Origin of the sequence: Streptomyces yatensis (genome assembly GCF_018069625.1) — a bacterium.
Taxonomy (GTDB): domain Bacteria; phylum Actinomycetota; class Actinomycetes; order Streptomycetales; family Streptomycetaceae; genus Streptomyces; species Streptomyces yatensis.
The window spans coordinates 3326635-3557320 of record NZ_CP072941.1 but is presented as its reverse complement, the minus strand read 5'-3'; the positions used below and the strand labels follow the sequence as shown (position 1 = coordinate 3557320).

At 71.1% G+C, this 230686-nt stretch carries 188 protein-coding genes, 5 tRNA genes, 4 pseudogenes and 1 riboswitch (2 of these 198 running past the window's edge); of the genes and pseudogenes, 141 read left to right on the top strand and 56 right to left on the bottom strand.

Going from position 1 to position 230686, the window contains the following annotated elements:
• From J8403_RS14320 to gatB, 5 genes are all read left to right on the top strand, one after another.
• Nucleotides 1-417: the end of a putative bifunctional diguanylate cyclase/phosphodiesterase gene (locus J8403_RS14320; RefSeq protein ID WP_211123528.1), read on the top strand. Its footprint begins 1692 nt before the window's first position; the window shows 417 of its 2109 coding nt (coding positions 1693-2109); the start codon falls outside the window, past its left edge; the stop codon is at nt 415-417.
• 192 nt (nt 418-609) lie between these two features.
• The gene (gene gatC, locus J8403_RS14315; protein WP_014055099.1) at nt 610-906 is read left to right on the top strand and encodes an Asp-tRNA(Asn)/Glu-tRNA(Gln) amidotransferase subunit GatC; all 297 of its coding nucleotides are present in this window, start codon (nt 610-612) and stop codon (nt 904-906) included.
• A 5-nt stretch (nt 907-911) separates the two neighbouring features.
• Entirely contained in the window at nt 912-2405 is a 1494-nt protein-coding gene (gatA, locus tag J8403_RS14310) for an Asp-tRNA(Asn)/Glu-tRNA(Gln) amidotransferase subunit GatA (RefSeq protein ID WP_211123527.1), read from the top strand.
• A complete protein-coding gene (locus J8403_RS14305; RefSeq protein WP_211123526.1) occupies nt 2402-2641 on the top strand; it encodes a hypothetical protein in 240 nt (79 codons plus the stop codon). The genes gatA and J8403_RS14305 overlap by 4 nt, the downstream gene beginning before the upstream one ends.
• Before the next feature lie 15 nt (nt 2642-2656).
• Nucleotides 2657-4162 carry an Asp-tRNA(Asn)/Glu-tRNA(Gln) amidotransferase subunit GatB gene (gene gatB / locus J8403_RS14300; RefSeq protein WP_211123525.1) on the top strand — a complete coding sequence of 502 codons (1506 nt, stop codon included), beginning with the start codon at nt 2657-2659 and terminating at the stop codon, nt 4160-4162.
• 540 nt (nt 4163-4702) lie between these two features.
• Here the strand turns inward: gatB and J8403_RS14295 are convergent.
• Nucleotides 4703-6193, bottom strand: a complete 1491-nt coding sequence (locus J8403_RS14295) for a M81 family metallopeptidase (protein ID WP_211123524.1) — start codon at nt 6191-6193, stop codon at nt 4703-4705.
• A gap of 128 nt (nt 6194-6321) precedes the next feature.
• Here J8403_RS14295 and J8403_RS14290 point away from each other — a divergent pair, with 128 nt between their 5' ends.
• From J8403_RS14290 to J8403_RS14280, 3 genes are all read left to right on the top strand, one after another.
• A complete protein-coding gene (locus J8403_RS14290; protein WP_211123523.1) occupies nt 6322-8613 on the top strand; it encodes an MMPL family transporter in 2292 nt (763 codons plus the stop codon).
• A gap of 244 nt (nt 8614-8857) precedes the next feature.
• Nucleotides 8858-9049, top strand: a complete 192-nt coding sequence (locus J8403_RS14285) for a hypothetical protein (protein WP_211123522.1) — start codon at nt 8858-8860, stop codon at nt 9047-9049.
• A 154-nt stretch (nt 9050-9203) separates the two neighbouring features.
• Nucleotides 9204-12353 carry a helix-turn-helix transcriptional regulator gene (locus J8403_RS14280; RefSeq protein ID WP_211123521.1) on the top strand — a complete coding sequence of 1050 codons (3150 nt, stop codon included), beginning with the start codon at nt 9204-9206 and terminating at the stop codon, nt 12351-12353.
• 493 nt (nt 12354-12846) lie between these two features.
• Here J8403_RS14280 and J8403_RS14275 read toward each other — a convergent pair whose 3' ends face one another.
• The 3 genes from J8403_RS14275 to J8403_RS14265 all read right to left on the bottom strand — a co-directional run bounded on the left by J8403_RS14275 (nt 12847) and on the right by J8403_RS14265 (nt 15539).
• Complete coding sequence (locus J8403_RS14275) at nt 12847-13014, bottom strand: DUF6191 domain-containing protein (protein ID WP_165449194.1); 168 nt, start codon at nt 13012-13014, stop codon at nt 12847-12849.
• A gap of 154 nt (nt 13015-13168) precedes the next feature.
• Nucleotides 13169-14359 carry a PQQ-dependent sugar dehydrogenase gene (locus J8403_RS14270; protein WP_211123520.1) on the bottom strand — a complete coding sequence of 397 codons (1191 nt, stop codon included), beginning with the start codon at nt 14357-14359 and terminating at the stop codon, nt 13169-13171.
• Between the two features lie 181 nt (nt 14360-14540).
• Nucleotides 14541-15539, bottom strand: coding sequence for an aldo/keto reductase (locus tag J8403_RS14265; RefSeq protein ID WP_211123519.1), 999 nt, complete (start codon nt 15537-15539; stop codon nt 14541-14543).
• Nucleotides 15540-15615: 76 nt separating this feature from the next.
• On the opposite strand from J8403_RS14265, the gene J8403_RS14260 reads away from it, so the two are divergent.
• The 8 genes from J8403_RS14260 to J8403_RS14225 all read left to right on the top strand — a co-directional run bounded on the left by J8403_RS14260 (nt 15616) and on the right by J8403_RS14225 (nt 28032).
• Nucleotides 15616-16614 carry a 2-hydroxyacid dehydrogenase gene (locus J8403_RS14260; RefSeq protein WP_246585835.1) on the top strand — a complete coding sequence of 333 codons (999 nt, stop codon included), beginning with the start codon at nt 15616-15618 and terminating at the stop codon, nt 16612-16614.
• Nucleotides 16615-16960: 346 nt separating this feature from the next.
• Nucleotides 16961-19882, top strand: a complete 2922-nt coding sequence (locus tag J8403_RS14255; protein WP_211123518.1) for a putative bifunctional diguanylate cyclase/phosphodiesterase — start codon at nt 16961-16963, stop codon at nt 19880-19882.
• A 224-nt stretch (nt 19883-20106) separates the two neighbouring features.
• A complete protein-coding gene (locus J8403_RS14250; protein ID WP_211123517.1) occupies nt 20107-21960 on the top strand; it encodes an acetolactate synthase large subunit in 1854 nt (617 codons plus the stop codon).
• A 34-nt stretch (nt 21961-21994) separates the two neighbouring features.
• Nucleotides 21995-22519 (top strand): acetolactate synthase small subunit, encoded by a 525-nt coding sequence (gene ilvN / locus J8403_RS14245; RefSeq protein WP_037948468.1) that lies wholly within the window; start codon nt 21995-21997, stop codon nt 22517-22519.
• Nucleotides 22520-22649: 130 nt separating this feature from the next.
• Nucleotides 22650-23648 (top strand): ketol-acid reductoisomerase, encoded by a 999-nt coding sequence (gene ilvC / locus J8403_RS14240; RefSeq protein WP_059144139.1) that lies wholly within the window; start codon nt 22650-22652, stop codon nt 23646-23648.
• 272 nt (nt 23649-23920) lie between these two features.
• Nucleotides 23921-25522, top strand: coding sequence for a phosphoglycerate dehydrogenase (serA, locus tag J8403_RS14235; RefSeq protein WP_211123516.1), 1602 nt, complete (start codon nt 23921-23923; stop codon nt 25520-25522).
• Between the two features lie 210 nt (nt 25523-25732).
• A complete protein-coding gene (locus J8403_RS14230; RefSeq protein ID WP_211123515.1) occupies nt 25733-26497 on the top strand; it encodes a TetR/AcrR family transcriptional regulator in 765 nt (254 codons plus the stop codon).
• 44 nt (nt 26498-26541) lie between these two features.
• Nucleotides 26542-28032, top strand: coding sequence for an MFS transporter (locus tag J8403_RS14225; protein ID WP_211123514.1), 1491 nt, complete (start codon nt 26542-26544; stop codon nt 28030-28032).
• 66 nt (nt 28033-28098) lie between these two features.
• On the opposite strand, the gene J8403_RS14220 is transcribed toward J8403_RS14225, so the two are convergent.
• Nucleotides 28099-28668: a peroxiredoxin-like family protein gene (locus J8403_RS14220; protein WP_211123513.1), complete on the bottom strand. Its 570-nt coding sequence runs from the start codon at nt 28666-28668 to the stop codon at nt 28099-28101.
• Nucleotides 28669-28739: 71 nt separating this feature from the next.
• Here J8403_RS14220 and J8403_RS14215 point away from each other — a divergent pair, with 71 nt between their 5' ends.
• Entirely contained in the window at nt 28740-29354 is a 615-nt protein-coding gene (locus tag J8403_RS14215) for a TetR/AcrR family transcriptional regulator C-terminal domain-containing protein (protein ID WP_211123512.1), read from the top strand.
• A 109-nt stretch (nt 29355-29463) separates the two neighbouring features.
• The gene (locus J8403_RS14210) at nt 29464-30048 is read left to right on the top strand and encodes a Uma2 family endonuclease (protein WP_211123511.1); all 585 of its coding nucleotides are present in this window, start codon (nt 29464-29466) and stop codon (nt 30046-30048) included.
• Nucleotides 30049-30064: 16 nt separating this feature from the next.
• Here J8403_RS14210 and J8403_RS14205 read toward each other — a convergent pair whose 3' ends face one another.
• Nucleotides 30065-31024 (bottom strand): glycoside hydrolase family 6 protein, encoded by a 960-nt coding sequence (locus tag J8403_RS14205; protein WP_211123510.1) that lies wholly within the window; start codon nt 31022-31024, stop codon nt 30065-30067.
• 223 nt (nt 31025-31247) lie between these two features.
• Nucleotides 31248-32885, bottom strand: coding sequence for an MFS transporter (locus J8403_RS14200; RefSeq protein ID WP_211123509.1), 1638 nt, complete (start codon nt 32883-32885; stop codon nt 31248-31250).
• A gap of 96 nt (nt 32886-32981) precedes the next feature.
• On the opposite strand from J8403_RS14200, the gene J8403_RS14195 reads away from it, so the two are divergent.
• Complete coding sequence (locus tag J8403_RS14195) at nt 32982-33632, top strand: TetR/AcrR family transcriptional regulator (RefSeq protein ID WP_211123508.1); 651 nt, start codon at nt 32982-32984, stop codon at nt 33630-33632.
• A 6-nt stretch (nt 33633-33638) separates the two neighbouring features.
• Here the strand turns inward: J8403_RS14195 and J8403_RS14190 are convergent, their stop codons facing one another.
• Nucleotides 33639-34880 (bottom strand): PucR family transcriptional regulator, encoded by a 1242-nt coding sequence (locus J8403_RS14190; RefSeq protein ID WP_211123507.1) that lies wholly within the window; start codon nt 34878-34880, stop codon nt 33639-33641.
• 164 nt (nt 34881-35044) lie between these two features.
• Between J8403_RS14190 and J8403_RS14185 the strand changes: the two genes are divergently transcribed.
• From J8403_RS14185 to J8403_RS44345, 3 genes are all read left to right on the top strand, one after another.
• On the top strand, nt 35045-35971 hold the full coding sequence (locus tag J8403_RS14185; protein WP_211123506.1) for a proline dehydrogenase family protein: 927 nt from the start codon (nt 35045-35047) through the stop codon (nt 35969-35971).
• 67 nt (nt 35972-36038) lie between these two features.
• Nucleotides 36039-37670, top strand: a complete 1632-nt coding sequence (pruA, locus tag J8403_RS14180) for an L-glutamate gamma-semialdehyde dehydrogenase (protein WP_211123505.1) — start codon at nt 36039-36041, stop codon at nt 37668-37670.
• Nucleotides 37671-38214: 544 nt separating this feature from the next.
• Nucleotides 38215-38337 carry a hypothetical protein gene (locus tag J8403_RS44345; RefSeq protein WP_086706647.1) on the top strand — a complete coding sequence of 41 codons (123 nt, stop codon included), beginning with the start codon at nt 38215-38217 and terminating at the stop codon, nt 38335-38337.
• A gap of 2 nt (nt 38338-38339) precedes the next feature.
• Here the strand turns inward: J8403_RS44345 and J8403_RS14175 are convergent, their stop codons facing one another.
• A complete protein-coding gene (locus tag J8403_RS14175) occupies nt 38340-39923 on the bottom strand; it encodes a purple acid phosphatase family protein (protein WP_211123504.1) in 1584 nt (527 codons plus the stop codon).
• Nucleotides 39924-40052: 129 nt separating this feature from the next.
• Between J8403_RS14175 and J8403_RS14170 the strand changes: the two genes are divergently transcribed.
• The 5 genes from J8403_RS14170 (at nt 40053) to J8403_RS14150 (ending at nt 46540) form a co-directional block, all read left to right on the top strand.
• Complete coding sequence (locus J8403_RS14170) at nt 40053-41096, top strand: 3-isopropylmalate dehydrogenase (RefSeq protein ID WP_211123503.1); 1044 nt, start codon at nt 40053-40055, stop codon at nt 41094-41096.
• Between the two features lie 202 nt (nt 41097-41298).
• Nucleotides 41299-42384 carry a branched-chain amino acid aminotransferase gene (locus J8403_RS14165; protein WP_211123502.1) on the top strand — a complete coding sequence of 362 codons (1086 nt, stop codon included), beginning with the start codon at nt 41299-41301 and terminating at the stop codon, nt 42382-42384.
• 345 nt (nt 42385-42729) lie between these two features.
• On the top strand, nt 42730-44328 hold the full coding sequence (gene cimA / locus J8403_RS14160) for a citramalate synthase (protein ID WP_211123501.1): 1599 nt from the start codon (nt 42730-42732) through the stop codon (nt 44326-44328).
• A 332-nt stretch (nt 44329-44660) separates the two neighbouring features.
• Nucleotides 44661-46244: an acyl-CoA carboxylase subunit beta gene (locus J8403_RS14155; protein ID WP_059144154.1), complete on the top strand. Its 1584-nt coding sequence runs from the start codon at nt 44661-44663 to the stop codon at nt 46242-46244.
• Nucleotides 46245-46300: 56 nt separating this feature from the next.
• Nucleotides 46301-46540 (top strand): acyl-CoA carboxylase subunit epsilon, encoded by a 240-nt coding sequence (locus J8403_RS14150; RefSeq protein WP_211123500.1) that lies wholly within the window; start codon nt 46301-46303, stop codon nt 46538-46540.
• 206 nt (nt 46541-46746) lie between these two features.
• Here the strand turns inward: J8403_RS14150 and J8403_RS14145 are convergent, their stop codons facing one another.
• From J8403_RS14145 to J8403_RS14110, 8 genes are all read right to left on the bottom strand, one after another.
• Nucleotides 46747-47325: a GTP-binding protein gene (locus J8403_RS14145; protein ID WP_078610434.1), complete on the bottom strand. Its 579-nt coding sequence runs from the start codon at nt 47323-47325 to the stop codon at nt 46747-46749.
• Nucleotides 47306-47968, bottom strand: a complete 663-nt coding sequence (locus tag J8403_RS14140; RefSeq protein ID WP_211123499.1) for a DUF742 domain-containing protein — start codon at nt 47966-47968, stop codon at nt 47306-47308. The genes J8403_RS14145 and J8403_RS14140 overlap by 20 nt, the downstream gene beginning before the upstream one ends.
• Before the next feature lie 82 nt (nt 47969-48050).
• Entirely contained in the window at nt 48051-48464 is a 414-nt protein-coding gene (locus J8403_RS14135) for a roadblock/LC7 domain-containing protein (protein WP_020868201.1), read from the bottom strand.
• A gap of 10 nt (nt 48465-48474) precedes the next feature.
• A complete protein-coding gene (locus J8403_RS14130) occupies nt 48475-51507 on the bottom strand; it encodes a sensor histidine kinase (RefSeq protein WP_211123498.1) in 3033 nt (1010 codons plus the stop codon).
• Between the two features lie 333 nt (nt 51508-51840).
• A complete protein-coding gene (locus J8403_RS14125; protein WP_078643928.1) occupies nt 51841-52425 on the bottom strand; it encodes a GTP-binding protein in 585 nt (194 codons plus the stop codon).
• Nucleotides 52406-52816: a DUF742 domain-containing protein gene (locus tag J8403_RS14120; protein ID WP_014055140.1), complete on the bottom strand. Its 411-nt coding sequence runs from the start codon at nt 52814-52816 to the stop codon at nt 52406-52408. The genes J8403_RS14125 and J8403_RS14120 overlap by 20 nt, the downstream gene beginning before the upstream one ends.
• Nucleotides 52817-52920: 104 nt before the next feature.
• Nucleotides 52921-53334, bottom strand: coding sequence for a roadblock/LC7 domain-containing protein (locus J8403_RS14115; protein WP_093464907.1), 414 nt, complete (start codon nt 53332-53334; stop codon nt 52921-52923).
• Nucleotides 53335-53343: 9 nt separating this feature from the next.
• Nucleotides 53344-57258 carry a sensor histidine kinase gene (locus tag J8403_RS14110; RefSeq protein WP_211123497.1) on the bottom strand — a complete coding sequence of 1305 codons (3915 nt, stop codon included), beginning with the start codon at nt 57256-57258 and terminating at the stop codon, nt 53344-53346.
• Between the two features lie 592 nt (nt 57259-57850).
• Here J8403_RS14110 and J8403_RS14105 point away from each other — a divergent pair.
• From J8403_RS14105 to J8403_RS14070, 8 genes are all read left to right on the top strand, one after another.
• On the top strand, nt 57851-58066 hold the full coding sequence (locus tag J8403_RS14105; RefSeq protein ID WP_161559909.1) for a hypothetical protein: 216 nt from the start codon (nt 57851-57853) through the stop codon (nt 58064-58066).
• Between the two features lie 121 nt (nt 58067-58187).
• Nucleotides 58188-58979 (top strand): fumarylacetoacetate hydrolase family protein, encoded by a 792-nt coding sequence (locus J8403_RS14100; protein ID WP_093464910.1) that lies wholly within the window; start codon nt 58188-58190, stop codon nt 58977-58979.
• Complete coding sequence (gene gltX, locus J8403_RS14095; protein WP_211123496.1) at nt 58972-60459, top strand: glutamate--tRNA ligase; 1488 nt, start codon at nt 58972-58974, stop codon at nt 60457-60459. The genes J8403_RS14100 and gltX overlap by 8 nt, the downstream gene beginning before the upstream one ends.
• 168 nt (nt 60460-60627) lie before the next feature.
• Nucleotides 60628-60699 (top strand) — tRNA-Gln (locus tag J8403_RS14090).
• A gap of 50 nt (nt 60700-60749) precedes the next feature.
• Nucleotides 60750-60822 (top strand) — tRNA-Glu (locus J8403_RS14085).
• A 31-nt stretch (nt 60823-60853) separates the two neighbouring features.
• Nucleotides 60854-60926, top strand: a tRNA-Glu gene (locus tag J8403_RS14080).
• A gap of 13 nt (nt 60927-60939) precedes the next feature.
• Nucleotides 60940-61011, top strand: a tRNA-Gln gene (locus J8403_RS14075).
• 22 nt (nt 61012-61033) lie between these two features.
• A tRNA-Glu gene (locus J8403_RS14070) sits at nt 61034-61109 on the top strand.
• Nucleotides 61110-61186: 77 nt separating this feature from the next.
• Here J8403_RS14070 and J8403_RS14065 read toward each other — a convergent pair.
• Nucleotides 61187-61828 carry a MerR family transcriptional regulator gene (locus tag J8403_RS14065; RefSeq protein ID WP_059144162.1) on the bottom strand — a complete coding sequence of 214 codons (642 nt, stop codon included), beginning with the start codon at nt 61826-61828 and terminating at the stop codon, nt 61187-61189.
• A 94-nt stretch (nt 61829-61922) separates the two neighbouring features.
• Between J8403_RS14065 and J8403_RS14060 the strand changes: the two genes are divergently transcribed.
• On the top strand, nt 61923-62414 hold the full coding sequence (locus J8403_RS14060; RefSeq protein ID WP_211123495.1) for a DUF4188 domain-containing protein: 492 nt from the start codon (nt 61923-61925) through the stop codon (nt 62412-62414).
• 85 nt (nt 62415-62499) lie between these two features.
• Here the strand turns inward: J8403_RS14060 and ndgR are convergent, their stop codons facing one another.
• The gene (ndgR, locus tag J8403_RS14055; protein WP_030834082.1) at nt 62500-63216 is read right to left on the bottom strand and encodes an IclR family transcriptional regulator NdgR; all 717 of its coding nucleotides are present in this window, start codon (nt 63214-63216) and stop codon (nt 62500-62502) included.
• Nucleotides 63217-63358: 142 nt separating this feature from the next.
• On the opposite strand from ndgR, the gene leuC reads away from it, so the two are divergent.
• The 4 genes from leuC to J8403_RS14035 all read left to right on the top strand — a co-directional run bounded on the left by leuC (nt 63359) and on the right by J8403_RS14035 (nt 66457).
• A complete protein-coding gene (gene leuC / locus J8403_RS14050) occupies nt 63359-64789 on the top strand; it encodes a 3-isopropylmalate dehydratase large subunit (protein ID WP_211123494.1) in 1431 nt (476 codons plus the stop codon).
• A gap of 6 nt (nt 64790-64795) precedes the next feature.
• A complete protein-coding gene (gene leuD, locus J8403_RS14045) occupies nt 64796-65389 on the top strand; it encodes a 3-isopropylmalate dehydratase small subunit (RefSeq protein WP_211123493.1) in 594 nt (197 codons plus the stop codon).
• A gap of 124 nt (nt 65390-65513) precedes the next feature.
• Nucleotides 65514-65759, top strand: a complete 246-nt coding sequence (locus tag J8403_RS14040) for an SCO5555 family protein (RefSeq protein WP_014055151.1) — start codon at nt 65514-65516, stop codon at nt 65757-65759.
• Between the two features lie 125 nt (nt 65760-65884).
• A complete protein-coding gene (locus J8403_RS14035; RefSeq protein ID WP_093464919.1) occupies nt 65885-66457 on the top strand; it encodes an HU family DNA-binding protein in 573 nt (190 codons plus the stop codon).
• Nucleotides 66458-66758: 301 nt separating this feature from the next.
• Here the strand turns inward: J8403_RS14035 and cofC are convergent.
• A pseudogene (cofC, locus tag J8403_RS14030) lies at nt 66759-67373 on the bottom strand (2-phospho-L-lactate guanylyltransferase); the annotation flags it as partial.
• Between the two features lie 171 nt (nt 67374-67544).
• Here cofC and J8403_RS14025 point away from each other — a divergent pair.
• The 3 genes from J8403_RS14025 to J8403_RS14015 are packed head-to-tail and all read left to right on the top strand — an operon-like array spanning nt 67545 to nt 70511.
• Complete coding sequence (locus J8403_RS14025) at nt 67545-68306, top strand: lysophospholipid acyltransferase family protein (protein WP_211123491.1); 762 nt, start codon at nt 67545-67547, stop codon at nt 68304-68306.
• Complete coding sequence (locus tag J8403_RS14020; RefSeq protein WP_014055155.1) at nt 68303-69304, top strand: NAD(P)H-dependent glycerol-3-phosphate dehydrogenase; 1002 nt, start codon at nt 68303-68305, stop codon at nt 69302-69304. The genes J8403_RS14025 and J8403_RS14020 overlap by 4 nt, the downstream gene beginning before the upstream one ends.
• A gap of 34 nt (nt 69305-69338) precedes the next feature.
• On the top strand, nt 69339-70511 hold the full coding sequence (locus tag J8403_RS14015; protein WP_211123490.1) for a D-alanine--D-alanine ligase family protein: 1173 nt from the start codon (nt 69339-69341) through the stop codon (nt 70509-70511).
• 15 nt (nt 70512-70526) lie between these two features.
• On the opposite strand, the gene J8403_RS14010 is transcribed toward J8403_RS14015, so the two are convergent.
• Nucleotides 70527-70970, bottom strand: a complete 444-nt coding sequence (locus J8403_RS14010; RefSeq protein ID WP_211128237.1) for a DUF3515 domain-containing protein — start codon at nt 70968-70970, stop codon at nt 70527-70529.
• A 74-nt stretch (nt 70971-71044) separates the two neighbouring features.
• Complete coding sequence (locus tag J8403_RS14005) at nt 71045-71278, bottom strand: Lrp/AsnC family transcriptional regulator (RefSeq protein ID WP_014055158.1); 234 nt, start codon at nt 71276-71278, stop codon at nt 71045-71047.
• A 137-nt stretch (nt 71279-71415) separates the two neighbouring features.
• Here J8403_RS14005 and J8403_RS14000 point away from each other — a divergent pair, with 137 nt between their 5' ends.
• Complete coding sequence (locus tag J8403_RS14000; protein WP_211123489.1) at nt 71416-72384, top strand: thiamine-phosphate kinase; 969 nt, start codon at nt 71416-71418, stop codon at nt 72382-72384.
• A gap of 199 nt (nt 72385-72583) precedes the next feature.
• Nucleotides 72584-73423, top strand: a complete 840-nt coding sequence (gene thiD, locus J8403_RS13995) for a bifunctional hydroxymethylpyrimidine kinase/phosphomethylpyrimidine kinase (RefSeq protein ID WP_211123488.1) — start codon at nt 72584-72586, stop codon at nt 73421-73423.
• Between the two features lie 177 nt (nt 73424-73600).
• Here the strand turns inward: thiD and rpmB are convergent.
• Nucleotides 73601-73711, bottom strand: a pseudogene (rpmB, locus tag J8403_RS44730) (50S ribosomal protein L28); the annotation flags it as partial.
• A gap of 265 nt (nt 73712-73976) precedes the next feature.
• Here rpmB and J8403_RS13985 point away from each other — a divergent pair.
• The 9 genes from J8403_RS13985 (at nt 73977) to mutM (ending at nt 83507) form a co-directional block, all read left to right on the top strand.
• Nucleotides 73977-75758, top strand: coding sequence for a DAK2 domain-containing protein (locus tag J8403_RS13985; protein WP_211123487.1), 1782 nt, complete (start codon nt 73977-73979; stop codon nt 75756-75758).
• A gap of 128 nt (nt 75759-75886) precedes the next feature.
• The gene (recG, locus tag J8403_RS13980; protein ID WP_246586331.1) at nt 75887-78046 is read left to right on the top strand and encodes an ATP-dependent DNA helicase RecG; all 2160 of its coding nucleotides are present in this window, start codon (nt 75887-75889) and stop codon (nt 78044-78046) included.
• Between the two features lie 232 nt (nt 78047-78278).
• The gene (rsmD, locus tag J8403_RS13975; protein WP_211123485.1) at nt 78279-78866 is read left to right on the top strand and encodes a 16S rRNA (guanine(966)-N(2))-methyltransferase RsmD; all 588 of its coding nucleotides are present in this window, start codon (nt 78279-78281) and stop codon (nt 78864-78866) included.
• A complete protein-coding gene (gene coaD / locus J8403_RS13970) occupies nt 78863-79372 on the top strand; it encodes a pantetheine-phosphate adenylyltransferase (protein WP_093464932.1) in 510 nt (169 codons plus the stop codon). The genes rsmD and coaD overlap by 4 nt, the downstream gene beginning before the upstream one ends.
• Before the next feature lie 107 nt (nt 79373-79479).
• Nucleotides 79480-80631 carry a F0F1 ATP synthase subunit B gene (locus J8403_RS13965; protein ID WP_211123484.1) on the top strand — a complete coding sequence of 384 codons (1152 nt, stop codon included), beginning with the start codon at nt 79480-79482 and terminating at the stop codon, nt 80629-80631.
• A 202-nt stretch (nt 80632-80833) separates the two neighbouring features.
• On the top strand, nt 80834-81424 hold the full coding sequence (locus J8403_RS13960) for a YceD family protein (protein ID WP_228053356.1): 591 nt from the start codon (nt 80834-80836) through the stop codon (nt 81422-81424).
• Nucleotides 81425-81426: 2 nt separating this feature from the next.
• Nucleotides 81427-81600: a 50S ribosomal protein L32 gene (gene rpmF, locus J8403_RS13955; RefSeq protein WP_009714764.1), complete on the top strand. Its 174-nt coding sequence runs from the start codon at nt 81427-81429 to the stop codon at nt 81598-81600.
• Between the two features lie 19 nt (nt 81601-81619).
• Nucleotides 81620-82456 carry a ribonuclease III gene (gene rnc, locus J8403_RS13950; RefSeq protein ID WP_211123483.1) on the top strand — a complete coding sequence of 279 codons (837 nt, stop codon included), beginning with the start codon at nt 81620-81622 and terminating at the stop codon, nt 82454-82456.
• A 118-nt stretch (nt 82457-82574) separates the two neighbouring features.
• Entirely contained in the window at nt 82575-83507 is a 933-nt protein-coding gene (gene mutM, locus J8403_RS13945) for a bifunctional DNA-formamidopyrimidine glycosylase/DNA-(apurinic or apyrimidinic site) lyase (protein ID WP_211123482.1), read from the top strand.
• On the opposite strand, the gene J8403_RS13940 is transcribed toward mutM, so the two are convergent.
• Nucleotides 83423-83896 (bottom strand): winged helix-turn-helix transcriptional regulator, encoded by a 474-nt coding sequence (locus J8403_RS13940; RefSeq protein WP_211123481.1) that lies wholly within the window; start codon nt 83894-83896, stop codon nt 83423-83425. The genes mutM and J8403_RS13940 overlap by 85 nt on opposite strands.
• Before the next feature lie 146 nt (nt 83897-84042).
• Nucleotides 84043-84966 (bottom strand): CAP domain-containing protein, encoded by a 924-nt coding sequence (locus J8403_RS13935; protein ID WP_211123480.1) that lies wholly within the window; start codon nt 84964-84966, stop codon nt 84043-84045.
• A 191-nt stretch (nt 84967-85157) separates the two neighbouring features.
• Here J8403_RS13935 and J8403_RS13930 point away from each other — a divergent pair, with 191 nt between their 5' ends.
• The 4 genes from J8403_RS13930 to J8403_RS13915 all read left to right on the top strand — a co-directional run bounded on the left by J8403_RS13930 (nt 85158) and on the right by J8403_RS13915 (nt 92424).
• A complete protein-coding gene (locus J8403_RS13930; protein WP_211123479.1) occupies nt 85158-85439 on the top strand; it encodes an acylphosphatase in 282 nt (93 codons plus the stop codon).
• A 375-nt stretch (nt 85440-85814) separates the two neighbouring features.
• Nucleotides 85815-86024: a hypothetical protein gene (locus tag J8403_RS13925; RefSeq protein ID WP_093464943.1), complete on the top strand. Its 210-nt coding sequence runs from the start codon at nt 85815-85817 to the stop codon at nt 86022-86024.
• Between the two features lie 238 nt (nt 86025-86262).
• A complete protein-coding gene (locus tag J8403_RS13920) occupies nt 86263-90789 on the top strand; it encodes an AAA family ATPase (protein WP_211123478.1) in 4527 nt (1508 codons plus the stop codon).
• Nucleotides 90790-91005: 216 nt separating this feature from the next.
• A complete protein-coding gene (locus J8403_RS13915; RefSeq protein WP_211123477.1) occupies nt 91006-92424 on the top strand; it encodes a sugar porter family MFS transporter in 1419 nt (472 codons plus the stop codon).
• A gap of 43 nt (nt 92425-92467) precedes the next feature.
• Here J8403_RS13915 and J8403_RS13910 read toward each other — a convergent pair whose 3' ends face one another.
• Nucleotides 92468-93454, bottom strand: a complete 987-nt coding sequence (locus tag J8403_RS13910; RefSeq protein WP_211123476.1) for an LLM class flavin-dependent oxidoreductase — start codon at nt 93452-93454, stop codon at nt 92468-92470.
• Between the two features lie 203 nt (nt 93455-93657).
• Here J8403_RS13910 and J8403_RS13905 point away from each other — a divergent pair, with 203 nt between their 5' ends.
• From J8403_RS13905 to ftsY, 5 genes are all read left to right on the top strand, one after another.
• Complete coding sequence (locus tag J8403_RS13905; RefSeq protein ID WP_211123475.1) at nt 93658-94056, top strand: hypothetical protein; 399 nt, start codon at nt 93658-93660, stop codon at nt 94054-94056.
• Nucleotides 94057-94192: 136 nt separating this feature from the next.
• Nucleotides 94193-94501 (top strand): hypothetical protein, encoded by a 309-nt coding sequence (locus J8403_RS13900; RefSeq protein ID WP_211123474.1) that lies wholly within the window; start codon nt 94193-94195, stop codon nt 94499-94501.
• Between the two features lies 1 nt (nt 94502).
• The gene (locus tag J8403_RS44340; RefSeq protein ID WP_281427921.1) at nt 94503-96635 is read left to right on the top strand and encodes a sensor histidine kinase; all 2133 of its coding nucleotides are present in this window, start codon (nt 94503-94505) and stop codon (nt 96633-96635) included.
• A 340-nt stretch (nt 96636-96975) separates the two neighbouring features.
• Nucleotides 96976-97626, top strand: a complete 651-nt coding sequence (locus tag J8403_RS13890) for a response regulator (RefSeq protein WP_211123473.1) — start codon at nt 96976-96978, stop codon at nt 97624-97626.
• Between the two features lie 35 nt (nt 97627-97661).
• Nucleotides 97662-98882, top strand: a complete 1221-nt coding sequence (ftsY, locus tag J8403_RS13885) for a signal recognition particle-docking protein FtsY (protein WP_211123472.1) — start codon at nt 97662-97664, stop codon at nt 98880-98882.
• Nucleotides 98883-99093: 211 nt separating this feature from the next.
• Here ftsY and J8403_RS13880 read toward each other — a convergent pair whose 3' ends face one another.
• Nucleotides 99094-99765 carry a bifunctional DNA primase/polymerase gene (locus J8403_RS13880; protein ID WP_059144190.1) on the bottom strand — a complete coding sequence of 224 codons (672 nt, stop codon included), beginning with the start codon at nt 99763-99765 and terminating at the stop codon, nt 99094-99096.
• A gap of 451 nt (nt 99766-100216) precedes the next feature.
• Here J8403_RS13880 and nsdA point away from each other — a divergent pair, with 451 nt between their 5' ends.
• The 5 genes from nsdA (at nt 100217) to ffh (ending at nt 108168) form a co-directional block, all read left to right on the top strand.
• Nucleotides 100217-101731 (top strand): transcriptional repressor NsdA, encoded by a 1515-nt coding sequence (gene nsdA / locus J8403_RS13875; protein WP_211123471.1) that lies wholly within the window; start codon nt 100217-100219, stop codon nt 101729-101731.
• 208 nt (nt 101732-101939) lie between these two features.
• Nucleotides 101940-103226: an ammonium transporter gene (locus tag J8403_RS13870; RefSeq protein WP_211123470.1), complete on the top strand. Its 1287-nt coding sequence runs from the start codon at nt 101940-101942 to the stop codon at nt 103224-103226.
• Nucleotides 103223-103561 carry a P-II family nitrogen regulator gene (locus J8403_RS13865; RefSeq protein ID WP_014055184.1) on the top strand — a complete coding sequence of 113 codons (339 nt, stop codon included), beginning with the start codon at nt 103223-103225 and terminating at the stop codon, nt 103559-103561. The genes J8403_RS13870 and J8403_RS13865 overlap by 4 nt, the downstream gene beginning before the upstream one ends.
• A gap of 124 nt (nt 103562-103685) precedes the next feature.
• Nucleotides 103686-106292, top strand: a complete 2607-nt coding sequence (locus tag J8403_RS13860) for a [protein-PII] uridylyltransferase (protein ID WP_211123469.1) — start codon at nt 103686-103688, stop codon at nt 106290-106292.
• 340 nt (nt 106293-106632) lie between these two features.
• Entirely contained in the window at nt 106633-108168 is a 1536-nt protein-coding gene (ffh, locus tag J8403_RS13855; protein ID WP_211123468.1) for a signal recognition particle protein, read from the top strand.
• Nucleotides 108169-108254: 86 nt separating this feature from the next.
• Here the strand turns inward: ffh and J8403_RS13850 are convergent, their stop codons facing one another.
• A complete protein-coding gene (locus J8403_RS13850) occupies nt 108255-109157 on the bottom strand; it encodes an SAM-dependent methyltransferase (RefSeq protein WP_211123467.1) in 903 nt (300 codons plus the stop codon).
• Nucleotides 109158-109465: 308 nt separating this feature from the next.
• Here J8403_RS13850 and proS point away from each other — a divergent pair, with 308 nt between their 5' ends.
• The 18 genes and pseudogenes from proS (at nt 109466) to J8403_RS13760 (ending at nt 124311) form a co-directional block, all read left to right on the top strand.
• Complete coding sequence (gene proS / locus J8403_RS13845; RefSeq protein ID WP_211123466.1) at nt 109466-110881, top strand: proline--tRNA ligase; 1416 nt, start codon at nt 109466-109468, stop codon at nt 110879-110881.
• 159 nt (nt 110882-111040) lie between these two features.
• Entirely contained in the window at nt 111041-111634 is a 594-nt protein-coding gene (locus tag J8403_RS13840; protein WP_014055189.1) for a hypothetical protein, read from the top strand.
• A gap of 155 nt (nt 111635-111789) precedes the next feature.
• Entirely contained in the window at nt 111790-112233 is a 444-nt protein-coding gene (gene rpsP / locus J8403_RS13835; protein WP_211123465.1) for a 30S ribosomal protein S16, read from the top strand.
• Between the two features lie 2 nt (nt 112234-112235).
• A complete protein-coding gene (locus J8403_RS13830; protein WP_003980229.1) occupies nt 112236-112475 on the top strand; it encodes an RNA-binding protein in 240 nt (79 codons plus the stop codon).
• Between the two features lie 81 nt (nt 112476-112556).
• Nucleotides 112557-113207, top strand: a complete 651-nt coding sequence (gene rimM / locus J8403_RS13825; protein WP_211123464.1) for a ribosome maturation factor RimM — start codon at nt 112557-112559, stop codon at nt 113205-113207.
• On the top strand, nt 113204-114034 hold the full coding sequence (trmD, locus tag J8403_RS13820) for a tRNA (guanosine(37)-N1)-methyltransferase TrmD (protein ID WP_211123463.1): 831 nt from the start codon (nt 113204-113206) through the stop codon (nt 114032-114034). The genes rimM and trmD overlap by 4 nt, the downstream gene beginning before the upstream one ends.
• A gap of 132 nt (nt 114035-114166) precedes the next feature.
• A complete protein-coding gene (gene rplS, locus J8403_RS13815) occupies nt 114167-114517 on the top strand; it encodes a 50S ribosomal protein L19 (RefSeq protein ID WP_211123462.1) in 351 nt (116 codons plus the stop codon).
• A gap of 70 nt (nt 114518-114587) precedes the next feature.
• Nucleotides 114588-115424, top strand: coding sequence for a signal peptidase I (gene lepB / locus J8403_RS13810; RefSeq protein ID WP_211123461.1), 837 nt, complete (start codon nt 114588-114590; stop codon nt 115422-115424).
• A pseudogene (gene lepB, locus J8403_RS13805) lies at nt 115417-116475 on the top strand (signal peptidase I); the annotation flags it as partial. The gene lepB (J8403_RS13810) and the pseudogene lepB (J8403_RS13805), both read left to right, overlap by 8 nt.
• Entirely contained in the window at nt 116393-117481 is a 1089-nt protein-coding gene (gene lepB / locus J8403_RS13800; protein WP_425519785.1) for a signal peptidase I, read from the top strand. The pseudogene lepB (J8403_RS13805) and the gene lepB (J8403_RS13800), both read left to right, overlap by 83 nt.
• Before the next feature lie 96 nt (nt 117482-117577).
• A complete protein-coding gene (lepB, locus tag J8403_RS13795; RefSeq protein ID WP_211123459.1) occupies nt 117578-118348 on the top strand; it encodes a signal peptidase I in 771 nt (256 codons plus the stop codon).
• Nucleotides 118341-118871 carry an NUDIX hydrolase gene (locus J8403_RS13790; RefSeq protein WP_211123458.1) on the top strand — a complete coding sequence of 177 codons (531 nt, stop codon included), beginning with the start codon at nt 118341-118343 and terminating at the stop codon, nt 118869-118871. Before lepB (J8403_RS13795) ends, J8403_RS13790 begins: the two co-directional genes overlap by 8 nt.
• Nucleotides 118872-118910: 39 nt before the next feature.
• Nucleotides 118911-119219, top strand: a complete 309-nt coding sequence (locus tag J8403_RS13785; protein ID WP_004944840.1) for a DUF2469 domain-containing protein — start codon at nt 118911-118913, stop codon at nt 119217-119219.
• Between the two features lie 93 nt (nt 119220-119312).
• Complete coding sequence (locus tag J8403_RS13780; RefSeq protein WP_086710348.1) at nt 119313-119672, top strand: YraN family protein; 360 nt, start codon at nt 119313-119315, stop codon at nt 119670-119672.
• Nucleotides 119672-121294 carry a YifB family Mg chelatase-like AAA ATPase gene (locus J8403_RS13775; protein WP_211123457.1) on the top strand — a complete coding sequence of 541 codons (1623 nt, stop codon included), beginning with the start codon at nt 119672-119674 and terminating at the stop codon, nt 121292-121294. The genes J8403_RS13780 and J8403_RS13775 overlap by 1 nt, the downstream gene beginning before the upstream one ends.
• The gene (dprA, locus tag J8403_RS13770; RefSeq protein WP_211123456.1) at nt 121294-122715 is read left to right on the top strand and encodes a DNA-processing protein DprA; all 1422 of its coding nucleotides are present in this window, start codon (nt 121294-121296) and stop codon (nt 122713-122715) included. Before J8403_RS13775 ends, dprA begins: the two co-directional genes overlap by 1 nt.
• A 129-nt stretch (nt 122716-122844) precedes the next feature.
• On the top strand, nt 122845-123678 hold the full coding sequence (whiG, locus tag J8403_RS13765; protein WP_014055202.1) for an RNA polymerase sigma factor WhiG: 834 nt from the start codon (nt 122845-122847) through the stop codon (nt 123676-123678).
• Nucleotides 123679-123771: 93 nt separating this feature from the next.
• Complete coding sequence (locus tag J8403_RS13760) at nt 123772-124311, top strand: TetR/AcrR family transcriptional regulator (protein ID WP_211128234.1); 540 nt, start codon at nt 123772-123774, stop codon at nt 124309-124311.
• 276 nt (nt 124312-124587) lie between these two features.
• On the opposite strand, the pseudogene J8403_RS44725 reads toward J8403_RS13760, so the two are convergent.
• A pseudogene (locus J8403_RS44725) lies at nt 124588-124962 on the bottom strand (peptidoglycan DD-metalloendopeptidase family protein); the annotation flags it as partial.
• A gap of 633 nt (nt 124963-125595) precedes the next feature.
• On the opposite strand from J8403_RS44725, the gene rpsB reads away from it, so the two are divergent.
• The 9 genes from rpsB to J8403_RS13710 all read left to right on the top strand — a co-directional run bounded on the left by rpsB (nt 125596) and on the right by J8403_RS13710 (nt 135437).
• On the top strand, nt 125596-126537 hold the full coding sequence (gene rpsB / locus J8403_RS13750) for a 30S ribosomal protein S2 (RefSeq protein WP_211123455.1): 942 nt from the start codon (nt 125596-125598) through the stop codon (nt 126535-126537).
• A 110-nt stretch (nt 126538-126647) separates the two neighbouring features.
• Nucleotides 126648-127484: a translation elongation factor Ts gene (tsf, locus tag J8403_RS13745; RefSeq protein ID WP_211123454.1), complete on the top strand. Its 837-nt coding sequence runs from the start codon at nt 126648-126650 to the stop codon at nt 127482-127484.
• Between the two features lie 154 nt (nt 127485-127638).
• Nucleotides 127639-128421 (top strand): UMP kinase, encoded by a 783-nt coding sequence (gene pyrH / locus J8403_RS13740; RefSeq protein WP_014055206.1) that lies wholly within the window; start codon nt 127639-127641, stop codon nt 128419-128421.
• A 104-nt stretch (nt 128422-128525) separates the two neighbouring features.
• A complete protein-coding gene (frr, locus tag J8403_RS13735) occupies nt 128526-129083 on the top strand; it encodes a ribosome recycling factor (RefSeq protein WP_059144208.1) in 558 nt (185 codons plus the stop codon).
• The gene (locus J8403_RS13730; RefSeq protein WP_211123453.1) at nt 129083-130264 is read left to right on the top strand and encodes a phosphatidate cytidylyltransferase; all 1182 of its coding nucleotides are present in this window, start codon (nt 129083-129085) and stop codon (nt 130262-130264) included. Before frr ends, J8403_RS13730 begins: the two co-directional genes overlap by 1 nt.
• Nucleotides 130265-130336: 72 nt before the next feature.
• Entirely contained in the window at nt 130337-131443 is a 1107-nt protein-coding gene (gene rlmN, locus J8403_RS13725; RefSeq protein WP_211123452.1) for a dual-specificity RNA methyltransferase RlmN, read from the top strand.
• Between the two features lie 73 nt (nt 131444-131516).
• Nucleotides 131517-131621: riboswitch (TPP riboswitch) on the top strand.
• Nucleotides 131617-132690, top strand: a complete 1074-nt coding sequence (locus J8403_RS13720) for a thiamine ABC transporter substrate-binding protein (RefSeq protein WP_211123451.1) — start codon at nt 131617-131619, stop codon at nt 132688-132690. (Overlaps the previous riboswitch by 5 nt.)
• Nucleotides 132691-132785: 95 nt before the next feature.
• Entirely contained in the window at nt 132786-134399 is a 1614-nt protein-coding gene (locus J8403_RS13715; RefSeq protein ID WP_211128233.1) for an ABC transporter permease, read from the top strand.
• Nucleotides 134400-135437: an ABC transporter ATP-binding protein gene (locus J8403_RS13710; RefSeq protein ID WP_211123450.1), complete on the top strand. Its 1038-nt coding sequence runs from the start codon at nt 134400-134402 to the stop codon at nt 135435-135437.
• A gap of 97 nt (nt 135438-135534) precedes the next feature.
• On the opposite strand, the gene J8403_RS13705 is transcribed toward J8403_RS13710, so the two are convergent.
• The 5 genes from J8403_RS13705 to J8403_RS13685 form a co-directional block, all read right to left on the bottom strand.
• On the bottom strand, nt 135535-136632 hold the full coding sequence (locus J8403_RS13705) for an LOG family protein (protein ID WP_211123449.1): 1098 nt from the start codon (nt 136630-136632) through the stop codon (nt 135535-135537).
• A 105-nt stretch (nt 136633-136737) separates the two neighbouring features.
• Nucleotides 136738-137991 (bottom strand): hypothetical protein, encoded by a 1254-nt coding sequence (locus J8403_RS13700; RefSeq protein WP_211123448.1) that lies wholly within the window; start codon nt 137989-137991, stop codon nt 136738-136740.
• Complete coding sequence (locus J8403_RS13695; RefSeq protein WP_211123447.1) at nt 137973-138698, bottom strand: ABC transporter ATP-binding protein; 726 nt, start codon at nt 138696-138698, stop codon at nt 137973-137975. Before J8403_RS13695 ends, J8403_RS13700 begins: the two co-directional genes overlap by 19 nt.
• A gap of 169 nt (nt 138699-138867) precedes the next feature.
• On the bottom strand, nt 138868-140544 hold the full coding sequence (locus J8403_RS13690; protein WP_211123446.1) for a thiamine pyrophosphate-binding protein: 1677 nt from the start codon (nt 140542-140544) through the stop codon (nt 138868-138870).
• An 88-nt stretch (nt 140545-140632) separates the two neighbouring features.
• Nucleotides 140633-142108: a sodium:solute symporter family protein gene (locus tag J8403_RS13685; RefSeq protein ID WP_211123445.1), complete on the bottom strand. Its 1476-nt coding sequence runs from the start codon at nt 142106-142108 to the stop codon at nt 140633-140635.
• 283 nt (nt 142109-142391) lie between these two features.
• Here J8403_RS13685 and J8403_RS13680 point away from each other — a divergent pair, with 283 nt between their 5' ends.
• On the top strand, nt 142392-143936 hold the full coding sequence (locus tag J8403_RS13680) for a PucR family transcriptional regulator (protein WP_211123444.1): 1545 nt from the start codon (nt 142392-142394) through the stop codon (nt 143934-143936).
• A gap of 144 nt (nt 143937-144080) precedes the next feature.
• Here the strand turns inward: J8403_RS13680 and J8403_RS13675 are convergent, their stop codons facing one another.
• Together J8403_RS13675 and J8403_RS13670 are read right to left on the bottom strand one after the other, a co-directional pair.
• Nucleotides 144081-145442, bottom strand: a complete 1362-nt coding sequence (locus tag J8403_RS13675) for an aspartate aminotransferase family protein (RefSeq protein WP_211123443.1) — start codon at nt 145440-145442, stop codon at nt 144081-144083.
• Nucleotides 145443-145444: 2 nt separating this feature from the next.
• Nucleotides 145445-145915, bottom strand: a complete 471-nt coding sequence (locus tag J8403_RS13670) for an Lrp/AsnC family transcriptional regulator (protein ID WP_043235601.1) — start codon at nt 145913-145915, stop codon at nt 145445-145447.
• A gap of 178 nt (nt 145916-146093) precedes the next feature.
• On the opposite strand from J8403_RS13670, the gene J8403_RS13665 reads away from it, so the two are divergent.
• Both J8403_RS13665 and J8403_RS13660 read left to right on the top strand, forming a co-directional pair.
• Nucleotides 146094-147545, top strand: coding sequence for a gamma-aminobutyraldehyde dehydrogenase (locus J8403_RS13665; RefSeq protein ID WP_059144219.1), 1452 nt, complete (start codon nt 146094-146096; stop codon nt 147543-147545).
• Between the two features lie 97 nt (nt 147546-147642).
• Nucleotides 147643-148953, top strand: a complete 1311-nt coding sequence (locus J8403_RS13660) for a hypothetical protein (protein WP_211123442.1) — start codon at nt 147643-147645, stop codon at nt 148951-148953.
• On the opposite strand, the gene J8403_RS13655 is transcribed toward J8403_RS13660, so the two are convergent.
• Together J8403_RS13655 and J8403_RS13650 are read right to left on the bottom strand one after the other, a co-directional pair.
• Entirely contained in the window at nt 148954-149643 is a 690-nt protein-coding gene (locus tag J8403_RS13655) for a glycerophosphodiester phosphodiesterase (protein WP_211123441.1), read from the bottom strand. It abuts the gene before it with no gap.
• Nucleotides 149640-150662, bottom strand: coding sequence for an adenosine deaminase (locus J8403_RS13650; RefSeq protein ID WP_211123440.1), 1023 nt, complete (start codon nt 150660-150662; stop codon nt 149640-149642). Before J8403_RS13650 ends, J8403_RS13655 begins: the two co-directional genes overlap by 4 nt.
• A gap of 112 nt (nt 150663-150774) precedes the next feature.
• On the opposite strand from J8403_RS13650, the gene J8403_RS13645 reads away from it, so the two are divergent.
• The 8 genes from J8403_RS13645 to J8403_RS13610 all read left to right on the top strand — a co-directional run bounded on the left by J8403_RS13645 (nt 150775) and on the right by J8403_RS13610 (nt 159895).
• Nucleotides 150775-151713 (top strand): DUF4190 domain-containing protein, encoded by a 939-nt coding sequence (locus J8403_RS13645; RefSeq protein WP_211123439.1) that lies wholly within the window; start codon nt 150775-150777, stop codon nt 151711-151713.
• 153 nt (nt 151714-151866) lie between these two features.
• Entirely contained in the window at nt 151867-152289 is a 423-nt protein-coding gene (locus tag J8403_RS13640) for a DUF4190 domain-containing protein (protein WP_211123438.1), read from the top strand.
• 255 nt (nt 152290-152544) lie between these two features.
• Nucleotides 152545-154065, top strand: a complete 1521-nt coding sequence (locus J8403_RS13635) for a gamma-aminobutyraldehyde dehydrogenase (protein WP_211123437.1) — start codon at nt 152545-152547, stop codon at nt 154063-154065.
• Nucleotides 154066-154145: 80 nt separating this feature from the next.
• Entirely contained in the window at nt 154146-155396 is a 1251-nt protein-coding gene (locus tag J8403_RS13630) for a polyamine ABC transporter substrate-binding protein (RefSeq protein ID WP_211123436.1), read from the top strand.
• 20 nt (nt 155397-155416) lie between these two features.
• Nucleotides 155417-156580, top strand: a complete 1164-nt coding sequence (locus J8403_RS13625; protein WP_211123435.1) for an ABC transporter ATP-binding protein — start codon at nt 155417-155419, stop codon at nt 156578-156580.
• A 62-nt stretch (nt 156581-156642) separates the two neighbouring features.
• On the top strand, nt 156643-157647 hold the full coding sequence (locus J8403_RS13620; protein ID WP_246585834.1) for an ABC transporter permease: 1005 nt from the start codon (nt 156643-156645) through the stop codon (nt 157645-157647).
• On the top strand, nt 157644-158441 hold the full coding sequence (locus J8403_RS13615) for an ABC transporter permease (RefSeq protein WP_211123434.1): 798 nt from the start codon (nt 157644-157646) through the stop codon (nt 158439-158441). Before J8403_RS13620 ends, J8403_RS13615 begins: the two co-directional genes overlap by 4 nt.
• Before the next feature lie 5 nt (nt 158442-158446).
• Complete coding sequence (locus J8403_RS13610; protein ID WP_425519784.1) at nt 158447-159895, top strand: NAD(P)/FAD-dependent oxidoreductase; 1449 nt, start codon at nt 158447-158449, stop codon at nt 159893-159895.
• A gap of 144 nt (nt 159896-160039) precedes the next feature.
• On the opposite strand, the gene J8403_RS13605 is transcribed toward J8403_RS13610, so the two are convergent.
• Nucleotides 160040-160918, bottom strand: a complete 879-nt coding sequence (locus J8403_RS13605) for a phosphatase PAP2 family protein (RefSeq protein WP_211123433.1) — start codon at nt 160916-160918, stop codon at nt 160040-160042.
• A gap of 102 nt (nt 160919-161020) precedes the next feature.
• Nucleotides 161021-162370, bottom strand: coding sequence for a 4-aminobutyrate--2-oxoglutarate transaminase (gene gabT / locus J8403_RS13600; RefSeq protein ID WP_211123432.1), 1350 nt, complete (start codon nt 162368-162370; stop codon nt 161021-161023).
• Between the two features lie 349 nt (nt 162371-162719).
• On the opposite strand from gabT, the gene J8403_RS13595 reads away from it, so the two are divergent.
• The 3 genes from J8403_RS13595 (at nt 162720) to J8403_RS13585 (ending at nt 168577) form a co-directional block, all read left to right on the top strand.
• Entirely contained in the window at nt 162720-164921 is a 2202-nt protein-coding gene (locus J8403_RS13595) for a type IV secretory system conjugative DNA transfer family protein (protein WP_211123431.1), read from the top strand.
• A 238-nt stretch (nt 164922-165159) separates the two neighbouring features.
• Nucleotides 165160-166917, top strand: coding sequence for a PucR family transcriptional regulator (locus J8403_RS13590; protein WP_211123430.1), 1758 nt, complete (start codon nt 165160-165162; stop codon nt 166915-166917).
• Between the two features lie 199 nt (nt 166918-167116).
• Entirely contained in the window at nt 167117-168577 is a 1461-nt protein-coding gene (locus J8403_RS13585) for an aldehyde dehydrogenase family protein (RefSeq protein ID WP_211123429.1), read from the top strand.
• Nucleotides 168578-168656: 79 nt separating this feature from the next.
• On the opposite strand, the gene J8403_RS13580 is transcribed toward J8403_RS13585, so the two are convergent.
• Nucleotides 168657-171581 (bottom strand): glycoside hydrolase family 3 C-terminal domain-containing protein, encoded by a 2925-nt coding sequence (locus J8403_RS13580; protein WP_211123428.1) that lies wholly within the window; start codon nt 171579-171581, stop codon nt 168657-168659.
• Between the two features lie 291 nt (nt 171582-171872).
• Between J8403_RS13580 and J8403_RS13575 the strand changes: the two genes are divergently transcribed.
• The 5 genes from J8403_RS13575 to J8403_RS13555 are packed head-to-tail and all read left to right on the top strand — an operon-like array spanning nt 171873 to nt 178250.
• Nucleotides 171873-173555 carry an extracellular solute-binding protein gene (locus tag J8403_RS13575; RefSeq protein WP_211123427.1) on the top strand — a complete coding sequence of 561 codons (1683 nt, stop codon included), beginning with the start codon at nt 171873-171875 and terminating at the stop codon, nt 173553-173555.
• Complete coding sequence (locus J8403_RS13570; protein WP_246585833.1) at nt 173555-174517, top strand: ABC transporter permease; 963 nt, start codon at nt 173555-173557, stop codon at nt 174515-174517. Before J8403_RS13575 ends, J8403_RS13570 begins: the two co-directional genes overlap by 1 nt.
• The gene (locus J8403_RS13565) at nt 174514-175476 is read left to right on the top strand and encodes a carbohydrate ABC transporter permease (RefSeq protein WP_211123426.1); all 963 of its coding nucleotides are present in this window, start codon (nt 174514-174516) and stop codon (nt 175474-175476) included. The genes J8403_RS13570 and J8403_RS13565 overlap by 4 nt, the downstream gene beginning before the upstream one ends.
• A 42-nt stretch (nt 175477-175518) precedes the next feature.
• Nucleotides 175519-177579, top strand: a complete 2061-nt coding sequence (locus J8403_RS13560) for a beta-galactosidase (RefSeq protein WP_211123425.1) — start codon at nt 175519-175521, stop codon at nt 177577-177579.
• Entirely contained in the window at nt 177549-178250 is a 702-nt protein-coding gene (locus J8403_RS13555; RefSeq protein ID WP_211123424.1) for a glycoside hydrolase family 12 protein, read from the top strand. The genes J8403_RS13560 and J8403_RS13555 overlap by 31 nt, the downstream gene beginning before the upstream one ends.
• A gap of 57 nt (nt 178251-178307) precedes the next feature.
• Here J8403_RS13555 and J8403_RS13550 read toward each other — a convergent pair whose 3' ends face one another.
• The gene (locus J8403_RS13550; RefSeq protein ID WP_211123423.1) at nt 178308-179324 is read right to left on the bottom strand and encodes a LacI family DNA-binding transcriptional regulator; all 1017 of its coding nucleotides are present in this window, start codon (nt 179322-179324) and stop codon (nt 178308-178310) included.
• 325 nt (nt 179325-179649) lie between these two features.
• Here J8403_RS13550 and J8403_RS13545 point away from each other — a divergent pair, with 325 nt between their 5' ends.
• From J8403_RS13545 to J8403_RS13515, 7 genes are all read left to right on the top strand, one after another.
• Entirely contained in the window at nt 179650-181584 is a 1935-nt protein-coding gene (locus J8403_RS13545) for an acyl-CoA dehydrogenase family protein (RefSeq protein WP_211123422.1), read from the top strand.
• Nucleotides 181585-181693: 109 nt separating this feature from the next.
• A complete protein-coding gene (gene dxr / locus J8403_RS13540; protein WP_211123421.1) occupies nt 181694-182956 on the top strand; it encodes a 1-deoxy-D-xylulose-5-phosphate reductoisomerase in 1263 nt (420 codons plus the stop codon).
• Nucleotides 182953-184254 carry a M50 family metallopeptidase gene (locus J8403_RS13535; RefSeq protein WP_211123420.1) on the top strand — a complete coding sequence of 434 codons (1302 nt, stop codon included), beginning with the start codon at nt 182953-182955 and terminating at the stop codon, nt 184252-184254. The genes dxr and J8403_RS13535 overlap by 4 nt, the downstream gene beginning before the upstream one ends.
• A 141-nt stretch (nt 184255-184395) precedes the next feature.
• A complete protein-coding gene (gene ispG / locus J8403_RS13530) occupies nt 184396-185550 on the top strand; it encodes a flavodoxin-dependent (E)-4-hydroxy-3-methylbut-2-enyl-diphosphate synthase (protein WP_211123419.1) in 1155 nt (384 codons plus the stop codon).
• Nucleotides 185551-185691: 141 nt separating this feature from the next.
• The gene (locus J8403_RS13525) at nt 185692-186537 is read left to right on the top strand and encodes a GNAT family N-acetyltransferase (protein ID WP_211123418.1); all 846 of its coding nucleotides are present in this window, start codon (nt 185692-185694) and stop codon (nt 186535-186537) included.
• Between the two features lie 25 nt (nt 186538-186562).
• Nucleotides 186563-187129: a GNAT family N-acetyltransferase gene (locus J8403_RS13520; RefSeq protein ID WP_211123417.1), complete on the top strand. Its 567-nt coding sequence runs from the start codon at nt 186563-186565 to the stop codon at nt 187127-187129.
• Nucleotides 187130-187441: 312 nt separating this feature from the next.
• Nucleotides 187442-189175, top strand: a complete 1734-nt coding sequence (locus tag J8403_RS13515) for a proline--tRNA ligase (RefSeq protein ID WP_211123416.1) — start codon at nt 187442-187444, stop codon at nt 189173-189175.
• 550 nt (nt 189176-189725) lie between these two features.
• Here the strand turns inward: J8403_RS13515 and J8403_RS13510 are convergent.
• The 3 genes from J8403_RS13510 to J8403_RS13500 are packed head-to-tail and all read right to left on the bottom strand — an operon-like array spanning nt 189726 to nt 191868.
• Entirely contained in the window at nt 189726-190670 is a 945-nt protein-coding gene (locus tag J8403_RS13510; RefSeq protein ID WP_211123415.1) for an aminoglycoside phosphotransferase family protein, read from the bottom strand.
• Between the two features lie 49 nt (nt 190671-190719).
• On the bottom strand, nt 190720-191223 hold the full coding sequence (locus tag J8403_RS13505; RefSeq protein ID WP_211123414.1) for a ferritin-like domain-containing protein: 504 nt from the start codon (nt 191221-191223) through the stop codon (nt 190720-190722).
• Between the two features lie 33 nt (nt 191224-191256).
• Nucleotides 191257-191868: a hypothetical protein gene (locus J8403_RS13500; RefSeq protein ID WP_343245293.1), complete on the bottom strand. Its 612-nt coding sequence runs from the start codon at nt 191866-191868 to the stop codon at nt 191257-191259.
• A 185-nt stretch (nt 191869-192053) separates the two neighbouring features.
• Here J8403_RS13500 and rimP point away from each other — a divergent pair, with 185 nt between their 5' ends.
• The 8 genes from rimP (at nt 192054) to J8403_RS13460 (ending at nt 200372) form a co-directional block, all read left to right on the top strand.
• Entirely contained in the window at nt 192054-192578 is a 525-nt protein-coding gene (gene rimP, locus J8403_RS13495) for a ribosome maturation factor RimP (RefSeq protein WP_211123413.1), read from the top strand.
• A gap of 2 nt (nt 192579-192580) precedes the next feature.
• Nucleotides 192581-193573: a transcription termination factor NusA gene (gene nusA / locus J8403_RS13490; RefSeq protein ID WP_211123412.1), complete on the top strand. Its 993-nt coding sequence runs from the start codon at nt 192581-192583 to the stop codon at nt 193571-193573.
• A gap of 97 nt (nt 193574-193670) precedes the next feature.
• Nucleotides 193671-193958, top strand: coding sequence for a YlxR family protein (locus J8403_RS13485; RefSeq protein ID WP_078644074.1), 288 nt, complete (start codon nt 193671-193673; stop codon nt 193956-193958).
• A gap of 158 nt (nt 193959-194116) precedes the next feature.
• Nucleotides 194117-197245 carry a translation initiation factor IF-2 gene (gene infB / locus J8403_RS13480; RefSeq protein ID WP_211123411.1) on the top strand — a complete coding sequence of 1043 codons (3129 nt, stop codon included), beginning with the start codon at nt 194117-194119 and terminating at the stop codon, nt 197243-197245.
• A 124-nt stretch (nt 197246-197369) separates the two neighbouring features.
• Complete coding sequence (locus tag J8403_RS13475; protein WP_014055274.1) at nt 197370-197666, top strand: DUF503 domain-containing protein; 297 nt, start codon at nt 197370-197372, stop codon at nt 197664-197666.
• A gap of 69 nt (nt 197667-197735) precedes the next feature.
• Complete coding sequence (gene rbfA, locus J8403_RS13470; protein ID WP_211123410.1) at nt 197736-198230, top strand: 30S ribosome-binding factor RbfA; 495 nt, start codon at nt 197736-197738, stop codon at nt 198228-198230.
• Nucleotides 198227-199186 carry a tRNA pseudouridine(55) synthase TruB gene (gene truB / locus J8403_RS13465; RefSeq protein ID WP_211123409.1) on the top strand — a complete coding sequence of 320 codons (960 nt, stop codon included), beginning with the start codon at nt 198227-198229 and terminating at the stop codon, nt 199184-199186. Before rbfA ends, truB begins: the two co-directional genes overlap by 4 nt.
• A gap of 229 nt (nt 199187-199415) precedes the next feature.
• Nucleotides 199416-200372 carry a bifunctional riboflavin kinase/FAD synthetase gene (locus tag J8403_RS13460; protein ID WP_211123408.1) on the top strand — a complete coding sequence of 319 codons (957 nt, stop codon included), beginning with the start codon at nt 199416-199418 and terminating at the stop codon, nt 200370-200372.
• A 132-nt stretch (nt 200373-200504) separates the two neighbouring features.
• On the opposite strand, the gene J8403_RS13455 is transcribed toward J8403_RS13460, so the two are convergent.
• Complete coding sequence (locus J8403_RS13455; RefSeq protein WP_211123407.1) at nt 200505-203822, bottom strand: SCO5717 family growth-regulating ATPase; 3318 nt, start codon at nt 203820-203822, stop codon at nt 200505-200507.
• A 678-nt stretch (nt 203823-204500) separates the two neighbouring features.
• Here J8403_RS13455 and J8403_RS13450 point away from each other — a divergent pair.
• Nucleotides 204501-206051, top strand: a complete 1551-nt coding sequence (locus tag J8403_RS13450) for an outer membrane protein assembly factor BamB family protein (protein WP_246585831.1) — start codon at nt 204501-204503, stop codon at nt 206049-206051.
• Between the two features lie 70 nt (nt 206052-206121).
• Here J8403_RS13450 and J8403_RS13445 read toward each other — a convergent pair whose 3' ends face one another.
• The 3 genes from J8403_RS13445 to eccE form a co-directional block, all read right to left on the bottom strand.
• On the bottom strand, nt 206122-206352 hold the full coding sequence (locus J8403_RS13445; protein ID WP_093465055.1) for a DUF397 domain-containing protein: 231 nt from the start codon (nt 206350-206352) through the stop codon (nt 206122-206124).
• Nucleotides 206353-206447: 95 nt separating this feature from the next.
• Nucleotides 206448-207254, bottom strand: coding sequence for a hypothetical protein (locus J8403_RS13440; protein WP_211123405.1), 807 nt, complete (start codon nt 207252-207254; stop codon nt 206448-206450).
• Nucleotides 207254-208597: a type VII secretion protein EccE gene (eccE, locus tag J8403_RS13435; protein WP_246585830.1), complete on the bottom strand. Its 1344-nt coding sequence runs from the start codon at nt 208595-208597 to the stop codon at nt 207254-207256. Before eccE ends, J8403_RS13440 begins: the two co-directional genes overlap by 1 nt.
• A 184-nt stretch (nt 208598-208781) precedes the next feature.
• Between eccE and eccB the strand changes: the two genes are divergently transcribed.
• The 10 genes from eccB to J8403_RS13390 all read left to right on the top strand — a co-directional run bounded on the left by eccB (nt 208782) and on the right by J8403_RS13390 (nt 217702).
• Nucleotides 208782-210344, top strand: coding sequence for a type VII secretion protein EccB (gene eccB / locus J8403_RS13430; protein ID WP_211123403.1), 1563 nt, complete (start codon nt 208782-208784; stop codon nt 210342-210344).
• Between the two features lie 21 nt (nt 210345-210365).
• Nucleotides 210366-211649 carry a type VII secretion-associated serine protease mycosin gene (gene mycP, locus J8403_RS13425; protein ID WP_211123402.1) on the top strand — a complete coding sequence of 428 codons (1284 nt, stop codon included), beginning with the start codon at nt 210366-210368 and terminating at the stop codon, nt 211647-211649.
• 81 nt (nt 211650-211730) lie between these two features.
• Nucleotides 211731-212195 carry a hypothetical protein gene (locus J8403_RS13420; RefSeq protein WP_211123401.1) on the top strand — a complete coding sequence of 155 codons (465 nt, stop codon included), beginning with the start codon at nt 211731-211733 and terminating at the stop codon, nt 212193-212195.
• A gap of 31 nt (nt 212196-212226) precedes the next feature.
• Nucleotides 212227-212400: a hypothetical protein gene (locus J8403_RS43600; RefSeq protein ID WP_246585829.1), complete on the top strand. Its 174-nt coding sequence runs from the start codon at nt 212227-212229 to the stop codon at nt 212398-212400.
• The gene (locus J8403_RS43595) at nt 212397-213149 is read left to right on the top strand and encodes a hypothetical protein (protein WP_246585828.1); all 753 of its coding nucleotides are present in this window, start codon (nt 212397-212399) and stop codon (nt 213147-213149) included. The genes J8403_RS43600 and J8403_RS43595 overlap by 4 nt, the downstream gene beginning before the upstream one ends.
• 345 nt (nt 213150-213494) lie before the next feature.
• Complete coding sequence (locus J8403_RS13410) at nt 213495-213956, top strand: hypothetical protein (RefSeq protein ID WP_211123400.1); 462 nt, start codon at nt 213495-213497, stop codon at nt 213954-213956.
• Between the two features lie 14 nt (nt 213957-213970).
• Complete coding sequence (locus tag J8403_RS13405) at nt 213971-215524, top strand: WXG100 family type VII secretion target (protein ID WP_211123399.1); 1554 nt, start codon at nt 213971-213973, stop codon at nt 215522-215524.
• A 41-nt stretch (nt 215525-215565) separates the two neighbouring features.
• Nucleotides 215566-216813: a S8 family serine peptidase gene (locus J8403_RS13400; RefSeq protein WP_211123398.1), complete on the top strand. Its 1248-nt coding sequence runs from the start codon at nt 215566-215568 to the stop codon at nt 216811-216813.
• A 125-nt stretch (nt 216814-216938) separates the two neighbouring features.
• Nucleotides 216939-217313, top strand: coding sequence for a WXG100 family type VII secretion target (locus tag J8403_RS13395; protein WP_093465071.1), 375 nt, complete (start codon nt 216939-216941; stop codon nt 217311-217313).
• A gap of 77 nt (nt 217314-217390) precedes the next feature.
• Complete coding sequence (locus J8403_RS13390) at nt 217391-217702, top strand: WXG100 family type VII secretion target (RefSeq protein ID WP_211123397.1); 312 nt, start codon at nt 217391-217393, stop codon at nt 217700-217702.
• Nucleotides 217703-217769: 67 nt separating this feature from the next.
• Here the strand turns inward: J8403_RS13390 and J8403_RS13385 are convergent, their stop codons facing one another.
• From J8403_RS13385 to eccCa, 7 genes are all read right to left on the bottom strand, one after another.
• Nucleotides 217770-218444: a hypothetical protein gene (locus J8403_RS13385; RefSeq protein WP_211123396.1), complete on the bottom strand. Its 675-nt coding sequence runs from the start codon at nt 218442-218444 to the stop codon at nt 217770-217772.
• Nucleotides 218445-218464: 20 nt separating this feature from the next.
• Nucleotides 218465-220774 carry a hypothetical protein gene (locus J8403_RS13380; protein WP_211123395.1) on the bottom strand — a complete coding sequence of 770 codons (2310 nt, stop codon included), beginning with the start codon at nt 220772-220774 and terminating at the stop codon, nt 218465-218467.
• Between the two features lie 47 nt (nt 220775-220821).
• Nucleotides 220822-221268, bottom strand: a complete 447-nt coding sequence (locus J8403_RS13375) for a type VII secretion target (protein WP_078644104.1) — start codon at nt 221266-221268, stop codon at nt 220822-220824.
• A 354-nt stretch (nt 221269-221622) separates the two neighbouring features.
• Nucleotides 221623-222255 carry a hypothetical protein gene (locus J8403_RS13370; RefSeq protein WP_211123394.1) on the bottom strand — a complete coding sequence of 211 codons (633 nt, stop codon included), beginning with the start codon at nt 222253-222255 and terminating at the stop codon, nt 221623-221625.
• 31 nt (nt 222256-222286) lie between these two features.
• Complete coding sequence (locus tag J8403_RS13365) at nt 222287-224584, bottom strand: hypothetical protein (RefSeq protein ID WP_211123393.1); 2298 nt, start codon at nt 224582-224584, stop codon at nt 222287-222289.
• Between the two features lie 12 nt (nt 224585-224596).
• Nucleotides 224597-225070, bottom strand: a complete 474-nt coding sequence (locus J8403_RS13360; protein WP_211123392.1) for a hypothetical protein — start codon at nt 225068-225070, stop codon at nt 224597-224599.
• 94 nt (nt 225071-225164) lie between these two features.
• Complete coding sequence (gene eccCa / locus J8403_RS13355) at nt 225165-229115, bottom strand: type VII secretion protein EccCa (protein WP_211123391.1); 3951 nt, start codon at nt 229113-229115, stop codon at nt 225165-225167.
• Between the two features lie 174 nt (nt 229116-229289).
• Between eccCa and eccD the strand changes: the two genes are divergently transcribed.
• On the top strand, nt 229290-230686 hold the 5' portion of the coding sequence (gene eccD, locus J8403_RS13350; protein WP_211123390.1) for a type VII secretion integral membrane protein EccD. 61 nt of this gene lie beyond the right edge of the window; 1397 of the gene's 1458 nt are visible here — the first part of the coding sequence; the start codon lies at nt 229290-229292; its stop codon lies beyond the right edge, outside the window.

Sequence of the window (230686 nt, the reverse complement as noted above, 5' to 3'; positions counted from 1 at the left end):
GGGCTCACCGGCCACGGCGTGAAGATGTCGCTCGACGACTTCGGGACGGGCTACTCCTCGCTGGTCCATCTGCGGCGGCTGCCGGTGAGCGAGCTCAAGATCGACCGTTCCTTCGTGGCCCGGCTGGCCGTGGACAACGAGGACGCCGAGATCGTCCGCTGTACCGTCGACCTCGCCCACTCGCTGGGCCTGCTCGTGGTGGCCGAGGGCGTCGAGGACGACGAGACCTGGGAGCGGCTGCGGGACCTGGGCTGCGACGCGGTGCAGGGCTGGCTGGTGGCCGCCGCGATGCCGCCGGACGAGACGACGGCCTGGCTGCGGGCGCGGGGCGAGGGCGGCTGGCACCGCGAGACGGCGGAGCCGTCGGACCAGGCGCAGGCTCCCGCGGAGGAAGACGCGGACCAGCCCGTGACGTGAGGGTGCCGCCCTGGGGGCGCCGCCTGGGCGTTTCGTCGTCGGCCGCGGGCCGGTGGATGCGCTGTGCCCACCCGTTCCTCCCCGCTGAGGGAGCGCCCGTGACGCGGGTGCACCAAAGCCTTTCGCGCGCCGTGTGTGGAGAGCCATAGGATTGGGGCCGAAACACTCCACACTCACTTTGAGGATCGCTGCATGCCTGGCATCACGCGCGAGGAGGTCGCCCACCTCGCCCGGCTGGCGCGTCTGGAGCTGAAGGCCGAAGAGCTCGACCACTTCGCCGGACAGCTGGACGACATCATCGGCGCGGTCGCCCGCGTCTCCGAGGTCGCCGACCAAGACGTACCGCCGACCTCCCACCCGCTGCCGCTGACCAACGTCATGCGCGCGGACGAGGTCCGTCCGTCCCTGACCCCGCAGCAGGCCCTGGCCTGCGCCCCGGCCCAGGAGCAGCAGCGTTTCAAGGTGCCGCAGATCCTGGGGGAGGAGTGACCACCGTGACCGACCTGACCAGGCTCACCGCGGCCGAGATCGCCGCCCAGATCGCCTCCGGCGAGGTCACCGCCGTCGAGGTGACCGAGGCACATCTGGCCCGTATCGAGGCCGTCGACGAGAAGGTGCACGCCTTCCTGCACGTGGACCGTGAGGGGGCGCTCGCCCAGGCGCGCGCCGTCGACGAGAAGCGGGAGCGCGGTGAGGAGCTGGGCCCGCTGGCCGGTGTTCCGCTCGCGCTCAAGGACATCTTCACCACCAAGGGGATCCCGACCACGGTCGGTTCCAAGATCCTCGAAGGGTGGCTCCCGCCGTACGACGCGACGGTGACCCAGCGGCTGCGGGACGCGGACGTGATCATCCTCGGCAAGACCAACATGGACGAGTTCGCCATGGGGTCCTCGACCGAGAACAGCGCGTTCGGTCCCACCGGCAACCCCTGGGACCTCACCCGTATCCCCGGCGGCTCCGGCGGCGGCTCCTCCGCCTCGTTGGCCTCCTTCCAGGCCCCGCTCGCCATCGGCACCGACACCGGCGGCTCGATCCGCCAGCCGGCCGCCGTCACCGGCACGGTCGGGGTCAAGCCGACGTACGGCGGGGTCTCCCGCTACGGCATGGTGGCCTTCTCCTCCTCGCTCGACCAGGGCGGCCCCTGCGCCCGCACCGTGCTGGACGCGGCGCTGCTGCACGAGGTCATCGCCGGGCACGACCCGATGGACTCGACCTCCATCGACGAGCCGGTCCCGGCCGTCGTCGAGGCCGCGCGCAACGGAAGCGTGCGGGGCATGCGCATCGGCGTCGTCAAGGAGTTCGCGGGCGAGGGCTACCAGGCCGGCGTCATGCAGCGCTTCAACGAGTCGGTGGAGCTGCTGCGGGAGCTGGGCGCCGAGATCGAGGAGATCTCCTGCCCGTCCTTCGACAAGGCGCTGGCCGCGTACTACCTGATCGCGCCGTCCGAGTGCTCGTCCAACCTGGCCCGCTTCGACGCCATGCGCTACGGCCTGCGGGTGGGCGACGACGGCACCAAGTCCGCGGAGGAGGTCACCGCGCTCACCCGCGCGGAGGGCTTCGGCGCGGAGGTCAAGCGCCGGATCATGCTCGGCACCTATGCGCTCAGCTCCGGCTACTACGACGCGTACTACGGCTCCGCGCAGAAGGTCCGTACGCTGATCAAGCGTGACTTCGAGAAGGCGTTCGAGCGGGTCGACGTGCTGATCTCGCCGACCACCCCGACCACCGCCTTCCCGATCGGGGAGCGCGCCGACGACCCGATGGCGATGTATCTGGCCGACCTCTGCACGATTCCCACGAACCTCGCGGGGAACGCGGCCATGTCACTGCCCTGCGGTCTGGCGCCGGAGGACGGTCTGCCGGTCGGACTGCAGATCATCGCCCCCGCCATGGCCGATGACCGGCTCTACAAGGTCGGCGCCGCGGTCGAGGCCGCGCTCGCCGAGAAGTGGGGCCATCCGCTGCTCGAGGAGGCACCGTCACTATGAGTGCGATCAAGAAGGCCAAGGGCTTCAAGAAGTCCCGGCCCGGCACCTACCTGTCCATCGCGGGCTCGCTGTTCGGCGCGGTCAGCGTGGCGAAGCAGGTCAAGAAGGCCCGTTTCGAGAACGACAAGCTGCAGCTGGCCGACGCGCTGGTCTCGGCCGCCGCCATCGTCACCGGCGTCGCCCTGCTCGTCCGCGAGCTCAAGCGCATGGGCGACGACGACGTCCTCGCGGACTGAGAGGTTAGTTTTTCCGTGACCGTCACTGAACTGGTGTCGTACGAGGACGCCCTGGCCGCCTACGACCCCGTGATGGGGCTCGAGGTGCATGTCGAGCTCGGCACCAAGACCAAGATGTTCTGCGGGTGCTCCACGGCGCTGGGCGCCGAGCCCAACACGCAGACCTGCCCCACCTGCCTCGGCCTGCCCGGCTCGCTCCCGGTGGTCAACGCGACCGGCGTCGAGTCCGCCATCAAGATCGGGCTCGCGCTCAACTGCGAGATCGCCGAATGGTGCCGCTTCGCCCGGAAGAACTACTTCTATCCGGACATGCCGAAGAACTTCCAGACGTCGCAGTACGACGAGCCGATCGCCTACAACGGCTATCTGGACGTCGACGTCGACGGGGAGGTCTTCCGGGTCGAGATCGAGCGCGCCCATATGGAGGAGGACACCGGCAAGTCCACCCATGTGGGTGGCGCGACCGGCCGTATCCACGGCGCCCAGCACTCCCTGCTCGACTACAACCGGGCCGGTATCCCGCTGATCGAGATCGTCACCAAGCCGATCGTCGGCGCCGGGGAGAAGGCCCCGGAGGTCGCCAAGGCGTATGTGACCGAGCTGCGCGAGCTCATCAAGTCGCTCGGGGTCTCCGAGGCGCGGATGGAAATGGGCCAGATGCGCTGCGATGTGAACCTGTCGCTGCGCCCGCACGGCGTCGAGAAGTTCGGCACCCGCTCCGAGACCAAGAACGTCAACTCGCTGCGGTCGGTCGAGCGGGCCGTGCGCTTCGAGGTCCAGCGCCATGCCGCGGTGCTGGGCGACGGTGGCACGATCATCCAGGAGACCCGTCACTTCCACGAGGAGGACGGCTCCACCACCTCCGGCCGGGTCAAGGAGGAGGCGGAGGACTACCGCTACTTCCCCGAGCCCGACCTGGTGCCGGTCGCTCCCTCCAGTGCCTGGGTGGAGGAGCTGCGCGGCGGGCTTCCCGAGCTGCCGCGGGTGTACCGCAACCGGCTGCGCGAGGAGTGGGGCCTGTCCCGGCACGAGATGCAGTCGGTGCTGAACGCGGGCGCGATCGATCTGATCACCGCCACCATCGACGAGGGCGCTCCGGCCGACCAGGCCCGTAAGTGGTGGATGGGCGAGCTGGCCCGCCGCGCCAACGAGGACGGTGTGGAGCTCGCGGCGCTGCCGATCACCCCGGCGCAGGTCGCCCGGGTGTGCGCGCTGGTCAAGGAGGGTTCGCTCAACGACAAGCTGGCCCGCCAGACGATCGAGGGCGTCCTCGCGGGCGAGGGCGGCCCGGACGAGGTCGTCACCAAGCGCGGCCTGAAGGTCGTCTCCGACGAGGGTGCGCTCGGCACCGCCGTGGACGAGGCGATCGCGGCCAACGCGGCCATCGCCGACAAGATCCGCGGCGGCAAGGTCGCGGCGGCGGGTGCGCTGGTCGGCGCGGTCATGAAGGCCACGCGCGGCCAGGCGGACGCGGCGCGGGTGCGTGAGCTGATCCTGGAGAGGCTGGGCGTCGAGGGCTGACCGGTTCGGCGTTCGTCCGTTTCGATTCCTGACGGCGGCGGGGTGCGCGAGGCGCGCCCCGCCGCCGTCGTATGCGCTCCTACGGGGTGCCCGGTCGGCTCTTTCCTCAGCCCGCCCCTTCCCGCTACCAGGGGCTCCGCCCCTGGACCCCCGGGGGTCGACGGGTCGGCCGTCGCCGCCGTGAACACCGGCACGGGCGGGCTGAGCGCGGTCGGCACGCCGGCGCAGCGGATGACCGGGCGGACGCCCGCGCGCATCCGGGGTGCCCGGTCGGGGCGCCGACCGCGCCGTCTGTGACGCGGTGGTCGAGTGTCCGGCCGGTGGGCAGGGGCCAGGGCGTCCGCAGGGCGGGGGCTGGTCGCGGTGGGCGGTGAGGGCGTGAGGGCCCGCACTGGTGGGTTGATCGCCATCGGCACGCCGACGCGGCGGACGGCCGGGCGGACGTCCGCGCAGGCCAGGGTCCGGAGCGGAGTCCCGGTTTCGGGAAGGGGCGGGGAGGGGAGCAGCTCGCCGCGGGCGGCGAGGCCCGCCGGACACCCCCTAGAGCAGCAGCGGCTCCAGATGCGGCACCTCGAACCCCTCGTCGTCGAACGGGTACAGCGGCCGCGCGAGGCGCCGGTGGCCCAGACGCGCCAGATCCTGGTCGACCCCGCCGGGGGTGAGCGCGAGCCGCCAGTCCGCCGCCAGCTCGTACAGCTCGGGCTCCAGATAGCCGATCTTGACGACGACGAGGTCATGGTCGCGCGGGTCCAGCTCGCCGAAGTCGGCCAGGGTGTGGAACGGTTTGCGGCGGCTGACCAGGATCACCGTGACGCCCCCGTGCCGCACCGCCGCGAGGTCCCCGCCGACCGGGTCGTCCCGGCGCAGGGCGACCACCTCGCCGGTCAGCTCGCAGGGCTCGGCGTGGTCCGCCGTTCCCCGGCTGATCCCGCCGCCGACGCGGAGCCGGACCCTCGCGCCCGGCCCGGCGGCGAAGCACTCCGCGACCGCCGCCGGATCGGTGATCCCGGGGTGCAGGGCGGTGGCGCGGCCGGCGGCCAGATCCTCGTTGGCCAGCAGCCGGCCGAGCATATAGGCGAGGTCCCCGGCGCCTCCGGCCGTGGGATTGTCGCCGGAGTCGCTGATCAGGAAGGGGCGGGCGGAGGAGACGACGGCCTCGGCGATGCACGCGTCGGCGCCGCCGGTGGGGCCGACGAAGGCGAAGTCGCGGCGCACATCCCAGTACTCGCGGGCCAGGGAGCGGGTCTGCTCGACCGCGAGCACCGGGTCGTCGCCGGTCACCACCACGGCCGCCCGGCAGCGCGGCTCGTCCGCCCAGGCGTAGCCCACCCAGATCGCGGCGTCCACGACGCCGTTCATCGCCTCCACGGCGGCCAGCCGCTCGTACAGCGACTTGGCGGGCTCCAGACGGGTGCTGGTGCGCTCACCGGGCAGCAGCACCGGGATCTGCACCCAGGCGAGATGGGGGCGGCCCCGGCCGGAGTCGAGGCGCTCCACCAGCTTGCGGGCGGCGCGCTCACGGGTCTCCCAGGCGTCCTCGTGCGGGGCGAGACGGTGGGCGGTGAGCAGATCGAGTCGGCCGGCGAAGCGGCGGGAGACATTGCCGTGCGGATCCATGGCGGCGGAGATCAGCGCGTCGGGCCCGATCGCCTCCCGTACGGCCTCGGTGAGATCGGCTTCGGCGTCCTCCAGGCCCACCACGCTCATCGCGCCGTGGATGTCGTACACCAGCCCGTCGAGCGGACCGGCCCGGCGCAGCCGCTCGATCAGCTCGCCCTTGATCCGGTCGTAGGTCTCGCGCTCGACCGGGCCGCCGGGGAGCGCGACGGCGTGGAGGAGGGGCACCCACTCGGCGCGCCCGGCCAGATCGCCGTCCGACCCGGTCCAGGCGTAGCGCTCCAGCAGCTCCGCTTCGCGGGTGACGCGGAAGTCGTCGTAGCCGGCGCGGTGCGGGCTGAAGGTGCTGGACTCGATGTGCATACCGCCGATGCCGATACGCGGTCGGCGGCCTCGGGACGCGGCAGGAGTCATGCTCTCCGACTTCCCGCTCATTCATGTGGTGAAGCCCACAAAGGGGACAAAGGATCTTATCCGCCTGACAGAGTGCTCAGGTCACAGCCACATCACGCCGCCCCTGGCGCCCGAACCGGAAGGCAGCCATGGCCGCACTCGCCCGGTGGTGTCTCAGGCGCCGCGCCCTCGTCATCGCGCTGTGGCTGGCCGCCTTCGCGGGGGTCGCCGCGGCGTCGGCCGTGATCGGGTCCGCGTACTCCAACGACTACGACATCCCCGGCACCGACTCCTCCAAGGCCTCCGCCCTGCTGGAGCGGCGGCTGCCCGACCGGGCGGGGGACAGCGACACCATCGTCTGGCACACCGGGGACGGCGCGGGCACCGTACGCGCGCCGGGGGTCGAACGGCGGATGACGGCGGCGCTGCGGCAGGTCGCGGACCTGCCCGGCGTCGCCTCCGTGACCGGCCCCTACGGCTCCGGCGACACCAGCGGGATCAGCGCCGACCAGCACACCGCCTACGCCACCGTGGTCTTCCGCAAACCCGCCGCCGACCTGGGCGAGGCGGAGGTGCGCCGGGTGCTGGACACGGCGCGCTCCGCCGCCTCCGGGGTTCGGGGCCTGGAGGTCGAGATGGGCGGTGCGGGCGCCGGGCTCACCGAGCGGACCGGCCCCGCCCATCTGAGCGAGGCCATCGGGGTGGGCGTGGCCGCCGTGGTCCTCTTCCTCGCCTTCGGCTCGCTCGCGGCGACGCTGCTGCCGATCGCCACCGCGCTCATCGGCGTCGGCACCGCGTACGCGGCCATCGGGCTGCTCGGCCACGCCATGACCATCGCAGACTTCGCGCCCATGCTCGGCATGCTGATCGGCCTCGGCGTGGGGATCGACTACGCGCTGTTCATCGTCACCCGGCACCGCAGGGGGCTGCGGCGCGGGCTGTCGGTCGAACAGGCCGCACAGCGCGCGGTGGTCACCTCGGGGCGCGCGGTGGTGTTCGCGGGGGCGACCGTCTGTCTCGCGCTCCTCGGCATGCTGGTCCTGCGGCTGTCCTTCCTCAACGGGGTGGCGGTCGCGGCGGCGCTCACCGTCGCCCTTACGGTCGCCGCCTCGCTCACCCTGCTGCCCGCGCTGCTCGGCCTGATCGGCATGCGGGCCCTGAGCCGGCGGGAGCGCAGACGGCTGGCCGAGCGGGGGCCGGAAGCCACGGCGACCAAGGGCCTGTGCGCCCGCTGGGCGGTCTGCGTCGAACGCCGCCCCAAGCTGCTGGGCGCGGCCGCGGCCGCCCTCATCGCGCTGCTCGCGCTCCCCACCTTCTCGCTCCACCTGGGCACCTCGGATCAGGGCAACGGCCCCTCGGCCTCGACCACGCGACGGGCGTACGACCTGCTGGCCGACGGGTTCGGGCCAGGTTTCAACGGGCCGTTGACGCTGATGGGCAGCATCGACGGGGCCGACGACCGTATGGCCTTCACCCAACTGCCCAAGGTGCTGCGCACCATCGACGGGGTCGCCTCGGTGAGCGCCGCTGACCTGGGCGGAGGCGGCGACACCGGCGTCATCACGGTCGTCCCCACGACGGCACCGCAGTCGCGGGCCACCTCCGACCTCGTGGGACGGCTGCGTGCCGAGGTGCTGCCCCGGGCCGAGGAGGGCAGCTCGCTGCGGGTGTACGTCGGCGGGCTGACCGCGGGCTACGACGACTTCGCCGCGGTGATCGTCAGCAAGCTGCCGCTGTTCGTGGGGGTGGTGGTGGCGCTGGGATGTGTGCTGTTGCTGCTCGCGTTCCGCAGCATCGGCATCCCGATCAAGGCGGCGGTCATGAATGTGGCCGCCGTCGCGTCGTCCTTCGGCGTGGTGGTCGCGATCTTCCAATGGGGCTGGGGAAGCGAACTGCTGGGGCTGGGCAGGGCGGGCCCCATCGAGCCCTTCCTGCCGGTGATCATGGTGTCGGTGCTCTTCGGGCTCTCCATGGACTACCAGGTCTTCCTGGTCAGCCGGATGTACGAGGAGTGGCGGCGCACCCGCGACAACCGCACCGCGGTCCGGGTGGGGCTCGCCGAGACCAGCCGGGTCATCAACTCCGCGGCCGTCATCATGATCGCGGTCTTCTCGGCGTTCGTGCTCAGCGGTGACCGGATCATCGCCATGTTCGGCATCGGGCTGGCGGCCGCGGTCGCCCTGGACGCCTTCGTCCTCCGGACGCTCCTGGTGCCCGCGCTGATGCATCTGCTCGGGGGCGCCAACTGGTGGCTGCCGGGCTGGCTGGAGCGGCTGCTGCCGAAGATCAGCATCAAGGCGGAGGGTGACGGGGAGGGCGGCGCGGAGGGCGGCGGGGGCGACGGCGAGGGACGGGCCTCAGGGCCGGTGCCGGTGTCGCTGCCGGGCCAGTCGGGGAGCGGGGCGGAGCGGGCCGGTGCGGAACGGTCGCCGGTTCCCTGAGCAGCCTCCTCCGCCCTGAGGAGCGCCTCCTCTGCCCTGAGGACCCTTCTCCGCCTAACGGCCCTTCTCCGCCTAACGGCCCTTCTCCGCCCTAAGGCCCTTCCCCAGGCTTCCTCAGCCGTGCGGGCAGGGTGCCTAAGGCCCTGGGCCGAGCGAAGATCGGGCAGCCTCCCGATGTGCCGGACCCTCCTGGGCGACGAGAGTGGACGCATTCCACGAAACCGGCGTCACCAGGGAGAACACCATGCTGCACCACGCGTTGCACCGGATCCGCGAGGCCGAGCTGCTGCGGGAGGCCGCCGCTCACCGGTTGGTCCGGGACGCGGTGGAGGAGTCCGGCGGCCGGTCGGCCGAGCGTGCGTCCGGAGGGCGGGTGAGGCCGGTCCGGCGGTGGCGCGGCCATCGCTCACCACGGTCGTACCGCACGGCGGCCTGAGGGAGGCCGGGCCGTGCGGCTCGTCATGGGCGCCCGGGCGGGGGCCGAGGCGGCAGGTACCGGGGCGGGGGCCGAGGTAGCGGGCGCCGGGGCGGCAGGTGCCGGGGCGGCGGTGGGCGGAAAAGGCGATGCCGCGGTGTCAGGGCCCTGTGCGATGCTCGACGACGTGTTCACCACGTCTGTCAGCCCGGTGTTCGTCGGTCGCGCCCAGGAGTTGGCCACCCTCGAGGACGCGCTGGCCCGCGCCACCGCGGGCGAGCCGCAGGTGCTGCTGGTCGGTGGGGAGGCCGGGGTCGGCAAGACCCGGCTCATCGACGAGTTCCTGGCCTCGGCCGTGGCCGCGGGGACCGTCGCGGCGGTCGGCGGCTGTGTGGAAATGGGGGCCGACGGGCTGCCGTTCGCGCCCGTGTCCACCGTGCTGCGCTCACTGCGCCGCAAACTGGGCAGCGAGCTGGACGGGGCCGCCGCCGGACAGGAGGGCGAACTGGCCCGGCTGCTGCCCGAGTTGGGCGAGACCAGCCGGGCGTCGCACGACGGGGACGGCCGGGCCCGGCTGTTCGAGCTCACCGTAAGGCTGCTGGAGCGGCTGGCAGCGGAGCGCACGCTCGTCGTCGCCATCGAGGATCTGCACTGGGCCGACCGCTCCACCCGCGAACTGCTCGGCTATCTCTTCCGCTCGCTGCTCAGCGCCCGGCTGCTGGTCGTGGCCACGTACCGCTCCGACGACATCCACCGCCGCCATCCGCTGCGCCCCTTCCTCGCCGAGGTGGACCGGATGCGCGAGGTGCGGCGCATCGAGGTCTCCCGCTTCACCCGGGGCGAGGTGCACGCCCAGCTCACCGGGATCAACGGGGCCGAGCCGGAGCGCGACCTGGTCGACCGGATCTTCAAGCGCAGCGACGGCAACGCCTTCTTCGTCGAGGAGATCGCCCGCTCCCTCAATGAGGGCTGCAGCACCGGGCTCAGCGAATCCCTGCGCGATCTGCTGCTGGTGCGGGTCGAGGCGCTGCCCGAGGAGGCCCAGGGCGTGGTGCGGATCCTCGCCGAGGGCGGCTCCTCCGTGGAGTACGAACTGCTGCGGGCGGTCGCCCGGCTGGGCGAGGACGAGCTGATCGACGCGCTACGGGCCGCGGTCGGGGCGAACATCCTGCGCCCCACGGCCGACGACAGCGGCTACCGCTTCCGGCACGCGCTGGTGCGCGAGGCCGTCGTCGACGATCTGCTGCCCGGGGAGCGCTCCCGGCTCAACCGGCGCTTCGCCCAGGCCCTGGAGGCCGAGCCCGCGCTGGTGCGGGCCGATGAGCGGGCAGCCAGGCTGGCCAGCTACTGGTACCACGCCCACGACCCCGCCAAGGCCCTGCCCGCCGTGCTCCAGGCGTCCGTCGAGGCGCGGCGGCGGTACGCCCACGCGGAGCAGCTGCGGCTGCTGGAGCGGGCCATGGAGCTGTGGGAGGACGTCCCCGAGGAGATACGGGAGGCGCAGCGGCCGGTGGACTACGCCGAGGTGTACCCCGCCTGTGGCTGTGAGGACCAGGCGCTGCGCCAGCTCGATCTGCTCGCCGAGGTGGTGGTCGCGGCGCATATGTCCGGGCAGCGGGAGCGGGCGCTGGCCGTCGCCAAGCGGGCCCTGCGGGCGCTGGACGGAAGCGGTCGTGACCCTTTGCGCGCCGCCTGGTTCTGGACCCAGCAGTCCAAGCTGATGGAGGGCCTGGCGCGCGGGGACGGCTGGGCGGAGCTGAGCCGTGCCCAGGAGCTGGTGCGCGGGCTGCCGCCGTCCCCCGTGCACGCCGATGTCATGGCGCAGGTGGCGGGCTGGACGATGACGCACCGGCCCGGGCCGGAGGGCCTGGCGGCCGCCGAACGGGCGGTGGAGCTGGCCCGGTTGGTCGGCGCCGAGAGCACGGAGCTGAACGCCCGGCTGACGCTGGGCTACTTCACCGGTGACTCCGGCGACACCGAGCGCGGGCTGGCCGAGATGCGCGAGGTCTGCCGGCGGGCCGTGGCCCTCGGCGACATCAGCGTCCTGGGGCGGTGCTATGTCAATCTCGCCTCGGCGCTGGAGGGGGTCGGCCGGTCGGCCGAGGCGGTGGAGACCGCCGAGGAGGGCGCCCGGATCCTGGACCGCTTCGGCCTGGTGGACTCCCGGGCCTGGGTGTACGGAAATCTGGCCGAGTCGCTGTTCTCCCTGGGCCGCTGGGACGAGGCGCAGGTGGCGGCCCTGAAGACCCGGCGGCTCGCCCTCGGCACCAAGCCGCGCGGCACCGCCGCCAACCGGCTCGCCCAACTGGCGCTGGCGCGCGGCGAATGGGACACGGCGGAGCGCGAGCTGGCCGCCGCCCGCGAGCACTACGGCGCCCACGACCCCGAACCGCAGTACACCCTCCAGGCCGCGGGCAGGGCCATCGAACTCGCGGCGGCGCGCGGCCGGATCCTGGAGGTCCGGGCCGTGCTGGACCAGGTCGTCGAGGCCGGTTTCCCGACCGGGATGCAGCGCTACGCCTGGCCGCTGCTGTACACGGCCGCCGCGGCCGAGTCGGCCGCACGCGGACTGCCCACGGCCGAGCCGGGCCGGGGCGAGGCGCTGGCCCGCCTCCGGGCCGCCGCGAAGCGGGTGGCGCAGCCCGTGCCGGTATGGCGGGCCCACGCGGCGATGCTCCAGGCCGAACTGGAGCGCGCCGAGGGCCGGGACCGGCCCGACCTCTGGGCCGAGGCCACGGACGCCTTCGCCGCGCTGGACCGCCCGTATCCGCTGGCCCGCGCCCGCCACCGCTGGGCGGAGGCGCTGCTCACCCCGGGCCAGGGCGCCCCGGCCCGGGCCGATCGCGAGCACGCCGCCGAACTGCTCGTCCAGGCGCATGCCGTGGCCGACTGGCTGGGTGCCCGCCCGCTGCGCGAGGAGATCGAGCTGCTGGCCCGGCGCGCCCGGCTGCCCCTGGCGTCCGCCGCGACCCGCCCCGCGCTCGACGCGGCCCTGCCCCGCACCCCCGCACTGCCCCCGGCTCCGGGTGCCCAGGCTCCGGGCTCCTTGATCCCCGCCGCCGAGTCCGCCAAGCCCGCCGAGCCCGCCGATCCGGCCGAGGAACTGGGGCTGACACCCCGGGAGCGGGATGTGCTGCGGCTGGTCGCCGCGGGGCGCAGCAATCGCCAGATCGCCGAGGAGCTCTTCATCTCGCCCAAGACGGCGAGCGTCCATGTCTCCAACATCCTGGCCAAGCTGGGCGTCTCGGGCCGGGGCGAGGCGGCCGCCGTGGCCCATCGGCTGCGGCTGGTGGACGGCCTGGCCGACGGCGCGGCGGCGCGCTGAGCGCGCGTGACAGGAGACACGGAGTGCCGCGGAGTGCTGGGATGCGCGGGCCGGCGGGACGCGCCCTGACGGGGTGCGCGGCGCGTTGACCGGACGCACGGAGGCGCTGACGGGATGGGCACGCTTGATGGGATGGGCGATAACCGGACGCACTGGGCGTTGACCGGACGCACGCGCCGACCGAACACCCGGTGCTCACAGCCCGCGCTGCCCGCCGACTGGACGCCCGGTGCTCACAGCCCGCACTGCGCGCCGACTGGACGCCCGGTGCTCACAGCCCGCGCTGCCCGCCGACTGGACGCCCGGTGCTCACAGCCCGCGCTGCCCGCCGACTGGACGCCCGGTGCTCACAGCTCGCACTGCGCGCCGACCGGACACCCGGTGCTCACAGCCCGCGCAGGGCGCTGACCGGACCCGCGGCACTTACAACCCGCGTTGCGAGCCGGAGGCGCGGGCGCTCACCATCCGCGCTGCGCGCTGGACCTGCGCCGGGTCAGCCCTCTTCGCGGGGCCGGATCACCACCCGGCCGGAGTCGAGGTCCACAGGGCCCTTCCCCGGGTCGCTGCTCCCCGTCTCGTCGAGCGTGTACTCCAGCCGGTTGCGCTCTTCCTCGGTGTGCTTGCGGCCGGGCGCGAATAGCTCCTCGATGAGGTTGAACATGACGACCCCCGTAGGCGTGCGGCTGCTGCCAGTGTAGGCAGACCGCTCACAGAACGGGCACGCCGCGACATGTCCACCCGAACTCGGTGGCAGGATCGGCCGGTTCGCCGTCCGCCCAGCGGACTCTCTCCGCTCAGCGGACCTCACGCCCCCCTCAGCGGACCTCCAGCCGCAGGATCCGGTCGTCCTGCTTGCCCGGCTTGCCACGCCCATCGGTATTGCTCGTCGTCAGCCACAGCCCCCCGTCGTCCGCCGCCACCACGCTGCGCAGCCGTCCGTACTTCCCGTCCAGGAACGACTGCGGTTTCGCCACCGGCTTCTCGCCCTTCAGCGGAATGCGCCACAGCCGCTCACCGCGCAGCCCCGCCATCCAGATCGAGCCCTTGGCGAAGGCGATTCCGCTCGGCGAGGCGTCCTCGGGCTTCCACTGCTCGATCGGATCGACAAAGCCCTTCTTGCCGGCTTGGCCCTCGACTTCCGGCCAGCCGTAGTTCTTGCCCGGCTCGATCGGATTGAGCTCGTCCCAGGTGTCCTGGCCGAACTCGGAGGCCCACAGCCGCTTGTCCGCATCCCAGGCCAGGCCCTGCACATTGCGGTGACCCCAGGAGTAGACGACCGACTGGGCGTCCGGATTGCGGGGCGCGGGCTCGCCGTCCGGGGTCATCCGCAGGATCTTGCCGCCGAAGGAGTCCATGTCCTGGGCGAGCCCGCGGTCGCCGCTCTCTCCCGTGCCCGCGTAGAGCATCTTGTCCGGGCCGAAGGCGATGCGGCCGCCGTTGTGGATCGTGCCCTTGGGGATGCCCTTGAAGATCGTGTCCGGGGCGCCCAGCTGATCGCCCGCGGGGCGCTTGTCGTCATACACCATGCGGACGATGCGGTTGTCCGAGTCGGTGGTGAAGTACGCGTAGACCATGTGGTCCGCGCCGAAGTCGGAGGAGACGGCCAGCCCCAGCAGCCCGCCCTCACCGGCGGCGGAGACGCCCGGGACGGACCCCACCTCGGTCTTCTTCCCCGTGTCCGCCGAGACCTTGAAGATCTTTCCGGTGTCCCGCGAGGAGACCAGCAGATCCCCGCCGGGCAGCGGTGCGAGCCCCCAAGGGGAGTCCAGCTTCGTGGTGAGGGTGCGCACCACCTTCACCGAGCCCTTCGCGGGCGCCGCGGACTCCGTCGGCGAGGGCGCGCCCGAGGAGCCCCCGCCGCCCGGCTTCGAGGGCACGGACGAGCGGCCGCCCGGCCTGGTGATGCTGTCGCCGTCGGACGAGCAGCCCGCCACGAGCAACACGGCGGCAGCGGCGGCGAGTACAGAGATCACGCGAGGACGTCGCACGGTCGGATTCCTCTCCATGGGCACGTGTGCCGCGGCACGGCACTGATTCTTATACACCGCTGCCTCGCGCCGGGTTCCCATCCCCGATCCGGACCCGGACCAGGCGCGCACCCGGACCACGCGCGTACCCGGACCGAGCGCGCACCCGGACCAGGCGCGCATGCGCCCACCCCGGCCGCCCGCCCGCGGCACCTCAACCTCAGTCCCACGACCCCCGCGCCGGCGGCAGCTCCGCGATCTCCGCGAGGTCCTCGTGCGAGAGAGCCATATCGGCCGCCGCGCAGTTCTCCGCCGCCCACCGCTCCCGCTTCGTCCCCGGCACCGGCACCACATGCGGCCCCTGCGCCAGCAGCCAGGCCAGGGCCACCTGCGCCGGGGTCACCTCGTCCCCGTGCCGCCGGGCGACCCGTCGCAGACCCGCCACGATCGGCTGGTTCGCGGCCATCATCTCCGCAGTGAACCGCGGATGCCGGGCCCGCATGTCGTCCGGCTCGAAGCCCTGCCCCGGGGTCAGCGTCCCGCTCAGGAAGCCGTTGCCCAGCGGCATCGCCGCCAGGAAGCCCACCCCGCGCGAGGCGCACCACGGCACCAGCGCCTCCAGCGCGTCGGGCGACCACACCGACAGCTCCGCCTGTACACAGCTGACCGGAAAGACCTGCTGGACCCGCTCCAGTTGGCGCACCGTGGCGTCGTGCATCCGCGCGCCCGCCCTCCGCTGCGCCCGCGCGCCCACGGCGCACAGCCCCAGCGCCCGCACCTTCCCGGCCGCCACCAGCTCCGCCATCGCGCCCCAGGTCTCCTCTATGGGCACCTCCGGGTCGGCCCGGTGCAACTGGTACAGGTCGATCACATCGGTCTGCAGCCGGCGCAGCGAGGCGTCGCAGGCCCGTTTCACATAGCCGGGCCGCCCGTTGGCCACGATGTGCTGCTCGCCCACCAGCAGCCCGCATTTGGTGGACACGAAGGCGTCCGCCCGCCGCTCCTTGAGCACCCGCCCCACCAGCAGCTCATTGGTGAAGGGGCCGTACATGTCGGCGGTGTCCAGCAGGCTCGCGCCCGAGTCGAGCGCGGTGTGCACGGCGCGCACCGAAGTCTCGCCGCTGCGCTGCGAAGCGGTGTACGCCCAGCTCATCGGCATGCACCCCAGGCCGATCGCACCCACTTCGAGCGCCGCCGCTCCGATTTTCCTGCGCTTCACCTCGCCTGACCCCTCCCGTTCCCTCGGACCCCAAACTAACCTCTGCGGGCTGCCGGTGATCGCATAGCCTCCTGGCATGAGTGCAGATCACAGCGATACGTTCCGCCAGCACGATGCGACTCAGGGTTCATCCGAAGCGCGCGACCTGGTGTGGCTGCCCATCCCGCCCGAGGAGATCGACGGCCTGCCCGACTCCCTCGAATACGCCCACTGGGACGGCGGCCCCGACTTCCCCACCGACCCGGCGCGCTGCGCGTTCTACTGCGTCCCGTACATGAAGCCGCCGCAGGTGTGCACCCGCCCGCTGACGGCCATGACCAACCTGCGGGTGGTGCAGACCCTCACCGCCGGAATAGACCACATCAAGCCCGCGCTGGCGGATCTCGCGCCCGGGGTGCGGCTGTGCAACGCACGAGGGGTGCACGACGCGAGTACCGCCGAGCTCGCCCTCACCCTCATCCTGGCCTCGCTGCGCGGTATCCCCGACTTCGTCCGGGGCCAGGACGCCGAGGAGTGGCGCTCCGGCTTCCGTCCGGCGCTCGCCGACAAGTCCGTACTGATCGTCGGCTACGGGGCCATCGGCAGCGCGATCGAGGACCGGCTCGTACCCTTTGAGTGCGAGCGGGTGGCGCGCGTCGCGCGCTCCCCGCGCACGACCGAGCGCGGCCCGGTGCATCCGATCGACGAACTGCCCCGATTGCTTCCGGAAGCCGATGTGGTGGTGCTGGTGACCCCGCTCACCGAGGGCACCCGCGGCCTGGCCGGGGCGGAGTTCCTGTCGCGGATGAAGGACGGGGCGCTGCTGGTGAACGTCTCCCGTGGTGGGGTCGTGGACACCAAGGCCCTGCTCACAGAGGTGGAGTCGGGCCGGCTGCGGGCCGCGCTCGATGTGACCGACCCCGAACCACTGCCCGCCGGGCATCCGCTGTGGCACGCTCCAGGGGTGCTCATCTCCCCGCATGTGGGCGGCCCCACGTCGGCCTTCCTCCCGCGCGCCAAGCGGCTGTTGAGGGATCAGCTGCACCGCTTCGCGCGCGGCGAGTCGCTGGCACATCTCGTCGCCACGACGGGGTAGACATGCCTCTGGAAGCACATACAGGCACCGATTGACTCCACTGCGTATATACAACGCCGTAGTCGGTTACGGACCGTAGGTGGCCTATGTCCCTGAGTGACCAGTCTGGTGTATCGTCCCGAGCGGGGGCTGCGCCACTGACCTGACGGCGTCAGCGATGGACCGGAACTCGAGGGGGGCGACGGGCGATGTATGGCCGATGGACCGACAACCCGACGCAGCTCAGGCGTCGACCGCGACATTTCCGCGCAGCCGCGCGGATCTCCAACTCGATGAGGCCCACGGGGATACCGCTCCCGGGGTCCCCGCGGCGCCAGTGGTCCGCCACGCAGTGGATGGCAGTCCAGTGAGCGCCACGGGAGCGGTGCTCGCGCGGCCGTCGGTCTCCGGCGGCGGTGCCGGGCTGTTACCGCAAGTGGTCCTCGCCCTGGTCTGCGGCGGCTATGCGGCGGGTGCGATCCTCGGCTGGGGATCGACCGAACTCGCCCTCTTCATGGGTGACTTCGGGCTGAGCGCGGCAGCGCTCGCCGCCGCGGTGTCCTGTCTGTGGCACGGCCGCCGGCACGCCGGCCGACTCCGCCCGGCCTGGCTGCTGTTCGCCGCCTCCTCGGCCATGGCCGCGCTGGGGAACGCCGTATGGGGCTGGTACGAGGTGGTGCTCGGCCGCCCCGTACCGACCCCGTCCGCCGCCGACTTCTGCTTCCTGCTCTTCGCCCCGCCCGCCATCGTCGGGATGCTGGTGCTCGCCAAGCGCCCCACCAGCCGGGCCCGGTGGATCTGCCTGGGGCTGGACGCCTGGCTGATCGCCGGATCGCTGGTGACCCTCTCCTGGAGCCTCGCGCTCGCCCACACCGGGCAGTTCGGGGGGGACGGCGCCTCCGTGGCCCGCGGGGCCCTGGCGCTCGCCTATCCGCTGCTGGACATCGTGCTCGTCAGCATGGTGATCGTGCTCCACTTCCGGCGCTCGACGGGCAACCGCTCCGCGGTCAACACCGCGATCGCCGCCTTCGCGCTCACCGTGTTGTGCGACGCGTTGTTCACCTCACCGCTGCTGCGCGAGCACTACCGCTCCGGGCAGATACTCGACGCCGGATGGTTCGCCGGTTCCGCGCTGCTGGCCTACGCCCCGTGGGTGGCCCGCCGCGAGGCCGCCCAGGAGCCGCCGTCGGCGCGCCGCCCCGCGCAGCAGAGCGTCCCCATCGCGGGCTCGCTCGCCGCACTCGCGCCGTATCTCGCCGCCGCCGTCTGCACCCTGGGGGTCCTGTTCAACGTGATGGACGGCCGTCCGATCGACGGGGTGGTGCTCTCCACCGCCTGCGCGGTCGTACTCGCGCTCGTCGTCCGACAAGCGATCATGCTGATGGACAACATCAGGCTCACCCAGGAACTCGCCGAGAAGGAGAATCACTTCCGGTCCCTGGTGCAGAGCTCCAGCGATGTGATCATGATCGCCGCACCCACCGGAATCCTGCGCTACGTCAGCCCGGCCGCCACCGGGGTCTACGGCCGCGACGCGGACGAGATGGTCGGCTCCGAGCTGGCCTCGCTCATCCACCCCGAGGACCTCGGATCGGTGGTCCACGAGGTCCGCCGGTTCCTGGCCGCCTCACCGGGCGAGGAGCCCACGACGCGCATCGAATGCCGCTTCCGCTCCGGCTCCGGCGACTGGCTCAACGTGGAGTCCACGATCAACCGCCACCACGGCGGCCTGATCTTCAACAGCCGCGATGTCACCGAGCGGGTCCGGCTCCAGGCCCAGCTGCAGCACAACGCCGAGCACGACCCGCTCACCGATCTGCCCAACCGCGCCCTGTTCACCCGGCGGGTCCGGCACGCCGTCGGAGGCCGCCGCCGTACGGACGCCGGCACCGCCGTGTTCTTCATCGACCTCGACGGCTTCAAGGCGGTCAACGACACCGTCGGCCACCACGCCGGTGACGAGCTGCTGGTCCAGGCCGCCCGCCGGCTCCAGGAGTCCGTGCGGTCCGGGTCCGGCGACTGCGCGGCCCGGCTCGGGGGCGACGAGTTCGCCGCCCTGATCATCGGCGACGGCGACGGCGCGGGGGACGTGGGCGCCCGAGAGCAGCGCATCATGGAGATCGCCGACCGGCTGCGGGTCCGGCTCTCCCAGCCCTACCGGGTCGAGGGCGGCACCGAGGTCCGCGTGGCCGCCAGCATCGGCGTCGCCTTCGCCGAGCCCGGCACCAGCCCCGGCGCCCTGATGCGCAACGCCGACCTGGCGATGTACCGCGCCAAGGCCGCGGGCAAGAACCGCGTCGAGCTGTACGCACCGCAGATGCAGGCCGAGGTGGCGCGTCGCGCCGAGGTCGCCACCAGACTCCGCGCCGCGCTGCACGACGGGGAGTTCGTGCTGCTGCACCAGCCCGTCGTCGAGCTGACCAGCGGCCGGATCACCGCGGTCGCGGCGCAGGCCCGCTGGCGCTCGGCCCAGGGGATCCTGTTCACCCCCGCCGAGTTCCTCCGGGTCGCCGACAACGGCCGTGGGGGCGGTGAGGACACGGCCCGCACCGCCGAGCTGTCCCGCTGGATGCTGGAGGCGGCCGTCGAGCAGGCCGCCCAGCGACGCCGCGACGGCCACCCGGTCCCGGTCTGCGTGCGGCTCCCCGCGAGCCGTTTGGTGGACAAGTCGTTGCCGCCCAAGGCCGTGGAGACCCTGCTGGCCCGCCATGGGCTGCCGTCCGGCGCGCTGATCCTGGAGCTGACCGACAGCGATCCACGGGTGCCGCTCGACGAGCTCGAGCACCGCCTCGGCGCGCTGCGCCGCCTGGGGGTGCGGATCGCCCTGGACGGCTTCGGCAGCGGCTATGCCGCGATCAGGGCGCTGCGCAGGCTCCCCATCGATGTGCTGAAACTGGACCCCGGGCTGGTCGAGGGCGTGGTCGAGTCCTCACGGCTCCACAAGATCACCGCTGGGCTGCTGAGGATCGCCGGAGACCTCGGAATGCAGTCCATCGCAGAGGGGGTGGAGTTGCCCGAGCAGATCGTCACCCTGCGCGGTATGGGATGCACCCACGCCCAGGGGGCGGCCTTCAGCGGACCGCTGGACGAGCACCGGCTGCGCCGGGCCCTGCTGCGCGGCGGCTATCCCGTGCCGCGCTCGGAGCCACCGCTGCTCGTCGGCGGCGCCCTGCCGATCCGCCACGGCGGTCACGCCGGCCATGGCGGATCCCACGGTCCGCGCCGTACGGAGCCGCACACCCACCCGCCGACCCGCTCAAATACTGAGACGCCCGTCCCACCCACTTGACACCCGATGTGCGCCGGGGGGAGGGTCGGAGCCATGCGCACCCGAATTCTCGTACTTGGACAGCGCGTCGGCTGAGCAGGGCCCGTTGAAGCCCTGCGGACCCTCACCGGCGCGCTCCCCTCGCTTGCCTTACGGCACGAGGGGTTTTTTGTTGCACCGGCACCCGGTGCACCGCCCGCCCTCACCCTCCCGCACCGAACCTCATCTTCGAGAAGAGAATGCCGATGACCGAGCAGGCCCCCGGGTCCCATCACCCCCAGCCTCGGCCCCGTAGCGGCGGACCGCAGTCCGCCCCCGTCGAGCACGTCACGGGCGCGCAGTCCCTCATCCGTTCCCTCGAGGAAGTGGGTGCCGACACCGTCTTCGGCATCCCCGGTGGCACGATCCTCCCCGCCTACGACCCGATGATGGACTCCTCGAAGGTCCGGCATGTGCTCGTCCGCCATGAGCAGGGCGCGGGCCACGCCGCCACCGGCTACGCCCAGGCCACCGGCAAGGTCGGCGTCTGCATGGCGACCTCGGGCCCCGGAGCCACCAACCTGGTCACCCCCATCGGCGACGCCCATATGGACTCGGTCCCGATCGTCGCGATCACCGGCCAGGTGGCGTCCAAGGCCATCGGTACGGACGCCTTCCAGGAGGCGGACATCTGCGGCATCACCATGCCGATCACCAAGCACAACTTCCTGGTCACCAAGGCCGAGGACATCCCCCGCACGATCGCCGAGGCGTTCCACATCGCCTCCACCGGCCGTCCCGGCCCGGTCCTGGTCGACATCCCCAAGGACGTGCTCCAGGCGCAGACCACCTTCTCCTGGCCGGCGCAGATCGATCTGCCCGGCTACCGCCCGGTCACCAAGCCGCACGCCAAGCAGATCCGCGAGGCCGCCCGCCTGCTCACCCAGGCCGAGCGCCCGGTGCTGTACGTCGGCGGCGGTGTGCTCAAGGCGCGGGCCACCGCCGAGCTGAAGGTGCTGGCCGAGCTGACCGGGGCGCCGGTCACCACCACCCTGATGGCGCTGGGCGCCTTCCCCGACACCCACCACCTCCACCTGGGCATGCCGGGCATGCACGGCACCGTCGCCGCCGTGACCGCCCTGCAGAAGGCCGATCTGATCGTGGCGCTCGGAGCCCGCTTCGACGACCGCGTCACCGGCAAGCTGGACTCCTTCGCCCCCTACGCCAAGATCGTCCACGCGGATATCGACCCGGCCGAGATCGGTAAGAACCGTGCCGCCGACGTGCCCATCGTCGGAGACGCCCGCGAGGTCATCGCGGACCTGGTCGTCGCCGTCCAGGCCGAGCACGACGCGGGCCACGCCGGTGACTACAGCGGCTGGTGGGAGGACCTGAACCGGTGGCGGGAGACCTACCCGCTCGGCTACGACCAGCCCGCCGACGGCAGCCTCTCCCCGCAGCAGGTCATCCAGCGGATCGGGCAGCTCGCTCCGGAGGGCACGATCTTCGCCGCGGGCGTCGGCCAGCACCAGATGTGGGCCGCCCACTTCATCGACTACGAGACACCCGCCAGCTGGCTGAACTCCGGCGGCGCCGGGACGATGGGCTACGCCGTCCCGGCCGCCATGGGCGCCAAGGCCGGTGCCGGCGAGGGCCGTACGGTCTGGGCGATCGACGGTGACGGCTGCTTCCAGATGACCAACCAGGAGCTGGTCACCTGTGCGCTGAACAACATCCCGATCAAGGTCGCGATCATCAACAACGGCGCGCTGGGCATGGTCCGCCAGTGGCAGACCCTCTTCTACAACCAGCGCTACTCCAACACGGTCCTGCACTCGGGCCCCGACGCCCCCGCCCAGCAGAGCGCGGGCACCCGCGTTCCCGACTTCGTCAAGCTCTCCGAGGCCATGGGCTGTGTCGGGCTGCGCTGCGAGGACCCGGCCGACCTCGACGCCGTGATCGAGAAGGCCAACGCGATCAACGACCGCCCGGTGGTCGTGGACTTCATCGTCCACGAGGACGCCATGGTCTGGCCGATGGTCGCGGCCGGCACCTCCAATGACGAGATCCTGGCGGCGCGCGACACCCGCCCGGACTTCGGCGACGGCGAAGACGACTGAGACCAGGACCGAGAGAAGAAGAGAGACCGAGCCCATGTCCAAGCACACGCTCTCCGTCCTGGTGGAGAACACCCCCGGCATCCTCGCCCGGATCGCCGCCCTGTTCTCCCGCCGCGGCTTCAACATCGACTCGCTGGCCGTCGGCGTCACCGAGCACCCCGACATCTCCCGGATCACCATCGTGGTCAATGTCGAGGAGCTGCCGCTGGAGCAGGTCACCAAGCAGCTCAACAAGCTGGTCAATGTGCTGAAGATCGTCGAGCTGGAGGACGGCCAGGCGATTCAGCGGGAGCTCGTCCTGGTGAAGGTCCGCGCCGACAACGAGACCCGCTCCCAGATCGTCGAGATCGTCCAGCTGTTCCGCGCCAAGACCGTGGACGTCTCCCCGGAAGCCGTCACCATCGAGGCCACCGGCAGCAGCGACAAGCTCGAGGCCATGCTCAGGATGCTGGAACCGTACGGCATCAAGGAGCTGGTCCAGTCCGGCACCATCGCCATAGGGCGCGGCGCCCGCTCCATCACCGACCGGAGCCTGCGCGCGCTCGACCGGTCCGCCTGACCCGCCCCACCAGCGGAGACCCTGGTCCGGCGCCCACCGCGCGCCGGACCGTATGGCGAGACCCCGAAACCTTCCCCCGCCCGCCCGTCATACGGTGGGACGCACAACCCACACGCTAGGAGTTCCCGAAGTGGCCGAGCTGTTCTACGACGACGACGCCGACCTGTCCATCATCCAGGGCCGTAAGGTCGCAATCCTCGGCTACGGCAGCCAGGGGCACGCCCACGCGCTGTCGCTGCGCGACTCGGGCGTCGATGTCCGGGTCGGTCTGCACGAGGGCTCCAAGTCCAAGGCGAAGGCCGAGGAGCAGGGCCTGCGCGTGGTCACCCCCGCCGAGGCGTCCGCCGAGGCCGACGTGATCATGATCCTGGTCCCGGACCCGATCCAGGCCAAGGTCTACGAGGAGTCCGTGAAGGACAACCTGAAGGACGGCGACGCGCTGTTCTTCGGACACGGTCTCAACATTCGCTTCGACTTCATCAAGCCCCCGGCCAATGTGGACGTCTGCATGGTCGCCCCCAAGGGCCCGGGCCACCTGGTCCGCCGCCAGTACGAGGAGGGCCGCGGCGTGCCGTGTATCGCGGCCGTCGAGCAGGACGCCACCGGAAACGGCTTCGAGCTGGCCCTGTCGTACGCCAAGGGCATCGGCGGCACCCGCGCCGGCGTCATCAAGACCACCTTCACCGAGGAGACCGAGACCGACCTCTTCGGCGAGCAGGCGGTGCTGTGCGGCGGCACCTCGGCGCTGGTCAAGGCCGGGTTCGAGACCCTGGTCGAGGCCGGCTACCAGCCGGAGATCGCGTACTTCGAGTGCCTCCACGAGCTCAAGCTGATCGTGGACCTCATGTACGAGGGCGGCCTGGAGAAGATGCGCTGGTCGATCTCCGAGACCGCCGAGTGGGGCGACTACGTCTCCGGTCCGCGGATCATCAACGACTCCACCAAGGCCGAGATGAAGAAGCTCCTCGGTGAGATCCAGGACGGCACCTTCGCCAAGAACTGGATGGCGGAGTACAACGCCGGTCTGCCGAAGTACAACGAGCTGAAGAAGGCCGACGAGAACCACCTGCTGGAGACCACCGGCAAGGAGCTGCGCAAGCTCATGAGCTGGGTGGACGAGGAGGCGTAACCGCGCCTGGCGGCGCGGCGGCCGTGCCCCGGGTGCGGCGGGGGTTCCCTGAACCCCCGCCGCACCCGGTTCGCGCTTTGTCCACCGCGCACCACCACGTGCGGGTGATCCTGCCGCAACGGCACATGACGTAGGCCCGACCGCCACTACACTCAACAACAGCAAGCGCGTCAGGCTCACAGCGTCGTGCGTCTTCCACGCGGCTGACCCCTTCACCGCCAGCGGCCGTCGGGACGGCCGTCCGCTGAGGACTAGTGAGGACTGAAGACCACGTGAGCACTGCTTCCACTGGTAAACCTGTCGTACTCATCGCCGAAGAGCTCTCTCCGGCGACGGTCGACGCCCTGGGCCCGGACTTCGAGATCCGGCACTGCAATGGGGCCGACCGAGCCGAGCTCCTTCCCGCCATCGCCGATGTGGACGCGATCCTCGTCCGCAGCGCGACCAAGGTCGACGCCGAGGCCATCGCCGCGGCGAAGAAGCTGAAGGTGGTCGCTCGCGCGGGCGTCGGCCTCGACAATGTGGACGTCTCGGCCGCCACCAAGGCCGGCGTCATGGTCGTCAACGCGCCGACGTCCAACATCGTCACCGCCGCCGAGCTCGCCTGCGGTCTGCTGGTGGCCACGGCCCGGAACATCCCGCAGGCCAGTGCCGCGCTGAAGAACGGCGAGTGGAAGCGCAGCAAGTACACCGGTGTGGAGCTGAGCGAGAAGACCCTCGGCGTCGTCGGCCTCGGCCGCATCGGCGTCCTGGTGGCCCAGCGGATGTCCGCCTTCGGCATGAAGGTCGTCGCGTACGACCCGTATGTGCAGCCCGCGCGGGCCGCGCAGATGGGCGTGAAGCTGCTCTCGCTGGACGAGCTGCTCGAGGTCTCCGACTTCATCTCCGTCCACCTCCCCAAGACCCCCGAGACGGTCGGCCTGATCGGCGACGAGGCGCTGCACAAGGTCAAGCCGGAGCTCCGGATCGTCAACGCCGCGCGCGGCGGGATCGTGGACGAGGTGGCGCTGGCCGCCGCCCTCAAGGAGGGCCGGGTGGCCGGGGCCGGGCTGGACGTCTTCTCCCAGGAGCCGTGCACCGAGTCCCCGCTGTTCGAGTTCGACAATGTGGTGGTCACCCCGCATCTGGGCGCCTCCACCGGTGAGGCCCAGGAGAAGGCGGGCATCGCGGTCGCCCGCTCGGTGCGGCTGGCGCTGGCCGGCGAGCTGGTCCCGGACGCGGTGAACGTCCAGGGTGGCGTCATCGCCGAGGACGTGCGCCCCGGGCTGCCGCTGGCCGAGAAGCTGGGGCGGATCTTCACCGCGCTCGCGGGCGAGGTCGCGGTCCGCCTCGATGTCGAGGTGTACGGCGAGATCACCCAGCACGACGTCAAGGTGCTGGAGCTGTCGGCGCTCAAGGGTGTCTTCGAGGACATCGTCGACGAGACCGTGTCGTATGTGAACGCCCCGCTGTTCGCGCAGGAGCGCGGTGTCGAGGTGCGGCTGACCACCAGCTCGGAGTCGACCGAGCATCGCAATGTGGTGACCGTGCGCGGCACCCTGTCGGACGGCGAGGAGGTCTCGATCTCCGGCACGCTGGCCGGCCCCAAGAACCAGCAGAAGATCGTCGCGGTCGGGGAGTACGACGTGGATCTGGCGCTCGCCGACCACATGGCCTTCCTCCGCTACACCGACCGCCCGGGTGTGGTCGGCACGCTCGGCCGGATCCTGGGCGAGGCGGGTATCAACATCGCCGGGATGCAGGTCTCGCGGGCGGCGGCGGGCGGTGCCGCGCTGGTGGCGCTCACGGTGGACGACACCATTCCGCAGCCGGTGCTCACCGAGATCGCCGAGGAGATCGGCGCCTCCTCGGCCCGCTCGGTCAACCTGGTCTGAGCCGCGTAGCCAGTCACCCATCTGGGCCCGGTCCCCGCTTCGGCGGGGGCCGGGCCCAGATCGTTGTGCGGCCCAGGTGGCAGGGCCTGCCGGAGGGATTCCGGACCTTTTTCATCGTGTGTTGAATAATGCGGGTCGGCTCGCTACGCTCACAGCTATGTGGAGAAAATTTCTCCACATAGCTTTCGTATGCGCTGTCAGGAGAGCCCTGTGTCCGCAGACACCGACGCCGACGTCCTTGCCGACGGTCCGCCCATGCGCGCCGACGCGCGGCGCAACCGGGAGCAGATCCTGCGCGCCGCCCGCGAGGTCTTCGCCGATCAGGGGCCCGATGCCCCGCTGGATGAGATAGCCCGGCGCGCCGGGGTCGGCATCGCGACCCTCTACCGCCGGTTTCCGCACCGCGACGATCTCCACCGGGGGGTCGCCATCGAGGTGCTGAGCGCGCTGGTCGAGGCCGGGAGCCGGGCCGCCGCCGAGGAGGACGACGCCCAGCTCGCGCTGCGCCGCTTCATGCACGCCGCCCTCGATCTCAAGATCGGCTCGGTGATGCCGGCGCTGCTGGGCCGTTTCACCGTCGCCGAGATCCTCGACGGCGTCCCCGGCGATGTCGTCGACCCGATCGACGCGCTGCTGCTGCGCGCCCAGGCCGAGGGGCTGATCCGGCTCGATGTGGTCTTCGGCGACATCACGATGATGATCATGCGGCTCTCGCGGCCGCTGCCCGGCGGTGGCCGGTTCGCCGCCGATGATGCCCTCGCCCATCGCCAACTGGATGTCTATATCGACGGGTTGCGCCCGACCGGCTCCCCGCGGCCCACCACCCCGCTCGGCGGCCCGGCCGTCGACGCCGCGGCGTTCAAGCTCCTCCGGGAGCGAGTGATCGACGACGCCCGGGAAGCCCGCTCCGCGGCCCACGAAGCCCGCTCCGAAACCGGTGCCGACACCCGCGCCGACGCCTCCGACGCCGACTGATCTCCCGCTCCGCTCGCCTTCCGCACGACCAGAAAGGCATGGTCATGTCCCAGCCCTCAAAGACGCCACCCGAGGCGAACCCCCGGCGCTGGCTCGCACTCGTCTTCATCGGCCTGGCCCAGCTGATGATCGTCCTCGACATCACCGTCGTGAACATCGCCCTGCCGTCGGCCCAGAAGGACCTCGGCATCTCCGACGGCGACCGGCAGTGGGTCATCACCGCTTACACCCTGGCGTTCGGCAGTCTGCTGCTGCTCGGCGGCCGGATCGCGGACTACACCGGCCGTAAGCGCACCTTCCTCATCGGCCTGCTGGGGTTCGCCGGGGCCTCCGCGCTCGGCGGCGCCGCCAACGGGTTCGAGATGCTGCTCGCGGCCCGCGCCCTCCAGGGCGCGTTCGCCGCGCTGCTCGCGCCCTCGGCCCTGTCGCTGCTCGCGGTGAACTTCACCGAGCCCCGTGAACGCGCCAAGGCATTCGGCATCTTCGGCGCGATCGCGGCGGGCGGCGGCGCGATCGGGCTGGTCGTCGGCGGGCTGCTGACGGAGTACCTGGACTGGCGCTGGTGCCTGTACGTCAATGTGCCGATCGCCGTCGTCGCCGCCTTCAGCTGGTCCGTGCTGCCCACCGACACCCGCGCCGAGGGCCGGGCCCGCTTCGACATCCCCGGTGTGCTGCTGGCGGTGTGCGGGCTGGTGGCCGTGGTCTACGGATGCAGCGAGGCCGAGTCCGAGGGCTGGGACTCCCGGCTGGTGACCGGACTGCTCATCGTGGGCGCGGTGCTGCTCCTCGCCTTCGTCCTGGTGGAGCGGAGCGTGGCGCGGCCGCTGCTGCCGCCGCGCGTGGTGGCGGACCGCACCCGTGGCAGCGCCTATCTGGCGGTCGGCCTCTCGGTGGTCGGCATGTTCGCGATGTTCCTCTTCCTCACGTACTACATGCAGCTCGTCAAGGGGTATTCGGCGCTGCTCACCGGTGTGGCGTTCCTGCCGATGACCGGGGCGGTGCTGGTCGGCGCGGGCGGCGTCGCCTCCCGTCTCATCCCCAAGGTGCCGCCGCGCCTGCTGGTGGCGCCCGGTCTGCTGATCGCGGCCGCCGGTGTCGCGCTGCTGGTGCCCCTGGACGTCGACAGCTCGTACGCGGCGGGGGTGCTGCCCGCCGAGCTCCTGGTCGGCTTCGGCATGGGCCTGGTGATGGCGCCCTCGATGAACTACGCGACCCATGGGGTGGGGGCGGAGGACGCGGGCGTCGCCTCCGCCACCGTCAACACCGCCCAGCAGATCGGCGGTTCGATCGGCACGGCGCTGCTCAACACCATCGCCACCAGCGCGACCTCCGACTACATGGCCTCGCATGCCGCGCGGATGACGCCGCGGACCGCCAAGGCGGGTCTGGTGGAGGGCTTCTCGCACGCCTTCGTCATCTCCTCCTCGATTCTCGTGGGCGCCGCGGTGGTCATCGCACTGCTGATGAACACCCCGCGTCCGGTACGGGAGCCGGGTGCCGAAGGCGCCACTCCGCTCCCCGCGCACCTGGGCTGACGGCGCCTCGCCCCGCGCGGGCCCTTCGCTCCGCCACCGGAGCGGACGGCCCGCGACGGTGGTGGATCAGGGGGCCGGGTCGGGGCGCGGGGCGCGGGCGGCCAGCGCCAGCAGCTCGTCCACCGACCACTGGTCGTAGGCGTGTTCACCGCGCTTGGCGGCGATGACGCGGCCGTCCCCGCCGATCAGGAAGTCCGCGGGCAGCCCCAGCCTGCCGCCGGGCTGGCTGGGCGCGGGGAGCTTCTCCCGGCCACGGATCACCGCCCATATGCCGGTCAGCAGCGCCCGCGCGATCGGCCCCCAGGCACGCGGGCTGAGCAGGGCCCGGGGCGCCTGCTCCACCCCGAACTCCCGGTAGAGCCGCTTCCCGGGGTCGGCGACGACGGCGAACGGCAGCTCGTCCGTATGCTCGCGCAGCTCCTCGGCGGGGGAGTGGAAGACCACCACCTCCCGGACTCCGGCCGCCTCGATCTCCTGATGGCGCCGCACGATCGACCGCAGATGGAGATGGCAGACGGGGCATCCGGCGAAGCGCCGGAACTGAAGGTGGATCAGCCGGGCGGGGTCGGGGACGGCGACGTCCGGGCCGGTCACGGGGGTGAGGGAGCGGGCTGCGACGACGGAACCGGGCTCCATGGGAGCCCCCTTTCGTAAGCGTACGGCATACGCTTACCAGCGTAGGCGTATACCGTACGCTGTCAACCGCCATGCCACGTCCCCGCTCCCTCACCCCCGATCAGCTCGCCTCGGCCGCCCTCGCCGTCCTCGACCGCGAGGGGCTCGCCGGGCTCTCGATGCGCGCCGTCGCCAAGGAACTCGGGATGAGCGCGATGGCGCTCTATCGCTATGTCGACGATCGCGAGGAACTCGAAGGGCTGGTGGTCGAGCGCGTCCTCAGCGCCGTCGACACCACGCCGCCGGAGCCCGGGGGCCCCTGGGACGACCGGCTCCGGATCATGGTCGGGCGGCTGCGCGACACGATCATCGCCCACCCCGCGGTCCTCCCGCTGACCCTCACCCACCGGCACCGTTCCCCCAGCGGACTGCGCTGGTCGGAGACGGCGCTGGCGATCCTCACCGAGGCGGGCCTGGACGGCGAACGGCGGGTCCTCGCGCTGCGCGCCCTGCTCGGCTATGTGATCGGGGCGATCCAGCTCGAACACCTCGGACCGCTCTCCGGCGCGGGCACGGTCGCGATCGCCGAACTGCCGCCCGACGCGTTCCCGTACATGGCCGAAACGGCACGCCAGGCGCGGAGCGTGGGGGCGGAGCGGGAGTTCTTCGGGGGCCTCGAGGTGTTCCTGCGCGGGCTGGGCGCCTAGTCGGCACGGGTCAACGGTGAGCGCTGCCCCACTCGTGTGGGTGGCCTCTCCGGCGTTCCCGCCCGCTACCCTTGGTCACGCGGCCAGAATCCCGTCCATGGGAGGAACCATGACTGCTGAACCGCTTCCGGCCTGGGCTTTTCCGCCCCCGGGCGGATTCACCGCAGACGATCTTGACCGCATGCCGGAGCTCCCGCCGCACACTGAGTTGATCGACGGGAGCCTTGTCTTCGTGAGCCCGCAGAGGAGTTTTCACACGCTCGTCATGGACCTGTTGGTCCCCGCTCTCCGGGCCTTGGCACCGAGGTCGCTGCGGGTGCGTCGCGAAATGACCATCGCCCTCGACAAGCGCAACCGGCCCGAGCCCGACATCTCCATTCTGCGCGCGGAGGCCGTATCGGCGGAGGCGGACGAGACCGGCTATGACGCGGCCGATGCCGTGCTCGCGGTGGAGGTCGTGTCGCCGGAGTCCGAGGACCGTGACCGCAAGCGCAAGCCGCAGCTCTACGCCGAGGCGGGGATCCGGCACTTCTGGCTGGTCGAGAAGGGCGAGGGGCGTCGCCCGGTGGTCCATATCTTCGAGCTGGACCCGGTGACCCGCACCTATGTGCCCACCAGCATCCACCATGACCGACTGAAGGTCTCGGTCCCGTTCACCATCGACATCGACCTGACCGAGATCGACCACCTGTGACCGAGGTCGGGTGCCCTCAGCCCGCCAGCTCGTACGCGTAGTCCGGCGAGAAGGTGCCCGCCGCGCCCGCGCAGCCGTCGAGTTCGCCCGGCGGCTTGATCCACAGGTAGGCGTCGATGGCGGGGTCGCCGGTGTTCGCCGTCGGGTTCTCGCCGACCTTGCGGCCGTGGGGGTCGCACCAGGTGTTGTCGGGGGCGGGGCCGTTGCCGTTGCGGCTGGTGTCGATGACGGCGGTGAGCCCCGAGGAGGTGCCGAGCTGGGCGAGCACGCTCTTGGTGAAGGCCACCTCGTCGGCGGTGCGGCGGAAGTTGGAGACATTGCTGTAGATGCCGTCGCCGCTGGTCAGCACCCCGGCCGAGCGAAGCCGCGACGCCTGGACGGCGGCGCTGTTCCAGGCCGAGTGCCCGGCGTCGAAGTACACCCGGGCGTTGGGGTTGGCGCCGTGGATGGCGGTCGCCGCGCGGGCCAGTGAGGCATAGCGGCCGCTCAGTTCGGCGGACGAGAGGCAATTGATGAGCGCGATCGAGTCGGGTTCCAGGATGACGATCGCGGGTCCGCTGCCCAGCCCGGCGGCGAAGGCGCGCACCCACGCGTCATAGCTCGCGAGGTCGGGCGCGCCGCCCGCCGAGGCCCCGCCGCAGTCGCGGTTGGGGATCTGGTACGACACCAGAACAGGCGTCTGGCCCTTGGCGGAGGCGGCGGAAGTGACCTTGCGGACGTCCGCGGTGACGGTGGTGGGGGAGTACCGGGAGAACCACAGGGCCTGCGGCTGACTGGCGAGCCGCGAGGCGATGCGCGGCTGCCGGGAGTCGCCCGGGTTGGCCGCGACCCACTTGTTGACGAGCGAGTCCGGATCGTTGAAGAACCGTGTGGCGCCCGGCAGTTCGCCCGCGACGGCCCGCGGTGTGTGGGCCGCGCCGATCAGGAAGGCGACGGCGAGCCCGGCCGCCGCTAACGCTCTGGTGGTGATGCGCACGGTGCGTCACTCCTCTCGCGTGGGGCTGCTCAGCCCTCGGGCGGCCGTATCGTCCGGCCGCCCGTCCTCTGGTTGCCGCCGGGCGCCAGATGGTTGCCGCCGTGTTCGATAGGGATTCGACGCGTACGGCCGTGGCGTGACGCGCGCCTAACGGTGAACTCGCCTCGCGCGGAACGCCGGAGGGGACCCCACGCCGGTGAGGCCCCCTCCGGCGGGCCACGGCTCAACGGCTCGGCGCCGCCGCCTCGCTCACCGTCTCGCCGCGGTCCGCCGTCTCGTCCGTGGCGGTCGAGGGCACATCCCCGGCCGCGGGCCCCGCCGCCTCCACCCGACGCAGCGTCATCAGTGCCAGCACCGCTGCCGCCACCAGGACCACCGCCCCGGCCCCGCACGCGATCCGCATCCCGTGGGTGAACGCCTCGCGCGCCGCGTCCAGCAGCTGCTCCCCGGTCCGCCCCTTCAGCTTCCCCGCCACCGCGACGGCGGCGCCCAGCGTCTCGTGGACCTGGTCGAGCGCGCCCCTGGGCAGTCCGCCGCCCAGCGAGTCCTTGACGTCGCTCCGGTAGACGGCGGTGCCGACGCTGCCGAGCACCGCCATGCCCATCGCCCCGCCGAACTCCTGGCCCGTCTCCAGCAGCGCGGCCGCCGAACCGGCGCGCTTCGGCGGGACCGTGCCGATCGCCATGTCGGTGACCAGCGACATCACCATGACGATCCCGCTGGCCAGGACGGCGGCGCCGATCAGCACCGTCCACAGCGCGTCCGTACCGGCCAGCGCCAGAACCCCGTAGCCGATGGCCCCGGTCACGAACCCGGCACCGATCACGTGGGCCCGGTCGGCGCCGCGCTGGACCATCGCGGCCGCCGCCGGTCCGGCGATGCCGACGCAGATGGACGGGGCCAGGCTCCACAGCGCCGCCTCCAGCGGGCCCTTGCCGAGCACCGACTGGAGATACTGGGTGGTGAAGTAGGCCGAGCCCATCATGGCGAAGGTGGCCAGCGCGTTGAGCGCGATCGACGGGCCGAAGCCGCGGTGGTGGAACAGCTCCGGGCTGATCATCGCGTCGCGTCGGGTGCGCTGACGCCGTAGGAAGACCGCGCCGATGGCGAGACCGGCCACGATGGACAGCAGCGGGACGGGACTGACGCCGTTGTCGGCGGCGATCTTCTTCAGACCGTAGATCACCGGAAGCACGGCGGCCAACGACAGCGGCACGCTGGGCAGATCGAACGCCCCGGGCTTGGGGTCCTTGAACTCCGGCACCAGGAGCGGCACCAGCGCCAGCAGCAGCACCATCGCCGGGACGTTGATCAGGAAGACCGAGCCCCACCAGAAGTGCTCGATCATCACCCCGCTCAGCACCGAGCCCAGCGCGACACCGCCCGCCATGGCCGACGACCAGATCGCGATCGCCTTGGCCCGCTGCTTCTCGTCGAGGAAGAGATTGCGGATCAGCGCCATCGTCGACGGCATCAGCGTCGCCCCGCCGATCCCGAGCACCGCCCGTGCGGCGATGAGCATCTCGGCGCTCTGCGCGTACGCCGCCGCGACGGACGCGGCGCCGAAGGCCGCGGCCCCGAACAGCAGCAGCTTCCGCCGTCCGAAGCGGTCGCCCAGCGCTCCCATGGTGATGAGCAGCCCGGCGAGGGCGAAGGCGTAGACGTCGAAGATCCATAGCTGCTGGGTGGAACTGGGGTGCAGCTCCCGGCTGATGGCCGGCACCGCGAAGTACAGCACCGATACATCCATGGAGACCAGGAGGAGCGGAAGCATCAGGACCACGAAGGCGGTCCATTCCTTGCGCCCGGCGCGCGGGCCGGTGGAGGTCGGGATCGAGGCCGAGGCAGGGGTCGAGGTCATGGCGGTGAATATACGAACGTCTTAAACGCTTGTCTAGTACGGCCGTGTAAGACGTATGTCTGGGACGGCCGTATGGGATCGGGATACCCTGGCGCCATGGGACATCGAGAGGATCTGCTCGCCGGGGCCAAGCGCTGCATCGAGGAGAAGGGCTGGTCCCGTACGACGGCGCGGGACATCGTGGCCGCCTCGGGCGCCAACCTGGCCTCCATCGGCTACCACTACGGTTCGAAGGACGCCCTGATGCGGGAGGCGCTCTTCGCGGCGATGGGTGACTGGGCCGACGACGTCCAGCGGTCCCTGGAGGCGGACGAACCGGCGGGCGGCGATCAGGACACCGCGCTGCGGGAGCGGTTCGAGACCCGCTGGACCCGGGTGCTCGAGCTGTTCGGCAAGCACCAGGCGATGTGGCAGTCCCAGTTGGAGGCCATCCTCCAGGTACGGCACGACCCCGAGCTGCGCGCGGCCTTCGGCCGGGCCCAACCGGAGGGACGCCAGGGGCTGGTGGGGCTGATCCACGGCATCGACGAGCACGACGTCGACGAGGAGACCTCGCGGGTCATGGGCTCGTTCTATATGACGCTGGTGAGCGGCATGGTCGTCCAGATGGCCATCGATCCCGAGCTCATGCCCAGCGCCCATGACCTCGTCGAGGCGATGCGGCGGATCGTCGGCGACGCCCCCGCGGGCCCCGACGCACTCCCGGCGCCAGATGCCCCCGACGCCCCCTCGTCCCCCGCGGGCTGAGGGGCCTCAGCGCCCCGGCGCCCCGAGGCGGGCGGCCTTGAGGGTCATATGGAGCAGCAGCCGGTCCTCGCCCGCGTCCAGATCGAGACCGGTCAGCTGCCGCACCCGGGACAGCCGGTAGTAGAGCGTCTGCCGGTGGATGCCCAGCCGCGCGGCGGTGCGCCCGGCCTGGCCCGCGCAGTCGAGGAAGGTCTCGGCGGTGCGGGCGAGTTCGGCGTGCGCGGGCTCCAGCAGCGGGCGTACGGCGGCGTCGGGCCGCAGCTCGGGCAGCGCGGCCAGCAGACGGTACGGGCCGATGGCGGACCACTCGGCGACCGGCCCCAGGCGCATATCGGCGTGGGCCGCCCGCGCGGCGGCCAGGGCCTCCTGCCAGGCGGCGGGCAGCTCGTCCAGCCCGCGCCGGGGAGCGCTGACCCCCGCGGCCGCCCTGGGCCGTACCCCGTCCGGAGAACCGGTGGTGGCCCGGGGGGAGCGCAGCAGCTGTTCGGCCGTCGTACGGGCCGGGTCCAGGGCGGTGGCCGCGCGCAGCCGGACCAGCGTCGCCAGCCCCGCCCCGGCCGCCGCGGTCCCGGGCAGCGCGCACGCGGCCACGATGCTCGGCAGATGGGGGAGTCCGGGATGGTCCGCGTCCTCGCCGGTCCCCGGTGTCCACGGCACCACCGCCACCAGCGCCAGCGGCCCGTCGGCCGCTCCGCGCAGCGCGGTCCGCAGCCCGGCGCGAGCGGTGTCCCGCCCGGCCGGCGACCCGGTCAGCACATCGCGCAGCAGCTCGCCGAGCTCCTCCCCGGCCCGTGCCTCGGCCGCCAGCAGCGCCCCGATGCGATCCGCGGTCTCCATCGCACGGGCCAGCCGGGGGTCCGGCGCGCCCGTGGGGCCGCCCAGCTCCAGATCGGAGAGGTGGCCGTCGTCCAGCAGCCAGACATAGCCGTGCACCACTCCGCGGTGCCGGACGGGCAGGCAGATACGGCCCATGAACACCCCGGCCGCCGGGTCGGGCGGAATCCGCAGCGGCGCCTGCGCCCGTGCGATCCCGAACGCCTCGAACCAGGCCCGTACCGCCGCCGTCGAGCGGCGCTGGAGGATCGAGCGGGTGCGGACCGGGTCCAGCGCCGGCTCCTCGGTGTCATCGCGGTCCTCGCTGTCCTGGGCGCCGAAGGCGATCAGTGCGAAGTCGCGGTTCTCCAGGGTCGCGGGTGCCCGCAGCACCGCCGTGATCTCGTCCACCAGCTGCTGGTAGTCGTCGCGCATGGGTCCCGCCTCTTCCCGGTTTCACCCCTCACATTCTCATACAGATGTCTGAGATCCCGGCCACGGATGCGTGACAGCTGTCGATGGTCCCGGATCCGCGCCATCCTTAAGTTTCACGGTGAGTTGTTGATGCCGTTCGTCGGCCGTCATCGTGGAGGTGCCCCGTGCTGGGACCCGTGCTGCTCGCCGCTTCGCGCAGTGCCGCCATCCGCCGTCTCGTCTCGGCCGCGCCGGTCACCCGCCCGATGGTGGACCGTTTCATCGCCGGGGAGCGGCTGACCGAGTCCCTGGGCTCGGTGCGGTCGCTGACCGCCCGCGGCCTGGACGTCACCCTGGACCATCTGGGCGAGGACGTGACCGACCGGGCCGAGGCGCTGCGCAGCCGTGACGCCTATCTGGCGCTGACCGAGGCGCTGGCCGCCGAGGGGCTCGCCGGGCGCGCGGAGATGTCCGTGAAGCTCTCCGCCTTCGGACAGGCGCTGCCCGGGGGCCACGATCTGGCGCTGGCCAATGTGACCCCGGTCGTGGAGGCCGCCGCCGCGGCGGGCACGACGGTCACCCTCGACATGGAGGACCACACCACGGTGGACTCCACCCTCGCCATCCTCGGCGAGCTGCGCACCCGCTTCCCGCAGACCGGCGCCGTCGTCCAGTCCTATCTCTTCCGGACCGAGGACGACTGCCGGGCGCTGGCCGGGGAAGGCTCCCGGGTGCGGCTGGTGAAGGGCGCGTACAACGAGCCGGCGAGCGTCGCCTACCAGGACAAGCGCGAGGTGGACCGCTCCTATGTGCGCTGCCTGAAGATCCTCATGGCCGGTGAGGGCTACCCCATGATCGGCTCGCACGATCCGCGGATGGTCGCCATCGCCCAGGATCTGGCCCACCGGCTCGGGCGCAAGCTGGACGAGTACGAATTCCAGATGCTGTACGGGATCCGCGTCGCCGAGCAGGAGCGGCTGGTGGCGGAGGGTCACCGTATGCGGGTTTACGTCCCGTATGGCACAGACTGGTATGGGTACTTCATGCGCCGCCTCGCGGAGCGCCCCGCCAACCTCACATTCTTCCTGCGCTCGCTGGTCGGCCGTCGCTGACCGCTCTCGGCATCGCAGACCTCGTAACCCCCGACGCCCCCGACGATCGAAGGAGAGAACGGCCATCATGGACGCCGTCACCCAGGTCCCCGTGCCGGTGAACGAGCCGGTGCACACCTACGCACCCGGCGCCCCGGAGCGCGCCCGTCTCGAGACCAAGCTCAAGGAGCTCGGCGAGAACCCCATCGACCTGCCGATGACCATCGGTGGCGTGAAGCGGATGGGAGCGGGGGAGCGCTTCGACGTCGTCCAGCCGCACAAGCACTCCGCCCGCCTGGGCACCTACGCCAACGCCACTCAGGCGGACGCGCAGGACGCGATCGACGCCGCCCTGGCGGCGGCCCCGGCGTGGCGCGCGCTCAGCTTCGACGACCGTGCCGCGGTCATCCTCAAGGCCGCCGATCTGCTCTCCGGCCCCTGGCGGGAGACGCTCGCGGCCTCCACCATGCTGGGCCAGTCGAAGACCGCGCAGCAGGCCGAGATCGACACTCCCTGTGAGCTGATCGACTTCTGGCGGTTCAACGTCCACTTCGCGCGGCAGATCCTGGCCGAGCAGCCGGTGGCCAACTCGCCCGGCGTCTGGAACCGCAGCGACCACCGGCCGCTGGAGGGGTTCGTCTACGCGATCACCCCCTTCAACTTCTCCGCCATCGCGGGCAACCTCCCCACCGCCCCCGCCCTGATGGGCAATGTGGTGGTCTGGAAGCCGTCCCCGACCCAGACGCACGCCGCCGTGCTGCTGATGGAGGTCCTGGAGGAGGCCGGGCTGCCCAAGGGTGTGATCAACCTGGTCACGGGCGACGGCAAGGACGTCTCCGAGGTGGCCCTGGCCCACCCGGACCTCGCGGGCATCCACTTCACCGGTTCGACCAAGACCTTCCAGTACCTGTGGAAGACGGTCGGCAACAACATCGAGAACTACAAGACGTATCCGCGGCTGGTCGGTGAGACCGGCGGCAAGGACTTCATCGTCGCCCACCCGTCCGCCGACCCGGCGGTGCTCAAGACGGCGATGACCCGCGGCGCCTTCGAGTTCCAGGGCCAGAAGTGCTCCGCGGCCTCCCGCGCCTATGTGCCGCGCTCGCTGTGGGAGAACGGCCTCAAGGAGGAGTTCGCCACCGAGGTCAACGGGCTGACCATGGGCGATGTCAGCGACCTCGGCAACTTCATGTCCGCGGTCATCGACGAGCGCGCCTTCGCCAAGAACAAGGCCGCCATCGACCGGGCGAAGTCCGACCCGACGGTCGAGGTCGTCGCGGGCGGCACCTACGACGACAGCGAGGGCTGGTTCGTCCGCCCGACCGTGCTGGCCTCCACCGACCCGGAGAACGAGATCTTCAAGGACGAGTACTTCGGCCCCATCCTCGGGGTGTTCGTCTACGAGGACGACGAGTACGACGCGATGCTCCAGCAGATGGAGTCGGCCGCCCCGTACGGGCTGACCGGCGCCGTCATCGCCCAGGACCGCGCGGCGGCCGCCGCCACCTGCGAGGCGCTGCGCTTCGCGGCCGGCAACTTCTACATCAACGACAAGCCGACCGGTGCCGTCGTCGGCCAGCAGCCCTTCGGCGGCGGCCGCGCGTCCGGCACCAACGACAAGGCGGGCGCCAAGCAGAACCTGATGCGCTGGACCTCCACCCGCTCCATCAAGGAGACCCTGGTCCCGCCGACCGACTACCGCTACCCGCACATGGGCTGACCGCCCGTACGGACGGGCCGAGCCCGCCCGCCCCGCGACCCCGCCCCCGGACCGCTTCAGTGCGGTCCGGGGGCGGCGTGTTGTCCGGGGGCGGGGTCGGGGGAAATCTGTGGACGCCCGGCGCGCGGCGGTGCTAGCGTCAAGCGGTCAAGTAGGCACTATTTACCGCAGTTTACGTGGGTAACCAGGCGCGGGATCGCCCACGACGACCTGCGATCGGCCGCCGTGGTCGAGGTCGGACGGGGGTCGGCCTCGACTATCGGCGCGGTGCGGAGACTTGATCACCCTGGGTCAGTGGCCGATGTCACCCTGTTCGCGTCTCAGATAGTAGGACGTCCGACTAATTGTGCAGACACTGACGCTCCGCTGCCTTACTTTTGTGGAAGCCGAACGTCTCGCTGCATCCAGCGATGGCGGCCGCGGCCCGGTGCACAGGCGCAGGTGACCCCTGCCGCACCCAGGCCCCCGCCCCTTCCGGCAGCCACCTTCTCGGGGAGTTTTCCTTCCTCCCGGTCCACCGGGTTCAGCCAGAGGAGATGTGATCATGGCCGAGACGACTGTCCGCAGGATCCGCCGCAAGACCGACGACACCGACCGCAAGAAGGCCGCGGCCGCACTGCAGCGCGCCCTCGACCGCCGTGACAACGGCGGCTCCACCGGTCACTGACGTCACTGACGCCCAGGGCGGGTGACCTCGAAGCGGTCCACCCGCTCGCCCGACTCCGCCAGGGCCGTGACCGTGAGCCTGGGGCGGGGGCCCGGCTCCACCTCCACGGCGAGGAAGGAGAAGCCGGTGTAGCGGACCCGGGACCAGTCGGCGCTGTCCCGGTTCTTCTCCCCGTCCTTCGTCCAGTGGTAGGTCTTCACCTCGTCGAGGTCCTTGATGTGCCCCTCGTAGCTGTCGGGCGCCGGGAACTCGTAGAGCTTGGCGCCCGCCCCGCCCGCCGTCACGTAGACGATCCCGTCGCGCACCGCGTCGGCGCTTCCCTCGATGGGGACCCGGCGGGCGACCTTGCCGCCCCGGATCGCGTCGGTCCGCTCGTAGACGTGGTTGTGGCCATTGATGACCAGGTCCACCTGGTGCTTCTCGAGCAGCGGCACCCAGGCGTCGCGCACCCCGCCGTCCGAGGCGTGGGCGCTGGTCGTGGAGTAGGCGCAGTGGTGGAAGAAGACCACCAGGAAGTCGATGCCGGGCCGCTTGCGCAGCTGCCCCAGGCGCCGGTCCAGCCAGCGGGTCTGCGCGCCGTCGGTGTACCCCTTGTTGGGGCTGATCTCGTACGAGACGTCATTGGCGTCCAGGGCGACCACGCCCACGTTCCCGTAGACGAACGAATAGACGCCGGGCGCCTTGCGCGGGTCGGGGCCGTTGTCCGGCAGGGACCAGCGGGCGAGCTGGCCGCCGTAGCCGTCGGGGGAGTACCACGCCTCCATGTCGTGGTTGCCGGTCGTCACCATCCACGGCACGCTCGCCGCGACCGAGTCGGTCTGGGCGAGGAAGGAGTCCCACACCCGGGCGTCGTACAGGTCGGTCTTCTTCCCGTGGCCGGTGGTGTCCGCGTAGCACAGGTCCCCGGCGTGCAGATGGAACGACGGGTCCTGGCCAAGGATCAGCTGATCGTTGGCGAGCGCGTCATAGCTCACACCCTGGTCGCCGAAAGCGGTGAAGACGAACTTCCCCGGCCGCTTGGGCGCGGTGCGGAAGGTGCCCACGGAGGTGAAGTACCGCGGCTCGGCCGGGTCGCGGTCCGCGTGACCGACCCCGTAGTAATAGGTGGTCCCGGGGCGCAGATCGTCCACCGCGGCATGCAGATAGAACTGGTCGACCGCGGGCAGCTTGTCGCTCAGCGACGGGGTGTGCAGATGGCGGACCTCGGCCTCGACCGTGCGCGTGAGCTCCAGCGGGCTCGTGCCGATCCGCACATACGGCTTGCGCACGGCGAACGGCACCTGCCAGGAGATCCGCATCTGCGTCCGCGGATCGGCGCCGAAGGCCAGATGCCGGCCGAACGGGGCGACCCGCGCGCCGTCCACCGTGGCGGTCACCGGCTTCCGGCTCGCGACGGGCGCGGGCTTGGCGTCGGCCGCGCACGCCGCCCCGCCCAGCAGCCCCGCGCCCGCGACCGTCCCCGCCGTGGCGGCGCCCCCGCGCAGCACTCGGCGCCGGGAGAACCGGGCCCGCAGATACTCATGCTGCTCGGCCATGGTCATCCGCTGGGCGAGCCGCTCGGGTACGCCGAACCGTGGTGTGTCCATGGACCGGAATGTCCCCCGGGCGGTCAACGGCGCACCATACAGGGGGTGAACGGGTGATTGCCGCTCGGCGTCTGTCCGAATGCTGGAACAGCTATGTCAATCCATGGGACGAGCGGTAGGGTCCCGGTTATGTCTCGCAGCATTCGCCTCGCAGTGATCCCCGGTGACGGTATCGGCCAGGAAGTCGTGGCCCAGGGCCTGAAGGTGCTCTCCGCCGCCCTTCCGCAGGACGCCAAGCTGGAGACCCGGAGTTACGACCTCGGCGCCCAGCGCTGGCACGCCACCGGCGAGACCCTGCCGGACGCGGAGCTGGAGTCGCTCAAGGACCACGACGCGATCCTGCTCGGCGCCATCGGCGACCCGTCGGTGCCCTCCGGCGTGCTCGAGCGCGGGCTGCTGCTCAAGCTGCGCTTCGCCTTCGACCACTACGTGAACCTGCGTCCGTCGAAGCTCTTCCCGAACACCCCGACCCCGCTGGCCGGCCGCCCCGACATCGACTTCGTGGTCGTCCGCGAGGGCACCGAGGGCCCGTACGTGGGCAACGGCGGCTCGCTGCGCACCGGCACCCCGGCCGAGGTCGCCACCGAGGTCAGCCTCAACACCGCCTACGGTGTCGAGCGCGTGGTCCGGGACGCCTACGAGCGGGCGAACGCCCGGCCGCGCAAGAAGCTGACCCTCGTGCACAAGAACAACGTCCTGGTGCACGCCGGCCACCTGTGGAAGAACATCTTCGACCGGGTCGGCCAGGAGTACCCCGAGGTCAGCACCGACTATCTGCACGTCGACGCCGCGACGATCTTCTTCGTCACCCAGCCGGAGCGGTTCGACGTGATCGTCACCGACAACCTTTTCGGTGACATCCTCACCGACCTCGCCGCCGCCGTCACCGGCGGCATCGGACTCGCCGCGAGCGGCAACATCAACCCCTCCGGCGCCTTCCCGTCGATGTTCGAGCCGGTACACGGCTCCGCGCCGGACATCGCGGGCACCGGCAAGGCCGACCCGACGGCGACCGTCCTGTCGGTGGCCCTGCTCCTGTCGCACCTCGGCTACGGGGACGAGGCGGCCCGTATCGAGGCCGCCGTCGCCGAGGACCTCGCCGGGCGGGACGCGGCCGCGCCGCGCACCACCGACGAGATCGGCGACGCGCTCGCCGCCCGAGTATCCGGCTGACCCCAGCCTGTGCCACCGCGCGGCTGGGTGCGACCATCGACCTGGGCCGCGCGTTGCACAACGCTCCCTTCCACGGCCTCACCTAGGAGATAATCCCCGGTGGGGCCGTTGTGTGAAGAAGAGCTTGGATGTCCTAGTACCGATCACGGGCAGGATGGTGCGAGCGCGGTCCGCCACAACCGAAGGTGAAGGACTACCTGCCATGACGACGCCCACGATCGAGCTCAAGCCCTCGTCCCACCCGCTCCCCGCCGCCGAGCGGGAGAAGATCCTGGCCAACCCCGGATTCGGCCGCCACTTCACCGATCACATGGTGACCATCAAGTGGACCGAGGGCCGTGGCTGGCACGAGGCCCAGCTCGTGCCGTACGCCCCGCTCTCGATCGATCCGGCGAACATGACGCTGCACTACGCCCAGACCATCTTCGAAGGGCTCAAGGCGTACCGCCGCCCCGACGGGTCCGTGGCGACCTTCCGCCCCGAGCAGAACGCCGAGCGGTTCCAGGCGTCCGCGCGCCGCATCGCCATGCCCGAGCTCCCCGTCCAGACCTTCATCGAGGCCTGTGACGCACTGGTCACCCAGGACAAGGAGTGGGTGCCGGGCCACGGAGAGCAGTCCCTCTACCTGCGGCCCTTCATGTTCGCCACCGAGGTCGGGCTGGGCGTCCGGCCCTCTAACGAGTACCTCTTCGTGGTGATCGCCTCCCCGGCCGGGGCCTACTTCCCCGGCGGGGTGCGGCCGGTCTCGGTCTGGCTCTCGGAGGAGTACGTCCGCGCCGTGCCCGGCGGCACCGGCGCGGCCAAGGCGGGCGGCAACTACGCGGCCTCCCTGGTCGCCCAGGCCCAGGCCGCCGAGCAGGGCTGTGACCAGGTGGTCTGGCTGGACGCGATCGAGCGCCGCTGGATCGAGGAGATGGGCGGGATGAACCTGTACTTCGTGTACGGGGACCGCATCGTGACCCCCGAGCTGTCCGGTTCGCTGCTGCCGGGCATCACCCGCGCCTCGCTGCTGCGGATCGCCGCCGACCTCGGCTACGAGGTCGCCGAGGGCCGGATCTCCGTCGACGACTGGCGCCAGGGCAACGCGGACGGGACCCTCACCGAGGTCTTCGCCTGCGGCACGGCGGCCGTGATCACCCCGGTCGGCTCGGTCAAGTCCGCCCGGGCGAACTGGACGGTGGCCGACGGTGAGCCGGGCGAGGTGACGATGCGGCTGCGCAAGGCGCTGCTGGACATCCAGACCGGCGTCGCCCCGGACCCGCACGGCTGGATGCACCCCCTGGGCTGATCACGGTGTCACCTCTGGGCTGATCGCGCGGGTCACCCCGTTGACACCGATGGTTCGCATGATGAGACGGATGAGAGCGCGGGGGCGGAATGTGCCAGACTGCCTCCGTGCTCTCGTTCGTCATGATTATTGGCAGCAGGCGCGCCGGTCCGCAGTGACCGCCCGTACGACCCGGTACGGGGCGGCCACCGTGCCCCAGACCCGCGCGCAGACCTCTCGCACCCGCGAGGGGTCTTTTCGTTTTCCGGACCATCCCGCCGGACGCGAAGCGTGAGGGACCATAGGAGGGCGCGGAACCGGATATTCCGGTAGACCGAGATTTATCCGACAGGAGCCAGACCAACCATGAAGGATCTGCCCGACGACGGTTTCCATGTCTTCGACACCACCCTGCGCGACGGAGCGCAGCGCGAGGGCATCAACCTGACGGTCGCGGACAAGCTGACCATCGCCCGTCACCTGGACGACTTCGGCGTGGGTTTCATCGAGGGCGGCTGGCCCGGCGCCAACCCGCGCGACACGGAGTTCTTCGCCCGGGCCCGCGCCGAGATCGACTTCCGGCACGCCCAGCTGGTGGCGTTCGGCGCCACCCGCAAGGCGGGGGTACGCGCCGAGGACGACCGCCAGGTCAAGGCGCTGCTGGACTCCGGAGCGCCGGTGATCACCCTGGTGGCGAAGTCCCACGACCGTCATGTGGAGCTGGCCCTGCGCACCACGCTCGAGGAGAACCTCGCGATGGTCCGCGACACCGTCGCCTACCTGCGGTCCCAGGGCCGCCGGGTCTTCCTCGACTGTGAGCACTTCTTCGACGGCTACCGTGCCAACGCGGACTACGCCAAGCAGGTCGTCTCCGCCGCCCACGAGGCGGGCGCCGAGGTGGTGATCCTCTGCGACACCAACGGCGGCATGCTCCCCGGCCAGATCGACGCGGTGGTCCGCACCGTACGGGCCGACACCGGCGCCCGGCTGGGCATCCACGCCCAGGACGACACCGGCTGCGCGGTCGCCAACACCCTCGCCGCCGTGGACGCGGGCGCCACCCACGTCCAGTGCACGGCCAACGGCTACGGCGAGCGGGTGGGCAACGCCAACCTCTTCCCGGTCGTCGCGGCCCTGGAGCTCAAGTACGGCCGCCGGGTGCTGCCGGAGGGCGCCCTGGAGGAGATGACCCGGATCTCGCACGCGATCGCCGAGGTCGTCAATCTGACGCCCTCCACTCACCAGCCCTATGTGGGCGTTTCCGCCTTCGCCCACAAGGCCGGACTGCACGCCTCCGCGATCAAGGTCGACCCGGATCTGTACCAGCACATCGACCCCGAGCGGGTCGGCAACACCATGCGGATGCTCGTCTCCGACATGGCCGGCCGGGCGTCGATCGAGCTCAAGGGCAAGGAACTGGGCGTCGACCTCGGCGACGACCGCGCCCTGGTGGGCCGGATCGTCGAGCGGGTCAAGGAGCGCGAGCTCGCGGGCTACACCTACGAGGCCGCCGACGCCTCCTTCGAGCTGCTGCTGCGCCAGGAGGTCGACGGCCGCCCCCGCCGCTACTTCCGGGTCGAGTCCTGGCGGGCGATCGTCGAGGACCGCCCGGACGGCACCCACGCCAACGAGGCCACGGTGAAGCTGTGGGCCAAGGGCGAGCGCATCGTCGCCACGGCGGAGGGCAACGGCCCGGTCAACGCCCTGGACCGGGCGTTGCGGGTGGGGCTGGAGCGGATCTACCCGCAACTGGCGACGATGGAGCTGGTGGACTACAAGGTCCGCATCCTGGAAGGCAAGCACGGTACCGAGTCCACGACCCGGGTGCTGGTCTCCACGGCCGACGGCCAGGGGGAGTGGTCGACGGTCGGCGTCGGGGAGAACGTGATCGCCGCCTCCTGGCAGGCCCTGGACGACGCCTACGCCTACGGGCTGCTGCGGGCCGGGGTGGACCCGCAGGAGTGACCCGGGCCTCATGGCCCCGCGGGCCCGGCGCGCGTGGCGCCGGCCGCCGCCGGAGTAGGGTACGGGGAGCGGAGCGCGGCCGACGTGCTCCGTTCCCCGATCCGGCCGCGTCGCCGCTCCAGCGGCCGCCGCCCATCCGGGTGGTCGAGCCCGTCCCTCGCACGGTCGCCGCCTGGAGGTTTGTCGGATGCCGACAGGGTCGATAGTCCTTTAGGACACCAGGTAGTGGGAAAGCCGCTGTCCAGTTCTGTTCCGCCTGCCCACCAAAACGCCCCTGACGTTGTAGGGAATTGACATGCGTTTCCGGGGGTCCGGGAACGTACCGTCATTGCATGACCAATCTCGAAGGTGCGCCTGCTGAGGCGAGTGACGTTCGCGGGCGCGTCGCCGAGCTGCACGCGATTCGCGAGCAGGCTCGGCGCGGCCCGAGCGAGCGGGCGACCGAGGCCCAGAAGGCCAAGGGGAAGCTGACGGCTCGCGAGCGGATCGATCTGCTGCTTGACGAGGGGTCCTTCAACGAAGTGGAGCCGCTGCGGCGGCATCGTGCGACCGGGTTCGGCCTGGAGGCGAAGAAGCCTTACACCGACGGGGTCGTCACCGGCTGGGGGACCGTCCACGGACGGACGGTGTTCGTCTACGCACACGACTTCCGGATCTTCGGCGGGGCGCTGGGGGAGGCCCACGCGACCAAGATCCACAAGATCATGGACATGGCCATCTCGGCCGGGGCGCCGCTGGTGTCCCTCAACGACGGCGCCGGTGCCCGTATCCAGGAGGGCGTCTCGGCGCTCGCCGGATACGGCGGCATCTTCCAGCGGAACACCAAGGCGTCCGGCGTCATCCCCCAGATCAGCGTGATGCTCGGCCCGTGCGCGGGCGGGGCGGCGTACTCCCCGGCGCTGACGGACTTCGTCTTCATGGTCCGGGAGACCTCTCAGATGTTCATCACCGGACCCGATGTGGTCCAGGCGGTGACCGGCGAGAAGGTCAGCCAGAACGGACTGGGTGGCGCGGATGTGCACGCCGAGACCTCGGGTGTGTGCCACTTCGCCTACGACGACGAGGAGACGTGCCTGGAGGAGGTGCGCTACCTCCTGTCGCTGCTGCCGCAGAACAACCGGGAGAACCCGCCGACCGTCGAGTCCGACGACCCGGCCTCCCGGCGCGGCGACTCGCTGCTGGACCTCGTCCCGGCCGACGGCAACCGGCCGTACGACATGCGCAAGGTCATCGAGGAGATCGTCGACGACGGCGAGTACCTCGAGGTCCACGAGCGCTGGGCGACCAACATCATCTGTGCGATGACCCGGCTCGACGGCCAGGTCGTCGGCATCATCGCCAATCAGCCGCAGTCGCTGGCCGGCGTGCTGGACATCGAGGCGTCGGAGAAGTCCGCGCGCTTCATCCAGATGTGCGACGCCTTCAACATCCCGCTGGTCACCTTCCTCGACGTGCCCGGCTTCCTGCCCGGTGTGGACCAGGAGCACGGCGGGATCATCCGGCACGGCGCCAAGATGCTGTACGCGTACTGCAACGCCACCGTGCCGCGGATCTCCGTCATCCTGCGCAAGGCGTACGGCGGTGCGTACATCGTCATGGACTCCCAGTCCATCGGTGCCGACCTGACCTACGCCTGGCCCACCAACGAGATCGCGGTGATGGGTGCCGAGGGCGCCGCCAACGTGATCTTCCGCCGTCAGATCGCCGACGCCGACGACCCCGAGGCCATGCGCGCCCGCATGGTCAAGGAGTACAAGTCCGAGCTGATGCACCCGTACTACGCGGCCGAGCGGGGGCTGGTCGACGATGTGATCGACCCGGCCGAAACCCGTGAGGTCCTGATCCGGTCGCTGGCGATGCTGCGCGACAAGCACGCCGACCTGCCGTCCCGTAAGCACGGCAACCCGCCGCAGTAGCCTCTGAGTTCGTGTCCTCGCGCGAAACCCGCGCGACAAGGGAGAAGAGACAAACCGTGAGCACACCGAGCGATATCGCCGATCCCGCCGCCGCGGCGGCGGCCACCCTGGTCCGGGTCGAGAAGGGCCACGCCGACGCCGAGGAGCTGGCCGCGGTCACCGCGGTGCTGCTGGCCCGCGCGGCCGCCGGCACCTACCGCCCCACCGACTCCACCCGCCCGGGCCGCAGCGCCGCCCGCTGGCGCCGTCTGGAGCGCCGCCCGGCGTTCAGCGCGCCGCACAGCTGGCAGGGCTGAGCGCGAGCGGCCCCGCCGCCTCCGGACGGCCGCACACCGCCCGGAGGCCGCCGGCCCCGCGCCGGGCGTCCTGAACGCACCGGACGCCCCGAACACTTCGGATGCCCCGAACGCTTCGGACGCCCGGAGCGCTTCGGACCGGGAACGCACAAATCCCCTGTTCTCCTCGGAGAGCAGGGGATTTTGGCTTCTGTCGCCGGTCTCGGCTACCGCAGCCGGGCCATCAACGCGTGCTCGACCAGCGTGATGAGCGCGCTCTTGGCCTCGCTGCGGTGGCGGGCGTCGGTGATGATGATCGGCGCGTCGGGGCCGATCTGCAGGGCCTCGCGGACCTCTTCGGGGGTGTACGGCTGGTGTCCGTCGAAGCCGTTGAGGGCGATGACGAAGGGCAGCCCGGAGTTCTCGAAGTAGTCGACCGCGGGGAAGCAGTCGGCGAGGCGGCGGGTGTCCACCAGGACGACCGCGCCGATGGCACCACGGACCAGGTCGTCCCACATGAACCAGAAGCGGTCCTGGCCGGGCGTGCCGAACAGGTACAGGATCAGGTCCTGGTCCAGCGTGATGCGGCCGAAGTCCATCGCCACCGTGGTGGTGGTCTTGTCCGGTGCGTGGGTCAAGTCGTCGATCCCCGCCGAGGCGGAGGTCATCACGGCTTCGGTGCGCAGCGGGTTGATCTCCGAGACCGCGCCGACGAACGTGGTCTTGCCCACGCCGAAGCCGCCCGCCACCACGATTTTCGCGGAGGTGGTGGAGCGGGCTGCACCGCTAGAGCTTGCGAAGTCCACTGAGCACCCTTTCGAGCAGTGTCACGTCAGGCTGACCGCCGGCGGACTCGTCGCCGCCCGGCTGATGAATGGCGACGAGCCCCGCCTCGGCCAGGTCGGCTACGAGGATCCGGGACACGCCGAGGGGAATGGCGAGCAGTGCGGAGATCTCGGCGACCGACTTGATCTCGCGGCACAGATGGCAGATCCGCTGGTGCTCGGGCAGTTGGCCCTGGAGCTGAGCGGGGTCGGCCGTGGTGTGCACCAGCGCCTCGATGGCGAGCTGGTACCGGGGCCGGGTCCGGCCCCCAGTCATGGCGTACGGGCGCACCAGAGGGTTATGAGTGCCGCCCGCGGGGGAGGAAGGTTCCGGAGCGGGGCGCTCAGACGGCTGTACGGGCTCGATACGCGGCGCGGAGGGCGCGTCGTACCAAGACCCCTCCTGCGGCGCCGGAGGCGCGTAGGAGGGCGTGTACGGCTGTTGCTGAGGCCGCTGCGGCTGCCGCCGCGGGGGCTGCTGCTCCTGCTGCGGCTCCGGCTGCTGTGGAGAGCGGGCCTGACGGCTGGGCGCGGAGGGGAAGTTGTAGCGCTTCATCGGGGCCTCTCCGCGCGGCTCGGACGGCTGCCCGTGGGCGTACGGATATCCGCTAGGGGGCGTTGCCACGTGTCCTCCTCCAACTCGCCTGTCTTGCCGGTCGCGCCACCGCACCCTATGGCGCGGTGGCGCGAAACGCACTCCATGTTTGCTAGTTGAGAAGACTGCCCTGCAATTCCGCGCGGAGATCCGGGGTGAGGACGTTGCCCGCGCGATCGACCAGCAGGGCCATCTCGTAGCCGACGAGGCCGATGTCGCACTCGGGGTGAGCGAGCACGGCGAGGGAGGATCCGTCGGAGATCGACATGATGAAGAGGAAGCCTCGTTCCATTTCGACGACGGTCTGGTTGACCACGCCGCCTTCGAAGATGCGCGAGGCTCCGGATGTGAGCGAGGTCAGGCCGGAGGCCACCGCCGCCAGTTGATCGGCTCGGTCACGGGGGAAGCCTTCGGACATCGCCAGAAGGAGTCCGTCGGCGGAGACCACCACGGTGTGGGACACCCCGGGGGTGTTGTCCACGAAGTTGGTGATCAACCAGTTCAGGTTCTGCGCCGCCTGGCTCATCGGGCTCACACTAACGCTCCTGATCGTAGGTGCTGCCGGGGCCGAAGCCCTGTTGGTCATGCTGGTCACGCCCGGGGGTCCCGGATCCCGCGCTGCGCCCCCGCTGGACGCCGCGGCGCAGGTTGCTCAGCCTGCCGCGGATGTCCTCCGGGGCGCGGGAGACCTGGGGGCCGCCCTGTCCGGTCGGCTCCGCGGAGCCCTCGACCAGATTGGCCTTGGGCACCCGGCGGGGCAGACCGGATGTTGTGACCCCTCCGGCCTTCGGGTCGCGCAGCCGCTCGGCACGGTGCCAGCGCTGGTCGTTCTCCGACTGCCACGGGGCACCGTCCTCCTGCTGCTGGGGTGTCTGCCGGGGTCGCTCCGGCGCCGTGGGCGCCGCCGGGTCCCCGGCCATCCCCTGTGTCCCTGTTTCCTCGGACGGCTGCCACTGCCTGTCACGACGCGGAAGGCCGGCGTCGGTCATCGAGTGGATTCCGCTCGGGGAAGGGCCCGGACGGTGGAACTCTACGCGGTCCCGAGAAACTTCGGGAGCGCCGGGTCCTGATTCCGCTTCGGTCCCGAACTGCGACGCGTAGGGCATCTCGAAAGATCCGGAATCGCCCCACTCTCCCTGCTGAGAGGGGGAGTTGTAGCCGATGTACGGCTGCTGTTCGGGTTCCGTTTGAGTTGTGTAATCCGCTTCCGGTTGTGAATAGCCGGAATTCTGGTAGGCCGACTGCGCCAGCGGATCGGCAGGCGCCTGGCCGGGCCGCGGATCCCGCTCGGACCCGGTGGTCCCCATTCCGCTGTACTGGCCCTGAAACTGGTGATGTCCCTGGTCCCGGTCGTACGCGGAGTCGTCGAAACCCAGCTCGGCGGCGGTGCGCGAGGACAGCTCGCCGACGTCCTCGAAGGCCGGGGCGGGCCGCGGCTCGGGGACGATCCGGGAGACCGTGAAGTCGTCCTGGGGCAGCTCCTCGCCGCCACCGCCGTGGGTGATCGCCTCGGGCAGCATCACCAGCGATGTGGTGCCCGCCTGCTCCCCGGAGGGGCGCAGCTGGACCCGGATGCCGTGCCGGTCCGCGAGGCGGCCGACCACGAAGAGCCCCATGCGCTGGGAGACCGTGGCGTCCACCGTCGGCGGATTGGCCAGCTTGTGGTTGATGTCGGCGAAGTCCTCGGCGGTCAGGCCGATGCCCTTGTCGTGGATCTCCACCACCACCCGGCCGTCCGGCAGCCGGGTCGAGGTGACCCGCACCTTGGTGTGCGGGGAGGAGAAGGTGGTGGCGTTCTCCAGCAGCTCGGCCAGGAGGTGCACCAGGTCGGTCACGGCGGTGCCGTGGATCTCGCTCTCGGAGATGCCGGCCAGCTCGATGCGCTCGTAGGACTCCACCTCCGAGGAGGCGGCGCGCAGCACATCGATCAGCGGCACCGGCTGGTTCCAGCGCCGGCCGGGCTCCTCGCCCGCGAGGATCAGGAGGTTCTCGCCGTTGCGCCGCATACGGGTGGCCAGGTGGTCCAGCCGGAAGAGGTGCTCCAGCTGGTCCGGATCGGCCTCCCTGCTCTCCAGTTCGGAGATCAGGGTCAGCTGCCGCTCGATCAGTCCCTGGTTGCGACTGGAAAGGTTGGTGAAGATCGCGTTGACGCCGCCGCGCAGCATCGCCTGCTCGGCCGCGAGCCGGATCGCCTCACGGTGCACCTGGTCGAAGGCGCGGGCCACCTCGCCGATCTCGTCCCTGGTGTTGATCGGTATCGAGCTGACCCGGGTGTCCACCCGTCCCGGGTCGGTGCGGGAGAGCTGGTCGACCACCGCGGGCAGCCGCTTCTCGGCGACATCGAAGGCGGCGTTGCGCAGCTGCCGCATGGAATGGCTCATCGAGCGGGCCATCCGGCCGGCCACGAAGAAGGCGGCGAGCAGTGCCAGCACCACGATCGCGCCGTTGACGATCGCGTCGCGGCGGGCGTCCGAGGAGATCTGCGCCGCCTCGTCCACGGCCCTGTTCACCAGGGTCTGCTCGACGTCCCGGTAGGCGTTGAACTTGATCGTGGAGGCGTTGAACCAGGCGTCCGGGGTGACCCCCTGAGAGGCCAGCGCGGTGGGCGAGGCGCCGCTGCCGATGGCCTTGAGCATCCGGTCCATACCGGGCGGCGCGACGAACTTCTTGCCGTCCGCCTCGGCCTTGCGCTTCGCCTCGGCGATTTGCTCCTGCGCACGCTTCTCTGCCGTGGTGAGGGTGTCCTCGAGCCGGGTCACGTCCTGCGGTGTGCCGGCCGCCTCGAACTCCCCGAGCGCGATGCCCTCGAGATAGACGTACGAAGTGAAGGAGGTGAGCTGGGTCTTGCGGTCGGTCGCGGTCGGACCGGGCTTGACCAGCAGATGGGTGCCGATGGAGCGCTGCAGCGACTCCGCGCCCTTGGCCAGGGATACCGCGTAGACGGTACGGCCGTACGACGTGATGTTGCCGGTGCCCAGGCCCAGTTCATTGGCGAACTCGATCAGCCCGTGCTCGACGGCGACATAGCCCTCTTCGGTCTTCACACCGTTCAGGCGGTCGGTGTAGGCGTTGCGGCGCAGGGAGGCCAGCTGCGGTTCGGCGGCTCTGAAGGCTTTGAGGCGGCGCTTCATGGTCGGCGTCTGCGGCATATCGGCGACGGCCTTGTCGAAGTCCTTCTTCGCCGCGTCGCTGGTGGCCCGCGCCTTGGTGACCGTGGCCTCGTTGGTGCCGCTGAGCAGCGGGCCCGCGCTCAGGTCGCGCTCGTTGACCAGCGCGTGGGCGTAGGTGGTGGCGGCCCGGACGACCTGGGCGGTGCGCTCGGCATCCCGCGCCTCGTTCCAGGTGGAGACCGAGGAGGCGACCTGGAAGCCACCGAAGACCAGGGCGACGAGCACGGGGATGAGCAGGATCGCGTACAGCCGGCCGCGCACCCGCCAGTTCCGAGGGGAGATCCGGCCACCACTGGGTGGATCCGGTGCCTCGGCGGGCGACGCCGCTGTGCCTGAACGCGGCGGCGGGGTGAAGTTCCCTCGCGCGTCTTGCGCGGGGTCCGGCTTGCTTCGCCTCACTCGACCAACAACCTCTCGGCGTCGGCACCATTTGTGCCGTTCCCAGCTGAGCCCTGACTGCCCAGTTCAGCGAATTCCAGCACGCCCCGCAGGTGCTTTCCAAACAGTGCGCAAAGCGCTCAGTACGTTGTCTGGACCAGAGAAAAAAGGGGCGTTATGGCTGAGATATGTCGAATACCGAACTATTTGAGTGCGCACCGGAGCGACACGACTGCGCTCCGTATCGGGAGCCAGGTCATATCTCTGTCGAAACGTTATGAACGGCGAGCGGGCCGCGTCGTCCGACACGGCCCGTCCTCCGTCCGATATCCGGTAACTTCCGGACGGCGTTCGCTACTTGAGACGGGCCATCAGCGCATGCTCGACCAAGGTGATGAGAGCGCTCTTGGCCTCGGTGCGGTGGCGCGCGTCCGTGGTGATGATGGGGGTGTCCGGGCCGATCTGCAGGGCCTCGCGGACCTCTTCGGGGTTGTAGGGCTGCTGGCCCTCGAACCCGTTGAGGGCGATGACGAAGGGCAGCCCGGAGTTCTCGAAGTAGTCGACCGCGGGGAAGCAGTCGGCGAGCCGGCGGGTGTCGACCAGCACCACGGCGCCGATCGCGCCGCGCACCAGGTCGTCCCACATGAACCAGAAGCGGTCCTGGCCCGGCGTGCCGAACAGGTACAGGATGAGATCGTCGTCGAGCGTGATGCGGCCGAAGTCCATCGCCACGGTCGTCGTGGTCTTGTCCTGGACATGGCTCAGGTCGTCGATCCCCGCCGAGGCGGAGGTCATCACGGCTTCGGTGCGCAGCGGGTTGATCTCCGAGACCGCGCCGACGAACGTGGTCTTGCCCACGCCGAAGCCGCCCGCCACCACGATCTTCGCCGAGGTGGTCGCGCGGGCGGGGGGAGCGCCGCTAGAGCTTGCGAAGTCCACTGAGCACCCTTTCGAGCAGTGTCACATCCGGGGTACCGCCCGCTTCCGAACCGCCCCCGGGCTGGTGGATCGCCACCATGCCGGCCTCTGCCAGGTCCGCCACCAGGATCCGTGCCACACCCAGGGGTATGTTCAGCAGCGCCGAGACCTCGGCGACCGACTTGACCTCCTGGCACAGATGGCAGATCCGCTGGTGCTCGGGGAGCAGCCCCTGCAGATGCACGGGGTCGGCCGTGGTGCTGACCAGCGCCTCGATGGCGAGCTGGTAGCGCGGCCGGGTCCGGCCACCGGTCATGGCATACGGGCGCACCAATGGCTGGTCGCCTTCACCCCCGTACGGCGATTGGTGATGGCCGCCGTACGGGCCGGGCGAGGCGGGGGGCGGGGTCATGGATCCTCCGGTCGGACAACAAGGTGACGGGCGTGCCGTCGGTCGGTGCCGGTGGGGGCCCGCCGGCCGTGGGGCCGGGGGACAGGCGTCGGATGGTCGATGGATCAGTTCAACAGGCTGCCCTGCAGCTCGGCACGCAGGTCGGGGGTGAGTACGTTCCCCGCGCGGTCGACCAGCAGGGCCATCTCGTAGCCGACGAGGCCGATGTCGCACTCGGGGTGGGCGAGCACGGCGAGGGAGGAGCCGTCGGAGATGGACATGATGAAGAGAAAGCCTCGTTCCATTTCGACGACGGTCTGGTTGACCATGCCGCCTTCGAAGATGCGGGAGGCCCCGGCGGTCAGCGAGGTCAGGCCGGAGGCCACCGCCGCCAGTTGATCGGCTCGGTCACGGGGGAAGCCTTCGGACATCGCCAGAAGGAGTCCGTCGGCGGAGACCACGACCGTGTGGGACACCCCGGGGGTGTTGTCCACGAAGTTCGTGATCAACCAGTTCAGATTCTGCGCCGCCTGGCTCATCGGGCTCAACTAACGCTCCTGCTGGTAAGTCGGGCCAATGCCGCGATCATGGTTGCCGCCGAGTCCGGTACCGGCCCGGCGACCCTGCTGAATTCCACGGCGGAGGTTGGTCAGCCTGCCGCGTACATCATCGGGCGCGCGGGACACCTGCGGCCCAGCCTGGTCCGGCTGCTGCGGCTGGTGTGCGGCACCCTCCACGAGGTTTGCGCGCGGCACCCGCCGTGGCAACCCGGACGACGTGATACCGCCGGCCGCGGGTTCGCGGACCTGCTCGGCGCGGCGCCAGCGCTCGTCGTTGTGGGGCGACGTACGCCAGTGGGAACCCGCGTTCCGGCCGCCCGGGCCGGTCCCGTTGGTGCCGGGGCCCGCCGCGGCGCCCGATCCGGCGAAGTCGCCCGGGCCCTGGGCACCGGGGAAGTCGCCCATGCCCTGGGCCGCCGGCAGCGGCTCGTGGGCCGAGGGCGGCGGTACGGCGGAGGCGGGCCGGCCGGGGGTGGGCTCGGGGGCGGAGGGCGCGGACGGGAACGACCGGCCACCGCCCTGGGAGCCCGATATGCCTTGGTCCTCGCCCTGGTTGAGATGCCAGGACGACTCGATGGTGTCGAAGATCGGGGTGCGGCCGTCGCCGGGACCGGCGGGCGGCAGCGGATCGTTCGGGCGCCCACCGGGCTGGCCCTGGGGCCCCTGGGGCAGCGGGTACTCGCCGGTGCCACCCATGTCGGGACGGGCGTACTCGCCGGTGTCGCCCATGTTCGGGCGGGGGTACTCGCCGGTGTCGCCCATGTTCGGACGCGGGAACTCGCCGGTGTCGCCCGGGCCGCCCATGTTCGGGCGCGGGAACTCGCCCGTGTCCCCGGGGCCGCGTCCGCCGCGCGGGGCGGCGTCCTCGAACCGGGGCTGGGCGTACTCACCGGTGTCACCCGGGCCCCGGCCGAGCTCCGGACGGGCGAACTCGCCGGTGTCGCCGGGGCCGCGGCCGTAGTCGGGCCGGTTGAACTGGCCGGTGTCGGCCGGTCCCTGGCCGCCCTGCGGTCCAGTGGCCCCGCGGCGCGGCTCGAACAGGTTGGGGCTGTCGCTCAGCTGCGGCAGCTCGCCGGTGTCGCCGGGGCCGCGGTTGCCGAACGGGTCGCGACGGTCCCCGGAGCCACCGAGGTCCGGACGGGCGAACTGGCCCGTGGAGTCGTACTCCTCGTGCCCGCGCGGGGTGTCGACCGCGTCGCGCGGCGTGCCCGGCCAGTCGTCCTCGCCGGCCGCGGCGCGGGCGCCCCAGCTGGTGCCGGGCTGGGACGGGGCCGGAAGCTCGGGCGCGGGGCCGCGGGTGGGCAGCTGCGGACGGCCGCCCTGGTCGCCGCCGTCGGCGCGGGCCGGGGCGCCGGTCGGCGGAGCGACGGTCGGGCCCTCGTTGCGCTGCGGAAGCGGGGGACGTCCGGAGGGAGCGCCCTGACCGCCCTGGCCACCGGGGCCACTCTGGCCACCGGGAGCGCCGGGGCCCGCGGGCGCGTTGCTCCGGGGGGCCGGAGCCCGTCCGCCCTCGAAGAAGTTGGTGCCGCCGCCCGGGGCGCCGCCCGTGGGGCCCGCACCGGCGCCGACCGGCCGGGTCGGCAGCCCGCTACCGCCGTTGCCCGGCAGCGCGGCGCGCGAACCCGAGCCCGGGACCTGGCGCCGCGAGGGCGCCGAGCCGAGCAGCCCGGCCGAGCCGTTGCCCTGACCGCCACCGGCGGCCGGGGCACCCTGGCCCGACTTGCCGCCGGCGGCCTGCGGCGCCGGCTTCCGGCCGCCCTGGGCGACATCGACCGGCAGCATGACCAGCGCCGTCGTACCGCCCGAGTCGGACGGCCGGAGCTGGATGCGGATGCCGTGGCGCAGCGACAGCCGGCCGACCACGAACAGACCCATGCGCCGGGACACCGACACATCGACCGTGGGCGGGGAGGCCAGCCGCTCGTTGATCGCCGCCAGGTCCTCGGGCGAGAGCCCGATACCGGTGTCGTGGATCTCGACCAGCACCCGCCCGTCGGGCAGGGCGTGACCGGTGACCTTGACCTTGGTCTGCGGCGAGGAGAAGGAGGTGGCGTTCTCCAGCAGCTCGGCGAGCAGGTGGACGAGGTCGTTGACGACCCGGCCGGCCACCTCGGTCGCCGGGACCGAGCTGAGCTCGATGCGCTCGTACTGCTCCACCTCGGAGGCGGCCGCGCGGAGCACGTCCACCAGCGGCACCGGCCGGGTCCACCGGCGGCCGGGCTCCTCACCCGCGAGGACCAGGAGGTTCTCGCCGTTACGGCGCATACGGGTGGCGAGGTGGTCCAGCTTGAAGAGCGAGGAGAGCTGATCCGGGTCGGCCTCGCGGCTCTCGAGCTCGGAGATGAGCGAGAGCTGGCGCTGGATGAGGCCCTGGCTGCGGCGCGAGAGGTTGGTGAACATCGCGTTGACGTTGCCCCGCAGCAGGGCCTGCTCGGCGGCGAGCCGGACCGCCTCGCGGTGCACGTCGTCGAAGGCCGCGGCCACCTTTCCGATCTCGTCCCGGCTGTGCACACCGACGGACTCGACGGAGGTGTCCACATCCTGCGGATCGGACTCGGAGAGCTGCTTGACCAGTTCGGGCAGCCGCTTCTGGGAGACCTCCTGCGCGGTGTCCTGGAGGCGGCGCAGCGAGCGGACCATGGAGCGGGCCACGACGAAGGCGCCGACCAGGGAGACGCCGAGGACCAGCAGGATCAGCGCACCGTTGAGGATCGCGTCCTGCTGGGCGGAGTTGCGGAGCTCACGAGCCTTCTGCTGCATCTCGCTGAGCAGCGTCTCCTCGATCTTGCCCATCTCTTCGATCTTGATACTGTCCTGGTCGTACCAGTCAAGATCGGTGCGCTTCTCGGCCTTCAGCCCCTCGGGGTCGCGCACCGCGCGGTCGGCGTACATGGTCGCCGCCTTGATGTCCGGGCGGCTGTCCAGCGGTTCGAGCAGATCCTCGGAGTTGCCCTGGCGGATCTGCTTGAAGCGGCCGAGCGCCTCGTTCTCCTTGTCCACCGCGGTCCTGGCGAAGCGGCGGTCGTTGGCGGAGAAGTCGGCGCCCTTGGGGTCGGCGAGGGCGGCGCTGATGAGCGCGCGCTGGATGGAGGCGTACTCCTTGGCGGAGGAGAAGGTGGCGAGCGCGCGGGTGTTGTTGATCATCGCGCGGTTGCTGGTCGCCTGCGCCATGTCCTGGGAGAGCAGCAGCAGCGAGTTGATCAGCTCGTTGTAGTTCTGGACCGTCAGCGAGTAGTACTGGCTGTTGTCGTAGGCCGTGTCACGGACCTCGTTGATCTTGCCGAGCTGACGGTCGATGTTGACGAGCGTGGACTGCACACCGGCCAGCGACTGGTCGCCGGGGTCGATCTGGTGGGTGGCCTCGCGGAAGGCCGTGATGGCGCGGTTGGTGTCCTCACGCGTGGAGACGACCCGGTCGTCCTTGTCGTTGCCCTTGCCCGCCAGCGGGCCGGCCGACTTGTCGCGCTCCTCCTGGAGCGCGCTGGCCAGCTGGGTGGCCTGCTGCGTCATCTTGGTGAGCAGCTTCATCTGGTCGAGCTGCTGGATGTTGTCCAGCGAGCCCTCGATGCGCAGCGCCCCCAGGGTGGTCGCCGCGACCACCGGGAGCGTGAGCAGGGAGACCAGTCGGGTGCTGATGCGCCAGTTGCGCAGGGCCATGCGATTGCCGGGCCCGGTGGGCCCGGAACTCTTCGGCTTGGCCGGCTGCTCCGCGTCGCCGCCGCCACTGGGCGCACTGATCCGGGTAGCGCTCTGCGTGCCGGCCTCGGGGCCTTGATCACCCAGAGTCCTGCCGCTGCTGCTCCCCTGGGCGCGCTGAGGCGAGGAGCCGCGGTCGGTCCCGCCACGCGGCTCCGGGTCCGCCGAAGCATCCCCTCGGCCCTGGCGGGCCTGGGGAGCCCCCATACCATCCCTCTTGATACGTCCCTGCACTAGCGTCGCAACCTCTGGACCAGGCGCTCCTCCGGAGAACCGGCGGAGCGGTGTCGAGTCGTGGGGGACCGCGATCCCCCCTGTCGGTCGTGAGTGACCGGCGCGCTTCCTTTCATGTCGACAAGAGGAGCCCCCCGCCGCTCGGCGCCTCTGTCGCTGCGCCCCCGTGCGCGCCGGTGAATCCCGCGGCGGTCCCGGGAATTCCAGCACAGTGCCGGATGCTGCAACAAGGGCAATGGATAAGGCTGTGATCCGTGTGACGCTCAGTGCGGACTTTATTACGGGACGTAGAAAGTCATGTCGGCGATAACGGACTTTCGTGTACGAATCGAAGGCCTCAATCGAGTGTCCGGCTAGCGATGATCAAGAGCGGAACGTCGGGTTCAGGTAGGCGATGTCCGTTTAGGGCGATTGCGTAACTGTCTCCTATGCGGCTTTTGCCTGATCGTTCGTGAGTAATATCACATGCTCGCGGTGACTTTTCCTGCGAATCGATGGGCAAGGCCGCCTCTAGCCTGACGCTTTACACAGCCGGTACGGACGACAAGAACGAGGCGTAGACCACGTGAAGACGACGATGATGTTCCACTCCATAGCCAACCCGCGGCGCACCACCCTGGCCCATCTCAAGGACGTCCAAGAGCTGGGGGACGCCCAGGACATCAAGGACGCCGACGACCTGTCGGCCGCGCCCGAGGAGCAGCCGGAGCAGCGCGTCGACCTGCCGAACCGGACCGCGAACCCCAAGCGCACCGTGCTCACCGAGGCCCCGGGCCACTGATTCCCCGGGGCTGTGGCGGACGCCACCACTCCCGGCAGGCGGGACGGCGGCGCGCGGGACGCGGAGCGATAGCCTGGAGCGTCAGTCTCCAGCGAGTTCAGTCAAGGAGCCAAGGCTTCCCGTGCGCATCGCCAGATTCTCCATCGACGGCAACGTCGCCTTCGGCGTGGTGGAGGGTGAGCCGTCCGATCAGGACGGCCCCGTCATCGACATCATCAAGGGCCACCCCTTCGCCGAATTCGAGCGCTCGGGCCAGAAGGTCCCGCTGAGCAAGGTCCGGCTGCTGCCGCCCGTCCTGCCGAACAAGGTCGTCGGAATCGGCCGCAACTACGCCGAGCACGCGGCGGAGCTGGGCAACGAGGTCCCCGACGTCCCGGTCGTCTTCTTCAAGCCGTCCACCTCCGTGATCGGCCCCGGCGACCCCATCACGTATCCCTCCTTCTCCTCCGAGGTGCACTACGAGGCCGAGCTGGCCGTGGTGATCGGGCGGATGTGCCGTGAGGTTCCGCGTGACCGCGTCAAGGACGTCATCCTCGGCTACACCTGCGGCAACGACATCACGGCCCGCGATGCCCAGCGGAGCGAGAAGCAGTGGGCGCGGGCCAAGGGCTTCGACGCCTCCTGCCCGCTGGGCCCCTGGGTGGAGACCGATATCGACCTGACGCGCGCCGCCGATCTCGGCATCATGTGCACCGTCAACGGTGAACAGCGTCAGCTCGGCCGGACGAGCGAGATGGTGCGCCCGATCGAGGATCTGATCGTGCACATCACCGAGGCGATGACGCTGCTCCCCGGCGACGTCGTGCTCACCGGCACTCCGGCGGGCGTCGGCCCGCTCTCCGTCGGCGACGAGGTCGCCGTCACCATCGAAGGCATCGGCACTCTCACCAACAAGGTGATCAAGCGTGGCTAGCGCATCCCCCTCCGCCCCCGTCCGAGTTCGTTTCTGTCCCTCGCCGACCGGCAACCCCCATGTCGGCCTGGTCCGCACGGCCCTGTTCAACTGGGCCTTCGCCCGTCACCACGGCGGCACCCTGGTGTTCCGCATCGAGGACACCGACGCGGCGCGCGACTCCGAGGAGTCCTACACCCAGCTGCTGGACGCCATGCGCTGGCTGGGCTTCGACTGGGACGAGGGCCCCGAGGTCGGCGGTCCGCACGAGCCCTACCGCCAGTCGCAGCGGATGGACCTCTACCGCGAGGTCGCGGACAAGCTGCTGGAGGCGGGCCACGCCTACCGCTGCTACTGCACCGCCGAGGAGCTGGAGGAGCGCCGCGAGGCGGCCCGCAAGGCCGGCCGGCCCTCCGGCTACGACGGCACCTGCCGCACCCTGACCGCCGAGCAGATCGCCGCGTACGAGGCCGAGGGGCGCGCCTCGATCGTGCGCTTCCGGATGCCGGACGAGCCGATCACCTTCACCGACCTGGTGCGCGGTGAGCTGACCTTCACCCCCGAGAACGTCTCGGACTACGGCATCGTGCGGGCCAACGGCGCGCCCCTCTACACGCTCGTCAACCCCGTGGACGACGCGCTGATGGAGATCACGCATGTGCTGCGCGGCGAGGACCTGCTCTCCTCCACCCCGCGGCAGATCGGGCTCTACCGGGCGCTCGCCGAGATCGGTGTGGGCCCCGGCACGGTGCCCGAGTTCGGCCATCTCCCGTATGTGATGGGCGAGGGCAACAAGAAGCTCTCCAAGCGCGACCCGCAGGCCTCGCTGAACCTCTACCGGGAGCGCGGCTTCCTCCCCGAGGGACTGCTCAACTACCTCTCCCTGCTGGGCTGGTCGCTCTCCGCCGACCGGGACGTCTTCTCGCCGGCGGAGATGGTCGAGGCGTTCGACATCTCGGGGGTGAACGCCAACCCGGCGCGTTTCGACCTCAAGAAGGCCGAGGCGATCAACGCGGACCACATCCGGCTGCTGGACGTGAAGGCGTTCATCGAGGCGTGCGAGCCCTGGCTGAAGGCCCCGCACGCGCCGTGGTCCCCGGACGCCTTCGACGCGGCCGCCTTCGCGGCGCTGGCCCCGCTGGCCCAGACCCGGCTGACGGTCCTGTCCGACATCACCGCGAACGTGGACTTCCTCTTCCTCGATGAGCCCGTCCAGGACGAGGCGTCCTGGACCAAGGCGATGAAGCCGGGCGCGGACGCGCTCCTGGCCTCGGTCCGTACCCGGCTCGCCGAGGCGGACTGGGACGCCGAGACCCTGAAGGCCGCGGTCCTCGCGGCCGGCGAGGAGCACGGCCTCAAACTGGGCAAGGCCCAGGCCCCGCTGCGGGTCGCGGTCACCGGCCGTACGGTCGGACTGCCGCTGTTCGAGTCCCTGGAGGTCCTGGGGCGCGAGCGCACGCTGGCCCGGGTGGACGCGGCGCTGGCGAAGCTGGCCGGATAAGGGGCGCGGGGCGCTGCCTGGGCCTGTGAGGCGGCGCCACTCGCGGTGATACTCGTTTTGGTGGCCCGTCCACCATCGGGTAATGTTCTTCCTGCGCCGGACGGGCGGGCCGAGAGGCCGGGCCGGGGCGCAAGCCAAACAAAACCCCTTACGGGGGTGGCGTTTTGGTGGGGTATGGTGTAATTGGCAGCACGAGTGATTCTGGTTCACTTAGTCTAGGTTCGAGTCCTGGTACCCCAGCAAGAGATCCGTCGGATGAGTGATGGATCTCTTGATCAAAGCAGGACCAGGCCCCCGTTGTGTAGCGGCCTAGCACGCTGCCCTCTCAAGGCAGTAGCGCCGGTTCGAATCCGGTCGGGGGTACGGATCTCTTCGCAATTCGGAGATCGCTAGGGCCCCCGTTGTGTAGCGGCCTAGCACGCCGCCCTCTCAAGGCGGTAGCGCCGGTTCGAATCCGGTCGGGGGTACTGGTCTATACCATGGGCTATGGTGTAATTGGCAGCACGAGTGATTCTGGTTCATTTAGTCTAGGTTCGAGTCCTGGTAGCCCAGCGCAGCATCTGTGCTGATTCAGGCCCCCGTTGTGTAGCGGCCTAGCACGCCGCCCTCTCAAGGCGGTAGCGCCGGTTCGAATCCGGTCGGGGGTACCAGCGAAAAGCCCTCCGCGACAGCGCGGGGGGCTTTTTCGTGTCCTGGTCACTCCGTGAATTCATGCCCCGGTCGCGGCTCACTCCGCGAAGCGGCGCCCGGACTCCTCGGTTTGCGCGAGCCGCCGCAGGCTGAGCAGCACCGGCTCGTAGAGCACCGTCAGCGCCACCACCGCCTCGATCCGCTCGGGCGGGGTGTCGTAGGTCTCCACCAGATCCAGGTCGGCGACGGCCAGTTCACCCGCCAGCCGGGCGTGCACCAGAAGGTGCTCGGTGTCATGGGGATAGCCCAGGCGGTCCAGCGAGGCGATGGCCGCGACCAGCATCCGGTAGGCGGGGGAGGTGTCGCCCAGCTCCTGGCCGTAGGACCAGTCCATCCGCCGCAGCACGGTGTCCACCTGCTCCCGGGCCCGCGCCGCGTGCGGATCGTCCTCGTCGGGCTCGGGGCCGTGCGGCAGCGCCCAGACCGCCGCTCCCATCCGGGTGTTCTGGCTGAGCGACTCGTCCTCGGCGGCCTCCAGCACCTCGCGCGCGGTGGCCACCGGCATCCGGCCGACCTGGATCAGCGAGCGCACCAGCCGCAGCCGGCGCAGATGCTCCTCGCCGTACTCCGACGTGGTGGCGGTGATCCGCTCTCCCGGCGGCAGCAGCCGCTCGCGCAGGTAGTACTTGATCGTCGCGGTGGGCACTCCGCTGCGCTCGCTGAGCTCCGCCAGTCGCATCCCTGTTGCACCTTCCGTTGGAGAGTGGCACTATCCAAGTAATGGATAGCGCCGCTATCCAAGACTATCCCGACGTGGGGACAAGGGGATCACCATGGGTACCGAGCTGTTCGCCGGCCGTATGACCGCCGAGGCCGAGGGGGAGGTCACCGTCTTCCTGATCGGCATGCGCATCAACCGCTTCCGGGCGCTGCGCAGCTGGCTGCCGGTCTTCAAGGCGATGCCGCGGATGCTCCGCGAGCTGTCGCAGGACGAGGGGAGCGGAATGCTGAGCTATCAGCTGCTGTTCGGCCCGCCCCGGGTGCTCTATGTCGTCCAGTACTGGGACTCGCACGAGAAGCTGCTGGAGTACGCGTCGGCCCAGGACAAGGAGCACCGTCCCGCCTGGGCGGCGTTCAACCGCCGGATACGGGAGGGCCGGGGCAAGGTCGGCTTCTGGCACGAGACCTATGTCGTACCGGCCGGGGCGCACGAGGCGATCTACCTCAACATGCCGGCGTTCGGCCTGGGCAAGGCCACCGGGGTCGTCCCGGTCGGCCGCCGCGGTGACCGCGCGGCCGACCGGCTGAGCCTGAAGAGGGCGTGACGGCTCCCGGGCGTGACGGCTCCCGGGCGTGACGGCTCCCGGGCGTGACGGGCCACGGGCGTGACGGCTCCCGGGTGCGGCGTGATCAATTCCCTCGGCGGAGGGCGTCGGTCAGGCGGGCCGCCGCGTCGATGACGGCCTGGGCGTGCATCCGGCCCGGGTGGCGGGTCAGCCGCTCGATCGGTCCGGAGACCGAGACGGCGGCGACCACGCGGTTGGACGGGCCGCGCACGGGCGCCGAGACGGACGCCACGCCGGGCTCCCGCTCGCCGATCGACTGGGCCCAGCCCCGCCGTCGTACGCCGGACAGGGCCGTGGCGGTGAAACGGGCCCCCTGCAGTCCGCGGTGCAGCCGCTCCGGCTCCTCCCAGGCCATCAGGACCTGGGCGGCCGAGCCGGCCTTCATCGGGAGGGTGGAGCCGACCGGCACGGTGTCCCGCAGTCCGGACAGCCGCTCGGCCGCGGCGACACAGATGCGCATGTCTCCCTGGCGCCGGTAGAGCTGGGCGCTCTCGCCGGTGACGTCCCGGAGATGGGTGAGCACCGGACCGGCCGTGGCGAGCAGCCGGTCCTCGCCCGCAGCCGCCGCCAGCTCGGCCAGGCGGGGGCCCAGAATGAAGCGTCCCTGCATGTCGCGTGCCACCATCCGGTGGTGCTCGAGTGCGACCGCGAGCCGGTGTGCCGTGGGGCGGGCGAGACCGGTCGCCCCGACCAGTCCGGCGAGGGTGGCCGGGCCGGACTCCAGGGCGCTCAGGACCAGAGCCGCCTTGTCGAGAACGCCGACGCCGCTAGTGTTGTCCATGGGACGATACTCGCGTCTCACAGTGTGAAACGCAAGTTCAATTTCCCGGGAGACCCGCCACTCTGTAAATGGCGGGCCCGCAGACCAGGGCACGCAGTCGAGACAAGCTGGGCCGGCACTGGCGCCGGCCGGAGGGAATGCGATGGGACGGACACTCGCGGAGAAGGTCTGGGACGACCATGTCGTCCGGCACGCCGAAGGCGAGCCTGACCTGCTCTTCATCGATCTGCACCTGCTGCACGAGGTGACCAGCCCGCAGGCGTTCGACGGCCTGCGCAAGGCCGGCCGCACGGTCCGTCGTACCGACCTCACCCTCGCGACCGAGGACCACAACACCCCCACCCTCGACATCGACAAGCCGATCGCGGACCCCGTCTCCCGTGCCCAGCTGGAGACGCTGCGCAAGAACTGCGCGGAGTTCGGCGTCCGGCTGCACCCGCTCGGCGATGTCGAGCAGGGCGTCGTCCACGTGGTGGGACCGCAGCTGGGACTGACCCAGCCCGGTACGACCGTGGTCTGCGGTGACAGTCACACCTCGACCCACGGTGCCTTCGGCGCGCTCGCGTTCGGTATCGGCACCAGCCAGGTCGAGCATGTGCTGGCGACCCAGACGCTGCCGCTCGCGCCGTTCAAGACCATGGCGATCACCGTCGAGGGCGAGCTGCCCGAGAGCGTCACCGCCAAGGACCTGATCCTGGCGATCATCGCGAAGATCGGCACCGGCGGCGGCCAGGGCTATGTGCTCGAGTACCGCGGCCCCGCCATCGAGAAGCTCTCGATGGAGGCCCGGATGACCGTGTGCAACATGTCCATCGAGGCGGGTGCCCGGGCGGGCATGATCGCTCCGGACGAGACGACCTTCGCCTATCTGGAGGGCCGTCCGCACGCCCCCCAGGGCGGCGACTGGGACGCGGCCGTCGCGTACTGGCGCACCCTGCGCAGCGACGACGACGCGGTCTTCGACCGAGAGGTCGTCATCGACGCCTCCGAACTCGCCCCGTTCGTCACCTGGGGCACCAACCCCGGCCAGGGCGCTCCGCTGTCGGAGTCGGTCCCGGACCCGGCCTCCTTCGAGGACGCCAGCGAGCGGTTCGCCGCCGAGAAGGCCCTGGAGTACATGGGTCTGACGGCGGGTCAGCCGCTGCGCGACATCGCGGTGGACACGGTCTTCGTCGGCTCCTGCACCAATGGCCGGATCGAGGACCTGCGCTCCGCCGCCTCGGTGCTGTCCGGCCGCTCGGTGGCCGACGGCGTACGGATGTTGGTGGTCCCCGGCTCGGTGCGGGTCGCCCTGCAGGCCGTCGAGGAGGGGCTGGACAAGGTGTTCACCGCCGCCGGCGCCGAATGGCGGCACGCGGGCTGTTCGATGTGCCTGGGCATGAACCCCGACCAGCTCGCGCCCGGCGAGCGCTCGGCGTCCACCTCCAACCGCAACTTCGAGGGCCGGCAGGGCAAGGGCGGCCGGACCCACCTGGTCTCGCCGCAGGTGGCCGCCGCCACCGCGGTACTGGGCCATCTGGCCTCGCCCGCCGATCTGTCCGACGCGGCCGTATCGACTCCCGTGGGGGCCTGAGCAGTCATGGAAGCATTCACCACGCACACCGGCCGGGCCGTTCCGCTGCGCCGCAGCAATGTGGACACGGACCAGATCATCCCGGCGCACTGGCTCAAGAAGGTCACCCGCGACGGCTTCGAGGACGGACTCTTCGAGGCCTGGCGCAAGGACCCGGAGTTCGTGCTCAACACGGCCCAGTACAAGGGTGGAACGGTTCTGGTGGCCGGTCCCGACTTCGGCACCGGCTCCTCGCGCGAGCACGCGGTATGGGCGCTGCAGAACTACGGCTTCAAGGCCGTCATCTCGTCCCGCTTCGCGGACATCTTCCGCGGCAACTCCCTCAAGAACGGGCTGCTGACCGTCGTCCTGCCGCAGGAGACCGTGGACCGGCTGTGGAAGCTGGTCGAGGCGGACCCCGCCGCGGAGGTCACCGTGGACCTCGTCGACCGCCAGGTTCGGGCCGAGGGCATCACGGCTGATTTTGAGCTTGACGAGAATGCCCGGTGGCGACTCCTGGAGGGGCTGGACGACATCAGCCTCACCCTCAGGGAGGACGAATCCATCGCCGCGTACGAGGCGCGTCGTCCCTCCTTCAAGCCGAGCACCGTGGAGGTCTGACCCCCCGGTTCTCCCTGTACAGAGCGGGTTTGGCAAGATGCGCCGCCGGTCCTCGGACCGGTGGCGCATCGGCATGTTGAGGCCCCGTGAAGCGACAACTCGCCTCAGATGGCACAATCAGTGCATGGAACGCGACGGCCAACTCGAGCTCTACGGCATCGTCGCCGACCGGCTCAAGGAAGCGCACGCAAGGGTGCGCGCACTGCAAGTCCCGGAGGGCGTACGGATGGCGCTGTCCCGGAAGCTGCTGGTCATCACCTCAGCGGCGAAACACGATCTCGCAGATGCGGCAAAGCGTCTGGAGCGGTTGATGAACGACCTCGACGAGGGCCGTTTCCCCCAAGATCCCGACACCGACGGAAGTCCGTGACGATCGAGTGCGTTGCGGCACAAGGGTGATTAGCCCGTTTCGTGTTTGATTTGCGGTATATATCTGCCTAACGTGCGAAAAGGCTTGAACACATTGATTCCGGCAATGTCTCCGAAGGGGAAGACGTGAACAAGGCGCAGCTCGTAGAAGCGATTGCCGACAAGGTCGGCGGCCGTCAGCAGGCCGCCGAAGCCGTCGACGCAGTTCTGGACGCCATCGTCCGGGCGGTCGTCGCCGGGGAGCGAGTTTCAGTCACTGGTTTTGGTTCGTTCGAGAAGGTGGAACGGCCCGCCCGGTACGCCCGTAACCCGCAGACCGGGGAGCGGGTGAGGGTCAAGAAGACCTCGGTTCCCCGCTTCCGTGCCGGCCAGGGGTTCAAGGACCTGGTGAGCGGCTCGAAGAAGCTCCCGCGCGGCGGTGAGGTCGCCGTGAAGAAGGCTCCCAAGGGCAGCCTCCAGGTGGCGGCGAAGAAGGCCGCGGCCAAGAAGGCGACCGCCAAGAAGGCTCCTGCGAAGAAGACGACGGCCAAGAAGGCGACGGCCAAGAAGGCACCCGCCAAGGCCGCGGCCAAGAAGGCCCCCGCCAAGAAGACGACGGCCAAGAAGGCGCCCGCCAAGGCCGCCGCCAAGAAGGCCCCGGCGCGCAAGACGAGCGCCCGTAAGACCACCACGAAGAAGACCACCGCCAGGAAGCGCTAGCCGGCGGCGCACGGGCGCCGCACTGTTCACGCGCCGGGCCGGGCTCCCCGAGGGAGCCCGGCCCGCGGTGCTGTGCGCGTGCTCCCCGCGGTGCTCAGAACGTCTGCAGCGTGACGAAGACGACCCGGCGCTGCTCGCCCTCGCCCTCCACCTCGATCCGCACCCGCTGGCCCGGGCGCAGCATCCGCAGCCCCCCGGCGTCGAAGGCCGCGGTGTCGAACGGCAGCGGGGTGCCGTCGTCGAGCAGCACACTGCCGGCGCGGGTCTCGGGGTCGTACGTATAGGCGGTTCCCTGCATGTCCGCCAGCCTAGCCCTGGTGTGGGCGCCCACACCCAGGGCCACCGCCGCGCGCAGATCCAAGGCCGTGTCCACGTCCCGCCGCACCGAGTCCACCCCCGCCAGCTCGATCTCCCGCGCCCCCGACGCCCGGTGCCGGGCCCGTGAGGGGCCCCCGAAGGCAGGCGCCAGATCGGCACCGGGCGCCGCCGAGAGGAGGGTCGTGCCCACCCCCGCGGCATCCGCCAGAAAGGCGCGTGAGAAGCCGGACGCGGCCTCGAGCACCAGGTCGAGCTCGACGGTCCGCAGCGCCGGGAGATCGGCGTTCATCGCCGCCACGGCGGCCCCCGGGCGCTCCCCGCGCACCGCCAGGGCGCCGTGCGCCAGCGCCGCGTTCAGCCCGCGCCCCGGGGAGTCGGGCAGGATCCGGGCGCCGAGGGCCGACAGCTCACGTCCGGCGAGCGGGTCGTCGGTGACGACGGTCACCCCGCGCACCCAGCGGCTCGCCAGCGCCGCGCCCACCGTGTCCTGGGCGAACGCGAGCGCGAGCGAGGCCCGGAGGCCGTCCCCCGCGGCGTCGGAGAGCCTGGTCTTGGCCCGTGACAAGGGCTTCAGCGGCACCACGAGGGTCCAGGTCACAGGGGCTCCGTTTCTTCCCACGGGCCTCATTCTGACCTGCTGCCCGGCTCGCCGAAGACGTGCGGGGTTACGGTGTTCTCGACAGACAGGGTGCCTGGAGCGACACTTGTGCGGCTGCCGGGGACGACAGCAAGCCAGCAGGTCAGCAGGGTCCAAGAGAGGATGTTCCGAGTGTCCGGCCGCAGAATCGGCTTCTGGTACCGCATGGCAGCGGTCTTGTGCAAACCGCCGCTGGTGGTTCTGTTCAAGCGGGACTGGCACGGAATGGAGCACATTCCCGCCGACGGTGGATTTATCACCGCGATCAATCACAACTCGTATCTCGACCCCCTCTCCTACGCGCACTTCCAGTACAACACCGGAAGGGTGCCGCGCTTCCTCGCCAAGGCCGCCCTCTTCAGGGGCGGCTTCATGGGCTCCATGCTCCGCGGCACCGGCCAGATCCCCGTCTACCGCGAGTCCACCGACGCCGCCAACGCCTTCCGGGCCGCCGTGGACGCCATCAACAAGGGCGAGTGCGTGGCCTTCTACCCCGAGGGCACCCTCACCCGCGACCCCGACATGTGGCCCATGCGCGGAAAGACCGGCGCGGCGCGGGTCGCGCTGCTCACCAAGGCCCCGGTGATCCCCGTCGCCCAGTGGGGCGCCAACGAGGCCGTGCCGCCGTACGCCAAGGAGAAGCGGGTCCGTCTCTTCCCGCGCAAGACCCTCAAGGTGCTCGCCGGCCCGCCGGTGGACCTGTCCGGGTTCTACGGCCAGGAGCCCACCGCGGAGGTCCTCCGGGCGGCCACCGACGCCATCATGGACGCCATCACCGACCTCCTCTCCGAGGTGCGCGGCGAGCCGGCGCCCGTTCACCGGCACGACCGGCCCACCAGCACCACCAGCACCGACGGCCCGCCGCTCCCGCTGGCCGATGAGGAGAGCAAGTGACGCGCTGCGCCGTCTTCGGCACCGGCTCCTGGGGCACCGCCTTCGCGATGGTGCTCGCCGACGCCGGCTGCGAGGTGACGCTGTGGGGCCGCCGGCCCGGTGTCGTCGAGGCCATCAACACCGGCCGCACCAATCCCGACTACTTCCCCGGGGTGCGGCTCCCCGACGGGGTGCGGGCCACCACCGACCCGGCGGAGGCCGCGGCCGGCGCGGAGTTCACCGTCTTCTCCGTGCCCTCCCAGACGCTGCGCGGCAACCTCTCCGAATGGGCCCCGCTGCTGGCCGCCGACACCGTGCTGGTCTCCCTGATGAAGGGCGTCGAACTCGGCACGGCCAAGCGGATGAGCGAGGTCGTCCAGGAGGTCGCCAAGGCGCCCGCGGAGCGCGTCGCGGTGCTCACCGGGCCCAACCTGGCCAAGGAGATCGCCGCCCGGCAGCCCGCCGCCTCCGTGGTGGCCTGCCCCGACGAGAGTGTGGCCCGCCGCCTCCAGACCGCCTGCCACACCGCGTACTTCCGCCCGTACACCAACACCGACGTGGTCGGCTGCGAGCTGGGCGGCGCGGTGAAGAACGTCATCGCGCTGGCCGTGGGCATCGCCGACGGCATGGGGCTCGGCGACAACACCAAGGCGTCGCTCATCACCCGCGGCCTCGCCGAAACGACCCGGCTGGGCCTGGCGATGGGCGCCGACGCGCACACCTTCGCCGGCCTGGCCGGCATGGGCGACCTCGTCGCCACCTGCTCCTCGCCGCTCTCCCGCAACCACACCTTCGGCACCAACCTGGGGCGCGGGATGACGCTGGAGGAGACCATCGCGGTCACCAAGCAGACCGCGGAGGGCGTCAAGTCGTGCGAGTCCGTGCTGGATCTCGCCCGCCGCTTCGACGTCGACATGCCCATCACCGAGACCGTCGTCGAGATCGTGCACGACGGCAAACAGCCGCTTGTCGCACTCAAAGAGCTGATGTCCCGCAGCGCCAAGGCCGAGCGGCACTGACGCCGCGCGGACCGCAAGGTAACCTCAACGCGATATGAGCAGCCAGACCCCTTCCTCAGGCCCTGTCCCGGCTCCTTCCGGAGGCGAGCGGCACAAGCCGCGCGTCGCCGTCGTCTTCGGCGGCCGCAGCTCCGAGCACGCCATCTCGGTGGTCACCGCGGGCGCCGTGCTGCGCGCCATCGACCGCGAGAAGTACGACGTGCTGCCGATCGGCATCACCGCCGACGGCCGTTGGGCGCTGACCGCCGACGAGCCCGAGCGGATGGGCATCGCGGGCCGCGAGCTGCCCAGCGTCGAACGGCTCGCCGAGTCCGGCGAGGGTTCGGTCGTCCTCCCGGTCGACCCGGGGAGCCGCGAGGTCGTCTACAGCGAGCCGGGGTCGGTGCCCAAGGCACTGGGCGACGTCGACGTCGTCTTCCCCATGCTGCACGGCCCGTACGGCGAGGACGGCACCCTCCAGGGGCTGCTGGAGCTGTCCGGGGTGCCGTATGTGGGCGCCGGGGTGCTCGCCTCCGCCGTGGGCATGGACAAGGAGTACATGAAGCGGGTGTTCGTCTCCTTCGGGCTGCCCGTCGGCCCGTACGAGGTGATCCGCCCCCGGGAGTGGCAGCAGGAACCTTCCGCCGCCCGCCGCAGGATCGTGGAGTTCGCCGCGGAGCACGGCTGGCCGCTCTTCGTGAAGCCCGCGCGGGCCGGCTCGTCCATCGGCATCACCAAGGTCGAGGACCCGGCGGACCTGGACGAGGCCATCGAGGAGGCCCGGCGCCACGACCCGAAGGTCATCGTGGAGGCGCTGCTGCGCGGCCGCGAGATCGAATGCGGGGTGCTGGAGTACGAGGCCGGGCCGCGCGCCAGCCTGCCCGCCGAGATCCCGCCGGTCTCCTCCCACTCCTTCTACGACTTCGAGGCGAAGTACATCGACTCGGCGGCCGGTATCGTGCCCGCGCCGCTCACCGAGGAGCAGACCCGGCGGGTCCAGGAGCTCGCGGTGGCCGCCTTCGAGGCGGCGTCCTGCGAGGGGCTGGTCCGGGCCGACTTCTTCCTGCTGGACAGCGGCGAGTTCGTGATCAACGAGATCAACACCATGCCCGGCTTCACCCCGATCTCGATGTACCCGCGCATGTGGCAGGAGAGCGGTGTGAGCTACCCCGAGCTGGTGGACCGGCTGCTGCAGGCCGCGCTGCGCCGCTCGACCGGGCTGCGCTAGGGCCCGGGCGGGCCCCTAGGCCACGCCCTTGGGCACCGTCTTCTTGACGGCCTTGGCGAGGTCGAGCAGGGCGTTGACCTCGGGGGCGTACTTCCCGGGCACGGTCACCTCGACATACGCCCGGCGAAGTACGGTGGTGAAGCGGTAGCCGTCCTCTTGCTTCTCCGGCAGCCACCCGACGCCGTTCACCTCGGCCGACTCGGTCGTGGAGCCCATGGCCTCCGGCCGGGGGACCCCGCAGCGCAGCCGCACGGCGGGGTCCCCCCACACGGCTGTGTAGTCCGAGGCGGGCTCGGCGGTGCCCCGCTTCAGCCCGTTCACGGTGGAGGGCAGTTCCTTGTGGAGCGCCCGGCACACCGTCGCCGCCTGTGCGGACGGTGTGGGAACCGCGAGCGCCACGCTGTCGTCGGAATCCCCGGTGAAGGTGCAACCGGCCATCGACACCAGGGCCAGCGCCATGGTGGCGGAGAGCGGAACGAGCCGTTGGGCGAGACTACGGTGTGCGCAATTCACCGGCCGAGCATACGGGGGAGCTAGAGATGGACGACCGGGCAGGTCAGGGTTCGAGTGATGCCTTCGACTTGCTGGACTTTCGCGACCACCATGCGGCCGAGCTCATCGACGGTGTCGGCCTGGGCGCGGACGATCACGTCGTAGGGGCCCGTGACGTCCTCCGCCTGTATCACCCCGGGGAGCTTGGCGATGACGTCGGCCACGGTCGAGGCCTTGCCGACCTCGGTTTGGATCAGGATGTACGCCTGTACCACGGAACCTCCAGGGCGGCTACGAGGATCATGTGGGGAGAAGGGACGCCACGGTACCGCGTCGCCATGCGGCGCGGGGAGACCCGCGCGGGGAGCGCGGCGTGGTGGGCAAGCGGCCACGAGCACGAAGGGGCGATGGGATGAAGGGCACCGTGGGCGAGTTGGGGGAGTTCGGGCTCATCAGAGAGCTCACCTCCCGGCTCACCACCACCCCGGCGGTGAGGTTGGGGCCCGGTGACGATGCCGCGGTCGTGGCCGCGCCCGACCGGAGGGTCGTGGCCAGTACCGATGTCCTGCTGGAGGGCAGGCACTTCCGCAGGGACTGGTCCACCGCCTATGACGTCGGCCGTAAGGCCGCGGCCCAGAACCTGGCCGACATCGCGGCCATGGGCGCGGTGCCGACCGCGCTGCTGCTCGGCCTGGTGGTCCCCGCCGATCTGCCGGTGACCTGGCCGGCCGAGCTGATGGACGGCATCCGCGACGAATGCCAGGTGGCGGGCGCGGCCGTGGTCGGTGGTGATGTGGTGCGCGGGGACACGATCACCGTGGCCATCACCGCCCTGGGCGATCTGCGCAACCACGAGCCGGTCACCCGATCCGGTGCCCAGCCCGGCGACGTTGTCGCCGTCACCGGGTGGCTGGGCTGGTCGGCGGCCGGACACGCGGTGCTCTCACGCGGCTTCCGCTCGCCGCGGGCCTTCGTCGAGGCGCACCGCCGGCCGGAGCCGCCGTACCACGCCGGTCCGGCCGCCGCCGGGCTCGGCGCGACCGCCATGACCGATGTGAGCGACGGGCTGGTGGCCGACCTCGGGCATATCGCGGAGGCCAGCAAGGTCCGTATCGATCTGCGCTCGGGGGACATCGACATCCCCTCGCAGATGTCGGACATCGGCCAGGCGGTGGGCGTGGATCCGCTGCAGTGGGTGCTCAGCGGGGGAGAGGACCACGCGATCGTGGCCACCTTCCCGCCCGACGCCAAGCTGCCGGCCCGCTGGAAGGTGATCGGCGAGGTGCTGAACCCCTCGGCGCTGCCCCAGGTGACGGTGGACGGGGCCCCCTGGGCTCATGGGGGCTGGGACCACTTCGGCGACGGCAATGGCGCCGAGTGACGGTAAGGGAGCCGCGTCGGCGGTAAGGGCGCCGGTCGGCGGTAAGGGCGTCGCGTCCAACGTTCAAGGGCGCCGAGTCCGCCGTAAGGGCGTTGGGCCCGCCGTAAGGGCGTCGAGTCGTTGGTGAGGGAGCCGCGTCGGCGGTGAGGGCGCCGAGGGGGATCTCGGGGGTGTGGGGGCGGCGAGTAGATTCGGACCCATGGTCCTGCCTCCTCGTATCCCCCGCCCCTCCCATGACGGCTCGGCGCCCGTGCGCGTCCTCACCGTCGCCGGATCGGACTCCGGCGGCGGTGCGGGTATCCAGGCCGATCTGAAGACCATGCTGGCCCTGGGCGCCCATGGCATGAGCGTGATCACCGCGGTGACGGCGCAGAACTCCGTGGGCGTCCAGGGCGCCTGGGAGCTGCCCGCCGAGGCCGTACGGGCCCAGTTCCGCAGCGTGGCCGACGACATCGGCGTCCAGGCGGTCAAGACCGGCATGCTGGCGACCGCCGAACTGGTCGAGACCGTCGCCGCGCTGCTCGCGGATCTGCCCGCGCCGGTGGTCGTCGATCCGGTCGGGGTCTCCAAGCACGGCGATCCGCTGCTGGCCACCGAGGCGCTCGACGCGGTCCGTACGAAGCTGCTGCCGACCGCGACCGTCGCCACGCCCAACCTGGACGAGGTGGCCCAGCTCACCGGCGTCCGGGTGGAGTCGGAGGACGATCAGCGGCGGGCGGCCGGGGCGGTGCTGGGCCACGGCCCGCGGTGGGCGCTGATCAAGGGCGGCCATCTGCCCGGCGGCGAGGCGGTGGATCTGCTCACGGACGGCACCGAGGAGCACTGGCTGCGGGCGCCCCGCCACGACAACCGCCATACGCACGGCACGGGATGCACCCTCGCCGCGGCGATCGCCACGTATCTGGCGGGCGGGTTCGAGGTGCCTCAGGCCGTCACGGCGGCCAAGGACTACGTCACGGGCGCCATCGCGGCGGGCTTCCCCCTGGGCGCGGGCATCGGCCCGGTCGACCACGGGTGGTTGCGGGAAGGAACTGACTGAGCGTGCGTGTAAGGGCACGCGAAAAGGCCGGTCCACACCGTTGGTGGACCGGCCTCGGCGTACCGGTTCCCGCTTGCGCGGGGAGGCCGTGCGACTAGACGACTAGCGCGAAACCTTGCCGGCCTTGATGCAAGAGGTGCAGACGTTGAGCCGCTTCGGGGTACGACCGACCACAGCGCGCACCGTCTGGATGTTGGGGTTCCAACGACGGCGGGTGCGGCGGTGCGAGTGCGAGATGTTGTTGCCGAAGCCCGGCCCCTTGCCGCAGACGTCGCAGTTGGCAGCCACGGGTTACTCCAAAGACGGGTCACCCTCGCTTCCCGCGAGGAGACAGGACACTGAACGGATGCCCCGGACGTTGCCTGGATCGCGGTGGATCGGCGGCGCCTGGGGGGAATGGCCCGATTCGCATCGGGCAACCGGAGCAGCATACAACGGCCACTCCCGTACAACGAAACTATCATGGCTGGCCCGGCACCCGCCGAGGGCGGCGACTACCCTGCGGTGACGCGATGCCCGCCCCCGCCCCAGCAGCCTCCGAGGAGGACGTTACGTGCCGCACACGCTCGACGCCGATGCGGTACGGACCTGGTGCGGGCTGGCGCTGGACGCGCTGGGCCGGGCCCGCGCGGAGATCGACGCGATCAACGTCTATCCGGTCGCGGACGGGGACACCGGCACCAATCTGTACCTGACCGTCGAGTCCGCCGCGCGGGCCGTCGACGCCGCCTTCGACGGCCATGCCGCCTCGGCCGCCGCCTCCCGTCCCACACTCCCCGATGTGGTGCGCGCCATGGCCCATGGCGCCCTGATCGGCGCGCGGGGCAACTCCGGCACGATCCTGGCGCAGCTGCTGCGCGGCATGGCGGACGTCCTGGCCGACGGCCCGGCGCAGGGGGGCCCGGCGCAGGGTGGCCGGGGCGCGGACGAGGCGGTCGGGCTGCGGCTGGCGCTGCGGCGCGCGGCCGACCTCGCCTACCTGGCCGTCGCCCACCCCGTCGAAGGCACCGTCCTTACGGTCGCCGTGGCCGCTGCGGAGGGCGCGGAGCGTGCCACGGGCGACGCCGCCACGGTGGCCCGCGCCGCCTATGAGAGCGCCCGGACGGCGCTCCAGGCCACCCCCGGCCAGCTCGACGTCCTCGCCCGCGCGGGGGTGGTCGACGCGGGCGGCTACGGCCTGGTGACGGTCCTGGGCGGGCTCGCCGAGGCCCTGTCGGGCGAGGCGCCCGCGGCGCTCGGGCCCGTACGCTCCCGCGGTGACGGCCCGACGCGTGACGCCCTGGCCCCCGCCGGGACGCATGGCCAGGACCCCGCGGGCTGTCCCGCCGACGACGCCGCGGACGGCGGGCCCGCCTTCGAGGTGATCTACCTCCTGGAGGCCGGCGACATGGCGGTGGCCGCCCTGAGGGAGCGGCTGGACGCCCTTGGCGACTCCTTGGTGATCGTCGGCGGCGACGGCCTGTGGAATGTGCACGTCCATGTGGACGACGCGGGGGCGGCCGTGGAGGCGGGCATCCAGGCCGGGCGCCCGTACCGCATCCGGATCACCCACTTCGACGGCGCCGCCGCCCGTAAGGCGGGCGCCGCGGGCCCGGACCGGCCGGGCCCGGTCGTCGTCCTGCCGGACCAGCCCGGCGCCAAGGGCCCCATCGGCGGCCCGCGTACCGAGCGCGTGGGCCGAGCCGTGGTCGCCGTCGTCCCCGGGGACGGGCTGGCCGCGCTGTGCGCCGAGGCGGGCGCGACCGCGGTCGCCACCCGCCCCGGGGAGCCGCCCGGCAGCGGTGAACTGGTCGACGCGGTCCGCCGGGCCGGCGCCCGGGAGGTCGTGCTGCTGCCGAACGACACCGAGCTGCGCCACACGGCCGCCGCGGCCGCGGCCCAGGCCCGCGCGGAGGGCGTACGGGTCGCGGTGATCCCCACCCGCTCCGCGGTCCAGGGCATCGCCGCCCTCGCCGTCCACGAGCCGGCCCGCAGCTTCGACGAGGACGTGGTCGCCATGACCTCGGCGGCGGGTGCCACCCGCTACGCGGAACTGGCCGTCGCCGAGCGCCAGTCCTGGACCATGGCCGGGGTGTGCCAGGCCGGGGACGTCCTGGGCATGATCGACGGCGATGTGGCGGTGATCGGCTCGGAGCTGGCCGCGACCGCCGAGACGGTGCTGGACCGGATGCTGGCCTCGGGCGGCGAGATGGTCACGCTGGTGCTCGGTGCGGGCCTGCCCGACGAGGTCGCCGAACGGCTGGAGCGGCATGTCCGGGAGGGGCACTTCGCTGTCGACACGGTCGTCTACCACGGCGGTCAGCCCACCGCGCCGCTGATCATAGGCATCGAATGAGACCGGCGGCCGGACGCTGAATCACCCCGCTCGTCACCCGCTTTGTCACTGCCGTGGTGTGCAATGGACGCGTGCCCGTGCTGGATGAACCACTGAAGAAGGTCCTGGGCGGCAACACCGCGAAGGTGATGGCCGACCATCTCGACCTGCACACCGTCGGCGATCTGCTGCACCACTACCCGCGGCGGTACGCGGAGCGCGGTGAGCTGACCCGGCTGTCCGACCTGCCCCTGGACGAGCATGTGACCGTGGTGGCGCAGGTCGCCGACGCCCGGGTGCATACGTTCAACGGCGGCCGGGGCCGCCGGCTGGAGGTCACCATCACCGACGGCAGCGGCCGTCTCCAGCTGGTCTTCTTCGGCAAGGGGGTCCACAAGCCGCGATCGGAGCTGCAGCCGGGCACCCGCGCGATGTTCGCCGGGAAGGTCTCGGTCTTCAACCGCAAGCGGCAGCTGGCCCACCCGGAGTTCAAGACGCTGGGCGCGGAGAGCGGCGCGGAGGCCGTGGAGGCGTTCGCCCATCAGCTGCTGCCGCTCTATCCGGCGTGCAAGCAAATGGAGTCCTGGCAGATCCAGCAGGCCATCGACACGGTGCTGGGCCCGGCCGGCCACGAGGAGACCGCGCTGGCCGGGCTCGTCGACCCGCTCCCCGACAGCCTCCGCGAGGGCCGGGGGCTGGCCACGCTCCCCGAGGCACTGCGCAAGATCCACCGGCCGGCCACCAAGACCGATATCGCGATGGCCCGGGACCGCCTGAAGTGGGACGAGGCGTTCGTCCTGCAGGTGGCGCTCGCCCGGCGCCGGCGGGCCGACGCCCAGCTGCCCGCGGCGCCCCGCAAGCCCGTCCCGGACGGGCTGCTGACCGCCTTCGACGCCCGGCTGCCGTTCACCCTCACCGAGGGCCAGCGCCGGGTCAGCGAGGAGATCTTCGCCGACCTGGCCACCGACCACCCCATGCACCGGCTGCTCCAGGGCGAGGTCGGCTCGGGCAAGACCATGGTCGCGCTGCGCGCGATGCTCGGCGTCGTGGACGCCGGGGGACAGGCGGCGATGCTCGCGCCCACCGAGGTGCTCGCCCAGCAGCACCACCGCTCGATCACCGAGATGATGGGGGAGCTGGCCGAGGGGGGAATGCTCGGCGGCGCGGAGCAGGGCACCAAGGTGGTGCTGCTCACCGGTTCCATGGGCGCCGCGGCCCGCCGTCAGGCGCTGCTGGACCTGGTCACCGGCGAGGCTGGGATCGTGATCGGCACCCACGCCCTGATCGAGGACAAGGTCCAGTTCCACGACCTGGGGCTGGTCGTCGTCGACGAGCAGCACCGCTTCGGGGTCGAGCAGCGCGACGCCCTGCGCTCGAAGGGCAAGCAGCCCCCGCATCTGCTGGTGATGACGGCCACCCCGATCCCGCGCACCGTCGCCATGACCGTCTTCGGCGACCTGGAGACCTCCGTCCTGGACCAGCTGCCCTCGGGCCGCTCCCCGATCGCCTCCCATGTGGTGCCCGCCAAGGACAAGCCGCACTTCCTGGCCCGCGCCTGGGAGCGGGTGCGCGAGGAGGTGGCCGCCGGGCACCAGGGGTATGTGGTGTGCCCGCGGATCGGGGACGACGCCGGCGACGAGGGGGACGCGTCCAAGGGCGCCGCGAGCCCGTCCCCCGAGGACGAGGCCGAGAAGCGCCCCCCGCTGGCCGTCGTCGAGGTCGCCGAGCAGCTCACCAAGGGGCCGCTGAGCGATCTGCGGGTGGAGGTGCTGCACGGGCGGATGCAGCCCGAGGCCAAGGACGACGTGATGCGCCGCTTCGCCGCGGGCGAGGTGGACGTCCTGGTCGCCACGACCGTCATCGAGGTCGGTGTCAACGTCCCCAACGCCACCGCCATGGTGATCATGGACGCCGACCGGTTCGGCGTCTCCCAGCTGCATCAGCTGCGCGGCCGTGTCGGCCGTGGCTCGGCCGCCGGGCTGTGTCTGCTGGTGACCGACATGCCCGAGGCCAGCCCCGCCCGGGCGCGGCTGGGCGCGGTCGCGGCCACGCTCGACGGCTTCGAGCTGTCCCGGATCGACCTGGAGCAGCGCCGGGAGGGCGATGTGCTCGGCCAGGCCCAGTCCGGCGTCCGCTCCTCGCTGCGGGTGCTCGCCGTCATCGACGACGAGGAGGTCATCGCGGCGGCCCGGGAGGAGGCGACCGCGATCGTCGCCGACGACCCGGAGCTGACCGGATACCCGGAGCTGCGCACCGCGCTGGACGCCCTGCTGGACAAGGAGCGCGAGGAGTACCTCGACAAGGGCTGAGACCAGAGCCGGGACAGACACCGGGACAGGGGCCGAGGCGAGGGCTGGGACAGATGCTGGGACAGGGGCCGGGACGAGGGCTGGACGGGCGCCGGGGGCGGGGCCGGGCCCCGCGTTCCGAGCGCGCGGCCACCGCCCGCCCCCGGACGCCATATCGTGGAGGTGCGGCGGCCCCGCCCGGACGGGCGCGGTGCGCCGCAGCCCCGACCACCGCGAAGGACTGCCACCACCCATGACCCGCGTGATCGCCGGAGCGGCCGGCGGACGCCGCCTGGCCGTGCCGCCGGGAAACGGCACCCGACCCACTTCGGACCGGGCGCGCGAGGGCCTGTTCTCCACCTGGGAGTCGCTGCTCGGCTCGCTGGACGGGGCCCGCGTCCTCGACCTGTACGGCGGCTCCGGCGCGGTCGGCCTGGAGGCGCTGTCCCGCGGCGCCGGCCATGTGCTGCTGGTCGAGTCGGACCCGCGGGCGGCCCGCACGATCCGTCAGAACGTCCGGGCGCTCGGTCTGCCCGGCGCGGAGCTGCGCACCGGCAAGGCCGAACAGACCGTCACCGGCCAGGCCCCCGTCACCGGCCCGTACGACGTCGTTTTCCTGGACCCGCCCTACGCCGTCACCGACGCCGAACTCCGCGAGATCCTCCTCACACTCCTGGGGAATGGCTGGCTAGCGGCCGACGCGCTGGCCACCGTTGAGCGGAGCACACGAGGTGGGGAGTTCGTGTGGCCTGCCGGATTCGAGGGGCTACGGGCCCGTCGGTACGGCGAGGGCACGCTTTGGTACGGTCGCGCCGCCTCGACGTGCGAGAACGCGTCATGACCGGATCCGAGAGCGAGGAACTTCCGTTGCGCCGCGCAGTCTGCCCGGGGTCGTTCGACCCCGTCACCAATGGACACCTCGACATCATCGGCCGTGCCTCCAAGCTCTATGACGTCGTGCACGTCGCCGTGATGATCAACAAGTCGAAGCAGGGCCTGTTCACGGTGGAGGAGCGGATCGACTTCCTCCGCCAGACCACGGAGGAATACGGAAACGTCAAGGTAGAGGCGTTCCATGGACTTCTGGTCGACTTCTGCAAGCAGCGCGACATCCCCGCGATCGTCAAGGGGCTGCGGGCCGTCAGCGACTTCGACTACGAGCTGCAGATGGCCCAGATGAACAACGGCCTCTCCGGCGTGGAGACGCTGTTCGTGCCCACCAACCCCACCTACAGCTTCCTCTCCTCCAGCCTGGTCAAGGAGGTCGCCGCCTGGGGCGGCGACGTCTCCCACCTGGTGCCCCCGGTGGTGCTGGAATCGCTCTCCGAGCGGCTCGGCCGGAAGTAACGGCTGACGGGACGTCAGCGGCTGTCCGGGAGCGGTCCGCTCGCCGTACAGTCGTCCCGTTCGTTCTCCGTTCCCATCCGCATCCAGACAGTCTGCGAGCACCCACAGTGGACGTGCAGAAGAAGCTCGACGAGATCGTCGATACCGTCGGCGGCGCCCGGTCCATGCCCATGTCGGCCTCGTGCGTGGTCAACCGCGCCGAGCTGCTCGCCATGCTCGAAGAGGTGCGCGCGGCACTCCCGGACTCCCTGGCCCACGCCCAGGAGCTGATCGGCGGCCGGGACCAGATGGTGGAGGAGGCCCGCCGGGAGGCCGGGCGGATCATCGAGTCCGCGCACGCCCAGGGCGCCTCGCTGATCTCGGATACGGAGATGGTGCGGAAGGCCCAGGAGGAGGCCGACCGGATCCTCACCGAGGCCCGCCGGGAGGCCGAGGAGATCCGCGCCGAGGCCGACGACTACGTGGACAGCAAGCTGGCCAACTTCGAGGTCGTGCTCACCAAGACCATCGGCTCGGTGGGCCGCGGCCGCGAGAAGCTGCTCGGCCGCGTGCCCGGCGCCGAGGACGGCTTCGAGCAGCCCGACGAGGGCCCGGAGCGCAGCGCCGACCCGGCGACCCTGCGGCAGCGCGCCGACGAGTACGTGGACACCAAGCTGGGGGCCGTCTCGGCGGTCCTCTCCAAGACCCTGGAGGCGGTCGGCCGGGGCCGTCAGAAGCTGCTCGGGGCCCGGCCCGCCGATGAGCTCGGCGCCCATATGGCGGCCCAGGACGAGGCCGGCATGGCCCTGCGGACCACCGACGACGACTATCTGGCGGACCTCGCCCAGTCCCAGGCGGCCGTCGCCCAGCCCGTGGCCCAGCCCGATCAGGCGGCCGCCGACGCGGCGTACTACGCCGCCACCGCGGGCTACCAGCAGCAGGACGGGTACGCCATGCAGGGCGGCTACCAGCAGCAGGCCTACGTACCGCAGCAGGACCAGCAGGCCTACGTACCGCAGCAGGACCAGCAGGCCTACGTCGCGCAGCAGCAGGACCCGTACGCCATGCAGGGCGGCTATCAGCAGGACGCCTACGCCTGGCAGCAGCAGGCCCAGGCCCAGGGCTACGACCCGAACGCGGGCTATGTGCCCCAGCAGCCCCAGCAGCCGCCGCACCACCATCAGCAGCAGCAGTCGGGCGCCGCGCTCGACGAGACCAGCCTGTTCGACACGAGCATGATCGACCTCGATCAGCTCCGCCAGTACGAGCAGGGCCGCTAGGTCCCCGTACGCCCCAGGCCGCCAGAACTCCGCCCCCACCGGGCGGATTGGGTCTACGGCGGCCTGTCCAGTATCCTGGCTCTTCGGTCGCGTGTACGTCCGCGATCTCGGCTGCCCGTTTCGTAGCGAATGATCGGGTGGCCCGCCGCAGCGTAGAAAGCAGGAAGCCCTGAACGCCCGCCTCGACCACCGTGCCCCTCTCGTGTTCGACACGCGCGAGCTGGGCCGTCGTCCTGGTGCGCTGAAAAGGATCTCCCGTTCCGTGGCGGCGCCGAAGGACCTCGGCATCGAGGTTATCGGGGTGCCGGAAGGCGCGACCGTCGAGCTGGACCTCCGCCTGGAGTCGGTCATGGAAGGGGTGCTTGTCACAGGCACCGCCCGTGCACCGCTGACGGGGGAGTGCGTAAGGTGTCTGGAGCCGCTGGAGCGAGAGCTCGAAGCGGATTTCCAGGAGATGTACTCCTACCCCGACGCCGACGACCGGAGCCGCGACGCGGATACCGGCGACGACGCCGAGGAGGAGGACAGGCTCTTCCTCGAGGCCGACCTGTTCGACCTCGAGCCCGTGCTGCGTGACGCGGTGGTGCTCGCACTGCCGCTGCAGCCGGTGTGCCGGGAGGACTGCCCCGGGCTGTGTGCCGAATGCGGCGCCCGTCTCGCGGACGACCCCGACCACCACCACGATGCCGCCGACATCCGTTGGGCGGCACTGCAGGGACTCGCCGAGACCATGAGGGACGGCGAGAAGGACAACGCACCCCGCGAGCGCGGGGATGACCCACAGGAGAAGTAGCCGTGGCTGTTCCGAAGCGGAAGATGTCGCGCAGCAACACGCGCCACCGCCGGTCGCAGTGGAAGGCTGCGGTCCCCACCCTGGTGGCGTGCGAGCGCTGCCACGAGCCGAAGCAGCAGCACATCGCGTGCCCGAGCTGCGGCACCTACAACCGCCGCCAGGTCCTCGAGGTCTGATCGGCGGGTGACAGGCTCTATGTCAGACGCCACTACGCCCCCGCGTAAGCGCGGTGAAGCGTCCCAGGCGGACACGGCCTCGTCCCACACGATCCTGGAAGGGCGGCTCGGGTACCAGCTCGAGTCCGCCCTTCTGGTGCGTGCGCTGACCCACCGCTCCTTCGCGTACGAGAACGGCGGGCTGCCCACCAACGAGCGGCTGGAATTCCTCGGGGATTCCGTGCTCGGCCTGGTGGTCACCGACACGCTGTACCGCATCCACCCCGACCTGCCCGAGGGCCAGCTGGCCAAGCTGCGGGCCGCGGTGGTGAACTCGCGCGCGCTCGCGGAAGTGGGCCGCGGTCTGGACCTCGGCGCCTTCATCCGGCTCGGCCGGGGCGAAGAGGGCACCGGGGGCAGGGACAAGGCTTCCATCCTCGCCGACACCCTTGAAGCGGTGATCGGCGCGGTCTATCTCGACCGGGGGCTCGACGCTGCCGCCGAGCTGGTGCACCGGCTCTTCGACCCGCTGATCGAGAAGTCCTCGAACCTCGGCGCCGGCCTGGACTGGAAGACCAGCCTCCAGGAGCTGACCGCCACCGAGGGTCTCGGGGTCCCGGAGTACCTGGTCTCCGAGACCGGTCCCGACCACGAGAAGACCTTCACGGCTGCTGCCCGCGTCGGTGGTGTCGCGTACGGCACCGGCACCGGCCGCAGCAAGAAGGAAGCCGAGCAGCAGGCGGCCGAGGCCGCCTGGCGCGCGATTCGCGCGGCTGCCGACGAGGCTCAGGCGAAGGCCAAGGCGGCCGACGCCGAAACCGCCACCACGGCGGCGGACGGCGGAGCCGCCGCCGACACGGCCTCCTCGGCACGCTGATCGCCCTTCCCCGTACCGTCCGTCACGTCCGTAACACCTCTCACCGCCCCCGTGGCGGACGGCCCGCCCGGCCGTTCCGCCCGGGGGCGGTGAGGGCTCAAGGCCAAGGAGGCCCCCGTTGCCCGAGCTGCCCGAGGTCGAGGTGGTCCGCCGCGGACTGGAGCGCTGGGTCAGCGGCCGTACGGTCGCCGACGTCCAGGTGCTGCATCCGCGCGCGGTCCGTCGCCACCTCGGCGGCGCGGAGGACTTCGCGGCCCGGCTCAGGGGCCGCCGCACCGGGATCGTCCGCCGCCGCGGCAAGTACCTGTGGCTGCCGTTCGACGATGACGCCGCCGCCGAGGCGGTCCTGGCCCATCTCGGGATGAGCGGGCAGCTGCTGGTCCAGCCGGCCGAGGCCCCCGACGAGAAGCATCTGCGGATCCGGGTCCGCTTCGCCGACGACGCGGGCACCGAGCTGCGCTTCGTCGACCAGCGCACCTTCGGCGGGCTCTCGCTGCACGACACCGTCCCCGGCGACCTGGAGGGGCTGCCGGACGCCATCGCGCACATCGCCCGCGACCCGCTGGACCCCGCCTTCGACGAGGCCGCCTTCCACACCGCGCTGCGCCGCCGCCGCACCACGATCAAGCGCGCCCTGCTGGACCAGTCGCTGATCAGCGGGGTCGGCAACATCTACGCCGACGAGGCGCTGTGGCGCGCCCGGCTGCACTACGACCGGCCGACGGCGACCCTCGCCCGCCCGCGCGCCGCCGAACTCCTCGGCCATGTGCGCGAGGTGATGGCCGCGGCGCTGGCCGTCGGCGGCACCAGCTTCGACAGCCTCTACGTCAATGTGAACGGCGAGTCCGGGTACTTCGAGCGCTCCCTGGACGCCTACGGCCGCGAGGACGAGCCGTGCCGCCGCTGCGGCACCGCGATGCGCCGCCGCCCCTGGATGAACCGCTCCAGCTACTTCTGCCCGCGCTGTCAGCGCCCGCCGCGCCCGGCCATCGCGGCCCGGCCGTCGTCCCGCCCGGCCGTCTCGCCGCTCTCGGCGCGCACGGTGTCATAGCGCTCCTGGGCGCTCAGCACCTCGGGCATCCGGTCCTCGACCAGATCGATCAGGGCCAGCAGCCGCTCGGCGACCGCGCTGCCCAGCGGGGTCAGCCGGTAGTCCACGCGGGGCGGGTTGGTCGGCTGGGCCTCGCGGTGCACCAGACCGTCGCGCTCCAGCGCGTGCAGCGTCTGGGACAGCATCTTCTCGCTGACCCCGTCGACCCGCCGCCGCAACTCGTTGAAGCGGAAGCTGCCGTCGTGGAGCGCGCCCAGGATGAGACCGCCCCATTTTCCGGTGACATGCTCCAGCGTGCCGCGCGAGGGGCAGGCGCGGGCGAACACGTCGAAGGCCAGGTTCTCCGCGTCGGCCGTGGAGGACGCCGCGCCAGTGCGTTCACAGTCCATGCACACACCATACGCGCACTCAGCGCTGACTCCAGGGGTGCGCTTTCGCATGGTGAGTATGCAGCTACGGGCGCATGCGAAGCCCGGGGCGCATGCATACGCCCCGGGCTCGGCGGGTGACGGGCTGTGGTCGCCCGCTCAGGCGCTCAGTAGCCGAAGTCCTGGGTCCACCAGGGGCCGCCGGTGCCGAAGTGGGTGCCGACGCCCAGCCGCTTGAACGAGCAGTTGAGGATGTTGGCGCGGTGGCCGGAGCTGTTCATCCAGGAGTCCATGACCGCCTGTGCGTCCGACTGGCCGCGGGCGATGTTCTCCCCGCCCAGGTCCAGGATGCCCGCGCTCTCGGCGCGGTCCCAGGGGCTGTCGCCGTCGGGGCTGATGTGGTCGAAGAACTGGCGCAGGGACATGTCCTCGCTGAAGTCCTCGGCCAACTGGGCGAGTTTGGGGTCGGCCGTCACGGGGGCGCAGCCGGCCTTCTCGCGCTCTTGGTTGACGAGGGTGAGGACCTCGGTCTCCGAGGCGGTCTCGGGGCCGGCCGACTCCGCGGGGGGCGCGGGTGCGGTCGGCTCCGTCGTGGGCGTACGGGACGGCTTCCCGTGCCCGGCGCCCTTGGAGCCGCCCTTGCCGTTTCCGTTTCCGTTGTTTCCGGCGCTCCCTGAGGGCGCGGAGGGCCCCGGCTGCTCCGGCGGTCGGGTGGAAGGGGGGCTGGAGGGCTTGGGAGGGGTCTTGGAGGGAGTTGTGGAGGGTGCGTGAGGGCGGTCGTCGCCGCGGCTGGGCGGCACCGAGCCGCGGCCGGTGGGGGCCGCGGACTGCGAGCCCTGTGTCTCCAGGCCCGAGTCGGTGGGACCGCCCGCCTGGACCTGTCCGGCGGAGTCATTGCCCCCGCCCAATTGGTAGCCGTCGCCCGGAACGAGTCCGGAGGCCATCGCCACCGCGCCGACCGCGACGGCGGCGGACACGCCCAACAGTCCGGTCCGGACCGGAGCGAGGGGGCTCCGGTGCGGTCCCCGGTGGCGGCCTGCGATGGCGTCGTGCGCCACGGCCCCGGGGGCAGATCGTCGATGGCGGCCCATCTCCTGCCTTCCTTGTGTTCTCGGCGTCAAAAGTCGCTCGAAATGTGTCACTCGTGTGCGCGAGCCATGTATCACTCGTGTGGGTGAGTCTCGTTGAGCCGGGACTGTACGCCATTCGGGCCCCAACGCGCGTGCACAGTTGCTAATTGGATGGTTTAGCGCCTGCTCGCGCGTGGGGTTAGCGTGCGCGTATGAACGAGAGAGTCCGCCTCACCGTGTGGGTCCGCGGCCGCGTCCAGGGCGTCGGCTTCCGCTGGTACACCCGGGCCAACGCGCTGCGTATCGGGGCCCTCGTCGGCTTTGCCTCCAACCTCGCCGACGGGCGGGTGCAGGTGGTCGCGGAGGGCCCGCGTGCGGAATGCGAACAGCTGCTCGAATGGCTCCGGGATGGCGACACGCCCGGGAAAGTCGAGGGAATCACCGAGATCTGGGACACACCGCGCGGTGGTTACGACACCTTCGAAATCCGTTGATCAACTCACCGGAGGCACCCTCCGCGGCACCCCGCTGACCATGCCTTCCCTGCGCACGGTGAGCAGAAATCGGCTGATGGTTGCCAACGGCGCCGCGCCGTGGAAGGCTGCGGTGTCACGGAAGATCCCCGACCGCCATGGGTCCTCTGGAGAGGGGCCGGCACCGTCCGCCGCCCGTGTGCTCTCGGCCCTTGCGGCCCCGTCGGCATGTGATCGTGTTGACCCTCAAACCAATTGGTGAGACGCTGGAAGCCCCGCGCACCTTAACGGTTTGCCGCGCAGCACGGTAGTAATTTCGGCAAGCATCGCGGGTGCAAATTCCCTCACGACCCACCACCGCTTCGGTCGGTCACTCAGTGTGGAGGACCATCCATCATGGCAAAGGCGCTTCTCGGTTACGTCGGCGGTTCCGACCCCCGAGTCCTCGCCGAGATGCGACGGCTTCAGCAGCGCGTCCAGGATCTTGAATCCGAGCTCGTCCGGATTCAGGCCGAGAACGACGCACTGTCCGCCGCCGCTCACCACCACGGCGACTCGCTGCTCGAAAGCATCGACGTATCCCAGGCGGAGCCTGCGCTCGCCTGACCCAGCCCAAGGGCCGGTCGGGCTGCATCGTCAGCCGCTTGAGAACCTTCAAGGGACGCCTCGGCGTCCCTTCGTCGTCTCCCAAGTGGTCTCCGAGCCACCCTTACCGACTGATGTGCCCCTCTCTCCCAGCGGTGAAACCGATCATTGCTGAAACCGAGAAAAAGCCGGGACGGGAGCGCGCCGCCACCGTCACGGGACGGTGCCGGAAGAGGGGTGGCGGGTAGAGTCCAATGGCGTGCATCTCAAGAGCCTGACCCTGCGAGGGTTCAAATCCTTCGCCTCCGCCACGACGCTCCGGTTCGAGCCGGGTATCACCTGCGTCGTCGGTCCCAACGGCTCGGGCAAGTCCAATGTCGTGGACGCCCTTTCCTGGGTCATGGGCGAACAGGGTGCCAAGTCCCTGCGCGGCGGCAAGATGGAGGACGTCATCTTCGCCGGGACCACCGGCCGTCCCCCGCTCGGCCGCGCCGAGGTCTCGCTCACCATCGACAACGCGGACGGCGCGCTGCCGATCGACTACGCCGAAGTCACCATCACGCGGATCATGTTCCGCAACGGCGGCAGCGAGTACCAGATCAACGGGGACACCTGCCGGCTGCTGGACATCCAGGAGCTGCTCTCCGACTCCGGCATCGGCCGTGAGATGCACGTCATCGTCGGGCAGGGCCAGCTCGACGGGGTGCTGCACGCCGACCCGACCGGCCGCCGCGCCTTCATCGAGGAGGCCGCGGGCGTCCTCAAGCACCGCAAGCGCAAGGAGAAGGCGCTGCGGAAGCTGGACGCCATGCAGGCCAACCTCGCACGCGTCCAGGACCTCACCGACGAGTTGCGCCGCCAGCTCAAGCCGCTCGGTCGGCAGGCCGCGGTGGCCCGGCGGGCCGCCGTCATCCAGGCCGATCTGCGCGACGCCCGGCTGCGCCTGCTCGCCGACGACTTGGTGACCCTGCGCGAGGCGCTGCGCGCCGAGATCGCCGACGAGGCCGAGCTCAAGCGGCGCAAGGAGGCCGCCGAGGCCGAGCTGCGGGGTGCCCAGCAGCGCGAGGCGGCGCTGGAGGAGCAGGTGCGGCAGCTCGCCCCCCGGCTCCGGGACGCCCAGCAGACCTGGTACGAGCTCTCGCAGCTCGCCGAGCGGGTGCGCGGCACGATCAGCCTGGCGGACGCCCGGGTCAAGAGCGCCACTTCCGCCCCCGGGGAGGAGCGGCGCGGCCGCGACCCGGAGGACATGGAGCGCGAGGCGGCCCGCATCCGGGAGCAGGAGGCGGAGCTGGAGGCCGCCCTGGAGGCGGCGAGCCGGGCGCTGGAGGACACCGTGGCGCACCGGGCCGAGCTGGAGCGCGGCCTGGCCGACGAGGAGCGCCGTCTGAAGGACGTGGCGCGCGCCATCGCCGACCGCCGCGAAGGGCTGGCCCGGCTCCAGGGCCAGGTGAACGCGGCCCGCAGCCGGGCCGGTTCGGCGCGCGCCGAGATCGAGCGGCTGGCCGCGTCCCGGGACGAGGCACAGACCCGGGCGGTCGCCGCGCAGGAGGAGTACGAGCAGCTCAAGGCGGAGGTCGACGGACTCGACGCGGACGACGCGGAACTGGCGGAGCGCCATGAGGCCGCCAAGCGTGAGCTGGCCGAGGCGGAGGCCGCGCTGAGCCAGGCCCGCGAGGCCGCCACGGCCGCCGAGCGGGAGCGCGCCGCGACCTCCGCCCGCCATGACGCCCTCGCCCTCGGCCTGCGCCGTAAGGACGGCACGGGTGCCCTGCTGGCCGCCGCCGACCGCCTCGGCGGACTGCTGGGCCCCGCCGCCGAACTCCTCACCGTCACCCCGGGCTTCGAGGTGCCCGTCGCCGCGGCCCTGGGCGCCGCCGCCGACGCGATCGCCGTCACCGGCCCCCGCGCGGCGGCCGAGGCGATCCGCCTCCTGCGCGCCGACGACGCCGGCCGAGCCGCCCTCCTCCTGACCACGGCCGCCCCCGACGTGACCACGGCCGCCCCCGACCGAGCGGAGCCCCCGGGCACCGCCGCGGAGCCGGGCGGTTCGGGCGCACCGCACGCCGTTTCGGGTGAATCGGCGCCGGGTGCGGCTTCGGGTGGGCCCGCTTCGCGTGCCGCCTCGGGTGAGCCCGCCCCGCACGCGGCCTCTGGTGGGCCCGTGCCGGGTGCGGCCTCCGGTGGGCCCGCACCGCACGCCGCCTCGGGTGAGCCCGCGCCGTACGCCGCCGCCAGTGAGCCCGAGCCGGGCGGCGCCGCCCTCGTGCCGGGGACGCGCGCCGAGGGGGGCGTGCCGGGCGAGCCGGGCCAGGTGACCCCGCCGCGATCGGCCGCCGCCCCGGCGGCCGAGGGCGCTGCCCCGGCGGCGGCCAGCTCCTCTGTTCCCGACTTCGGGCCGGAGCCCGGCGGTGGCTCGGAAGCGGGCGGGGTATTGGGCGCGGATGCCGGAGCGGCCACGGCCGGGGCGGGTTCCCCGGCTGCCGCGCCTCCGCCGGACGCTTGGGCGGCTGGGTCCGCCGACGCGGGGGACGGGGCCGCCGCCGTACCGGGCACGCGGTCCCCGGACGGTGCGGTAGCCGGGCCCTTCGGCTCCGCTGACGGCTCTCGGCGCGGCGGGACGGACTCCCGGCGTACCGAGTCGGGGTCCGGCGGCCCTGGCGCGCCGCAGGCCGCCGCCGATACCGCGAACCGGAGCGACACGGGCGCCGTGAGCTCGTCCGTAGGGCCCGGCGCGGACCGGCCCGTGGTGCCGGGGACGCGGCCGGAGGCGTCCGGGGACGAGGGCCGCGATCCCCATCCGGCGTCCGACGGCGCCCCATCCGCCTCGGACCCCGGTGCCACGGTCGCCGCCGTCGGTGGACCGTCCACCTCGGCCGTCTCCGCGCGGGTGCCGCATCCCGCCGGGGGAGAGGCGACCGTTCCGGTTGCCGTGCCCGAGGGGGCCGTCTCCCGCGATGAGCCCGGTAAGGCCGCGGCGGCCGAAACATCCCCGCTGGTGGCGGATTTGGTGGCCGGGCCCGCTGCGCTGCTGCCCGCCGTAAGGCGGTTGCTCGACGGCATGGTGGTGGTCGGGACCCTGGAGGAGGCCGAGGAACTGCTCACCAGGCGGCCGGAGTTGACGGCCGTGACCGCCGAGGGTGATCTGCTCGGGGCGCACTTCGCACAGGGTGGGTCGGCCGGGGCGCCCTCGCTGCTGGAGGTGCAGGCGTCCGTCGACGAGGCGGCCGCGGAGCTCGAGCGGCTCGCCGTACGGTGCGAGGAGCTGGCCGGGGCACAGCGCGCGGCGAAGGAGCGGCGGGCCGAGTGCCTGGCGCTGGTCGAGGAGCTGGCGGGGCGCCGGAGCGCGGCGGACCGGGAGAAGTCGCGGGTCGCGCAGTCGCTGGGCCGGCTGGCCGGGACGGCGCGCGGGGCCGCCGGGGAGGCCGAGCGGTCGGCCGCGGCCGTCACCAGGGCCGAGGAGGCGCTGGAGCGGGCGACCGAGGAGGCGGAGGAGCTGGCCGAGCGGCTGGCGGTGGCCGAGGAGCAACCGGGTGAGGAGGAGCCCGACACCTCCGTACGGGACCGGCTCGCGGCTGACGGCGCCAACGCCCGGCAGACCGAGATGGAGGCCCGGCTCCAGGTCCGTACGCATGAGGAGCGCGTCAAGGGGCTCGCGGGGCGGGCCGACGCGCTCGACCGGGGCGCGCGCGCCGAGCGCGAGGCCCGGGCCCGCGCCGAGCAGTTGCGCGCCCGGCTGCGCCACGAGGCCCAGGTGGCCTCCGCCGTGGCCTCCGGCGCCCGTCAGCTGCTCGCTCATGTCGAGGTGTCGCTGGTACGGGCCGGGCAGGAGCGGGACGCCGCGGAGCGCGCCAAGGCCGAGCGCGAGCGGGAGCTGGATGCCGCCCGCGGCCTGGGGCGCGACCTCAAGGGCGAGCTGGACAAGCTCACCGACTCGGTGCACCGGGGTGAGGTGCTGGGGGCGGAGAAGCGGATGCGGATCGAGCAGCTGGAGAGCAAGGCGCTGGAGGAGCTGGGCGTCGAACCGGCCGGGCTGATCGCCGAATACGGCCCCGACCAGCTCGTCCCGCCCTCCCCGCCCGCCGAGGGCGAGGTGCTGCCGGAGGATCCGGAGCATCCGCGCAACCAGCCGGTGCGGTATGTGAGGGGGCAGCAGGAGAAGCGGCTGAAGGCCGCGGAGCGCGCGTACCAGCAGCTCGGCAAGGTCAATCCACTGGCGCTGGAGGAGTTCGCGGCGCTGGAGGAGCGGCATCAGTTCCTGAGCGAGCAACTGGAGGACCTCAAGAAGACCCGGGCCGATCTCCTCCAGGTGGTCAAGGAGGTCGACGAGCGGGTCGAGCAGGTCTTCACGGAGGCCTACCGGGACACGGCGCGCGAGTTCGAGGGCGTCTTCTCCCGGCTGTTCCCGGGCGGGGAGGGGCGGCTGGTGCTGACCGACCCCGAGAACATGCTGACCACGGGCGTGGACGTGGAGGCCCGGCCGCCGGGCAAGAAGGTCAAGCGGCTCTCGCTGCTGTCCGGCGGGGAGCGCTCGCTGACCGCCGTGGCCCTGCTGGTGTCGATCTTCAAGGCGCGGCCGAGCCCGTTCTATGTCATGGACGAGGTCGAGGCGGCGCTCGACGACACCAATCTGCAGCGGCTGATCCGGATCATGCAGGAGCTCCAGGAGGCTTCCCAGCTGATCGTGATCACGCACCAGAAGCGGACGATGGAGGTCGCCGACGCGCTGTACGGCGTCTCCATGCAGGGTGACGGCGTCTCAAAGGTCATCAGCCAGCGCTTGCGGTGACCGATTCAACACTTGAAGTCAAGACATGCTGCCGCATGTCGCCGTGCTGGAAGGATTTCTTCGTCACACGCTATTGACTTCGAAACTTGAAGGAATAGTCTCAGCAACATTGCTTTTACCTTCAAGTGGTGGTCGACGCCTCGGCAGCCTCCGCTGGAAGGGCCAGCCGTCCCCCCACGTCCGGCAGCGTTGCCGGGCGGGCGTCAGGAGTTCACGTTGTCCACCACCGTGCAGGCAGAGGGAGCCGAGGGCCGCAAGGCCCAGCCGGACCACCTCGGCCATGTCATCTTCATCACCGCCGCCGCCGCGATGGGTGGCTTTCTCTTCGGCTACGACAGCTCGGTGATCAACGGAGCGGTCGAAGCCATCCGGGGCAAGTACGACATCGGTTCCGCGGCCCTCGCCCAGGTCGTGGCCATCGCCCTGATCGGCTCGGCCATCGGCGCCGCCACCGCGGGCCGGATAGCCGACCGGATCGGCCGGATCCGCGTCATGCAGATCGCCGCCGCCCTCTTCACGATCAGCGCGGTCGGCTCGGCGCTGCCCTTCTCGCTGTGGGACCTGGCCATGTGGCGGGTGCTCGGCGGTATCGGCATCGGCATGGCCTCGGTGATCGGCCCGGCCTATATCGCCGAGGTCGCCCCGCCCGCCTACCGTGGCCGTCTCGCCTCGTTCCAGCAGGCCGCGATCGTCGTCGGCATCGCCATCTCCCAGCTCGTCAACTGGGGCATCCTCAACCTCGCCGACGGCGACCAGCGCGGCGAGATCGCCGGCCTGGAGGCCTGGCAGTGGATGCTCGGCGTCATGGTCATCCCCGCCGTCCTCTACGGGCTGCTGTCCTTCGCCATCCCCGAGTCGCCCCGCTTCCTGATCTCCGCCGGCCGGACCGAGCAGGCCAAGAAGGTCCTCGAAGAGGTCGAGGGCAAGACCGTGGACCTCGATGTGCGGGTCGCCGAGATCGACCGGGCCATGCGCAGTGAGGAGAAGTCCACCTTCAAGGACCTCCTCGGCGGCCGGTTCGGTCTACTGCCCATCGTCTGGATCGGCATCGGGCTCTCGGTCTTCCAGCAGCTCGTCGGCATCAACGTGGCGTTCTACTACTCCTCGACGCTGTGGCAGTCCGTCGGCGTCGACCCGAGCAGCTCGTTCTTCTACTCCTTCACCACGTCGATCATCAACATCCTCGGCACCGTGATCGCGATGATCTTCGTCGACCGGATCGGCCGCAAGCCGCTGGCGCTCATCGGCTCGGTGGGCATGGCCGTCTCCCTCGGCCTGGTGGCCTGGGCCTTCTCGGCCCACCTGGTGGACGGCAAGCTGCCGCACGCCCAGGGCGTCCTCGCGCTGATCGCCGCCCACGCCTTCGTGCTCTTCTTCGCCCTCTCGTGGGGTGTGGTGGTCTGGGTCCTGCTCGGCGAGATGTTCCCGAACAAGATCCGCGCCGCGGCGCTCGGCGTCGCCGCCTCCGCCCAGTGGATCGCCAACTGGGCCATCACCGCCAGCTTCCCGAGCCTGTCGGACTGGAACCTGTCGGCCACGTACGTCATGTACACAGCCTTCGCCCTGCTCTCGATCCCGTTCATCCTCAAGTGGGTGCCGGAGACCAAGGGCAAGGCGTTGGAGGAGATGGGCTAACCCCCCCCGCCGCCCACTCCTCGCACAGGAGAACTGCCCCGCCTCAGTCCTTGAGGCGGGGCAGCACTCGTTCCGCGAACAGCCGCAGGGACCGCCAGCCCTCCTCGACCGGCATCCCCCCGCACAGCGGATGCAGCACCAGACTCGCCAGCTCGCCGCCCTCCGCCGCGTACGCGACGCACTCCTCGGGGGTCACGACGCGGTAGACGCCCTCGCGGCGCAGCGCCTCCACGTCCTCGGCCCGGGAACGCACCGCCGAGCGCACCGTGCCCTGCTGCCAGGAGGCATACCTGCGCGCCTCGTACAGCAGATGGCCGCCGTACCGCGCCCAGGCCCGGTCCGGATCCTCGGACAGATGCAGCAGCGGGGTGGCCGCCGGGGGCATCAGACACCAGCCCTCGGTGCCGTACTCCGCCCGCCGCGCGTGGTAGTACGCCTCCAGCTCCGGCAGATGCGCGCTCGGGAAGAACGGCAGCCCGAGGCGGGCCGCCCGGCGGGCCGCCGCCTGCGAACTGCCGCCGACCAGCAGCGGCGGATGCGGCCGGGTGTACGGGCGCGGGGTGATCCGGACGGTGCGGCCCCGGTAGTCGAAGGGCTCGCCCGTCCAGGCCGCGAGCAGCGTCTCCAGCGCCTCGTCCTGCAGCGCCCCGCGCCGCTTCCAGTCCTTGTCCTGGGCCGCGTACTCCTCCGGCCGGTAGCCGATTCCCGCCACCGTGATCAGCCGCCCGCCACTGGCCAGGTCCAGCACGGCGAGGTCTTCGGCCAGCCGCAGCGGGTCGTACAGCGGCGCGATCAGCGCCGAGAGGGTGACGGTGATCCGGCGGGTGGCGCCCAGCAGCGTGCCCGCGAAGGGCAGCGGGGCGGGCAGCCAGCTGTCGGGGGAGCCGTGGTGCTCCTCGGTCTGGAGGGTGGAGATGCCCCGCTCGTCGGCGAAGGCCGCCATCTCGAGGGCGGCGCGGTACCGCTCGGACAGGCTGCGCGGGGTCGCGTCGGGATCGACGAGGTTGAGGCGTACGACCGTGACGGGCATGGCGGATGTCCTCCTTCGTCGCGGATGCGGCAGCCGGACCGTAGCTGACGGGCCGTCAAATCACCACCCGCATGGGCCGTTCGGCCCACCGACCGGGCACGGCCGGGACGGATGACTCATGTGCCTGGGACGCGGGGCGGCCGATCGTAAGGGTCGGCCCGCCCCATGGGCCGCAGCCCACAACGCCAACCGAGGAGGGGTGCGTGACCATCAGCACGGGGGAATCACTCATCACCGCGGCCGACATCGACGACCTCATCGTCCGGGTCCGGCTGACCGCGGGCGACCCCGGAGACCTGGAATCCGCCAAGGCCGCGCTCTTCTCCGGCGCCGCCCCGGACCCCGAGGCCGCGCGGCTCATCCGGCAGCGGCTGCTGGTGACCGCCCTGCACCACGGGGGCGCGCTGCTGGCCAAGCTGCTCAGCCGGCTGAGCCCCCGCGAAACCGCGATGGTGCGCCGGTACGCACACCGGCTCGCCAACTTCCTGGACACGCTGGAGGTCTGGGCGGCGCAGCCCATCATGCTCACCCTGATGCGCTTCGGACTGCCTTACGGAGAAGCCGAGACGATCGCCGTCGCCGTCCTGGCGCTCGTGTGGTGAGCATCCGGCCCCGGCGCCGCCGACGGGATACGGAACGGGGGTGCTAGGAGGTCACCGGTTCGGGTGGGGCACGGCATCCGCGCACTTCACGGCCGCGGCGGCGGGTAGGGCTCGGGCGAGACCAAGGAGAACGACCATGCGCCCTACCCGAATCCGCACGGTGATCGCACTCGGCCTGAGCGCCGGGGCCGTCGTGTGGACCGCGGCCGCCTCACCCGCCACCGCCTCCTCCCCGGCCGCCACGTCCGAGGACACCGCCTGGCGGGAGGCGGGGCACTACGACACCACCGCGGCCTGCAAGCGCGCGGGCAAGGCGGGCGTCGAGCGGCACAAGTGGAACGAGTACAAGTGCCGCCCCGGCCGCAACGACAACTACGTCACGCTGTGGGCCAGAGGCGGCTCCGGCGTGGCGCGCCCCCTGACCGCCGGGCCGGCCGCCGGCTGAGATGCGACATGCCGCGCTGCCGAAGGACCGCGCCGTGCGCGCCGCGGGCGGGGTATCGGCACTGATCGTGGTGGTCCTGGCCGGATGGGTGGCCGGGATGCTGAGGGTCAACGACCAGTGGCTCGCGCTCGCCTATCCCCACCCCCGGGGCGCCACCGTGCTGACCCGGGTCGCCGTGGGCGTCCCGGTGCTGGGCGTCGGGGTGCTGCTGCTGGCCGAGCGCGAGGCCCGGCGCTACGGCGGCGTCCTGCTGGTGGCCGGCGGCCTGTGGCTGCTGCCCTCGGCCGCGGCCGGTCTGCTGGGCCTGGCCGACCTGGGCACCACGGGCGCCGTACTGTCCCTGCTGCTCGCCGCCGCCAAGATGGCCTGCCGTCCGCTGACCGTACTGCTGCTGCCGCTGTGGCTGTTCCCGCGGGGCGGGCGCCGGCGGTGGCAGTGGTGGGTGATCAGCCTGGGCGCGTCCGGCTACTGGCTGGGGTACGCGGGGCTGTGGCTGATCAGCGAGCCCCGGGTGGGCTCCGTGCTCAACCCGGCGTTCGCCACCGCGGGCGGCCAGTGGGCCTTCGACCACCTCGACACCTACGCCGAGGCCGAACCCTGGGTGCTGCGCAGCGTCGCGGCGGCCGTGACCGCCGCCCTGTGCTGCCGCGCCGCCCTCTCCCGGGGTGCCGAGCGGCGCGACTGGGCGCTGCTGGCCACCGCCTATCCCGCCTGCGTCTCGCTCCTCCTGTCCCAGTGGGGCGAGGGCGTGCCCACCATCGTGGCCCGCACCGTCGGCAGCGCCGTATGGGCCGCCGCGATCTGCCTCGGCGTCGCCCGCACCGGCATATGGCGGCTGGACCGCTCCACCAGCCACCGCCTCGCCCGCGCCTTCGTGCTCACCTCACTGGCCGCCGTGGTGGTCTGCGCGGTCGTCGCCGTCCAGGCCGGACTCCCCTCCGTACGGAGCGGGGCCACCACCGTCACCGCCGGATGCGCCCTGGTGCTGGGCTGGGGGCTGCGGCCCAGCGCCCGCTGGCTCACCCTGTGCGTCGAGCGCGCCTTCTACGGGCCCCGGGCCCGCCCGCACGAAGCCGTGAGCGCCCTCGCCGTACGGCTGCAACAGGCCCCGCACCCCGGCGAGGTGCCCCAGCAGATCTGCCGCAGCGCCGTGGAGGACCTCGGCGTCTCCGGCGCCGCCGTCAGCGTCGACACCCGCGCCGGCCCCCGGCGGCTGGCCTCCGAGGGGGCCCAGCTGACCGGCCCGGTCCAGACGTTCGTGCTGCGCCACCACGGCCGCACCGTGGGCCGTCTCGAGGTCTCCCGCGACGGCTCCGGCACCCCGGCGGAACGCGACAGCGGACTGCTCTCCCTCCTCGCCGACCAGGCCGCCCCGGCGCTCGCCGCACTGCGCCTGGCCGAGGAGGCGCAAGCCGCCCGGGAGCGGCTGGTGCTCGCCCGCGAGGAGGAGCGCCGTCGGCTGCGCCGGGAGATCCACGACGGACTCGGCCCCCAACTGGCCGCCGTAAGGCTGCGCCTGGACATCGCGCAGACCTCCTGTCCGCCCGGCCACCCCGCCACCCCGCAACTGTGCGAGGCCGCGGAGACGCTCGCCGAGGCGCTGGTCGAGGTGCGGCGGATCACCGCGGGCCTGGCCCCGGCCGCGCTGGCCGAGCGCGGGCTGGCCGGTGCGGTGCGGGACCTGGCGCACCGGCTGGGCGTCGCCGGGCTACGGGTCAGCGTGGCCAGCCGCCCCGCGGGGCTGCCCCCGCTGTCACCCGGCGTCGAGACGGCCGCGTACCGGATCGCGGCGGAGTCGCTGACCAACGCCGTACGACACGCCAGGGCGCGCCAGGTGAGCGTCGAGCTGACCGCGGGCCCGGACACCCTGGAGGTCAAGGTCACCGACGACGGGAGCGGGCTGCGCGAGACCGCGGTGCCCGGGGTGGGTCTCGCGTCGGTCACCGAACGGGCCGAGGAGATCGGCGGCTCCTGCTCGGTGGCCGGATCGGCGACCGGCACGGTGGTGCACGCGGTACTGCCGCTCGCCGGACCGGGCGAACACGGGAACCCCGAGGAGCACCGGAAGCCCACGGGGCACGAGGCGTGCCGGGCTCTGCTCAAGACGAGCAGACCGATGAGCCGGGCGCCTTAGGGCGGAGTGGGGCCGCAGGGTACCCCGGCGTCTTGGGGCGATTGGTTGAGCGGAAGGGGACCGTAGAGCTTCCGGATGCTCAGGCCTTACCGGCCTGGGATCTCTCAGCGGCAACCAAGGCGAGTCGATGGGTGCCCCAGCGCATCGGGTAATTGGGCTTACCGGCCGGGGGCACCTCCCAGCGGTAGCTGGGGGCGAGCCGAAGGGGCGCGTCGCTGTCGAAAGGGAGAGCGCGCGCAGGGAGCGAGGAACGAGCGACCGAGCACGGTCGACCGTCGACAGCGACTGAAGCGCCCCGGAGGCGAACCGAGCCCCAAATAAAGAGAGGGAGCTGTAGAGCGTGGCGCAGTGGCGGGTACTGCTGGTGGACGATCATCCCCTGTTCCGTGAGGGGCTGGCCGCCGCGGTCAATCTCGATGACGCGTTCGCCGTGGTCGGCCAGGCGGCCTGCGCGGACGGGGCGATAGCCGAGGCCGTGCGCACCGGTCCGGATCTGGTGGTGATGGATCTCGGGCTGCCGGGCCGGTCCGGTCTGGAGGCGACGCGGCGGATCCTGTGCGATCACCCCGAGATCCGGGTGCTGGTCATGACGATGTCGGAGGACGACGACAGCCTGCTGGCCGCGGTGCGCGCGGGGGCCCGCGGCTATCTGCTCAAGGGTGCGGGCCGGGACGAGATCCTGCGGGCGCTGCACACCGTGGCGCGGGGCGGCGCGGTGTTCAGCCCGCGGATGGCGGAGCGGCTCGGGGCGCTGGTCGGCGCCTCGGGTTCGGCGTCCGCCAAGGAGGCGTTCCCGACGCTGACGGCCCGGGAGCGGGAGGTGCTGGACCTGCTCGCGGCCGGTCTCGGCTACCGGCAGATCGCCCAGCGGCTGGTGGTCACCGACAAGACGGTGCGCAATCACGTCGGCTCGATCTTCGCCAAGCTCCAAGTGCGCGACCGCGCCCAGGCGATCGTGCGCGCCCGGCAGGCCGGGCTGGGAGGCGCATGACTCGCTCCCCCTCGTGGCTGATACTGGGGGGCGTTATGGAATACCTCATCCTTGCCGTAGTCATCGCTGTGGTCGCGGTCGCCGCGATCAGCGGGCTCGTGATCAGCGGCCGCAAGAAGAAGCGGCTGCCCCCGCCCCCGCCCAGCAGCCCCACCGTCACCGCGCCGCCCGCCGAACCGCACGTCGGCGAGGAGGCCGAAACCCCGCGTGAGGAACCACGCAGAACCATCGAGGAGGTGGACCTTCCGGGGACCGAGGCCCCGGTCGCGGAGGCACCCGCTGCCGCCCCGCCCGAGGTCCCGCCGATCGAGGTTCCGGAGCCGACCGCCGGCCGGCTGGTCCGGCTGCGCGCCCGGCTGTCCCGTTCCCAGACCACTCTGGGCAAGGGGCTGCTGACGCTGCTGTCCCGGGAGCACCTCGACGACGAGACCTGGGAGGAGATCGAGGACACGCTGCTGACCGCCGATGTCGGTGTGGCGCCGACCGAGGAGCTGGTCGAGCGGCTGCGGGAGCGCGTCCGGGTGCTCGGCACCCGGAGCCCCGAGGAGCTGCGCACTCTGCTGCGCGAGGAGCTGCTGCGCCTCATCGGCACCGAGGCCGACCGTTCGGTGCACACCGAGAGCGGTGTGGGCGCGAACGGCGAGGAGAAGCCGGGCGTCGTCATGGTCGTCGGCGTCAATGGCACCGGTAAGACGACCACGACCGGCAAGCTGGCCCGGGTGCTCGTCGCCGACGGCAAGTCCGTGGTGCTGGGCGCGGCCGACACCTTCCGTGCGGCCGCCGCCGATCAGCTGCAGACCTGGGGCGAGCGGGTCGGCGCCCGTACGGTCAGGGGGCCGGAGGCCGGCGACCCGGCGTCGGTCGCCTTCGACGCGGTGAAGGAGGGCATCGCGGAGAGCGCGGATGTCGTCCTGATCGACACCGCTGGTCGGCTGCACACCAAGACCGGTCTGATGGACGAGCTGGGCAAGGTCAAGCGGGTCGTGGAGAAGCACGGCGCGGTGGACGAGGTGCTGCTCGTCCTCGACGCCACGACCGGGCAGAACGGCCTGGTGCAGGCGCGGGTGTTCGCGGAGGTCGTGGACATCACCGGCATCGTGCTGACCAAGCTGGACGGCACCGCCAAGGGCGGCATCGTCGTCGCGGTCCAGCGCGAGCTGAAGGTCCCGGTCAAGCTGGTGGGGCTGGGCGAGGGTGCGGACGATCTCGCGCCGTTCGAGCCGGAGGCGTTCGTCGACGCGCTGATCGGCGGCTGAGGCCGTGGTGGTGGGATCACCCGTATCGCGCCGGACGGGCCGGGGTCGACTCCCGGCCCGTCCGGCGTTCGTGTACGGCTTTCACGGCGCCCGCGTACGGACACCAGCGCCCCTTGCGGGCACAGCGCCCGCGTACGGGGCGCTCGGGAAGGCAGCGCCCGCGTACGGGGCGTTCGGGTAAGCAGCTCCTGCGTAAGAGGAGAGCGCTCCCTCAGGCCCCGGCCCGGTGGCTCAGATAGGCGAGGGTGCCCAGGACCAGCCGGGCGTGCGGCGGGCGGCCCGCGGTGTCGAGGGTCGGCGGGCGCAGCCAGCGGACCGGTCCGAGGCCGCCGAGGTCCGAGGGCGGGGCGGTGATGTGGTCGCCCGGGCCCAGACAGCGCAGATCGAGGTCGGCGTCGTCCCAGCCCATGCGGTACAGCAGCTCGGGGAGTTCGGCGGCGGCGCCGGGGGCGACGAAGAACTGGGCGCGCCCGTGCGGGGTGACGGCCACCGGGCCGAGGGGCAGCCCCATCCGCTCCAGCCGGACCAGGGCGTGTCCGCCCGCGTACTCCGCGACCTCCAGGACGTCGAACGAGCGGCCCACGGGCAGCAGCACGGCCGCCCCCGGGACCTGCTCCCACGCGGCCGCGGCGGCGTCCAGCGTGGCGCCCGCCGGGACGCCGGGGGCGAAGGAGAGCGGATGCGCGCCGGGGGAGGGACAGCCGTGGTCACCGCATGAACATTCGTTTCTGCCGCCCCCCGAGCTCCGTGCCGCCCGCGCGCCCGGTACGACGTCCCAGCCCCACAGACCGGTGTACTCCGCCACCGTCGTGGACTCGGACGTACGGCCGCGGCGCCGTGAGCCGGACCGCATGTCCCGGTTGCCGCCGATCGTGAAGCCCATGCCCCCTCCAACGGGTCCCGCTCCGGATGGTTACGAGCCGGAACGTCGCGATGACGCTCCGTCGTCGACGAGGCGCGGAAGAGTGCGCTCCGATGTGACGGAGGTGGTGGAGCGCGACCCGTGCGCCCCCGCTTGCACCCCTTCACCCGTTTCTCGTCGCCCCGGTGTCAAGTGAATCGTGCGAACCGGCAACCGGGTTCATTCGAAGGGGTGGCGAATGGTGGCGTTTTCGGGAACCGCCTCGCCGGAGGCGTGATCGTAGGATTACTTTCAGTGCACAGTCCCTGGATGTGGTGCTCGCTCGAACGCGAGCTGACGACGGGCGGAGTACGGATCGGTACATGCCCCTGGCATGAGGCGGTTCCCTGTCGGGACGGTTGATACGCCGCATCCCGGGGACAACTGACCGTGACAGAAGGCATTCTGGTGGCGGTTCGGGAAGATTCGTGGGATGGGGGCGTTCCGGGTGGGCGACAGCGGCGGCGGTGCTGGGAAGCGCCCCAATGCGCAATTGCAGTCGTGGTTCGTGCGCAGCGGCTGGTCGAAGGGGGAGCTGGCGCGCCAAGTCAACCGCAGGGCACGGCAGTTAGGCGCCCACCACATCAGCACGGACACCTCGCGGGTGCGCCGCTGGCTGGACGGCGAGCAGCCCCGGGAGCCGATTCCGCAGATTCTCTCGGAGTTGTTCTCCGAGCGCTTCGGCTGTGTGGTGGGTATCGAGGACCTCGGGCTGCGCGCCGTCCACCGGTCACCGTCCGTATCCGGTGTGGATCTTCCCTGGGCCGGGCCCGAAACGGTGGCGCTGATCGGCGAGTTCTCCCGCAGCGATCTGATGCTCGCCCGCCGCGGCTTCCTCGGCACCTCGCTCGCCCTGTCCGCGGGCCCGGCCCTGATCGAGCCCATGCAGCGCTGGCTGGTGCCCTCCACGAGCGGACAGCCCGGCGGCGCCAAGGCGGCGGACGGCGGGCGCGCGCGCCGGGTCTCCCGGCTCTCCGAGCCGGAGCTCGAGCTGCTGGAGTCCACCATCGTGATGTTCCGCGCCTGGGACGCCCAGTGCGGCGGCGGGCTGCGCCGCAAGGCGGTGGTCGGCCAGCTGCACGAGGTCACCGACCTCCTCCAGGAGCCCCATCCGGAGGCGGTCTCCAGGCGGCTGTTCAAGGTCGCGGGCGAGCTCGCCCAGCTGGCCGGGTGGATGAGCTATGACATCGGGCTCCAGCCCACCGCGCAGAAGTACTTCGTGCTCGCCCTGCACGCCGCCAAGGAGTCCGGGGACCGCCCCCTCGGCTCGTACATCCTCTCCGGTATGAGCCGCCAGATGATCCACGTCGGCCGGCCCGACGACGCGCTGGAGCTGATCCACCTCGCGCAGTACGGCAGCCGGGAGAACGCCACCCCGCGCACCCAGGCCATGCTGTATGCGATGGAGGCCCGCGCCTACGCCAATATGGGTCAGCCCAGCAAATGCCATCGCGCGGTGAAGATGGCCGAGGACACCTTCGCCGACTGCGCCAAGGGCGACGGCGACCCCGACTGGATCCGCTTCTTCTCCGAGGCCGAGCTCAACGCGGAGAACGCCCACTCCTACCGCGATCTCGCCTATGTCGCCGGCCGCAGCCCCACCTACGCCAAGATGGCCGACCCGGTGATGCGCCAGGCCGTGAAGCTCTTCGGCCAGGAGACGGAGAACGACGCGGGCCCCCAGCGTTCGTATGCGCTCAACCTGATCGGCATGGCCACCGTCCACCTCCTCCAGAAGGAGCCCGAGCAGGCCGCCGAGGTCGCCGGCCAGGCGCTGCCGCTCGCCAAGCGGGTGCGTTCGGAGCGGGTCAACAACCGGCTGCGCAAGACCGTGGACACGGCGGCGCGCCAGTTCGGCGACGTGCCTCAGATCGCCGATCTCGGCGAGCGGCTGGCCACCCTCATGCCCGACACACCGGGCGCCGCGGGGCCCGGCCAGGCCGTCTGAGCGGTCCCGGCGGTGGTTGCGACACGGTAACGGAGGGCTCCGCCCTGACAGCCGCGGTTCATCGGCGCGTAACACTCCCGCGGCCTTCGTCACTGCGGTGAAACATCGGGCGGCATCGGCTGAAACGGTGCTGCGCCAACCTCGAGGCGAATACCGGCCCCCCCGATGTCCTGCCCGCACGGGCCGTCGTTTCGAGGAGACGTCCACATTGAATGGCGCAAATACCGCGTTCGTATTGATCAGCGCCGCGCTCGTGATGCTGATGACCCCCGGCCTGGCCTTCTTCTACGGCGGCATGGTGCGGGTGAAGAGCGCCCTGAACATGCTGATGATGTCCTTCATCTCGCTCGGCGTCGTCTCGCTGCTGTGGGTGCTGTTCGGCTACTCGCTCACCTTCGGCGATGACATCGGCGGCGGGCTGCTGGGCAACCTCGACCACATCGGCTTCCAGGGCATCGAGCCCACCTCGCTGTGGGGCGAGAAGCCCGACGCGATCCCGGTCCTGGCCTTCGCGCTCTTCCAGCTGATGTTCGCGGTGATCACCCCCGCGCTGATCAGCGGAGCCGTCGCCGACCGGGTCAAGTTCGGCGCCTGGGCGCTGTTCATCACGGTGTGGACCACGATCGTCTACTTCCCGGTGGCCCACTGGGTCTGGCAGGCCGACGGCTGGCTGTTCAAGAAGGAGGTCATCGACTTCGCGGGCGGTACGGCGGTCCACATCAACGCGGGCGCCGCGGGCCTCGCCGTGGCCCTGGTGCTCGGCAAGCGCATCGGCTTCAAGAAGGACCCGATGCGCCCGCACAACCTGCCGCTGGTGATGCTCGGCTCCGGTCTGCTGTGGTTCGGCTGGTTCGGCTTCAACGCCGGCTCCGCCCTCGCCGCCAATGGAACCGCCGCCAACATGGCCTTCAACACCCAGGTCGCCACCGGTGTCGCGATGCTCGGCTGGCTCGCCTACGAGCGCATCCGGCACGGCGCGTTCACCACGCTGGGCGCCGCCTCCGGCGCGGTCGCGGGCCTGGTCGCCATCACCCCCTCGGGTGCGGCGGTGAACGCCTGGGGCGCCATCGTGATCGGCCTGGTGGCCGGTGTCGTCTGCTCCTGGGCCGTCAGCCTCAAGTACAAGCTGGGCTACGACGACTCGCTCGACGTGGTCGGGGTGCACCTGGTCGGCGGTCTCATCGGCACCCTCCTGGTCGGCGTCCTGGCCACCGACGGCGTCGGCGGCGCGGCCCAGCTGGGCAAGCAGGCGCTCGGCGCCTTCACGGTGCTGCTCTACTCCTTCGTCGTCTCCTGGATCCTCGCCAAGCTCATCGACGTGACCATCGGCTTCCGGGCCAGTGAGGACGAGGAGCTCGGCGGCATCGACCAGGCGTTCCACGCCGAGACCGCCTATGACTTCAGCGCGGTGGGCGGATCCGCCCGTAGTACGGTGCCCGCCGCGACCGGCGCGTCCGCGCCGCAGAAGCCGCACAACAAGAAGGTGGACGCGTGAAGCTCATCACCGCAGTCGTGAAGCCACACCGGCTCGACGAGATCAAGGAAGCGCTGCAGGCGTTCGGCGTCCAGGGCCTGACCGTCACCGAGGCCAGCGGCTACGGCCGTCAGCGCGGCCACACCGAGGTCTACCGGGGCGCGGAGTACACCGTCGACCTGGTGCCCAAGGTGCGCATAGAGGTGCTGGTCGAGGACGAGGACGCCGATGACCTCGTCGATGTCGTGGTCAAGGCCGCGCGCACCGGAAAGATCGGGGACGGCAAGGTCTGGAGCGTCCCCGTCGAGACCGCCGTCCGCGTCCGCACCGGGGAGCGCGGCCCGGACGCCCTCTGAGGGCCGGGGCCGGGACGCCCGCTGGGGGCCGCGCCCCGGGCAGCCCTCCGAGGGGCGGAACCCGGGCGCCCTCCGAGGGCCGGCACGAGCCGGACAACCAGTCGCACGCTGACAGGGAGCCGAGTTGACGGAAAGCCTCGAGACCACGACCGACACCACCGACTCGGGGCCCGGCGGCTACGCGGCGGCGCGGCTGCGACTCCTCCAGGAGGGGTCGCGGTCCGGGCCGCCGCGCCGTTCCGCCCTGGCCGAACTCACCGACCAGTGGCTGGCCGCGCTGCTCACCGGCGGGGCGCAGACCGCCGGGATCGGCCGGGGCGTCGCCCTGGTCGCGGTCGGCGGCTACGGCCGCGGCGAACTCTCCCCGCGCAGCGACCTCGATGTGCTGCTGCTGCACGACGGCTCCGCCGACCGCTCGGCCCTCGCCGCGCTGGCCGACCACGTCTGGTACCCGGTCTGGGACATGGGCCTCGCCCTCGACCACTCGGTGCGCACCCTCGACGAGGCCCGCGCGACCGCCGCCGAGGATCTGAAGGTCCAGCTCGGCCTGCTCGACGCCCGCCACATCGCGGGCGACCAGGCGCTCACCGCCGATCTGCGCACCACCGTCTTCGCCGACTGGCGCGCCCAGGCCCCGCGGCGGCTGCCCGAGCTCCACGCGCTGTGCCAGGAGCGCGCCGAGCGCCACGGTGAGCTGCAGTTCCTGCTCGAACCCGATCTGAAGGAGGCCCGCGGCGGGCTCCGCGACGCCACCGCGCTGCGCGCCATCGCCGCCTCCTGGCTCGCCGACGCGCCCCGCGAGGGCCTCGACGACGCGCGGCGGCGGCTGCTGGACGCCCGCGACGCGCTCCATCTGTCCACCGGCCGCGCCGCCGACCGCCTCGCGCTCCAGGAACAGGACCAGGTCGCGGCCGCCCTCGGGCTGCTGGACGCCGACGCCCTGCTGCGCCAGATCTACGAATCCGCCCGGATCATCTCCTACGCGAGCGATGTCACCTGGCGCGAGGTCGAGCGGGTGCTGCGCGCCCGCTCGGCCGCCCGGCCCCGGCTGCGCGGACTGCTCGGCGGCCGCGGCGGGCGCTCGGGCGGCCGTGGGGGCGCCGCGGACGCGGGGGAGCGCAGCCCGCTCGCCGAGGGCGTCGTGGAACAGGACGGCGAGGTGGTGCTGGCCCGCACCGCGCGCCCCGACCGCGACCCCGTGCTCACCCTGCGGGCCGCCGCGGCCGCCGCTCAGGCCGGACTCCCGCTGTCGCCGCACGCCGTCAGGCGGCTGTCCACCGCCGCCCGGCCGCTGCCCGTGCCGTGGCCGCCCGAGGCCAGGGAGCAGCTGATCACACTGCTGGGCGCGGGCGAGTCCACCATCGGCGTGTGGGAGGCCCTGGAGGCCGAGGGGCTGATCACCCGGCTGCTGCCGGACTGGGAGCGGGTGCGCTGCCGTCCGCAGCGCAACGCCGTCCACCGCTGGACCGTCGACCGGCATCTGGTCGAGACCGCGGTCCGGGCCAGCGCGCTCAGCCGCCGGGTCGGCCGCCCCGATCTGCTGCTGGTCGCCGCACTGCTGCACGACATCGGCAAGGGCTGGCCCGGTGACCACTCGGTGGCCGGGGAGACCATCGCCCGCGATGTCGCCGCCCGCATCGGCTTCGACCGCGCGGACGTCGCGATCCTCGCCACCCTCGTACGCCACCATCTGCTGCTCGTCGAGACCGCCACCCGCCGCGACCTGGACGACCCGGCCACGGTGCGCTCGGTCGCCGAGGCCGTGGGCGGCGCCACCACCCTGGAACTGCTGCACGCCCTCACCGAGGCCGACGCGCTGGCCACCGGCCCCGCGGCCTGGAGCGCCTGGCGCGGCTCCCTCGTCGCCGACCTGGTCAAGCGGGTCGCGGCAGTACTCGCGGGCGAACCCGCCGACGACTGGTCCACCCCGCAGCAGACGACGGCCGAACAGGAACGCCTCGCGATCGAGGCATGGCGCACCGGCGGCCCGGTACTGGCCCTGCACGCACGCTCCGAGGCGCTGGCACCGGGCGAGGCGGGCGCCCCCACAGGCGTCCTCCCCGGCGACGGCCTCCTTACGGCCGCCACCGAAGGACCGCTGGAGAACGAGGCAAACGCCCCCGAGCCGATCGGCGTGGAACTGCTCATCGCCGTCCCCGACCAGCCCGGTGTCCTTCACACAGCGGCCGGCGTCCTGGCCCTGCACCGCCTTACGGTGCGCGCGGCCGACCTGCGCGCCCTCGAACTGCCGTCGGAGCTGGACGCGGCGGGCGCAGCCGCCGGGGTGCTGTTGCTGAGCTGGCGGGTCGCGGCCGAGTACGGTTCGCTGCCCCAGGCCGCCCGACTGCGGAACGACCTGCTCCGCGCCCTGGACGGCTCGCTCGACATCGTGGCCCGCCTGGCCGAGCGCGAGGCCGCCTACCGCAAGTACCCCCGCCGCCGCGGGGTGCACGCCCCACCACCACGCGTAACGGTCGCACCCGGCAGCTCCCAGCTCGCCACCGTGATCGAGGTCCGCGCCCAGGACGCCCCCGGCCTGCTGCACCGCATCGGCCGCGCCCTGGAGCACACCGGCGTCGCGGTACGCAGCGCCCACGTCTCCACCCTCGGCGCCAACGCCGTGGATGCGTTCTATGTCACGGACAACTCCGGCGCCCCCCTGAAGCCGATGCGAGCGGCGGAGGTGGCCCAAGAGGTCGAGCAAGCACTGACCAGCCCGTCCGACGCCTGAGACTCCCCAGCCCCTCCACTCCCCAGCCCCTCCGGCGTTTGAGGAGCGGGGTCCGGGGCGGAGATGCCCCGCCACCCAGCCCCTCCGGCGTTTGAGGAGCGGGGGTCCGGGGCGGAGATGCCCCGCCACCCAGCCCCTCCGGCGATTGAGGAGCGGGGTGCGGGGGCGGAGCCCCCGGAACGGGGCCCGGGGCGCAGCCCCGGTTCGGGAAGGGGCGGGGTGGGGAAAGGACGCCCCGCCAGGGCGTCGCACGCCCGGGGGCAGACCGTTCCCGCGCCGGGCGGATACCCTTGGAGGCCGACCACCGACCCGACATCCGACCGAAGGATTCGCGACCACCGTGTTCGATACCCTCTCCGATCGCCTCGCAGCGACTTTCAAGAACCTCCGGGGCAAGGGACGCCTCAGCGAGGCGGACATCGACGCCACGGCACGCGAGATCCGGATCGCCCTGCTCGAGGCCGACGTGGCGCTGCCCGTCGTCCGGTCGTTCATCAAGCAGATCAAGGAGCGGAGCCTCGGGGCCGAGGTCTCCCAGGCGCTCAATCCCGCCCAGCAGGTCATCAAGATCGTCAACGAGGAGCTGATCGGCATCCTCGGCGGCGAGGCGCGGCGCCTCCGCTTCGCCAAGCAGCCGCCGACCGTGATCATGCTCGCGGGTCTGCAGGGTGCCGGTAAGACCACGCTCGCCGGAAAGCTCGGCCGCTGGCTGAAGGGCCAGGGCCACGCCCCGCTGCTCGTCGCCTGTGACCTTCAGCGCCCCAACGCCGTCAACCAGCTCTCGGTGGTCGCGGAGCGGGCCGGTGTCGCCGTCTTCGCCCCCGAGCCGGGCAACGGCGTCGGCGACCCGGTCAAGGTGGCGCAGGACTCGATCGAGTTCGCCAAGACCAAGCAGCACGACGTCGTGATCGTCGACACCGCGGGCCGCCTCGGTATCGACGAGGAGCTGATGCGGCAGGCCGCCGACATCCGCGACGCCGTCAGCCCGGACGAGGTCCTTTTCGTCGTCGACGCGATGATCGGCCAGGACGCGGTGAACACCGCGGAGGCGTTCCGCGACGGCGTCGGCTTCGACGGTGTGGTGCTCTCCAAGCTGGACGGCGACGCGCGCGGTGGTGCCGCGCTGTCCATCGCGCATGTCACCGGCCGCCAGATCATGTTCGCCTCCAACGGCGAGAAGCTGGACGACTTCGACGCGTTCCACCCGGACCGCATGGCGTCCCGCATCCTCGGCATGGGCGACATGCTCAGCCTGATCGAGAAGGCCGAGCAGACCTTCAGCCAGCAAGAGGCCGAGAAGATGGCGGCCAAGCTGGCGAAGGGCCCCAAGGAGTTCACGCTCGACGACTTCCTGGCGCAGATGGAGCAGGTCCGCAAGATGGGCTCCATCTCCAAGCTGCTCGGCATGCTGCCGGGCATGGGCCAGATGAAGGACCAGATCAACAACCTGGACGAGCGGGAAGTGGACCGCACCGCGGCCATCATCAAGTCGATGACCCCGGGCGAGCGCCAGGACCCCACGATCATCAACGGCTCGCGCCGCGCCCGTATCGCCCGCGGTTCCGGCGTCGAGGTGAGCGCGGTCAAGAACCTGGTGGAGCGGTTCTTCGACGCGCGCAAGATGATGTCGAAGATGGCCCAGGGCGGCATGCCGGGGATGCCCGGGATGCCGGGCGTCGGTGGCGGCGGTAAGCGCAAGGGCAAGCAGCAGAAGAAGGCCAAGGGGAAGCAGCGCTCGGGCAACCCCATGAAGCGCAAGGCCGATGAGCAGGCCGCGGCGGCGCGCCGCGAGCAGGGCGGCGCGTTCGGGCTGCCCGGCGGCCAGGACGGCCAGGACTTCGAACTCCCCGACGAGTTCAAGAAGTTCATGGGCTGATCCGCCCCGGCCTCCGAGGCGTCCCCGTACGAACGAACCGTAAGGCCCCCGCGCACACCGTCAGGGGCCTTACGTGACGGTCCCGTTCAGACGCGGCAGATCAGATAGCGGAAGACGTTCGGCATCCACACCGTGCCGTCCGCGCGCTGATGCGGATGGAGCGCCTCGGTGATCTCCTTGCGGACCTGTATGGGGTCCGTGACCCGCTCGGCCGCGTCGAAGAGTCCCGTCGACAGCAGCCCGCGCACCGCGCTGTCCATGTCGGCGTACCCGAACGGGCAGGCCACCCGGCCCGATCCGTCGGGCCGCAGCCCGGCCAGGGCGGCCAGTTCCTCCAGGTCGTCGCGGCCGCACGGCCGCCAGCGCGCGGGAGCGGGCGCCTCCCGGTGATGGCCGGGGGAGTCCATCGGATCGGCGAGCCGGTCGCCCACCCGCAGCACCCCGGAGGTGGCACAGCGCTCCGGCGGGCCCCATCCGGCGAGCACCACGGCCCCGCCCCGCTCGGTGCGCGCCGCGGCGGCCGCGAGGGCGGACGCCGCCGCGGACACCGACGCCCCGGGGCCTGCCGAGCCCAGCGCCGACAGCGGCTCGAAGGCCGTCACCACCGTGAAGGCCGACTCCTCCGCGGCCTCCCGTACGCAGGGGCTCTCGGGGCCACCGAGGCCCAGCCGGGCGGGCAGCGCCGGGCCGTTCGGCGTGCCCACGGCCGTCAGCCGCTCGCGCGCGAGGTCCAGGCGCCGCTCGTCCCTCTCCGCCCCGCAGACCGTGGCGCCGCGCGCGGCCGCCATGAGGAGGGCGAGCCCGGAGCCGCAGCCCAGGCCCAGCAGCCGGGTCCCGGCGCCGACGTCCAGCCGTTCGTACACGGCCTCGTACAGCGGGACCAGCATCCGCTCCTGGATCTCCGCCCAGTCGCGGGTGCGAGCGTGGGCGTCCGTCGTCCGCGACGAGGAGGGGTGCGGGCGGTGCCGCTGTACGAGCGTAAATGTCATCGAAAGGGCCCCAATCAGCGAAGAGCAGTGCCGTCGTCAGATTCGGTGTCACATCCGCCGTTGTGCGGTGTGACGTCCCACCCCCAAATGCCAGGGAACTCCGCATCCGTCCCCGCGTCCAGAGGTTTCACGGCCGTGCTTGCGTGCCCCCTTTGTGCGCCCCCGTACACCTGTGCGTACGTCTCGCTCCCCGAACCGCCCCCTGACCTCCGCCGGGCCGGTGGCCGGTGGCGGGCGATGGCCGGCACTGATCGGCTCGTTCTCGCTTGATTCACGGTTCGGTACGCCGCCGCCGTACGATCGGCGCCATGGCCAAGACTCCCGTGCTCACCCCGCGGGCGGAGGACTTCCCCCGCTGGTACCAGGATGTGATCAACAAGGCCGAGCTGGCCGACAACGGCCCGGTGCGCGGCACCATGGTGATCCGACCGTATGGGTACGGGCTGTGGGAGCGGATGCAGCAGGACATGGACGCCCGCATCAAGGCGGTCGGCGTCCAGAACGCGTACTTCCCGCTCTTCATCCCGCAGTCGTATCTGGCCAAGGAGGCCGATCACGTCGAGGGGTTCGCGCCGGAGCTCGCCGTCGTCACCCATGGCGGCGGTAAGGAGCTCGAGGAGCCGGTCGTCGTCCGGCCCACCTCGGAGACGATCGTCAACGAGTACTTCTCCAAGTGGGTGCAGAGCTACCGCGATCTGCCGCTGCTGATCAACCAGTGGGCCAATGTGGTGCGTTGGGAGCTGCGGCCGCGGCTGTTCCTGCGGACGACCGAGTTCCTGTGGCAGGAGGGGCACACCGCGCACGCGTCGTACGAGGACGCCAGGGACTTCGCCGCCCGGATCCACCGCGAGGTCTACGCCCGGTTCATGGAGGACGTCCTGGCGATGGACGTGGTCCTGGGCCGCAAGACCGCCCGGGAGCGGTTCGCCGGAGCCCTCAACACCCTCACCCTCGAAGGGATGATGGGCGACGGCAAGGCGCTGCAGCTGGGCACCAGCCATGAGCTCGGCCAGAACTTCGCCCGGGCCTTCCACACCAGCTATCTGTCCAAGGACGGCGAGCAGGAGCTGGTCTGGCAGACCTCCTGGGGCAGCACGACCCGGATGGTCGGCGCGCTGGTGATGATGCACGGCGACGACGACGGCCTGCGGATCCCGCCGAGGCTGGCCCCGATCCAGGTCGTGGTGCTGGCGATCAAGGGCGACGACGCGGTGCTCGCCAAGGTCCGCGAGATCGGCGAGCTGCTCACCGCCGCGGGAGTGCGGGTCCACGTCGACGACCGTACGGACACCCCCTTCGGCCGGCGCGCGGTCGACTGGGAGCTCAAGGGCGTGCCGGTCCGGGTCGAGGTCGGCCCGCGCGATCTGGAGGGCGGCACCGCGATGGTGGCCCGGCGGATCCCCGGCGGCAAGGAGCCTGTGCGCACCGAACTGCTGCCGGAGCTGCTGCCCAAGGTCCTGGAGGAGGATCAGGCGCTGCTGCTGCGGCAGGCCCGTGAGCGCCGTAAGGCGCGCACCACGGAGGTGGCGACCATGGAGGAGGCCGCGGAGGCCGCGGCCGCGGGCGGCTGGGCCCGCATCCGGTGGGCGGACCTGGGGCCGGAGGGTGAGGCGGCGCTCGCCGAGCGGTCCGTTTCCGTGCGGTGTCTGATCGCCGAGGACGGGGCGGTGCCGGACGCCGATGACGCTCCGGGTAACGTCGCCATCGTCGCGAGGGCCTACTGAGGCGGTACGTACCGGCTTGATGCACGGTGCGTGGCTCATCCACACATTTACGCACCCGCCCCTCGTCGTCGTACATCACCGTGAACTGACTGGTACGTGCAAATTATTTGGGATGCCCCGGAATCGGAACACCGGACCGGTCCTGCTCGTTAGCACGACGTGAGCACGACACCACCTGTTCTCGCCGCAGAGCTGGCGCAGGCGTGGGCCGATATTCAACGGCACCACTCCGAGCTGCCGGATCTCGCCGCGCCCGAATCGCTGATCGGAGAGTCGTCGTCCGCATGTGGCGCCGAGCTCTCCTTCGAACGGCTGCTGCATGAGGCAGTCCATGGGATCGCCGCCGCCCGCGGTGTCCGTGACACCTCACGCGCCGGCCGCTACCACAACCGCCGGTTCCTGGCGATCGCCGAGGAGCTGGGGCTCGACCACCCCGAGGAGCCGCATCCCAGCAGCGGCTTCTCGCTGGTCACCCTCAGCCCCGAGGCGAGAAAGCGGTACCGGACCACGATCGACCGCCTCCAGCGCGCGCTGAAGGCCCACACCGTGGCGACCACCGCCGAGACCTCCCGCACCTTCCGCGGGCCCGCCGCGCGACACGGCTCGTCCGGTGGCGGCGTCCGCGTCAAGGCGGTGTGCGACTGCGGGCGCAATGTCCGGGTCGTCCCGTCGGTGCTGGCCCAGGCGCCGATCATGTGCGGTGGATGCGGTAAGCCCTTCCGCATTCCGGAGGCGGTGGCCGCGGTCGGCTGACCTGTCCCGGTGTGGCAGAATGGTCTGCTGTACTCGACAGCCGACCAGGACCCCTCTCTCCTCCGGCTGACGCGTCCATCGGGCACTCGGGTACCGCAACCCCACGCGGCACGTCGCAGTGCTCAACCACGTCAAGACCAGGAGACACCACTTCCGTGGCAGTCAAGATCAAGCTGAAGCGTCTGGGCAAGATCCGTTCGCCTCACTACCGCATCGTCGTCGCCGACTCCCGCACCCGCCGTGACGGCCGGGCGATCGAGGAGATCGGCCTGTACCACCCGGTGCAGAACCCGTCGCGCATCGAGGTCGACTCGGAGCGTGTGCAGCACTGGCTGAAGGTCGGCGCGCAGCCGACCGAGCCCGTGCTGGCCATCCTGAAGGTCACCGGCGACTGGCAGCAGTTCAAGGGCCTGCCCGCTCCGGCTCCGATGAAGGTCGCCGAGCCGAAGGCCGACAAGCGCGCCCTGTTCGAGGCGGCCGCCAAGGATGCCGGTGACGAGCCGAAGGGTGAGGCGATCACCCCGAAGGCGAAGAAGGCCGAGAAGAAGTCGGACGAGGCGGCCGAGTCCGCTGAGTCCACCGCGTCGACTGAGGCCTGAGGATGCTCGAGGAGGCCCTCGAGCACCTGGTGAAGGGCATCGTCGACAACCCCGACGACGTGCAGGTGGCCTCGCGCACCCTGCGGCGTGGGCGTGTGCTGGAGGTCCGGGTGCACCCCGATGACCTCGGCAAGGTGATCGGCCGCAACGGCCGCACCGCACGCGCCCTGCGCACCGTCGTGGGCGCCATCGGCGGCCGCGGGATCCGCGTCGACCTCGTCGACGTCGATCAGGTCCGCTGAGGCGATCAAGAAGAGCACCGGCACGGGCCGGGGAGGGCTTTGGGCCGTCCCCGGCCCGTGTGTGTGAAGGGACATCGCATCGTGCAGTTGGTTGTCGCGCGGATCGGCCGTGCCCATGGCATCAAGGGCGAGGTCACCGTCGAGGTGCGGACGGACGAGCCGGAGCTGCGGCTCGGCCCGGGCGCCGTGCTGACCACCGAGCCCGCCTCGGCCGGGCCGCTGACCATCGAGTCCGGCCGGGTGCACAGCGGCCGGCTGCTGCTGCGCTTCGAGGGCGTACGCGACCGCAGCGGCGCCGAGGCGCTGCGCAACACCCTGCTGATCGCGGAGGTCGACCCCGAGGAACTCCCCGAGGACCCCGAGGAGTTCTACGACCACCAGCTGATCGACATCGATGTGGTCACCGTGGACGGCACCGAGGTCGGGAGGGTCTCCGAGATCTCCCATCTGCCGTACCAGGACCTGCTGATCGTGAAGCGCCCCGACGGGAGCGAGGTGATGATCCCGTTCGTCTCCGAGTTCGTGCCGGAGATCGACCTGGAGGAGCAGCGCGCCGTGATCGACCCGCCGCCGGGCCTGCTCGACGAGGCCGAGGCGGAGATCGCGGGCAGCCGTAAGGACGACGTCACGGGCGGCCGTAAGGACGAGGCCGCGGGCGGCCGTGAGAAGGACGAGACCGACGGCGGCCGTAAGGGCGACACCGCGAGCGGCCGTGAGGACCAGTCGTCATGAGGCTCGACGTCGTCACGATCTTCCCCGAGTACCTGGAGCCGCTGAACGTCTCGCTGGTCGGCAAGGCACGCGCCCGAGGCCAACTCGACGTACGGGTCCATGATCTGCGCGGCTTCACGCACGACCGGCACAACACGGTCGACGACACCCCGTACGGCGGCGGCCCCGGCATGGTCATGAAGCCCGAGCCCTGGGGCGAGGCGCTTGACTCGATCATGGCGTCGGGCGAGGCGGAGGGGCTGGCCAAGCCCACGCTGATCGTGCCGACCCCGAGCGGTCGTCCGTTCACCCAGGCCCTGGCCGTCGAGCTCGCCGAGCGCCCCTGGCTGGTCTTCACGCCCGCCCGCTACGAGGGCATCGACCGCCGGGTGATCGAGGAGTACGGCGAGCGGCTCGAGGTCCACGAGGTCTCGATCGGCGATTACGTGCTGGCCGGCGGCGAGGCCGCGGTGCTGGTGATCACCGAGGCGGTGGCCCGGCTGCTGCCGGGTGTGCTGGGCAACGCCGAGTCGCATCGCGACGACTCCTTCGCCCCCGGCGCGATGGCCGACCTCCTGGAGGGGCCCGTCTACACCAAGCCCCCCGAGTGGCGCGGCCGCTCCATCCCGGAGGTGCTGATCAGCGGCCACCACGGCAGGGTCGGCCGCTGGCGCCGCGACGAGGCGTTCCGCCGCACCAGCGAGAACCGCCCCGATCTGATCGAGCGCTGCGACCCGGCGACGCTCGACAAGCACGACCGCGCGCTCCTGGCCGAGCTGGGCTGGGAGGAGCTGCCCGGGACCGGTGGGGCCCGATTTGGGCGGCCGGACCGGGCCGTGGAAGAATAGGCCGCTGCCGTACGTCCGGGTGTGCGCCCCTGCCACAGGGGGACCGACGCCCACCCGATGAGGGCGGCACTCCAAATCATCATCCGATATGCCGCTGATGACCTGTGGCATCAGCGAGGAAAGCAGACGATCATGTCTCACCTGCTCGACACCGTCGACTCCGCGTCGCTGCGCAGCGACATCCCGACCTTCCGCCCCGGCGACACGGTCAACGTCCACGTCCGCGTCATCGAGGGCAACCGCTCCCGTGTCCAGCAGTTCAAGGGCGTCGTCATCCGCCGCCAGGGCTCCGGTGTCCGCGAGACCTTCACCGTCCGCAAGGTGAGCTTCAGCGTCGGCGTGGAGCGCACCTTCCCGGTGCACACCCCGATCGTCGAGAAGATCGAGGTCGTCACCCGCGGTGATGTGCGCCGGGCGAAGCTGTACTACCTGCGCGACCTCCGCGGCAAGGCCGCGAAGATCAAGGAGAAGCGCGAGAAGTGATCGCGGCGATTTTGCGCGACTACTGAGCTACCGCCGGATCATCCGGCCGGGCCGGATAGGCTCTGGCCCGATGAACACCGAAGGACAGCTCGCGGAGCGCGACCGCTCCCAGGGCTCCGAGAAGGAGCACGAGGGGCGGTCGCGCTCTTCGCGTGCTCCGGCGCGGGCCGGGGAGCCCTCGTCCGCCGGGCGGCTGCCTCGGTGGCCGGCCGGCGGCGGGCGATGGCGGCGCGGGGCGCTGCTCGCGGCGGCTTGCGCCGCGCTCGTGCTGCTGGTGAGCGGCTTCGTGCTGCAGCCGTTCCTGATCCCCAGCGGTTCGATGGAGAGCACCCTCCGTCCCGGGGACCGGGTGCTGGTGAACAAGCTCGCCTACCGTTTCGGGGACGATCCGCGCCGCGGCGACGTTGTCGTGTTCGACGGAGCCGGTTCCTTCGGCGAGGAGGAGCCGTCCGGAAACCCGGTGACCGGTCTGCTGCGCAAGGCTGCCGCGGCGGTCGGGCTGGCCGAACCGGCCGAGTCCGACTACGTGAAGCGCGTGGTGGGCATCGGTGGTGACCGGGTCACCTGCTGCGACAAGCGGGGGAGGATCGAGGTGAACGGCCGGCCGGTGGACGAGCGCTATCTGCACCCGGGGGACAGCCCCTCGCGGGTGCCCTTCGACATCGTCGTGCCCGAGGGGCGGCTGTGGGTGATGGGCGACCACCGCGACGCCTCCCGGGACTCACGCGACTACCTGGGCGCGCCGGGCGGGGGCACGGTCCCCGTCGACAAGGTGATCGGCCGCGCCGCGTGGATCGGCTGGCCGTTCGGCCGCTGGTCCGGTGTGCCCCGTACGGACGCCTTCGAGGGCGTGCCCGCGGCGCCCGGCGCCATATCCTCCGACGCCCCCGGCGGTGCCCATGGGTAGCCGCGGACGGCCCCGTGCCAAGGCGCGCCGGACGGAGGGTCCGCCCGCCGGTGTGGACACCACCCGTGCGCCGGGCGAGCGCCGGGTCGGCGGGCGCGCGGAGCGGCGCAGGATCCAGCGCCGCATCAAGCGCAGGCGGCGCCGTTCGGCCGTCAAGGAGATACCGATCCTGGTGGGCGTGGCGCTGGTGATCGCGCTCGTCCTGAAGACCTTCCTGGTGCAGGCGTTCGTCATTCCGTCCGGTTCCATGGAGCAGACCATCCGGATCGGCGACCGGGTGCTGGTGGACAAGTTCACCCCGTGGTTCGGCTCGAAGCCGGAGCGCGGCGATGTGGTGGTGTTCAAGGACCCCGGGGGCTGGCTGGATGACGAGCGCAAGTCCCCCAAGGACGACCCGCCGGTCATCAAGCAGGGCAAGGAGTTCCTGACCTTCATCGGCCTGCTGCCGTCCTCCGACGAGCAGGACCTGATCAAGCGGGTGGTCGCGGTGGGCGGCGACACCGTGGCGTGCTGTGATACGAACGGTAAGGTCACCGTCAACGGGACCCCGCTGAACGAGCCGTATCTGCACCCCGGGAACCCGCCGTCGCAGCGGCAGTTCAAGGTGACCGTCCCTCAGGGGCGGATGTTCGTCATGGGGGATCACCGGTCCAATTCGGCCGACTCGCGCGTCCATCTCGACGAGCCGTATCAGGGCACGGTCCCGGACAACATGGTGGTCGGCCGCGCCGTGGTGATCGCATGGCCGTTCGGGCATATGCGGCGGCTCGAGGAGCCGGGCACCTACGCTTCCGTCAAGGACGCGCCGAGTGGGGCGACACAGGCCGAGGGCGCGGCGCATAGGCTGTCCCCCATGGATCAGCAAGGAATGGTCCAGCTCCCGACCCCTGCGGAACTCCCGCTCGTTATGGGAGTGGTGATCCTGCGCCGTTCGTGGGGCAGGCGGCAGTCAGGCGTGAGGAGTGGATGTGGGGGATTTGGCGGTCGGCGCACGATCCGGTCACGAAGAGCCCGAGAGGCAGCCCGGGGCGACGGGAGAGCACCCCACGGACGGGACGGACGAGGCGCCCGAAGCCGGTGCACCCACGGACAAGGCGGCTGGCCGCCCCAGCGCCTCGGACCACGGAGCCGGTGGCGGGGAGGAACCCTCCGGCCCCCCGGACGGACCCGGCGCCACTGACCCGTCCGGGTCCGAGGACGGGGCGTCGGCGAAGCCGGGCCCCGGGGTGCCGCCCGGGAAGCTCGGGAAGCCGAAGAAGGTGCGCTCCTTCTGGAAGGAGCTGCCGATCCTGGTCATCATCGCGCTGGCTCTGGCGCTGCTGATCAAGACCTTCCTGGTGCAGGCGTTCTCCATCCCGTCCGACTCCATGCAGAACACCCTGCAGCGGGGCGACCGGGTGCTGGTGGACAAGCTCACCCCGTGGTTCGGCTCCGAGCCGCAGCGCGGCGAGGTGGTCGTCTTCCACGACCCGGGCGGCTGGCTCGGCGAGACGCAGACGAGTGACTCCGGCCCGGTCGCCGAGGGCATCCAGAAGGCGCTCAGCTTTATCGGGCTGATGCCTTCGGCGGAGGAGAAGGACCTGATCAAGCGGGTCATCGCGGTCGGCGGGGACACCGTCTCCTGCAAGCGCGGCGGCAAGGTCATGGTCAACGGCAAGCCGCTGGACGAGCCGTACATCTTCCCCGGGAACACCCCCTGTGACGAGAAGCCGTTCGGCCCGATCAAGGTGCCCGAGGGCCGGATCTGGGTAATGGGCGACCACCGCCAGGACTCGCTGGACTCCCGCTACCACCAGAACCTGAACAACGGCACGGTCTCGGTGGACGATGTCGTCGGGCGCGCGTTCGTCGTCGCCTGGCCGATCGACCGCTGGTCCACCCTGCCGGTGCCGGGCACCTTCGACCAGCCGGGGCTGGGCGCGGCCGCCGCGATGGCCCCCTCGGCCGTGGGGCTCGCGGGTGCGGTGCCGATCGTGCTGTGGCGCCGCCGCAGGCTGATCGCCAAGGTCCGGGCCGAGGCCGAGGCCCGGCCGGATCGGCTGACCGCCGACTGCTGACGGGGCTCGTACCGCCGGGTAAGGTGCGGTTCCGTGTGCCCCGGGGCACACGGAACCTGATCTTCTACGTCTGTTGCGTACGGCGGGAGCACTGGAATGAGCGGAGCCCAAGGGGTCGGGGGCGGCACACCGCGGCGTACGCCGGGCAGCGTGCTGTCCGGGGTGGCGGTGGCCCTCGGGTGTGTGCTGTTCCTCGGAGGTTTCGTCTGGGGCGCGGTGCTCTACAAGCCCTACACCGTCCCGACCGACTCCATGGCGCCGACGATCGCCAAGGGCGCCCGGGTGCTGGCGCAGCGGGTCGACGGCGGCGAGGTGCGCCGCGGCGATGTGGTGGTCTTCCGCGACCAGGTGTGGGGCGACCTGCCCATGGTGAAGCGGGTCATCGGGGTCGGCGGCGACCGGATCGAGTGTTGCGACAAGCAGGGCCGGCTGCGGGTCAACGGCAAGGTCTTCGAGGAACCGTATCTGCGCTCGGAGGAGCAGGCGTCCTCCACGGTCTTCGCCACCACCGTGCCCAAGGACCGGCTGTTCCTGATGGGCGACCATCGCAGCGACTCCCTCGACTCCCGGGTGCATCTCACCGACGAGGCGGGCGGCGCCGTGGAGCGGGGCGCCGTGGACGCCCGGGTGGACGCCACCGCCTGGCCACTGGGGTCCTGGGGGACCGTGGGGCGGCCCGATGCCTTCAAGGCGCTGCCGGGCGGGATCTCGCAGCCGGGGCCGCTGGGGCCGATCCTGATCGCGATCGTCACCGGCGCCGTGCTGATCCTGGCAGGCGCGGCCTACGGGCCCGTCGCCCGGCGCAGGGCGGGCGGCGGCGCACGGCGGGACCAGGCGTCGAAGGGGAAGGTGGGCGCGCGTGGCTGAGGGGGCCGGGGAAGCCGGGCCGACCGGCACGGACGAGCGGCGGCTGCGGAAGGTCGCACGGGTGGTGCTGCTGGATCCGCAGGACCGCATCCTGCTGCTGCACGGCTTCGAACCGGACGATCCCTCGTCGACGTGGTGGTTCACCCCGGGAGGCGGCCTGGAGGGCGAGGAGAGCCGCGAGCAGGCGGCGCTCAGGGAGCTCGCCGAGGAGACCGGGATCACCGATGTGCGGCTCGGTCCGCTGCTGTGGCGGCGGATCTGCTCCTTCCCGTTCGCCGGGCGGCGCTGGGACCAGGACGAGTGGTACTACCTGTGTCGTACCCAACAGACCACGGCACGGGCCGGCAGCGGGCTGACGGAGCTGGAGCGGCGCAGCGTGGCCGGGCTGCGGTGGTGGACGGCGGATGAGCTGGCCGCGGCCACCGAGCCGGTGTACCCGACGCGGCTGCCGGAGCTGTTGCGTACGCTGCTCGTCGAGGGACCCCCGGGTGCACCGGTGATCCTGGAGACTGAGCGCGTCTGACGCACAATGGGGGGACGCACGGCTGAAGGGGAACATGCCATGAGCGCCGAGGACCTCGAGAAGTACGAGACCGAGATGGAGCTGAAGCTCTACCGGGAGTACCGCGATGTCGTCGGTCTGTTCAAATATGTGATCGAGACCGAGCGCCGCTTCTATCTCACCAACGACTACGAGATGCAGGTGCACTCGGTTCAGGGTGAGGTCTTTTTCGAGGTGTCGATGGCCGACGCCTGGGTCTGGGACATGTACCGCCCGGCCCGTTTCGTGAAGCAGGTACGGGTTCTCACGTTCAAGGACGTGAATATCGAGGAGCTGAACAAGAGCGACCTCGACCTTCCGAGTGGCTGAGTTGTCCACAGCCGGGCGGTCGTCCACAGGAATTCTCCAAGATCCCTGAGCTGGGCGCGGGGGCGTCACAGTCGGTGCCGGAGGTGGTGCCGAATGAACGCCCGAGGAGCGCTGGGCCGCTACGGCGAGGATGTGGCGGTCCGCAGGCTGGCGGAAGCCGGGATGACCGTCCTGGAGCGCAATTGGCGGTGCCGTGACGGCGAGATCGACATCGTCGCGCTCGACGCCGGTGCGCTGGTGGTGTGCGAGGTCAAGACGCGCCGCGAGGGTGGCTATGAGCATCCGATGGCGGCCGTCCGACCGGACAAGACCGAGCGGCTGCGGCGGCTGGCGGAGTGCTGGCTGGAGCGGCACGGCGGCCCGCCGCCGGGCGGCGTGCGGATCGACGTGGTGGCGGTGGTGCTGCCCCGCCGGGGCGCGCCCGTGGTCGAGCATGTGCGAGGGGTGGCCTGATGGGGTTCGCCCGCACCTGTTCGGTGGCGCTGGTCGGGGTCGAGGGCGTCGTGGTCGAGGTCCAGGCCGATCTGGAGCCGGGAGTGGCCGCCTTCACCCTCGTCGGACTGCCCGACAAGAGCCTGGTCGAGAGCCGGGACCGGGTCCGCGCGGCGGTCGTCAATTCCGGTGGCGAATGGCCGCAGCGGAAGCTCACGGTCGGGCTCAGCCCGGCCTCCGTCCCCAAGGGCGGCAGCGGCTTCGACCTGGCCGTGGCCTGTGCGGTGCTCGGCGCGGCCGAGCGCGTGGACCCGCGTGAGATCGCCGATCTGATGATGATCGGCGAGCTGGGCCTGGACGGCCGGGTCCGGCCGGTCCGCGGGGTGCTGCCCGCCGTGCTCGCCGCCTCCGAGGCGGGATACCGCCAGGTCGTGGTCCCCGAGCAGACGGCGGGAGAGGCGGCCCTGGTGCCGGGCGTCTCGGTGCTGGGCGTGCGGAGCCTGCGCCAGCTGATCGCGGTGCTGACGGACGAGCCGGTGCCCGAGGAGGAGGAGACCCAGGAGCTGGGCCGCCCCGATCCGATGCTGGCGGGCCTCACCGTGCCCGGCGCCGGTATGGGCACCGGTGTCGCCGCCGTGCCCGGGAGCGGGGCGGGGCGGCCCGATATGGCCGAGGTCGCCGGGCAGCGGGCCGCGCGCACCGCCCTGGAGGTCGCCGCCGCGGGCGGGCACCACCTCTTCCTCAGCGGGCCTCCGGGCGCCGGGAAGACCATGCTGGCCGAGCGGCTGCCGGGGCTGCTGCCGCCGCTCACCCAGCAGGAGGCCCTGGAGGTCACCGCGGTCCATTCGGTCGCCGGGGTCCTCCCGCCGGGTCAGCCGCTGGTGAAGAGCCCGCCGTACTGCGCCCCGCATCACTCGGCGACCATGGCCGCGCTCGTCGGCGGGGGAAATGGCCTGCCCAGACCCGGCGCGGTCTCGCTCGCCCACCGCGGAGTGCTCTTCCTGGACGAGGCTCCCGAGTTCAGCGGGAAGGCGCTGGACGCCCTGCGGCAGCCCCTGGAGTCGGGGCATGTGGTGGTGGCCCGGTCCGCCGGGATGATGCGGATGCCGGCGCGCTTCCTGCTGATGCTGGCGGCCAATCCCTGTCCGTGCGGGCGCTATGGGCTGGTGGGCGACATCTGCGAGTGCACACCCACCACGGTCCGCCGCTATCAGGCGAGGCTGTCGGGGCCGCTGCTGGACCGGGTGGACCTGCGTGTCCATGTCGAGGCGGTGAGCCGGGCCGAGCTCACCGGGGCGCGTGCCGGGGCGGAGCACAGCGCGTCCGTCGCGGCCCGGGTCCGGGAGGCCCGGGAGCGGGCCGCCGCCCGCCTCCAGGACACCCCCTGGCGGCTGAACAGCGAGGTGCCGGGCCATGAGCTGCGCACCCGCTGGCAGCCGTCCTCCGGCGCGCTGCGCGAGGCCGAGCGCGATATGGAGCGCGGGCTGCTCACCGCCCGAGGGCTCGACCGGGTGCTGAGGGTCGCCTGGACCGTCGCCGACCTGGCTGGGCACGACCGGCCCGAGGCGCCGGACATCGCCCAGGCGCTGCAGCTGCGCACCGGGATCAGTCGCGGGGTGCCGGTCGCGGCGGGGGAGCGCTGATGTCCGCGCCTTCGGCGGGCGGCCGCGGCGCCGCCGTCCCCGCCCTGTTCTCGGATCCCTGGGAGGGGCACGGCGTCCAGGGCGAGGGGCAGGGAGCCCTGGATCAGGGGCACAGCACGCCGTACAGGGAGCACGGAGCCCTGGACGCGAGGCAGGGGACCCCGGGCGAGGGACAGGACGTCCTGGGCGCGGGACACGGCGTCCAGGACGAGGGAGAGGGGCTCCCCGAGCGGTGGGGCGTCCCGGATGAGGAGCGGCTCGCTCGGGCGGCGCTCACCCGGCTCGTGGAGCCCGGGGATCAGACGGTGGGGCGCTGGCTGCGCCGCATGGGGCCGGTGGCGCTGTGGCGGGCGCTCACCGGGAAGGCCAAGCCCCCGCCCGGGGCGACCGGGGACCGGCTGGCCGGATGCGCCCTGCGGGCGGCCGGGGCGGACCCGGTCGCCGACCTCGCGCTGATCGCCCGGTGCGGAGGGCGGTTCATCTGCCCCGGGGATCTGGACTGGCCCGGTCAGCTCGACGATCTCGGGGACGCTCGCCCGGTCGGGTTATGGGTGCGCGGCCCGGCCGGCCTGCGGATGTGGGCGCTGCGCTCGGTCGCCGTGGTGGGCGCGCGGGCCTGCAGCGACTACGGCGCGCATGTCGCGGCGACGCTCGGCACAGGGCTCGCCGAGCGCGGCTGGGTGGTCGTTTCCGGTGCGGCCCACGGTGTGGACGGCGCGGCTCACCGAGGGGCGCTCGCCGCGGGCGGGGCCACCATCGCGGTGCTCGCCTCCGGTGTGGACGTCCCCTATCCGCGCGGGCATGCCGAGTTGATCGAGCGCATCGCGGAACAGGGCTTGGTGCTGGCCGAGTTGCCGCCCGGAGCGCATCCGACGCGCCCCCGATTCGTGCTCCGCAACCGGGTCATCGCCGCGCTCACCCGGGGCACGGTCGTGGTCGAGGCCCAGTTCCGCAGCGGATCGCTGGTCACCGCGCGCCGGGCACAACAGCTCGGGCGGTCCACCATGGGGGTGCCGGGGCCGGTGACGAGCGGGCTGTCCGCCGGGGTGCACGAACTGCTGCGCGGTGAGGCGGTCCTGGTCACCGACGCCGCCGAAGTGGCCGAGCTCATCGGCGGCATCGGAGACCTCGCCCCGGAGCGGCGGGGCCCGCTGGTCGCCCGGGACCTGCTCGATCCCGTGACGGCACGGGTGCTCGAAGCGTTGTCGGCACGAGGCGGCAACGACCTGCGGGAGGTGGCCCGGGAATCCGGGACCGGCTGCGACGAGGCACTGGGCCGGCTCCATGAACTGCTCGCCCTGGGCTTTGTCGAACGTCATGGCGATCGATGGGAGTTGGTCCGTCCCGTGAGCCCGGGCGACGGCGCACGGCGAGGCGATCCCCCGAATCGGGGCAATCGGGTGAAAGGGTTGAGGCGATGACCGTATCCGCACACCGCCGAGCCGAAGCCCTTCGCATACCGCGACGCCGTAGTCACGCTACGCTCACAAGGTTTCCGGCGGAAGCGTACGTCCTCACCCATGTCATGGCAGAACGGCTCAAGGCGACGAATGCCCCAGCACATCTCCGGGTCTGACAGCGCGGCGCCGCCCGCGGCTCGCGGCGCGGTGCGCCCTGCCGCGCCCTCATCGCTCGACGAGCTGTGGCGGTCGTACAAGACCACGGGCGACGGCCGGCTGCGGGAGCAGCTGATCCTGCACTACTCACCGCTGGTGAAATATGTGGCCGGCCGGGTCAGCGTCGGGCTGCCCTCCAATGTCGAGCAGGCGGACTTCGTCTCGTCCGGGGTCTTCGGACTCATCGACGCCATCGAGAAGTTCGACCCCGAGCGCGCCATCAAGTTCGAGACCTACGCGATCACCCGGATCCGCGGCGCGATGATCGACGAATTGCGGGCACTGGACTGGATCCCGCGGTCGGTCCGTCAGAAGGCCCGGGCCGTGGAGCGGGCGTACGCCACGCTGGAGGCCCAGCTGCGCCGCACCCCCTCGGAGGCCGAGGTGGCGGCCGAGATGGACATCAGCATCGAGGAACTGCACGGCGTCTTCAGCCAGTTGTCGCTCGCCAATGTGGTCGCCCTGGAGGAGCTGCTGCATGTCGGCGGCGAGGGCGGCGACCGGCTCAGCCTCATGGACACCCTCGAGGACACCGCCGCGGACAATCCGGTGGAGGTGGCCGAGGACCGGGAGCTGCGCCGGCTGCTCGCCCGAGCGATCAACACCCTCCCGGAGCGGGAGAAGACCGTGGTCACGCTGTATTACTACGAGGGCCTCACGCTCGCCGAGATCGGCCAGGTGCTCGGCGTCACCGAGAGCAGGGTCAGCCAGATCCACACCAAATCGGTGCTCCAGCTGCGGGCGAAACTCGCCGACGTAGGACGCTGAATCGTCCCTCCGGCATCGCCCTCACGGTGGCCTCTTCCGTAGAGTGGTCGGGTGCCCAGGATTCGAGCGGCCTCGGTGGCCGAGCACCGAACGATGCAGCGCGCGGCCCTGCTGGAGGCCGCCCGCACCCTGCTGTCCGAGGGCGGCACGGAGGCGCTGACCTTCCCCGCCCTCGCCGAGCGCACGGGACTCGCACGGTCCTCCGTCTATGAGTACTTCCGCTCGCGCGCCGCCGTGGTCGAGGAGCTGTGCGCCGTCGACTTCCCGGTCTGGGCCGCCGAGGTCGAGGCCGCCATGGAGCGGGCCGACGGGCCGGAGGCGAAGATCGAGGCGTATGTCCGCCGGCAGCTGGCGCTCGTCGGCGACCGCCGGCACCGCGCGGTGGTGGCGATCTCCGCCGGTGAGCTGGACTCGGGCGCGCGGGAGAAGATCCGCGCCGCCCATGGCGGACTGATCGCCATGGTGGTCGAGGCCCTCGCGACCCTCGGGCATGAGCAGCCGCGGCTCTCGGCCGTGCTGCTCCAAGGCGTGGTGGACGCGGCGGTCCGGCGCATCGAGCTGGGCGTGGCCGAGGACCCCGAGCGGATCACCGAGGCGGCCGTCGCCATGGCCCTGCGCGGCGTCCGGGGCTGACCTCCGCCGCTCCCTTCCACGCCGTCGGGCGTGCGGGGCGCGGCCCAGACGGATCCGGGCCCACAGGGACGCCGCCGCCAGCGCCGCGGCCGCCGACAGCCGGGTGTCCCCGGCGGGGGAGGCGAGGGCGGAGACCGTGGGCGCGGCGCGCACCCCGAACACCGGAAGCAGCCGGGAGGGCCCGCCCCGCAGCATCGACGGCGGCAGCAGCGACAGGGGATCGAGATAGCGGTCCGCGCGCCGCAGCCCCCAGTGCAGACAGCCGGACCGGCAGTGGAAGGGGCCCGCCGCCACCACCCCGACGACCTGCCCCGCGGCCACCCGCTCACCCTTGGCGACGGTGGCGCGCACCGGTTCATAGGTGGTGCGCAGCGGAGGGGAGCCGGTCCCCGACACCTCGATCACCAGCACACCACGGCCCGCGACCGGGCCCACGAAGCTCACCCGCCCCGCGCCCGCCGCCCTGACCCGCTCGCCCGGGCGCGCCGCGAGGTCGACCCCGCGATGCCCCGCCGCCCAGGGCGCCGGAGGTGGCTGCCAGCCCCTCAGCACGGTCGGCCGTACCGCCCCCGGCCCACCGTCGACCGGCCACGACCGCTCTCCGCCCGGCCCCGTCCCCGGGGCGGGCGCCTCAGATGGACCGGACGCCATGGCCGTCATTGATCCCCCGCCGGGACCCGGCGCCCGGCTCGGACCCGACACCCCGCCGAAACCCGGCACCTGCCCCAGCCGCGGCGCTTCGCCCGGCCCCGGCGCCTCGCCCGCAGCAGGCACCCCGCCCGGACCCGGCCCCTCGCCCGCAGTCGGCACCCCGCCCGGACCCGGCGCCGCGCCCGGGTCAGCCGTCGCGGCCCGCGCCGCCGAAAGAGGTACCGCCGGAAGAGGCGCCGTCGTCACCGGCAGCACCGACAAGATCGGCAGCGCCGGAATCACCAGGGCAAGAGCCCACCCCACCACAAGCCTTCGCATGTCCTCCACGATGGCCCGGCAACCCGAAACGGGTGGATCATGGACGGGATCGGGGGACTACTCACGGGTTGTGGATAACGCCGTCACCCGGCACCGTACCCGTCCCGTACACTTCTTATGGCGATCCGGGTCACCGGATCGACTTCGCACGCCCCGCCACCGACGCTCCGATCGCGCATCGGTCAGCTCGGTGGCCGCGCCCCTCGGTCCTTGGACGACCCCCGAAAGGGCCTTCGTCCATGGCAGGCGCGTCGGGACGTCAGGAGCGGCGGCCGCCCGGCCGCCGTGGAACCGAGTACCTCAAGGAGTACGGCCATGGCCGTCGTCACGATGCGGGAGCTGCTGGAGAGCGGCGTCCACTTCGGGCACCAGACCCGCCGCTGGAACCCGAAGATGAAGCGCTTCATCTTCACCGAGCGCAACGGCATCTACATCATTGACCTGCTCCAGTCGCTGTCGTACATCGACCGCGCCTACGAGTTCGTCAAGGAGACCGTCGCCCACGGCGGCTCCATCATGTTCGTCGGCACGAAGAAGCAGGCGCAGGAGGCCATCGCCGAGCAGGCGACCCGCGTCGGCATGCCCTACGTCAACCAGCGCTGGCTGGGCGGCATGCTCACCAACTTCTCGACCGTCTACAAGCGCCTGCAGCGCCTGAAGGAGCTCGAGCAGATCGACTTCGAGGATGTGGCCGCCTCCGGCCTCACCAAGAAGGAGCTCCTGGTCCTCTCCCGCGAGAAGGCCAAGCTGGAGAAGACCCTCGGCGGTATCCGCGAGATGCAGAAGGTGCCGAGCGCCGTCTGGATCGTCGACACCAAGAAGGAGCACATCGCCGTCGGTGAGGCGCGCAAGCTCCGGATCCCGGTCGTCGCGATCCTCGACACCAACTGCGACCCGGACGAGGTCGACTACAAGATCCCGGGCAATGACGACGCGATCCGCTCCGTCACCCTGCTCACCCGGGTGATCGCCGACGCCGTCGCCGAGGGCCTCATCGCCCGTTCCGGCGTCGCCACCGGTGACGAGAAGGCCGACAAGGCCGCGGGCGAGCCGCTCGCCGAGTGGGAGCGCGACCTGCTCGAGGGTGAGAAGAAGGCCGACGACGCCGAGGCGAAGCCCGCCGAGGACGCCAAGGCTGCCGAGGACGCTGCGGACAAGCCCGCCGAGGCCGCCGCGGACAAGCCCGCTGAGGACGCCAAGCCCGCCGAGGACGTCACTCCTGCCGAGGCCCCCGCCGCGGGCACCGAGCAGGCCTGACCACTCAGACGTCACTCAGACGGTGTATGACGGCGGGGGACGGTGCCGATGGCGCCGCCCCCGCCGTCCACCCGTAGAGCTTTCGACTTTCGAGAAGAGATTCACAGATCATGGCGAACTTCACCGCCGCTGACGTCAAGAAGCTCCGTGAGCTGACCGGCGCCGGCATGATGGACTGCAAGAAGGCGCTGGACGAGGCCGAGGGCAACGTCGACAAGGCCGTCGAGATCCTGCGCGTCAAGGGCCAGAAGGGCGTGGCCAAGCGGGAGAGCCGCAGCGCCGAGAACGGCGCCGTCGTCTCCCTCATCGCGGACGACAAGACCTCCGGCGTGCTCGTCGAGCTGAAGTGCGAGACGGACTTCGTCGCCAAGGGCGACAAGTTCGTGGCCGTCGCGGACGCCATCGCCGCCCACGTCGCCAAGACCTCCCCGGCCGACCTGGACGCTCTGCTCTCCTCCGAGATCGAGGCGGGCAAGACCGTTCAGGCGTTCGTCGACGAGGCCAACGCGACCCTCGGCGAGAAGATCGTCCTGGACCGCTTCGCGCAGTTCTCCGGCGGTTACGTCGCGGCGTACATGCACCGCACCAGCCCGGACCTGCCGCCGCAGGTCGGCGTCCTGGTCGAGCTGGACAAGGAAGACGCCACGGTCGCCAAGGACGTCGCGCAGCACATCGCCGCCTTCGCCCCGAAGTTCCTCACCCGCGACGAGATCTCGGCCGAGACGGTCGAGAACGAGCGCCGGGTCGCCGAGGCCACGGCCCGCGAGGAGGGCAAGCCCGAGGGCGCCCTGCCGAAGATCGTCGAGGGGCGCGTCACCGGCTTCTTCAAGGAGAACGTCCTGGTGGACCAGCCGTTCGCCAAGGACAACAAGAAGTCCGTCCAGAAGGTCCTGGACGAGGCCGGTGTCTCGCTCAAGCGCTTCGCCCGTTTCCGCGTCGGTGTCTGAGCCGAGCAGCGAATGACCGTCGACCCCGATAGGGTCGTAGTCAGCCAACCGTCAACCGGTCGGCCGCAGATGTGACGAGGAGGCCATTGCCGCAGAGGTCGTAACAGGACCGTCCGGCAGTGGCCTTCTTCGTATGTGCACGAGGAGATCTCCAATGAATCACGGCGCGGACGCCAAACAGGCCGCCGATGACAAGAACGCGCACGGTGCGGCCAAGCATGGTCGCTTCATGCTGAAGCTGTCCGGCGAGGCGTTCGCCGGAGGCGGGGGACTCGGTGTCGACCCCGATGTCGTGCACGCCATCGCCCGCGAGGTCGCCGCCGTGGTCAGGGACGGCGCCGAAATCGCCATCGTGATCGGTGGCGGCAACTTCTTCCGCGGTGCGGAACTGCAGCAGCGCGGTATGGACCGGGCCCGCTCGGACTACATGGGCATGCTCGGTACCGTCATGAACTGTCTCGCCCTCCAGGACTTCCTGGAAAAGGAGGGCATCGACTCCCGCGTCCAGACCGCCATCACCATGGGCCAGGTCGCGGAGCCGTACATTCCGCTGCGTGCGGTGCGCCACCTGGAGAAGGGGCGCGTGGTCATCTTCGGCGCGGGTATGGGCATGCCGTACTTCTCCACGGACACCACCGCGGCCCAGCGGGCGCTGGAGATCGACGCGCAGGCCCTGCTCATGGGGAAGAACGGCGTGGACGGGGTCTATGACTCCGACCCCGCCCGCAACCCCGACGCGGTGAAGTTCGACGCCCTGGAGTACGGCGAGGTGATCACCAGGGACCTCAAGGTCGCCGATGCCACCGCGATCACCCTCTGCCGGGACAACAAGCTGCCCATCCTCGTCTTCGAGCTCCTGGCCGAAGGAAATATCGCCCGCGCGGTGAAGGGTGAGAAGATCGGCACGCTGGTGAGCGACCAGGGCTCCCGGGCCTGACGGCTCGAACGGGGGATGGACAACGGCCTGCCGGTCGGACACCGTGCAGGAGAAGACGCACGCAGGGGCGAGGCTCTGCTTACTGATAACACCAGGAGCAAGTGGTGATCGAAGAGACCCTCCTCGAGGCCGAGGAGAAGATGGAGAAAGCCGTTGTGGTCGCCAAGGAGGACTTCGCCGCGATCCGCACCGGGCGTGCGCACCCGGCGATGTTCAACAAGATCGTGGCGGACTACTACGGTGCGCTGACGCCGATCAATCAGCTGGCGTCGTTCTCGGTGCCGGAGCCGCGCATGGCCGTGGTCACGCCGTTCGACAAGACCGCGCTCCGCAACATCGAGCAGGCGATCCGGGACTCGGACCTGGGCGTCAACCCGAGCAATGACGGCAACATCATCCGGGTGGTGTTCCCCGAGCTCACCGAGCAGCGCCGTAAGGAGTTCATCAAGGTCGCCAAGGCCAAGGGCGAGGACGCGAAGATCTCGATCCGGAGCGTCCGGCGCAAGGCCAAGGAGTCCATCGACAAGCTGATCAAGGACGGCGAGGTCGGCGAGGACGAGGGGCGCCGCGCCGAGAAGGAGCTCGACGACACCACGGCGAAGTATGTCGCGCAGGTGGATGAGCTGCTCAAGCACAAGGAAGCCGAGCTGCTCGAGGTCTGATGAACGACTCTTCCTGGGGGGCCCCACCAAGCGCCGGATTCCGGGGACCGGGCGGTCAGGGCACCTCCCCCGGCTATGGCTGGGTAGCGGCGCCTTCTTCGGCGGGTCCCGCGCACGAGGTGGGTGAAGCGGCGCAGACTCGCCCCATGCCCACCGTGCCCCACGCAGGCGGCGGCGACTCCGGCGAGGCCGCCGACCGTGACCGGGGGGCCGCTCGGCTGAGCGGCCCCCTCTTCCGCGACGAGCGGGAGCCGCAGCCCGGACCCCGGCAGCCCGCCGGACGCCCGCCGACGCCCCCCGACCCCGCGCCCGACCCGGCCTCCGCGGACGGCGGCGCGCACGGCGCCGGTGCCGGGCAGGGGAAGAAGAGCGCGGGCCGTAATCTGCGCGCCGCGATAGGGGTGGGCATCGGCCTCGGCGTGATCATCGTGGCCTCGCTCTTCATCTACAAGCCCGTGTTCGTCGGCGTGGTAGCGGTCGCGGTGGTGGTCGGGCTCTGGGAGCTGACCTCGCGGCTGACCGAGCGCAAGGACATCCGGGTCCCCCTGGTGCCGCTCGCGGTCGGCGGGGTCGCCATGATCGTCGCGGGCTATGTGCGCGGTGCCCAGGGCGCGGTGGTGGCGGTGGCGCTCACGGCGCTCGCGGTGCTGGTCTGGCGGATGACCGAGCCGCCCGACAACTACCTCAGGGATGTCACCGCGGGCGTCTTCTCCGCCTTCTACGTGCCGTTCCTGGCCACCTTCGTGGCGCTCATGCTGGACACCGAGGACGGCCCGTGGCGGGTCCTCACCTTCCTGTTGCTGACCGTGGTCAGCGACACGGGGGCGTACGCGGTGGGCTGGCGCTTCGGCAAGCACCCGCTGGCGCCGCGGATCAGCCCCGGCAAGACCCGCGAGGGGCTGCTGGGTGCGGTGACCTTCGCGATGGTCGCGGGCGCGCTGTGCATGCAGTACCTCATCGACGACGGCGTCTGGTGGCAGGGCCTGCTGCTCGGCCTCGCCGTCGCGGTCAGCGCGACCCTGGGCGACCTCGGCGAGTCCATGATCAAGCGGGACCTCGGCATCAAGGACATGGGCAAGCTGCTGCCCGGCCATGGCGGGATCATGGACCGGCTCGACTCGCTGCTGCCCACCGCGCCGGTGGTGTGGCTGCTGTTGGTGATCTTCGTGGGCGGCGGCTGACGACCCCGGCCCACGGGCCCCGCGCCACACCTGGCGCGGGGCCCTTCGTGCGTCTGCGACACTGGGTGAACCATGCCTAAGCCCGGAGAACTCACCTTCGCCGCGCCGCGTGGGGCCAAGAAGCCCCCGCGGCATCTTGCCGACCTCACACCCGCCGAGCGCCGGGAGGCCGTCGCCGCCCTCGGGGAGAAGCCCTTCCGGGCCAGTCAGGTCTCGCGTCACTACTTCGCGCGCTATGCCGACGACCCCGCACAGTGGAGCGACATACCGGCCGCCGCGCGCGAGAAGCTGGCCGCCGGGCTGCTGCCGGAGCTGATGAGCGTGGTGCGCCACATCAGCTGTGACGACGACACCACGCGCAAGACCCTGTGGCGGCTCTTCGACGGCACGCTCGTGGAGTCCGTACTGATGCGCTACCCGGACCGGGTGACCATGTGCATCAGCTCGCAGGCGGGCTGCGGGATGAACTGCCCGTTCTGCGCCACCGGCCAGGCGGGGCTGGACCGCAATCTGTCCACCGCCGAGATCGTGCACCAGATCGTCGACGGGATGCGGGCCCTCCGTGACGGTGAGATCCCCGGTGGTCCTGCCCGGCTGTCCAACATCGTCTTCATGGGCATGGGCGAGCCGCTGGCCAACTACAACCGCGTCGTCGGCGCCATCCGCCGGCTCACCGACCCCGAGCCCGACGGCCTCGGCCTTTCACAGCGCGGAATCACCGTCTCGACCGTCGGCCTCGTGCCGGCGATGCTGCGCTTCGCCGACGAGGGGTTCAAGTGCCGGCTCGCGGTGTCGCTGCACGCGCCCGACGACGAGCTGCGTGACACCCTCGTGCCGGTCAACACCCGCTGGAAGGTGCGCGAAGTCCTGGACGCCGCGTGGGAGTACGCGGAGAAGTCCGGCCGCCGGGTCTCCATCGAGTACGCGCTGATCAAGGACATCAACGACCAGGCGTGGCGCGCCGATCTGCTCGGCCGGCTGCTCAAGGGCCGCCGGGTGCATGTGAACCTCATTCCGCTCAACCCGACGCCCGGCTCCAAGTGGACGGCGTCCCGGCCCGAGGACGAGAAGGCGTTCGTGGCGGCCCTGGAGGCCCACGGGGTGCCGGTGACCGTCCGGGACACCCGTGGCCAGGAGATCGACGGGGCCTGCGGGCAGCTGGCGGCTTCGGAGCGCTGAGGACCGGCTGATACGGTGCCTGGGCATCGTCGCATCATGCGATCGTCGTAGAACTGAACATCCGTACAAATGAACATTCCGACAGGGGAGCGCTCAGAGCGCTGAGAGTGCGGCACGGCCGCAGACCCTCGGACCTGATCCGGGTCATACCGGCGTAGGGAGTCAGCATCACCATGAACAGCCAGCTTCGGCGTGCCGTCTCAGCCGCCCTCCTCGGCTCAGTGGCCCTGGGCGCGCTCGTCGGCTGCGGCGGGGATTCCAAGGGCGGCGCGGACTCCAAGACGGTCACCCTGGTCACGCACGACTCGTTCGCGGCCTCCAAGGCGGTCCTCAAGGAGTTCACCAAGGAGACCGGCTACAAGGTGCGGGTGCAGGCCGGGGGCGACGCCGGAGCCGCCGTCAACCAGGCGATCCTGTCCAAGGGCCACCCCCAGGGCGATGTGTTCTTCGGCGTCGACAACACCCTGCTCTCCCGGGCGCTCGACAACGACCTGTTCACCCCCTACACGGCCAAGGGCCTCGACAAGGTCCCGGCGGCCCTTCAGCTCGACCGGGCCGAGCACCGCGTCACCCCCGTCGACTTCGGCGACATCTGCGTCAACTACGACCGTAAGTACTTCGCCGACAAGAAGCTGGCGCCGCCCCGGACGCTGGAGGATCTGACCGAGCCCGCCTACAAGAACCTCCTCGTCACCGAGAACGCGGCCACCTCGTCCCCCGGACTCGGCTTCCTCCTCGCCACGGCCGCCAGGTACGGCGACGACGGCTGGAAGGGCTACTGGAAGAAGCTGCGGGCCAACGGCGTCGAGGTCGTCGACGGCTGGGAGCAGGCGTACTACGACCGGTTCTCGGGCTCGACAGGCGGCGGCAAGGGCGACCGGCCGCTCGTCGTCTCCTACGCCTCCAGCCCGCCCGCCGAGGTGGCCGACGCCAAGACCAAGCCCGCCAAGGCCCCCACCGGGGTGGCGACGGGCACCTGCTTCCGGCAGGTGGAGTTCGCCGGGCTGCTGAACGGCGCGGGCAACACCAAGGGCGGCAAGGCGCTGCTGGACTTCCTGCTGAGCAAGCGGTTCCAGGAGGACGTCCCGCTCAACATGTACGTCAACCCGGCGCGCGAGGACGCCGAGCTGCCGGAGCTGTTCACCCGGTACGGGACCAGGATCGCCGACTCGGCCACCCTGGCGCCGCAGAAGATCGCCAAGAACCGTGAGCCGTGGGTCAAGACATGGTCCTCGCTGGTCCTGTAGAGCCCCGCGAGAACCGTAAGGCGGCCGACGGCCACCGTAAGGCCGACAGGGCAGACGGCGGCGGCCGTCGCGCGCTCGCCCTCCGGCTCGCCCTGATGGCGGTGCCGCTCGCCTTCTTCGCGGTCTTCTTCGCCTATCCCGTGGCCGCCATCGTCACCCAGGGGCTGCGCGTCGGCGGGCAGTGGCGGTTCGGCCGGATCGCCGAGGTGGTGACCGATCCGGCGACGCTGGACGTCCTGTGGTTCACCTGCTGGCAGGCGGTCGCGTCGACCGCCCTCACGCTCGCGGTCGCGCTGCCCGGCGCCTATGTCTTCGCCCGCTTCGACTTCCCCGGCAAGGGGCTGCTGCGGGCCGTGGTGACCGTGCCGTTCGTCCTGCCGACCGTCGTCGCCGGATCCGCCTTCCTGGCCCTGCTCGGCCGGGGCGGGCTGCTGGACGAGCTGTGGGGGGTGCGGCTCGACACCTCCGTCTGGGCGATCCTGCTGGCCCATGTCTTCTTCAACTACGCGGTCGTCGTCAGGACCGTCGGCGGGCTGTGGGCCCAACTCGACCCGCGCCAGGAGGAGGCCGCGCGGGTGCTCGGCGCGAGCCGGCTGTCGGCCTGGCGCCGGGTGACGCTGCCCGCGCTGGCGCCCGCCGTGGCCGCCGCCGCTCTGATGGTGTTCCTGTTCACCTTCACCTCCTTCGGCGTGATCCAGATCCTCGGCGGCCCCCGCTACGCCACCCTGGAGGTGGCGATCTACCGGGAGACCGCGCAACTGCTCGACCTGCCCACGGCCGCGGTGCTCACCCTCGTCCAGTTCGCCGCGGTCGCGGCCGTGTTGGCCCTGCACGCGTGGACCGTAAGGCGCCGGGAGAGCGCCCTGCGGCTCGTCGACCCCGGCCGCACGGCGCGCCGGCCCAACGGCCCGGCGCAGTGGGCGCTGCTGTGGGGCGTGCTGGCGGTGGTCGCCCTGCTGATCGTGACGCCGCTCGCGGTGCTGGTGGAACGCTCGCTGAGCGGGCCCGACGGCTACGGCTTCACCTACTACGAGGCGCTCGAGTCGGCCGCCGACAGCGGGGGCACCTTCTTCGTGGCCCCCATGGAGGCCATCGGGAACTCCCTGCGGTACGCGGCGGTCGCCACCGTCTTCGCCCTCGCCGTGGGCGGCCTCGCCGCCGCCGCGCTCACCCGTAAGGCGGGCAGGCTGGTACAGGGCTTCGACGCGCTGCTGATGCTGCCCCTGGGCACCTCGGCCGTCACCGTGGGATTCGGGTTCCTGATCGCCCTCGACGAGCCCCCGCTGGATCTGCGTGCCTCCTGGGTCCTGGTGCCGCTCGCCCAGGCCCTGGTGGGCGTGCCCTTCGTCGTACGGACCATGCTGCCCGTGCTGCGGGCGGTGGACCACCGGCTCCGGGAGGCGGCGGCCGTGCTCGGGGCGTCCCCGTGGCGGGTCTGGCGGGAAGTGGACCTGCCGCTGGTGGGCCGCGCCGTGGCGGTCGCGGCGGGCTTCGCGTTCGCCGTCTCCCTGGGCGAGTTCGGGGCGACCGTCTTCATCGCCCGCCCCGACCAGCCGACCCTCCCGGTGGCCATCGCCCGCTTCCTGGGCCGGGCCGGACAGCTCTCCTACGGGCAGGCGATGGCCCTGAGCACGATCCTGATGCTGGTCTGCGCCGGATCGCTGCTGGCGCTCGAACGCATCCGCACCGACCGTTCCGGAGAGTTCTGAATGACGCTGCTGCGACTGGACGAGGTGACCGTAAGGTTCGGCCGGCGCGACGCGCTGGACGCCGTGGATCTGGAGGTCGCCGAGCACGAGACGGTCTGTGTGCTGGGCCCGAGCGGAAGCGGCAAGTCCACCATGCTGCGCGTGGTGGCCGGGCTGCAGCGTGCCGACGCCGGCCGGGTGTCGCTCGCCGGACAGGACCAGAGCGGGGTGCCCACGCATCGGCGCGGGGTGGGGCTGATGTTCCAGGACCACCAGCTGTTCCCGCAGCGGGACGTGGGCGGCAACGTCGCCTTCGGGCTGCGGATGCGCAAGGTGGGGCGCGCGGAGGCGGACCGCCGGGTCGCCGAACTGCTGGAGCTGGTGGGGCTTCCGGGCGCCCAGCGCCGCCCCGTCGACTCCCTCTCCGGCGGCGAGCAGCAGCGGGTGGCGCTCGCCCGCGCGCTGGCCCCGCGGCCCAAGCTGCTGATGCTGGACGAGCCGCTGGGCCAGCTCGACCGGGGGCTGCGGGAGCGGCTGGTGGTGGAGCTCCGCGAACTCTTCGCACGGCTGGGGACCACCGTCCTCGCGGTCACCCACGACCAGGGGGAGGCGTTCGCCCTCGCGGACCGGGTGGTGGTGATGGACAACGGCCGGATCGCCCAGACCGGCACCCCCCTGGAGGTGTGGCAGCGGCCCGCCACCGAGTTCGTCGCCCGCTTCCTCGGCTTCGACAATGTGGTCGAGGCGATCGTGGACGGCGACGTCGCCGACACCCGCTGGGGCAAGCTGCCCGTGCCGCCCGGCTCCCGGCCGGGCCCCACCAGGCTGCTGGTCCGCCCGGCCGGGGTGCGGCTGACGGACCCCGAGGAGGGGCTGGCGTGCACCGTGGAGACGCGCACCTTCCGCGGCGACCATGTGGCGCTCATCCTGCGGCTGCCGGACCCGGCCGCGCCGCCCCTGGAGGCGTCCTGCGCCCTGCGGGACGCCCCGGAGGCGGGGGCCCGGGTGGGGGTGGCCTTCGACCCGGCCGATGTGGTGCTGCTCGACGCCGAGGTCTGACCCTTGGACTTGCGGAGGGGCCTGACGCTGGTGCTCCGGAGCGCGCTGAGCCCCGGGCGCGACAACTCTCCCGCGCCGGGGCTTCCTTGACGTCGGTTCAGCCCAGCAGGGACAGCAGCGCCTCGGGTGCCTCGTCCACCGAGTCCACCAGTGCGATACGGGCCTTCATGGACCGTCCCTCCGCGAGCGCTTCGAGCAGCGGCCAGGTCGGCAGCCGCCGGGTCCAGTGGTCCCGGTCCACCAGCACCATCGGGGTCGGCTCACCGCGCGACTCGTAGTAGTTCGGCGTCGCGTTGTCGAAGATCTCCTGGACGGTCCCGGCGGCGCCCGGCAGGAAGACCACGCCCGCGGTCGAGCGTGCCAGCAGGCCGTCCTCCCGGGTGGCGTTGGCGAAGTACTTGGCGATGTGCGAGGCGAACGCGCTCGGCGGCTCGTGTCCGTAGAACCAGGTGGGGATGCCGACCGACGCCCCGCCGTCCGGCCAGCGCTCGCGTACCGTGAAGGCGGCCTCGGCCCACGCCCCGATGGACGGCCGGAACGAGGGCGTCTTGCCGAGCAGTTCGAGCGCCTCGTCCAGCATCGCGTCCTCGTGCGGGGCCGCATAGGCGCCCAGGTTCGCGGCCTCCATCGCGCCCGGCCCGCCGCCCGTCGCGACCGTGAGACCGGTCCGGGCCAGGGCTCGTCCGAGGCGGGCGGCGCCCGCGAACCCGTCGGAGCCGCGCTCCAGCGCGTGGCCGCCCATGACGCCCACCACCCGCGTCCCGACGAGGAATTCGTCGAGCGCGTCGGAGATCGCGTCGTCGTGGATGGAGCGCAGCATCGAGGCGAAGATGTCGCCGTCGGTCTTGGTCCGCTGGAACCAGGCGTAGGCGAGCGCGTCCGGCGTCCGCGCGTAACCGTGCTCGGTGAGGCCCTCGAAGAGCTGCGCGGGCGAGTAGAGGGTGCCGCGGTACGGATCGAACGGCAGATCCGGCACCGGCGGGAACACCAGCGCACTCCCGGCCCGGACCTTCGCGGCCGCCTCGGACTCCATCGGGCAGCCGAGGAAGACCGCCTCGCTGGTGTCGGTGGAGAGGAGCGCCGCGGTACGGCTCGTCAGGTCCACGGACTGGACCCGGAACCCGGCCAGGGTGCCGCGGGCGACGACCTGGTCGAACTCCTCGATGGACTCTATTTCCCGGTCTGGTTCCTGCACGCCGACATGCTAATCACACCGGAGGTGGGGAGCTGTGGATTGCGGCAAACGCGACGGGGCCCCTCGGTCGCACAATCCAGGCATGGACACCAACGCCCCGGATTTTCAGCGGTGGAACGGCATCGCCGTGAGATGCGCCACCACCCACACCAGCGGCACCAGCAGCGCCAGCAGGGCCGTCGCGCGCAGCGCGGCCGCCGCGCGGAGCAGCCGGGCCGGGGCGCCGAGGCGGAGCAGCGCGGCCGTCGTGCGCTCGCGCGCGCTCCTCGCCTCCACGACCGCGGTCAGGGTGGTGGCCGCGGCGCACAGCGTGACCAGCGCCGCGCCCAGACCGGTGAGCGGGCCGAAGGCATGGGCGCCGGGCGGCCCGGAGGCCCTTCCGTACAGCTCCAGGACGGCGTATCCGGCGGCGGCCAGGGCGCACAGCGCGCCGACCGGACGTCCGATCAGACCGGCCTCCTGCTGGAGCATGCGCCCGGCCAGCAGCCGCAGCACACCAGGCCGCCCGACGGCCAGCAGCCTGCCGCACAGATGGGTGAGACCGGGCCCGGCCAGCACCAGCCCGAGCGCCGCCAGCGCCCAGCCGCCCACCACACCGGGCGGGTTGCCGCCGAGCCGGCCGGGCACGGCGAGCAGGGCGTCGGGGTGCGGGGGCGCGTCGCCGCTCGCGTACGCCTGGAGGGCGAGTCCGGCCGCGGTCAGGGCGATGCCCCACGGAAGGCCGGAGGTGGCCCGGTGGGGCCAGGGCGCGACCGGCCCCGTGACGACGGTGGGCGGGGCCGGGACCGCCGGGCGGCGGGCACCCGGTGGCTGTCGGGGCGGCTGGTGCCAGGCCCGCGGCTGCCGGGGCCACAGCCCGGCCGCGCACGCCGCGCCCACCAGCACCGGGACGACGGCGAGCAGCGTCACGGTGCCGGCCAGGGGCAGCGGGCGACCGCTGCCGAGCTGTCGGCCGACCGCCGCGCTTCCGGCCCAGTCCAGCCAGGAGCCGAGGTCGCCACGCAGATACAGGAAGACCAGCAGCGCCAGCACACCGCCGAGCGCGCAGGCGGCCGCCATGGAGACCGCCGCGAGCAGTGCCGCACGGGCCGGGCCGAGCCCGGCCGCGGCGAAACCGGGGCCCGGCCCGGTGCTGGGGTCGGCGCGGCCCACGGCGACGGCCAGATGGACGGTCGCGGCCAGTGGCACGAGGCACCACAGCAGCCTCCCCACCGCGCCCTGCGAGTCCGCCGGATGGCCCGAGGCGAACCCGAGGGCGCTCAGCAGCAGAAAGCTCGCGCCCGCCGCCGCGACGGTGACCAGCGACCGCCGCAGCAGCACCGACGGGCGGGCACCGCGGGTCAGACGGAGGCTGAGCACGCGGCCCTGCCTTCCGCCTCGGAGGGGTCCGAGCCCACCCGGCGCCCGTCGAGCAGGGCGACAGTACGGTCGGCGAGGGTGGCCACCTCCTGGTCATGAGTCGCGAGGACGACGGTGATGCCGTGGGAGCGGGCCGCCGAGGTGAGGGTGCGCAGCACCTGGGCGCGGTCGGCCTGGTGCAGCGGGGCGGTGGGCTCGTCGGCGAAGAGCACGCTGGGCCCGGCGGCCAGGGCGCGGGCGATGGCGACCCGCTGGCGCTGGGACTGCAGCAGCGCGGCGGGCCGCACCCTGGCGCATTCGCCGACGTCGAGCCGGTCCAGCCACTCGCACGCCGCGCTCTTCGCGGCGCGCCGCCCGGTGCCGCGCAGCATCAGGGCGAGCGCGGCGTTCTCCCAGGCGGTGAGCTCGGGGACGAGGTGGGGCTCGGTGCCGATCCAGCCGAAGTGGTCGCGCCGCAGCCGTTCGAGACCGAGCGGGGGGAGGCTGTGCACGGGGACGCCCTTGAACCACACCTCCCCGCCGTCCGGGACGAGTTGGCCCGCCAGGCAGGTGAGGAGGGTGGTCTTGCCGCAGCCCCGTGGACCGGTGACGGCGAGGATCTCGCCCTCTCGGGCGTCGAGGGAGACACCGAGGAGGGCGGGTGAGCCGCCGTAGGCATACGACACGGTGCGTGCCGCGAGCATGTCGTCGTCCGGCGGAGCCACCATCCCGAGCACCTCGCCTTACCTGCGATCGTCTCATTCCCCCGGTTGGGTGAACGAGCGCGAAGCCAATGGGTCACTGGCACGGTAAGGACTCGGGTGGGGGCCCGCGCCCAGGCTCGGCGCGGGTGGCCCCCATTTCCTCCGATCAGCCCTGATCGGGGTCTGGCTCCGATCAGCCCTGATCGAGTCCGGGGCCGTCATCGGGGCGGCCGTCGGCGAGCCGGTCCAGGTGGGTGGGCGCGAACATGCGCAGCAGCGCGGGCAGCACCACGACCGACGGCCCGGGGGCCGCCAGGGCGCCGGCGAGGTCCGCGCGCAGCCGCTCGGGTGTGGTACGGACCGCCGGGACACCGAAGGACTCGGCCAGCGTGACGAAGTCCGGGCGGGACAGCTCGGTGGCGGTCGCCTCGCCGAACGTGTCCGTCATGTACTCGCGCAGGATGCCGTAGCCGCCGTCGTCCACGATCAGCCAGGTGACGGGGAGCCGGTACTGGTGGGCGGTGGCGAGTTCGGCGATCGAGTACATCGCCCCGCCGTCGCCCGACACGGCCAGCACCGGCCGTCCGGGATCCGCGGCGGCGGCGCCGAGGGCGGCCGGGAAGCCGTAGCCGAGGCCGCCCGCGCCCTGCGCCGAGTGCAGGGCACCCGCACGGGAATCGAAGGCCGACCAGGCCCAGTAGGAGAGGATCGTCATGTCCCAGAAGCTGGGGGAGTCATCGGGCAGCGCGTCCCGCACCGCGCCCAGCACCCGCTGCTCCAGTTCCAGACCCTGCGCGTCGATGCGCTCCCGTACCCGGGTGAGCAGCCCGGCCGCGGCCTTGGCCGCCGTGCCCGGCGGGCGCGGCGTGACGGTCTCGGTGAGGGCGGCCAGCGCCTCGCGGGCGTCGGCGTGGATGCCGAGCGCCGGGTGGTTGGACTCCAGCTTGCCGAGATCGGCCTCGATCTGGACCAGGCGGCCGCGCGGGCGGAACGTGTGGTAGTTGGAGGAGAGTTCACCCAGTCCGGAGCCGACGACCAGCAGGACGTCGGCGTCCTCCAGGAACTCGGTGGTGTGCGCGTCCTCCAGCCAGGACTGGAGCGAGAGCGGATGATCCCAGGGGAACGCGCCCTTGCCGCCGAAGGTCGTCGCCACGGGCGCGTCCAGCGCCTCGGCCAGCGCCCGCAGCTCCTGCCGCGCCCCGGCGCGCACCACTCCGCCGCCGGCCAGGATCACCGGACGCTCGGCGGCGCTCAGCAGCCTCGCGGCCTCCGCCGTCAGCTCGGGCCGGGGCGGCAGCGGCCGGGGTTCGGCGCGCAGGGAGGTCACGGGCGGCACGGCGACCGGTGCGAGCAGCACGTCCTGCGGGATCTCCAGCCATACCGGCCCGGCGGGGGCCTCCAGCGCGGACGCCCAGGCGGCGGCGACCGCGGAGGGGATCTGGGATGCGGTACGGACCGTGTGGACGGACTTGACGATGTCGCGGAACGACGCCTTCTGGTCGACGAGTTCATGGAGATAGCCCTTGCGCCCGCCGCCGAGCCCCGCGGTCGGCACCTGGCTGCCGATGGCCAGGACGGGCGCGGAGGCCGCCGCCGACTCCTGCAGCGCGGCGAGCGTCATCAGCGCCCCCGGCCCGGTGGACACCAGCAGCGGCGCGACCGTCCCGGTGACACGCGCGAAGGCGTCGGCGGCGAACCCGGCGTTGTTCTCCACCCGCAGCCCCACATAGGTGAGCCCGGACCGCCGCAGCGCGTCGAACGCCCCGAGAGCGTGCTGTCCGGGAAGTCCGAACACGGTGCTCGCCCCGAGCGCGGTGAGGGACTCCACGACGAGATCGCCGCCGTGACGCGCGCGCTGTGCGGTGGGCATGGGTGGGGGCCTTTCTGACGGGGCGTATGGAAGCGCGGATGAGGGAGGGGTACGTATGGCGGTGCCGGTGTGGCGGCGCGAGGCCGTGTCAGGCGCCCGCCGTGGCCGGGCTGGTGGCCTCGGAGGCGGGGGCGGGCGGTTCACCGGCGAGCCGGCGCCGCCAGGCGTCGAGGATCGCCGCGTCGGTCGGCTTGGTGGCGAGGCTGACCGCCACATACGCCACCAGCGAGGCCAGCAGCCCGAAGTAGATGGGTTCATTGGCGAGGATGCCCTTCCACCCCATCAGCGCGATGACCGTAAGGCCGCCGACACCGACCGAGGCCAGGGCGCCCGCGCCGGTGCCGCGCTTCCACAGCAGCCCGCCCAGGATCGGCATCAGCAACCCGCCGACCAGCACGTTGTAGGCGACGGTCAGCGCCTCCACGACATTGTTGAGCGCGACGGAGATGCCGATCACGGCGATGCCCATGATGAGGATGAAGACGCGGTTGCCGCCGACCTCGTCGTGGGCGCCACCGGCCGTACGGAGCGTACGGCCGCGCAGCCGGGCCCAGATGTCGTTGTTGGCCACCGTCGCGCAGGCGATGAGCGCGCCCGAGGAGGTGGACATCACCGCGGACAGCGCGGCGGCCAGCACCAGCCCCTTCACGCCCACCGGGAGGGAGTCCTTGACGATGGTCGCGAACGCGTCGTCGGGGGCGTCCAGCTTGGGGTACAGCACCTTCGCCGCCGTGCCGATGACCGCGCCCGCGACCGCGTAGGCCAGGCAGTACGTACCGGCCGCGGTGCCGCCACGGCGGGCCACCTTGTCATCGCGGGCGGTGAAGACCCGCTGCCAGATGTCCTGGCCGATCAGCATGCCGAAGGAGTAGATGAGCACATAGGTGAAGACGGTCTGGCCGCCGATGCCCAGCGGGGAGAAGTAGCCGTGGGGGAGTTCGGACTTCATCGCGCCGAAGCCGCCCGCCTTCACCACCGCGATCGGCAGCAGCAGGAGCAGCACGCCGACCGTCTTGACCACGAACTGCACCATGTCGGTGAGGGTGATCGACCACATGCCGCCGAGCGTCGAGTAACAGACCACGATCGCCCCGCCGAGCACGATGGCGATGATCCGGTCCAGGCCGAAGATCACGTCGAAGATGGTGGCGTAGGCGATGGTCGAGGTGACCGCGAGCATCAGGGTGTAGCCCCACATCACGATGCCCGAGATCAGCCCGGAGGAGCCGCCGTAGCGCAGGTCCAGCATCTGGCTGACCGTGTAGACCTTGAGGCGGGCGATGCGCGCCGAGAAGAAGACCGACAGCGCCAGCAGCCCCAGGCCGATGGTGATGACCATCCAGGCGCCGGAGAGCCCGTACTGGTAGCCGAGCCCGACGCCGCCGATGGTGGACGCGCCGCCGAGCACGATCGCGGCCATCGTCCCGGAGTACATGAACGGCCCCAGCCGCCGGCCGGCGACCAGGAAGTCGCTGGTGGACGTGGTGCGGCGCATGCCCCACCAGCCGAGCGCGAGCATGCCCGCGAGATAGACGACGATCACGGTGTAGTCGACAGCGGTCATGGCGGTGCTCCTCGCTCCGGCGGGGGTCGGCTGGCGGTCGGGAGATCGGGCGGGCGGAGCCGCACGGGATCGGGGAGGTCCCGGCGATCCGCGGGGATCGGGTCGTGGGGAGTGCGGGGAGTGTGGGGGAGTACGGGTCGTGCGGGGAATGTGGGGAGTGACGGAGACCCTAGGTGTCGCCGGAGCGTCCGGGAAGTGTACGTTTCCTCCACTCCCGATCCCCGGGATGTACGAACCGTCCTCTACGGACCGTCCCGACCGCCCCCACGCGAGGCCCGCCGTGATGAACGACCGCGTACCCCCGACGGCCCCCGTCCCGCTCGCCACCCTCCTCGGCCACCCCGCCCTCGGCCTGCGGCAGGTCGCGGGGGCGCGCGAGGCGGACACGCCCGTGTACTTCGTCCACACCAGCGAGATGGAGGACCCCGTCCCGTATCTGCTGGGCGGCGAGTTGCTGCTCAGCGCGGGGGTGCACTGCCCGGAGGCGGCGGGCGCCGGCACCTACTGGGACCGCTATGTGGCCCGTACCGTCCAGGCGGGCGCGGCGGCGCTCGGCTTCGGCATCGCGCCGGTGCACGACACGGTGCCCCGCGCGCTGGTCGAGGCGTGCGACCGGCATGGGCTGCCGCTGGTCGAGGTGCCGCGGCAGACGACCTTCACGGCCGTCGCGAGCGCCGTCTGGGACGCGATGGCCGAGCGCCGCCATCATGAGCTGCGGAGCGTCACCGAGGCACAGCAGTCGCTGGCGACGGCCGCGGCGCGCCCGCACCCCGTACCGGCCGTGCTGCGGCAGCTGGGTCAGCACCTCGGGGCGTGGACGGTGCTCTATGGCCCGGACGGTGCGGAGCTGGCGGCCGCCGGGCCGCGGCCGGACCGCCCAGCCCGTACGGCGCTCGGCGCGCTCGCGGCCCGGCTGCGCTCGGGCCCGTCCTCGGCGGCGGGCCGGGCGGCCGGCGCGGACGGTGAGGAGTTGCAGCTGACCGCGTACGGGCTGGGCGGTCCGGCCGGGCCGGAGGACCGGCTCGCACTCGGCGTCTGCGCTCCCCGGCGGGACGGCGCGGACGGGGCGATCGTGGGAGTGGCCGTGGTGCTGCTGTCCCTGCTGACGGCGCGGCGGGTGGTCGGGGCCGAGGCAGAGCGCACGGCGGCGCTGGTACGGCTGATGCTCGGCGCCGATCCGGCACGGGTGGCGGGGCTGCTCAGCCCCTCGCCGGGGCAGGCGGGGACGCCCCCCGAGGGGAGATCCGGGACCCGCGAGGACGGCGGGCTGTGGACCGTGGTGCACGGGCGGCGGCGCGGCCGCGGCCGGGACGACGGGCTGCTGGCCACGGCGGCGCTCGCGGCCGGGCTCGGGACGCCGCTGGTCGACCTCGACGGGGACGCGCTGTGCGCCCTCGTGCCGGGCGAGGGGGCGGTACGGGCGCAGCCCGGCTGGACCCTGGGCGTCGGGGCGCCCGTAGCGGCCGCGGAGCTGCCGCGCGGCGGCGCCGACGCCGCCCGTGCGCTGCGGCGGGCCGTCGCCGGGCGGGTGCCGCTGGTGCGGCACGGCCCGTCCCGCGCGGGCGGCGTCGTCTCGCTGGTGGATCCGGCCGAGGCGGGGGCGCACGGCCGGGCCCTGCTCGCGCCGCTCGACGGCGCGCCGGCGCTGCTGGAGACGGTGCGGGTGTGGCTGTCGCTGCACGGCAGCTGGGACCGTACGGCGGTGGCACTGGAGGTGCACCGCAATACGGTCCGTCAGCGGATCGCCCGCGCCGAGGCCCTGCTCGATGTGGACCTCGGCGACGCGGACGTCCGGATGGAGCTGTGGTTCGCCCTCAAGTGGGCCTGAGCTCCACAAGGACCTGGGCCCCAACTGGGCCTGAGCTCACATGGGCTGAACCTGCTGAACCTCAACTGGGCCTTAGCCTCACGTGAACCCGAGCCTCAACTAAAGCTGCACTACGCCCCCATGGGCTCCGCAAGCGACCGACCGTCAGAGCTTCGTCCACGCCTCGGTCAGCACCGCCCGCAGGATCTGCTCGATCTCGTCGAACAGCGCCTGGTCGGCGATCAGCGGCGGCGCCAGCTGCACGACCGGGTCGCCGCGGTCGTCGGCCCGGCAGTACAGCCCGTTCTCGTAGAGCGCCTTGGAGAGGAAGCCGTAGAGGATCCGCTCGGTCTCCTCCTCGTCGAAGGACTCCTTGGTGGCCTTGTCCTTCACCAGCTCGATGCCGTAGAAGAAACCATTCCCCCGGACATCGCCGACGATCGGCAGATCGTGCAGCCGCTCCAGCGTGGACCGGAACGCGCCCTCGTTGTCCAGCACATGCTGGTTGAGGCCCTCGCGCTCGAAGATGTCGAGGTTGGCGACGCCGACCGCGGCCGAGACCGGGTGGCCGCCGAAGGTGTAGCCGTGGAGGAAGGTGTTGTCGCCCTCGTAGAACGGCTCGGCGAGCCGGTCGGAGATGATGCACGCGCCGATCGGGGAGTAGCCCGAGGTCATGCCCTTGGCGCAGGTGATCATGTCCGGGACGTAGCCGAACTTGTCACAGGCGAAGATCGTGCCCAGCCGGCCGAAGGCGCAGATGACCTCGTCCGAGACCAGCAGCACGTCGTACTTGTCGCAGATCTCGCGGACCCGCTGGAAGTACCCGGGCGGCGGCGGGAAGCAGCCGCCCGCGTTCTGCACCGGCTCCAGGAAGACCGCGGCCACGGTGTCCGGGCCCTCGAAGAGGATCTGCTGCTCGATCTGGTCGGCGGCCCAGCGGCCGAACGCCACGGGGTCGTCGCCGAAGATCGGGGCGCGGTAGATGTTGGTGTTGGGGACCTTGTGGGCACCGGGGACCAGCGGTTCGAAGGGGGCCTTGAGCCCCGGCAGCCCGGTGATCGACAGGGCTCCCTGCGGGGTGCCGTGATAGGCCACCGCCCGGGATATCACCTTGTGCTTGGTGGGCTTGCCGGTGAGCTTGAAGTACTGCTTGGCCAGCTTCCAGGCGGTCTCGACGGCCTCGCCGCCGCCCGTGGTGAAGAAGACCTTGTTCAGGTCGCCGGGTGCGTAGCCCGCGAGCCGCTCGGCGAGCTCGACGGCCTTGGGGTGGGCGTAGCTCCACACCGGGAAGAAGGCGAGCTCCTGGGCCTGCTTGTAGGCCGTCTCCGCCAATTCGACCCGGCCGTGGCCCGCGTTGACCACGAACAGGCCGGCCAGACCGTCGATGTACCGCTTGCCCTTGTCGTCGAAGATGTACGTGCCCTCACCGCGCACGATCGTCGGCACGGGGGAGTTCTCGTACGACGACATGCGGGTGAAGTGCATCCACAGGTGGTCGTACGCCGTCTTGGAGAGGTCGGCGCTCATTGCTATCTCGTTCCCCAGGTATAGGTCTGCTTTCGGAGCTTGAGGTAGACGAAGCTCTCGGTGGAGCGCACACCGGGCAGCGTGCGGATCCGCTTGTTGATCATTTCGAGGAGATGGTCGTCGTCCTCGCAGACGATCTCGATCAGGAGATCGAAGGAACCCGCGGTGACGACCACGTACTCGACCTCGTCCATGGCGGTCAGCGCGTCCGCGACCGGGTCGAGATCGCCCTCGACGTTGATGCCGACCATCGCCTGCCGCCGGAACCCCACGGTGAGAGGATCGGTGACGGCGACGATCTGCATCACGCCCTGGTCGAGCAGCTTTTGCACGCGCTGCCGCACGGCGGCCTCGGAGAGCCCCACGGCCTTTCCGATGGCGGCGTACGGCCGGCGGCCGTCTTCCTGGAGCTGCTCAATGATCGCCAGGGATACGGAGTCGAGGGTCGTGCCGTTCTTGTCAGGTGTGGCCACGACCCTCACTGTGCACGAGCCTCGCCCGTGTCGCAACCTTTCATCGATGAATTCCGTCGTTGAGGGGCCCTAAAAACACTGATTCCGTTGTTCTGGTGTGGCGGGTATGTTGAAAGCGCAGCCCCGGCGACTAATGTGGGTGTCTCACCCATCGGACAGCTGACAGGAGGGGTGGCACGTGACCACCGAACTGCGTCGTCTGCGCAACTACATCGACGGAGCGTTCCGGGACGCCGCGGACGGGCGGACCACGGAGGTGGTCAACCCGGCCACGGGCGAGCCCTACGCCACCGCGCCGCTGTCGGGCGCGGCGGACGTGGACGCGGCGATGGCCGCCGCCGAGGCCGCCTTCCCGGCCTGGCGCGACCTGGTGCCCGGCGAGCGGCAGAAGGCACTGCTCAAGATCGCCGACGCCTTCGAGGCGCGGGCGGAGGAGCTGATCGCCGCCGAGTCGGAGAACACCGGCAAGCCGATCGGTCTCACGCGGGACGAGGAAATCCCGCCCATGATCGACCAGATCCGCTTCTTCGCGGGCGCGGCCCGGATGCTGGAGGGCCGCTCGGCCGGTGAGTACATGGAGGGCCTCACCTCGATCATCCGGCGGGAGCCGGTCGGGGTCTGCGCCCAGGTCGCACCGTGGAACTACCCGATGATGATGGCTGTGTGGAAGTTCGCCCCGGCCCTCGCCGCGGGCAATACGGTCGTCATCAAGCCCTCGGACACCACGCCCGCCTCCACCGTGCTGATCGCCGAGATCATCGGCGGAGTGCTGGCGGAACTGGGCCATCCGCAGGGCGTCTTCAACGTGATCTGCGGCGACCGCGAGACCGGCCGGCTGATGGTCGAGCACTCCGTGCCCGCCATGGCGTCCATCACCGGCTCGGTGCGAGCCGGCAAGCAGGTCGCCGAGAGCGCCTCGAAGGACGTCAAGCGGGTGCATCTGGAGCTCGGCGGCAAGGCCCCCGTGGTCGTCTTCGAGGACACCGACATCCCCAAGGCGGTCGAGGACATCTCGGTCGCGGGCTTCTTCAACGCGGGCCAGGACTGCACGGCCGCCACCCGGGTGCTGGTCCACGAGTCGATCCACGACGAGTTCGTGAGCGCGCTCGCCAAGGCCGCCGCCGAGACCAAGACCGGCGCGCCCGACGACGAGGACGTGCTGTACGGCCCGTTGAACAACGCCAACCAGCTCGCCCAGGTCTCCGGCTTCATCGACCGGCTCCCCGCCCACGCCAAGGTCGAGGCGGGCGGCCACCGGGTCGGCGACAAGGGCTTCTTCTACGCGCCCACCGTGGTCTCCGGGCTCAAGCAGGACGACGAGATCATCCAGAACGAGGTCTTCGGCCCGGTCATCACCGTGCAGACCTTCTCGGAAGAGGCGCAGGCGATCTCGTACGCCAACGGCGTGGAGTACGCGCTGGCCTCCTCGGTGTGGACCAAGGACCACGCCCGCGCGATGCGGATGTCCAAGGCCCTGGACTTCGGCTGTGTCTGGATCAACACCCACATCCCGCTGGTCGCCGAGATGCCGCACGGCGGCTTCAAGAAGTCCGGCTACGGCAAGGACCTCTCCGCCTACGGCTTCGAGGACTACACCCGCATCAAGCACGTCATGACGTCGCTGGGCTGACCCCGGGCCGTCCCCGGCCGATTCCGGGCCGTTCCCGGCTGATCCCGGCCGATTCCCGTGCCGGGGTTGTCAGTTGGTCATGGCAGGATCCCCTGTCATGACCAAGTGGGGGAAATCCGGACGTCGGTGGATCGCGGCGGCCGTCGCGATCCTGCCGGCCGTCGCGGGCTGCGGCGAGCAGAAGCCGGGCGGCACGGCCGCGTCCGAGCTGGGGTTCCGGCACTACGCCGGGGCGGTGCAGTACCCGGCCATCAGCAAGGACAGCGGCGGTGAGCACGGGCTCGACGCGCTCGTGCCGTACGGCGACTGCGTCCTCGGCCTCGGCACGTACAGCAACGGCCACCGCGACGTGGGCGTCAACTGGACCGGCGACGCGGCCTGTACGAAGCTCTCGCTCGATCCGGCGCCGGAGACCGGGGCCACCCCCGGCGAGGTGCCCGGGGACATGGCTCCGGGAAACGGCGCCGAGGGCTGGAGCGGCGGCGGGCTCGCCGGGAGGGCGGTGCTGCCCGGCGAGGACGGCTCGGTGTACGCGGCCGGTACGTCCCTCTCGCGCCTCGACCGCTCGGGGCGCGTCCACCGGCTGGCCGACCTGAAGGTCCCGCCCGTGGAACCGGATCCGGATGCCGAACCGGGCGCCCGGGACCCGGGCGGCGCGGCCGTCATGGTGCGCAGCGGCGAGCGGCTGGTCCTCGGCGGTTCGGTGACCGAGAAGCGGCGGCCCATACCGACGGTCTGGACCTCCACGGACCGGGGGAGGACCGTCCGGCGCGAGCGGCTCCCGGAGCTGCCCGACGCTCAGGGCGCGGAATCGCCCGACGCTCAGGGCGCCTCCCTCACCAGGACGGGCGTGCTGGCCATGGCCGCCGAGGGCCGCCGGATCGTGGCCATCGGCGGCAACGCCCTGGGCCAGGGGCGGCCGCGGCTGCCGGTCTGGGCGTCCACGGACGGCGGACGCACCTGGCGGGCCGCGCTCACCCCCCGGCTGCACGGCTACGCCCCGGTGAGCGGCGTGCTGTGGCACGACGGCCGGTGGATCGCCTACGGCGCCCGGTCCTACGGCGGCCGCGAGGACTACGGCAAGCCCGACCGGCCGTCCGTGCTGACCAGCGCGGACGGCCTGCACTGGAGGGTCGAGGATACCTCGGCGCTCGGCGAGGGGCGGATCCGGGGCGCGAGCGTCGACGGCTCGGGCGCGCTGGTGCTCCTCGGCCTCCGCAGCGGGGACCACCTCTTCTGCGGCGTGGTGTGGTCCGGCTTCGGCGCGGACGCCGAGCGGGCCGAGCTCGGCTGCGGCGATGCGCTGCCCTCGGCCATCACCACCCGCGCCGACGGGAAGGTCGTCATCGCGGGCAGCAACGACCTGTGGGTGGGCGGCGCCGCCGCCCGCCGCGCGGCCAGTCGCTGATCAGCCGCTGAGCAGAAGGGCCGCCAGGGCGCCGACCCGGTTGGTGGTGATCCCGTCGACGCCCGCCCGCAGCAGCCGGGACATCGACCGGCGGGTGTCGGCGGTCCAGGCGGAGACCAGCAGCCCGTCGGCGTGATGGCGGGCGACCAGCTCCCGGGAGACCAGCCCGAAGCGGTAGTTGAGCCACCGGGGGCGCAGCGCGGCCAGCAGTGCCGGGGCCGGCGGGGCGAGGGTGGTCCAGGTCAGCGCTATCTCGGCGTCCGGCTCCGCGCGGCGCACGGCGTGCAGGGCCGCCAGGGCGCCGCAGTAGTACACCCGGTCGCCCGCCCCACTCTCCCGCACCTGGGCGACGGCGGCGGGCGCGGCCGACGCGTCCGGCAGATCGATCAGCAGCCGGGTGGAGCCGGCGCACGCGAGGGCCTCGCGCAGGGTCGGGACGCCCCCGCCGGTCAGCTGCCGCACCTCGTCGGCGGTCAGCGCGGACAGCGGCCGGTCCCGGCCCCACAGCCGCTTCAGTGTGGCGTCGTGGAGCAGCACCGGCACGCCGTCCCGGGTCAGCCGTACGTCGATCTCGACCGCGCCCGCCCCCGCGCCCACCGCGGAGCGGATCGAGGGCAGGGTGTTCTCACGGCACACATACGGGTCGCCGCGGTGGCCGACCGGGACGCAGCGCGCCCCCGCCGCCCTCATCGGCCCGCGACCGCCGTGTAGGCGTCGATCTCCGCGGCGAGCCGCGCCTTGCCCTCGGCGTCCAGGAAGGACGCCTCGACGGCGTTCTTCGCCAGCGCCGCGACGCCCGCCGCGTCCAGGTCCAGCAGCCGGGCCGCGACCTGGTACTCGGTGTTGAGGTCGGTGCCGAACATCGGCGGGTCGTCGCTGTTGATCGTGACGATCACCCCGGCGTCGACCATCTGCTTCAGGGGGTGGTCGTCGAGCGTGGCGACGGCGCGCGTGGCGAGGTTGGAGGTCGGGCAGACCTCCAGCGGAATGCGGTGCTCCGCGAGATGGGCGAGCAGCTTCGGGTCCTGGACGGCGCTGGTGCCATGGCCGATGCGCTCGGCTCGCAGCTCGATGAGGGCGTCCCAGATCGTCTGCGGTCCGGTGGTCTCGCCCGCATGCGGCACGCTGCGCAGCCCGGCGGCGATGGCGCGGTCGAAGTACGGCTTGAACTGGGGGCGCGGCACCCCTATCTCCGGGCCGCCGAGGCCGAAGCCGACCAGCCCCTCGGGGCGCAGCTCACAGGCGATCCGGGCGGTCTCCTCGGCGGCCTCGAGACCGGCTTCGCCGGGGATGTCGAAGCACCAGCGCAGCACCGTGCCGAACTCCGACTCGGCCGCCTTGCGGGCGTCCTCGATCGCCTCCACGAAGGCGGTGTCCGGGATGCCGCGCCGGGTCGAGCTGTAGGGGGTGACGGTCAGCTCGGCGTAGCGGATGTTCTGCCGGGCCATGTCGCGGGCGATCTCGTAGGTCAGCAGCCGGACGTCCTCGGCGTCGCGGATCAGGTCCACCACGGAGAGATAGATCTCGATGAAGTGCGCGAAGTCCCGGAAGACGAAGTACTCGGCGAGGGCCTCGGGGTCGGTGGGCACCTTGGAGTCGGGGTGCCGGGCGGCCAGCTCGGCCACGATGCGCGGGGACGCGGACCCCACGTGGTGCACATGGAGCTCGGCCTTGGGCAGCCCGGCGATGAAGGTGGTCAGATCGGTCAACGAAACCTCCGGGAGACGCCCGCCCACGGCGGGATCCGGTCATCGTATGGTGTGTCGCCGACGGGCTCGCCACAGGCCGTAGCATGGGCGGACGTCTTTGTGGGGGAGCTCCATGGCCGACCAGCACGACCCGTCCGAGCCGCAGGCGCGGGATGAGCCACGGTGGCCCGGGCAGCCGAGGCAGCCCGAACCGCTCGAGCGCGATCCCTGGGCTCCACCGGCGCAGCGGGTCGCGATGGACAAGGCCCCGAGGGACAAGGCGATGGACAAGGCCCCGATGGACAAGGCGGCGGACGGACAAGGGATACCGGCTCCCCGCCCCCCGGTGGCCGAGCAGCCGACCCTCACCTCCTATCCCGCCACGCCGGGCCCGACGCCCCCGCCCCCTCCACCGCCCCCGCCGGGCCCCATGGCCGCGCCGGGCGCGGTGCCCCCGCCGCCGCCCGCGCCGACCGGCCCGGGCACGCCCAGCGCCTACCCGGCCGCCGGGCCGTACGGCTCGGCGGGCTATGGACCGACGGGATACGGCCGGCCCGGATACGGCCGGCAGGCGCCCCCCACGCAGTCCCCGTACGGCGGGGTGGCGGGCCATCCCGGCTACGGCTACCCGGGCACCGCCCACCCCGGCGCGGGGTACTCCGGCTCGGGATATCCGGGCACCGCCTATCCCGGCGCCGCCTACCCCGGAGGGACCTACGGCCAGGGCTGGCCGGGCGGGACGTATGTGCCGAACAACGGCCATGGCACGGCCGCCCTGGTGCTCGGCATCATCGGCCTGGTCCTCTCCCCGAGCATCCTGCTCGGCATCGTCCTCGGTGTGCTCGCGATCGTCTTCGGGGCGCTCGGCCGCACCAGGGCGGCAAGCGGCGAGGCGACCAACGGCGGTTCGGCGCTCGCCGGGGTGATCCTCGGGGTGGTCGCCGTGGTGGCGAGCGTCGTCATGATCTTTGTCTACATCGCCACGGACGACGGCTCGGACAGCGGTGACGATCCGGGCTATGCCGATGTCTCGAGCGCGGCGGTGCTCCCGCTCGCCGATATCGGCCGCTGACGCGCCTCCGGCAACGCCACGGGCCTTCCAGCTCACTCCCACCCCTCACCGACAGCCGCCGTCGACAGCGGCGCCGACCTGGGCGATCGAGCTGTCCCGGGATGCGGCATGCCCATAACATTGCCGGACGTTTACCAGGAGGGGAGACCACCGATGTCCAGCTCCATGCCCGGCCCACCGCCAGATCCGTACGACCCCCAGGCCAATCCCTACGCCACGCCCGCGCCACCGGCCCAGCCACCGCAGTACCCCGGCGCCGGCTACCCCGCCGCGCCGCCCGTCTACCCGGGGGCGGCCGGGATGCCGACGCAGCCGAACAACGGCATGGGCACGGCCGCGCTGGTCTGCGGCATCGTCGGCCTGGTCTGCGGGATCACCTACGTCCTGTGGGTCTTCGCGGTCATCCTCGGCGTCCTGGCGATCACGTTCGGCGCCATAGGCAAGGGGAAGGTGGGCCGGGGGCAGGCGAACAACGGCGGCTCGGCCACCGCCGGTCTGGTCTGCGGAATCATCGGCATGGTGCTCCCGGTGATCTACATCCTGGCGGTGGACGCCGCCCTCGACTCCATCTTCTAGAGCGGCGGTCCGGACCGGCGTCCGGTCGGCTTCCGGGCCGGGCGTCCGGACCGGCTGTCCAAACCGTCGGTCCAGACCGGGATCCGGCGCGGAAACGGTGACGCCGGAGCCGCTCTGATCACTGAATCCGTCGCGAAATCAAAAAACAACAACGGAATCCCTTGTTGAAGCGAAGGCTCTCTGTCAGGATCGGCCTTCAATTCCGGTTGGAGCTACGCCGCGCCTCGTTGGGGCGGACCGGCGGAGGAGAGCGCGATGGATCAGCGGTTCGACGTGACGGAGCGGTTCGCCGACGGTGCCCAGTACATCGCGGGCCGTCTGCGCCAGGGCGGCTCCGAGGGCACGCATCAGGTCGTCGACCCGGCCACCGGCGAGCAGGTGTTCGGCTACCGGCTCGCCGGTGCGGCCGATGTCGACGCGGCCGTGGCCGCGGCCGAGGCCGCCTTCCCCGCATGGGCGGGCGCCACCCCCGGCGAGCGGTCCGACGCGATGCACCGCTTCGCCGCGGTACTCACCGAGCGGGCCGACGACCTCGCCCACGCCGAGTCGCTGCAGTGCGGCAAGCCCATCAAGCTCAGCACCGAGTTCGATGTGCCCGGCTCCATCGACAACGTCTCCTTCTTCGCGGGCGCCGCCCGCCAGTTGGAGGGCAAGGCCGCCGGCGAGTACAGCGGTGACCACACCTCGTACATCCGCCGCGAGCCCATTGGGGTCATCGGCTCCATCGCCCCCTGGAACTACCCCCTCCAGATGGCGGCCTGGAAGGTCCTCCCGGCCATCGCCGCAGGCAACACCATCGTGCTGAAGCCCGCCGAACTGACGCCCCTGACCTCGCTGATGTTCGCGCAGGCGGCCACGGAGGCGGGCCTTCCGGACGGCGTGATCAACGTGGTGAGCGGCACCGGCCCGGAGGCGGGCGAATGGCTGGTCTCCCACCCCGCGGTGGCGATGACCTCCTTCACCGGATCGACGGCGGTCGGCAAGCGCGTCGCCGAACTCGCCACCTCCACCGTCAAGCGGATCCATCTCGAACTCGGCGGCAAGGCGCCCTTCGTCGTCTTCGACGACGCGGACCTGGAGGCCGCCGCGCACGGCGCCGTCGCGGGCGCGCTGATCAACAGCGGACAGGACTGCACCGCGGCCACCCGCGCCTATGTCCAGCGCCCGCTGTACGACGCGTTCGTCGCGGCCGTCGCCGAACTCATGGCGTCCGTACGGCTCGGCGACCCCTTCGATCCGCACACCGACCTCGGCCCGCTGGTCTCCCACGCCCAGCGCGACCGCGTGGCGGGCTACGTGGACCGGGCCCGCGGCTACGCCACCGTCGTCACCGGCGGCGAGATCCCGGGCGGCGACCTCGCCAAGGGCGCCTACTACCGGCCCACGCTCATCACCGGCGCGCCCCAGGACAGCGAGATCGTCCAGTCCGAGATCTTCGGCCCGGTCCTGGTGGTCGTCCCCTTCGACAGCGACGACGAGGGCATCGCGCTCGCCAACGACACCCCCTACGGTCTCGCCGCCTCCGCCTGGAGCCGCGATGTCTACCGGACGGGCCGCGCCTCCCGCGAGCTCCGGGCGGGGTGCGTGTGGATCAACGACCACATCCCGATCATCAGCGAGATGCCGCACGGCGGTGTGCGGGCCTCCGGCTTCGGCAAGGACATGTCGGCGTACTCCTTCGAGGAGTACACGCAGGTCAAGCACGTGATGTTCGACAACACCGCAGTGGTCCGCAAGGACTGGCACCGCACGGTCTTCGGAGATCGACAGACCTGACCGACAGACCTGAATGTGCGGCCACCCCCGCGTGGCCTCGGCCGGCCGCCACCGGCCGACACCCTCGAAAGGCACAGCTTATGGAAGCACGGCACGAGTCCGAGAGCCTGTCCCCACCGCAGATCGCCGCGATACGGCGCTCCATGACCAGCGGCCGGATGGCGCTCACCCGCCGCTCCCTGCTGCGCGCGGGAGGCGCCGGGGCCATCGCCGTCGGCGGGCTCGGGGCGCTCGGCGGCTGCGGTATCCCGCCCGCGGGGCGCACCGGGACGAACAACGCCTCCGACGACCACTCCGACGAGGAGAAGAAGGTCAACTTCTCCAACTGGTCGGAGTACATGGACATCAGCGAGGACAAGAAGCGCCACCCCACCCTGGAGGAGTTCCAGCGGCGCACCGGTATCGCGGTGAAGTACACCGAGGACATCAACGACAACGTCGAGTTCTTCGGGAAGATCAAGCCGCAGCTCGCCGGGGGCCAGAGCACCGGCCGCGACCTCATCTGCGTCACCGACTGGCTGGCCGCCCGCATGATCCGGCTCGGCTGGATGCAGAAGCTGGACGCGGCCAACCTGCCGCACGCCTACGCCAACCTGGCCGAGGGCTTCCGCACCCCCGACTGGGACCCGGGCCGCGCCTACTCCTACACCTGGACCGGCATCCCCGCCGTCATCGCGTACAACAAGAAGGCCACCGGCGGCCGTAAGGTCACCTCCATCTCGCAGCTCCTGGAGGACCCGAAGCTCAAGGGCCGGGTCGGCATGCTGACCGAGATGCGCGACACCGTCGGGCTGACCCTCCTCGACATGGGCAAGCGGCCGGAGAGCGTCACCGCCGACGACTACGACGCCGCCCTCGCCCGCATTCAGAAGGCCGTCGACCGCGGGCAGATCCGCCGCTTCACCGGCGGTGAGTACACCGGCGACCTCGGCCAGGGCGACATCGCGGCGTGCGTGGCCTGGGCGGGCGACCTGGTCCAGCTCCAACTGGACAAGCCGCAGGTGGAGTTCGCCATCCCGGAGGCCGGCTACATGACCTCCACCGACAACCTGCTGATCCCGAACAAGGCGCGCCACAAGAAGAACGCGGAGCGGCTCATCGACTTCTACTACGAGCCCAAGAACGCCGCGAAGGTCGCCGCCTTCATCAACTACGTATGTCCGGTCGACGGGGTCCGCGATGAGCTGGCGAAGATCGACAAGGGCCTGGCGGAGAACCCGCTGATCATCCCCGACGAGGAGATGACCGCCAAGTCCCATGCCTTCCGCTCGCTGTCGAGCGAGGAAGAGACCGCCTTCGAGGAAAAGTTCGCCAAGCTCACCGGCGCCTGACAGACGAGGGAAGCCCCCCCATGACCGACCCCACTGCCACCCCCGCCGCCGGCGGCGACGTCCGTCTCACCGGGATCAGCAAGACCTACGGGTCCTTCACCGCCGTCCAGCCGCTCGATCTCTACGTACCCGCCGGTTCCTTCTTCGCCCTGCTCGGCGCCTCCGGCTGCGGCAAGACCACCACGTTGCGCATGATCGCGGGACTGGAGGAGCCCACCAGCGGCGTCGTCCGGCTCGCCGATGAGGACATCACCGCCCTCCCGCCCCACAAGCGGCCCGTCAACACGGTCTTCCAGAGCTATGCCCTCTTCCCGCACCTCGACATCTTCGAGAACGTCGCCTTCGGACTGCGCCGGCGCGGCATCAAGTCGGTGAAGAAGCAGGTCGAGGAGATGCTGGAGCTGGTGCAGCTCGGCGACTTCGCCCGCCGCAGGCCGCAGCAGCTCTCCGGCGGCCAGCAGCAGCGCGTCGCCGTCGCCCGCGCCCTGATCAACCACCCCCGGGTGCTGCTGCTCGACGAACCGCTGGGCGCGCTCGACCTCAAGCTGCGCCGTCAGATGCAGCTGGAGCTCAAGCGCATCCAGACCGAGGTCGGCATCACCTTCATCCATGTCACCCACGACCAGGAGGAGGCCATGACCATGGCCGACACGGTCGCGGTGATGAACGGCGGCCGGGTCGAACAGCGCGGCGCCCCCGCCGACCTCTACGAGAACCCCGGCACCACCTTCGTCGCCAACTTCCTCGGCACCTCCAACCTCATCGAGGCCGAGATCACCGACAAGAGCGGCGGCGACCTCGTCCTCGCCGCCGCCGGCGGCAAGCTCTCGCTGCCCGCCGACCGATGTAGCGCTCCCGTCCGCACCGGAGGGAAACTGCTGGTAGGCGTGCGTCCCGAGAAGATCACCCTGGCCCACGCCGAGGACGCCGGGACCATCCCCGAGGGCCGCAACCGGCTCACCGGGCGGATCGCCGACTCCAGCTTCATCGGCGTCTCCACCCAGTACCTCATCACCACCCCGGGCTGCCCCGAGATCACCGTCTACGAGCAGAACATCGAGCGTGACACCCGGCTCGTCCCCGGCGCCGAGGTCGTCCTGCACTGGAACCCCGCCCACACCTTCGGCCTCGACGCGACCCAGGACATCGACGCCGGTACGGAGCTGGACGAGGAGGCCTCGTGAGCGTGTCCCGGCGCGCTGCGCGGGCTGGACTGAGGAGCCGCGCAGCGACGAAGGAGCGAGCAGTGACGAGGGAAGCCCGCGCGTTGGAGCGCGCCGGGACTGAGCGGGGAGAGGGGAGCGCGACGGCCACTCCCGACGCCCCGCCGGACGCCGCCGGGCCCGCGCCCGAGCCCGTACAGAAGCCGCCCCTCTTCAGGACCGCCGTCCGCAAGCGGCTGGTGCCCTACTGGCTGCTGCTCCCCGGCATCCTCTGGCTGCTGATCTTCTTCGCCGCGCCGCTGGTCTACCAGGCGTCGACCTCCGTCCAGACCGGCTCCCTCGAAGAGGGCTTCAAGGTCACCTGGCACTTCCAGACCTACTGGGACGCGCTGAGCGAGTACTACCCGCAGTTCCTGCGCTCGGTGCTCTACGCCGCCACCGCCACCGTGATGTGCCTGGTGCTCGGCTATCCGCTCGCGTATCTCATCGCCTTCCGGGCGGGCCGCTGGCGCAATCTGGTGATGATCCTGGTCATCGCGCCGTTCTTCACCAGCTTCCTGATCCGCACCCTGGCCTGGAAGACGATCCTCTCCGACAGCGGCCCGGTGGTGGGCGCGCTCAACTCGCTGCACATCCTGGACGTCACCAGCTATCTGGGGATCACCGAGGGACAGCGGGTGCTGGCCACTCCGCTCGCGGTGGTCTGCGGGCTGACGTACAACTTCCTGCCCTTCATGATCCTCCCGCTCTACACCTCGCTGGAGCGCATCGACCCGAGGCTCCACGAGGCCGCGGGCGACCTCTACGCCCGGCCCGTCACCACCTTCCGGAAGGTGACCTTCCCGCTGTCCATGCCGGGGGTCGTCGCGGGCACGCTGCTCACCTTCATCCCCGCCACGGGCGACTACATCAACGCCGAACTGCTCGGCTCCGCCGACCAGAAGATGGTCGGCAACGTCATCCAGTCGCAGTTCCTGCGGGTGCTGGACTATCCGACGGCGGCGGCGCTGTCCTTCATCCTCATGGCGGCCATCCTCACGATGGTCACCGTCTACATCCGCAAGTCCGGGACGGAGGACCTGGTGTGACGGCCCTGACGCGCTGGATACGGCGGAACCTGGCGGTCATCGCGGGGCTCGGCACCCTCGCGTATCTGATCCTGCCCAACGTCGTCGTCCTGGTCTTCTCCTTCAACAAGCCCAACGGGCGCTTCAACTACGAATGGCAGCGGTTCTCCACCGAGGCCTGGACCGATCCGTGCGGCGTCGCCGACCTGTGCGGCTCGCTCTCGCTCAGCCTGAAGATCGCGGTATGGGCGACGATCGGCGCGACCCTCCTCGGCACGATGATCGCCTTCGCGCTGGCCCGCTACCGCTTCCGGGCCCGCTCCTCGGTCAACAGCCTGATCTTCCTGCCGATGGCCATGCCCGAGGTCGTCATGGCCGCCTCGCTGGCCACCCTCTTCCTCAACATGGGCGTGGACTTCGGCTTCTGGACGATCCTCATCGCCCACATCATGTTCTGCCTGAGCTTCGTCGTGACGGCCGTCAAGGCGCGGGTGATGTCCATGGACCCCCGGCTGGAACAGGCCGCGCAGGACCTCTACGCCTCCCCGGCGCAGACCTTCGTGCGCGTCACCCTGCCGATCGCCGCGCCCGGTATCGCCGCCGGCGCGCTGCTGTCCTTCGCGCTCTCCTTCGACGACTTCATCATCACCAACTTCAACGCCGGCTCGACCGTGACCTTCCCCATGTTCGTCTGGGGATCCGCACAGCGCGGCACGCCCGTGCAGATCAATGTGATCGGAACGGCGATGTTCGCCGTAGCGGTGCTGTGCGTTCTCGCCGGCCAACTGGCCGGCGCCCGTCGCAAGAGGAGCTGAAAACCATGGCCACGGACGCCATGACCCGCTCGCCCGGGGGCGACAGCGCCCCCGGCCCGTCCGCCCTCAAAGCCCTGGCCGACGCCGCGTACCGGCCCTACTGGCTGGACGACCCCGGCAGGCCCCGCCCCCGCCCCGCCCTGGTGGGGGAGGAGCGCTGCGATCTGCTCGTCGTCGGCGGCGGCTACAGCGGACTGTGGACCGCCCTGATCGCCAAGGAACGCGACCCCGACCGCGAGGTGGTCCTGGTCGAGGGCCAGGAAATCGGCTGGGCCGCCTCCGGGCGCAACGGCGGCTTCTGCGCCGCCTCCCTCACCCACGGCCTCGGCAACGGCGCCGCCCGCTGGCCCGATGAGCTGGCCGAACTCGAACGGCTCGGCCTCCGCAACCTCGACGCCATCGAATCCGCCGTCGAGCGTTACGGCATCGACTGCGACTTCGAACGCACCGGCGAGATCGATGTGGCCACCGCGCCCCACCAGGTCGAGGAGTTGCGCGAAACCGTCGAACAGGCCGGCGCCCTCGGCCTCGAGCCGCCCGAGTTCCTCGACCGCGACGCGGTGCGCGCCGAGGTCGACTCGCCCACCTTCCTGGCCGGGCTGTGGGACCGCCGGGGCGTGGCCATGGTGCACCCCGCCAAGCTCGCCTGGGGCCTGGCCCGGGCCTGCGCCGAACTGGGCGTACGGATCTACGAGCACACCCCGGCCGAACGGCTGGCGAGCAGCGGGGCGGCGATGACCGTCCGCACTCCCTACGGACGGGTCCGCGCCCGGCAGGTGGCGCTCGCCACCAACGCCTTCCCCGCCCTGGTGCGCCGCGTCCGCCCGTACATCGCCCCGGTCTACGACCACGCGCTGATGACCGAACCGCTCACCGAGGAGCAGCTCGACGCGATCGGCTGGCAGCGCAGGCAGGGGCTCAGCGACACCGCCAACCACTTCCACTACTTCCGGCTCACCGCCGACCGGCGCATCCTGTGGGGCGGCTACGACATCATCTACCGCTACGGCGGACGGGTGCGCGCCGAATACGATCACCACCCGGCCACCTATCGCACCCTCGCCCAGCACTTCTTCCAGTGCTTCCCGCAGCTGGAGGGCGTGCGCTTCAGCCACGCCTGGGGCGGCGCGATCGACACCTGCTCGCGCTTCTCCGCGTTCTTCGGCAGCGCGCACGGGGGGAGGGTGGCGTACGCCCTCGGCTATACGGGCCTGGGGGTCGGGGCGACCCGCTTCGGCGCCGAGGTGATGCTCGATCTGCTCGCCGGTGAGCGCACCGAGCGCACCCGCCTGGAGATGGTCCGCAGCAAGCCCCTGCCCTTCCCGCCGGAGCCGGTGCGCTGGGCGGGCATCGGCATCACCCAGTGGTCCATGACCCGGGCCGACGAGAACGGCGGGCGCCGCAATCTGTGGCTGAAGGCCATGGACAAGGTGGGGCTGGGGTTCGACAGCTGAGCTGAGCCGGGCCGCCGTTGCCCCGGGCCGTTCCGTGTGGCCCGGGGCAACCGCGGCCCGCTTTCGGTCAGCGGCCGGGGCTCGACCGGCTCAACCCGCTCAATCCGCTCGACCCGCTCAACCGGCTCAACCCGCTCGACCGGCTCAACCCGTCGTCCGGCCCGTACGGCTCGGCCGGAGCAGCGCCCACAGCAGCAGACCGGACAGACACCAGCTCGCGACGGTGTCCAGCGGCCAGTGGTAGCCGCGCCGGACCAGCCCGGCGGCCACGGCGAGGTTCAGTACGGCGACGGCCACCAGGAGGGGCCGCCGTAGCCGCGGGTGCAGCAGAGGGTGGAGGAGCAGCGCCGCCGCGCCATAGGCGACGGCGGCCGTCGCGGCATGTCCGGAGGGGAAGAATCCGGTCTCGCCCGCCAGCGGACCGGGCGGGCCGGGGCGGTCGATCAGCGCCTTGAACGGAACCACCAGCGCCGGAACCGCCGCCATCGCCACCGCCGCGGCCAGCGGCGGCAGCCACCAGCGCGGCTCTCCCGTGCGCCGGGCGCACCACGCCGTCCAGCCGAGGGCGACGGCCAGGATGGGGACCGCCACCGCCGTATTGCCGAGGTCGGCGAGGAACTCGGCGACGGGGGAGGGGAACGCCGATCCGGCGATCGCGCGGCCGAGCCGTTCGTCGTAGGTCCGCAGGGGGCCATGGGCGGCGATCTGCCAGGTGCACAGCGCGAGCAGTGCGAGCAGAGCGAGGGCTGTGAGGAGCGCGCGGGGCGTGAAGAACGGCGCCCGGGGCGCGGAAGGGGGGTGAACAGTCGGCAGCCCCGGAACAGGGGGGGTAGTTCCGGGGCCGCCGTGGCGACCGGTGTGCCGCGCGCCCCGGGGGGTTTGGGGCGGGCGGCCGTCCGATCGGTGAGGAGATCCGGAGCCGGAGGCTCCAGTGGTGTGCGCGAGGGCACAGCCGGGTCGGGGCTGGGGAAGCACCGGCTCGGCATCGCCCGCAGTCTCCTGCGAGCGGGGTGTTTCTCTCATCTGCAATGACCGTACGGCAGCGAAGCCCCGCCCGACAGGCCGATCACCCACCTGTCATCGGCCCCGCACATCTTCTTCACGCCACCCATCGATCACCCACAGTCACAGCTCGGCGAACGCGACCTCGAGGACGTCGAGACCCTCGTTCAGAAGGTCCTCGCCGATCACCAGCGGCGGCAGGAAACGCAGCACATTGCCGTAGGTCCCGCAGGTCAGCACCAGCAGCCCGGCCGAGTGGCACGCCTTGGCGACGGCGGCAGTGGCCTCGGGGTTGGGGTCCTTGGTGCCGGACTTCACCAGCTCGATGGCGATCATGGCGCCCCGGCCGCGGAGGTCGCCGATGATGTCGTACTTCTCCTGCATCGCGGCGAGGCGGCCCTTCATGACCTCCTCGATGCGCTTGGCCTTGGCGTTGAGGTCCAGCTCGCGCATGGTCTCGATCGCGCCGAGCGCCGCCGCGCACGCCACCGGGTTTCCGCCGTAGGTGCCGCCGAGGCCGCCGGAGTGCGCCGCGTCCATGATCTCCGCGCGGCCGGTGACGGCGGCGAGCGGCAGACCGCCCGCGATGCCCTTGGCGGTGGTGATCAGGTCCGGGACGATGCCCTCGTCCTCACAGGCGAACCACTGGCCGGTGCGGCAGAAGCCGGACTGGATCTCGTCCGCGACGAAGACGATGCCGTTGGCCTGGGCGAACTCCGCGATCCGAGGCAGGAAGCCCTTGGCGGGCTCAATGAAGCCGCCCTCGCCGAGGACCGGCTCGATGATGATCGCGGCCACGTTCTCCGCCCCGATCTGCTTGCTGATCATGTCGATGGCCTGGGCCGCGGCCTCCTCGGCGCAGTTCTCCGGGCCGGTCAGCCAGCGGTAGGGGTAGGCGAGCGGAACGCGGTAGACCTCGGGCGCGAACGGGCCGAAGCCGTGCTTGTACGGCATGTTCTTGGCGGTGAGCGCCATGGTGAGGTTGGTGCGGCCGTGGTAGCCGTGGTCGAAGACGACGACCGCCTGGCGCTTGGTGTAGGAACGGGCGATCTTCACCGCGTTCTCCACCGCCTCGGCGCCCGAGTTGAACAGCGCCGACTTCTTGGCGTGGTCGCCGGGCGTGAGCCGGGCCAGCTCCTCGCAGACCTCCACATAGCCCTCGTACGGCGTGACCATGAAACAGGTGTGCGTGAAGTCCGCCAGCTGCGCGGACGCCCGGCGCACGACGGCCTCCGCGGAGGAGCCGACGGAGGTCACGGCGATACCGGAACCGAAGTCGATCAGCGAGTTGCCGTCCACGTCCTCGATCACCCCGCCGCCCGCACGCACGGTGAAGACCGGCAGCACACTCCCCACCCCGCCGGCGACCGCCGCGTTCTTACGAGCGAGCAGCTCCTGCGACTTCGGGCCGGGAATGGCGGTGACGACGCGACGCTCCTGGGGGAGGGACGGGCCTCCGGACAGTTCGGTCATGAGGGGCTCCAGGGGAAAGAACAGCGGTTTTAGTCGCAGGCTAGGGGCGCGGCGGCGGATGAGGCATGTTCCGTTCGGGAGCACTGCGCGTGTTGCCTTGTCCGCGACGGCTATAGCCGGGCGGCGGCCTTACGGGTCCGGTGACCGTTTTAGGGATGCGGCGGCCGCCTTACGGAACTGGCGACCCCATCACGGATCCGGTGACCGCTCTGGGGATCCGGTGACCGCTTTAGGGGACCCGCGAGTGAGACGGCACCGCCCGGGTCGCTGAACTCCCCGCGCGGGAACACTAGATTGAGCGATGGCGCGAAAGCCGAGGAACAGCCGGTCAGGGGGCAAGGGGCAGCACATGGACACCGAGGGCACGTTCGACCCACGCAGCACACGCCACAACCCGCTCCCACCCCCGCCCCCGCAATCCCCGCCCTCCTTCCCCACGGCCCCGCCGCCGGTGCCGCCGACCGCGCCCCCGGCGGCCCCTGGTGCGGCCCCGGTACCCGCCCAGGCTCCCGGCGCGCCCCCGGCCCCCGGGCCCGCGGCCCGCCCGTCCTTCGTCGCCTGGCTGCGCGCTCCGCGGTCCGAGGCGGCACCGGGGGTGTGGACGTACGAGCACAAGCCGAAGGCACCGGAGGAGCCGGACCGCATTCCAGGGCGGCGGCTGCTCAGCGGTGCCCTGATCTCCGTGCTCTGCGGCTGGCTGGTCTGGTCGCTGCTCTGGAACGGGTACCTGGGTGGCTATTGGCTGTGGCCCATGTATCTGCTGACTCCGGACTCGTGGTACGAGCGAGGGGGCAACACACAGGCGGGCTGGTGGGCCCAGCGGATCTATATCGGTATTGTCCTCGCCTGCCTTGCAGTGATCTTCGGCCGCGTCGGCCACTGGTCCGAAGTCTGGCGCCGCTACGTCGCGCCCCTCTTCCGGCGGGCCTGGGACGAGCCCGCCCCCGAGGCCGTCGTCGCGGGGCGGCCGGAGGGGGATCCGCTGGAGTGGCCGCACCTGCGGGCCGCCGGGGCGCACAGTGCGGCCGATCGGTTGGCGGCGGACGCACGGGCGGGGGCGATGAATGACGTCGACCATGCCCGGATCGAGCGCGCCTGGCAGTCCGTGCGGGCCGGGAGGAACTCCCTCGCCTCGTTCACCGACACCGTGCTGCGCCACGGCGCCGCCTCGTACGGCCACCCGTCCGGCGCGCGGGATCTGCCCGCCAGGACGGCGCGGCATGATCTCCTCGCGCATCAGGTCCGGCTCGGCACCGCCTCAGACGACCCCCGCAACCCCTACCAGCACCGCGGCGTCGGGCTCGCCCTCGATCCCGATGTGCTCGCCACCTCGCTGCTGGCCGTCGGGCCGCCCGGTTCGGGGAAGACGGGGCGGATGGTGCGGCCCGTCGTGGAGTCGCTGTGTCTGCAGGCGCTCGCCGGGCAGGTCGCCGTCGTGGCGGTCGGCGCGGCGGGGGCCGGGCTCGGGGCGGATGAGGCGTTCGACGTCGTCGTGAAGATCGGCCGGCCCGACTCCGGCTACGACTTCGACCTCTACGGCGGCACCACCGACCCCGACGAGGCCGCGGGCATCCTCGCCGAGGCGCTGATCGGCGACATGGCCGCCTCGCTGCCCGGTGGGGACAGCCGGCGCGCCGCCACCGCGCTGGCCCAGTTGCTCGGCCCCTACCGCGCCGCCCACGGCCGCTTCCCGTCCGTCCCGGATCTGCGGGAGCTGCTGGACGGTTCCAAGACGGCCGTCAACGCACTGCGCGAGGCGCTGGAGGAGGCCGGGGAGCGGGCGCAGGTCCGTGAGCTGGAGGCACGGGTCCGGCAGTCGGGTGCGCCCGGGGACGTGGGCACGCTGCTGGCGGACCGGATCGCGCTGCTGGACCGGCCCGCGTTCGCCGATTTCTTCGACACCACCGGCGACCGCCGCCCGTTCTCCCTCCGCGCCCTCGAGCACCCCCTCCGGGTCCGGATCGATCTGCCCGAGCGCGGGCATGCGGAGGCCTCGCGGATGCTGGCGCGGCTGGTCCTGGCGCAGTTCACCGAGTGCGCCGTGGGCCGCGCCGACCGTTCGCTGTTCGCCTGTCTGATCCTCGACGACGCCTCGCACACCATCACCCCCGAGGCCCTGCGCGGTATCCAGCGGCTCCGTTCCGCCCACGCGGGCGCCGTGCTCACCCTCCGCACCCTCGACGACGTCCCCGAGGCGCTGCGCAGCGCCCTGCTCGGCGCGGTCGGCTGCCGGATGGCCTGTGCCGGGGTGACGACCTGGGACGGGGCGCGGTTCGCGGAGGTGTGGGGGACGGAGTGGGTCGAGACGCGGGACGTCACCGACCGGCAGATCATCGCCGAGGAACCGCTCACCAAGGTGCTGCACTTCATCCGTAAGGTCGTCACCGGTAAGGCGGTGACCACGCAGTCGGTGACCGTACGGACGGTGGAGCGCGAGCGCTGGTCCGCGTCCGAGCTGGCCCACGCGGTTCCCGCCGGGCATGCGGTGCTGTCGGTGACCTCCGTAAGGGGCGAGGGCGGGCCGCCGGTGCTGGTGGATCTCCGCGGGTGACCGACCCACGCCCCAGATGTTCTGCCGCGGTTGCCCCGTTCAACGTGACGGGGCGACTCAAAGCGACGGGGCGACTCAAAGCGACGGGGCGACTCAAAGCGACGGGGCGACCGCAGCGTCACGGCCAGACTGGTGGCCAAATCAGGCCGTCAATTCCACGTATTCGTCCATTGAGGCAGAATCGGCAGTAGCCGTTCATACGGGGCGGTGAAGTCGTCGCATTCGCATCGAAGGTGCCATGCCTCCCACGCTCGCCTCACTCGTCCGCCACCCAGGTCTCAAGCTGTCCGTGCTCGCGGGCGAGGACCGGCTGGAGACGCCGGTGCGCTGGGCACATGTCAGCGAGCTCGCCGACCCCGTGCCCTATATGGAGGGCGGCGAGCTGCTGCTGATCACCGCGATGCAGATCGAGGCCGAGGACCCGGAGGAGATGAGCCGCTATGTGCGGCGGCTGGTGGGCGCGGGCGTGGTCGGGCTCGGCTTCGCGCTCGGCGTCAAGTACGCCGAGGTGCCGGCCGCGCTCGCCGCGGCGGCCAAGGAGGAGGGGCTGCCGCTGATCGGCGTGCCCCGCCGCACCCCCTTCATCGCGATCAGCAAGGCCGTCTCCGCGGCGATAGCCGCCGACCAGTACCGGGCCGTGACCGCCGGGTTCGAGGCGCAGCGCGAGCTGACTCGCGCCGCCATCGGTGCCGAGGGGCCCGCCGCGCTGCTCGCCCGGCTCGCCGCCCATGTCGACGGCTGGGCCGCGCTCTACGACGTCTCCGGCGCCGTGGTCGCCGCCGCCCCCGACTGGGCCGCCCGCCGCGCCGCCCGGCTCACCCCCGACGTCGAGCGGCTGCGCTCCCGCCCCGGCCCCGCGAGCATCGTGGTCGGCGGGGGCGGCGAGGCCGGGGCCGCGGGCGCGGAACCGGCCGAGGACACGGCCGTCGCCGACCGGGTGGAGCTCCAGTCCCTGGGCACCGGGCGCCGTACCACCCGCGGCGTGCTCGCGGTCGGCACGGGCGCGCCGCTGGGCACCGCCGAGCGCTATGCCGTGCACTCCGCGGTCGCGCTGCTGACCTTGACCACCGAGCGTTCCCGCGCCCTGCGGGAGGCCGAGCAGCGGCTCGGCGCCGCCGTGCTGCGGATGCTGCTCGCGGGCGAGCCCGACCATGCCCGTGCGGTCGCCGGGCGGCTGTACGGCGGGCTGCTCGACGCGCCGTTCCGGATGCTGGTCGCCGAGGTGCCGTCCGGCGGCGCGGCCCAGCCGCCCCACGCGGCGCCGCCCGGCGTGGACGAGGCCCCTCCGGAAGCCTTCGCCGAAGCCACCACCGCGACCACGGCCGCCGGGGAAACCGAGGCGGCCGACCCCCTCGCCACGCTCACCGACACCATGGAGGCGGCCGCGGCCCGCATCGGCGAGTCGGTGCTGGTCGTGCCCGACGGCGAACGGCTCATCGTGCTGGCCCCCGACGGCGGCGCGGCGGTCGCGGCATGCGCCGAGCACGCCCGGGTCGTCGAGAGCCGCCGCGGCACCAAGGCCCGCCCCCGCGACCGTACGGCCGCCGCCGCGCCCCACGGCGACGAGCTGGTCATCGGGCTGTCCGCGCCCGCGGGCCCCATCGCCGCCGCGGCCGCCTACCGCCAGGCCGAGCAGGCCTTGTCGGTGGCGCGCCGCCGCGGCCGGATGCTGGTCGAGCATGAGCAGGTCGCGGCGGGTTCGGTGCTGCCCCTGCTCGCCGACGACGCCGTAAGGGCGTTCGCCGACGGCATGCTGCGCGCCCTGCACGAGCACGACGCCACCGGCCGGGGCGATCTGGTCGCCTCGCTGCGCGCCTGGCTCTCCCGGCACGGCCAGTGGGACGCGGCCGCCGCCGACCTCGGCGTCCACCGGCACACCCTGCGCTACCGGATGCGCCGCGTCGAGGAGATCCTGGGCCGCTCCCTGGACGACCCGGACGTCCGTATGGAGCTCTGGCTCGCCCTCAAGGCCACGGCCGCCGGCTCCTCGGCCTGAGGCGCACGCCTCCGCCACGAGACGGCCGTCTCGCCCTGGGCACCCCTTCCCGGTCACCTCCTCCCGCTCTCCCCGAATCGGGCACGCCATAGCGGAGCGCCGACGGCCCCGACTGCTACGCCCCGGACAAACGCCGAGCGGGCCGGGCGCGCCTACGGTGGGGAGGAGAGACACCACTTCAGAAGGGTCGGGATCCGCTGTGCCGGACACAAACGAAGCTGTCACCCATGCGTTCTGGCTCGCCGGCCGCAAGGCGACGGGCGAGAGCACACTCGAGGTCACCTCGCCCTGGGACGGCCGCCGCGTCGGCGTGGTGAGCGTTCCCACCGATGCGCAGGTCGAGGAGGCCGTCGCCGCGGCCGACGCGGTGCGCGAGGAGTTCGCCGCGAGCCCCGCGCATGTCCGGGCCGCCGCGCTGGACCATGTGTCGCGCCGCCTCGCCGAGCGCAGCGAGGAGATCGCCCGGCTGATCTCGGACGAGAACGGCAAGCCGATCAAGTGGGCGCGCGGCGAGGTGGGCCGCGCCGTGTCCGTCTTCCGGTTCGCGGCCGAGGAGGCCCGCCGGTTCAACAGCGGGGAGGCCCAGCGGCTGGACACCGACGCCGGTGGCACCGGGCGGCTCGCGTTGACCCGCCGCTTCCCGCGCGGCACCGTCCTCGGCATCTCGCCGTTCAACTTCCCGCTGAACCTCAGCGCCCACAAGGTCGCCCCGGCGATCGCGGTCGGTACGCCGATCATCCTCAAGCCGGCGCCCGCGACCCCGCTGTCCGCGCTGATCCTGGGTGAGCTGCTGGCCGAGACCGAGCTCCCGGCGGGCTCCTGGAGCGTCCTCACGGTGCCCAACGACCGGATGCCCGCGCTGGTCCAGGACGAGCGGCTGCCGGTCATCTCCTTCACCGGTTCGGAGAAGGTCGGCTACGCGATCAAGGAGTCGGTGCCGCTCAAGCACTGCACCCTGGAGCTCGGTGGCAACGGTGCCGCGGTCGTCCTGTCGGACTACGCCTCCGACGCCGACCTCGACTGGGCGGCCACCCGCATCGGCACCTTCTCCAACTACCAGGGCGGACAGTCCTGCATCTCCGTGCAGCGGGTGATCGCGGACGCGTCCGTCTACGAGGAGCTCGTGCCGAAGATCGTCGCGGCCGTCGAGGGACAGGTCACCGGCGACCCGAACGACGACGCCACCGATGTCGGACCGCTGATCAGCGAGGACGCCGCCAAGCGCGTGGAGTCCTGGGTCGACGAGGCGGTCCGGGCCGGTGCGAAGCTGCTGACCGGCGGCACGCGCGACGGCTCGAACTACGCCCCGACCGTGCTCGCGGACGTCCCCGCGGATGTCACCCTCTCCTGCGAGGAGATCTTCGGGCCGGTGCTCACCCTGCACAAGGTGGCGGACGAGAGCGAGGCGTTCGCGGCGGTCAACGACTCCAAGTACGGCCTCCAGGCGGGCGTCTTCACCCGCGAGGTGCGCACCGCCTTCCGCGCCCACCGCGCGCTGGAGGTCGGCGGCGTGATCATCGGCGATGTGCCCTCGTACCGCGCCGACCAGATGCCGTACGGCGGCGCCAAGAGGTCCGGCGTCGGCCGCGAGGGCGTGCGGTACGCGATGGAGGACTACACCTACGAGCGGGTCATGGTCCTCACCGGCCTCGACCTCTGATCCACCCCGCCCGGCCCCGCCCCACCGCGGGCCCGGCGCAGGGGAAGGCCCGCCTCGGCCGCTCCGGACCCTCGAACCCTCAACCGGAGAAGCCGAGGCGGGCCAGTCTCAGATTGCCGCGCAGCGTGATGTGCAGATCCTGGACGCCGGTCGGCGGCGTGCGCAGGGCGGCGCGGACCGTGGTGTACGTGTAGCGGCCGCCGGTGGGCGGCACGGCGACGGTGGCCAGGGTGGTGCCGTCGGCGAGATGCACCTCGACCCTCGCGTCATCCCCTGCCGCGGACCCGGCCGCGTCGTGCGCCGCCTCGACGGTCATCGACGTGGCGCCCGCGCCGAAGTCGCAGGCGCGGAAGAGCAGTCGGCCGACCGCGCCGTCACGGCAGGCCACCGCGTCCCCGCGGACCTTGGCGCGGTCCACCATCACGATCCCGTCCGCCGCGTCGTAGTCCGCGGCCTCCGGACCGCGCCGCAGCACCGGGCGCGGCGCGGGCGGCGGGCCCTCGACGGTGACGGTGGCGGTGGTGCGGAGATCCGCGCTGGACGCGCCCGCGTGGATCTCGTACGTCCCCGGGTCGACGGTCCAGCGGCCGTGCGCCACGTCCCAGAAGCCCAGCGCGTCCTCGACCGGCACGGTGAAGAACAGCCGCACCCGCTCGCCCCGGCGCAGCCGCACCCGGCGGTGGGCGATCAGCCGGTGGTGCGGCAGCGGCACCCGCGAGGCCGGCGCGCTCGCGTAGAGCTGCACGACCTCGTCGCCGTCGTACGGACCGGAGTTGGTGACCTCGCACTCCACGGTGAGGTCCGCCTCCCGCCGCACCGACAGCTCGCCGTAGCTGAAGTCGGTGTACGACAGGCCGTGCCCGAAGGGGAAGAGCGGGGCGCCGTCGAAGTACAGATAGGTGGCGCGCGAGGCGATGATGTCGTAGTCGAGCGGATCCGGCAGATCGTCGTGGGAGGCGTACCAGGTCTGCGGCAGCCGCCCAGCCGGTGAGACGTCCCCGAACAGCACCCGGGCCAGCGCCGTGCCCGCCGCCTGGCCGCCGTGCGCCGTCCACAGCAGCGCGGGCAGTGCGTCGGCCGCCTCGCCGACCGCGTAGGGATAGCCGGCCGTCAGCACCAGCGCGGTCCGCGGATTGGCGGCGTGGGCCGCGCGCCACAGCCGCTCCTGCTGGGCGGGCAGGGCGAGGGTGGTGCGGTCCTCGGTCTCCCGGCCACCGATATGCGGATCGTTGCCCGCCACGACCACCACGGCGTCCGCCCGCGCCGCGGCGCGGGCCACCGCGTCCTCGCCGCGCTCGACGACCTCCAGCCGGAAGACGGTCCCCTCCGCGCCGCTGTCACGCTCGGCAACCTTCAGCCCGCCCGCGGCGACACAGACATAGCCGCCCGTCCCCATGTGCCGGAGGAGGTGTCCGCCGCGGTGCGCTTCGAGCCGATACGTCTCCTGAACCACCCAGCCTCCGGGCCGCTCGGCCGCCGCGCGGACGAAGCCGTCCCCGGCCACGGTCAGATAGCGGCCGGAGGGCGCGCGCAGGGTCAGCACACCGCCGCCCCAGTCGGCCAGGGACAGCTCGGTGGGGGTGTCGCCGACGGTCAGCGGGGGCAGATCGGTGCGGCCCGCCGCATGGGCGGGGTCGAGCGAGCCGCCTTCTGCCGAGCCCTCGTCCGCCGGCCCCTCGTCCGCCGGACCCCCGCCCTCCTCCGCCGCGTCCGGCACCCGCACCCAACCGGCCGCGGTGCGCAGCCGTACGGTGTCCAGGCCGTCCGCGAAGACCACCCGGTCCGCGCCGAGCCGCTCGGCCAGCGCCTCCCGTGGCGAACTGCGCCGGATCAGGCTGCCGCTGTACCAGTCCAGCTTGCACTCGTCGGCGAGCGGACCGACGACCGCGAGGGTGCGCACGGCGCTCTCGGAGAGCGGCAGCAGCCCGTCGTTGGCCAGCAGGACGACGGCCTGTTCGGCGGCCTCCAGGGCGAGTGCGCGATGGGCGGGGGTGTCGAAGGCACCGCCTGCCCACCCGTCGGGCTCGTCGGGCTCGTCGAACTCGCCCAGCGCACACCGCATCGTCAGCAGCCGCCGCACCGCCGTGTCCACCGTGGACGCGTCGATCAGCCCGCGCTCCAGGGCGCCCCGCACCCGCGCGATCGTCTTCGACGCGTCCTGGTCGTGGTCGGTGAAGCTGTCCACCCCCGCCAGCAGAGCCGCGGCGACGGCCTCCTCATGGGTGTCGAAGTAGTGCTCGGAGTCGACCAGATTGGACGGCGCGCCCGCGTCGGAGCAGACCACCAGCTCCTGGTCGGTCCAGGTGCGCAACTGCTCGCGCAGATACGGGGATACGTGGTTGGGCCGCCCGTTGACCAGGTTGTACGCGGGCATCACCCCGGCCACCGCACCCGCCCGCACGGGCCCGCGGAAGGCCGCCAGATCGTATTCGTGCAGTATCCGTGGCCGCACCGAGGAGGAGGTGGTGTCCCGGTCGGTCTCGTTGTTGTGCGCCAGCCAGTGCTTGAGGATCGGCGCGGTGCGCCAGCGCTCCGGGTGGTCGCCGCGCAGCCCGCGGGTGTAGGCCGTGGCCAGGGCCGAGGTGAGACACGGATCCTCGGCGTACCCCTCCTCGTTGCGGCCCCAGCGCGGATCGCGCAGCAGATTCACCGTCGGCGACCACACATTGAGGCCCACCCGCGGATCGCGTGCGCGCATGGCCCGTGCCTCGCGGCCGACCGCCTCGCCGACGCGCCGGACCAGCTGTGGGTTCCAGGTCGCGCCGAGCCCGACGGCCTGGGGAAAGACGGTCGCCGGCCCCATCCAGGCGACACCGTGCAGCGCCTCCTGCCCGGTACGGAAGGGCGCGAGGCCGAGCCGCTCCACCCCGGGCGCGAACTGGTGCAGCATCGCGATCCGCTCATCGAGCGTGAGCCGGGCCAGCAGATCCGCCACGCGCGTCCTCACCGGCAGCCGCGCATCGCGAAACGGCGGACGCGTGATCAGACCACCGTTATCACTCATCACGGATACCGATCTCCTCACCCAGTTCGTCAAAGACGTGCCGCACAAGGTGATGCATCATCAATTCGAAGCGCTTCGATGCTGAAGGCGCCACACCGACCCTGTCAAGGCTCCACGGCGCAACGCCCTCAGACGACCTCTCGATTGCCCGGATCCTCGATCGCCGGACGCCCAACGGCTCATTTCGACACCGCTCTTGCGCGACCTCACCCCCCGACTTAACCTCAGCGCAATATCGAAGCGCTTCGACCATCGATCGTACGGCGGGCACGCCACGAAGGGTTGACGCACATGTCGAACTCCCAGGCCTCGGCCTCCACTTCCGCTCCCAGCCGGAGAACCTTTCTGGCCGCCACGGCGGTTGCCGCGGCGGCCGTCGCGGGAGGGACGCCGCTGCTGTCCGGGTGCTCCACCGAGGAGGGCTCCGGCAAGGGCGGCACCACCTCCGGCAAGGAGCTGAAGAACCTGCTGCCGACCTATGCGGCCTCGACGGTGGCGGACCCGGACATCCCCAGCGTCAACGGCTCCAGCCCCGGCTACACCAAGGCCCCGCCCGCCGCCGCACTGGTCGCCTCCGTGAAGGGCAAGCCCGGCCACGGCGGCAGCTACACGATGTTCGAACCGCTGTGGGGCACCCCGCCGCCCAAGAACAACGCCTACTACAAGGCGGTCAACGACGCGCTCGGCGCCACGATCAGCCTGCGGCCGCAGGACGGCAACACCTACGGCGAGAAGCTCGGCGCCGTCCTGGCCTCCGGCGATATCGCCGATATCGTGGTGATCCCGCTATGGGAGATGGGCGGGCGGATCCATGGCGCGGTCGGCGCCAAATTCGCCGACCTGGGGCCGTATCTCTCCGGTGACAAGGTCAAGAAATATCCGAACCTCGCCGCCATTCCCACCGCCGCCTGGCAGATGTCCGTCTTCGGTGGCAAGCTCCGCGGGCTGCCGATGCCCTCCCGCCCGCTCGCCGGTGTCATTCCGTACTACCGCGAGGACATCTTCGCCGAGGAGGGCTACCAGGTCCCGAAGAGCCCGGCGGAATTCCTCGCTCTGGCCAAGGAGATCACCCGGCCCAGGAGCAAGGTATGGGCCTGCGACGACATGTGGTGGTCGGCGCAGCGGTTCTTCGGCTGTCCGGGGGAGAAGCCGTACTACTGGGTCGAGAAGGACGGCAAGCTGGTCCACAAGGTCGAGACCGAGAACTACCTCGAGGCCCTGGAATGGTGCCGCAAGCTCTTCGCCGGGGGCTATGTCCACCCCGACGCGGTCGCGGGCAAGGGCAATGACGCACTGACCCGCTTCACCTCCGGCCAGACGCTCCTCTACAACGACGGCGACGCCAAGTGGTACGGCGCCACCTTCGAACAGGCCGGGCCGAACCCCGCATTCAAGATCCAGGGAATGGACTGGTTCGGCCCCGACGGCGGCGACCCGGTCATCTATCTGGACGCGCCCGCCCAGATCTGGTCCTTCCTCAACAAGAGCCTCTCCAGGGACGAGATCGAGGAAATCCTCGCCCTCGCGAACTTCATCGCCGCGCCCTTCGGCACCAAGGAACAGCGCCTCATCGACTACGGCGTCGAAGGCGTGCACCACGACATGAAGAAGGGGGTGCCGGTCAAGAACGCCACGGGCGTCCGGGACGTCCAGGACACCTACCGCTTCATCGCCTCCCCCCAGGCCAGCGTCGCCTATCCGGACTTTCCGAAGATGGTCGAGGACTACTGCGGCTGGATGCAGCGGATGGGCAAGTTCGCCAGGAAGCCGCTCTTCTACGGGATGCAGATCCAGGAGCCCAACCGCTACGCCTCGCTCTACACGCCCTTCGAGGACCTCGCCAAGGACGTCACCCGCGGCCGTAAGTCGATCAAGGACGCCCAGCGGGCCATCAGCGACTGGCGCGGCGGTGGCGGCGACCGGCTCCGCGACTGGTACGCGAAGCTCCTCGACACGAACGGCAGCGGCGCCTGATGACGCTGGACATCCGGGGCCGGGCCAAGCCCCGCGGCGTCCCGTCGGCCCGTGGCGGCTGGTGGCAACGGCTGCGCCGGGACCGCGCCCTGCTGCTGATGACCGCGCCCGCCGTCGGTCTGCTGCTGCTGTTCACCTACGTACCGCTGATCTGGACCACCGTCGCCTTCAAGGACTACGACCCGTTCACCCAGGGGCTGTGGAGCAGCCCCTGGGTGGGCCTCGACAACTTCACCCTCCTCTTCGAGGACAGCCGCTTCTGGGACGCCTTCGCCAACACCCTCTCCATCACCTTCATCCAGCTGGTGCTGTTCTTCCCGGTGCCCATCGCGCTGGCGCTGCTGCTCAACAGCGTGCTCAGCGACCGGGTCCGCGGCCTGGTGCAGTCGATCCTGTACCTGCCGCACTTCTTCTCCTGGGTGCTGGTCATCACGATCTTCCAGCAGATGCTCGGCGGCGCCGGGCTGCTCGCCCAGCAGCTGCGCGCCCATGGGCACGAGGGCTTCGACCTGATGACCGACCCGGCGGTCTTCAAGTTCCTGATCACCGCCCAGCTGGTGTGGAAGGACGCGGGCTGGGGCGTGATCGTCTTCCTGGCCGCCCTCTCCGCCGTCAACCAGGACCTCTACGAGGCCGCGGCGGTGGACGGCGCGAACCGCTGGCGCCGGATGTGGCACGTCACCCTGCCCGCGCTGCGCCCCGTGGTCGCCCTGCTGCTGGTGCTGCGCGTCGGCGACTCGCTGACCGTCGGCTTCGAGCAGATCCTGCTCCAGCGCGACGCGGTGGGGCCGGGCGCCTCGGAGGTCTTCGACACCTATGTGTGGTGGGTCGGCATCGCCAACACCGACTACGGGATCGCCGCCGCCGGCGGGCTGATCAAGGGCGTCTTCAGCCTGGTGCTGGTGCTGATCGCCAACAAGGTCGCCCATGTCCTCGGCGAGCAGGGGGTCTACCGGAAATGACCGTGACCGAGCGGACCCCGGCCCGGCACACCCCGCCCGCACAGGCCGCCCCGCCCCCGCGCCGGCGCGGCGGGGAGAAGCGCCCGGTGTGGGAGGAGGAGCCCGGCACGATCGGCCAGGGGCTCAAGGGGGCCACCCTGACCGGGGTGTGTCTGCTGATCCTCGGCCCCCTGTGGGTGGTGATCGTCACCAGCCTCTCCGACCAGAGGACCATCACCGACGCCGGGGGACTGGTGATCGTCCCCAAGACGATCACCTTCCGGGCCTACACCGAGCTGCTGAGCGGCGGCACGGTCACCCGCGCGACCCTCGTCAGCCTCGCGCTCACCGCCGTGGGCACCGTGATCAGCACCGTGGTCTCGGTCCTGTGCGCCTACGGACTCTCCCGCTCCGGGTCCTTCCTGCACCGGCCGATCCTGATGGTGCTGCTCCTCACCATGTTCTTCAACGCCGGTCTCATCCCTACGTATCTGCTGGTCACCGGGGTCGGTCTGGAGGGCAGCTACTGGTCGATGATCCTGCCCGGGGCCGTCTCGGTCTTCAACGTGCTGGTGCTGCGGGCGTTCTTCCAGAACATCGCGCCGGAGCTGATAGACAGCGCCCGGATCGACGGCGCGGGGGAGTGCCGCATCCTGCTGCGCATCGTCCTCCCGCTGTCGAAGGCCGTGATCGCCGTGGTCTCGCTCTTCTACGCGGTGGGCTACTGGAGCCAGTGGTTCAACGCCATGCTCTACCTCAACGACCAGGACAAGTGGCCGCTGCAGATGATCCTGCGCCAGCTGGTGATCAAGCAGCAGGCGCCGCAGGGCATGTCCCAGATGATCTCCACCCAGCAGATCCCCGGACTGGCCGTGCAGATGGCCGTCATGGTGCTCGCGCTGATCCCCGTCGCGGTGCTCTACCCCTTCGTCCAGAAGCACTTCACCAAGGGCATGCTCACCGGCGCCGTCAAGGGCTGACGCCGGTTGCCCGTTCCCAGCCGACCCGAGACGGGAGCCGGTATGCCCGATCTGAGCGACGCCACCCGCGGCCGCATCCTCTACGGCGGCGACTACAACCCCGAACAGTGGCCCGAGAGCGTCTGGCACGACGACATCCGGCTGATGCGCCGGGCGGGCGTCACCACCGTCACCCTCGGCGTCTTCTCCTGGGCCCGGCTCGAACCACGCCCCGGCGCACGGGACTTCGGCTGGCTGGACCGGGTCATGGACCTGCTCCATGACGGCGGCATAGAGGTGTGCCTGGCCACCCCGACCGCCTCCCCGCCGCCCTGGATGGGCTCCCGCCACCCCGAGACCCTGCCGCGCGACGAGAGGGGCTCGGTCGTCTGGTACGGCTCACGGAACCAGTTCTGCGCCTCGTCCCCCGTCTACCGCGACTACGCGCTGCGCATCACCGAGGACCTGGCCGACCGCTACGGCGGTCATCCGGCCCTGCGGCTGTGGCATGTCGGCAACGAGTACGGCACCCACTGCTGGTGCGATGAGACCGCCCGGCACTTCCGCCGCTGGCTGCGCGCGCGGTACGGCGGCCTGGACACCCTCAACGAGGCGTGGGGGACGGCCTTCTGGAGCCAGCGCTATGACTCCTGGGAGGAGATCATCCCGCCGCGCCGCGCCCAGTACCTGATCAACCCCGGTCAGGGGCTGGACTTCCGCCGCTTCACCAGCGACGCCCTGCTGGAGTGCTTCACCGCCGAACGCGACGCGCTGGCCGCACGCACCCCGCGCATCCCCGTGACCACCAACTTCATGCCGCTGTTCATCGGCCAGGACGGCTGGGCCTGGGCGGCGGAGGAGGACGTGGTCGCCGTCGACCTCTACCCCGACCCCAAGGACCCGCACGCGGCGGCGTACGGGGCGATGGTCCAGGACCTGACCCGCTCCCAGGCGGGCGGCCCCTGGGTCCTCATGGAGCAGGCCGCGGGGCCGGTCAACTGGCGCGGCGTCAACCACCCCAAGCCGGACGGGCTGATGCGGCTGTGGTCCCTGCAGGCCGTCGCGCGCGGCGCCGACGGGATCTGCTTCTTCCAGTGGCGGCAGTCCCGGCAGGGCAGCGAGAAGTTCCACTCCGGGATGGTCCCGCACGCCGGTGAGCACGGCCGCACCTTCGCGCGGGTGTGTGGGCTCGGCGCCGAGCTGCGCGAACTGGCCCCGGTCACCGGCTCGGACGTCCCCGCACGGGCCGCCATCCTGCACGACTGGCACTCCTGGTGGGCCACCGTCCAGGACGGCCGCCCCTCCTCCCAGGTCCCCTACGAAGGGCTGCTGCGCGCCTGGCACCGGGCCCTGTGGGAGCGGAACCTCACCACCGACTTCGCCCATCCGCACGCCGACCTCACCGACTACGCCCTCGTCGCCGTCCCCCAGCTGTATCTGCTCACCGACGAGGCGCTGGACAACCTCGCGGCGTATGTGCGCGGCGGCGGCACCCTCGTCTGCGGCTTCTTCACCGGCGTCGCCGACGAGGACGACCGGGTGCGCCCCGGCGGTGTGGACCGGCGGCTCCGTGAACTCCTCGGCATCCGTACGGTCCACGAGTGGTGGCCGCTGGACGAGGGCGAGACGCTCGACGCCGAGGGCGCCTGGCTCGGCCCGTTCCACGGCACCGGCTGGTCCGAGGACCTGGAGCCGTCCACCGCCGAACCGGTCGCCCGGGTCAAGGGCGGTGAGCTCGACGGCCGCCCCGCCGTGACCCGCCACGCCTACGGCGCCGGGACCGCCTGGTACGTCTCCACCCTCCCCGAACCCGCCGCCCTGCGCGCCCTGCTCGCCCGCGCCGCCGAGGAGGCGGGGCTGGCACCGGTGCTGCCCGGCCTCCCCGAGGGGGTCGAGGCGGTGGAGCGCGGGCGGTATCTCTTCCTCCTCAACCACGGCCGCACCCCGGCGGTCGTCCCCCTGCCGTCCCCGCGGACGGATCTGCTCACCGGACGCGCGCACCACACCGGCGTCCGGCTCGACCGCTTCGCGGTCATGGTCCTGGCCCCGCCCGAATCCCCCCGACCGACCCCCCACCCGAAGGGACAAGCCCCGTGCGACGAACCGCCCGAACGCTCTTCCTGACCCCGCTGATCGCGTTACTCGCGCTGATCGGCTTCGCCGCCGCCCCCGCCCAGGCCGCCACCTGGTCCTCCTCGGACCAGTGGGGCACCTGGTCCAACGGCGGCTACACCCTCTACAACAACATCTGGGGCTCCGGCGCCGGGGCCCAGACCATCTGGGCCAACTCCTTCGGCGACTGGGGAGTGTGGGCCAACCACCCGAACACCGGCGGCATCAAGTCCTACCCCAACGCCAAGAAGGCCGTCGGCAAGAAGATCAGCGCCATCTCCAGCCTGACCAGCAGCTACAACGTCACCGTGCCGTCCTCGGGCGCGTACAACACCTCGTACGACATCTGGGACACCAACTACGACTACGAGATCATGCTCTGGGTCAACAAGACCGGCCCGGTCGGCCCGCTCGGCACCGCCCAGGGCAATGTCTCCCTCGGCGGCCACACCTGGAGCGTCTACAAGGGCAGCAACGGAGCCAATGAGGTCTTCTCCTTCATCCGCACCTCGAACTCCACCGCCGGCTCCGTGGACATCAAGCCCATCGTGAACTGGATCAAGAACACCAAGGGCTGGTTCGGCGATGTGACCATCGGCGACGTCCAGTTCGGCTACGAGATCACCTCCTCGGCCGGCGGTCTGGACTTCCGGACCAACAGCGTCGGCGTGAGCGCGAGCTGACGCCCCGTACCGCCGCCGCCCTCCCGCGCGGCGGCGGTACGCCACCGGTACGCGGGATCAGGAGGTGCCGGGCGCCGGGCCCGAGCTGGTCCGTACGGTCAGCTCCGGGGCCAGCAGTGTCACCTGCTCCTCGAGGGGCTGCCCCTCCAGCTTCGCCACCGCCAGCTCCACCGCGCGCCGCCCCATCTCCTCAGCCGGAATGGCCACCGAGGTGAGCCGCACCGACGCCTGGGTGGCCACCTGCTCGGGGCAGACGGCGACCACCGAGACGTCCTCGGGGACCGCGCGCCCCTGCCGCCGCAACAGGCTGAGCAGCGGTTCGATGGCCGCCTCGTTCTGCACCACGAAGCCGGTGGTGCCGGGCCGCTCGTCGAAGATCCGGGAGAGGGTGCCGTCCATGGACTCGTAGCTGCCCTCGCACGGCCGGTGCAGCAGCCGCACTCCCAGCTCACCGGCGCGGCGCCGCAGCCCCTCCAGGGTCCGCTCGGCGAAGCCGGTATGGCGCTCATAGACGGCCGCGGCCTCGCCCACGACGGCGATCTCCCGGTGGCCGAGCTCCGCCAGATGCTCGGCGCACAGGGCTCCGGTGGCGGTGAAGTCCAGATCGACGCAGGTCAGGCCGACGGTGTCGGCGGGCAGCCCGATCAGTACGGTGGGCTGGCGGGCCGCGTGCAGCAGCGGCAGCCGCTCGTCCTCCAGCTCCACATCCATCACGATCATGGCGTCGGCGAGCCCGCTGCCGGTCACCCGGCGCACCGCCGCCGGGCCCTCCTCGCCGGTGAGCAGCAGCACGTCATAGCCGTGGGCGCGGGCGGTGGTGGCGACCGCGATGGCGATCTCCATCATGACCGGCACATACATGTCCGTCCGCAGTGGCACCATGAGCGCGAGGATGTTGGAGCGGCTGCTGGCCAGGGCGCGGGCCCCGGCGTTCGGGTGGTAGCCGAGTTCTTTGATGCTCTGTTCGACGCGCTCGCGCGTGGGGGCGGAGATCGACCGCTTGCCGCTGAGGACATAGCTCACCGTGCTGGCGGAGACTCCGGCGTGCCGGGCGACCTCGGCGAGGGTGACCATGCGGGGCGACTCCATCCGATGGGGGTGCGCGAGGCTGCGAAACGCTTCGGTGAAGCGCTTCGATGCCCATGACCGAGCCTCTTCCTGCTGGCCATGCGGATTGACAGTAGACCTGTAGCGCAGAGCTGTCCAGAGTCATCGAAGCGCTTCGACGCTGCTTCGACACCGCTTGGGCATCCCTTGGACGGCCAATCCCGCTCCGTCCTCCCGATGATTCCCGATCGTGGCGTCCTCCCGCTTTGCCGACCGGTCGGACCGGAGGCACACTGGCAGCGGTACGTGCCGGTAATGTCACGAGATCGTCATGCGCGGCAAGGGAGCACCGATGACCGCATCCTCCGTCAGGCCGGTGTCCGAGCGTGAAGCGCGCCAGGTCGCCGAGGCCGCACGCGAACAGGTATGGCACAAGCCCAGCTTCGCCAAGGAGCTCTTCCTCGGCCGCTTCCGACTCGATCTGATCCATCCGCACCCCGCCCCCGCCCCGGACGATGTGCGCCGTGGCGAGACCTTCCTCGCCAAGCTCCGCGAGTTCTGCGAGACGCAGGTCGACGCCGCCCGCATCGAGCGCGAGGCCCAGATCCCCGACGAGACCATCCAGGGGCTCAAGGAACTCGGCGCGCTCGGCATGAAGATCGACACCAAGTACGGGGGCCTCGGCCTCACCCAGGTCTACTACAACAAGGCCCTCGCCCTGGCCGGCTCCGCCAGCCCGGCGATCGGCGCCCTGCTCTCCGCCCACCAGTCCATCGGCGTACCGCAGCCGCTGAAGCTCTTCGGCACCCAGGAGCAGAAGGACCGCTTCCTGCCGCGCTGCGCCCGCACCGACATCACCGCCTTCCTGCTCACCGAGCCGGACGTGGGCTCCGACCCGGCCCGCCTCGCCACCACCGCCGTGCCCGACGGGGACGACTACCTCCTCGACGGCGTGAAGCTGTGGACCACCAACGGCGTGGTCGCCGACCTCCTGGTGGTGATGGCCCGGGTGCCGCGCGCCGAGGGCCGTAAGGGCGGCATCACCGCCTTCGTCGTGGAGACCGCCTCCGAGGGCGTCACCGTCGAGAAGCGCAACGCGTTCATGGGGCTGCGCGGCCTGGAGAACGGCGTCACCCGCTTCCACCGGGTCCGCGTCCCGGCCGCCAACCGGATCGGCCCCGAGGGCGCCGGCCTCAAGATCGCGCTGACCACGCTCAACACCGGACGGCTGTCGCTGCCCGCGATGTGCGCGGGCGCCGGCAAGTGGTGTCTGAAGATCGCCCGCGAATGGTCCGCCGCTCGTGAGCAGTGGGGCAAGCCCATCGCCAAGCACGAGGCCGTCGGCGCCAAGATCTCCTTCATCGCGGCGACCACCTTCGCCCTGGAGGCCGTCATCGACCTCGCCTCCCAGATGGCCGACGAGGACCGCAACGACATCCGCATCGAGGCCGCGCTCGCCAAGCTCTACGGCAGCGAGATGGCCTGGCTGATGGCCGACGAACTGGTCCAGATCCGCGGCGGCCGGGGCTATGAGACCGCGGCCTCGCTGGCCGCCCGCGGGGAGCGGGCCGTCCCCGCCGAGCAGATGCTCCGCGATCTGCGCATCAACCGGATCTTCGAGGGCTCGACCGAGATCATGCATCTCCTCATCGCCCGCGAGGCCGTGGACGCCCATCTCTCGGTGGCGGGCGATCTCATCGACCCCGACAAGTCCCTCCAGGACAAGGGCAAGGCGGCCGCCAAGGCCGGCGGCTTCTACGCCCGCTGGCTGCCCGGCCTGCTCGCCGGCCCCGGCCAACTGCCCCGCGCCTACCCGGAGTTCCACCCCGCCGGGCATCCGGACCTGTCACCGCATCTGCGCTATGTGGAGCGCTCGGCACGCAAGCTGGCCCGCTCGACGTTCTACGCCATGTCCCGCTGGCAGGGCCGGATGGAGACCAAACAGGGCTTCCTCGCCCGGATCGTGGACATCGGCGCCGAGCTGTTCGCGATGAGCGCGGCCTGCGTACGGGCCGAGATGCTGCGCTCGCGCGGTGACCACGGCGTCGCGGCCTACCAGCTGGCCGACGCCTTCTGCCGACAGGCCAGGATCCGCGCCGACGAGCTCTTCGGGCGGCTGTGGACCAACACCGACGAGCTCGACCGCAAGGTGGTCTCCGGGGTGCTCTCCGGCGCGTACGAGTGGCTGGAGCAGGGCGTTATCGACCCCAGCGGCGACGGCCCCTGGATCGCCGACGCCACCCCCGGCCCGACGGCCACACAGAACGTCCACCGCCCCATCCACTGAGGAGTGGCCGAGGAATCGCCGAGGAGGACCGAGGAGCCGCCGGAGCCCGCGATCGCCGTAACCCGGGGCATGTCCCCGAGCCGTCACCCCTTGCCGCCACAATGGGGGGATGACGGAATCCCTGGCTGACCCGCATCTGCGCTTTCCGGCGGCCACCGCCGAGGTGAGCGTGCGCGACATCGTGATCCTGGGCTCCACCGGTTCGATCGGCACCCAGGCCATCGACGTGGTGGTGCGCAACCCCGACCGCTTCCGCGTGACCGGCCTGTCCGCCGCCGGGGGACGGGCCGGGCTCCTCGCCGAGCAGGCCCACCGGCTGCGGGTGGACAGGGTGGCGGTCGCCCGTCCGGAGGCGGTGCCCGAGGTCCGCGAGGCGCTCAGCGCGCTCTACGGAGCCGGTGAACCGCTCCCCGAGATCCTGGCGGGGCCCGACGCGGCCACCGAGCTCGCCCGCTCCCAGTGCCACACCGTGCTCAACGGCATCACCGGCTCCATCGGCCTGGCGCCGACCCTGGCCGCCCTGGAGGCGGGCCGGGTGCTGGCGCTGGCCAACAAGGAATCGCTCATCGTCGGCGGCCCCCTGGTCAAGGCCGTCGCCAAGCCCGGCCAGATCGTCCCCGTCGACTCCGAGCACTCCGCGCTCTTCCAGGCGCTGCTCGGCGGCGCCCGCGAGGAGGTCCGCAAGCTGGTCGTCACCGCCTCCGGCGGCCCGTTCCGCGGCCGGACGAAGCGGGAGCTGGCCTCGGTCACCCCGGAGCAGGCGCTGGCCCACCCCACCTGGGACATGGGCCCGGTGGTCACGATCAACTCCGCGACCCTCGTCAACAAGGGCCTCGAGGTCATCGAGGCCCATCTGCTGTACGACATTCCCTTCGAGCGGATTGAGGTGGTGGTCCACCCTCAGTCGTATATCCACTCGATGGTTGAATTCACCGATGGCTCGACGCTCGCCCAGGCGAGCCCGCCGGATATGCGGATGCCCATCGCGCTCGGCCTCGGCTGGCCCGAGCGGGTGCCGGACGCCACGCCCGGCTGTGACTGGACCAAGGCCCACACCTGGGAATTCTTTCCCCTCGACACCGAGGCGTTCCCCTCCGTCGGCCTCGCCCGCCATGTCGGCGGCCTCGGCGGCACCGCCCCGGCCGTCTTCAACGCGGCGAACGAGGAGTGCGTGGACGCGTTCCTTGACGGAAAGCTGCCTTTCGACGGAATCGTCGATACGGTCGCCGAGGTGGTGGCCGAGCACGGCACCCCCGCCGTGGGAACCCGGCTCACCGTCGCGGACGTCCTCGAGGCTGAGACATGGGCCCGCGCCCGCGCAACGGAACTGGCCGCCAGAGCGGCGAAGGCGACCCCGGAGGCTCGCGCATGACGACACTGATGACGGTCCTCGGCATAGTGGTGTTCGCCGTCGGCCTGCTGATCTCGATCGCCTGGCATGAGCTCGGCCATCTCTCCACGGCCAAGCTCTTCGGCATCCGGGTCCCGCAGTACATGGTCGGCTTCGGGCCGACGATCTTCTCCCGCAAGAAGGGAGACACCGAGTACGGCATCAAGGCGGTCCCGTTCGGCGGCTACATCCGCATGATCGGGATGTTCCCGCCGGGCGACGACGGCAAGCTCACCGCCCGCTCCACCTCCCCCTGGCGCGGCATGATCGAGGACGCCCGGTCGGCCGCCTTCGAGGAGCTGCAGCCCGGCGACGAGAAGCGCCTCTTCTACACGCGCAAGCCGTGGAAGCGCGTGATCGTCATGTTCGCCGGGCCCTTCATGAACCTGATCCTCGCCGTGGTGATCTTCCTCGGCGTGATGATGAGCTTCGGCGTCAACACCCAGACCACCAGTGTGGGCACCGTCTCCCAGTGCGTGGTCGCGGCCTCGTCCGCCACCGACAAGTGCCCCAAGAGCGCCAAGGACTCCCCGGCCAAGGCCGCCGGTCTGCAGCCGCGGGACAAGATCATCGCCTTCGACGGGCACCGCACCCCGGACTGGGGCGCGCTCCAGAAGGACATCCGCGAGACCACCGGCCCCGCCACGATCACCATCGAGCGGGACGGCGTCCGCAAGACCCTGCACGCCAACCTCATAGAGAACCAGGTCGCCAAGTCCGACGGGAACGGCGGCTATGTCGAGGGCGAGTACGTCACCGCCGGCTTCCTCGGCTTCACCCCGGCCAGCGGCGTGGTCCAGCAGTCCTTCGGGCAGTCCGTGGACCGCATGGGCAACATGGTCCAGGACGGCATCGACTCCATGATCGCGCTGCCCTCCAAGGTCCCGGACCTGTGGAACGCGGCCTTCGGCGACGGCGAGCGCAAGGCCGACTCCCCGATGGGCGTCGTGGGCGCGGCCCGGGTCGGCGGCGAGGTCGCCAGCCTCGACATCCCGCCCTCCCAGCGGATCGCGACCATGCTCTTCCTGGTCGCCGGGTTCAACCTCTCGCTGTTCCTGTTCAACATGCTCCCGCTGCTGCCGCTGGACGGCGGCCATATCGCGGGCGCGCTGTGGGAGTCCATCCGGCGCCACACCGCCCGGCTGGTCCGGCGGCCCGACCCCGGGCCGTTCGATGTGGCGAAGATGATGCCGGTCGCCTATGTGATCGCCGGAGTCTTCATCTGCTTCACCCTCCTCGTCCTGGTGGCGGACGTCGTGAACCCCGTGAAAATCTCTTGATGACGCGAGATGTCCTGAAGTTCACCTTTGGGTGGACTTCAGGAGCGCGGTGTGCTGACGCCATCACCGTTGCCGTAATCTCGGAGATCGGAGTCTGCTGATCTCCGGCCACGCACACACCTTCTTGGGGTTACGAACCAGATGACTGCGATTTCGCTAGGAATGCCGTCCGTACCGGCCAAGCTCGCCGAGCGCAGGGTCAGCCGGAAGATCCAGGTCGGTCCGGTGGCCGTGGGTGGCGACGCGCCGATCTCGGTGCAGTCGATGACGACGACGGTGACGGCGGACATCGGGGCGACGCTGCAGCAGATCGCGGAGCTGACGGCGTCGGGCTGTCAGATCGTGCGGGTGGCGTGTCCGTCGCAGGATGACGCGGACGCGTTGCCGGTGATCGCGAAGAAGTCGCAGATTCCGGTGATCGCGGACATTCATTTCCAGCCGAAGTACGTGTTCGCGGCGATCGATGCCGGGTGTGCGGCGGTGCGGGTGAATCCGGGGAACATCCGGCAGTTCGACGACAAGGTCAAGGAGATCGCGAGGGCGGCCTCGGACGCGGGTGTGCCGATCCGTATCGGGGTGAACGCGGGGTCGCTGGACAAGCGGCTGCTGGAGAAGTACGGCAAGGCCACGCCGGAGGCGTTGGTGGAGTCGGCGTTGTGGGAGTGCTCGCTGTTCGAGGAGCACGGTTTCCGGGATATCAAGATCTCGGTGAAGCACAACGATCCGGTGGTGATGGTCAACGCCTACCGTCAGCTGGCGGCGCAGTGCGACTATCCGCTGCACCTGGGGGTGACGGAGGCGGGTCCGGCGTTCCAGGGGACGATCAAGTCGGCGGTGGCGTTCGGTGCGCTGCTCAGTGAGGGGATCGGGGACACGATCCGGGTTTCGCTGTCGGCGCCTCCGGCGGAGGAGGTCAAGGTCGGGATCCAGATCCTGGAGTCGCTGAATCTGCGGCAGCGGCGGCTGGAGATCGTTTCGTGTCCGTCGTGTGGGCGGGCGCAGGTGGATGTGTACAAGCTGGCGGACGAGGTGACGGCCGGTCTGGACGGCATGGAGGTTCCGCTGCGCGTGGCGGTGATGGGGTGTGTGGTGAACGGCCCCGGTGAGGCGCGTGAGGCGGATCTGGGTGTCGCTTCGGGTAACGGCAAGGGGCAGATCTTCGTGAAGGGTGAGGTCATCAAGACCGTGCCGGAGTCGAAGATCGTGGAGACCCTGATCGACGAGGCCATGAAGATCGCCGAGCAGATGGAGAAGGACGGCATCGCCTCCGGCGAGCCCCAGGTCTCCGTCAGCTGATTTTTTGAGGCTCGGTTCGCCTCCGGCCGCCCCGCGGGCGAACCGAGCCCTCGGAAAACCCCCTTCTGGACCTGCGCGATAGAGTCTGGAGAATTGACGTCCCCGGCCCGCAGGCCCGCACCACGTGAGGCAGACCGACACGTGCTGACCACGTCCACCACCAGGGTCCTCGAGCCCCAAGAGCTCGACGAGGCCCTCGCGGTGCTGAACCGCGACCCCGTCTCGAACGCCTTTGTGGCGGCCCGCGTCCAGGTCGCCGGGCTGGATCCGTGGCGGCTCGGCGGCGAGATGTGGGGCTGGTACTCCGGCGGACGGCTGGAGTCGCTCTGTTACGCCGGGGCCAACCTGGTGCCCATCTGCGCCACCCCCGAGGCCGTGCGCGGCTTCGCCGAGCGCGCCCGCCGGGCCGGCCGCCGCTGCTCCTCGATCGTCGGCCCCGCCGAGACCACCGCCGGGCTGTGGACCCTGCTCGAGCCCAGCTGGGGCCCGGCCCGTGAGGTCCGCGCCCGTCAGCCGCTGATGGTCACCAACGCGATGCCCGCCGACACCCCGCCCGACCCGCTGGTGCGCCGCGTCCGCAAGGACGAGATGGACGTGATCATGCCGGCGTGTGTGGCGATGTTCACCGAGGAGGTCGGCGTCTCGCCGCTCGCGGGCGACGGCGGGCTGCTCTACCAGGCGCGGGTCGCCGAGCTCGTCACCGCCGGGCGCTCCTTCGCCCGGATCGAGAACGGCCGGGTGGTCTTCAAGGCCGAGATCGGCGCGGCCACCCCGCACGCCTGCCAGATCCAGGGCGTATGGGTCGCCCCCGAGTACCGCGGCCGCGGCCTCTCCGAGACCGGGATGGCGGCCGTGCTGCGCTATGCGCTGGGCGAGGTCGCCCCCGTGGTGAGCCTGTACGTCAACGACTTCAACACCGCGGCCCGCGCCGCGTACCGCCGGGTCGGCTTCCGGGAAGTCGGCGCGTTCATGAGTGTGCTGTTCTGATCGACGGCCAAGTAGGGTGCCGCCCATGCTGCATCTTGCCGGGGGGCGGACCCCGGAACCCGAAGACGTCGTCGTCGGGTCGCTCGACCTCGCCGCACGCGTGGACGAAGCGCTCGCCGTTCAGGCCGTCGCCTTCGGGCTGACGGGCGAGGAGATCGGCGTACGACGCCATATCGTGCTCCGCCATCTCAAGAGCCCCGGCGCCCGCGCGCTCGGCGCGACCACCCCCTCCGGCCGGCTCGTCGGCTTCGTCTACGGCATGCCCAACAACCGCACCCACTGGTGGTCCACGGTCGTGCAGCCGTATCTGCGCGCGGCCGGGCAGGACGGCTGGCTGGACGACTCGTTCGTCATCACCGAGCTGCACGTCCACCCCGACTTCCAGAACCGCGGCATCGGCCGGCGGCTGATCACGACCATCACCGACGGCGCCGACCAGCCGCGCTCGATCCTCTCCGCCATCGACACCGAGAGCCCGGCCCGTGCGCTCTACCACTCGCTGGGCTACCGCGACCTCGCCCGCCCCGTGCTCTTCCCGAGCGCCCCGAGCCCGTACGCCGTGATGGGGGCCCCGCTGCCGCTGCGCCGCTAATCCCGTCCTGAGGATCGGTCGCGGGCCCACGCCGCCCGGCACGGCGCCCCCGGCTGCCGCTGGGAGGCGCCCGGGCCGCGCTGTCGGGGTCGTACGGGGACGACCCGGTACGAGGCGACCGAGGCGACCCTCCCCGGTGCGGTGTCCCCAGCCACCGCTGGGCGCCGCCCCCGCACCGGACGCCGCGGGCTCATCCGCGAGGAGAGCCAGGCGACAGGGCCTGGACGGCGCCCCTGGGCGGTTACGCATTTCCGGGAAACCGACCCGTGCGGCTAACCTCCTGAACATCCCATCGCACGCAGGAGAGACTCCATGGCCCACGCCGTCAACGTCCAGCGCTTGTCCACGACAATGCTGAAGACGCTGCGCGAAGACCCGGCGGACGCCGAGACCGCCAGCCACAAGCTGCTCGTCCGCGCCGGCTACGTCCGCCGCGCCGCCGCGGGCATCTGGACCTGGCTGCCGATCGGCAAGAAGGTCCTGGAGAACGTCTCGCGGATCGTCCGCGAGGAGATGGACGCCATCGGCGCCCAGGAGGTCCTCCTGCCCGCGCTGCTGCCCCGTGAGCCGTACGAGGTGAGCGGCCGCTGGGACGAGTACGGCGATCTGCTCTTCCGGATCAAGGACCGTAAGGGCGCCGACTACCTCCTCGGCCCGACCCACGAGGAGATCTTCACCCTGACGGTCAAGGACCAGTGCACGTCCTACAAGGACCTGCCGGTCATGCTCTACCAGATCCAGACCAAGTACCGGGACGAGGCCCGCCCCCGCTCGGGCGTGCTGCGCGGGCGCGAGTTCCTGATGAAGGACTCGTACTCCTTCGACACCACCGACGAGGGCCTCGCCGAGTCCTACCGGCTGCACCGCGAGGCGTACCAGCGGATCTTCCAGCGCATCGGCCTGGACTACCGCATCGTCTCCGCGGTCTCCGGCGCGATGGGCGGCTCGGCCTCCGAGGAGTTCCTGGCCCCGGCGGCGGCCGGCGAGGACACCTTCGTCGACTGCCCGAACTGCGACTACGCCGCGAACACCGAGGCGGTCACGGTGGCCCTTGCGCCCGTCGAGGGCGCCGAGCACGGGCCCCTGGAGGAGCTGGACACCCCCGACACCCCCACCATCGAGACCCTCGCCGAGTACCTCGGCGTCCCGGCCTCCGCCACCCTGAAGAACCTCCTGGTCAAGGTCGACGGCGAGATCACCGCGGTGGGCGTCCCCGGCGACCGCGAGGTGGACCTGGGCAAGCTGGGCGAGCACCTGGCCCCGGCCGTCGTCGAGCTCGTCACGGCCGAGGACTTCGAGGGCCGCCCCGAGCTGGTGCGCGGCTACGTCGGCCCGCAGGGCCTGGCGGGCAAGTCCCTGCGCTACATCGCCGACCCGCGCGTCGCCCCCGGCACCGCCTGGGTGACCGGCGCCAACAAGCCCGACACCCACGCGCGCAACGTGGTCTGCGGCCGTGACTTCGAGGTCGACGACTACCTCGACGTCGTCGTGGTCGAGCCGGGCGACCCCTGCCCCCGCTGCGGTACGGGCATCGAGCTGGACCGGGCGATCGAGATCGGCCACATCTTCCAGCTCGGCCGCAAGTACGCCGACGCCTTCCAGCTCGACGTGCTCGGCCAGAACGGCAAGCCGGCGCGGGTCACGATGGGCTCGTACGGCGTCGGCGTCTCCCGCGCCGTCGCCGCGCTCGCCGAGCAGACCCACGACGAGTCGGGCCTGTGCTGGCCCCGCGAGGTGGCCCCGGCCGACGTCCACATCGTCGCGGCGGGCAAGGCCCTGCAGACCGAGATGGCGCTCGACATCGCCGAGAAGCTGGGCACGGCGGGCGTGCGCGTCATGGTCGACGACCGCGCCGGGGTCTCCCCGGGCGTGAAGTTCACCGACGCCGAGCTGATCGGCGTCCCGACCATCCTGGTCGTGGGCCGTGGCGCCAAGGACGGTGTCGTGGAGCTGAAGGACCGCCGTACGGGTGAGCGCGAAGAGCTCCCGATCGACGAGGCGGTCTCTCGCCTCACCGCTATCGCCACCGACACCGCCACCGCCTGACGGGCAGGCCCGCCCGGCCGATCCCGGGACCCCCAGCCCCGCGCTCCGGCGCCCGGGGCTGGGGGTTGTGGGTGTGGTTGTGGGTTGTGGGTTGTGGTGTTGCGCGGCGTGGGCGGGTGCGGGCTTCGTCTCGCGCCTTCGGCGCAATTGAGCAGCGGGGCAGGGCGCGCCGGGGCGCGGCGCCGTCCCCGGCCATCGGGCCCGTTGGTGTGGCCGCCGGTGGCGGCCTCCGTGCTCGTCGGCGGAGCTCCTCTCCGGAGCGGCAGGGGGGTCTGGGTACCCCTCTGAAAAATGCTTGATCTGGCGCAACTAATACATCAAGCGTTTTCGAGAGGGGTACCCCAACCCCCCTGCTCTCCGGCATCAGCCCTGGCCCCCGGCCAGGGGCGCCGCCACCGGCGCTGGTTCCCACCGGCCCGGCGGTCGGCGACGTGGCTCGGCCCGGCACCCCCTGCTCCGCTGCTCAATGGCGCCGAAGGCGCGAGACGAAAGCCGCACCCGACCGAGCCGAACGCTCCCGCCCAGCAGGGCAGTTGCAGGCGGAGCCCCGTTACAGCCAGCCCGCGAACTCCAGCAGCAGCTCCGCGCGGCGCCGGTCGCCCGCGGCGGCGTGCCGCAGGGCCGTCTCGACGGCGCGGTAGAAGGACCAGCCCCGCAGCCGGTCGCGGTCGACCTCCAGGGCGTCCGCCAGCTTGCCGACCCGGCGGCGCGCGGCCGCGGCGGGGCCCGGGCCGGCTGCCAGGTCCTCGCAGCGGTCGAGCACCAGCCGCGCCAGGTCGTACGCGCGCTCGCCCACGACCGGCGCCGGGCCCACCGCGAGCCAGGGCGCGCGCTCCCCGGCCAGCACCTTGCCCTGCCGGAAGTCGCCGTGCAGCAGCACCTCCTCGGGCGGCTCGGCGGGCAGCGCCTCCCGCAGCTCCAGCGCCTCGTCGGTCAGCGGGCGGGCTTCCGCGGCCCAGCCCCCGGCGCCGAGCGTCCGCAGGGTCTCGCGCTCCTGGTCCGTACGCCCGGTGACCGACGCGAACGGATGTCCCTCGGGCGGCGCCACCCACAGTCGCCGTACCGTGCCCGCCGCCTCCAGCACTGCCTTCGCCTCGGGCAGCGAGCGCAGCGAGACCGTGCTGCGCAGCCGCTCGATCAGCAGCGCACCGGTGTCCGGGTCGGCGCGCAGCAGCCGGGCCGCGCCCCAGCCGTCCCAGTGGGCGAGGGCGGCGCGCTCATGGTCGGCGTCCGGGCCGGGGACCGGGAACTTCAGCGCCGCCGGGGTGCCGTCCGCCTGCCGTACGAGCGCGACGAGTCCGCGGCGCCCTCCGGGCGCCGACACCCGCTCCAGGGTCAGCTCCCACGCCGCCAGCTGCCGCTCGACCGTCTCGGGCAGGGTGTCGAGCCAGCTCCGCACGGCGCTCGCCGGGGTGTCGCTCAGCGCGTCCAGGAGCCGCTTCGGCACATGGACGCGGGCCGTATCGCGGCCGCCGGGCCGTGGTGCCGATGCCATTCCTGAGCTGTCCCCTCCACCATCAATGAGTTCACAGACCCCATCGGTCTCACACCCCGTCCGCGCCACCGCTGGGCGACGCCGACGGAGTGGCCGGTGCGGCGCGTTCGGTGAGTCCAGGGAAGGCTACGCCGCCGCCCCGCCAGCGCACCGCCCGGACCGCCGCCTCCCGCAGCGCGCCCGCGGCCTGGCGGCGCAGGGACCCGGTCGAGGCCCGGACGAGGTCGGCGTAGACGGCGGCGACCCGGTTCTCCAGCTCGGCCGCGAGCCGCACCGCGGCGGGCGCGTCCGGCACCGCGAAGGGCAGGGCGTAGGCGGGCGCCGCGGCCTCGGGGCTGCCGCCGAGGTCGCGCACGGTGCGGGTGAGGCCGTCCCGGCGCGCGCGGTGCGCGGCGTAGCCTTCGCGCGCCTCCGCGAGCCGGTCGTCGCCGATCCGCCCGCCGACGACGCCGTAGCCGTACACCGCGGCGTGTTCGGCGGCGAGCGCCGCCTGTGCGGCCCGGAGTGCCGCGGCACGCTCGCCGACGGCCGATCGGCCTGCTCGAGAGGCCATGTCAGTACCCCTTCCCGGTGGTCCCGAGCGTGATCACGAATCCGTGCCGCGCTGCGTGAGGAGATACACGTGGGCGGCGCCGCAGGCCGCGACGGAGGCCAGCAGCCGGGCCAGCTCGGGCGGCGCGGTGGCGAGCGCCGCGGTGCGGGTGTCGGCGGTCCGGCGCTCGGCCTGGGCGAGGGCGGAGAGGGCCTGTTTCTCGTCCTCGGGCACCTTCGGCACCCGCTGCCCGCCCGCGGAGGGCGAGCGCGACGCGGTCGCGGAGGGGGAGGCGGACCGGTCCTTGGTGGTGAAGACCGCGGCGTGCCGGGCCGTCTCCTCCCGCAGCGGCGCCAGCCGCTCCGCGAGGTCGGGATGGGCGTCCACGGTCGCGTCGTAGCGCGCGAGGAGTGCGGTGGAGTCCCGTGCGCCCCGCGCCCGCAGCAGGGCGACGGCCGCCTCGCCACCCGTGTCGCGCCGGGGCTCGGCATCGTCGGAACAGCCGCTCAGCAGCGCGACCGCCCCCAGCGCTCCGCCGCCCAGCAGCAGACTCCGCCGCCGGGGCACCGCGGCGTCGCGCGCTGAGGACTCGGCGGACGCCGGGAAGGCCGCGGACCTCGCGTCGGAGGCGGGTGTCGGAGGAGGTGGGGGAGTCGTGATCGACACGTTCCTCTTTCCGGGCTGCGGCCGCTCCCGGCCGCCGGTAGTGATCACAGCAGGCGAGCGTACCCGCGCCGAGCCCGTCTGCCCGGCAGCGGCCACCGAATCGTCAGCCCGCCGCCGGAACAGATAGGCTTTGACCTGACACGCGACCTTCCCACAACAGCACACGCGGCCGAGGAGTCACCCGGATGAGCACGACCCAGAGCGAGAGGCTGCGCGGACTGCTGGAACCGCTCGTCAGCGCGCGAGACCTGGATCTGGAAGAGGTCGAGGTGACACCGGCTGGGCGGCGGCGTGTGCTGAGAGTGGTCGTGGATTCCGACGACGGTGTCCAGCTGGACACGTGTGCGGAGCTGAGCCGGGACATCTCCAAGACCCTCGACGACACGGACGCGATGGGCCAGGTTCCGTATGTCCTCGAGGTCACCTCTCCCGGCGCCGAGCGCCCCCTGACCGAGCCGCGCCACTACCGCCGCGCCACCGGCCGCCTCATGCGAGCGCGGCTCACCGACGACGGCGAGCTGGTCGCCCGGATCGTCTCGGTGGACGACGAGGGGCTCGATCTGGAGGTCCCCGGTGTGAAGGGGCGCAAGCCCACCGCCAGACGGCTTGCCTTCGAGGAGATCTCCAAGGCCCGGGTGGAGATCGAGTTCAACCGCAAGCCCGAGGACAAGGCCGCGGGCGAGGACGACGAGAGCAAAGAGGAGGCGTAGCCGTGGACATCGACATGAGTGCCCTGCGGGGTCTGGTGCGAGAGAAGGAGATCTCCTTCGACCTGCTGGTCGAGGCGATCGAATCGGCGCTCCTCATCGCCTACCACCGCACCGACGGAAGCCGTCGCCGCGCCCGGGTGGAGCTGAACCGGGACACCGGCCATGTGACCGTATGGGCCCGCGAGGACGCCGAGGACCTGACGGAGGGCCAGGAGCCCCGCGAGTTCGACGACACCCCCTCCGGCTTCGGCCGGATCGCCGCGACGACCGCGAAGCAGGTCATCCTGCAGCGGCTGCGGGACGCCGAGGAGGAGATCACCTTCGGCGAGTACGCGGGACGGGAGGGCGATGTCGTCGCCGGCGTCGTCCAGCAGGGCAAGGACCCGAAGAACGTGCTGGTGGACATCGGCCGGCTCGAGGCGATCCTGCCGGTGCAGGAGCAGGTCCCGGGCGAGGACTACGCGCACGGCACCCGGCTGCGTACGTACGTCGTACGAGTCGTCAAGGGCGTGCGCGGTCCGTCGGTGACTCTTTCGCGTACGCATCCCAATCTGGTCAAGAAGCTCTTCGCACTCGAGGTGCCGGAGATCGCGGACGGTTCGGTGGAGATCGCCGCGATCGCCCGTGAGGCGGGCCACCGCACCAAGATCGCGGTCCGGTCCACTCGTTCGGGGCTGAACGCCAAGGGCGCGTGCATCGGCCCGATGGGCGGCCGGGTGCGCAGCGTGATGGCCGAACTGCACGGCGAGAAGATCGACATCGTCGACTGGTCGGACGACCCCGCCGAGCTGGTGGCGAACGCGCTGTCACCCGCACGGGTGAGCAAGGTCGAGGTCGTCGATCTGGCCGCCCGCTCGGCCCGGGTCACCGTGCCCGACTACCAGCTGTCCCTGGCCATCGGCAAGGAGGGGCAGAACGCCCGGCTGGCGGCCCGGCTGACCGGCTGGCGGATCGACATCCGGCCGGACACCGAGCAGTCGGGTGATCAAGGCTGATTCAGGCCGGATCCCGCGGGATCCGGCCTGAAATCGAGTGACGATTCGATCACTCCCCCCAAGGGGTGAGGTCGGTATGGGGAGGTAGACTTAAGCAGTGTCTGGCCGCACGCGCGCTGGTGCCTGCCCTGAGCGAACCTGTGTGGGATGCCGGGATCGGGCGGCCAAGAACGATCTGCTGCGCATCGTGCTGGTCGAGGGTGTTTGTGTCCCCGACCGGCGCGGTACGCTCCCCGGTCGGGGTGCTTATGTTCACCCCACACGGGTCTGCCTTGACCTGGCGGTTCGCCGCCGGGCCTTTTCCCGGGCCTTCAGGGGGCCGGGGGCGCTCGACACCACGGCGCTGCGCCGGTTTGTCGAGAAGGGTGAGCAGGCGACACCCTGAGTGAGTAGTTGGAAGAGAACGGCACGGGACACCGTGCGGTCAGGTACCTCGCGAGTCGGAAGTAGGTCGAGATTGCGATGAGCACTCGATGAGTACGCGATGAGTACGCCCATGAAGTAGCGACGGTCCGGCGACAACCCGGACCTAAAAGGAGCGAAGTGGCTAAGGTCCGGGTATACGAACTCGCCAAGGAGTTCGGAGTTGAGAGCAAGGTCGTCATGGCCAAGCTCCAAGAACTCGGTGAATTTGTACGTTCGGCGTCCTCGACGATCGAGGCGCCGGTTGTGCGCAAGTTGACTGACGCATTCCAGGGTGGCAACGGCTCCGGCCGTGCCGCCGGTAAGCCTTCGGCGCCGCGCAAGGCGACGCCCAAGCCGCCGACCCCCGGTCCGGCGGCCGCGGCTCGTCCGGCCGCCCCCAAGCCCCCGACGGCGCCCGGCCCCAAGCCGGCTGCCGAGGGCCAGCGCGGCACCCCCGGTGCGGCGCCCACTCCGGGTGCGGCGCCCACGCCGGGCCCGCGTCCCGCGCCCGCTGCCCGCGGCCCCAAGCCGGGCCCCGCGCCGGCGGCTCCGGCGCAGCCCGAGTTCACCGCGCCGCCGGCGGCCCCGAGCCCCAAGCCCGCCGCGGCCAAGCCGGGCGCGCCCGCCAAGCCGGGTGCCACGCCCGGTCCGCGCCCCGGCGCCCGTCCGGGTGCCCCGGGCCAGGGCCAGGGCGGCCAGGGTCAGGGTGGCCAGGGCCAGGGCGGTCAGGGTGGCCGTGGTGGCCCGCGTCCGGGCCAGGAGCGCCCGCGTCCGGGCGGTCCCCGTCCGGCCGGTCCCCGTCCCGGTAACAACCCCTTCACCTCCGGTGGCTCCACCGGTATGGCGCGCCCGCAGGCGCCCCGTCCCGGCGGCGCCCCGCGCCCCGGCGGCCAGCCCGGCGGCGGCCCGCGTCCGCAGGGCGGCGGCCAGGGCGGTCCCGGCCGTGGCCAGGGCGGTCCCGGCGGTCCCCGTCCCACTCCGGGACAGATGCCCCGTCCGCAGGGCGCCCAGGGCGGCGGCCCGCGTCCGGGCCCCGGCGGCGCTCGCCCGAACCCGGGCATGATGCCGCAGCGTCCGGCTGCCGGCCCGCGTCCGGGCCCCGGTGGCGGCGGCGGTCGTGGTCCCGGCGGCGGCGGTCGTCCCGGCGGTGCCGGCGGCGGTCGTCCCGGTGGCGGCGGCGGCTTCGCCGGTCGTCCCGGCGGTGGCGGCGGCGGTCGTCCCGGTGGCGGCGGCGGTTTCGCCGGTCGTCCGGGCGGTCCCGGCGGTGGCGGCGGCTTCGGTGGCGGCGGTGGCCGTCCCGGCTTCGGCGGTCGTCCCGGCGGTCCCGGTGGCCGTGGTGGCACGCAGGGTGCGTTCGGCCGTCCCGGCGGTCCGGCGCGTCGTGGCCGTAAGTCGAAGCGGCAGAGGCGCCAGGAGTACGAGGCCATGCAGGCCCCGTCCATCGGCGGTGTGATGCTGCCGCGCGGCAACGGCCAGACGGTCCGGCTGTCGCGGGGTGCCTCGCTCACCGACTTCGCGGAGAAGATCAACGCCAACCCGGCGTCCCTGGTCCAGGTGATGTTCAACCTGGGCGAGATGGTCACCGCGACGCAGTCCGTCTCCGACGAGACGCTGCAGCTCCTCGCCGACGAGATGAACTACAACGTCGAGATCGTCAGCCCGGAGGAGGAGGACCGCGAGCTTCTCGAGTCCTTCGACATCGAGTTCGGCGAGAACGAGGGCGGCGAGGAGATGCTCGTCGCGCGTCCGCCGGTGGTGACCGTCATGGGTCACGTCGACCACGGTAAGACGCGACTGCTGGACGCGATCCGCAAGACCAACGTCATCGCGGGCGAGGCCGGCGGCATCACCCAGCACATCGGTGCCTACCAGGTCTCGACCGAGGTCAACGACGAAGAGCGCAGGATCACCTTCATCGACACCCCGGGTCACGAGGCGTTCACCGCCATGCGTGCCCGTGGTGCCAAGTCGACCGACATCGCGATCCTCGTGGTGGCGGCCAACGACGGTGTGATGCCCCAGACGATCGAGGCGCTGAACCACGCCAAGGCGGCCGATGTGCCGATCGTGGTCGCGGTCAACAAGATCGACGTCGAGGGCGCGGACCCGACCAAGGTGCGCGGTCAGCTGACCGAGTACGGCCTGGTGGCCGAGGAGTACGGCGGCGACACCATGTTCGTCGACATCTCCGCCAAGCAGGGGCTGCACATCGACAACCTGCTGGAGGCCGTCGTCCTGACCGCGGACGCCTCGCTCGACCTGCGCGCCAACGCGGAGCAGGACGCGCAGGGCATCGCGATCGAGGCGCACCTGGACCGCGGCCGCGGCGCCGTGGCCACCGTGCTGGTCCAGCGCGGCACCCTGCGGGTCGGCGACACGATGGTCGCGGGCGACGCCTACGGCCGTGTCCGGGCGATGCTCGACGACAACGGGAACGCGCTGGAGGAGGCCGGCCCGGCGACCCCGGTCCTGGTCCTCGGTCTGACCAACGTGCCCGGCGCGGGCGACAACTTCCTCGTCGTCGACGAGGACCGCACCGCCCGCCAGATCGCCGAGAAGCGTGCCGCCCGCGAGCGGAACGCGGCGTTCGCCAAGCGCACCCGCCGGGTCTCCCTGGAGGACCTGGACAAGGTGCTCAAGGCCGGTCAGGTCCAGCAGCTCAACCTCATCATCAAGGGCGACGCGTCCGGTTCGGTGGAGGCCCTCGAGTCCTCGCTGCTCCAGCTCGACGTCGGCGAAGAGGTCGACCTGCGCGTCCTGCACCGCGGTGTGGGTGCGGTCACCGAGACCGACATCGACCTGGCGACCGGCTCCGACGCCATCGTCATCGGCTTCAACGTGCGCGCCGACGGGCGTGCCACGCAGATGGCCGAGCGCGAGGGCGTGGACGTCCGGTACTACTCGGTCATCTACCAGGTGATCGAGGAGATCGAGGCGGCCCTGAAGGGCATGCTCAAGCCGGAGTACGAAGAGGTCGAGCTCGGTACGGCGGAGATCCGCGAGATCTTCCGCTCGTCCAAGCTGGGCAACATCGCCGGTGTGCTCATCCGCTCCGGCGAGGTCAAGCGGAACACCAAGGCCCGCCTGGTCCGCGACGGCAAGGTCATCGCGGAGAACCTCAACATCGAGGGTCTGCGGCGCTTCAAGGACGACGTCACCGAGATTCGGGAAGGCTTCGAGGGCGGTATCAACCTCGGCAGCTACAACGACATCAAGATCGACGACGTCATCGCGACGTACGAGATGCGCGAGAAGCCGCGCGGCTGACAAGCGGCTGTCCCACCGGGGCCGGTCGGCGGAGGAATTTCCGTCGATCGGCCCCGGCCCTTGCGTGTACGGTGCCAGAAGCCCGCATTCACAAAGGCCCCACGGGTGGCTTGACCCGGACCGCATGTATGTAGGGACGTTGTCCTTTGACCTGCTTCTCGGCGACGTACGGTCGTTGAAGGAGAAGCGCTCCGTCGTCCGCCCGATCGTCGCCGAGCTGCACCGCAAATTCGCGGTGAGCGTGGCGGAGGTCGGGGACCAGGACCTCTACCGCAGGGCCCAGATCGCCCTGGCGATGGTCTCCGGGGACGCGGGCCATCTCACGGACGTGCTCGACCGCTGCGAGCGGCTGGTGGCGGCGCGGCCGGAGGTGGAGCTGTTGTCGGTGCGACGGCGGTTCCACGGTGGCGATGATGAATGAGGGCCGGATCGGCGGTGGCAGACCGCCCCGGCCATCGATGACTGACGCGAAGAAGAGAGAAGAAGACGCATGAGCGACACCGCGCGGGCACGCAAGCTGGCGGACCGCATCCGGGTCGTGGTCGCGGAGACTCTGCAGCGGCGGATCAAGGACCCGCGGCTGGGCTATGTGACCATCACCGACACCCGGATCACCGGTGATCTGCGGGAGGCGACCGTCTTCTACACGGTCTTCGGCGACGACGAGGAGCGGGCGGCCTCCGCCGCGGCCCTGGAGAGCGCCAAGGGTGTGCTGCGGTCGGAGGTCGGACGCCAGACGGGGGTGCGCTTCACCCCGACCCTGACGTTCGTCCCGGACGCCCTGCCGGAGAACGCCCGCACCATCGACGACCTCCTCGCCAAGGCCAGGGAGGCGGACGCCCAGGTGCGCGAGGCGTCCTCGGGCGCCAGCTACGCCGGCGACGCCGATCCGTACCGCAAGCCGGGCGAGGACGAGGACGACGAGGAGCCCGGCACGGACGGCCAGGAGCCCGGTACCGACGGCAAGGATTCACCGGACGCATGACGCGCAAGGGCAGGGCCGGTTCCGGGGCACCGGACGGCCTGGTGATCGTCGACAAGCCGGCCGGTTTCACCTCGCACGACGTCGTCGCCAAGATGCGCCGCTTCGCCGGCACCCGGCGGGTCGGCCACGCCGGAACGCTGGACCCGATGGCCACGGGCGTGCTCGTGATCGGCGTGGAGAAGGCGACCCGGCTGCTGGGCCATCTGGCGCTGACCGAGAAGGAGTACCGGGCCACCATCCGGCTCGGCCAGGCCACGGTCACCGATGACGCGGAGGGCGAGATCACCGCATCGGACGGCGCCCCCGGGGTCGACCCGGCCGCCGTCGAGGCCGGAATCGAGGAGCTGACCGGGGACATCCAGCAGGTCCCCTCGAAGGTCAGCGCCATCAAGATCGACGGCAAGCGCTCCTACGCACGGGCGCGGGAGGGCGAGGAGTTCGCGATCCCGGCGCGGCCGGTGACCGTCTCCTCGTTCGTCCTCCACGACCGCCGCGAGGCCAAGGCGGAGGACGGCACCACCGTCCTCGACCTGGACGTCACGGTGGTGTGCTCCTCCGGCACCTACATCCGGGCGCTGGCGCGCGACCTGGGCGCCGGACTCGGCGTCGGCGGCCATCTGACGGCCCTGCGGCGGACCCGGGTCGGTCTGTACGGGCTGGAGGCGGCCAGGACGCTGGAGAGCCTGGAGGAGTCGCTGGAGATCATGCCCATCGCCGAGGCGGCGGCCGCCGCCTTCCCGCGCTGGGACGTGGACGACCACCAGGCCCGGCTGCTGGGCAACGGCGTACGGATCGACATGCCCTCGGGGGAGGGGGCGCTGGGGCCGGGGACGGGGTCGGGGTCGGGTTCAGGGAGGGGTCCTGGACCGGTCGCGGTCTTCGGGCCGGAGGGGCGCTTTCTGGCCCTCGTGGAGGAGTCGAAGGGCAAGGCGAAGAGCCTGGCCGTCTTCGTATGAGGCCGTCGGGGCCCGTACGAGGCCGTCGGGCCGCGCCGTCGCCAGGGCGCCGCGGTGTGTCGTGGCTGACTCCGTGCTGCGTTGCGAGCGCCCGGACCGGCCGCCTACGGTGGCTTTCCGGCCGGTCCGGGCGCTCGTGGAGACCACCGATGCGAGGCGGGCGACCGGGACATGGCAGTCTTAGACCTGCGAAGTCGACAGACAAAGGTTCGGGCGAGGAGCGGGCAAAGTGCAGCGCTGGCGTGGCTTGGAGGACATCCCTGAGGACTGGGGGCGCAGCGTCGTCACCATCGGTTCCTACGACGGGGTGCACCGAGGGCACCAGCTGATCATCGGCCGTGCCGTGGCACGGGCGCGTGAGCTGGGCGTACCGGCCGTCGTGGTCACCTTCGACCCCCATCCGAGCGAGGTCGTGCGGCCCGGCAGCCATCCGCCGCTGCTGGCCACGCATCAGCGGCGCGCGGAGCTGATGGCCGGGCTGGGCGTGGACGCGGTCCTGGTCCTGCCGTTCACCACGGAGTTCTCCCGGCTCACCCCGGCCGACTTCGTCGCGAAGGTGCTGGTCGACAAGTTGCACGCACGGGTCGTGGTGGAGGGCCCCAACTTCCGCTTCGGCCACAAGGCCGCCGGGAACGTCGCCTTCCTGCGCGAGCTCGGCACCACCTACGACTACGAGGTCGAGGTCATCGAGCTGTACGAGCACGGTGCGGCGGGCGGCGGCGAGCCGTTCTCCTCCACCCTGGTGCGCCGACTGGTCGCCGAGGGCGATGTCGCGGGCGCGATGGAGGTCCTCGGCCGACCGCACCGGGTCGAGGGCGTGGTGGTGCGCGGTGCGCAGCGCGGCCGTGAGCTGGGCTTCCCGACCGCCAACCTGGAGACCCCGCCGCACACCGCGATCCCGGCCGACGGCGTCTACGCAGGCTGGCTGACGGCGCAGGGCGAGGCGATGCCCGCGGCGATCTCGGTCGGCACCAATCCGCAGTTCGACGGGACCGAGCGGACCGTCGAGGCGTATGCGATCGACCGGGTCGGACTGGATCTGTACGGACTCCATGTCGAGGTCGACTTCCTGGCCTATCTGCGGGGCCAGGAGAAGTTCGACTCGATCGAGGCGCTGCTGGAGCGCATGGCGGTCGATGTGAAGCGGGCCCGTGAACTCGTCGAGGAGCACGGCGGCAGCCGCTGAGGCGGTGTGCGGTGCGCCGTGAGCTGCCGTGTACGGCGTGCTGGTGCGCCCGTGAGGTAGGCCGTGCGGTGAACGTGGATGCGCCCCGTGGGCCCGGTGATCCGGGCCCACGGGGCGCATCGCTTCCGCCCGCTACTGCTGCGGCCCGGGGGGCTGCTGCTGCCAGGGCTGCTCCGGCTGCCCGGGCTGCCCCGGCTGGATCTGCTGCCACGGCTGGCCGGGCTGCGGCTGCTGCCCCTGCCCGTAGGACTGCTGCCAGCCCTGCTGACCGCCTTGCTGGCCGCCTTGCTGCGGGTATCCGGGGTACTGCGGCTGCTGGCCCTGCTGAGGCGCGTAGGCGCCCGGATAGGGCTGCTGGCCGGGGTAGGGCTGCTGGGCCTGGCCGGGCATCGGCGGGGCCACCTGCGGCGGCTGGGCCGCGCCGTCACCCGTCCACAGCCCCTGCTCCTGCTGGGCGCGGGTGAAGTCCTCCGCGACCATGGCCGAGAGGTTGAAGTACGCCTCACGGGTCTTGGGCCGCATCATGTCCAGGTCCACCTCGGCGCCCGCCGACAGATGCTCGTCGAACGGCACGACGATCACCCCGCGGCAGCGGGTCTCGAAGTGGGACACGATGTCCTCGACCTTGATCATCTTTCCGGTCTCCCGGACTCCGGAGATCACGGTGATGCTCCGCGAGACCAGATCCGCGTAGCCGTGCGCGGACAGCCAGTCGAGGGTGGTGCTGGCGCTGCTCGCACCGTCCACGGAGGGCGTGGAGATGATGATGAGCTGGTCGGCGAGGTCGAGGACGCCGCGCATGGCGCTGTAGAGCAGACCCGTGCCCGAGTCGGTGAGGATGATCGGGTACTGCTTGCCCAGGACGTCGATGACGCTGCGGTAGTCGTCGTCGTTGAACGTCGTCGAGACCGCCGGGTCCACGTCGTTGGCGAGGATCTCCAGCCCCGACGGCGCCTGTGAGGTGAACCGCCGGATGTCCATGTAGCTGTTGAGATACGGGATCGCGGTGACCAGGTCGCGAATGGTCGCACCGGTCTCGCGCCGCACCCGTCGGCCGAGGGTGCCCGCGTCCGGGTTGGCGTCGATGGCGATGACCTTGTCCTGGCGCTCGATGGCCAGGGTCGAGCCGAGCGCGGTGGTCGTCGTGGTCTTGCCGACACCGCCCTTGAGGCTGATCACCGCGATGCGGTAGCAGGAGAGCACCGGCGTGCGGATCAGCTCCAGCTTGCGCTGCCGCTCCGCCTCCTCCTTCTTCCCGCCGAGCTTGAAGCGGGAGGGGCCGGGGGTGTTCTTCTTCGGCTTCTGCTTGCCCTTGATCAGCCGGTCCGAGGAGAGCTCGACCGCGGCGGTGTACCCGAGCGGCGCCCCCGCGCCTCCGGCCTGGCGCCGCTGGTCGGGCGTCACGGTCGGCCAGCCGCCGGTACGGGGATCGGCCGGGGCGGCCGGGGGCGCGGGGGCGGCGTGCGCGTCGGGGCGCGGATAGCCGTAGCCGTCGTGCGGCTGCCCCTGCTGCGGCCCGGGCCCGGGAACGCCGTCACCGGGCCGCGGGAAGCCGTAGCCGCCCTGCGCCCCCGGTACGCCCGGACCCTGCTGCCCCGGGAATTGCTGGCCCTGGGCGGGATCGGCCGGCGCGTACGGTGCGGGCTGGCCCGGGTACATCTTCTGCCCGGGGTGCTCGGCCTGTCCCGGCTGGGGCGTGGGGTAGGGCTGATGGTGGGGCTGCTGGTGGTACGGGCCCTGCTGGTCCGGGGCGGGCGGCTGCGGGAAGCCGTACCCGCCCGGGACGGGCATCGGCCCCTGGCCCTGTCCCTGTACCTGACCGCCCGGGCCGGGCGCGGGCTGGGCGCCGGCCTGCGGATAGCCGTAGTGGGGCCCCTGCGGAGCCGGGGGGCCCTGCGGACCGGGACCCGGCACGGCCGGGCCGGGCTGCTGATAACCGCCCTGCGGGCCGGGCACGTTGGCCGCCGGGGGCTGTGCCCCCTGGCCCTGATCCGGCAGCGGGGCCGGACCGGGCTGGCCGGGCACCGCACCGGGAGCGCCCTCGCCGGGACGCGGATAGCCGTATCCACCCTGCTGCGGCCCGGGCCCGGGCGCCGCGGGACCGGGCTGACCGGGCTGACCCTGCGCCGGGGGCGGAGGAGGCGCCCAGGAGGTGTCCTGGGGCGGGAGCGGCACGCCGGGGCCCGGGGCGGCCGGCCCATCCGTCCGCTGCTCCGGAACCGGAGCGGGACCCGGAGCCGGTACGGCGTCCTCGGGTGCGGCGGGCTGGAAGTCCGGTGGCAGGGGCGGCAGCCCCGACTGCGGAACGGGCGGCGGAGCCCAGCCGGCTGCGGGCTGCTCGGAGGAGGGCGCGCTCGGCGGCACGGCGTCCTCGGGGATCGCGTCCTGAGGCTCGGCGGTCGCCTGCCTCAGCTCCTCCATCTCCCGCCGCAACTCGGCCGTGGAGAAGCGCAGCGTGCCCTCGCTGCGCACATTGTCGTCGGTACGGTCGTCCGCGTCCGCGAAGCCGGAATCGTCACCGGACCCGGAACCGGAACCGGACGCGAAACCAGAACCAGCCCCAGAACCGGAGGAAGAACCAGCACCGGAAGCGGAACCGGCACCAGCCTCGGCGTCCTCGATGTTCTCGGAGTCCTCACTCCGCCTCTCGGCCACCTCGCGCCGCAGCGCGGCGGTGGAGAACCGCACGGTGGAGTGGCTGACCACATCGCCGCTGTCGCTCTCATCGGAGCCGGCCGCGGGCTCGGAGGAGCCGGACTCGGGCGCGGGCTCGGACTCGGGGACGTCGTCCCGAGGGGCCGCGGCGGGCGCCAGGTTGAAGTCGTCGTCGATGCGAGCGGAAGCGGCGAAGGAAGCCGGAGCGGAAGTCGCCGCAGAGGACTCCGCCTCGACCTCGGAAGTCTCGGCGGAAGATGCTCGGTGCTCGGGTTCGGACTCGGGGTTGTCCGACGCGGCACCACCCGTCACGGCGTCAGCCGCGGGCGCACTGCCCCAATCCGGCGCGGAGTCGGGCAAAGGCGGCATGCGGCTGCCCGCGTCCGCCCCTTCCGCCTCCGCTTCGGACCGGGCCGCGTCCTCCCGCCGCGCGGGGACCTCCTCGCCGGAGGCGTCCGGTGCGACATCGGCGGAGGGCGGCGCGGGCGGCGGCGGCCAAGCACCCGGAAAGCCACTCGGCTCCGGAGCTCCCGGCACGGACACAGGATGACCCGTGGGCGGCGGAGGCGGCGGGCTCGGCGCTCCCGCACCGGTGCCCGTCCCGATTCCCCCGGAACCGCCGGTCGACGCGGGGGCCGTGGAGGCCGGCGAGGACGACGACGAAGCGTTCTGCGTGTACCAGGCGGGCGGGGTGTAGTCGATGGTGAACTCGCCCGTGTGCTCGGTCTCCGCGTCGGACCGATCATCGCCGGGTGTGTTTCCGCCCGTGCGGATCTCGTCCCGATCGCTGCTCACAATGCCTCCTGGTGTGGTCGAACACCCTTGAAAATCTTGGCGAGGCCGATCTGTTGCCGATCGCTACTGTCGTCCGACCGTTCGGCTTTCCCCTTTTGTGTCGCCGGGGATCCCTGAACAGGTTCTCCACCGGGTACCCCAAGACTAATCACCATGAGCGCCACGAGGGCAGGCCCGTCCGCGCACTCAAGGCACTCCGAGACCTCACCGTGCCTTACGGCGGTGCTTACCCGGCAACCACGGGGGGAAGTCCAAGCGTCCGGTGGTACAAAGAATCCCCGCTCGAATGCCGTTGCACAGTGGGACCTGCGACCACGTCGCCCCTTTCCGGCCGGTGCCGCCGGCCGGATCGCGGGGAGGGAGGCCGACCGGTCGGTGGACTCGCGTGAGAGGTAGGCGCAGATGTCGCAGCCGCCCCAGCCCCCCAACCAGCCGCCCTCCGGCGGCTTCGGCCCGCCCCCGGAGCCCGAGGAGCCCCAGCGGCCTCAGGCGCCCCAGGAGCCCGGCCAGGGCGGCTTCGGCTCGCCGCGGAGACCTCCGGTGCGAAAACCTCCTGTGCCCCCTGCGCAGCCCGCCGCGCCCCCGAGACCCCCGTCGGCTCCGTCGACGGGCCACACCCCGCCCCAGATATGGGACACCGGCGTCCTGCCGTCGAGCCCGCCTCCACCGCCGCCCGGCGTGCCCGGTCCCCCCGGCCCGGACCCCGCGAACCCGTATGCCCAGAGCCCGTACGCGAGTCAGCCGGGGTACGGCGGCCCGCACTCCCCACCGCCCGGCCGGCCGTACGGCGTGCATCCGCCCAGCGGCGGCGGCCCGGGCCGTAGGCGCAAAGCCCTCGTCGTCGGCGCGGCGGTGGCAGTACTGCTCGCGGCGGGTGGCGGGGTGTACGCCGCGGTGGGCGGCGATGACGACGGTAAGAAGCCCACCGCCGGCCCCACGACCACCACCCCGGACCGGCCGCGGACACAGGACCCGACGCCCGGGCGGACCGACGACGGCGACGACACCGGCGGCCGCGGCAGCGGCGAAAGCGATCCCAACGACCAGCGCCGGGCGGGCGAGGCGAAGGTCCTCTACCAGACGCCCGCGCCAGAGCTCAGCAAGAAGAACCTGGAAGTGCCCGGCTTCTGGGCGATGAAGGGCTATGTGGTCAAGGCGGTCGAGAACAAGATCGTCGCGTACAAGGACGAGGGAGGCAGCAAGTGGACCCTCTCGCTCCCCAAGGCGGTCTGCGCCGCTCCCCACTCCACGACCGAGGGCAAGGTCGTGGTCGCCTATGAGGGCCATGGAAAGGACTCGTGCAGCCAACTCGCCCTGATCGACCTGAACAAGGGCGTCAAGCTCTGGGACCACCACGCCCCCGAGGCCGGCTCCCTGGGCAGCGGCTACACCAGCGTGGGCATGGCACAGAGCGGCGACCTGGTCGGCATGGCCTGGTTCGGCGGCTCCGCGGTCATCAAGGTCAGCGACGGCAAGGAAGTCTCGTCCGAAAAGCCGAGTGCGGGCTGCTCCATTGACGGTTACGCGGGCGGCAAGGTCCTGCTGCGCGCCTACTCGTGCACCAATGGCACCGCGAAGCTCCAACAACTCACTCCCCGCGGCTCGATCAAGTGGACCTACAGCGTCCGTAAGGGCTACAAGGTCAACAACATCTTCTCCAGCAGCCCGGCCGTGGTGGCCCTCACCGACCAGAACCGACAGTCCGGCGGCATCCTGGCCATCTCGGACAACGGCAAGGAACGCTCGACCCTCGCGCTGGGCAACCACTCCTACCAGCCGGAGTGCGGCACGGACATCTTCGGCACGAACATGGGCAACTGCGAGGGCGTCGCCGTCTCCGCCGACACCTTCTACCTGCCGACCGAGATGACCCAGGACCAGGGCACCGGCTCGACGAGCGAGATCCACGCCTTCGACCTCGACACCGGCAAGCGCAAATGGGCCGTCAAGGTGGCCGAACGACTCCTGCTCCCGCTGAACATGGACGGCAAGGCCCTCATCGCCTACGAAAAGCCCTCGTACAGCGAGCCCGGCCAGATCGTCCGCATAGCCCCCGACGGCGGCAAGCCGAAAACCCTGCTCCGCCTGCCCCAGGCCACCCAAAGCACCGAGCGCGACTTCTACTCCGCCACCCACACCTACCGCAACGGCAACTTCTACATCGCCACCAACCGCGTCATCGGCAACGACACCACCCCCGAAAAACTCCTCCTGGCCTTCGGGCCCTGAGCGGCGGCCGAGCGGCGGAACGACCGCGGGGGCGGACACCGGCCGGTGCCCGCCCCCGCGCCCGCGCTGCTCAGGTCAGATCGAATTCGCCGTCCCGCGCGCCCAGGACGAAGGCACGCCATTCGGCCTCCGTGTAGCGCAGCACGGTCTCGGGGTCGGTGGAATTCCGCATGGCCACCGCCCCATTCGGCAGGTAGGCGATCTCCACCCGGTCCTCGGAGGTGCTGCCAGGTGCGCTCAGCCACTCGACATCGGAGATGTCGAGGGCGTACAGCTCTTCCTTCTCTTTGGCGTCGGCCATCGGTGGAGAATCCCTTCGGGTACCGCGGAAACTAGCCCGCCTGGTGCTTGGCTGACAGTCTCATCCACGGTGTGCGCGGCGGCAATCGAACACCGTCAGTCCATGCGGCGAGCCCCGCCCAACAGGCCCGACTCGACGTCCGTCGGATGTGTCGCCACATAGAGCCGTGTTTGACGGTCACACCAAAGAGTGACCCCGTCGGGCAGCGTGGACAGTGACTCGACGTCCATGGACGGCAGCCCCATGATCCTCCCGACCTGGACGGCCTCCTCGGGGGACACCCGCTGGACGCCCACCAGGTCCGCGTTCTCCATGAGCCGGGGCGCGACCGGGCTCATATAGGGCAGAAGCGTCAGCACCGACTGCCACGGCGCCGAGGAAACCCGCCCGCGCGGCGGTCGCATGCCCGCGTCACGGATCACCAGGACGGGGCTGCCGATCGACGGCCCTTGTGGCGGCACCCGTCCCACGTCGTGGAGCGTCATGCTCTGGTACCCGCCGTTCGCGGCCTGCGCCAATGACGCCCACATCTGCTGACGGCCGGTCTCCACGGTGACCCGCGCGCCCGTGGCGACCGCTCGCAATCCGATCACCTGTGCTGTCCACAGCCCGCCGACCAGGACGACATTGAAGGGCGTGGGACGGTGCAGGCCCAGTACGGCGGGTTGATCGCGCGCGCCGACGCCGATCACCACCCCGTCGTCGCCGATCGGCAACGCCAGCGCGTCGAACTGCTCCGGGGGGAGTTCATGCCCTTGGCGCCGCGGTCCGATCAGCCCGAAACCCCGTCGCAGCCTGCGGGGGGCGGGAGTTCCCGGCTCATCCCCCTGACCGGGCACGGGGCCAGCTGTGGAGGCCGGGGCGTAAGAAGGGCCGCCTGAGACGGTCGTGGGCATGGCCATCAGCGGGTCCCTCCCAGGGGCAGAGTGGCGAGTACGCCGGGTACCTGCTCGCGGTCCAGCCGTGCGAGCCCCACCCGGACTCCACGGGCGGTGCGCTGGAGCTCCCGCCGCATCCCGACCAGGTCGTCCGCGCTATGACCCGTGATCCGCACATACCCGCTCACCGTGGGGGCGGGCCGACCGCCCTGCGTCCCGCCCCGCCGCAAGGTGAGGCTGAACGTGGTCGCGAGCGCGGGCAGCGAGGTCAGCAGCGCGGCCAGTTGGGGAAGGGGCGTGGCGCCCGGCCCCAACTGCGGCCACCGGCTCACCCAGTAGGTGGTGTGCCACCGGTCGTCGCAGCGCCAGGCTCGTGTGCTCTCCACCGTGCGCCGGCTGAGCGTGTTGGTCTGCCGGGCCTGCGCCGTCGCTCGCGGGTTGACGCTCGCGGCGGTGGCGATCGCCGCTGTCACGCCTTCCTCCGTCAGGAGCGTCACGCCGAAACCGGCCCCCTGCAGCCTGCTCGCCAGCTGATCCGCGGCCCGCAGCACACAACGCTGCGCACCCTCGATGCCTCCGCCCCTGGCCGCGACGGCCTCCGGACAGAGCTCAGGGTTGAACTTCAACGCCACCCACGTCAGACGGACCGCGGGCGCGCCCGTCTGCTCCTGAAGCGGCCCGTAGTTGCGCACGGGCACCGTCTGCCCCGACAGATGGGGTGCGGGCGCCGACAGCGCATGCTGCACCACCTGCACGGACTCCAGGACGATTCCGTCGACGTCCATGGCGTCACGCAGCAGCGAAAGCGGAAGCGGACGCTGCATACGGTGAGGGCGCAGCGGCGAGTCCGTCGCGTCCACCTGCAGGATGGCGGTCAGGAAGGTGCCGTCGCCCACCAGGCCGACCATGCGTCGCTCACGATCGGTGAACGTATAGGTGCGCAGGGCCGGTTCGCACTCCAGGGCGGGCGCGAACACCGGGTCGGCGCCCGCGTCGATCGGCTTCGCCGCCTGCCGCTGGCGCCTGCGCAGCGCGAGCGCGGTGCCCAGCCATTCCGGAATCGGCTGCTGATGACGCGTGACCACGGCCAGCAGAACCAGGACGACGCCCACGACTCCGGCGGGCACCAGCAAGAGCTTGTTGACGACCCCTGCGGCCAGCACGATCGCCGCGGCCACCTCGACCAGCACGAATTGCTGCAGCCGCAGGGGGCCGATGCTGCCGGGCCGGGACGTCGTGCGTGGGGTGGCGGAAGCGACGGGGGCCGCTGCCGGGGGAGCGTCAGCGGGCGCGGGCGGCCGGGGTCCGCTCGGTGCTCTTCGGCCGGACGCGCTCCTCGCGGTACGTGCGCGCGTTGCGGCAGCCATCCCCGTCAGCCCCCTCAAATCTGAAACCGGCCCGAACGGCCCGGTCGACGACCGCCCGCCGGTGAGTGTCCCCGGGCGGCATGAGCCAGTTCACTACCGGCATAGTAGAGGGTCGGTACGACACCAGGACCGACGGCAGGCTACCTGACTACCGAGGCCGAAAAGCGGGGAGAAGCGGCTAAAAATGGCATCACGGCGGGATGAACTCAACGCCTATATCTATGCGAAGAAGCGGACAGTCGCCGCGTTCTTGCAGCCCACGCCGAGTGGCACCGAGGAGGGCGCGCCGCGTCCGCTGCGCGCGGTCCTTCCCGGAGTCGTCGTCGGAGCCCTGATTCTCGCCGGCTTCGGCGCCTGGGGCATGTTCAAGCCCGTCGCCCCCAAGGGGTGGGATACGCCGGAATCGCATGTGATCGTCGGCAGTGACTCCACCACTCGGTACGTCATCCTGAAGACCGACGGCAAGCCGCAACTCCACCCCGTGCTGAACCTCGCCTCCGCCAAGCTCCTCCTCGACCCCGATAAGTCCAGCATCATCAAGGTGAAGGAGTCGGAGCTCGACGACGGCCACATCCCGCGTGGCCCCACGATCGGTATTCCGTACGCGCCGGACCGCATCCCCAGTGCGGACGAGGCCAAGAAGCGCATGACGTGGGCGGTCTGCGAACAGCCGGGCGGCAATGGGAAGACCACCCAGAAGGCCGTCTTCCTCTTTTCCGAACGGGACCCGAAGCTGAAGAAGATGCGGGGATCCCAGGCGCTCCACGGTGGCCAGGCCCTCTATGTGCAGGGCCAGGACGGTGCCCGCTATCTCGTCGACCCGCGGGGCGTCAAGTATTTGATCGGCGGCCCGGACTGGAAGTCGAAGTCCGCCGAGGACAGCAATCTCCTGCTGCGTTCGATCTTTCACGACGGGGCCCGGCCGCAGCACGTCACCAGGGACTGGCTGGCCACCTTCAGGGACGGGGCACCGATCGACTTTCCGCAGGTTCCCGGCCGGATCGGCGATGACGCCGGGGTGTCGAGCCTCGGTGAGGCGAACCGGGTCGGCATGGTGCTCGAAGCGCCCACCGGAGCCGGCACCCAGAAGTACGTGGTGCTGCAGGGCAAGGTCCAACGCGTCTCGGAGTTCGTCGCCAAGCTCCTGCTCAGAAGCAAGACCTCGATCAACGAGGCGAGCTCGGCCAAGCGAGTGGCGGCCCCGTCATTCACCCCGGACACGGAGACGGAGTTCTACGGCAAGTACCACTGGCCCAGTGAAATCCCGAACCAGGCCAACTCCGTCGATCCCGCACTGGGCAGCGGAGCCCGGGACACCAGCTGCAGCGTCATGGACGGAGTGACCGCCAAGCGCGGCGCGGAGGTGACGACCTGGGCCGGCAAGGATTTCCCGGCCACCATCCCGGACGGTGCCACCAGCGCCTATGTGACTCCGGGCTCGGGAGTGCTCTACCGCCAGGTGAGCGGTCGCCAGATCAAGAACGGACCCGTCTTCCTGGTGACCGACACCGGCCTTCGCTACTCGGTCCAGTCCAACAACGACAGCGGTGCCGGCGCATCGAAAATCGGCGACGACGGCTCCGGCAAGGACAAGGCCGCTGAGACCCAGCAGGACGTCAACAAGGCCCAGCGCAGCCTCGGATACCAGGACGTCAACCCGACTCCCGTGCCCGCGGACTGGTCCGAATTCCTGCCCACCGGTCCGCGTCTGGACGCCAACAGTGCCAAGCAGCCCCAGGGTTCATAGGACATGAGGAAGCCGAAACACATGCGGCGCATCATCAAGCCCTTCGCCCTGTCGGCGGCGACGGCCCTCACGGCGCTGACCGCGGCAGCCGGAGCATCGCCCTCCGCGGCGGCCGGTTCGATACCGCCCTCCGCGGCGCCGAATCTCTCCCTCGCGGGCAGTGGCGAATGCAGCTACCCCGCCAAACAGATCAAGGGCACCCCCTGGTCCCTTCAGCGCGTCATGCTCGACCAGCTGTGGCACGACACCAAGGGGCTGGACCCAAAGGGCCGTCCGGTGAAGGTCGCCGTCATCGACACCGGTGTCGACAACACCAATCCCCAGCTCAAGGACGCTGTCGACGCCAAGAGCGGCAAAGAGGTCCGCAGGGCCGGCAAGAAGGGCCTGTCCAAGGGGAAGAAGGGCGACGGGACGGACGACGCGGTCGGCCACGGCACCAAGGTCGCCGGCATCATCGCCGCCCGCCCGCACTCGGGCACGGGGTTCGTCGGTATCGCACCGAAAGCCGAGATCATCCCGATCCGGCAGAACGACGAAAAGGGCTCCGGCACCACCGACACCATGGCCACGGCCATCGACTGGGCGGTCGACGCGGGAGCCCGCATCATCAATATCTCCCAGGACACCGTCAAGCCGCTCCAGGCGAACAGCAATCTGCAGCAGTCCGTTGAGAAAGCGCTGCAAGCGGACGTCGTCGTGGTCGCCTCCGCCGGAAACGACGGTCTCGACGGCAAGGTCAAGAAGACCTACCCGGCCGCTTACGACGGCGTCCTCGCCGTCGGCGCCTCGGACCGCAACAACGAGCGCGCCGCCTTCTCCCAGTCCGGCGACTTCGTCGATGTCGCCGCCCCCGGCGTCGAAATGGTCTCCACCGTCCCCAAGGGCGGCCAATGCGTGGACAACGGCACCAGCTTCTCCGCGCCCTACGTCGCCGGCGTCGCCGCCCTGATCCGCGCCAAGCACCCGGACTGGAAGCAGGACGAGGTGGTCGCCCAGATCGAGCAGACCGCCGAGCGAGCCGTCAACGACCACGACCGCTTCATCGGCTGGGGCGTCGTCGACCCCGTCCGTGCCCTCACCGAGGACGAAACCCGCATCGACCACGTCACCCTCGACAAGGGCGCCGCCCACGATGTCGCCGCTCCCGACCCCGCCCCCATGCCCCTGGGCGAGACCCCCGAGGAGCGAAGGGAACGCCTCGCGACGTACTCCGTGGGAGCCGCGGCCGTCGTGGTGGCGGGCATCGCGGGCCTGGCAGCGGTGCTCAACGAACGGAGGCGCCGTCGCTCCGGAGCAGCTGAGTAGGAGTACTCATGGCGGCGACTGATCATTCTCCTACACTGAGCTGTTTGACGTCGCTGTGGATCATGTAAGGCGGGGGAGCGTATGTCGACGTTCGACGCGGAATGGGCGCAGATGAAGCGCGAGGCGTCCGGTGACACCGGGATGAGCCTCGCGAGCGCCGACGACAAGACGGCCTGGGAGCAGGGCGGCTCCGGGAACTTGAAGTCCAGCAAGAGGGCCTGGAGCACAGCCGGTCGGGGTGTCGGCAAGCTTCGGGGGGACATCACCACGGCGCTCACGAAGCTGGAGGAGGAACAGACCGGCCTGGGCGCGGGCAGCGACTCCGGTGGCGGAATCCAGAGCGCGGCGGCCCAGCGGGAGCTCTACCGCTCCTGGAAGCGCTACCTGAAGGGCGTAAGCGGGAAGTGCGGCGCGATCCAGGACCGGCTGGAAAGGGCCGGGGATCACCAGTACAAGAACGATGAGGCCACCAAGTGCGCATTCGACGGGCTGGACGTCCTGTACAAGGACACGAAGCCCGTCGGCGGCGACAGCCGGGGCCGGTGAAGTCGAAGGCGAGGCCGTTGACGCCGCCGTGATGCAGCTCCGGAAGCTGGCGACCAATTTCCACTACACCCAGGTCGAGTGCGCTCTCATCACCACTGCCCTCAACTCCCTGGCCTACGAACTGCGGGCAGCCAAGGACAAGCTCGATGCCGCTGTGGAGGACGCCGAGCGGAGCAGTTCACGGTGGGCTCCGATGGCTCGGTGAGCTACCCGGCGGCCGGCGACAAGGTCGACGGCAAAGTACCGGAGGGCGGCACGGTCCAGGGCAGCGCGAAGGGCAAGCCGACCAACCAGCCGATCGACCCCACCGGCGACGCGAATGACGCCGCCGACGCCCTGGAGCGCCAGGCGGCGAACATCCACCCCAATCCGAACTTCGGCGGTGCGGTGGCGATCGCCAATCGCATCGCTCAAGTCTGGCGTGTCGGCCTCGCCATGTCTGCCCTCATCGCCGCGACAGGATGCTCAACGGTGACAAAAGACGACGATGGTCTGGACACGCCTCAGCGCATGAGCCTAGAAAATGCAAAGGACTTGGTCAGGCAACAATCCAGCAAGATCCTCGACCTCTCTGAACTGCGAAGCGACGTTTCCCCGGCTGCCCCGCACGCCAGCCCCTGCAAGGACGTTGATCATGGCTACCGTGTGAACCATTGGTGGTCGGTGGTGCGGCCGTCCGCGGATGCTCTGAAGGAAGCCATGGACAGGCTTCATCGTGAGCTTCCGAAGCATGGCTGGAAGGTCTATCGCTATGGAGAGGCCAACTCCAAGGCACGTCAGCTTCGACTTGAGGTGGAGGACAAGAAGGAGCACCACACAGTGACGATCGAGCTGAGTCTTCCTTCCACCTACCCGAACCCATCGAAGTGGGAGAAGAAGATGCGCGACAGCATCTCGATCTCGCTGGCATCGCCCTGCTACGTCGATAAGGCATACGAGCCCAACGACCAGTAGTGGGCGGTGGGTGGGGGCACATGCCGATCCCGGTGTGCCTGTCCGCCTCGCGCCATCGACGGCCGTACCGCGCCCCGCTGCCACGCTGTGGCAAGCGCGTTCCGGGGGCTGGCCGCCCAAGCGGACGCCGGGCAGTCGTCCCGGGAAATAGGTATGCGTACTCATGTGCGTCTGTGGTGAAGTCGATAGTGTCACCGGATGTGACGTGTGCCTCGTATGTGTCGTTTGGGGGAGGGGACCGTTACTGAACCGTCGACGTCCCACAGCTACGGGGCAGTTGGGGCGTCCAAGCCTGACGGATAGAGTGGCTTAGGACATCGTTGGTGTCATACGGGGAGGGACAGCGTGAGGCCCATAGAGCCGGGGTCTGAGCCACAGACGCCGTTCGGCAAGAAGCTGGTCAAGGAAGCCGAGACGCTTGCCAAGTTCAAGACGCGCCTGGACAAGGTCCTGACCGACCTGGAGAAGTCCCCGGCATCGCGCAAGACGATCTCGCAACAGTCCATCACGCGGGACGCGTACGGTTCGGGCTCCGGGTTCACCTCTTCTGATGACCTGGCCAACCTCTACGAGAAGGTCCATGCGCGGCTCGAGACCCTGTGCAAGTCCTTCGGCGACCAGATTGAGGCCATGGGCCTCTTGGCGATCGTCGCCGAGCGCGGCTACGACGGCATGGACGCCGAACAAGCTCGTCGCATGCGGGAGATCCAGGCACATACGCAGAAGTACTACCGCGAGCCCACCGAGAAGCACGCTGGTCAGACGGAGAAGCACGGTGGCAAAGAGGTCGGGGGCGACGCGCTGTGAGGGGGAGAAGGTAGATGGCCGGGGGGAAGTTCGAGAATCGGTCGCACGACGAGCTCTACAACATGGTCGCGTCCGCGCAGCCGGGTCAGCTGACCGACGTCGGTGCCGCGCTGATGGCTGCCTTCGACGACATCAACGCCATCGCGGACGAGCTGAAGGCCCACGCGGAGCGGGTGCACTGGGAAGGCGAGGGCGCCGATGCATTCCGGACCTGGGGTCGCGAGGTGGCCAAGCAGACCCACAAGATGGCCGACTACACCTTGCTCGTCGGTGTACACATGTCCACTGCGGGCCAGGGCCTGACCGAGGTCAAGGCAGCGATGCCGGCCCCGACGGCGGCTGATGACAAGAAGCACAAGAGCGACGCGGAGAAAGCGGTCGCGGACAAGCACCACCTGGAAGCGCTCCAGCAAATGGACAAGCTGGACTCGTACTATGAGACGGCGTACACGGAGATCAAGGCTCTCGAGGAGCCGAACTTTCCGCCCTTGCCGCCCGGGCTCGCCCCGCACTACAGCCCGCCTGCCTCCAACTCCTCAGGGACGACTCAATCCGAGGGAGGTACGCCGGTATCCGCTGCTACTCATCTCGGTGGGAGTCCGGACGCTGTCACTGCGCATCAGCCAGGGGCCATTCCCACAGAACACGGTGACCCGGATGTGGACGTCGTGCCGAATACTGTGCCGGATGCCAGGACCAGCATTGACTCCACGATGACGCCGCCCACACCGGACGTCATCGACCAAGGAAGGCTTCCTGTGGCGCCGCCGCAAGATGCGCCCGAGCAACGCGTTAATCCCGTAGGGCCAAACGTGCCCAGGCCGCTGCTGCCAAGTGCCCCGCCGCCTATGCCGGGCAGGGGTAACCCTGTGCGAGAGCCACTTGGCCCTTACCAAGGCGCCGTGAAGCAGCCCCGGCCGACGGGCATTCCTCGGGTCGGCTTGCCGGACGGCATTCACGGGGGGACCCAGGCTCGTCCACCGGGGCAAACCAACGCTCCGCGGATTCCCCGGGGCAGGGTCATCGGAGAAGAACAAGGGCTGGTGAAGCGCGGGCCGATGGGACCCGCCACGCACGGTTTCGGGAAAGGAACGCCCCCGTCGGCGAACGCCGGGCCGGGCCGACGGCTCGCCTCGGAGCCGGGCGGGACGGTGGACAGTCCACGAGGGCCGAACAACGCGAATGGGCAGCGTTTACCGCGGGGGACGGTCATCGGAGACGAACACGGTCTCCCTCCAAGGCGTGGTCCTCTGAGCGCAGGCGGTGCGTCCGCCGAGGGTGGAACGCACGCGCCTGGGAGCAATGGCGGCCAGAGCCGACGGCTTTCGTCGGAATCGGGAGGCCCCGTCAGCGGTACGCGTTCTGCGCGCGGATCGCAGTTGGATTTCACCCCCGGGGGATCAGGGCTTGTGCGGGGCAACCAGGAGGAACCTGAGCTGATGCCGCGGTCTGGCAGGGCAGGTCAGAACGGCTCGGACGCCTCCGGCTCCAGGCCCGATTACCTTCAGGAAGACGAAGAGAGCTGGTCCGGTGGACGGCGTGACACAGTCCCGCCGGTCATCGATTAGATCGACAGATCCCTGTGCAATGCCGAGGAGAGCACTCACCTATGCCATTCCAGAAGTACGGAGCGCGAGGACGTTCCCTGTCGGCTCTGGCAACACTCGGGGCCGGGCTCATGACGCTGGGTGGTATCGCGCCTGCGGCAGCCGCACAAGACATAAGCTCTCAGCAGTGGTACCTGAAGGACATGCAGGCCGACGACATGTGGAAGGTGAGTAAGGGTAAGGGGGTCACTGTCGCCGTGATCGACACGGGTGTTAAGGCATCGTTGCCCGAGCTACGAGGGCAAGTGCTGCCCGGCACAGACGCCTCTAACTCACCAACAGATGTGAATAAGGATGAGAACGGACATGGAACTAATATGGCCGCTCTCATCGCAGGGACAGGGAGCGACGGTGGCATCCAGGGATTGGCGCCGGAATCCAAGATCCTTCCCATCAAAGCCATTGTCGATGGCAGGACGGATGCCGCCGACCCGCTGATTTCCAGGGCCATCAGGTATGCGGTTGACCACGGTTCTCGAGTCCTGAATATCTCTCTCGGGACAGGCGGCACGAGTTCAATGTACTTCACCAAGGCTCGGGCCGCCGTAAAATACGCGATCAACAAAGGTGCCTTGATATTCGCTGCCGCGGGGAACAGTGGGAATAAAGACAACTACCCCGAGTATCCGTCTTCACTTTCTGGTGTCGTAGGTGTGGGTGCCATCAATCGCGCGGGGAAGGTGGCTGAGTTCTCTACGCATGGCGATCAAGTAGGACTGGTAGCCATTGGGGACGAAATCCCCATTCGCTGCGGGAGTAATGTCTGCACTTCACATGGCACCAGCCAAGCCACCGCCATCACCTCCGCCTCCGCCGCCCTGATCTGGTCCAAGCACCCCAAGTGGACCAACAACCAGGTCCTCCGCGTCATGATGCAGACCGCTGCGAAGCCCAAGACCGGTGACGTCCCGAGCAGTTACCTCGGGTATGGCTCGGTCCGTCCTCGCAAGGTGCTTCTCGATGGCGAAGGTGATCCGGGGCCGGCCAACACCAATCCGTTGCTCGCTCGTGAGGGAGCTACGAAACCAAAGCCCTCCGAATCGGCGTCTAAGGCCGCAGGGGGCGCCTCACAGCCCCCCGCATCGGACCAGCAAGCCGCTGAGAAGCCCGCAGCGGAGGCCAAGGCGAGCGACGGCGGCGGTAATACGACGCTCTGGGTCGCCTTGGGCGCGGGCGTTGTCGTGGTCGCCGGGGCCGCGGTCGCCTTCACCGTCGTGCGACGCCGCGGTGGAACGATGGCCAGGCCGTAAGCAGCACCAGCACCAACTACAGCTATACGCTTCCTGCCATGTCAGGTAGGAAACTCCACAGAGTGGTGAGCTGACGAAGAATCCCCAGCTCGGCTCACCAACACATCATGGGGGAAGGTGGAAAGATGTCGGGCTCGCAGCGGATTAGCGACGCACATTTCAAGAAGTTCGAGGGCGACCTCGGCCGCGTCAGCGAGGACCTCTCGCAGAACCTGCGCACGCTGATCAACGCCATCGACACGGTGGAGGCGGCGTGGACTGGTCAGGGCGGAAGCGCGTTCAGGAGGGCGCAGATGAGCCTCAATGAGGACCACGAGGCTCTGCGTCAGCTGATCGTCAACATCCACGAAGCGGTGCAGCTCACGCACCGTTCGGGTGGTGCCAACGACAGTGAGATCGCATCCCAGCTCCGCAGCGTTGACGTCAATGGCAGCGCGGCCGGCGGGCACCTCGGCAGTGGTGCGGATGGCCTGGCCCACAGCAAGGTCGATCAGTTCTAGTCGCTCAAGGGCGTCATCAAGGCCCTGAGGCAGAAATGATCGACAACCATCAAGACACCACGAGGGGTGGAGCATAAGTGTCCGGTGACGGGATGGACATCAAGGTCACATACAACTCGCTCGAGGACACCGCCGGTGACCTCGAGCGCGGCGCGCGGGTGGTGAGCCAGCAGATCGAGGCCATCATCGCCTCGGTCAAGGCCGTGACCGAGGGTTGGGAGGGTGAGGCTCACCAGATGATGCTGGCCGCCGAGAGGCAGTTCAAGACGCGCGCCAACCACATCGAGAGCACGCTCAAAGAGGTGGCGACCAAGGTCAGGACCGGCAGCATGGACTACCACGCGACCGACAAGAAGTCGGCCCAGCTGTTCCAGGACATCACCATCTGACGGTCCGGTCGCAAGCGCATGGGGGTGGGCAACCGCTGAAGCGGTTGCCCACCCCCATGTTCGCGTTTTACCGCAGCCCCGGCTTCGGTGGCGGCGCCACGTCCTTCGGGTCCGGGAATTCGGGAGTTTCGCGGCAGTCCAACTGGGAGGTGATCTTCTTCGCCGAGGCGATGAGCAGTTTGGCGTGGGAGTGGTCGCTGACGGTGAAGTAGTCGCGCATGGCGAACTCCAGGGAACGAGTGCCTCCCGATTCCGTCCCGCCGCCGCTGCCGAGGTCACATGCGACGAGGAGCCTGCCGGCGTCCTCCGGGCCGACGGTGGTCGTGTAGTGCACGGACCGGCCCGAGGGGGGTGCGTCGGGAGTCCACGCCACGGTGAGGGCGAGCAGTTCCTTCCCCTCGGCCTTGTTTGTCAAGGTACAGAGGTCCTCGGGCGTGCCTCTCCTGGCCGACTCCTCCCGCAGCGCCTTCGCCACCTGACCGGTGCTCTCGGTCCTGACCGGATAGACCTCGCTGGGCCCGTTCGGCTCCCGGGCCTCCTTCGCGACGGCCTCGTCGAACAGGCCATCACAGGCCTGGGCGACAGGGATGAGCCCGGCGCCGGCGGTCGGCTTCGAGGCCGACTTCGAGGTGGGCTTCGGGGCCCCGGATTCGCCGTCGCCGCCACAGCCCGTCACGGCAATGACAGACGTGCAGACGAGGGCTGCCAGTCGCCCCAGAGCCGGGCGAAACTTGCGGTGCACGATCTCTCCTGTCGACTCCGTCAACTGCCGCTCCCGGTCAGCTGGGCGTCACCGACGCCACGTATGTAGCCGGCCTTTACGCGCTCGCTGGCCTGGTTGTACCAAGCGCTGTTGTCGAGTTCAGGATGGCCGGCGATATAGGCGTCGAGCGGGTTGACCGAACGACGCTGGCTCGTTTCGACGAACTTCTTCTGCATGTTGTGAGCGTCTGCGTCGACCTTCGCGTCGAACTCCTTCTGCTGCTGCTCGATTTCCCGGTCGATGTTGATGCCGGCCTGGGTATCGATGGCACCGGTGGCGGCGTCGACGAAGGGCGTGACGAAAGGCGTGGCCTTGGCCGCCTCGAATGGAACGGTGACGAGGCTGGTGACGGTGCTGATGCCGGTGCTCGTCCGGTACTTCTGCCACTCTCCCGCCTCCGACAGCTTCCTCGCCTTCTCCTCTTTGCTGTCGTTCGCGTCGTTCATGATGGCGTCCGAGCGAGCCTCGTCCAGGATGCCCTGCGTCTCCGCCCCGGTGCCCAGAGCCAGAGTGAGAGGGTCGTCCGCATTCGGGTGGGCCTTGAGAACGTTTGTCGTGAAGTCGTGCTGGGCCGCGGAGAGAATCTGGTAGCCGCCGTCATCCCTGCCGACCGCCGACAGGAAGTTCTTGGCTGTCTCATTGGCGACGGAGATGTCGGACGGGCCGAGTGCGCCGAAAGCCGCGTCGCGGGTTTTCGCCCCCGATTCGGCATCGCCGTGGTTGGCGGTGGCCCAGTCCAGATTGTCGATGTATCCGGCGCCCACGCGGGCCAAGCTGTCACTGAGACCTTGCTTGTCCGCGAGGATGCCGGAGTTGTCGCCGACCACACTGATCAGCTGTGTCGCGACATTGACACTGGCGGGGTTGCGGTGGAGCCCCAGCTCGGGCTGGTCGTACGGATGCCCCAGTGAGGCAGCCTCGAAGGCGTGCCCCAGCTCGTCGTAGCCGTATCCCTTACCGTCGTCGGCGAAGAAGTTTCCGTTCAGCCACTTGCGTTCCTTGAGCAGATACATGAGGTCGTCGTTCGGCGGGACGCTCGCATCCTGCTCGAAGCGGTCGCGGTGGAAGATGGTCTGCGCCGCCTCGGGGTTGTGCCCCAGCGACTCCATGTAGCCGGCCATGGGGTCGACTCCGTGGTCATTGTCCTCGCCGAAGTTGACGTAGGTCTCGTACCCATCGGGCCAGTAAAGATCCTTCAGATCGTCCTTGTGCTTGCGGTCGAACTCGAACAGGCCGCCGGTGCGGCCGTCCTTGCTGTGCGGATCGGGATAGCCCTTGCCGTAGTCGACGAGGAAGTCCTTGTCGTACTCGCCGTAGCGCAGCAGGCTGCTCGTCACCTGAAAGCCGTAGGACCCAGGAGTACTCGTCCCGGCCTCCCAGTCGGTGTCCATGACACGCCGGGGCCCCAGATTGATGATGTCCTTTTTCCACTGCTTCATCTCATCGCTGTTGGAGTGAGAGGCGGTGGCGAGGGTGTAGCCGAGAGATTTCTGGAGCTTTTCCAGGTTCTTGGTGCGTTCGTCGCCGAATTGCTGGCCGGTCGTGACGTGCTGCCAGAATTCGAGAGTTCCCTTCGGGCCGAGGTCGGTGGCGAACTTCTCCGAGAAGTAGGGGTCGCCTTCGTGCCGAGAGAGGAGCGTGTTCGCCCGCGCGATCTCGGTGGCGCTGAGATTCTTCTTGGACTTCGCCAGCTCCTCGACATCTTTGAGGTCCTTGCGTGCCTGCTCGCGACCGGCCTTGGCGTCCTTGGTACTGGTGTACCCGTCGGCGGAGAACCCCTCCTCCCGCCCGTTGCCGTCCTGTGTCAGCGCCCAGGCCAGGATCTCGTCGGTCGTGGTGGCGTTGACGACGATCTCGTTGATGTACCGGTTGTAGTCCGCCACCACGTCGCGGTAGTTCTTCGCCTGCATCCCTTGTTCTGCCGGCGTAAGGTCATCAAGGTTCGTCGGCTTGTAGGAGACGTGCCCGGTGTCGTCGATCGCCAGTTGCTTCGAGTCCTCGACGTCCTTCTTGTATTCCAGGAGCTTCTTCTTGGCCTCCTTGAACGCTTTGTGTGCGTCGTGCAGGAGGCTATGGACGTCCTCGGCCTCGCAAGCGGCCAACTCGATCTCTTTCGCCGCCTTTTGGATCCTCTTGAATGCTGCCTCCGCCGCCTCGCCCTCCCAATCCGAGTTGGTCAGGGGCGTCTCCACCTCCGTGCGCAGATTCGTACCGACCTGTCGGAACTTGCCGGGCAGGTTGCGCCACTTGCCGACCGCCTCGGAGAGTGGGGTGAGGTCGACGGTGATGAGCGAGTGATATGTGACCATTTGTGCTTCCGCCTTGAGCTGGGACCGTCGTTCCGAGGGGGCAAGTGCTACCTGGCGACCTTGTCCTGGCCGCCGCCCTGCTTCTTCCCTCGGTCAAGCCCCTCGCCGACGCCCTTGTCGGTCACCTCGAAGTGAGTGGCGGCGTCCCTCAGCGGCCCCGCCAGGCCCTGCGACAGGAGCCCCTGGGCGTAGCGCATCTGGGCTCCCCACCGCTCCTGGAACGTGGCGAACGCCGCCGCACAGTCGAAGCCCTTGAGGCTCGCCTTCACCTGACCGGTTTCGGTCATGGTCTCATTGTCCGCTTTGGCGAAGCCGGTGCTCACGTGGTCGACCTTGCCGGCCTTGTTTCGCAGGACCGAAGCGGTGACCTTCAGCTTCTTCTGCGGAATGCCCCGGCCGCCGTTGCCGTCGTCGAGCTGGTTGAGCCGCATATGGGATTCCTGCTGTTTTGCGGCTTCGGCCTTGATGTCGGCCCATTCGTCCTCGAATGCCATGATTCCCCCGTTGAATGACGTTGCAAAGCGAACTCGCTTGATGTCCACGTCAAGCTAGCAGGGGGCTCTGCGGCTCGCAGCCCCTCGCGCATGCCGCGCTACTGCTCCGGCAGCGACGCCGCCACGTAGTCCTCTAGAGGGCTACGCACCCGCGCGGAGCGGGCGGGCCGGGGCGAGGAAGCTGAGGGCGCCACCAGTTGGGCCGTCGCCTCGCCCCATGCCGACGCGATCATGACGCTACGGGGCTGAGCGCCCATGATGCGGGGCATTCGCATTGTTGGGCGACGCCCCCGGGAGGGCGTGAAAAACTCGGTGACGTGCTGCATTGCGGAGAACATCTAGCCGCAAGAACAGTTAGTCATTCCAGTGAATGACTACAGGACCGTCTGGAAGACTCTCGGAGCCCGGGCACTTGAACCATCCTCGAGACATATCCCGTGCTGCCTGTGCAGTAAATGCAGCGAGGGGCCCTATTTCTTTCATTGACTCGTTCAGCTGCTGCGATTCCTTGGCTTGTTCGACCATGCTGGCACCAGCAGTGATGAGCAGTCTGCTCCCCGTGTCTTTCTCCGCGTTAGTGCCGCACGGTATGTACAACAAAATGGCTCCATTGTGCTTGCTCATGTAGCCGTATGCTTCACCCAGACTGACCCGGACCCCCTGGCTCTGGATGCTTTTGCGTGGGTACTTGCCGCCTGACCGGTAGATATAGGAGAAACCCGCCTTTTCTCCTCCAGCCTGGAGCTTGCAGTCTCCGTAATTCCTCCGTGCGTCGAATTGATATGTCTCTTCCTTGAATTTATCCCCTTTCTTGGGGAAGAGATTTGTGACGCTCTTGCCGGATACTCGCTCGTCGCAGACCTTTTCCGGGATTTCGATGGCTTCATCGCTCGACTGTGATGCATCAATGGCCCACCAGGTACCCGCGCAGATGAGAAGCAGTGCCGCTGCGGCTGCAATAATTCGACTGCGTGTTGAGCTCAGCACCTTGAGCCTTTCGGTGAGGAGGAGATCTCGTTCATCGGGACCGGCCGTCCGAATGGGCGTAGTTGGTCTCCTGGTATACATCGTCGGCCGCGCCGGCAGCTGGACTGCCTTGATCAGTGGATAGCCCTGCCTGCTGTGCTGCGTCGAGAACCGCCTGCTTTGCGGCCTGGGCGGCCGCTTCGCGCTCGCCGTTCAGATAGTTCTCTCGGTTTTCCACTATCTGGTCAGCCGCTTCCTGAGGGTCTTTGGTGTAATGGTTGAGGGCGGCTTCCTGGACGTCTTCAACTGCCCAGCCGACGATATCGCCGCCCACGGGTACCCTTCCGACGCCCATCTCCACGACGCGCGATACCCATTTGTTCCCAGTCTCTAGCTTCTTGTTGTATTCATTGATCTTTTCCACGCTGTCGTCAGCTGCAGCTATCGCGTCAGCCCGGCCCGCGGAGGTAATACCAGAAAGCTCCCCTCCAGGAGCGGCAGCGCGTGTGGCGACGGCGGACAGCGTCTCGTCACCAGGGTTTGCCATGGCATCTCGGATGATTTCGGTGGTCACGGCCTGCTGGGCGTGAGTGATGGACGCATAGGCGTCGGGGTCTTCCGCCGTTGCCTGTAGGAATTGCCTGAGCTCGCCGCCCCCTTGATTCAAATCACCAAGATAGGCATCAGCGCCGAAGTGCCCGATGTAGCCAATTTGGTCGCCGCCGGCGAGTGCCCTCTGAATGTCGTGCATGTAATCAGCCGACATATTTCCGAGACTGTCGGCGATCGGTGCGAGCCTGCCATCCGCCTTGACGAGATCTGGGTTTGATCCTATTTTTTCCACCACTGTGTGGAATAGATCCGCGCGTTCCTGGGTGTGCTTTACTGAAGGCCCGTCGCTGTCATACGCCCGGCCAGTCGTGGCGGACTCGAGAGCGTGTCCCAGTGCATCCTTTCCGAACGTCTTACTCTTTTCGTCCGGCAGGACGTAGCCACTTGTCTTGTCCGCAGGCCATTCGCGGCCGTTCTTCCCGTCCTTGTCACCCAGGAAGTAATCAAGGTTGCTCAGCTTCTTGAGGTCGTCGTTCGCGCCTTCACCCGTGGAACCGTTGAAAAACGCGGTCGACGCCTCGGGGCTCTGGCCGAAGGCTTCGAGGACCCCGGTCATCGGGTCCCAGCCGGGGCCGCCCTTTTTGTCGAGGTTGAGGCCGAAGTGGTTCTCGCCGTTGAACTGGTCAGGAATGGGCCAGCCGCCACCTTTTCGTTCGATGGTGACCATGTCCTCGGCAACGGGGACGAGGAAGCTCTTGTCGTAGTTTCCATGTCGCAGCAAGGACGAGAGGGCCTGATAGCCGACGGGCTCGGCGTGGTCGAACCCGATGCCCAGCTCAAGTTTGTTTCGGCCGACCCGTTTGAGCTCCGACTGCCATGCCTTACCGAGGTAGTCCTTGTTCTCTCGGAACGCGGTGTCGGGGTTGTCCTTGCCCGTGGGCGGGTCGGTAGCGGTCGCCAGGGCTACGCCCATGCTCGTTTGAATGCTGTGCGCCAGCTTGAGCTGGGTCTTGTCTCCCTCTGCCGAGGCGTCGATGGCGATTTGCGCCTCGAAACGGAGCGCGTCCTTGGGCCCTAGGGACTTGTAGAAGTCGACCGTGAACTCACGATCCTTGGCGTTGTCCGACAGCAGTTGCTTCAGCTCTGCGAGCTCCTTGGTGCTGAGCTCCTCGCCCTGCTTGTACTTGGCGAGGCTCTTCTTGGCCAGCTGAACCGCTCGTTCGGCCTGGACGTCATCCAGCGAGTCGTACTTCGCATGGCCGAAGTTGTGGCTGTCGCTGCCGTGGATCTTTTTCAGGGCGCCGGCCACGGAGTTGTCGATCTCGTCTGCCTTGGCGATGAGGTTGTTGATCCGGCTCGCCAGGTCGTCCAGATAGTCGAGTTGTTTCTGTGTGCGCTGGTCGCTGTCTCCGCGCTGATGGAGATAGACGCAGTACACCGTGCCGTCGTCCAGGCCTGTGACCCGGACGTTCTTGCCCTTGGCCTCGACATCGACGAGTTTCTTGAGGTCCGACTGGACCGAGACGAGGTCCGAGTGGGCGTCCCGGAGCATGCTCCAGATGCCCTTGGCTTCGGTGTGGGCGTCGCCGAACTCCTTGGCCGTCTTGCGTACGAACGGCTTGGTGACGTCGGAGTTGGCGCCCGCCCAGCGGGCGGCGTCGGCCTGTTTCACCATGCCGTCAACGGCGTCGGTGGCCAGCGTATCGAGCTGGTCCACCATCTCCTTCCAGTCGTCGGCCGCGGCTCCGAGACTGCTGAAGGAGACGTGATAAAGGTCGTCGAAGGTCAGGCGTGCCATGGCAAGTCCCCTTTACTTGTAGTACTTGGAGATTTCGGAGGCCGGCATGGCGCTGCCGTCCCTCCGTGCCATGGACGCAGCGATCTTCGCATCCTCATTGGTGTGCGACTTTTTCGTGTAGTCGAGATGGTTCGAGATATGGGCGCATGCCTGGAGGAGCGTCTTGAGCTGATCGTTCCACACCATCGCTGTCGTCGTCAGAGCATCGCCGATGGTGAAGTGGTGTGAGGAGAGGACGGTCGCCGCTTTGGAGGTTGACCCGTCGTCCTTGGCGCCGCGGGTAATGTCGCCGGCTTTCTTGAGACGGCCGTGCAGTATGTACGCCTCATGGCCCACCCGGCCCAGGTCGTCCTGGTTCAGGACCAGATCGCCTCGAGAGGACGTACTGGCCGCGCCTCCGCTGCCCGCGTGGTTGAGGCGCATACGTGTCGACTGTTTGTCCGCGGCCGCGGCCCGAAGCTGGGACCACTCGTCGTCGAACGTCATACTTCCCCCAAAATGTATGAAGCCGCGTGGTCTGCACGGCAGTTGTTCCTCAAAAGCTAGCAACTGGGTGGGGTCTCGCCCACCATGTTCAGCGCTACTGCTCCGGCAGCCACCCGACCTGAGTCAGCGGTACCCCACGCTTGCGCGAGACGAAGAAGCCACGACCCGGCGGCATGGGCCGAGGGCGGACCCCGCCGAAGACGTCGCCCTCGCCCGGGTCACCGGACAGCACCATGCCCTGGGCGCCGAGTTCCTTCACGCGCTGCATAAAGGACTCGAACATCGAACGGGAGGAGCCCGCGGAGTTGCGGGCGATGATGAAGCGCATGCCGACGTCGCGGGCGAAGGGCAGGTTCTCGGTCAGAACTGCCAGCGGATTGCCGCTGCTGGTGGAGACCAGCTCGTAGTCGTCGATGATGACGAAGAACTGGGGGCCGCTCCACCAGCTGCGGTCGCGGAGCTGCTGCGGGGTGATGTCCGGCTTGGGGGCGCGTCGCTCCATCAGGCCGTTCAGCGCATTGGCGTGGAGTTCGAGTGCGGACGCGATCGGAGCGTACTCGAGGAGATGGCTGTCCGGGATGACCCCGAGCAGGGAGCGGCGGTAGTCGCCGACCACGATCTTCGCTTCATCCGGACCGTACCGCTCGATGATCTGCTTGGCGATCAGACGGAGGAGCGATGTCTTGCCCGACTCGCTTTCGCCGAAGATGACGAAGAACGGGTCGGTCTCGAAATCGATGAATACCGGTTCGAGGTTTGTCTCGTCGATGCCGATCGCAATGCCGTGCTGCGGGTATTCGAAGCCCTTGGGGAGCTCGTCCGCGCGGAGCTTGCGCGGGAGCAACCGCACGCGCGGGGCGGGCGGGCCGGACCAGGCGGCGCTGACCGCGCGGACGAGTTCGGTCGTCGCTTCCGTCATGCCATTGGGGTCGTGGCCCTTGTCGATACGCGGCTGAGCGCCCATGAAGTGAAGCTTTTCCGGGAGTTGCCCGCGGCCGGGGACGCCGACCGGGACGTTCGCGGCGACCTTGCGGTCGAACTCCGAGTCCATCGTGTCGCCGAGACGCAGTTCCAGCCGGTTGAGCAGCTGGTCCTTCAGCGACGCGCGGACCTCCATATTGCGGGAGGCGGTGATGACGACATGGACGCCGTAGCCGAGCCCTCGGCCGGCGATGTCGGTGACGATGCCTTCCAGCATGTCGTACTCGGCCTTGAAGTTGCCCCAGCCGTCGATGATGAGAAAGACATCGCCCCAGCCCTGGTCGGCGTGTTGCCCTGCCGCCCGCTGGCGCCGGTAGGTGCCGATGGAGTCGATGTTCTTGGCGCGGAAGTACTCCTCACGCCGGGCGAGAACCCCGGAGACCTCCGCGACGGTCCGCCGCACCTTCTCCGGGTCCAGGCGGGAGGCGACCCCGCCCACATGCGGCAGATCCGCGATGGCACTCATACCGCCGCCACCGAAGTCGAGTGCGTAGAACTGCACCTCGGCGGGGGTGTGGGTGAGGGCGAAGCCCGCGACCAAGGAGCGCATCAGAGTGGACTTGCCGGACTGCGGGCCGCCCACCACCAGCATGTGGCCCGCGGCGCCGGAGAAGTCGCGGTAGAGGATGTCGCGCCGCTGCTCGAACGGCTTGTCGATGAGGCCCAGAGGAACGACAAGACCGCCCGGCCTGGCGTAGTCAGCCGACTGCAGACCCCGCTCCCGGGTGGGGGCCAGCGGCGGAAGCAGCTCGTCCATGGACGGCGCCTCGTCCAGGGGAGGCAGCCAGACCTGGTGGGCGGGCTGGCCCTGGCCTTCCAGGCGGCTCACGATGACGTCCAGGACCGTCTCGGCCAGCGCGTCGTCCTCGGGCTGAGCCGGGGCGTTCAGCCTCGCCGGATCCAGGGCGGCGTAGGTCACCGGGACCGGGGCGGCCGTGAACAGCACCGGCCGGCGCTCGACGGGCAGGGACGCGCTGTCGAATTGCGCGGGGGCCGTGCGGTACGTGCCGGAGACGTACGCCGCCTTGAAGCGGGTCATCTCGTCGGTGCCGAACTTCAGATAGCCGGAGCCGGGCACGGGGGGAAGGTGGTAGGCGTCCGGCACGCCCAGGGCCGTACGGGACTCGGCGGCGGAGAAGGTGCGCAGACCGATGCGGTAGGAGAGGTAGGTCTCCAGGCCGCGCAGGCGGCCCTCCTCCAGCCGCTGCGAGGCGAGCAGCAGATGCACACCCAGCGAACGGCCGATTCGGCCGATCTGGATGAACATCTCGATGAAGTCCGGCTTCGCCGTCAACAGCTCGCTGAACTCGTCGATCACCAGAACGAGTGACGCCAGGGGCTCCAGTGGGGCTCCGGCCGCCCGCGCCTTCTCGTAGTCGTGCATGTTGGCGTAATTGCCCGCCGAACGCAGCAGCTCCTGACGGCGCTGCAGCTCACCGGTGATCGAGTCGCGCATGCGGTCGACCAGCGTCAGGTCGTCCGCGAGGTTGGTGATCACCGCGGCCACATGCGGCAGCTCCGACATGCCCGCGAAGGTGGCGCCGCCCTTGAAGTCCGCGAGGACGAAGTTGAGGGTCTCGGACGAATGCGTGACCGCCAGCCCCAGCACCAACGTGCGCAGCAGCTCCGACTTGCCCGAGCCCGTCGCGCCGACGCACAGACCGTGCGGGCCCATACCCTCCTGCGCCGCCTCCTTCAGGTCCAGCATGACCGGGGAGCCGTCCTCGGAGACCCCGATCGGGACCCGCAGCCGCTCGGCCAGCGAGCGGGGCCGCCAGGTGCGGGAGACATCCACCGAACCGGCGTCGCCCAGCCCCAGCAGCTCGGTGAAGTCGAGGTTGGCCAGCAGCGGCTCATCGTCGTCGTCCCCGCCCATGCGCAGCGGGGCGAGCTGCCGCGCGAGCGCCTCCGCCGCCTCCACGGACAGCGAGTCGGGTGTGCCGTCGTATCCGGCGACCTGCGACTCCAGTTGCAGCTTGCCCGGCCGTACGACGATCGACAGACCGCCGCGCGGCTCGTCGAGTTCGCCCGCCACCACCTCGATGACGGTGACGCCCTGCAACCCCTCGGCCGCAGCGAACGCCGAGTCCGGCGGCACCATCGCGCCGTCGAGCACGAGCACCAGATGCGGCTGGTCGAGGAGCGGCTGCCCGTCCCTGCTGAAGCGGGTACGGCCCTCCAGCCGCCCCCTCAGCAGCTCCTCCACCTCGGCCAGGGAGTCGCCGAACAGCCGCCGCGAGCCCGCGCCGTCGAAGGATCCCGGCACCTGCGCATGGGGGAGCCACTTCGTCCACTCCCACTGCTCCGCCGCGCCGCGCGAGGCCACCGTCGCGATGACGAGGTCCTCCGGCGAGTGCAGGGTGGCCAGTTGGGCGATCAGCGCCCTGGCGATCCCGTGCACCTGCTGCGGAGCTCCGGACACGGTCATGTGGTAGAAGGCGCGCAGCGACACCGCCATGGGCAGGTTGTCCAGTGACCCCTGGGTCGCGAGAAAGCGCTGCATCGCGCCTGCTGTCAGCGGCTCCAGTTCGTCCACGGTGGCGGTCTCGGGAGCGATCAGGGGCGTGGAGAGCTGCTGCGTCCCGAGCCCGAGCCGCACCTGTACGAAGTCGTCGTCGGTCAGCCGCCGTTCCCACACCCGGCTGCCTTCGGCGACGATCGACCAGAGCTGCTCCGGGGCGGGGTGCAGATAGAACTGGGCGTCGCGCTGCCGCTGGGCCGTGCGCCGTACGGTCCGGCGCGTCTGCGCGAGGTACTTGAGGTAATCGCGACGCATGTCCGCCCGCTGGCCCTGAGAGCCCTGCCGATGCCGCATGACCATGGCGATGGTCATGGCGAGCGTGGAGAACATCATCATGACGCCCATGATCTTCATCATCGGGGCGGCACCCGGCATGAAGAAGTAGACCATCGACGAACCCATGCCGAGCGTGGGGAGCAGCTGCATGAGCATGCCCTCTTGCTGCCCGCGCGGCAGTTCCGGGGGTGGTTCGAGGCGGAGTTCCTCGGTCGGCACCTCGGGCGGCAGAGCCCTTGGCTGGCGCTTGACGACGACCTGGCTCACCGGATCCCTCATCCCTCCACACGGAGGGACAGTTCTCGTCCGGCACCCCCGTGGCGACGGCCTCCCTCCGCGAGTCAGCGATCCTATCGACGTATCAGCTCCAGAGCCCCGGTAGGGTGGCCGCCGCGCGCATGACACCGGCGATGTCGCAGACCGAACCAGGGGGCCCCACACGTGAGTACGTCCGCAACAACCGGTTTCTGCAGGGTGACCGTCGTCGCACCCGACAGCCGGATCGATGTCGCCCTCCCGGAGGACATCCCTGTCGCCGACGTTTACCCGGAGATCCTGCGGCTGACCGGGCAGACGCAGCCGACCGGCGCTCCCACCGGGTATCACCTGGTGCGACGCGACGGCACCGTCCTGGACAGCAGCCGTTCTCTCCTCGCCCAGCAGATCCTGGACGGGGAACTGCTGGCTCTGCGGCCCTTCGCCGAGTCGCTGCCCCCCGCCGTCTATGACGACGTGTCCGATGCGATCGCCTCCGCGGTCACGCGTGACCGCACGCTGTGGAACGACCGGTTCCTGCGGGCCGCGGGGCTGCTCGGAGGGGCGCTGCTCCTCATCCTCATGGGTTTCGTGCTCTGGTTCGCCGATCCCGTCAAGCACGACATGCACGGCCTCCCGGGCATCATCGCCGCCGCCGTGGGCGTGCTGTTGACCGCCCTCGCCGGCATGCGGGCACGGGTGTACGAGGACCGCGCCTCCGCCATAGCGCTCGGTATGGCCGCCCTTCCCCATCTCATGATCGCCGGGTCGGGGATCATGGCCCTGGACGCGGGAGAGGGCGTCGGACGGCTCCAGTTCCTGCTCGGCTGCGTCACCGTGCTCGTCGGCTCGGCCGTCCTGGTCATCGTCATGCCCAGTGGCGACGCTCCTTTCGTCGCCGCCGTCTTCGCGGCGAGTGTCGGGACCCTCGCCACCTTCTGCGAGATCCTCACCGACGGCGGTGCCACCGAGACGGCCGCCGTGTGCGCGGTGGTCGCGATCGGAGTGATCGCCTTCCTGCCGGGGCTGTCGGCTCGCGTCGCCCGTCTGCCCATCGGCTACGCCGCGCCCCACTCGTCGGCCGATGACCTTGACACCGGCCCGGACGCCGAGCCCCTTGACATCCACCGCATCGCCGCCCAGACCCGGCGCGGTCACGAGATGCTGCTGGGCATGGTCGGCGGCTGCTCGGCCGTCGTCGTGGGCGCCGCCGCGGTCCTGGGTTTCTCCGAGGGGGTGTGGGCGCAGCTTCTCGCGCTCGCGGCCGGTCTGGCGATGCTGCTGCGTGCCCGCCTCTTCCGGTACACCGCCCAGGTTGCCGCCGTCTTCGGCGCGGGTCTGCTCGCCCTGGCCCTGCTCGTACTGGGGCTGTCGCTGAACCCGCCGGCCGACGCGGTCCTCAAGCTCCTGACCGAGAACGACCGTGGGCCGCTGGACATCCGGACGATCTGGCTCGCGGTGTCCGTGACCGTGGGCGCGGGCTTGATCATCGGCGTCGCCCTGGTCATTCCGAAGAAGGGCCTGTCACCCTTCTGGGGACGGCTGTCCGACCTGGCCGAGAGCGCCTTCCTGCTGTCTTTGGT

Excerpts from the sequence above, each read along its gene's own strand:
- gatC (WP_014055099.1), top strand. The coding sequence starts at position 610 with ATGCCTGGCATCACGCGCGAGGAGGTCGCCCACCTCGCCCGGCTGGCG.
- J8403_RS14305 (WP_211123526.1), top strand. The coding sequence starts at position 2,402 with ATGAGTGCGATCAAGAAGGCCAAGGGCTTCAAGAAGTCCCGGCCCGGC.
- J8403_RS14295 (WP_211123524.1), bottom strand. The coding sequence starts at position 6,193 with ATGACTCCTGCCGCGTCCCGAGGCCGCCGACCGCGTATCGGCATCGGC.
- J8403_RS14290 (WP_211123523.1), top strand. The coding sequence starts at position 6,322 with ATGGCCGCACTCGCCCGGTGGTGTCTCAGGCGCCGCGCCCTCGTCATC.
- J8403_RS14285 (WP_211123522.1), top strand. The coding sequence starts at position 8,858 with ATGCTGCACCACGCGTTGCACCGGATCCGCGAGGCCGAGCTGCTGCGG.
- J8403_RS14280 (WP_211123521.1), top strand. The coding sequence starts at position 9,204 with ATGCTCGACGACGTGTTCACCACGTCTGTCAGCCCGGTGTTCGTCGGT.
- J8403_RS14275 (WP_165449194.1), bottom strand. The coding sequence starts at position 13,014 with ATGTTCAACCTCATCGAGGAGCTATTCGCGCCCGGCCGCAAGCACACC.
- J8403_RS14270 (WP_211123520.1), bottom strand. The coding sequence starts at position 14,359 with ATGGAGAGGAATCCGACCGTGCGACGTCCTCGCGTGATCTCTGTACTC.
- J8403_RS14260 (WP_246585835.1), top strand. The coding sequence starts at position 15,616 with ATGAGTGCAGATCACAGCGATACGTTCCGCCAGCACGATGCGACTCAG.
- J8403_RS14250 (WP_211123517.1), top strand. The coding sequence starts at position 20,107 with ATGACCGAGCAGGCCCCCGGGTCCCATCACCCCCAGCCTCGGCCCCGT.
- ilvN (WP_037948468.1), top strand. The coding sequence starts at position 21,995 with ATGTCCAAGCACACGCTCTCCGTCCTGGTGGAGAACACCCCCGGCATC.
- J8403_RS14225 (WP_211123514.1), top strand. The coding sequence starts at position 26,542 with ATGTCCCAGCCCTCAAAGACGCCACCCGAGGCGAACCCCCGGCGCTGG.
- J8403_RS14220 (WP_211123513.1), bottom strand. The coding sequence starts at position 28,668 with ATGGAGCCCGGTTCCGTCGTCGCAGCCCGCTCCCTCACCCCCGTGACC.
- J8403_RS14215 (WP_211123512.1), top strand. The coding sequence starts at position 28,740 with ATGCCACGTCCCCGCTCCCTCACCCCCGATCAGCTCGCCTCGGCCGCC.
- J8403_RS14210 (WP_211123511.1), top strand. The coding sequence starts at position 29,464 with ATGACTGCTGAACCGCTTCCGGCCTGGGCTTTTCCGCCCCCGGGCGGA.
- J8403_RS14200 (WP_211123509.1), bottom strand. The coding sequence starts at position 32,885 with ATGACCTCGACCCCTGCCTCGGCCTCGATCCCGACCTCCACCGGCCCG.
- J8403_RS14195 (WP_211123508.1), top strand. The coding sequence starts at position 32,982 with ATGGGACATCGAGAGGATCTGCTCGCCGGGGCCAAGCGCTGCATCGAG.
- J8403_RS14190 (WP_211123507.1), bottom strand. The coding sequence starts at position 34,880 with ATGCGCGACGACTACCAGCAGCTGGTGGACGAGATCACGGCGGTGCTG.
- pruA (WP_211123505.1), top strand. The coding sequence starts at position 36,039 with ATGGACGCCGTCACCCAGGTCCCCGTGCCGGTGAACGAGCCGGTGCAC.
- J8403_RS44345 (WP_086706647.1), top strand. The coding sequence starts at position 38,215 with ATGGCCGAGACGACTGTCCGCAGGATCCGCCGCAAGACCGACGACACC.
- J8403_RS14175 (WP_211123504.1), bottom strand. The coding sequence starts at position 39,923 with ATGGACACACCACGGTTCGGCGTACCCGAGCGGCTCGCCCAGCGGATG.
- J8403_RS14170 (WP_211123503.1), top strand. The coding sequence starts at position 40,053 with ATGTCTCGCAGCATTCGCCTCGCAGTGATCCCCGGTGACGGTATCGGC.
- J8403_RS14165 (WP_211123502.1), top strand. The coding sequence starts at position 41,299 with ATGACGACGCCCACGATCGAGCTCAAGCCCTCGTCCCACCCGCTCCCC.
- cimA (WP_211123501.1), top strand. The coding sequence starts at position 42,730 with ATGAAGGATCTGCCCGACGACGGTTTCCATGTCTTCGACACCACCCTG.
- J8403_RS14155 (WP_059144154.1), top strand. The coding sequence starts at position 44,661 with ATGACCAATCTCGAAGGTGCGCCTGCTGAGGCGAGTGACGTTCGCGGG.
- J8403_RS14135 (WP_020868201.1), bottom strand. The coding sequence starts at position 48,464 with ATGAGCCAGGCGGCGCAGAACCTGAACTGGTTGATCACCAACTTCGTG.
- J8403_RS14120 (WP_014055140.1), bottom strand. The coding sequence starts at position 52,816 with ATGACCCCGCCCCCCGCCTCGCCCGGCCCGTACGGCGGCCATCACCAA.
- J8403_RS14115 (WP_093464907.1), bottom strand. The coding sequence starts at position 53,334 with ATGAGCCAGGCGGCGCAGAATCTGAACTGGTTGATCACGAACTTCGTG.
- J8403_RS14110 (WP_211123497.1), bottom strand. The coding sequence starts at position 57,258 with ATGGGGGCTCCCCAGGCCCGCCAGGGCCGAGGGGATGCTTCGGCGGAC.
- J8403_RS14065 (WP_059144162.1), bottom strand. The coding sequence starts at position 61,828 with ATGCGACTGGCGGAGCTCAGCGAGCGCAGCGGAGTGCCCACCGCGACG.
- J8403_RS14060 (WP_211123495.1), top strand. The coding sequence starts at position 61,923 with ATGGGTACCGAGCTGTTCGCCGGCCGTATGACCGCCGAGGCCGAGGGG.
- ndgR (WP_030834082.1), bottom strand. The coding sequence starts at position 63,216 with ATGGACAACACTAGCGGCGTCGGCGTTCTCGACAAGGCGGCTCTGGTC.
- leuC (WP_211123494.1), top strand. The coding sequence starts at position 63,359 with ATGGGACGGACACTCGCGGAGAAGGTCTGGGACGACCATGTCGTCCGG.
- leuD (WP_211123493.1), top strand. The coding sequence starts at position 64,796 with ATGGAAGCATTCACCACGCACACCGGCCGGGCCGTTCCGCTGCGCCGC.
- J8403_RS14040 (WP_014055151.1), top strand. The coding sequence starts at position 65,514 with ATGGAACGCGACGGCCAACTCGAGCTCTACGGCATCGTCGCCGACCGG.
- J8403_RS14015 (WP_211123490.1), top strand. The coding sequence starts at position 69,339 with ATGAGCAGCCAGACCCCTTCCTCAGGCCCTGTCCCGGCTCCTTCCGGA.
- J8403_RS14010 (WP_211128237.1), bottom strand. The coding sequence starts at position 70,970 with ATGGCGCTGGCCCTGGTGTCGATGGCCGGTTGCACCTTCACCGGGGAT.
- J8403_RS14000 (WP_211123489.1), top strand. The coding sequence starts at position 71,416 with ATGAAGGGCACCGTGGGCGAGTTGGGGGAGTTCGGGCTCATCAGAGAG.
- thiD (WP_211123488.1), top strand. The coding sequence starts at position 72,584 with ATGGTCCTGCCTCCTCGTATCCCCCGCCCCTCCCATGACGGCTCGGCG.
- recG (WP_246586331.1), top strand. The coding sequence starts at position 75,887 with ATGGCCGACCATCTCGACCTGCACACCGTCGGCGATCTGCTGCACCAC.
- rsmD (WP_211123485.1), top strand. The coding sequence starts at position 78,279 with ATGACCCGCGTGATCGCCGGAGCGGCCGGCGGACGCCGCCTGGCCGTG.
- coaD (WP_093464932.1), top strand. The coding sequence starts at position 78,863 with ATGACCGGATCCGAGAGCGAGGAACTTCCGTTGCGCCGCGCAGTCTGC.
- rnc (WP_211123483.1), top strand. The coding sequence starts at position 81,620 with ATGTCAGACGCCACTACGCCCCCGCGTAAGCGCGGTGAAGCGTCCCAG.
- J8403_RS13940 (WP_211123481.1), bottom strand. The coding sequence starts at position 83,896 with ATGGACTGTGAACGCACTGGCGCGGCGTCCTCCACGGCCGACGCGGAG.
- J8403_RS13935 (WP_211123480.1), bottom strand. The coding sequence starts at position 84,966 with ATGGGCCGCCATCGACGATCTGCCCCCGGGGCCGTGGCGCACGACGCC.
- J8403_RS13930 (WP_211123479.1), top strand. The coding sequence starts at position 85,158 with ATGAACGAGAGAGTCCGCCTCACCGTGTGGGTCCGCGGCCGCGTCCAG.
- J8403_RS13925 (WP_093464943.1), top strand. The coding sequence starts at position 85,815 with ATGGCAAAGGCGCTTCTCGGTTACGTCGGCGGTTCCGACCCCCGAGTC.
- J8403_RS13910 (WP_211123476.1), bottom strand. The coding sequence starts at position 93,454 with ATGCCCGTCACGGTCGTACGCCTCAACCTCGTCGATCCCGACGCGACC.
- J8403_RS13900 (WP_211123474.1), top strand. The coding sequence starts at position 94,193 with ATGCGCCCTACCCGAATCCGCACGGTGATCGCACTCGGCCTGAGCGCC.
- J8403_RS44340 (WP_281427921.1), top strand. The coding sequence starts at position 94,503 with ATGCGACATGCCGCGCTGCCGAAGGACCGCGCCGTGCGCGCCGCGGGC.
- ftsY (WP_211123472.1), top strand. The coding sequence starts at position 97,662 with ATGGAATACCTCATCCTTGCCGTAGTCATCGCTGTGGTCGCGGTCGCC.
- J8403_RS13880 (WP_059144190.1), bottom strand. The coding sequence starts at position 99,765 with ATGGGCTTCACGATCGGCGGCAACCGGGACATGCGGTCCGGCTCACGG.
- nsdA (WP_211123471.1), top strand. The coding sequence starts at position 100,217 with ATGGGGGCGTTCCGGGTGGGCGACAGCGGCGGCGGTGCTGGGAAGCGC.
- J8403_RS13850 (WP_211123467.1), bottom strand. The coding sequence starts at position 109,157 with ATGACATTTACGCTCGTACAGCGGCACCGCCCGCACCCCTCCTCGTCG.
- proS (WP_211123466.1), top strand. The coding sequence starts at position 109,466 with ATGGCCAAGACTCCCGTGCTCACCCCGCGGGCGGAGGACTTCCCCCGC.
- J8403_RS13830 (WP_003980229.1), top strand. The coding sequence starts at position 112,236 with ATGCTCGAGGAGGCCCTCGAGCACCTGGTGAAGGGCATCGTCGACAAC.
- trmD (WP_211123463.1), top strand. The coding sequence starts at position 113,204 with ATGAGGCTCGACGTCGTCACGATCTTCCCCGAGTACCTGGAGCCGCTG.
- rplS (WP_211123462.1), top strand. The coding sequence starts at position 114,167 with ATGTCTCACCTGCTCGACACCGTCGACTCCGCGTCGCTGCGCAGCGAC.
- lepB (WP_211123461.1), top strand. The coding sequence starts at position 114,588 with ATGAACACCGAAGGACAGCTCGCGGAGCGCGACCGCTCCCAGGGCTCC.
- lepB (WP_211123459.1), top strand. The coding sequence starts at position 117,578 with ATGAGCGGAGCCCAAGGGGTCGGGGGCGGCACACCGCGGCGTACGCCG.
- J8403_RS13785 (WP_004944840.1), top strand. The coding sequence starts at position 118,911 with ATGAGCGCCGAGGACCTCGAGAAGTACGAGACCGAGATGGAGCTGAAG.
- J8403_RS13780 (WP_086710348.1), top strand. The coding sequence starts at position 119,313 with ATGAACGCCCGAGGAGCGCTGGGCCGCTACGGCGAGGATGTGGCGGTC.
- J8403_RS13775 (WP_211123457.1), top strand. The coding sequence starts at position 119,672 with ATGGGGTTCGCCCGCACCTGTTCGGTGGCGCTGGTCGGGGTCGAGGGC.
- dprA (WP_211123456.1), top strand. The coding sequence starts at position 121,294 with ATGTCCGCGCCTTCGGCGGGCGGCCGCGGCGCCGCCGTCCCCGCCCTG.
- whiG (WP_014055202.1), top strand. The coding sequence starts at position 122,845 with ATGCCCCAGCACATCTCCGGGTCTGACAGCGCGGCGCCGCCCGCGGCT.
- J8403_RS13760 (WP_211128234.1), top strand. The coding sequence starts at position 123,772 with ATGCAGCGCGCGGCCCTGCTGGAGGCCGCCCGCACCCTGCTGTCCGAG.
- rpsB (WP_211123455.1), top strand. The coding sequence starts at position 125,596 with ATGGCCGTCGTCACGATGCGGGAGCTGCTGGAGAGCGGCGTCCACTTC.
- tsf (WP_211123454.1), top strand. The coding sequence starts at position 126,648 with ATGGCGAACTTCACCGCCGCTGACGTCAAGAAGCTCCGTGAGCTGACC.
- pyrH (WP_014055206.1), top strand. The coding sequence starts at position 127,639 with ATGAATCACGGCGCGGACGCCAAACAGGCCGCCGATGACAAGAACGCG.
- J8403_RS13730 (WP_211123453.1), top strand. The coding sequence starts at position 129,083 with ATGAACGACTCTTCCTGGGGGGCCCCACCAAGCGCCGGATTCCGGGGA.
- rlmN (WP_211123452.1), top strand. The coding sequence starts at position 130,337 with ATGCCTAAGCCCGGAGAACTCACCTTCGCCGCGCCGCGTGGGGCCAAG.
- J8403_RS13720 (WP_211123451.1), top strand. The coding sequence starts at position 131,617 with ATGAACAGCCAGCTTCGGCGTGCCGTCTCAGCCGCCCTCCTCGGCTCA.
- J8403_RS13715 (WP_211128233.1), top strand. The coding sequence starts at position 132,786 with ATGGCGGTGCCGCTCGCCTTCTTCGCGGTCTTCTTCGCCTATCCCGTG.
- J8403_RS13710 (WP_211123450.1), top strand. The coding sequence starts at position 134,400 with ATGACGCTGCTGCGACTGGACGAGGTGACCGTAAGGTTCGGCCGGCGC.
- J8403_RS13695 (WP_211123447.1), bottom strand. The coding sequence starts at position 138,698 with ATGGTGGCTCCGCCGGACGACGACATGCTCGCGGCACGCACCGTGTCG.
- J8403_RS13690 (WP_211123446.1), bottom strand. The coding sequence starts at position 140,544 with ATGCCCACCGCACAGCGCGCGCGTCACGGCGGCGATCTCGTCGTGGAG.
- J8403_RS13685 (WP_211123445.1), bottom strand. The coding sequence starts at position 142,108 with ATGACCGCTGTCGACTACACCGTGATCGTCGTCTATCTCGCGGGCATG.
- J8403_RS13680 (WP_211123444.1), top strand. The coding sequence starts at position 142,392 with ATGAACGACCGCGTACCCCCGACGGCCCCCGTCCCGCTCGCCACCCTC.
- J8403_RS13675 (WP_211123443.1), bottom strand. The coding sequence starts at position 145,442 with ATGAGCGCCGACCTCTCCAAGACGGCGTACGACCACCTGTGGATGCAC.
- J8403_RS13660 (WP_211123442.1), top strand. The coding sequence starts at position 147,643 with ATGACCAAGTGGGGGAAATCCGGACGTCGGTGGATCGCGGCGGCCGTC.
- J8403_RS13655 (WP_211123441.1), bottom strand. The coding sequence starts at position 149,643 with ATGAGGGCGGCGGGGGCGCGCTGCGTCCCGGTCGGCCACCGCGGCGAC.
- J8403_RS13645 (WP_211123439.1), top strand. The coding sequence starts at position 150,775 with ATGGCCGACCAGCACGACCCGTCCGAGCCGCAGGCGCGGGATGAGCCA.
- J8403_RS13640 (WP_211123438.1), top strand. The coding sequence starts at position 151,867 with ATGTCCAGCTCCATGCCCGGCCCACCGCCAGATCCGTACGACCCCCAG.
- J8403_RS13635 (WP_211123437.1), top strand. The coding sequence starts at position 152,545 with ATGGATCAGCGGTTCGACGTGACGGAGCGGTTCGCCGACGGTGCCCAG.
- J8403_RS13630 (WP_211123436.1), top strand. The coding sequence starts at position 154,146 with ATGGAAGCACGGCACGAGTCCGAGAGCCTGTCCCCACCGCAGATCGCC.
- J8403_RS13625 (WP_211123435.1), top strand. The coding sequence starts at position 155,417 with ATGACCGACCCCACTGCCACCCCCGCCGCCGGCGGCGACGTCCGTCTC.
- J8403_RS13610 (WP_425519784.1), top strand. The coding sequence starts at position 158,447 with ATGGCCACGGACGCCATGACCCGCTCGCCCGGGGGCGACAGCGCCCCC.
- J8403_RS13605 (WP_211123433.1), bottom strand. The coding sequence starts at position 160,918 with ATGAGAGAAACACCCCGCTCGCAGGAGACTGCGGGCGATGCCGAGCCG.
- gabT (WP_211123432.1), bottom strand. The coding sequence starts at position 162,370 with ATGACCGAACTGTCCGGAGGCCCGTCCCTCCCCCAGGAGCGTCGCGTC.
- J8403_RS13595 (WP_211123431.1), top strand. The coding sequence starts at position 162,720 with ATGGACACCGAGGGCACGTTCGACCCACGCAGCACACGCCACAACCCG.
- J8403_RS13590 (WP_211123430.1), top strand. The coding sequence starts at position 165,160 with ATGCCTCCCACGCTCGCCTCACTCGTCCGCCACCCAGGTCTCAAGCTG.
- J8403_RS13580 (WP_211123428.1), bottom strand. The coding sequence starts at position 171,581 with ATGAGTGATAACGGTGGTCTGATCACGCGTCCGCCGTTTCGCGATGCG.
- J8403_RS13575 (WP_211123427.1), top strand. The coding sequence starts at position 171,873 with ATGTCGAACTCCCAGGCCTCGGCCTCCACTTCCGCTCCCAGCCGGAGA.
- J8403_RS13570 (WP_246585833.1), top strand. The coding sequence starts at position 173,555 with ATGACGCTGGACATCCGGGGCCGGGCCAAGCCCCGCGGCGTCCCGTCG.
- J8403_RS13565 (WP_211123426.1), top strand. The coding sequence starts at position 174,514 with ATGACCGTGACCGAGCGGACCCCGGCCCGGCACACCCCGCCCGCACAG.
- J8403_RS13560 (WP_211123425.1), top strand. The coding sequence starts at position 175,519 with ATGCCCGATCTGAGCGACGCCACCCGCGGCCGCATCCTCTACGGCGGC.
- J8403_RS13550 (WP_211123423.1), bottom strand. The coding sequence starts at position 179,324 with ATGGTCACCCTCGCCGAGGTCGCCCGGCACGCCGGAGTCTCCGCCAGC.
- J8403_RS13545 (WP_211123422.1), top strand. The coding sequence starts at position 179,650 with ATGACCGCATCCTCCGTCAGGCCGGTGTCCGAGCGTGAAGCGCGCCAG.
- dxr (WP_211123421.1), top strand. The coding sequence starts at position 181,694 with ATGACGGAATCCCTGGCTGACCCGCATCTGCGCTTTCCGGCGGCCACC.
- J8403_RS13535 (WP_211123420.1), top strand. The coding sequence starts at position 182,953 with ATGACGACACTGATGACGGTCCTCGGCATAGTGGTGTTCGCCGTCGGC.
- ispG (WP_211123419.1), top strand. The coding sequence starts at position 184,396 with ATGACTGCGATTTCGCTAGGAATGCCGTCCGTACCGGCCAAGCTCGCC.
- J8403_RS13520 (WP_211123417.1), top strand. The coding sequence starts at position 186,563 with ATGCTGCATCTTGCCGGGGGGCGGACCCCGGAACCCGAAGACGTCGTC.
- J8403_RS13515 (WP_211123416.1), top strand. The coding sequence starts at position 187,442 with ATGGCCCACGCCGTCAACGTCCAGCGCTTGTCCACGACAATGCTGAAG.
- J8403_RS13510 (WP_211123415.1), bottom strand. The coding sequence starts at position 190,670 with ATGGCATCGGCACCACGGCCCGGCGGCCGCGATACGGCCCGCGTCCAT.
- J8403_RS13505 (WP_211123414.1), bottom strand. The coding sequence starts at position 191,223 with ATGGCCTCTCGAGCAGGCCGATCGGCCGTCGGCGAGCGTGCCGCGGCA.
- rimP (WP_211123413.1), top strand. The coding sequence starts at position 192,054 with ATGAGCACGACCCAGAGCGAGAGGCTGCGCGGACTGCTGGAACCGCTC.
- J8403_RS13475 (WP_014055274.1), top strand. The coding sequence starts at position 197,370 with ATGTATGTAGGGACGTTGTCCTTTGACCTGCTTCTCGGCGACGTACGG.
- rbfA (WP_211123410.1), top strand. The coding sequence starts at position 197,736 with ATGAGCGACACCGCGCGGGCACGCAAGCTGGCGGACCGCATCCGGGTC.
- truB (WP_211123409.1), top strand. The coding sequence starts at position 198,227 with ATGACGCGCAAGGGCAGGGCCGGTTCCGGGGCACCGGACGGCCTGGTG.
- J8403_RS13445 (WP_093465055.1), bottom strand. The coding sequence starts at position 206,352 with ATGGCCGACGCCAAAGAGAAGGAAGAGCTGTACGCCCTCGACATCTCC.
- J8403_RS13440 (WP_211123405.1), bottom strand. The coding sequence starts at position 207,254 with ATGGCCATGCCCACGACCGTCTCAGGCGGCCCTTCTTACGCCCCGGCC.
- eccE (WP_246585830.1), bottom strand. The coding sequence starts at position 208,597 with ATGGCTGCCGCAACGCGCGCACGTACCGCGAGGAGCGCGTCCGGCCGA.
- eccB (WP_211123403.1), top strand. The coding sequence starts at position 208,782 with ATGGCATCACGGCGGGATGAACTCAACGCCTATATCTATGCGAAGAAG.
- mycP (WP_211123402.1), top strand. The coding sequence starts at position 210,366 with ATGCGGCGCATCATCAAGCCCTTCGCCCTGTCGGCGGCGACGGCCCTC.
- J8403_RS13420 (WP_211123401.1), top strand. The coding sequence starts at position 211,731 with ATGTCGACGTTCGACGCGGAATGGGCGCAGATGAAGCGCGAGGCGTCC.
- J8403_RS43600 (WP_246585829.1), top strand. The coding sequence starts at position 212,227 with ATGCAGCTCCGGAAGCTGGCGACCAATTTCCACTACACCCAGGTCGAG.
- J8403_RS13405 (WP_211123399.1), top strand. The coding sequence starts at position 213,971 with ATGGCCGGGGGGAAGTTCGAGAATCGGTCGCACGACGAGCTCTACAAC.
- J8403_RS13400 (WP_211123398.1), top strand. The coding sequence starts at position 215,566 with ATGCCATTCCAGAAGTACGGAGCGCGAGGACGTTCCCTGTCGGCTCTG.
- J8403_RS13395 (WP_093465071.1), top strand. The coding sequence starts at position 216,939 with ATGTCGGGCTCGCAGCGGATTAGCGACGCACATTTCAAGAAGTTCGAG.
- J8403_RS13380 (WP_211123395.1), bottom strand. The coding sequence starts at position 220,774 with ATGGTCACATATCACTCGCTCATCACCGTCGACCTCACCCCACTCTCC.
- J8403_RS13375 (WP_078644104.1), bottom strand. The coding sequence starts at position 221,268 with ATGGCATTCGAGGACGAATGGGCCGACATCAAGGCCGAAGCCGCAAAA.
- J8403_RS13365 (WP_211123393.1), bottom strand. The coding sequence starts at position 224,584 with ATGGCACGCCTGACCTTCGACGACCTTTATCACGTCTCCTTCAGCAGT.
- J8403_RS13360 (WP_211123392.1), bottom strand. The coding sequence starts at position 225,070 with ATGACGTTCGACGACGAGTGGTCCCAGCTTCGGGCCGCGGCCGCGGAC.